The sequence below is a fragment of the Rhizobium sp. AG855 genome, from assembly GCF_003610655.1.
In the GTDB taxonomy this organism is placed as follows: Bacteria; Pseudomonadota; Alphaproteobacteria; order Rhizobiales; family Rhizobiaceae; genus Allorhizobium; species Allorhizobium wuzhouense.
In genome coordinates, this window is the sequence record NZ_RAQG01000003.1 from 57,672 (window position 1) to 284,786 (window position 227,115).

Below are 227,115 nucleotides of genomic sequence, written 5' to 3' on the forward strand. Positions count from 1 at the left end.
TCGTCAGTCTTCTTTGCGCTCCCACAAAGAGCGCCTCGGATTTCTCCTTAAAACGGGCGAGGACTGAACGGAGATGTAACCATGGCCATGCATAGGAGCCTCCACGATGAGGCAAAGGACGATCAACTGTTGCTCTGGATCCTGGTGTGGAGCGAGCTGATCGCATTCGGCATCCTGATCTTTGGCTTTCTGGTCGTCTCTGCCGTCCAGGTGGAGGCTTTTGAACTCGCCCGTCTGCATCTCAGGCCCGGGATCGCAGGTGCAAACACGCTCATTCTGCTGGTCAGCGGCTATCAGGTCGCGGTTGCCATGCGGCGACGCAATGAACTCGAGACCGTGAAACGACCGTTGATCGTGGCGGCGGGGCTCGGCTTCTGCTTTGTCGCCGTCAAGCTCTTCGAATACTGGGGCGAAGCTCGTTTTACCGGCGATGCGACGCTCGACAGCTTTTTCGAACTCTATTTCATGATCACCGGGTTCCATCTCTTGCACGTCTTCTTCGGTGCGATCGCCCTGCTTTTGGTGGCCTGGCGCCCATCCCGGGAGAACGTCCTGCTGATCGCGACCCTCTGGCATGTGATCGATCTGGTCTGGCTCGTTGTCTTTCCCGTCGTCTATCTTGCGTGAGGACCGTCATGACCCGCAGACAACACGAAGAACTGGTGGGTATCCTCGCCATGTTGATCACCTTTGCGATTGGAGGTGCGGTCGTCTCAGCACTTGCCGGCGATACCGTCATCCCGATCCTGGCCGTTCTGGGCATCGCCTTTGCCAAGGGGCGCCTCGTGGTCCTCGATTTCCTGGAATTGCGTGGCGGACATCATCCCATGCGGGTCGCGCTGCTCGCCTGGCTTTGCATCCTTTTGACTGCCGCCTTCGCCCGGTCCCTGACGGCTTTCTGGATCAGCTGAACATTCGCTTGGTTGCTTGCCGAAGCGCAAAGAACGACGCCCGGCACTCTCTATGAAAAGGACATCCCGCAGAGCCGGCGAGGGGATCGCCGGAGCGTTCGAGGCGGGGAAACCAGGTCGGGCCTTTCCAGCCCGGCAGACGGAAGGACAAAGGCATGGCAGAGCGCCTGACCAAGACCGGAGCGCGCAACGTCTTCTACGGCGGCTCCGTATTCTTTTTTGCGATTTTCGTGGGGCTCACGGCCCACAGCCACTACTACATCCGCACAACCTCGACCGACGAGGCGACGCTCACCGACAGCGTCGCCCGCGGCAAACATGTCTGGGAAAAGAACGCCTGCATCAACTGCCACACGCTTCTGGGGGAGGGTGCCTATTTTGCACCTGAGCTCGGCAATGTCTGGACCCGGTGGGGCGGCAAGGATGATCGGGATGGCGCGCGCGAAACACTGCGCGCTTGGATGGCCTCGCAGCCCTCCGGCATCGAAGGCCGACGGCAGATGCCGCAATTCAATTTGACCGACGACGAGATCAACGATCTCGCCGACTTCCTCGAATGGACCAGCAAGATCAAGACGCAGAACTGGCCGCCGAACGAGGCGGGCTGAGCCCTTCGTGACCCAAGGAGATCTATCATGAAATATCAAAGCCAGAAGGTCGCGATGCTGTATTTCTACGGCGCGCTCGGCCTCTTCCTCGCACAGGTTCTCTTCGGCGTGCTGGCAGGCACGATCTATGTCTTGCCGAACACGCTGTCCGAACTCGTCCCCTTCAACATCGTGCGCATGATCCACACCAACGCCCTGATCGTCTGGTTGCTCATGGGCTTCATGGGCGCGACCTACTATCTGCTGCCTGAAGAGGCGGAGACAGAGCTCTACAGCCCGAAGCTCGCAATCGCGCAGTTCTGGATCTTCCTGATCGCTGCTGCTGCCGCCGTCGTCGGTTATCTCTTCGGCATTCATGAGGGACGCGAGTTTCTCGAGCAGCCCTTCATCATCAAGGTCGGCATTGTCATCGTCGCCTTGATGCTGCTGTTCAACGTCACCATGACATCGCTCAAAGGTCGCAAGACCGTCGTCACCAACATCCTGATCTTCGGGCTCTGGGGCGTCGCGATCTTCTTCCTCTTCGCCTTCTACAACCCGGCCAACCTGGCGCTCGACAAGATGTACTGGTGGTATGTCGTCCACCTCTGGGTCGAGGGCGTCTGGGAGCTGATCATGGCCTCCGTGCTCGCTTTCCTGATGATCAAGCTCAACGGCATCGACCGCGAGGTCGTCGAGAAGTGGCTCTATGTCATCATCGGTCTGGCGCTGTTCTCCGGTATCCTCGGCACGGGCCATCATTATTACTGGATCGGTGCGCCGGGCTACTGGCAGTGGATCGGTTCGCTCTTCTCGACGCTCGAAGTCGCCCCCTTCTTCACCATGGTGATCTTCACCTTCGTCATGACCTGGAAGGCCGGCCGCAAGCATCCGAACAAGGCGGCACTCCTGTGGTCGCTCGGCTGCTCGGTGATGGCCTTCTTCGGGGCCGGTGTCTGGGGCTTCCTGCACACGCTGTCGTCGGTAAACTACTACACCCACGGTACGCAGGTGACCGCAGCTCACGGACATCTCGCCTTCTTCGGCGCCTATGTCATGCTGAACCTCGCGATCATGGCCTATGCCATTCCCGAGATGCGCGGACGTCAGCCCTATAACCAGTGGCTGTCCATCGCGAGCTTCTGGATGATGTGCACGGCCATGTCGGTCATGACCTTCGCGCTCACCTTTGCCGGTGTCCTGCAGGTCCATCTGCAGCGCGTGCTTGGCGAAAGCTACATGGACGTCCAGGACCAGTTGGCCCTGTTCTATTGGGTGCGCCTCGGCTCGGGCGCCGTCGTCCTGGTCTCCGCCCTGATGTTCGTCTGGGCCGTGCTGATACCCGGCAAGGAAAAAGAGCCTGCCTTCGGCGGTTACATCGAGCCTGCCGAGTGACTGAGCGGCCCCGCTGCTTAAACGGCGGCGGGGCCTTTCCAAACTTCTGAAGGATCAGCACCATGAATCTCATCGCCCGCAACATTCAGCCTGAAATCCCGGCCTATTCTCCAGCCGGCAACGAATGCGCCCTGTTCGAAACAGCCTGGACACGGCAACTGCCGCTGCTCCTCAAAGGTCCGACGGGCTGCGGCAAGACCCGTTTCGTCAGCCATATGGCACAGAAGCTCGATCTGCCGCTGACCACCGTCTCGTGCCACGACGATCTGGCCGCTGCCGATCTCACTGGCCGCTTCCTGCTCAAGGGCGGAGAGACGGTCTGGGTCGACGGACCGCTGACCCGGGCGGTCCGGGACGGTGGCGTCTGCTATCTCGACGAGGTGGTCGAGGCGCGCAAGGATGTCGCCGTGGTCCTCCATCCGCTCACCGACGACCGGCGTATCCTGCCTCTGGAACGCACCGGCGAAGAACTCGCGGCGCCGCCGGCCTTCATGCTGGTCGTGTCCTACAATCCCGGCTACCAGAGCCTGCTCAAGGCGCTGAAGCCCTCGACCCGCCAGCGTTTCGTCGCCATTGAATTCGACTTCCTGCCCAAGGCGCGGGAAATCGAGGTTGTCTCGGCCGAGAGCGGATTGCCCGCTGTCACGGTCGAGCCCCTCGTTGAACTCGCCAGACGGCTGCGCGCACTGAAAGGTCATGACCTGGAGGAAGGCGTCTCGACGCGCCTCCTCGTCTATTGCGCCAGCCTGATCGATGCCGGTCTGTCTCCGCGTGACGCCGTTCGCGCCGCCATGATCGAGCCGCTGACCGACGAACCCGACGTGCGCACTGCCCTTCTCGAACTGGCAAAGGCGGTCATCCGCTAGGAGAATGTCATGCTGGACTTTCTGGAGCTCGAGGAAACGGTCGGGCGCGCCTGGCACAGGCTCGCTGGCGATACCCGCACTTGGCCGCGTTACCCAAACGCTGCCGTCATGCTGGAAGAGGTGCTTCCGGTGCTTTCCGTCTGCTTCCGTGGCTTCGGTGGGGAAAAGACGGTGCAACTGGTCCCCGCACGGGGCAAGACCTCGCAACACCGGCTGAAGCTGCGCCAGCGCATGGGGCTCGGCGAGGAAAAGCTCATCCACCCGGCGCGGGACGAAGCAAGCGTGATGTTGCCCCCGGTCCTCGACCTGATGCCGGAGCAGGCGCTCAACCGCGATCTCTATATCTGGCTGGCGGCTGCCATGGCCGTCATGCCGCTTCAGCCAATCACCGAAATCGATCCGCTTAAGGCAGATCTCGCCATGCTGGAGGCGGCGTCGGTGCTTGAAGAGCGGGTGTTGAAGGCTTTTCCCGGTCTCATTGATTGTTATCGCCGGCTTTGCAGCGCCCTCTTGTCGGAGCGCCGGCGTGGCTCTCTGCCAAGGGTCGAGGGGTTGCTGGAGGATCGTATCATCGATCTCCTGCGCCGTGGTGTCGGGCTTGCCCCGCTTTCGGCGGGGGATGATATGCCGGGGAGGGCGCCTCCAGGCTATCTGCCGATGTTGCCCGTGCCGCTTTGGCCGCAAGCCGTCGTCCGGGAAGAATGGGCTGATCGCCAGTACACGGACCAGCCGGTCGGCGCCAGTCAGGCGGATGCACAAGCCGCTGGCCGCTATGTCGCGACGCGCGAAAAGGATTCTGCCGCCAAGGGCGAGCGCAGCCCCTTCATCCTCAACCGCTTCGAAAAGATCCTCGCCATGGCCGAAATGGTCAATGTCGATCGTCCCGCCGATGACAGCGACGATCACGATGCGTCGGCTGCCGATGAACTCGACGAGATGGTGCTTGGCGAACGCAAGGGCCGACCTGCGGCGAAATTCCGCTTCGACCTCGACCTGCCGCCGGAAGCGCTCATTCATTCTGCCATCGAAGCTGAAACGACCTATCCGGAATGGGACTATAGGCACGGGGTCTATCTCAAGGACCACTGCCGGGTCATTGCCGGCCCGGCATCCGATGAAGGCCTTTCGCCTGGCCCGTCGCCGGAGATGAAGGCGCTGGTTCGCCGAGTGCGGCGACAGTTTGAGGCGATGCGCCCGCGCCACGAGATGCTGCGCGCGCAGGTAGACGGTGCCGATCTCGATCTCGACGCTGTGGTCCGCAGCCGTACCGAACTGGCCGCGAGCGGTGAATGTTCGGACCGTATCCATCTGGCAAGCCGGCCGCAGGCCCATGATCTCGCCGTCACGTTGCTGGTCGACGTATCGCTGTCGACTGACGCCTGGTTAAACGACCGCCGGGTACTTGATGTCGAGAAGGAGGCCCTTCTGGTGCTGGCCGAGGGGCTTGCCGCCTGTGGTGACATGCATTCGATCCTGAGCTTCACGTCGAGGCGCAGGGACTGGGTGCGTGTCGAGACGATCAAGGACTTTGACGAGCCGATGAGTGCGCATGTGCACCATCGCATCGCCGCGCTCAAGCCCGGCTACTACACCCGCATGGGCGCAGCGCTTCGCCATGCGACGGCCAAGCTTGCCGAACGTCCCAACCGCAAGCACCTGCTGCTTGTTTTGACCGATGGCAAGCCGAACGATGTCGATCACTACGAGGGCCGTTTTGCGCTTGAAGATACCCGCCGGGCAGTGACCGAGGCGCGCCGCCGCGGCATCCATGTCTTCGGCGTGACCGTCGACCAGGATGCCAAGACCTATGTGCCCGCCGTGTTCGGCCATCACGGCTATGCCGTCGTACCCGATATCCGGCGCCTGCCGGCAGCCCTGCCGCAGATCTACCGCGCGCTCGTTCGCTGATCCGCGATCGCGCAAAGGGAAAGCCCGGACCGAGCGATCGGTCCGGGCTTTCTCGTTTCACCGTTTTGTCTCAGGCCGCAGTGGCGTGTGTTCTGTCCGTTTCACCGAGATAGGCATCGAAGCACGAAGCCACCGTTCTCACCAGGAACCTGTGCTGCGTATCGACACTCAGCAGATCCCCACGCCAGCTAACGATACCTTCCTCCAACAACGTCTTCAGTGGCAGATTGGCTTTGCCGATGCTGTCGTCTGGAAGTTCGAAACCTTCCGGCATGGCTCCAAAATCGACCTGGAAGTCGCACATCAGCCGCTCGATGATCCAGGCACGGACGCGGTCTTCTCGGATGAGACGATAGCCTTTCGACGTCGCCAGTTCACCGGATGAGATGGCATTTGCATAACGTCCGATCGCGACGTCGTTTTGCGCGTAGCCTTCGTCAAGGCGTCCGATCGCCGAGGATCCAAACCCGATGAGTGTCGAGGCGTCATCGGTCGTATATCCCTGGAAATTGCGGCGCAGTGCTTTGCGATCGGCCGCGATCGAAAGCGAATCCTCCGGAAGGGCAAAATGATCGAGGCCGATGCGGCGATATCCGGCTTGACACAGCGTTGCCGCGATTGCCTCTGCCTGGGCATGCCGCTCATGAGCATCGCCAAGGGCTGCCGCATCGATCAGGCGCTGATGCTTCTTGAAGTTCGGAACATGGGCGTAGCCGAACACGGCGAAGCGTTCGGGACGCATGGCGGCCGCCATCTTCGCAGTTTCAATCGCGGAGTCGACGGTCTGATGCGGCAAACCATAGATGAGGTCGAAGTTGACGCTTCTGGCTCCTGCCTTGCGCAGGTTTGAAAGGGCTGTTGCCGTCTGTTCTGCCGACTGGATGCGATTGATCGCCTTTTGAACCTTGGGATCGAAGCTCTGTACGCCGAGGCTCGCCCGGGTCATTCCTGCTTCGCCGAGTGCTTCAAACATATCGACGGTCAGCGTTCTCGGGTCGATTTCCACCGCAAGCTCTGTCGTGCTCCCGGTGCCAAAGGCTGCGGCAAGCGTGGCAGCCAGATCTCGGAATTCCTGCGGCGTCATGATGGTGGGCGTGCCGCCGCCGAAGTGAATGTCGCTGACGTCCTGCCGCCGTCCGATGGCCTTCGCCACCAGTCTGATTTCCTGTTTCAGCACGGTCAGGTAGTCGAGGATCGGTGCATCCTTCTGGGTAATCGTCGTGTGGCAGCCGCAATACCAGCACATGGAGCGGCAGAAGGGCACATGCAGGTAAAGGGAGACCGGATCGTTTTCCGGCACGGCGGCCAGCCAGTCGCGATAGGTGCCCGCACCTATGCTGGGCGAAAAGCGGGGCGCCGTCGGATAGCTCGTGTAACGGGGCAGGCGGCTTTCGCCATAACGGCGGATAATCTCTGAGTTCATCATATCGCTCCGGTTTTGTGCCGTGACGATACTGTCAGGTGCCGTCGTTTCGTTGTCGAAAGGCAAAGAGGAACGCTGCTTTCCAGCTTTTGCTTGTCACAGCACAACGAAGGCTGGGCACGCGGGCTGCAATGTCCTGTGGTGCGGCAGAGCTGCATGCGACCTGCAAACCTGCATTGAAGAAAGCCACCGAATGACCGTTGTTGAAGATCATGTTCTCAAACTCGACGTGCGCGAAATTCCCCACATGGAAAGACATCCCCGCATATTCGGAATGTTGAATGCGCTGCTTCCGGATTACCAGCTGCTCCTGACCGTCGATCATGATCCGGTCCCGCTCTACTACCATCTGGAAATGCATTATGATGGGATGTTCGGATGGGAATACCTTTCCCGCGGTCCGGAGATATGGGAAGTCCGGATTCGCCGAAAGAAGCACGAAGGCTGCAACTGCAACTGCGGTGGCGGTCACTGAACCATGAGGGAGCGATCGGGAGACAGCGGTCGCTCCACGCCATCCATGGTGATCGGACAGGTGAAGTCGGAAATTGGGAGGTCAAGTGTCGACGACAGCCAACTTCAAAGAACTCGACGTAAGGCCCATCCTTCGTGACGGAGGGGAGCCGTTTCCCGCGATCATGGATGCGGTTCAGTCCTTGCAGCCGGGAGAAGGCCTGCGCCTGCTGGCAACGTTTCGCCCGGTACCGCTGCTGAGCGTCATGGCGCGCCGGGGCTATTCGGCCGAACTGAAGGAACTGGATGACGGCGAGTGGGAGGTGATGTTCCTTCCGGTGACGGAAGCTTCCGCAGAAGTTCTCCACTCGATCGGGGCAGAAGAAGCAGCGGCCTGGCCTGATCCGCTGTGGCGGGTCGACCTTTCTGAGCAGCAGCCCCCGGTACCGATGGAAAAGGTTCTCTCGCTGATCGAACTCATGGAGCCCGGCGAAGTGCTTTTCGCGGTGTTGTCAGAGGAATCGCGCTTTTTATGCGCGGAGCTGGAACAGCGCGGTCATCAATGGGTCGGCAATCTCGATGCGTCGAAGCGCGCCTATCGCATGTTGATCCGGGTTGGCGGTGAAGGTTGACGACCCGGTTGCCGCTGAACGTGGCATAGGAGACCCGCATTGTCCCTGAGAAACAAGACAAAGGCGGAAATCCAGAACAGTCCTGACGTTGCGATAACGGGCCCATAGTATTCCGGAATGAGGTCGGCTGCGATGCGAACGCCTGCTGCAAACAGCACGCATGGAACGGACAGCCGCTGAACCCACGAAATTTTCTCGTTTCGACCGGTATGAAGCCGGATCGACCGGTTCATAACCGCAAGCATCATCCCCGTGACGGATCCGATGGCTAGAAGATGCATTGCCGTAAGCGGGCCGAGCAGGTCGAGTGCGGTCGCGCCCATTCCCAATAGCCCGAGAGGGATGAAGCCGTAAGAGAAGTGCATCCCTGAGATCAGGGGAGATCGCAGGATCATTGGCCTGAACCATCTTGCTGCGCGAACGAGGTGCGCACCAGCCGCAACAGCCGCCAGGGTCGCCGTAAGCAGACTGGACGGTTCATATGTCCACATCGTCGCGGTCAGGAGCGTGGCAGTCAGGACGAAGCTATCGACAATGCGATTGCCGGTGGCGAGGCGCGGTCTGCCTGACTGGGCAAGCCAGCTGTTTGTGAAGCTTGGAATGAGTTTGTCGGAGGTCGCGGTGATCAACAGGACATAGACGGAAAGGGCTGCCCGTGCCCAGGCTCCGACGTCTCCGCCGTGCATGGTTGCGATATGAAACCCGCCATTGATAAGCGCGAGAGAGCTAACGCAAAGGATTGGCTTTACATCCGCAATTCGTCTCGCGACCCAGACCTCCCGCAAGCAGAAATACGCAAAGAGTGGAAGGAAGATCCAGTCGATCAGGAGCGCGATGACGGCCGTTGTTTCCCCGACCATCAGCATGGAGAGGCGGCCCGCAAGCCATATGAAGACGAGGCGGCCGAGAGGCTTGCCTGAGAGGGGAAAGCGACCCGTCCAGTTCGGGACGGTCGTCACCAGATATCCCACCAGTACCGCCGGCATGAAGCCGAAAAGAAGTTCGTGCGCGTGCCAGGCGGACTGGCCATATGTTTCTGCTGGTTGGAGCCAGCCGCTAATCGTGCAGATCCAGATCGTGATCGTCGCAATGGCCCAAAGAGACGCGCCGAGATAGAAAGGCCGGAATCCGTAGGATAGCAGAATGGCGCCGTCGCGCCCCAGGCCGCGAGGAATGCCGCCACGGGTTGGTCGTGTCTCTTCCTTCATGAAACTTGCTCTCCAAAGTCGCCGATGATGCTGCCTCGAAGATTTTCAGACGAAGTAATTGATCTCGATCAAAGGGCGCCGACAATCCTATTATTAGATCGGCGGCTGAATGACGCAGTCGCCCTCCGAAGTTCATTGTTCCAGAACAAATAGATCGGCGCGTCATGAAGTAAAACAGTGTCAACAGTTCGAGCGAAACGCTCACTGATTGATAAGGAGAAACGACCATGACCGAGTGCCTGAACCTAACCAGAAGAACAATGCTTGCCGGCGCTGTCTTCGCGAGCGCACTCGCACCTGCTTTGTCAGGCACGGTTGCTCGCGCCGAAGGCGGTGACATCAAAACCAACGCCGCTGCCACCGCCGCCGACATTGCCAAGCTGGAGCGGGTAAAGGTCGACCTGGTGGCGCCGCCCTTCGTTCATGCCCATACGCAGAAGGCTGAAGGGCCCCCGAAGGTTGTCGAGTTCACACTCACCATCCAGGAAAAGAAGATCATCGTCGATGATGCCGGAACCGAAGTCCATGCCATGACGTTCAACGGCTCGGTCCCTGGTCCCATGATGGTCGTTCATCAGGACGATTATGTCGAGTTGACCCTCATCAATCCCGAGACCAACACGCTTCAGCACAACATCGATTTCCACTCGGCCACAGGTGCCCTTGGCGGTGGTGCGCTGACGCTGGTCAATCCGGGCGAGACAGCCGTCCTGCGCTTCAAGGCCACCAAGGCAGGTGTCTTCGTCTACCACTGCGCACCTCCCGGAATGGTGCCGTGGCATGTCACCTCGGGCATGAATGGCGCGATCATGGTTCTGCCGCGCGACGGCCTGAAGGATCACAAGGGCAACGATCTACCCTATGACAAGGTCTATTATGTTGGCGAGCAGGACTTCTATGTTCCGAAGGATGCCGACGGCAATTACAAGAAGTATGAAAGTGCCGGCGATGGTTATGCCGATGTGCTCGAAGTCATGAACACGCTGACCCCGAGCCACATTGTTTTCAACGGTGCGGTCGGAGCCCTGACGGGCGACAATGCCCTGACTGCTGCGGTCGGCGAACGGGTTCTGATCCTGCATTCGCAGGCCAATCGCGATACCCGTCCGCATCTGATCGGTGGCCATGGCGATTATGTCTGGGCAACCGGCAAGTTCGCCAACCCGCCGCAACTCGATCAGGAAACCTGGTTCATTCCCGGAGGCGCTGCGGGTGCCGCCTACTACACCTTCCAGCAGCCGGGCATCTACGCCTATGTGAACCACAACCTGATCGAAGCCTTCGAAAAGGGTGCGGCCGCACACTTTAAGGTCACCGGCGACTGGAACGACGATCTGATGACCGCCGTGGTCAAGCCGGACAGCTGATCCTTGCGACGCACGGGGTGCTGATAGAGCGCCCCGTGAACTTCCTCTCTAATCTGTTGGAAATCGCCATGTCCGGCGCTGTTCTCACCCCCAGGCATCCGAATTCGGTCGGCTCGGTATTGCTGCCGCTTCTGCTCATCGGTGCTTTGTCCACTGCCGTCTTGGTTCAATCGGGGATCGTGCGGTTGAGTGGTGGCACTGATCTGCTCCCGCCGCAGACGATCTCGGTGGCTCCGGCAAGTTTCACCTACCGCCAGCCCGGTGAGTTTTACCGCGCCGGATATGCCGTCGACGGGCCGAAGGCAGACTATGTGATGACAGCGCCTCTGACGATCATGAAGTATCAGGTGAGCACGCAGGATTACGATGCCTGCGTTGCCGATGGGGCATGCCCGGCCCGGGAATCGGCCACCCTATCTCGCCCCGACATGCCGGCAACTGGCGTCAGTCATGACGACGCGACACTCTATGCCCGCTGGTTTTCGGAAAAGAGCGGTGGGGTCTGGCGTCTGCCGAGTGACGTGGAGTTGGCCTTTGCGGCTGGTGAAAAGTTTCCGGATGACGCCCTCGGCATAGATCCGGACACTCGGAACCCGGCACTGCGTTGGCTCGCCGACTACGAGCGCGAAGCCGCTCGCAAGAGATCCAAGGAGCCAGAGCCGCTTCCCTATGGCAGCTTTGGCGAGAACGAGCATGGTCTGGCCGATTTTGCTGGTAACGTCTGGGAATGGACGACGACCTGCAATAAACGCGTCGATCTCGTCACGGAGGGACGGTCGGTCACAACCGAAGCCTGCGGCGTCTATATTGCCACCGGCAAACACAGATCGCCCCTGAGTTCGTTCATCCGCGACCCTAAAAGCGGTGGCTGTTCTGTCGGTGTTCCTCCAGACCATGTCGGCTTCCGGCTGGTCGAAGATCGTCGCTGGTACGCTCCTTTGCTCTTTTCGATCGGTGCCTTGTGAGGTAGGTTGCCCCTGTCGCATTGGACACTCGCCATGACAGTCGTTATCGGGTTCCTCAAGGCCTGAAAGTGCACGCTGGTTGGCGGGAGAGGGATCTGTTTTGAAACTTGATCGGACGATCATCAAGTCCTTGTCATTATTCGACAAGATGACCGATGACGAGTTGGACGCGCTGCTCGTTCCCGCGCAGACGAGACGACTGCCGATCGGTGAGTCCGTGTTCGAACAGGGACAGCCGGCTTCATATTTCTTCCTCCTTCTGCATGGGCGTTTGAAGGTCACGCAGGTCACGAGCGCGGGTCAGCAGATCATCGTGCGCGTCGTCCATCCAGGTGACCTGTTCGGCTTCGCCAAGGCTCTGCAACGACACGATTATCCGGGAACCGCCCTTGCTGCTGCCGAAAGCATTGTTCTGTCCTGGCCAACTGATATGTGGCCGAAATTCGTGGAACGGAATCCAAGGCTTGCCGTCAGCGCGATGGAGACGATCGGACAAAGGCTCGAGGAAGCGCATGTCCGCATTCGCGAAATGTCCACGCAAGAAGTCGAGAAGAGGGTAGCGCATACCGTGTTGCGGCTGGCGCAGAAGGCCGGTCGCAAGGAGGCTGCGGGAATTCGGATCGATTTTCCGATTTCAAGGCAGGATATCGCCGAAATGACCGGAACCACGATTCATACGGTCTCGCGCATATTCAGTTCCTGGGAGAGCAGAGGCCTGATCGAAGGCGGTCGTCAGAAACTGCTTGTGCGCGATATGGCCGAACTGGCATCGCTGGCGGATTCGCTTCCCGAACGTCGATAGCCAGGGAAAGCGTTCCCTTACTTGATATTGCGCAAAGAAGGCTCGTCCATCCCGGCCTATCTCTTCTCCATCGGAACGAGGTGTTCCCGTCTTAGGAGATGAAAATGAAACTGCGTAGTGTAACCATGGCAGCCGTTCTTTTGCTTTCGGCCCCGGCGCTCTCGATCGCTGCTGACTTCGAAGTCAAGTTGCTGAACAAGGGTGCAGATGGTGCCATGGTGTTCGAGCCTGCGGGCCTGAAGATTGCCCCCGGTGATACCGTCACCTTCATCCCCACCGACAAGGGCCACAATGCCGAAACCATCAAGGGCATGATCCCGGATGGTGCTGCGGAGTTCAAGGGCAAGATGAACGAGACGATCAAGGTTACCTTCGAGGTTCCCGGTGTCTACGGTGTGAAATGCGCGCCTCATGTCGGCATGGGTATGGTCGCTGCCATCCTCGTTGGGGACGCCCCTGCCGCCAATCTCGACGCCTTCAACGCCGCCAAGCTTCCGAAGAAGGCCCGCGAGCGCATCGACGCTGCTGTCGCCGCAGCGAAGTAAACCGGAAGATTGTTGCAGAATGGAAAATGCCGCCCGGGAGGCCCTGGGCGGCATTTTTTGACTGAACCAGCCTCTATGTGGATCGCGCTTCCGCGCGTTCCGGCAGGCAGAGACCTTCCATGTCGCCTGGGGGGGCGGTGTCGCCTCGGTCACGACGAGCGTCGTGTCGCAAGCGGAGATGAGTGATCTGGTGATCCGTGCGGAGACCGAGCGACGACCGTTTCTCAGGGCCCGGCTTCGGTCCGCTGTTTCGCATATGCCGACGCAGTTTTGCCGGAAAGACTATAGAGCACTTCCGGCGAAAACGGATGCGCCTTCAATGCTCTATCTCTTTGTTTTCACGCAATTTCGGACGCAAAACCGCTTCGCACTTTTGCTGGACTTGCTCTAGTTGCTCAGCATCCGAAGCTTTTCGGGTTTCACGATCTCGATGCTGCGGGCATTGCGCAGCCTGACGATCCCCATATCGCGGAGTTTCGAGATCGTGCGCGAAACGGTTTCGATGGTCAGCCCCAGGTAGTCGCCGATGTCGATGCGGCTCATGGGTAGGTCGATCACATCCGCGCCGCCCTCGCGATCGGCGAGGTCCACCAGGAAAACGGCGATTTTCTCGAGCGAACTCTGGCGGCCGACGACCAGCAAGTGTTCCTGGGCGCGAACCATGGCTTTCAAGGCAACGCCGACCAGGCGGTCGTTGAGCTGGCCGCCGGCGTCGCGTTCGATGGAGATCAGACCGGTGTTCACCATGGCCTCGGCATAGAAGCTGTGGGTGTCGTTGATCTCGAAGCCGAAGGTCTCACCGACGAGGTGAAAGGCGACGATCTGACGGCGGCCATCGGCCAGCAGGCGGTAAATGCGCACCGCCCCATATTCGATCTGATAGAGTGAACGCGTGCGTTCGCCCTGGGCGTAGATCACGCAATCCGGCGCATGAAAGATCACGGGCCTGATATGCGCCTGGCTCCGCGCACGCGGCGGGGCGGAGATACGCGAATTGAGTGTGATCGAAGCGGCGGTCTGCATCGGCATGTCCCCTCTGGTTGAGGAGATCATGTTGGATCGGAGGCTTTGTCGCTATTGAGTTCTTCCACTACGGGTTCTTACGTAGGGCCGATACGGCATTGGCAATATCCGGTCCCTTGAGGGGCTTGGACAGCACACAAATGTCGTCCGGGTTCACGCCCTCGTAGTCTCTGTCGTCCTCGGCGAGCAAGACGACTTTTACGCCGCGGCTGGCCAGGCTGAGGCCGGCCGTCAGATCGGCGGGCGGGAGGCAGGTGTCGAGAATGACGCATTGCGCATGACTGATCGCCTCGGCAGCCATCGTCCAGTCGTTGAACTGCTCTACTGTCTGGCCGTGCGTGTTGAGGGCAAAGCTGATCGACCGCAGCAAGGCCGGGTCCTTGACAACAGCAACAATGGCAGACAGCGTGGACAATCGGATCTCAGAAGCTCGGTCGTGATCTTTCACCAAGCTTCATGATCGCATATTGGCAGATGCACGACCTTGTCATGGATCAAGCGTAAGCCGGATTGCGCGAGAAATCGGCTAGAGAATTTCCGGTGAAAAGCCGATTACCTGAAATTCTCTATCTATTAGTTTTTCCGCAGTCCGGACGCAAAACCGCTAAGAGAACTTTGCTGGACAGGCTAGATGCTGACGGTCAGCGACATGCGCACCAGTTCCGGCAGGCTGCGTGCCTTCATCTTCGTCATCACATTGGCGCGATGGACTTCGACGGTCCGCGGGCTGATGTCGAGATTGAAAGCAATCGCCTTGTTCGGCTGCCCGGCCACGACTGCTGCCAGGATCTGCCGTTCTCGTTCGCTGAGGCTACCCATGCGTGAGCGGATATCGTCCACGCTCACCGTGCCCGCAGAGGAATCAGCCAGTTTTTCGGCCGCCCGTCGCACCGCTTCGATGATCACGGCCTCTTCGAACGGTTTCTCGATGAAGTCCACGGCGCCAGCTTTCATCGCTTCGACAGCCATCGGGATATCGCCATGCCCTGTCACGATGATCGAGGGTATCGGTGGCGAGATGCTCGATATCTTGCGCACCAGGTCCAGGCCGCTCATGTCGGGCATGCGCATGTCCGTGATCAGGACTGCGTTGCGAAGGCTCTGGGCAATCTCCGAAAAGGCGGTTGCGGTCGGATGAAGCCTCACGCCGAAACCGTTCACCGTGAGCATGAACGCCAGCGATTTGCGAAGTGCCTCTTCGTCATCAACGATGTGGACGGTAAAATCGTCAGGCTGCATTCTGGCCCTCGTCGTGCTGCAAAAGGGTAAAACTGAAACAGGCGCCGCCAAGTTCACTTTTGGACACGGTCATCTCTCCGCCATGGGCTTCGACGATCCGCCGGGAGATCGACAAGCCGATCCCCATTCCTCCTGCCTTGGTGGTTGTGAATGGCTTGAAGATATCCTGAGCGACTTCAGCAGATATCCCGGGACCGGAATCCTCAACTCTGACCGTCAGCAGGTCCATCTTGTCCGAGCGGACGCTGACGCGGATTTCCTTGTTTTCCGTCTGCTTCATCGCCTCGATCGCATTGCGCATGAGGTTGGTCAGCACCTGCTGGATCTGGATGCGGTCGACAAAGACCTGATCATTGTCTGAGGTGAAATCGAACACAGTGCGCACGCCCTTGTCCCGTGAGCCGACAAGCGCCAGCGCTCCGGCCTCTTCCACGAGTTGGCGCAGGCTCTCCGTGCGCTTTTCCGTCTCGCCCTTGGTGACGAACTCGCGCAGATGTCGAATGATCTGCCCGGCGCGGATGCTCTGTTCTCCCGCTTCCAGCAAGGCGTCGCGAACCTGGATATCGCGATCGTCGACCGCGTTCTGCAACAAACGCGCACAGCCATGCACATAGTTGGCGATAGCCGACAATGGCTGGTTCAACTCGTGCGCCAGCGTCGACGCCATCTCGCCCATCTCGTTCAATCGGCCGAGCCTTGCGAGTTCGGTCTGGATCTCCTGCAGGCGCGCCGCGGATTCTTCTCGCTCCGTGAGGTCGCGGACAAACCCGGTGAAGAACCGTTTTCCGCCGCGTTTGATCTCGCCGACGGCAAGCTTCATCGGAAAGGTCGAACCGTCCTTGCGCTGGCCGACCACGACCCGGTCGACACCAATAATCCTCTTTTCGCCCGTTTCCATGTAGCGGCGCATGTAGCCATCATGCTCCAGGCGGTAGGGCTGAGGCATGAGCAGCTTCAGGTTTTGACCGATCGCTTCGTCTTCCGAATAACCAAACTGACGGACGGCTGCGGAGTTGAACGAAATGATGATCCCGTTCTCGTCGCTGACGATGGTGGCATCGAGCACGGTGTCGAGGATCGACCCAAGCCGCGCCTCGCGGTCGTCCAGTGCTTCCTTCAGTTCCGACTGCGTGTCTCGATTTTTGTCTGATCGCCAGGCAAGCCAGACAATAAGCGCGGCTAAGACGGCAAGCGCGCCTGTTTCGAAGCCCGCTGTTTCGGGGAGATGAAACTGACCGGAAAGGAGCCAACCGGTGAGGCCCAAGATAGCTGCGAGCAGGGCCGGGCCCGCCCCGCCAATCAGAGCTGTGGCGACGACCGAAATCGCCAGAAACAGGGAGAGCGTTTCCGAAGCGGCGTCGCCCATGGCAAAACGTGCGCCACCGATGGCCGCTACCGTTCCGACAACCGCGACGACATAGCCCCGCGCGTTGGGGAGCGATCGGGTGTTCCTCTTTTGCGAGTTTACCATAGCGACCGTGATTTCTAGTTCACTTTACCGAAGCGATTTTGCGCGGGCCGTCATCCGCACCGGTTGCGAACGATTCGCCATTCGTGAGCGGCAACCTAGCCCCTGCCTCCGCTTGATAGAAGTCAAAAAGTGATCCTCATCAGTATTCTCCACCTCCCCAAAGGAGTGGGTTGCCGTGGGCTGCAAGGTGGCAGTCAGACGGCGGCGATCGGCTCGCCGAATGCGGTTTTTTGGTTTGCCGAACACGATGGATGCAGCTTTGTTCCCGCCTGCCTTTGCCATGCTGTCCGGTTCGACAGAGTTGAACGCAGAGGGGTAACGAGCCTCCTGCATGGACCAGTCAGGATAGTCTTCGCATTGCTGCGCGTCACTTCGATGACATCGTGCTGCGGTGCAAGGTGTGCTCGGTCATCGTTGCGCTGGCGCGGGTAAACAATGTGTCTGCAAGCTCATGGGGCCTTGCTCTTTGAGGGCGAGGCCCGCCGCTTTGCTTCGAGTGCCGCAACGGCGGCCCCCGATAGGACGAGCGGCAGGGCGAGGAGAAAGGGATGCGTCAGCGGCTGACCGAACAGGACGAGATCGGCCAAGATCGGCCACAGGATCGCCAGATATTCGAACGGGGCGAGGCGCGAGGCTTCCGTGTAGCGGAAGGCCAGCGTCATGCAGATGTGTGCAAAGCCTCCGAAAATGCCGGCGCCGACGAGACACAGCAATTGGGATAGGCTCGGCGCTGCCCAGCCGAATGGGAGCGTCGCGATGCCGCCGATCATGGATGCTACGACGAAATAAAATGCGATGGCGCCTGTACTTTCCGTTCGGCTGAGGCTGCGCACCATAATCAGAGCGAATGCCGTGAGCAGCCCCATCGGAAGACCGAAGCCGAAGCCGGCTAGACGTGTATCATCGACCGTTGCTTGACCAAGTTCCGGCCAGACGAGTGCCACTATGCCGAGAGTGCCCAAGATGACCCCCGCGATCCGCCAGACCGTTGCCCGTTCCGAAAGGATGAGGACGCCCGCAATTGCCGTGAAAACGGGAGAGAGATAACCTAGGAGGGTTGCCTCCGCGAGTGGCAGGCGGGCAATCGAGGCGAAGGACGCAAACATGGCTGCCGCGCCGAGTGCCGATCGCAACAGGTGATCGAGTGGACGCCTTGTCGCCAGTCCGCCTGGAAACTCCCCTCGTATCCAGAGGAAGCAGACGAGGGGTGCGAGCGCGAATGCCGACCGGAAGAATACGATCTGGCCCACGGGCACATCTGCAGAAACCGCTTTGACGAAAACAGCCATCGCCGCAAAGAGTGCGCCGGAGAGTATGCGCAGCATGATGCCGAGGGCAGGGCGGTCCAGTTGTTCCGGCTTCGCGCTGCTCTCATTCTTCATATGCCACCGCCACCGACTGTAAAAACGCGAGATGAGACCCGGATCTGCCGGTCGCCGAGGCGTGCAATGTCATTGTTTGCCGGGGAAATCGAGAGGTTGACCCGCAGTCTGCGGGCCGTCGGCAACCGTCGGCGGCTCTCGGATCACCCAACTGATATGCCGCCTTCCAGTCGCCTGCAATCATTCAAGAATTGCTTCGATGCTTGATCTGGCGCAACGATCCTGAACCCGGAAGACGCCAATGCTCCTGCAACGATTTGCGGGAAATCTGGAATGAAACTCTTCCGTCTGGTTCTTTTGCTCTGTGCCTCTCTCTGCCTCGCTTACTCGGCTAGCGCGGCATCGGTGCTGCAAAAGTATCTGCCGGCGGCCAAGGTCTCCGATCTGGTGCCGGGGGCAGACGGCTTCGGTCCCATCCGCGCAGATCTGCCGGTCGCGCCCGTACTGAAGGGCGGCGAGACTGTGGGCTGGATCTTCCTCACCTCGGATTTCGTCGGCACGACCGGCTATTCCGGCAAACCCATCCACACCCTGGTGGCCGTTGGTCTCGACGCCAAGATTATCGGCGTGCAGCTGGTGAAGCATTCCGAGCCGATCGTCCTGATCGGTATTCCCGAAGCCAAGGTCAAGGCGCTGGTGTCGGGCTATGCAGGACTGGACCTCGCCGCCGAGGCGAAATCCGGCGGTACGTCCCACGATGTGGATATCATCTCCGGTGCGACGGTCACCGTGATGGTGATCGACGATTCGATCGTGCGCTCCGGCCTGAAGGTGGCGCGGGCGCTCGGGCTTGGTGGCCTGACGCCGGAGAGCGACCAGGCCGGCCCACGCTTCACGGTCAATGTCGATGCGTCTGCGCCGGTCGATTGGACCGAGGCGGAGGGAGACGGGACGATCCGCCGGCTGTCGCTGGACGTGGCGCAGGTCAATGCCGCATTCGCCGAACATGCCGATGTGCGTGCCCGCGAGCGTGCCCTGACGGAGCCGCCTGAAACCACCTTCATCGACATGCATGCGGCGCTGGTCTCGGTGCCTGCCATCGGCAAGGCTCTCCTTGGCCCGGCCGAGGAGGCCAATCTAAAGAGCTGGTTGAAGGAGGGCGAAAGCGCCATCGCCATCGTTGGCAGGGGGCTCTACTCGTTCAAAGGCTCCGGCTATGTGCGCGGCGGCATCTTCGATCGCATCGTGCTGATCCAGGATGACGTTTCGGTGCGCTTTCGCGACCGCGATCATCGCCGCCTGGGCGGGATCGCACTGCCTGGAGCGCCCGAATTCTCTGAGATGGACCTCTTTCGCATTCCTGCGAATGTCGGCTTCGATCCGAGCAAGCCGTTCCGTATCCAGCTTCTGGCGCATCGCGAGGTCGGGCCGATCGAGAAGGTTTTTCATACCTTCGAGCTTGGCTATCAGCTGCCGCAGACGTATCTGAAGGCCGTCGTCGCCCCTCCCGTCGAGGTCAAGGCCGTTGCCGAGCAGGACGAGGGCTCCGCCCAGGCGGATCTTTGGAAGCGTATCTGGCGCGACAAGACGCTGGAGATCACGGTGCTCGGTGCCATGCTCTTCGTGCTGACGGCGGTCTTCTTCTTCCAGACCTATGCCGTCAGAAACGCCCGCGCCTTCTACATCTTCCGGATCCTGTTCCTGACGGTGACACTGGTTTTCCTCGGCTGGTATGCCAATGCCCAGCTCTCCGTGGTCAACCTGATGGCCCTGTTCGGTAGTCTCGTCACCGGTTTCAGTTGGCAGGCTTTCCTGCTCGATCCACTGACCTTCATCCTCTGGTTCTCGGTGGCGGCGGCACTTCTGTTCTGGGGGCGCGGCGCCTATTGCGGCTGGCTTTGTCCCTTCGGCGCGCTGCAGGAACTGACCAACCAGATCGCCCGCAAGCTGCATATCCCGCAATGGACCCTACCCTGGGGACTGCATGAGCGCCTGTGGCCGCTCAAGTACATGATCTTCCTCGGTCTGTTCGGCGTCTCGCTGATGAGTGTGGAGCAGGCCGAGCACCTGGCCGAGATCGAACCCTTCAAGACGGCGATCATCCTGAAGTTCATCCGTGCGTGGCCGTTCGTGGCCTATGCCGGCGCCCTTCTCGTTGCCGGCCTGTTCGTCGAGCGTTTCTACTGCCGCTATCTCTGCCCGCTGGGTGCCGCACTCGCGATCCCGGCCCGCATGCGCATGTTTGACTGGCTGAAGCGCTACCACGAATGCGGAAATCCCTGCCAGACCTGCTCCAATCAGTGTCCGGTGCAGGCCATCCACAAGACCGGCGAAATCAATCCGAACGAGTGCATCAACTGCCTCCACTGCCAGGTGCTCTACCAGTCCGAAACCGTCTGCCCCGTGGTGATCAAGAAGATGAAGTCGCGGGCAAAGCTAGCGGCAAGCCCGGGCGGGGCACCGATCAACCAATCCGCAGCCAAAGTCTAACTGAAGCCAAATCTAACCGAAGGAGGACATCGACGATGAAAACCAAAGAAACCAAGGGCCTGAGCCGGCGAGAGCTGTTCAGCGCCACGGCCGGCAGTGCCGTTTTGGCCGGAAGCATGGGAGCCGGCGCACTGGGCCTCGGAGCCGCCGTCATGGCGACACCGGCGCTCGCGGCCGCGGAAGGCGACGGCTCTGTCGCGCCCGGCAAACTCGATGACTATTACGGCTTCTGGTCCTCCGGCCAGACCGGTGAAATGCGCATTCTTGGCATTCCCTCGATGCGCGAGCTGATGCGCGTTCCGGTGTTCAACCGTTGCTCGGCCACCGGCTGGGGCCAGACCAACGAATCGATCCGCATCCATCAGCGGACGATGTCCGAGAAGACCAAGAAGCAGCTCGCCGCCAACGGCAAGAAGATCCATGACAATGGCGATCTTCACCACGTCCACATGTCCTTCACCGAGGGCAAATATGACGGCCGCTTCCTGTTCATGAACGACAAGGCCAACACCCGCGTCGCCCGCGTTCGCTGCGACGTCATGAAGACCGATGCCATTCTGGAAATCCCGAATGCCAAGGGCATCCATGGCATGCGTCCGCAGAAATGGCCGAAGACCAACTACGTCTTCTGCAACGGCGAAGACGAAGCGCCGCTCGTCAATGATGGCTCGACGATGACGGATGTCTCCACCTATGTGAACATCTTCACGGCCGTCGATGCCGAAAAGTGGGATGTCGCCTGGCAGGTCAAGGTGTCGGGCAATCTCGACAATTGCGACGCCGACTACGAAGGCAAATGGGCCTTCTCCACCAGCTACAACTCCGAAATGGGGATGACCCTCGAAGAGATGACCAAGTCTGAAATGGACCATGTCGTCATCTTCAACCTCGCCGAAATCGAAAAGGCGATCGCCGCCGGGCAATTCGAGGAGGTCAATGGCGTCAAGGTGCTCGACGGTCGCAAGGAAGCCAAGTCACTGTTCACCCGCTACATCCCGATCGCCAACAATCCGCATGGCTGCAACATGGCCCCGGACAAGAAGCACTTGTGCATTGGCGGCAAGCTTTCGCCGACCGTCACCGTGCTTGACGTGACCAAGTTCGATGCCCTGTTTTACGACAACGCCGAACCGCGCAGTGCCGTCGTTGCCGAACCGGAACTTGGCCTCGGCCCGTTGCACACCGCCTTCGACGGCCGCGGCAATGCCTATACCTCGCTCTTCCTCGACAGCCAGGTTGCCAAGTGGAACATCGAGGACGCCATCAAGGCCTATGCTGGCGAGAAGATCAATCCGATCAAGGACAAGATCGACGTCCAGTATCAGCCGGGCCACCTGAAGACGGTCATGGGCGAAACGCTGGATGCTTCGAGCGACTGGCTGGTCTGCCTGTGCAAGTTCTCCAAGGACCGTTTCCTCAATGTCGGCCCGCTGAAGCCGGAAAACGACCAGCTGATCGACATCTCCGGCGACAAGATGAAGCTCGTGCATGACGGCCCGAATTTTGCCGAGCCGCATGACGCGATCGCGGTTGCTCCGTCGATCCTGCCGAACATTCGCTCGACCTGGGATCGCAAGGATCCGCTCTGGGCAGAGACGCGTAAGCAGGCCGAAGCCGATGGCGTCAATATCGATGAATGGACGGATGCGGTGATCCGCGACGGCAACAAGGTCCGCGTCTATCTGACCTCCGTCGCTCCGGCTTTCAGCCAGGAGAGCTTCACGGTCAAGGAAGGCGACGAAGTCACCGTCATCGTCACCAATCTCGACGAGATCGACGATCTGACGCATGGCTTCACCATGGGCAATCATGGTGTGGCGATGGAGATCGGACCGCAGCAGACGAGTTCTGTCACCTTCGTCGCGGCCAATCCGGGCGTCTACTGGTATTATTGCCAGTGGTTCTGCCATGCCCTGCACATGGAAATGCGCGGACGCATGTTCGTCGAACGGAAGGGCGCCTGATCCATGTGGCTGCCCGTCCTCCTGTTCAGCCTTGTTCTCGCCTCGCCGCTGGCGGCGGCGGAGCACAGGGTCGCGCCGGGAACGGGCAGCCTTGCCGCCGCCATCGCCGAGGCAGCACCCGGCGATGTGCTGATGCTGACCGACGGGGCCTATCTGGGACCTGTCGTTGTCGATCGGGCGCTTGTCGTCACCGGCCCGCGCGGCGCTGTCGTCGATGGCCGGGGCTCCGGTAGCGTGATCACCATCACCGCCTCTGACGTCGCCCTCAAGGGCTTTACGGTCACCGGCTCCGGACGCATCAACCAGAACCTCGATGCTGGCGTGAAGATTGACAAGGGCGCAGATCGCTCCCAGGTCGAAGACCTGCTCGTGACTGGTAATCTGCATGGCATCGACGTGCATGGTGGCCGTGATGCGGTGGTGGCCCGCAACGAGATCATCGGCCTCGATAGCCCCCGCATGAACGAGCGCGGCAATGGCATCTATGTCTGGAACAGTCCCGACACCTTGCTGGAGAACAATGTCATCCGCTTCGGCCGCGACGGTATCTTCTCCAATGCCAGCTCGAACAGCATCTATCGCGGCAATCTCATGCGCGACCTCAGGTTTGCCGTGCATTTCATGTATACGCGCAACACCGAGGTTTCCGACAATATCTCGATCGGCAACCATCTCGGCTTCGCCATCATGTTCTCGAACCAGGCGAGGATCCTGAACAATTTCAGCCTCGGCGACCGCGAGCACGGGCTGATGCTGAACTATGCCAACAATGCCGACGTCACCGGCAATCTGGTGCGCGGCGGCACGAAGAAGTGCTTCTTCATTTACAACGCCCACAAGAACCTGATCTGGAACAACCGTTTCGAGGGGTGCGATATCGGCATTCACTTCACCGCTGGCTCTGAGAAAAACGTGCTGACCGGCAATGCCTTCATCGCCAATCGCGAACAGGTTAAATATGTCGGCACCCGCAACATGGAGTGGAGCCATGAGGGCAGGGGCAATTTCTGGTCCGACCATCCGGCCTTCGATCTGAATGGCGACGGCGTTGCCGACAGCTTTTATCGTCCCAATGACGTGATGGACCAGATCCTCTGGTCCCAGCCCGCCGCAAGCCTGTTGATCGGCTCGCCAGCCGTCCAACTCGTCCGCTGGAGCCAGCGGGACTTCCCCGCCACGCTCCCGGGCGGCGTGCGCGACAGTGCGCCGTTGATGCGGCCCCTGACCATTGCCGTTCCGCCCGAAATCCTTGGTTACGAAACCCAGGCCGCCGGCCGCTGGGCCGAAGGACATTACGATGACACCGACGCTGACAATCTCTCGGCTCACTAAGCGCTTCCACTCCGTCGAGGCGCTGAACCAGGTCTCGCTGTCCTTACAGCCGGGAAAGCGCGCCGCGTTGCTGGGGCATAACGGCGCCGGCAAGTCGACGATGATGAAGATCATTCTGGGGCTGATCCCGTTCGACAGCGGTGACGTCACGGTCTGCGGCGAGGCGCCGGGCTCGGCTGCCGCGCGCATGCAGGTGGCCTATCTGCCGGAAAATGTCGCCTTCCATCCGGCGCTGACCGGCGAGGAACAGATCCGCCATTATCTTTCGCTGCGCGGTGAAAATCCGCGCAACGCGCCGGAGCTTCTGGCCCGTGTCGGGCTCGCCCACGCGGCGCGGCGTCGGATTGGAACCTATTCCAAGGGTATGCGCCAGCGGGTCGGCCTCGCCCAGACCTTGATCGGTCGCCCCCGTCTTCTGGTGCTCGACGAGCCGACGTCCGGCCTCGATCCGGTCTCCCGCCGGGATTTCTACGACCTGCTCGACGGTCTTTCGGCAGACGGCACCACGATCCTGTTGTCCTCGCATGTCCTGACCGAGGTCGAGGCGCGCACCGACAGCATCCTGATCCTGTCCGGCGGACAATTGGTAGCCGAGGGCACGCTTGCCGATCTGCGCGCTCGGGCCGCCCTGCCGATCATGCTCCTCGTTCGCCCGGCGGCAGCCCATGCGGCACCGCTCGCGGCCGCCTTTCCGGAGGCCGTTGTCGGCGCCGACGGGCTGCTGCACATCTCCTGCGCGCAGGCGCAGAAGCTGCCGCTGCTCGCCCGGATCACGGCGCGTGGCGCAGACGTCGCCGACTTCGACGTGATCCCGCCGAGCCTCGAGGATATCTACAGCCATTTCAGCCGGAGGGACGGGCAATGAGCCGCATCCTCGCCACCGGGATCACCGAATTCCGCATTTCGTTTCGCAATCGCTGGGTGCTGATCGCCACCGGCATGATGGTGCTGTTTGCCCTGGTTCTGGCCGCCGCCGGTTCTGCGCCGACAGGCGATGTTGGCGTTGATCGGCTGTCGGTCACGGTCGCCTCGCTGACGTCGCTGGCCGTCTATCTCGTGCCGCTTCTGGCGCTGTTGATGAGTTTCGATGCCGTGGCGGGCGAGGTGGAGCGCGGCACGCTGCCTCTGCTTCTCACCTATCCGGTCTCCCGCCTGGAGATCCTGCTCGGCAAGCTTCTCGCGCATCTGGCAATCCTGGCACTCGCCGTCACGCTCGGTTACGGCGCAGCGCTGGTGGTTGCGATCTGGTCCGATCCGGGCGCGATCCAGGGTATCGGCTCGCTATGGAGGCTGATCTGGTCCTCTGTTCTCTTGGGCGTGACCTTCCTGGGTGCGGGTTATGCACTGTCAGCGCTGGCGCGCCGTCCCTCCGGCGCTGCCGGTCTTGCCATCGCGCTCTGGCTGGTTGCGGTCGTGCTTTACGACCTGGCGCTTCTGGCGCTGATCGTGACGGATGGCGGCGGCGCCTTCACCACGCAGGCCCTGCCCGTCGCTCTGCTGGCCAATCCCGCCGACGCCTTCCGTGTCTTCAATCTCTCGGCAGGCGAGGCGGTGGCCGCTGCCGGCGGTATAGGCGGCGCGGCTGGTGCAATCCCGCTCTGGCAATCGGCCACCTCGCTGTTTGCCTGGCCCTTGCTCGCCATCGCGCTTGCACTCGCCGCGTTTCGAAAGGTCACGCCATGAGAGATCCATTGAAAGCACCGTTGAAAGCGTTGCTTCGCCCGATCCTCTTCATCCTCGGGCTGGCGCTGTTGGCCAGTTGCCAGCAAAAAACTGTGCAGGATACGACGCCGCAGGACATGACGGCCGAAACGCTCGGTCATTACTGCCAGATGAACCTGCTGGAACATCCTGGCCCCAAAGGGCAGGTGTTCCTCGAGGGCATGCCTGCGCCCCTGTTCTTCAGCCAGGTGCGCGACGTGATCGCCTATATGCGGGGACCAGAGCAGATGGCGCCCATCGTCGCCGTCTATGTCAACGACATGGGAGCTCCGGGCGCAACCTGGGATCATCCCGGTGACGGCAATTGGATCGCCGTCGACAAGGCCGTCTACGTCGTCGGCTCAACGCGGCAAGGCGGCATGGGCGCGCCGGAGACGGTGCCGTTTTCAAGCCGCGAGAAGGCAGAGGTATTTGCACGTGCCGAGGGGGGCCGGGTGCTGGCCTTTGCGGAGATCACCGACGACATGGTGCTGACCCCGATCCAAGTCAGGTCCGATCCGAACGCGGAGAGCGGCGATATCGATTTTGAGAACCGCCTGCGCGCCCTGCACAACAAAGCTGGAGGCTGAGCCATGCCGATAACCCGCCGCCGTTTGATCACGATTTCTGCCGCCTTGGCTCTTCTGCCGGCCGTGGCGCGGGCCGCCCCGCAGACCTCGAAACACTGGACCGGGCAGGCGCTTGGCGCGCGTGCCTCGATCCGAATCGACCATCCAGATAGTGAAGCGATTGCCGCCCGCGTGATGGCCGAAATCGATCGGCTGGAGGATATCCTCAGCCTTTATCGCGCCGATAGCGCGCTGTCGCGGCTCAACCGGCAGAGCCATCTTGCCGAGCCGCCCTTCGAGTTGCTGGAATGCCTGTCGCTGGCCAGCGCCGTGAACCATGCGAGCGGCGGGCGGTTCGATCCGACCGTGCAGCCGCTCTGGACGCTCTGGGCTGAAGCTGCCGTGCGTGGCGGGCGGCCGGACCCTGAGGCGATTGCGGCGGCGAAAGCCTTGGTCGGCTGGCATAAGGTCGAGCTGGATACGGCAAAAATCGCGCTACGGCCGGGCATGGCGCTGACGCTGAACGGCATCGGCCAGGGCTATGTCGCCGACCGAGTGGCAGCGTTACTGGAGGCCGAGGGACTGACGGACATCCTCATCGATACAGGAGAATTTCGTGCTCTTGGCGGCAGTCCAGAGGGGGGCGAGTGGCCGGTCCGGCTCGAAGCTAGCGGGTCTGTCGGTTTGCGGCAACGTGCTCTCGCTACTTCGTCGCCACTTGGTACGACATTCGACGCTGCAGGGCGGCAAGGCCACATTCTTGATCCAGCGAGCGGAACACCAGCACCGGCTATATGGCGCGCTTTGTCGATCTCTGCGCCCACGGCGGCGGTCGCAGACGCGCTTTCGACGACAGCATGCCTTCTGAAGGATATTGACCAGGTGGAACTCCTTGTCGAATTGTTCCCAGGGGCTCGAGTGGAGGCCGCAGATCGATGGTGAAAACTGTTCCATAATTATGCTTACCGCACACAGGGCTAGTTTTAGCGCCTTTCACGGGGTCTTTATTCAAGTCTCTGTACAATCAGGCCCCCGCAACCAACAATTCCAAAACAAATCCTTCAACCGCCTCCAATAAATGGGGCCGCTCTTTGCGTTTACGGCGGCAAAACTCGATGAAGATTGTGATTTTTTAGGTAAAACTGATAGGGCATTGAGATGACTTCGGCCTCGCAGCCATTGCGAAAGCTCTGACATTCACGGCTGAAACTACCTCGAATAGCATGAACGGTTGCCATGGCGCTCTCCAGATGATGCAGCGAAAGCTTACGGGCGGCGCGAGCAGTCAAGGCTGTGGGAACCCGCCGGCGCAAGTCGTCATAGCGCGGCCGTCGAATTTGTCTGGCCGCGTGGGTGACTCGTGATCCTTTTGAACATTCGCCTGTTTTATCCATTCGAACTGAGGACATGATTGCGGAATGGGCGATTAACACGGGTGCACACACTGGCGGCAGAATGTCGGATGGCACGCTCGGAGCCAGTTTCAGTGTCATGCTGTCACTCTGTGGTCTTGCCCTGTGATCTGCTATGTCGAAGGGCTAGAAACTCGAAAAGACGTGCGACGGCCTCTGCGCCGGGATCGATGTGACCTTCGATCTGCCGGGCGTTGATGTAAGCCGCTCGGCCGGCCCGGGCGTTGACATAGGTTGCGGTCAGGTTGGCTCCGGCGCGGGCCGCACTGGCGGCTGCTGCAAAACCCTTGTCATAGGCGTCCAGTGCGGGGGAGAGCGCATCGATCATCGTGCGGTCGCCGAGTTCTGCGCCGCCGATTTCCTGCATGCGGGCAAGACCAGCTTTCAGCGCGTCGCGCATGCCAAGCCCACTCGAGGCCCCATCGCCTGCCGCGGCAAAGAAGATCGCGAGCAAGACGCCGGAAGAACCGCCCATCGTCTGGCTGAGTTCCTGGCCCATGGCGCGCAGCAACTGCGTGTGATCGGCAAGCGGCAGCCGATCGAGGGCCTCGATCAGGGCGCGTGCGGCGCTTGAAAGGGTCGAGCCGGTATCGCCGTCGCCGGATTTGGCATCGAGGGCGTTGAGGTCCTTTTCGGCATCCATCAGAAGCTTGCAGCATTCGGCGAGGAACTGGCGGGTCGGCAGGTGCTGCGAGGCCAGCGGCGCGATTGGGGTCAGTCCGTCGGGCAGGGCGATGATGTTGACGGGCCGGATGGCCGTCACGCCCGGCCATGCCGCAAGGTCGACGGGCTTGGCCAGCAAGTCGAGATCGGCCTTTTCCGCCGGCATGACGGAGAGCGAAAAGCCATGCATGTCGAGCGAGGTCATCATCGATGCCGGTCCGACGATATGCGAGATGCGCGCGCCGATCGGCGACTGTACGAGTTCGTTGACGACAACGGCCATTTCAAGGACGGACGTGCCTCCGAGATTGTTCAGAAGCACCACATGCGGCTTCTCTTCCATGCCAGCAGCGAGCCTTTCCGCCATAGCGGCCACCGCGCCGCGGACGCCGTCATAATCGATCTGCTCGACACCGGCCTCGCCATGGATCCCAAGACCGAGTTCTGCACGTCCTTTTGGAATGCGGACTTCCTTCGGTGAACCCGGCACCGTGCAGGTGTCGAGTGAAATACCGATCGAGCGGGTGTTGGCGATCACCCGCCGGGCCGTGTCGATGACGGCATCGAGGCTCGCGCCGTTTTCTGCCATGGCACCGGCGATCTTGTGCACGAAGAGCGTGCCTGCGACACCGCGCGATTGCGGCAGATCGGGCAGGGCGATGTCATCGTCCACGATCACCATGCCGACATTGAGCCCGAAGGCGCGGGCGCGCTCGGCTGCGAGGCCGAAGTTCAGCCGGTCGCCGGTATAGTTCTTGACGATCAGCAGACAGCCGAGCGGGCCGGTGACTGCGAGGATTGCCGCCAGGATCGCATCGACACTCGGCGAGGCGAAGACATCACCACAGACGGCCGCCGTCAGCATGCCACGCCCGACGAAGCCGGCATGGGCCGGCTCATGGCCGGAACCGCCGCCCGAGACGATCGCCACTTTCGATTTGTCCCAGTCGGATCGCACCACGACGCGGATATGCGGATAGCCGTCGAGACGGCTCAAGGCTCCTGCCGAAGCCATGAGCACACCGTCGATCGCCTCGGTGACGGCATTTTCCCTGCTGTTGAGGAATTGAGACATGAGACCCTCCCTTAGACGAGACGCATTCCGGCCGCATCGAAATAGATCGGCTGGTGCGGCTGGATTTTGATGATGTCGCCGCCCTTCAGGGCGGTATGGGCATCGGTGACGGTGATGATCGGGTGTTCCCCAAGCGTGAGATGAAGGCGCGTCTGATCGCCGAGATGCTCGACCCGGATCACCTTCGCTTCCTGGCCTTCTCCCTCACGAATATGCTCTGGCCGGAGCCCGATCGTTTGGGCCCTCGCCGGTGCTCCGGGGAAGAGGTTTGCGGGCAGCACGTTGATGCGCGGCTGGCCAAGTCGCGTCGCGGCATAGATGCTAACAGGGGCTTCGTAGATCTCGCGCGGCGATCCGAACTGCACCAGGCGTCCTTCCTTGAGTACGCCGACATGGGTTGCCATGGTCATCGCCTCGATCTGATCATGCGTCACGTAGAGGAAGGTGGCGCCGGACCGTGCCTGGATGTTCTTCAGTTCTACCCGAAGATCGGCGCGGAGTTTCGCGTCGAGCGAGCTCAGCGGCTCATCCATGAGATAGATCTGCGGATTGCGGACCAGGGCCCGGCCGATCGAGACACGCTGCATCTCGCCGCCTGAAAGGGCGGTTGCCCTGTTGTCGAGCTTGTGGGCGATCTGCAGCATCTCGGCGATCGCCTTCACCTTCTGGTCGATCTCCGCCTGCGGCGTGCGCAGCAGGGGCGACTTCAGCGGAAATTCGAGATTCTGCCGCACCGTCATGTGCGGGTAGAGGGAATACTGCTGAAAAACCATCGCGACATTGCGTTGCGCGGGCGTCAGCCCCGCCATGGGTTCTCCGCCAATGCTGATGTCGCCGCCGTCCTGCGTATCGAGGCCGGACACCAGGCGCAGCAGCGTGGTCTTCCCGGCTCCGGTCGGGCCGAGGAGCACGACGAAGGACCCGTCCGGTATGGTCATCGTCACGTCGTCGAGCGCGTCAGTGGCGCCAAACGACTTGCTGATGCTGGAAAGGACGACTTCAGCCACGGCTCAGCACTCCTTCATTCGCTTCGGACACCAGCGCCCTCCCGCTTTTCGCATCAAACAGGGTGAGGGAGCGGCGATCGAATTCGAGCCCGACGGAAGCGTCCGTTCGGATGGCATCGCTCGACGCCGTTCTCGCCTTGATCTCTCCGTAGGCAGTCTCGATCGTGACGATCTGCGTGGTGCCGAGATATTCGACGGCGGCCACCCGTCCGCGAAGACCGGCTGCGTCCGAGAGGCGGACATGTTCCGGCCTGACGCCGAGCGTGAGCGCCCCCTTGCGACCTTCGCGGGATGTGGGAACCTCGATGCGAGATCCACCGATCATAACCGCGTTGCCCCCTTCGTCGATCGTCCCTTCGAACTCGAGAAAGGACATCGGCGGCGAGCCGATGAACTTCGCCACGAACTTGGTTGCCGGCCAGTCATAGATCTGCTGGGGCTTGCCGAACTGCTCGATGACGCCATGGTTCATGACGACGATCTTGTCGCCCATCTGCATGGCTTCCAGCTGGTCGTGGGTGACGTAGACGGTTGTCGCCCCCATGCGGTCATGCAGGGCGCGCAGCTCCTCTGCCATATGCTCGCGGAACTCCGCGTCGAGCGCGCCGAGGGGCTCGTCCATGAAGAAGGCTTTCGGCTGGCGCACGATCGCACGGCCGAGTGCGACGCGCTGGCGGTCGCCGCCCGAGAGACCGCCGACCGGTTTGTCGAGGATAGATTCAATCTGCAGGATGCGGACGACTTCGGCCACGCGGCGATCGACTTCGGAGCGCGATATGCCTTGGCTGACCAGGGGGTAGGAGATGTTCTTGCGCACGTTCATGTGGGGATACAGCGCGAACATCTGAAAGACGAAGGCGATGTCGCGCTCGCTTGCGCGCTTCATGCCGACCTCTTCGCCGCCGATATAGATCTCGCCACTGGTCGGCAGTTCAAGGCCGGCCATCATCCGCAGCGTCGTCGTCTTGCCGCAACCGGACGGGCCGAGCAGCATGAAGAACTCGCCATCCTCGACGGTGAAGGTGGACGACTTCACCGCATTGAAGGCTCCGAAGTCCTTGCGCAGGTTTTCAACGCGAATCTGGGCCATGACTTACTCCGGAAAATGACTGACGACGATGAACATGACGGTTCCAATCAGCGTCACCGGAAAGGAGAAGGTAAAGAGCGTCAGCGAAAGCGGCTGCATCAGCATGACCACGCCGAGCGCGATCAGCGCCGAGGCGAGCATTTCCCATTCGGACCGGCGGAACCGGCCTAGGCGGACAAGAAAGTTCATCATTTGCGCACCGCTCCGAAGGTGATGCCGCGGAGCAGATGCTTGCGCAGCAGCACGGTGAAGACGACCACGGGCATGAGGAACAGTGTCGCTGCCGCCGCAACCGCCGGCCAGTCGATACCGCCACCGACAGACAGGATGGTCGGGATGAAGGGGGGCGCCGTCTGGGCGTTGCCACTCGTCAGGAGAACGGCGAAGGCATATTCGTTCCAGGCGAAGATCAGGCAGAAGATCGCGGTCGAGGCGATGCCTGTTGCCGCCTGCGGCAGCACGACCTTGTAGAAGGCCTGGAAGCGGGTGTAGCCGTCGATCAGTGCCGCCTCCTCGTACTCGCGGGGGATTTCATCGATGAACCCCTTCAGCAGCCAGACCGACAGCGACAGGTTGACCGCCGTATAAAGCAGGATCATGCCGAGGTGCGTGTCCGAAAGTCCGAGCTGGCGGAACATCAGATAGATCGGGATTGCGACTGCGATCGGTGGCATCATCCGGGTCGAGAGGATGAAGAACAGGAGGTCATCCTTGAGCGGCACCTTGAAGCGGCTAAAGGCATAGGCGGCGAGCGTTCCGAGGAAAATCGACAGGAATGTCGAGCCGAAGCCGATGATGACCGAATTCAGGAACCGCTGTCCGAAGCGCGACGGCCCCGAAATGATCATACCCCTTTCCCGGGTGATCTTGTCATACCAGGTGGTGGGTGCCGGCAGCTTGGCCAGGTCCTCCGCCGAGGGGCGGGACTGCGTGGTGAAGAGGTTTACGTAGCCTTCGAGTGTCGGCTGGAAGACAACCTTCGGCGGATAGCTGATCGAATCCGGGCCTGACTTGAAGCTTGTCGAAATGATCCAGAGCAGCGGGATCAGCGTGATCACCGCGTAAAGTCCGACCAGGATGCCGGCAATCCACTTGGAGGCGGGCGACGGTTCGGTGACGGAATGAGCACTCATCGTTCTTTCACCTTGTTCAGGGCCTTCACGTAGATGGAGGCGAGGCCGAATACCGTGACGAACAGGACAATGGCATAGGCGCTGGAATAGCCAGTTCGCCATTTCTCGAAGGCTTCGCGCTTCAGATCGATCGAGGCGAGCAGCGTTTCGTCCCCCGGCCCGCCACCGGTGAGAAGGACCACGAGGTCGAACATCCGGAAGTTCTCGATGCCGCGAAACAGGACCGCCAGCATCAGGAACGGCAGTGCCATCGGCAGGGTGATCGTCCAGAACTGTCGCCACTTCGATGCGCGGTCGACCTCGGCTGCTTCATAGATATAGTCGGGTATGGAGCGCAGGCCGGCCAGGCAGATCAGCATGACGAAGGGCGTCCACATCCAGGTGTCGACGATGACGATCGCCCAGCGCGCCCAGCCGCCCGGACCAAGCATCGAGAAACTGTCGGCCGGAATGCCGGTCAGGAATTCGACGGCGTAGTTCACGAGGCCGATCTGCGGCTGGTAGAGGAAGGTCCAGAAGTTGCCGACCACAGCGGGCGAAAGCATCATCGGGATGACGATCAGTGTCGTCACGAGGTCGTTGCCCTTGAACTTGCGGTTGATCAGCCATGCCAGGGTGAAGCCGATCAGCACCTGGAAGAAGATCGTCCAGATGAGGAAATGGGCAGTCGTCTGCATATTCGCCCAGGTGTCGGCGTCCGTCAGGATGCGCGTGTAGTTGCGCAATCCGACCCATTTCACTTCTGCATTGGGCTTGTTCGCGGCGAAGTTCGTGAAGGACAGACGGATGGTCCAGATCAGCGGAAATATGTTGACCGACAGAAGCAGGAAGATCGTGGGTGCCACGAAGATCCAGGCAATGGCCCTGTCGCTCAGTCCCCGGATGCGTTTTGCGACCGGTTTTGGCGTAGCGCGGGCGAGGCGGTCTGCGGGGGTATCGGTCATCGTCCGGATCCGTGTGGCGTTTCCAAAGGGCGGCCGCGCACTGTACCTTGTCCCTTGAGGCAACGAGGCAAAGTTCGGGTTGTGCCGGCGTGTGGTGTCAAAGGTTGATGCCGGCGGCAACGCTGGCTTTGGGAGGTCTCCCCCGGATCGCCGGGGGAGAGATTGAGGGACGGCCTTCCGGACAACTGGTCCGGGAGCCAAACTCTATTTCTGTCAGAGCTTACCTTCGTCCTCGAAGGTTTCCGTCCAGTCGGCAATCAACCCGTCCAGCGCTTCTTTGGCTGTGCCGTTGCCAGCCACGACATAGTCGTGGAACCGCTTCTGCGATGCCTGGAGGAGCGAGGCATAGGACGGCTCTGCCCAGAAGTCCTTCACGATTGCCATGCTGTCGAGGAAGGTCTGTGCATAGGGCTGGCTCTTGGCGAAGTTCGGGTCTTCGACCACGGCGCTAAGGCACGAGAAGCCGCCCATGGACCACCACTTGTCCTGTACATCCTTCTGGGCGAACCATTTGATGTAGGCGAGTGCACCGTCCATGTTGTCGGTGTTGGCGACGACCGAAATGCCCTGGCCGCCGAGCTGGGCGAACTTCTCGCCGCCCGGACCTGCGGGATTGACGAGGTAGCCGGTCTTTCCGCCGCCGACATTCGGATCCGCCTCGAACCCCGGCCAGGTGAAGGCGAAGTTCATCTGCATTGCTACCTGACCCGACTTGTAGGCGTCGATGCCTTCGCCCATGTAGGTGTTGGACGTGCCCGGAGCGACGCAGCAGTCGTAGAGCGACTTGTAGAATTCGAGGCCCTTTACGGCGCCTTCAGAATTGACGAAGCCTTCCATTTCATAGGGCTTTTCCGGATTGTCGTACTTGAAGCCATAGCTGTAGAGTACGTCCATCACACCCATCGTGATGCCTTCCGAGCCGCGCTCAGTATAGATCGAGGCGCCGTAGACGGTCTTGCCGTCGATCTCGCGGCCCTGGAAGAATTCGGCGACCTGCTTCAGTTCGTCGAAAGTTGCGGGCGGCGTCAGGTCGCGACCGTACTTTTCCTTGAAGGCCGTCTGGATTTCCGGGCGTTCGAACCAGTCCTTGCGATAGGTCCAGCCGACAACGTCACCGAAGGCCGGCAGCGACCAGTAGTTCGGGGTGTTCTTCGGCCATTCGGAATAGCCCGTGACCGTTGCCGGTACGAAGGCATCCATCTTGATGCCTTCCTTGTCGAAGAACTCGTTGAGCTTCACATACCAGCCGTTCTCGGCGGCGCCGCCGATCCACTGGCTGTCACCGATCATCAGGTCGCAGAGTTTGCCGCCCGAGTTGAGTTCATTGAGCATGCGGTCGGCGAAGTTCGGCCACGGGACGAACTCGAATTTCATCTTGATGCCGGACGACGCCTCAAAGCCCTTGCTGAGTTCGACGAGAGCGTTTGCCGGGTCCCATGCGGCCCAGCAGAGCGTCAGTTCCTTCTCGTCGGCATGCGCCATCACCGTGCCGAAACTCATCGAACAGGCGACCGTTCCGGCAGCAAGCAGGCCTTTCATGTAAAGCGATTTCATCATGTCATCCTCCCAGCGCCGTCCGGTCTCCTACGGATGGCGAAACGCCCTTGCGGGCCACATGCCGGCTCCGGACCTGATCTCTGGCCGGCCTCCTCCAGCGGAACGGGCTGCAGTAAATGCATCTCCCCCCGAACCGAGATGGAAGCTAATTGATGTGCGCACCTCAACGCAAGCAATTTTTGAGGTGCGCACATCAATTCTTGCGTTTGGAGCCGTTTTGAAGGAAAGCTCTGGACGGCGGAAATCAACAGGAAGGCTTCATGCGTCCAACAGCGAAAGATCTGGCCGAGGCTGCAGGCGTCAGTCTTGCGACCGTCGACCGTGTCTTGAACGACCGGCCGAATGTGAGCCCGAAGGCCGCACGGCTGGTCAATGACGCAATCGAGCGGATCGGCTTTATCCGAAATCCGGCTGCTGTCAGTCTTGCCCGCAACAAGGTCTACCGCTTCCTCTTCCTGCTGCCGGCGAGCGGCGATCTCTACCTCAAGGAACTGCTCCGTCATGTTGAAGAGCTGACGGGTGCACTCAAGGGCGACCTTACCGAGATCGCGTATCGCCAGATTGGCATCGACGATGCGCATGGGGTGGCAAAGCTTCTTTCCAGCCTCGACAAGGAGACGGTGGACGGCGTGGCTGTCATGGCGCCTGAATCGCCTCAGGTTCGCGACGCCATGGCGCGGCTTCTGGAGCGCAACATCAAGGTCGTTCAATTCCTGTCCGGTCAGGAAAAGCTGCCCGAGGCCGATTTCGTCGGCATCGACAACTTTGCGGCGGGTGCGACCGCGGGCAAGCTGATGGGCATGCTGGCGGGTCCTGAGCCTGGAAAGGTCATGGTGATCGCGGAGACCATGCAGTCGCTGGATAGCATCCAGCGCCGGCTTGGCTTTGACCATGTGATCAACAGTGCCTTTCCGCATCTGACCTGTCTGCCGTCCATCGAAACCCATGCCGACGAGGTCCGGAGCCGGCAGGTCATGGCCCGCGTGCTGGCCGGCAATCGTGACATCTCTGGTATCTATGTGCTGAGCTCAGAGGCTCGCGTGCCGGTCCTGGCTGCTGCCGGAAACGTCGAGCTCGGGGGCATCGCCGTGGTCGTGCACGAGCGGACGCCCTTTACCGAACAGGCGCTTCGGGACGACCGCATCGATGCCGTGATCGCCCAAGATCCGGGCCATGCGGTCCGCAGCGCAATTCGCATCATGCGCGCCCGCGCAGATGCCCGCGAGCCGCTCGCCGCACAGGAAAAGATCCGCATTGAAATTCTGCTCAAGGAAAACCTTTGAGCCATGGGGGCTGCTGAGAGCGCGCCATCGGTAACGTGGCTTTCAAGCCAGCCGATCCTCAGCACGAGGAACGAGCGTGACTGATCCATTTGCTGATGGTTCGTTTTCTTCAAGGCAGCGGACTTGGCAAGTCTCCGTGCAATCAGGCCCCCGCAACCAATTTCTACATAACTCGCTTGTCACACCAATATAACAGGCGCTTAACCGCAAAAATCTCCTTCACCGCCTCTGTCCACCAGGGGCGGTTTTTGCGTTGCTTTTAAAAAATCCGCCCCTCCGGTAGGTTGCGGGCGCTCCGTGAGCACTTCAAAGTGAAGCTGCTGGTCAGCGCCGGGATGGCGCCAAGAGACGCTCCATGTTGTGCCACAGCCGCCGCATTTGATCCCTTTGTGTCGCCACGTATTTGGTAGCTTGGGGATAGATAAGGACGCGGCCCGTGCGGTCGGGATATAGGTCATCGTCACGGATACGGTATATTTCCCCCGTGGGCGACAGGTGCCAGTCGATAGATCCGTGCAGCTTTATGAGGTGGGCGCGGAAAATTCCCGCTGGCTCGGGCTCGCCAAAACGATGGGAACGGAATGCAAGCGCTCACACCTTCAAAACCCTCCGCATGTTCGCCGAGGAGCTTCCGGCGTTTATGCCCGCCGTCTTTACCTAAACAGAAAACGTGCTGGCAGAGAGGATAGTTCTACCTCGCGATGGTGCCCGTAAATGCAATCGACCACGGATTGACCGTACCTTCCTGAAATCACTCATTCTGCAGGAAATTTTCCGTGGCAGGTCAGTCAGCACCTCTTGCCAGGGACATTAACTCGGCTTCGGCGGCCTTTACCGCGGCTGAATAGCGTTCTACGGCAATATCGATCTGCGTTTTGGTGATCGATAATGGCGGAGAGAACGAGTTCACGGGCAGGAATGGCAGGGCGCGGGTCAATACGCCGTGCTGCGTTGCATGCCGTGCGACCACTCGATGCGGTGCGGTCCCCTTGGGGAACTGTCGCTTGGTTGCCTTGTCGGCCATGAACTCAATGCCGACCATCAGGCCGTGGCCTCTGATGTCGCCGACGAAGGGATGGTCCGCCAGCGCCTGTTTCAGGGTGTCCAGAAGGTGCGGCCCGACGGCTGCGGCATTTTCCACCAGACCTTCTCTTTCAATGAGATCGAGATTGGCAAGCGCCACGGCCGCGCCGACCGGATGTCCGGAATAGGTGAAGCCATGCATGAAGGCGCCGGTTTCCGCCGATTTGTCGGCCAGCACAGACCAGATCCTGTCGGAGATGATCGAGGCCGACATGGGGAAATAGGCGCTGGTCAGCCCCTTGGCCAGCGAGACGATGTCGGGGCGAAGCCGGTAGGCACCGGTGCCGAACCATTCCCCAAGGCGACCAAAGCCCGTGATGACCTCGTCCACGATCAGCAGAATGTCGTGGCGGTCGAGAACCGCCTGGACACGTTCGAAGTAGCCTGTCGGTGGCAGGAAGACGCCGCCGGTGCCCATGATAGGCTCGGCGATGAAGGCGGCGATCGTATCGGCGCCTTGCCTTGCGATCATGTCTTCCAAATCCGCGATCAGGCGGTTCATGTATCCTTCCTCGGTTTCGCCCGGGAGGCCGAACGTGAAGTAATGCGGACAGCTGGTGTGCAGCACGCCGTCCACAGGAAGGTCGAATGCCTTGTGATAGCCATCGATGCCAGTGAGGCTGCCACTGGCATGGGTCACGCCGTGATAGCCGCCGATGCGTGAGATGATCTTCTTCTTTGCAGGTTTGCCACGCAGATTGTTGTAGTAGCGCACCAGCTTGAACGCGGTATCGTTTGCATCGGAGCCGGATGTGCCAAAGAAGACGCGGGCCATGTGCGGAGCACCGGCGCGTTCACGAAACAGGGACAGCAGACGGTCTGCAAGGCGGATCGAGGGTTCCGAGGCTGCCCCGCCAAAGAGGTGCTGGAAGCTCAGGTCACGCATGGCTTTTGCCGCAGCGTCTGCCAGTTCGGTGCGCCCATAGCCGACATTCACGCACCAGAGACCCGCCCCCATGTCGATCAGGCGCTTGCCTTCAGCCGACACCAACTCCACGCCGGAGGCCGACTGGTAGATCTGCGAGCCGTTTGTCTGCTGGTCGTGAATGGATGTCACGGGATGGAAGAGGCTAGCCCGGTCCATGTCGCGGAGGGTGTCGTTCGGCTGATCAGTCATGATGTTGTTCCAGGTTTGCGAAGGTCCGGTGTCGGTTTGGTCAGGCTCTTCAGTGCCAGGACGGCGCTTGAGGGCGTCGTCAGGACCGGTACGTCGATGTAATGCCGCACGGCATCTGCCGCGCGGGCGAGCGAAAACTGCCCGAGGACGAGTGCATCGACGGATGGCAGTTTTCGGCAGGCCTCTGCTGCCAGGCGATCATGCTCGTCGCCGTTTCCGGCCTTAAGGGCCGCAAGGGCGCCTTCCACCAGGACGGGGATAACTTCGACCGCTTGGCCTCGTTGTGACGCCATGGAGAGGAGTTCGTCCCTCAGCGACGCGAATGACGGGCCGAATGTCACGGCAAGGCCGATCCGGCCGCCGCGGGCAAGCGCCTGTTCGAACGCCGCTTCATTCGGACGAAGCACGGGGATCGGCATGTGCTCCTTGACCGCGTCGATCGCCGGTCCGAAGGCAGAGCAGGTAAAGAGAAGAGCCCTGGTCTCGCCCGCTTCCCCTTGAGACGCTGCAGCATAGTCCGCCAGGTGTCGGATGCGGTCGGCAATGCCGTCCTCAAGCCTTTGGCCGGCCGCGAGATCGCCAGACAGGGAGGTGTCGAGCAGGTCGAAGCAGTATGCCTCGGGCCAAAGCGCACGGAAGGCTTGATGCGCTGGAAGCACCGATTCCGTCAGCGCATGGATGAGAGCAATCCGCGTTCTTGTCTCTTCAGCCATGATCATTGCTTCCGCTCTGGCGCGCCTTCTGCAGCTGGATCAACAGCCGATCCCGCTCGTTTTCGAGCTCAGGAATTGTCCGGCCGGCCGCCTGATGTTCGATACCGTCGATCAGGCGTTCGCAAAGCTCGGGCGTCAGTTCGGGCGTGCCGAGCGACTGCCAGCGTTTTACCTGGCTCGGACCGAGATGGGCGAGGTAATGACGGATGCCACCGGGACCTCCGCCAAGATGGTAGGCCATATGGGCACCGGTGACGGACCAGCGAAGGCCCGGGCCGTCCCGCATCGCCGTGTCGATATCCGCAACGTCTGCAATGCCCTCCGCCACGATGTTCACGGCTTCGCGCCAAAGCGCGGAGGCAAGCCGGTTGGCGATATGCCCGACGGCCTCTTTCTTCAGCCGCACCGGACTGCGGCCGAGTTCACGATAGAGCGCTTCTGCACGGGACAGGATGTCTTCATCCACGCCATAGATTTCCACCAGGGGAATGAGATGTGGCGGGTTGAAGGGGTGCGCCGTGATGAAACGCTCGGGCACCTTCAGCGTTCCGCTGAGGGATGACCATGTCAATGCGGAGGTGCTGGATGCGATGATGGCCCGTGCATCCGCTGCGGCTTCGATATCAGCATAGAGGGCCTGCTTGAGTGGAACCTGCTCAGGCGCGTTTTCCTGGATCAGGATCGCACCTTCGACGGCCTCTTCCAGCGTTTGGGTTACCCTCAGCTTCGCTGTCGATATAGGCCAGCCATGCAACTCGTTGAGATGCGTCAGGGGACGGATGATGCGCTCTGGCAGCGAGGCGCGGCTTTTTTCGGCGGGATCCCATGCCGAGACATCCCAGCCGCGCGCCAGACCCAATGCCGCCCAGCTTTCACCAATCAGGCCGCAACCTATGACAGCGAGACGAGTGGTCATGAACACCTCAGAGCACGAATTTTTCACATTATGCGATTTGCGATCGCAAAATAGGCTAGAAGTTCGTGAAACTTTCGTCAATACTGCCATTTCGGAGATGCGAAGCGTTCGCCGAGCGATGCGTGGCAGGCATTTGCCGCCGAAATTTCAGATGCAGTGCCGGCCATTGGCCGTTCTAATTCGGGGAAGTGACATATGAATACCCTTCAGTTTTACATTGGTGGCGCCTGGGTTCGGCCGGATTCGGCCGATGTGATGGATATCATCAATCCTGCCAATGGAGAGGCCTGCGGCAAGCTCGCGCTCGGAAACCGGACCGATGTGGATCTTGCCGTTGCGGCGGCTGTCCGGGCTTTCGACAGCTGGAGCGCCACCGCGCCTGCGGAACGCAAGGCCGTGCTTCAGCGTGTCGTGGAAGTCTATCGTCGGCGCAGTGACGAAATTGCCGATGCCATCATGATCGAAATGGGCGCGCCCAAGGGGCTTGCCCGCGGTCCTCAGGCCGGTTCGGGCCTTGGCCATCTCGAAGATTTCATTCGGGCAATGGACGATATCCACTGGGAGCGCCCGCTGTTCCCTGGCGATACCTCGAACCAGATCGTGCTTGAGGCAAAGGGTGTCGCGGCACTCATCACGCCCTGGAACTGGCCGATGAACCAGGTGACGCTCAAAGTGGGTGCGGCGCTGGCTGCGGGTTGCACCATGGTGCTCAAACCCTCCGAATTCGCACCGCTTTCCGCTGCGTTGTTTGCCGAAGTCCTGGATGAGGCCGGCGTGCCGGCGGGTGTCTTCAATCTCGTCCACGGCACCGGCGTGGCCGTCGGCGAACGGCTTTCGAGCCATCCTGACGTGGCTGTCATCTCGCTGACCGGCTCCACGCGCGCGGGCGTCGCCGTCAGCAAGGCTGCTGCCGAGACCGTCAAGCGGGTGGGACTTGAGCTTGGCGGCAAGGGCGCCGATATCATCTTCGACGATTGCAATGTCGAGGCGGCGGCGGAAGCGACTGCCCGTCACATGTTCCGCAATTCCGGACAGTCCTGCAATGCGCCTTCGCGCATGCTGGTGCAGCGCAAAGTGTATGAGCAGGCGGTCGCGGCAGCGGCGCGCGTCGCAAAGGAGGTTCGTGTCGGGGATCCGGCCATCGATCGCACGGAAATGGGGCCGGTCGTCAATGCCGGCCAGTTCGGCCGGATCCGCGGTCTGATCGAGGCCGGAATTCAGGAAGGTGCGCGGCTTGTCGCCGGTGGCGCCGATCTGCCGGAAGGGATCAACAGCGGTTACTTCATTCGCCCGACCGTGTTTGCCGACGTGCATAACGGCATGACGGTTGCTCGCGAGGAGATCTTCGGGCCAGTCCTGACCATCCTGCCCTTCGACACCGAAGAAGAGGCGATCGAGATCGCCAACGACAGCGTCTACGGCCTGGCTGCCTATCTCTGGACTGATGATGCGGAGAAGGCTCGCCGCGTCAGCCGCAAGCTGCGAGCCGGCATGGTGCGTCTCAACGGGACGGATCTGCCTTACGGAGCACCTTTCGGCGGCTTCGGGCAGTCGGGTATCGGGCGCGAAGGTGGCGTCTGGGGCATCGAGGAATATCTCGAAGTCAAGGCGATCAGTGGCTGGCCCAACGCGGCCTGACATTCCGCCAACGGATGTCCTCTGTCTTCCCCGCTCATTCGGTGGTATCGGAGGACATCCATACAGACGCACAATCAGGGCTTTCCACAAGCTCAGTCCAGACGCATCGAGACGGGAGCAAGAGGTGAAATCACCTGCAGTTATCGGGCTTGGCACGGTCGACCTCACGCCGCTGCACGAAATTGTCTACCAGCGGCTGAACAAGGCCCTCATGGCCGGGCAAATCAAGCCGGGGCAGAAGCTCACGTCTCGCAAGCTTGCCAAGGAACTCGGCACGAGCGACATGCCCGTCCGTGCGGCGCTTGCCAAGCTGCAGGCTCTGCGGGCGCTCGAGCAATTGCCGAACGGCTCGCATGTGCTTCCGCCGATGACCAAAGAGAGATTTGCGGATCTCATGCAGAGCCGCATCATATGTGAGCCTGCGCTGACGGAGATCGCCGCGCGGCACATCAAGCCGGCCGACCTTCGGGCGATCCGTAAAGAGGCGGCAGCTCTGACCCAGTCCGCGCAAGATCAGGACATTGATGGCTATCTGCTGCACAATTACGAATTCAAGTTCAGCATCTACAGGGCTGCCGGATCCGACAGCATGCTGTTCCTGATCGAGACCGTCTGGCTGCAGGTCGGGCCGTTCCTGCGGCAATTCGGCGGGCGCTTCGGGGGCAACCTCTCCGGCATTCTCGAAATCGACTACCACGAGGAAATCGTCGAAGCCCTTGCCCGCGGTGACGGAAAGGTCGCGGCTGTGTTGATGTATAAGGACATTTCCGAGGGACTCGCCTTTTTGACGCAAAATGCCGACTTCGCTGACGGCTGAGGATTTGCGGCTTTGAATCAACGGATAATTTGAGCGCCGGCACCGGCGCTTTTTTTTGATCTGCGGCCTTCTCACGCTCTTGAAAAATGCGATCGCAGATCGTAAAAATTATTTGATCAAATTTGGAGAGCCGGCATGTTAAATGGGAAAATCTGTATCGTCACCGGTGCAACATCGGGCATTGGCTCCGGAACTGCGCTGGAGCTCGCTCAGCGCGGAGCGGACGTCGTGCTGGTCGGCAGGAACGTCACGCGGGGTGCGTCACTGGCTGCGGAAATCGAGGCCAGCGGCCGGCGTGCGCTCTTCATCGAGGCCGATCTGGCAGATCGCTCCGCGCCGGATCGCATCGTGGAGCAAAGTCTCCGGCACTTCGGCCGCATCGACGTTCTGATCAACAATGCAGGTGTGCTCATCAATGGCAGGGTCGACGAGACCAGCGATGACGAATGGGATCGCATCATGGATATCAATCTCGGTTCGGCCATGCGCATGTCGCGCGCGGTGATTGCGCCGATGCGTGGGGCGAACAAGGGTGCGATCGTCAATGTGGCGTCCGACTGGGCGCTGATGGGCGCTCGCGGTGCCGTTGCCTATTGCGTCTCCAAGGCCGCGATGGCGCAGCTCACCCGCTGCATGGCGCTGGACCACGTCGCAGACGGCATCCGGGTCAACGCGATCTGCCCGACAGACACCGACACGCCGATGCTCGATCTCGCCTATGAAGGCGATGGCCGCGACTGGAAGCTCGAAAAGCTTGCCGCAACCATTCCCATGGGGCGCGTTGCGCGTGTCGACGAGATCGCGAAAGTCATCGCTTTTCTCGCCTCCGACGATGCCGGTTTCATGACGGGCGCCCTCGTTCCGGTCGATGGCGGAACGTCGGCGCAATGACGCCGGCGTTCGTCTGACGCCAGAACCTCATCTGAAATCCGTCAATCGGAGGGCCCCATGTCCGACACGCATAAGAACCTCGTCGCCGGCCGATGGCTGGATGGGGTTTCGCTCACCGAGAATCGCAATCCTTCGGATGTTTCCGACCTGATCGGTCTCTATGCCAGTGGTAGCGCCGAGGATGTTCATCGTGCGGCCGAAGCGGCTGCCGATGCGCAACGTTCGTTTTATGCCAAGGGGCCTCAGGCCAGGGCCGATCTGCTCGACAGGATCGCGGCCGGGATCGAGGCAAAGGTCGAGCCACTTGCCCATATGCTGGCACGCGAAGAGGGCAAGGTCCTGTCTGAGGCGCGCGCCGAGACGCTCCGCGCCGGCCAGATCTTTCGCTTCTTTGCCGGGGAGGCGCTCCGGCTTTCGGGCGAGAGCGTTGCATCCGTCAGAGCCGGTGTGGATGTCGATATTCGGCGTGAACCTCTGGGCGTCGTCGGACTGATCACCCCCTGGAATTTCCCGATCGCGATCCCGGCCTGGAAGATCGCGCCCGCTCTTGCCTATGGCAATGCCGTCATCCTGAAGCCGGCAGACCTGACGCCCGGAACTGCACATCTTCTTGCCGAGATCATTGTCGAGGCAGGCTGCCCCGCCGGCTTGTTCAATCTCGTCATGGGGCCCGGCTCGCGGATTGGCCCGGCCATGCTGTCGAATCCTCTGGTCCAGGCCGTGTCGTTTACGGGATCCGTTCCCACGGGACGGGGCATTGCCCGCTCTGCCGCTGAGAGCCTGAAGAAGGTTCAGCTCGAAATGGGTGGCAAGAATCCGATGGTGGTCATGGATGATGCCGACATCGATCTTGCCGTCGCGGCATGCCTCAACGGTGCATTCTTCTCGACGGGGCAGCGTTGCACGGCGTCCTCTCGACTGATCGTGCAAGAGCGGATTCACGACCGCTTCGTTGAGGCGCTGGGCAAGGCGGCGCTGGGGCTCAAGGTCGGACCGGCGTTTGCGGCCGAAAGCCAGATGGGGCCGGTGGCGTCCGCGTCCCAGCTCGATAACAACCTCGCCTATGTCGCGCTGGCCCGCGAAGAGGGATGCGAGGTGTTGGGCGGCGAGCGGATTGATGAATTGCCGCAGGGTCATTTCCAGAAACCTGCACTTTTTGTAGGCGCAACGAACGACATGCGCGTCAGCCGTGAAGAAATCTTCGGCCCCTGCGCAAGCGTGATCAAGGTTGGCGATTTCGAAGAGGCGGTCGCCGTCGCGAATGACACCGAGTTCGGACTGTCTTCCGGCATCTGCACGGGCAGCCTCAAATACGCTCGCGAGTTCCAGCGTCGCTCGACGGCTGGGATGGTGATGGTCAATCTGCCAACAGCCGGCGTCGACTATCACGTCCCGTTCGGCGGTCGCAAAGGCAGCAGCCATGGTCCGCGCGAGCAGGGCCGCTACGCCGCCGAATTCTACACCACCGTCAAGACCAGTTATATTTTCGCCGGCTGATGCCGGCCCCCTTCATGTCGCGCTCGCGCAGAGCCAAGAACAGGAGATGCCATGACCCTCTCGAATTCCACGGCAGAGATCCGCCGCCTCGATGCCGCCCATCATCTGCATCCCTTCACCAATACGCGTGAGCTCAATGCGCGCGGTGCGCGGGTTATCACCCAGTCGTCGGGAGTTTATCTCCACGATTCCGAAGGCAATCGCATCCTCGACGGCATGAGCGGTCTGTGGTGTGTCAATGCTGGCCATGGTCGCCGCGACATCATCGATGCCGTTTCGCGCCAGCTCGAAGAGTTGACCTTCTACAACACCTTCTTCAACACGACTCACCCGTCGGTCGCCGAGCTTTCGGCACTGCTGAGCGAGGTCACGCCGCCTCAGTTCAACTATTTCCACTACACCGGCTCGGGGTCGGAATCGAACGACACGATCTTCCGTCTCGTCCGCTATTACTGGGAACTTGAGGGCAAGCCGGAGAAGAGCATCTTCATCTCCCGGCGCGGCGGATATCACGGTTCCACGGTCGCTGCTGCGTCGCTGGGTGGCTTCGGCTCGATGCACAAGCAGGGTGGCCTGCCGATCCCCGGCATCTATCACGCCCCGTCGCCGGACTGGTGGAGCTATGGTGGCGACATGAGCTCGGATGAGTTCGGCCTCCATGTGGCGCATCAGACGCTGTCGCTGATCGACGCGATTGGTTCAGATCGCATTGGCGCCATGATCGGTGAGCCGATCATGGGTGCGGGTGGCGTTATCGTTCCTCCGAAGACTTACTGGCCGGCGCTTTCGGCCGGTCTGAAGGAACGCGACATCCTTCTCATCTCGGATGAAGTCATCTGCGGTTTCGGTCGGACCGGGGAGTGGTTCGGTTGTGAACTGATGGGGACGGAACCGGATTTCCTCACCATGGCGAAGGGCATCACCTCGGGCTACATCCCGCTCGGTGCTGTCGGCGTGTCCGACCGGGTCGCCAAGGTTCTCCTCGAAAAGGGCGGCGAATTCGCCCATGGTCATACCTATTCCGGCCATCCCGCCGCTTGCGCGGCAGCCATCGCGACCCTGAAAATTCTCCGCGAGGAGAAGCTGGTCGATCGCGTTCGCACGGATATCGGCCCTTATCTGAAGCATAAGTGGAAGACGCTTGCCGACCATCCCATCGTCGGCGAGGCTGTCATGGAAGGTCTGATCGGCGCGTTCCAGTTTACGAAGGACAAGTCTTCCAGGAAGGGCTTCGACGAGGATGCGCGCATCGGCATGATCGCACGTGAGCATTCCTTCAAGAACGGGCTCGTGATGCGTGCCGTCGGTGACCGCATGGTGATTGCGCCTCCGTTCACATTGACCCATGAGGAAGCGGACGAACTGGTGTCGATCGCGCAGAAGGTCATCGAACTGACCTATGCCGACGCAAAATCCAACGGGCTGATTGCCTGATATCTCCAAGGTGGACCTCGCTACGACATGATTTACCTCCCATCCGGTGCCTCGGCTGACGAAGCCGAAACCTTTCTGGCCACCTATCCCGAGGCAGAAGCGATCGACGTCGTCATGACGGACTGCCATGGCATCGGACGCGGCAAGATCATTCGTCGGCACGAGCTTCAGTCGCTCTACCGCTCCGGCAGGGCGATGCCGAGTTCGCTGTTCGGGCAGGACGTGACGGGCGATGATGTCGAGGAGTCGGGACAGGTTTTGACGGATGGGGGCGGCGACAAGCGTTGCTTCCCTCTGCCCGGCACACTTGGGTTTCTGCCGTCGACGGGGCGCGGCCAGGTTCTCGTCAGCATGTATGACGAGAGCGGGCAGCCTTATTCCGCCGATCCGCGTTTTGCACTGGTGGCCCAGATGGAACGCGCCCGCCAGTCGGGTTATGCGCCCATGGGGGCCTTCGAGCTTGAGTTCTACCTGATCGACAAGGAAGCAGGTCCTGCCGGTGACAGGCGACCCGCGCGGTATGCCCTGACCGGTCGCCGCTCGCCCTACCGCAACACCATGGCGGTCGACGAACTCGATGAGATGGCGCCATTCTTTGAGGCGGTTTATGCCGGCGCCCGACATCTGGACCTGACGCTGGAGTCCCTGATCTCGGAATATGCGCCGGGCCAATACGAATTGACGATCAAGTATCGTGATCTTTTGAGGGCCGCCGATGATGTGATTGTCGCCAAGAGATTGATCCGAACCACGGCGCGCAGATTTGGCATGGAGGCCTGTTTCATGGCCAAACCATTCGGAGGCGAGGCTGGCTCCGGCATGCATCTGCATCTGTCGCTTGCCGGCCAGGCTGGCGAAAATCTCTTCGCCGATATCGACGGCGACAAGCTGAACCCGTTGATGTTGCAGGCGATCGGCGGCATCAGGCGGACGATCGGCGACACCATGCTGGTGCTGGCGCCCTTCCTCAATTCCTGGCGCCGATTTGCCTCGACATCCTATTCGCCCGCATCCGATGACTGGGGTGTCGAGGACCGTACCGTTGCCATCCGCGTTCCGGCGTCCGGTGGCAATGCCCGCCATTTCGAACACCGGGTCGCGGGCGTCGATTCCAATCCGTATCTGGTTGCTGCGGTTACCCTCGCAGGCGCCCTCGACGGCATCGCCGGGAAAATCGACCCCGGCCCGGCCAAGTCCGGAGTTGATCCGGCGGATGGTGCAACCTTGCCGCGCTCCTGGCTGGATGCCATCGATCGCGCAGAACGTTCTCCGTTCGTGGAGGAGGTACTTGGAAAAGACCTACACCGGGCCTTCATCGCCGTCAAAAAGGCAGAATATCAACGGCTCGCCTCAACGGTTACCGAGGTCGAATGGGCGCTTTACGGGCATGTCGTCTAGCGGCAGGCCCCTTCAACGATGGACGGAAAGGTGTGTTGATGCCATTCCTTCCTCGAAGTGACGATCAACGAAACCAACTCTCAGGGAGCAGAGATGACCGCGACAGCCTTGGTCCTGGTGGATTTCCAGAACGACTATTTCGATGGTGGGGCATTTACCCTCGTCGGTACCGCCCAGGCGGCGGAGAAGGCCCGCAAAATCCTTGACCGTTTCCGGACCAATAAGGAAACGATCGTCCATATCCGCCATCATGCGGGGGAAGAGGATGCGAGTTTCTTCATTCCGGAAACATCGGGCGCCGAGATCAATACGACGGTTGCGCCGGTGGAAGGCGAAGCGGTCGTGACGAAATCGAACATCAACGGCTTCCTCGGAACCGACCTCAAGGCGATCCTGGATGCACAGGGCGTGACGAATCTGGTTGTCGTGGGCGCGATGAGCCACATGTGCATCGATGCGCTCGCCCGCGCCGCATCCGATCTCGGCTATGCCGTGACTGTCGTCCATGATGCCGTCGCCACCCGGGATCTGGAATTCGCCGGCAGGACAGTCGCTGCCGCCGATGTGCACGCATCGTTCATGGCCGCTCTGGCGTTCGCCTATGCGAATGTCGTGAGCACTGAAGACGTCCTGAACAACTGAAGGGTGGCGCCGTGAGGCGCCCAAAACCCGCTGTTGTTGACATGCCGTAGATGCGCCTGACTGCGTTTCGGGCGTGCATCTACGGGCCGCTCGCCGTGAGCTTGCGCGTGTTGCCTCGGCATGGCGCGCGGTCCCATTCCGCTTGCAAGACCGCTACTCGTTGCGGGTCGATGCAGAGACGTAACCGTTTGCGGCAATGCTGGAATACATGCCGGTGGTGCGGAAATCGGTCGGGCTTGCGCCGAAATGTCGGCGAAAGACTTTGGCGAAATAGTTCGGGTCCTCGAAACCGGACATGACGGCGACCTCCTTCACTGACAGGTCGGCGGCCTTGGTCAGGAGTTTGGTCGCTCGTTGCAGCCGCTTGCGCATCACGAACTCGGCCGGCGGCACGCCCTCGCTCATCGTGAACACTCTGGAGAAATGCGCGCGGCTAAGGCCGGACACTTCCGCAAGCGTTTCGACCGGGAGAGGATGCTCCAAATTGGCCGCGATGTGATCGATGACATGCTTCATCCGGCGTTGTTCCTCGCTGAACACCGGATGTGAGCCGAACACATCGTCGTAAAGAACCATGGCGGCTTCGTAGGCAATGGCGGATGCCTTGCCGGGCGCATCCGTTCCCCCGGCGATCAGCCGCAGGCTGCAGTCCGCGAGGCGCTCGATCGTTTCCGGTTTCAGATTGAGGACCGGGCCGCTGGTCGCGAGGATGGCCTTGTGGATGCGCAGCGCTTCCTCGCCGTTCATGGAGATCCAGAAAAACTCCCACCGGCCGTTCTGCTCCAGCCAGTAGCGATGGTTGTGGGGCACGAGGACCAGAAGGGTTTCACCCTCCTTGATCCGATAGTTGCGGTTTTCATACCGCAGGTTGCCGGCCCCCGCGATTGTGTGTTGCAGCACCGTGAACGGTGTCTGCCCGCGTTTTCGTCCATCCCAGTCATAACTCGGGTCTGTGCGGACCTCGTAGCCCGTGCTTGTCGGCATCGTGTGAAGGCTGTGGCGACCGCGCGGCAAAGAAACCGTGCGCATGGTCGGCCCATTTTCGATCAGTCGGTTCAGCACAGAATTACCCATGAAAGCACAATACCTCTCTGGTGACGGCTTTCATTATACGCATAATGGCATCCAACAATGCAAGATGACCGGGTTGGAGCGGTGTCGGCAGGGAGGTGTGAGGAGGGGAGGGCGTGCTTGCACTTCGACCCTTGGCGCGTTGATTTTACCCTGTCCATTCTGCCGACCGAATGATCAGCGAAGAGGACAGCATGAGCAGCTTCAAGATTGCCATTATCGGTGCCGGTAGTGTCGGCTTCACCAAGAAACTTTTCACCGACATCCTGTGCGTGCCGGAGTTTCGCGATGTCGAATTCGCGCTGACCGATGTCAGCGAGCACAATCTCGGGATGATCAAGGCGATCCTCGACAAGATCGTGCAGTCGAACAACCTGCCGGCGAAAGTCACCGCATCGACCGATCGCCGCGAAGCCATCGCCGGCGCGCGTTACATCATCAGTTGTGTGCGTGTCGGCGGGCTGGAAGCCTATGCGGATGATATCCGTATCCCGCTGAAATACGGCGTCGATCAGTGCGTCGGCGATACGATCTGTGCGGGCGGCATCCTCTACGGTCAGCGCAATATCCCGGTCATTCTGGATTTCTGCAAGGATATCCGGGAATTGGCCGAGCCGGGCGCGAAATTCCTCAACTATGCCAATCCCATGGCGATGAACACCTGGGCGGCGATCGAATACGGCAAGGTCGACACGATCGGTCTTTGCCACGGCGTTCAGCACGGCGCCGAACAGATCGCGGAAATCCTCGGCGCCGGGCCCGGAGAACTCGACTACATCTGCTCCGGCATCAATCACCAGACTTGGTTCGTGGATGTGCGTCTGAAGGGCCGGCGGATCGGCAAGGACGAACTGGTCGCCGCCTTCGAGGCACATCCGATCTTCTCGAAACAGGAAAAGTTACGGATAGACGTGCTCAAGCGCTTCGGCGTCTATTCCACCGAAAGCAACGGTCATCTGTCGGAATATCTTCCCTGGTATCGCAAGCGGCCGGACGAGATCGGTCGCTGGATCGACATGTCCGACTGGATTCACGGCGAGACCGGTGGGTATCTGCGCTACTCGACCGAAACCCGTAACTGGTTCGAGACGGAGTTTCCGCAGTTCCTGGAAGACGCCGGCAAGCCGATCGACCCTGCCCGTCGGTCCAATGAACATGCCAGCCATATCCTTGAGGCGCTGGAGACAGAGCGTGTCTATCGCGGCCACTTCAACGTCAGGAACAACGGCGTCATCACCAATCTGCCGTCGGACGCGATCATCGAGTCACCCGGTTTCGTCGATCGCTTCGGCATCAACATGGTGGCCGGGATCACGTTGCCGGAAGCCTGTGCCGCCACCTGCATCTCGTCGATCAATGTCCAGCGCATGTCGGTTCACGCCGCAATTTCCGGCGATATCGATCTCCTGAAGCTGGCGGTCCTGCATGACCCGCTGGTCGGCGCGATCTGCACGCCGGAGGAGGTGTGGCAGATGGTCGATGAAATGGTCGTCGCCCAGGCGCAATGGCTGCCGCAATACGCTCATGCCGTCCCTGCGGCCAAGGAAAGGCTGAGCCGGTCGACCGTCAAGACCCGCGATTGGAATGGTGTTGCGCGTCGCGAGGTTCGTTCGATCGACGAATTGCGCGCGGAGAAGGAAGCCAGAAAGCTGCAGCCGGCGGGCTGAGGCTGGTTATGACGTGAAATTCCGACCGGCTTTTTGAGGAGGAGCCGCGTCGGGGAGTTGGGCGAGGTTTCGTCCTCTCCTCCGGTCGGCGGCATGCCGTCGTCAGGCCGGGTGCTTTTTGGAGGAGAGCCGCCCATTCCGGGTGGTCTGGAGCATGAGGGATGACAACGACAATGAAACGCTACCGCTATCTGAGATCCACTGCTGCCCTTCTACTGGGCGTATCCAGCTTTGCCATCGGCGCCATGGCGTCGCAACCGACCGTGGTGCCGGAAGCACCGCCTTTCCCGGCTCAGGGCAAGATCACCTATGTGCCACGGGATTCCATTCTCGAATTCAAGGCGCTGCCCGAATATCACGAACCGGACTGGGTGACGGAGAAATTCGTCAAGACGGGCAAGCTGCCCCCGGTCGCGGAGCGTTTGCCAAAGGAACCCATGGTCTTCAAGACCGGCAACATGCCGGACGGGATTGGCGTCTATGGCGACACCTTGCGTCACGTCATTGGCGGGCGACCTGAAGGTTGGAACTACTCCGCCGGCCAGACCCAGGGCTGGGGCGGTATCGACATCGCCATGTCCGAATGCCTGACCCGCACGGCTCCCCTGTTCCAGGTCGAAGCCAAGGATGTCGAGCCGCTGCCGAACCTGGCGCGCAGCTGGGAATGGTCCGAAGACGGTCACAAGCTGACCATGCATCTGATCGAGGGCGCGAAGTGGTCGGACGGTGTGCCCTTCACCTCGGAAGATGTGATGTTCTACTGGAATGACAACGTCGTCGATACGAACGTATCGCCGCTCAACGGCGCCACACCGGAAACCTTCGGTGAAGGGACAGTTCTCAAGGCCATCGACGACTATACCGTCGAATGGACGTTCAAAGAGGCCTTCCCGCGGCAGTATCTCTACTCCATGGCCTATGGCACCTTCTGCCCGGGCCCGGCTCATATCCTCAAGACCAAACATCCGAAATACAACAAGGATATGACCTACGACCAGTACAAGAACGGCTTCCCGGCCGAGTTCATGAACATTCCCGTCATGGGCGCCTGGGTTCCGGTCTCGTATCGGCCCGACGACATCATCGTCCTGCGGCGCAATCCCTATTACTGGAAGGTCGACGAAAACGGCCAGCAGCTGCCCTACATCAACGAAATGCACTACAAGCTGTCGACCTGGGCCGACCGCGACGTGCAGGCGATTGCGGGTTCGGGCGATTTCTCCAATCTTGAGCAGCCCGAAAACTTCGTCGAGTCGCTGAAACGGGCCGCCCAGGAAACGGCGCCGGCGCGTCTCGCCTTCGGCGGCCGACTGATCGGCTACAATCTGCGCATGAACCTCTCGGGCAATGGCTGGGGCGAACCAGACGGACGGGCCAAGGCGGTGCGCGAGCTCAATCGCAACACGGACTTCCGCAAGGCCGTCACCATGGCGCTCGATCGCAAGAAGATCGGTGACTCGCTGGTCAAGGGACCATTCACGGCCATTTATCCGGGCGGCCTGTCCTCCGGGACCAGCTTCTACGATCGTGCGTCGACCGTCTATTATCCCTTCGATCTCGAGGGTGCGAAGGCTCTTCTCGAAAAGGTCGGTCTGAAGGACACAGATGGCAACGGCTTCGTGAATTTCCCGGAGGGGACCGAGGGAGGCAAGGACGTTCAGATCGTGTTGCTGGGCAATAGCGACTACGGCACCGACCGCAATCTCGCCGAAGGCGTGATCGGCCAGATGGAGCAGCTCGGCCTGAAGGTTACCTTGAACTCGCTCGACGGTGTGAAGAAGGACAATGCGCATTATGCCGGGCAGTTCGACTGGACGATCCGCCGCAACGATCCCGAGCTGACATCCGTTGTGCAGAGCACCACCCAGCTTGCCCCGACCGGGCCGCGGACCAGCTGGCACCATCGCGCAGGCACTGACGGTTCCGTCGACCTTCTCCCTTATGAGAAGGACATGGTCACGATCGTCAACAAGTTCATCGCCTCGCAGGACAATGCAGAACGATCCGACCTGATGAAGCAGTATCAGAAGATTGCGACCGAGAATGTCGATACGGTCGGCTTGACCGAATATCCGGGCGCTCTGATCATCAACAAGCGCTTCTCCAACGTTCCGGTGGGTGCTCCGATCTTCATGTTCAACTGGGCGGAAGACACCGTGATCCGTGAGCGCATGTACGTGGCTGCCGACAAGCAGGGGGACTTCGAACTCTTCCCGCAGCAGCTCCCCGGCAAGCCCGGCGAGACCGGTCCGATCAACTGATCCATGCTTCCCGTCGGGCCGCGCTGTGGTGCGGCCCGATGTCCCCGAACACACAAGAGAACCTAACAGCCATGTTCCGATTTCTGCTTGTGCGCATCGCGTCAGCCATACCCGTTCTGTTCGTGCTCAGCGTCGTCACCTTTGCAATCATCCAGGCTCCGCCGGGTGACTATAGCGATTACATCCGCTCGCAAATGATCAATCAGGGCGGCGCTTCCTTCGAGCAGGCCGATGCCCAGGCGCAAGCCTACAAGATCGCCAACGGGCTCGATAAACCGATGGTCGTCCAGTATGTGAACTGGGTCACAGGGATCGTCACCCGAGGTGATTTCGGCCATAGCCTCTTTTACAACAAGCCGGTGTCCGAAGTGGTGGGCGAACGATTGCCGCGTACGCTGGCGCTGGCGCTCGTCTGCCATATTCTCGCTTCCGTCATCGGCATCACTTTCGGCATTCTCGCGGCCACACGCCAGTATACCTGGGTCGACAGTCTGCTGTCGGGCATATCCTTCCTCGGCATGACCGTGCCGCGCTTCCTCATGGCGTTGATCATCGTCTACATCCTGGTCTTCCATTTCAATGTGACCGAGATCAACAGCTTCCATTCGGCGAAATACGGCGGTGCGCCCTGGTCGTGGGACAAGTTCGTCGATCTTCTGAAACACGTTTGGCCGGTCATCGCGATCGCCACGTTTGGCGGGCTTGCCTACAATATGCGGGTCATGCGCGGCAATCTGCTCGATACGCTGAACGCGCAATATGTCGAGACCGCCCGCGCCAAGGGACTGAGCGAAAGCCGGGTGATCATGCGCCATGCCGTGCCCAATGCGCTGCATCCGCTCGTCATGTATCAGGGCGTCGTGCTGCCCTACATGCTGACGGGCGAAATCGAGACGGCCATCATCTTCGCGCTGCCGACGGTCGGCCCTGCCATTGTCGGGTCCATGTGGGTGGGCGACGTCTATGTCACCGCAACCTTCATGCTGGTTCTCTCGGCCACGCTCATCGTCGGCAACATCATCGCGGACATGCTGTTGGCCCTGCTCGATCCACGTGTTCGCCTGGGTGGAGGAGCGCACGCATGACCGCTGATGTCCGCCCCGCCATGGTCGAAACGGCCACCGAAATCCATCACAGTGAAACCTATCAGGCACTTGTCTGGCGGCGTCTGAAGCGATCCTGGACCGGGATGACGGGACTGGTCCTCGTCTGCCTGTTGATGCTGATGACGATCTTCGCCGAATTCTTCTCCCCCGTGGACCCGAAGTTGACAGGTGTTGCATTTGCCGCGCCGCAGACCGTCAGCCTCACGGATCAGGACGGCTCTCTGGTCTGGCCCCGCACTTACAAGCTCGGCGAAGGCACGGAGCTCGACCCCATCACTTTCCAGCCGATCATCGGCCCCGATTACGCCAATCCGGTTGACCTCGGCTTCTTCGTCAAGGGCTTTTCCTACAAGCTCCTCGGCCTGATCCCCACGGATCGCCATTTTTTCGGGGGCCTTGACGGGACGCCGGTCAATTTTCTCGGCACCGACAAATTCGGACGGGATGTGCTGTCGCGCATCCTGCATGGGTCTCGGGTGTCCCTGATGATCGCGCTCACGGTCGTCTTTATCGTGACGATCATCGGGACCACCGTCGGCATGGTGTCGGGCTATTTCGGTGGCCGCTTCGACACCTGGATGCAGCGCTTCGTCGAACTGGTGCTCGCCTTCCCGCAACTGCCGCTCTACCTCGCGCTCACCTCGCTGATCCCCGTCACCGCGCCCACCCATGTCTTCCTGGCCTTCGTGATCTTCGTCATGTCGGCGCTCGGCTGGGCACAGATGTCACGCGAAGTGCGCGGCAAGACGCTGGCGCTGGCCCGTATCGAATATGTGCGGGCGGCCATGGCAATCGGCGCGACCGACAGGCGCATCATCTTCCAGCACATCTTTCCGAATGTGATGAGCCACGTGATCGTCTCTGTCACGCTCGCCATCCCGAGCGTGGTGCTTCTGGAATCCTTCCTCGGCTTCCTGGGGTTTGCCGTGAAGCCGCCGCTGATGTCCTGGGGTCTCATGCTGCAGGATACCGCCACTTATTCCGTCATCGGGTCCTACCCCTGGATCCTCTCACCCGTTGCCTTCGTGCTGATCACCGTCTTTGCGTTCAATGCGCTTGGCGACGGTCTGCGCGACGCGATCGACCCCTATTGAGGAGCTGACTATGGCCATCGTCGACATCAGTAAGCTCGCCCCCGAAGAACGGCATGATCACGCGGCCGCCATTGGCAAACCGATCATCGATGCGCGTCATGTGGCGGTGACATTCAAGGTTGAGAACGGCGAGGTGGACGCCGTCAAGGACGTGTCGTTCCAGCTCTATCGGGGGGAGACGATCGCGGTCGTCGGGGAGTCGGGTTCGGGTAAATCCGTCACGGCCCGGGCGGTGATGGGGCTCCTGACCAAGCGCGCCTCGGTCTCGAAAGCCTCCAGCATTGCCTATGACGGCCAGAACGTGTTGAAATTTTCCGATCGGCAACGCCGGGCGCTGCGTGGCAACCGGATCTCGATGATATTTCAGGAGCCGATGAGCTCTCTCAACCCGGTCTATACGATCGGCGCACAGATCATCGAAGCGATCCGCGTGCATCAGAAGATGAGCCGCCAGCAGGCCACGGACCGGACGCTCGAGCTTTTGCGCCAGGTGCAGATCCCCGACCCGGAATCGCGCTTCAACCAGTATCCGCATCAGCTGTCAGGCGGGCAGCGCCAGCGCGTGATGATTGCCATGGCGCTTGCCAACAATCCGGATGTGCTGATCGCGGACGAACCGACAACGGCCCTCGATGTCACGGTGCAGGCGCAGATCCTCAACCTGATCCGGGACCTGCAGAAGACACTCGGCATGGCCGTGATCCTGATTACCCACGATCTGACGGTGGTCCGGCAATTCTCCGACTATGTCTATGTCATGCAGAGCGGCGAGGTGAAGGAGCACAACACGACGGCAGAGCTCTTCCGCAGTCCGCAGCATCCCTATACCCGGCACCTGCTGGCCTCCGAACCGAGCGGAAAGGCCAATCCGATGCCGGCCGGCTCCGCCACCATTCTGGAGGGCCGGGATGTTCGTGTGTCCTTCATGCTGAAGGCCGGCGGTTTCTTCAAGCCCCGGTTGAAGGAGCTGGTTGCGGTCGACAGCCTCAATCTCAAGCTTCATCGCCACGAAACCCTGGGGCTCGTCGGCGAGTCCGGTTCCGGGAAGACGACGTTTGGCCAGGCCTTGATCCGACTCCAGGCGGTCGAAGGTGGCGAGATCTTCTTCGACGGCCAATCGATCGAGACCAGGAGTCGTGAGCAGATGCGTCCGCTGCGCTCGCGCATGCAGGTGGTCTTCCAGGATCCGTTCTCCTCGCTCAATCCGCGCATGTCCGTCGGTCAGATCATCGAGGAAGGCCTGATCGTCAACGGACTGGGCAGTACCCGAAGCGAGCGGCTTGACCGGGTGCGTGAGGCTCTGGCGAGCGCCGGTCTCCCCACCAATATCCTGGCGCGTTTCCCGCATGAGTTCTCGGGCGGCCAACGTCAACGCATCGCGATCGCCCGCGCCGTCGCCCTCGAGCCGGAATTCATCCTGCTCGACGAACCGACGTCCGCGCTGGATCTCTCGGTCCAGGCGCAGATCATCGACCTGCTGCGCAAGCTGCAGGACGAGAAAGGTCTCAGCTATCTCTTCATCTCTCACGATCTGAAGGTCGTGCGGGCTCTCTGCCACCGCGTCGTGGTCATGCAGCACGGCCGGATTGTCGAAGAGGGGCCGGTTGAGGACGTCCTATCCCATCCCAAGACCGCCTATACCGAACGGCTCGTCCGGGCCGCATTCGAAGTCGCCGCATAATTCACAGACACGAGGCATCATTCATGACGAGACAACCCAAGATCACCTTCATCGGCGCCGGCTCCACTGTTTTCATGAAGAATATCATCGGCGACGTTCTGCAGCGTCCGGCGCTCTCAGGGGCGAAGATCGCGCTGATGGACATCAATCCGCAACGCCTGGAGGAAAGTTCGGTCGTCGTCAGCAAGCTGATTTCGACGCTGGACGTCAAGGCCACTGTCGAACTGCATTCGGACCAGCGCAAAGCCCTGGAGGGGGCTGATTTCGTCGTCGTCGCCTTCCAGATCGGGGGGTATGAGCCTTGCACCGTGACGGATTTCGAGGTCCCCAAGAAGTACGGGCTGCGGCAGACAATCGCCGATACGCTGGGTGTCGGGGGCATCATGCGCGGGCTGCGGACTGTTCCGCATCTCTGGCGGATCTGCGAAGACATGATGCAGGTCTGCCCCGAGGCGATCCTGCTGCAATACGTCAATCCCATGGCGATCAACACCTGGGCGATCTCGGAGAAATATCCCAGGATCAAGCAGGTGGGCTTGTGCCACTCCGTGCAGGGGACGGCCATGGAGCTGGCTCACGATCTGGATATTCCCTACGAGGAGATCCGCTACCGGTCGGCCGGTATCAATCACATGGCCTTCTTCCTGAAGTTCGAGCACCGCCAGGCTGATGGTTCCTACCGCGATCTCTATCCGGATCTCCTGCGCGGCTACCGGGAGGGGCGGGCGCCCAAGCCCACCTGGAACCCGCGCTGCCCGAACAAGGTGCGTTACGAAATGCTCACCCGGCTTGGTTATTTCGTCACTGAAAGCTCGGAGCATTTTGCCGAATACACGCCCTATTTCATCAAGGAAGGGCGCCCAGACCTGATCGAGAAATTCGGCATTCCGCTCGACGAATATCCGAAGCGCTGCATTGAGCAGGTGGAAAAATGGGAGGGGCAGGCCGCTGCCTATCGATCCGCCGACAAGATCGAGGTCACGCAGTCCAAGGAATACGCATCTTCGATCATGAATTCCGTCTGGACCGGCGAACCGTCGGTCATCTATGGCAACCAGCGCAACAATGGCTGCATCACGTCACTGCCGGACAACTGCGCTGCGGAAGTTCCGTGCCTTGTCGACGAGAACGGCATTCAACCGACCTATATCGGTGCCCTGCCGCCACAGTTGACGGCGCTGATCCGCACCAACATCAATGTGCAAGAGCTGACGGTTGCGGCCCTGATGACCGAAAACCGCGAGCATCTTTATCACGCGGCGATGATGGACCCCCATACGGCGGCCGAACTGGATCTCGATCAAATCTGGTCTCTGACCGACGATCTGCTGGCCGCCCATGGTGACTGGATTCCGGAATGGGCTCGCGTCTCGAAGAAGGTTCGAGCCGCCTGATTACGCCTTTGTCACTGACCGCGCAGCCTAGCCATCAGGCAAGCGCTGCGCGGTCGGCAACGATTTCGGTCCGCCTACCTTGGTCTCCGCAGGATGCGCCAAGGGAGGCGGTTTCCCCCATGTCCAACGAGAGCTTCTCCGCTTCTCTTCGAATTGCGAAAAGGCTCTCAATCTTTGTTTTTGCGCAAAACCGCTGCGCAGTTTGCTGGGATTGCTTCAAGCGACGGCTGAGGTGGCGACGTCCATATCGTCAGTGTCATCGAACTGAATGTTGCATCCCCAGGTGTCGATCAAGCCGATCCAAAGCTCCATTTTCAACGCGCTGCCGAAATGCGCGTTCCAACCGGCGACGATTTGGTCGCTCAAGGTCTGAAACCGTGGCTGCAAGTGGTGGTCGCTGGTGGCGATCTTGATGACGACATCCGGTGCCGAGCCTGCCTTCACTGCGGTGGCGTTGAACGCCAGAACGGTGCACTGGTTCAGCTCGACGATGATATCGTGGTCAGGAACTTCGAGGGTCTCTTTCACTGCTTCAAAGAGAAGGTTCAGCGCCGAGTGACTGTCGTCGAACAGCGTCTGCTGCGCCTCGGAAGATTTGGGGAGAATTTCAATATAGGCCATCCAGAACTCCGGCTATGCTATCAGTTTCGCGTCTGTCAGGGCGCGATCAGTTCTCGTTCTTCGCGATTTTTATCTCCATGAGCTCGATCGGGAAGCCGATGGATGGATTCATGTCCATCTTGACCTCTGTCGAGTGATCGGAGGAGAGCTTGTCAGTGATCTGCCAGCCCAGTTTGGAGAGGCGTTCGAGTTCAGCGTCCATGTTCGGCGTCAGGAAGCCAACTTCGCTCAGGTGCCCGATCGGGGCGCCGCAGCCAGTATCATATCCCAGTGTCTGCTTTTCGAGCGGCTGCATCAGTTCAAGGTAGAATTCGTCATTGACCCAGGTCCCGCTCACGGCGGCTTCGCCTTTGAACAAAGAGCCCTGCACGCGTACAAAACCTTCTGCGCCGATGCCGAACGACTCGGTCAGCACTTTTTCGGTGCGGTCGATATCGTCCACCCGGATACAGACGTGGTTCATGATCAGCCTGTTTTCGCGGTGGCATTTTTCGACCAAGCGCATCATCCGGCTGTTGAAGGCCTCTTCTTTGTCCTGGGTTTCCATGGTGGCCTCCTCCAAGGCGGTGTCGTTTGAGAATTGTGAACGCTCACGATCGATCCGGCGAAAGTTCGTGGAACCATTCCGGATGGTGGTGCAGACCTGTGTTCAGATGGACGGGGTGGTCCGACTGCGTCTCGAACCGGCCATCCTGCATTCCATTTCCTGCGCTGGCATGCGCCGCAGTGCCTCCAAATGCCGGCACGATTGTTATCACGGAATGGCAGTTCAACAATAACAAAAATATCACAAAATGACAGCGGCCGCTGACTTGTGCGGGCTGAAGACATAGATAATCGATGCTTAGCCGTGAAGTGGCACGCACGTCGCTGAAGTGAGAGGGTTATCACGAAGTCTCTGTGATAACTTATGGAGCCGCTTGTTGGGGCTAGATAGGTGACAGGCACCAGAATGCCCACCACCTCCCGATGCAGTCCGATGATAAAGGGGGGGATCAAGGCGCGACAGTGCGCGCCGGCGGATCTCTTCCAGAGCGCCAAGATCGCCGGACTTCCTGCAGCTCCCGCCTGGGCGGGAGGCCATTGAGGTTTGTCACAGGTCTTCGCGCAGTTTGAAGTTCAGCCGGCGGACACTGCCCTTTGCCGTTCGACCTGTCTGGCGAGGATGCACATCAATTCGAAAGCCATGGTTGCGCCGACGATCGAGGTCATTCCGCCTACATCGAACGGCGGCGAGACCTCCACAACGTCTGCGCCGACAAGGTTCAATCCGTCGAGCAGGCGTAGCATCTGCTGTGCTTCCCTGGTGGAGAAGCCGCCGATTTCCGGGGTGCCAGTGCCTGGCGCCATGGAGGGATCGATCGAGTCGATGTCGAAGGTGACATATGTCGGAAGATCACCGACGATGGCGCGCACCTCCTCCATGACAGCTTCGGGGCCGCGTGCCGCAAATTCCTCCATGTAGATGATGCGAATGCCCTGCTGCTTTGCCCAGTCGTGCTCGTCCGGCCCATAGATGGAACCGCGAATTCCGATCTGCACCACCCGACGGGGATCGAGAAGCTTTTCTTCAATGGCCCGGCGGAAGGGCGTTCCATGGGTGTACGGATTGTCGCCGAAATAGGTGTCGTTTGTGTCGGAATGGGCATCGAAATGGATGAGCCCGACGGCGCGGTTCCGGGCGACTGCCCTGAGGACCGGTAGCGTCGTCAGATGATCGCCGCCGACGGAGAGCGGCAATGCACCTTTGGCGACGATATCCGCAATTCCGGCTTCGATCAGCTTCAATCCGTCGAGAAGATCGATCGGATTGACCGCGACGTCGCCGACATCGGCGATATTGGCGACCTTGTAAGGCTCTGTGCCAAACACATGGTGCGTGCTGCGCATGAGGCTCGAATAGTTGCGGACTTCGCGCGGGCCATGGCGCGCGCCGGCCCGATTGGTCGTGCCGCCATCCCAGGGGATGCCGACCAGCGCTATATCCAGGCCCTCTGCCGATCCGACGGCGGGCAGGCGCATGAAGGTGGCATGGCCGGCAAAACGGGGCACACGGGCCGCGTCAACGGGCTGATGAAACGTGTCTCTCATGATCAATTCCCAATTTCAAATTCTTCTCTGACGATCTCGACCATCTTTTCGACCGCATCGGCGAACAGCCATTCGCCCTTTTCCGCCGTCGATCCCTCTGTCATCGAGAGAACGCCCGATGGCGGGACTTCGATGGGAGGTCTGGGGAAGCGATCGTAAGGCCGGAACTGTGCCGGCCCATCGTGGAGAGAGCGGTCGAGATCGACGAGGTCCGGCCGAACGGCGAGCATCATCGAGGTCTCGATGACGCTGGCATGCTCAAGCTCGATACCAGGATAACCATCCGGAAAGATCCGGGCGATCGTCTCGGGGCGCGCAAATTCCCAGTGATCCATCCGCAGGATGTTGAGGTCCTCCAGATTGGAGCGGCCGATGGCGTCGAGTGCGAGTTCGATGCCCTCGATCGACGGCCAGATATTCTCATAATGCCCGTTGACGACGACCACCCGCCGCACACCCTGGCGGAACAGCTCGACAATCACATCGCGCACCACGAGGGAGAAGGTTTGGGCAGACAAGTTGATGGTGCCCGGAAAGGCGGGTCCGCCGCCGGAACGGGGCTGGGAACGGTTGCCATAGGGAATGGTCGGCAGCACGAGGCCTCCCACCTGGCGCGCAACACGTTCGCAGATCGCGGTGGGCAGGATGATGTCGACGCCGACCGCCATATGATGCCCGTGCTGTTCGGTTGAGCCGAGCGGCAGGAAGACCGGTGCCCCTTTCTCCACCATGGCCTTAGCCTCCGGCCATGTCTGGTCGGCCCAATAGACGCTATCTTTCATTGCATGCTCCTCAATACATCGCCGCGCCGCTGTTCGGGCCAAGGCATTGTCCGGTAAAAAGCGTGGCGCCGGGTCCCGCGAGAAACACGACGCTGGCTGCGACTTCTTCGGGTTTTCCGATCCTGTTCAGCGGATTGGCGACCTCCACAGCCTGTTGAGCCGCCGTGAGGTTGCCGAAATCCAGAAGCGGCGTATCGGTGGGTCCGGGCGCAACGGCGTTGACGAGAATGCGGGGCGCGAGTTCGCGCGCCCATGACCGGGTGAGGGCCAGAAGTGCGGCCTTGGTGGCGCAGTAGACGGAGGCGTTGCTGCGGCCGAGATAGGCCAGTTCCGACACGATGTTGATGATCCGCCCGCCCGTCGGCATGTGAGGCAGGCATTCCCGAGCGGCAAGGACGGCGCCCCGGACATTCACCGCAAACATGCGATCGAGATGGGCGGTGTCGATCTCACCCAATGCGCGCTCTTCGAGGATGCCGGCATTGTTGACTAGAATGTCGATCCTGCCCAGTCGGCCCGCTGCCGCAGCGATGGTTTGGGTGACATCGGCCTCGTCGGTCAGGTCGCAGGCCAGGGTTTCGAACCCGTCGCGGCCCGCTTTCAGATCGAGGCCGATCACCTGAGCACCCTCTGTCTGAAGCGACAGCGCGCTCGCCCGCCCGATGCCTCGGGCCGCACCGGTGACAATGGCCGTCTTTCCGTCGAGTGGCCTCACCATGGCACTTCTCCCCGATCGACGCCGAGGGACTGCCCTGTAATGTTGGCGGCACGGTCGGATGCCAGGAACAGGTAGGTTTCGCCCATGTCTTCAGGCTCCATGAGCCCGCTCAGCGCCTGACCTGCCACGACGTCGCGAAGCAGGCTCTCCTCATCCATGCCCCGAGCAGCGGCCATCAAACCGAGGGAGCGCATCGAAGCTTCGGTCCTGACCCAGCCAGGGCAGACCGCATTTACCCGGATCCCCAGTGGGCCGAGCTCTTTTGCCCAGGTCTTGGTCATGCCGATGATCGCGTGCTTGGACGCGACATAGGCATCGAACTGTGCTTCTGCGACACGCCCCCAGATCGAGGCGGTGTTCACGATGGCAGACCCCGGGCGCATCTTTGGAATGGCCCGGCGCGTTACGTTGCTCGTGCCGATGATGTTGACCTCGATCACGCGTTTGAAGGTCTCTTCCACCCGGTCGCTTTCGGAGACCAGGGGTGTCATCCGCTCATAGCCGGCATTGTTGATCAGGATGTCGATCCGGGAGATCGAGGACAGGGCCGTCTCCACCGCAGGCGCATCCGTGATGTCTGCCTGATGGGCACTGGCGCCGATCGTCTCGGCCGCCGCCACAACGCCGTCGTCATCCGCGATCAGGTGGATGTCGGCGCCTTCGGCTGCGAAGCTGGCTGCGACCCCCAGCCCGATGCCCCGGCTTGCACCTGTAATCACCACCGTCTTGCCGGCAAACGACCCGCTCACAACATGTCCCCCGTCTCGTTTCTGATGAGGTGGAGAACATGGTTTCGCAGCTCGTAGAAGGCAGGCAGTTCGCGCGTTTCCAGGGTGCGCTCGGTACCCAGCTTCGCTGTCACATCGATATCCGCAACCACGCGGGCAGGGCGTTTCGAGAAGAGGATGATCCGGTCGGCGAGAAAGACGCCTTCCTCGACGTCATGGGTCACGAAGATGATGGTCTTCTGCTCACGGGCCTGGATCAGTCGCAATTCGACCTGCAGGCGCTCACGCGTCAACGCGTCGAGCGCGCCGAACGGTTCGTCCATCATCAGGACTTCAGATCCTGCCGCGAGAGTGCGGGCAATCGCGACGCGCTGACGCATGCCTCCGGAAATCCTGTTCGGGTAGGACTTCGCAAAATCCTCCAGGCCGACCAGACTGAGATAGTGGTGTGTTCGTTCCGTCTTTTCAGCCGCAGTCAGATCCGTCCGGTACTTCATGCCGAAGCGGATGTTTTCCTCCACCGTCAGCCAGGGGAAGGAGGAGTAGGACTGGAACACCATGCCACGGCGGCGATCGGGCTCTTCAACCGTCTCCGCCGACAGACGCACCTGTCCCTTGGACGGCGTGTCCAGGCCGCCGACCATCCGCATCAGGGTTGTCTTGCCGCAGCCGGAGGGGCCGAGGAAGACGACGAACTGCTGCCTGTCGATGGAGAGGCTGGTCGGCGTGATCACTTCGACCGGGCCGAAGGACTTCGAGACATTGTCGAACTCGAGATAGGTTTCGGTCATCATCGCCTCACAGGTAACGGAACATGCTGCGATGAAGCAGCCGGAGCAATTGGTCGGTCACCAGTCCGATGAGGCCGATCACAACGACGCCGGCGATGACCTCCGGTGTCTTGATGAAGCGGCGGGCTGTCCAGATCAGATATCCGATGCCGGAATCGGCGGCCACGATCTCGGCAATGATCAGGTAGGTCCAGCACCAGCCGAGCGTGATGCGGAGATTGTCGACGAGCGAGGGGGCCATCGATCTCAAGGCAACGTCCGTCATCACGTTGCGCGAACTGGCGCCGAGCGTTCTTGCGACCTCGACATATTCGTTGGGGACCCGGCGCATGTCGTCGGCAACGAAGAGAACCAGCTGGAAGAAGGTTCCGAGCCAGAGAAGGAAGATCTTGGTCGTCTCTCCAACGCCGAACCAGATGATCGACAGCGGCACCAGCGCGGGCACGGGCAGATAGCGGATGAAATCGATCACGGGTTCCAGCGAGGCGCCGACGATGCGGTAGCTGCTCATCATGATGCCGATCGGGATGGCCATGGCGGCGGCGATCAGGAATGCGCCCCATACCCGGGCGAACGACACACCGACGTGATAAAGGAGGGACTGGTTGAGCAGCATGTTCCAGAGTGCGGAGAACACCCGGCTGGGTGCTGGAAGAAACTGCGGGCTGACGAGGCCGCCGCGGGCTGAACCTTCCCAAAGTAGCAGAAGAACCGCTGCCGCGATGACACCGACCGTGGCCTCTATGGCGGGGCTGGTCTTGCCCCTGAACTTGAATAGACCGGAAATCATGAGTTGCCGCCGATAAACGGTGCTTCGCGGACGGCTGTTGCCGCCCGGCGAAGACCTGGTTGGATGATCGGTTACTTGGCGCCGACGGTGCTGATGATCGAATTATCGATCTGGTCCGTCGCCACGAGCTTGGTGTCGGCAGCGCCGTTCTCGAGATTCAGGTCCATGAGCGTGTTGAAGATGTCACCCAGTTTGCCGAGCTTGCCATCGGTGCCCATGTAGCCCTTCGCGGTGGCGAGGTCCGTGTAGGCAAGGCTACCGCTTACCACGCCGGTCACTTCGTCCGCCGTGAGGCCGAATTCCGGGGCCACCATTTCGGCGAACTGACCGGGCTCTGCCTTGATGAAGTCGATGGCCTCGTAAATGCAGGCTAGGAAGTCGGCATACTTCTTCGGGCTGGCCTTCAGGTCGTCGTTTCGGGCGATGATGGCGTCGATGATGAGGCCCGGATAGTCCTTCGAGGTCAGCAAGGTGCGCGCGCCGGCCCGCGAGGAATTCTGGACGGCCTGCGACATGAACGGCTCATAGGTGGCGATGGCCGCGATCGATTCATCGCCGAAGACTGCAGCGGTATCCGCCGTAGCGATATCCTTGATCTGGAGGTCGCCCAGCGTCATGCCGGCCTGCTTGAGGGCCATCTGGAGCAGCAGGCGGGCGGGAATGTTGAGCTCGGAAGCGACCGCCTTGCCCTTGAGGTCTGCGACAGTCTTGATCTTTTCATCCGTGATGACCCCGTCGCCGCCGACGGACTCGTCAATCACCCCGATGATGACGCCGGGGGTATCCTTGTCGCGTGGGCGGCCCTGATATTCGCCCACCGACCGCATCTGGATCTCGATGTCGCCGCGTGACATGGCGGCCATCACGTTGGCGAGATCGTCCTCGAACTTCATGGAGACATCAAGGTCGCGTTTCTCGAAGCAGCCGTTTTTCATGGCGACATGCACAGGCGCGAAGCCGAGCCAGGTCGGTGTGAGCACACGGATCTGTTCCGCCGCGTCGGCAAACGAGGCGGTTGACGACAATATGGTGGCGATGCAGGCAAGCTTGGTCAATCTGTTCATGGTCATTCCCCTTTTTGGTTTTATGAGGGGAAGCGTGCCACGCCACACATTGAAGTAAATCAAAATATTTGCGATCTTGTATCGAATATCTTCAATGTTGGGTGTTTCGTGCGCAGGCTGGACAATATCGATATCAGGCTGTTGCGGGTGTTTGTCGCGCTTGCCGATGCAAGGGGCTTCGCCGATGCGCAGATTGTGCTGAATTTATCGCAATCCACCTTGAGCACCCATCTTGCGGAGCTTGAAAAACGGCTTGGGGCGCAACTCTGCCTCAGGGGCAAACAGCAGTTCCGGCTGACCGAGGCCGGACAGGCAACCTATAATGCGGCGCAGAAGCTGTTTCTCGATCTCGATGAATTTACCCGGCGGGTAGGGTCTGCGACCGGAAGCCTGGCGGGTCGTCTGCGTCTGGGGGCTTCAGATGGAACCTTTACCAGCAAAACGCTGGGACTTCAGCACACCATCCGCCGCTTCCTGGCCGATGGGAAGGACGTCTTCCTGGAGCTGACGCTCGGCACGCCATCCGAGCTGGAGCAAAAGGTCGTGGATGGCGAACTCGATATCGCCATAGGTCCGCTGTCGCAGCGCGCGCCGACCGTGACCTACCGGGATTACGGGTCCGAGCCACACTCGCTGTATTGCGGTGCCGGGCATCCGCTCTTCGGCAAGGCCGATAGCGCCATCGATGCGAAGGACATTGAGAACAGCCGTTTCTGCGTTCGGCGCTATCGGCATTTCGACGATATCTACATGGTGGGGCATCCGAAAGCGAGCGCATCGGCCGTCGAGATGGAGGCTCAGGCGATGATGATCCTTTCGGGGCACTTCATCGGGTTTCTCCCTTGCCACTTTGCCGAGCCTTGGGTCGCCAAGCGCGAACTTCGAGCGATCAAGCCCAGCGCCTTCGACTTCGTTTCCACCCATCGCATCGCATTTCGGACGACAAGCGCCTCAAACGCTGTGATTTCCGCCTTTCTTTCGGCAGCCGAAAGCTCCAGGCTCTCGTCCGTTTCCTGAGCAGCCGGTGGGCTCAGGCGATCGTGATGATAGTCCCGGTCAGATCGCTTCTTTTCTGCGTCCGGTGCTTCTGGCCCCGGAGCGAGTTCGAGCTTCGTTCCATGTCCATCAACAGGTTCATTGCCCGCTCCGCATAGCTGAGTGCCGCCGCCAGCGCGGTTTCGGCGGCGACGTGATCCTTGCGCCGCAGGGCTTCGAGGATCTCGATCAAGTGAATGTGGATCTTGCTGACAAATGCCGGGGATTCGAAAATGGCGTTTGCCGGTGGCGCGACATGAACCCAGGCATATTCGATCATCTCGATCAAGGCGCTGGATCCGCCGATGCGGTAAAGCTCCATCAGCATCGCATTGAAACGTTGGGCGTAGCCGGCAGTCCGGCCTTGGTCGATTTCCTGCCGGATGGCGTCTGCCTGAGCGAAGAGGACGCCGAGCTGCTGCGGCGTGATCCTTTGTGACGTCTTTTCGAGTGCCAACCTCTCCAGCCGCACCGTGACTTCGTAGAATTCGCTGAAGCGGCGCTGCGATATCACGGGTACGCGTGCGGACCGATTTTCCTCGATCGCCAGAGCGCCTTCGCTGCCCAGTCGTTTCAACGCAAGCCGAACCGGCATGGCGCTCACGCCAAATTCCGCCGCAAGGTTCCTGATCTTGAGCGTATGGCCGGCCGGCCATCGGCACTCCATCAGATCCTTGCGGATGGAGTTGTAGATCTGGTCGGCAATGGTTTCCTTGCCGGCCTCGATGGCGCGCTGCTTGTCCTTCATGTTTCCGGCTTTCCGTAGTGTAGACCTATCGACGGCATCGACCTGGTCTTCTCCTTCGACCATCGCACGAAAAACCGTGCTCCCCGACTTCGAACGCGACGATGCCTCGACAGGAAGAGCCGGCTTCCAGCTGGTGCGTTCAACGTTCGCCTAGAACGGGCCACCGAACTCGGCAGCCGCCAAGGCCTCGCCGAGTTTTTCCCGCCGCATGAAACCGACCGTCTGATGCTTGTCGTCAGAAAACGCCAGAACGTTTGCGCCTTCGGCAAAGATGCGCGAGACGTCTTTGAGGCTGGTGTTCATCGGCACAAGTCTATCGGCAGCCTGGGGTTCGCCTCTCTCCATGAAGCGCTCGACCTTGAAGACCCGGCCACGATCCACCTCGGCAGTAAAGGCACGAACATAATCGTCCACCGGGTTGCTCACGAGTTCTTCTGCCGTGCCGCACTGAACCAGGCGACCCCGGCGCAGAATGGCGATGCGGTCACCCACGCGCGCCGCTTCCTCGAAGTCGTGCGTCACGAATATGACTGCCTTTGCCAAAGAGGATTGCAGCCGTAGAACTTCGTCCTGCATCTCGCGCCGGATGAGGGGGTCGAGGGCCGAGAATGGTTCGTCGAGAAGCCAGAGCGACGGATTGCTGCACAGGCTGCGCGCAATGCCGACACGTTGTTGCTGGCCGCCGGACAGCTCGTGCGGGTAATGGTCTTCCTTGGATTTGAGACCGACCAGCTCGATCATCTCGAGCGCGGCCGTCCGGCGAGACCTTGCATCCTGCTTCTGAATTTCGAGCGGCAACTCGACATTCCCGAGGACCGTGCGGTGCGGAAGCAGCGCAAAGTTCTGGAACACCATGCTCATATGCTGCCGGCGCAGGGCCAGCAGTTCGGTGCGCGGCAGATTGGTGATCGGCCGCCCCTCATACCTGACTTCGCCGGATGTCGGCTCGATCAACCTGGTCAGGCAACGCAGCAGCGTTGATTTTCCCGATCCCGACAGTCCCATGACAACGAGGGTCTCACCGCGTTCGACGCCGATGTCGATGTCGGCGAGCGCGACATAGGCGCCGGCCTTCTCCGCCAGTTCGATCCTCTCCTGGACAGACCGGTCCTCGTTGCCGAAAGCCGCACCGCCGTCCCCGTATACCTTCCACAGTTTCTGACATTCGATAATCATTGCTGTTCTCCCGATTCGACGACCTTGGAGGCCTGGAAGTGCCTGGCCTCGTTCAGCATGATGGGATCCGAGGATGTGTAACCACCGTCGACGACGATCGTTGCGCCACTGACAAAGCTCGCCTTTTTCGATGCCAGGAACCCGATGACATTGGCGACTTCGTCCGGTGTTCCATCTCTGCCCAGCGGGGTAACCGAAGCGGAGTCCGAGGACCCCTCATTGGTCATGTCGGTGGAAATCCAGCCTGGAGCCACCGCATTGACGCGGATATTCCGCGGGCCGAAATTGCAGGCGAGGCTGCGGGTGAGATTGTTGAGTGCAGCCTTCGATGCAGCATAGGCCATGCTGGCATAGGCGCCTATCAGACCGTCGGTGGATGAAACCACCACGATCGAGCCGCCATCCACCAACGAATTCTGCAGGCGAACCGACAGGCGCAGGATCGAGCTGACATTGGTTTCCAGCGTCCTGTCCCAGATGTCCTCGTCATATTCCGAGAAATCCTCGAATTCGATCATGCCGGCATTGAAGACCATGCAGTCGAACGAGACGCCGGAAAGCTCGCCAATGAACCGGTTCTGGCTGTCTTTCGAGCTCGTATCCAGTTGATGGAGGGTGACCTGTCGACCCAGGCTCTCGCCATAGGCAACGAGCCCTGCGGCGGCATCCGCTTTCGTCCGGTAGGTGGCGTGCAGGTCATAGCCTTCCCTGAGAAGGTGCTCTGCCGTCGCACGGCCGATGCCGCGCGAGCCTCCCGTCACCATTGCGACCGGCGTATCTCTTTGGATTTTCATCTGGTTCCCTCTCAGCAGGCCGTAGCGGCGTCGCCAAGCCTTCACATTGTTAAAACCATAAGAAGCACAAAAAAATCACAAATCAATAAGAAAAACGCGTCAATATCGGCATTTTTTCATTTTGGGATAATTTTGTGATTGACAGATTGCCCCGATCGGCTCTCACTTGGGACGCAGTGAAAAGGGGAACGTTAATGAAAAATCACCGTATCAAGTTGACCATAGCCATCGCGGCAGCGCTTGCCTCCTCAACCGGGATGGCCCTCTCCCAGGACGCCAAGTTCCAGGGCACCGTTCGGATCCCGGTCTACAACGTGCCTGACTCCGACTTTGTCGATTACACATTCGGCCAGGTTCTGCAGAAGGCCGGCTACAACGTCGAATATTTGAAGATCGATTACACGGCGCATTTCACCGCCCTGGAATTCGGCGATGTCGATCTGTCGCCGGCCGTTTGGGGCACCAGCAAGGATCTGATCGACAAGACGGTCGAGTCCGGCTCGGTCAAGAATGCAGGCTCTGCCGGTGTGAAGACCAAGGAGACCTGGTGGTATCCCAACTATGTTGGCGAGCTTTGCCCCGGTCTTCCCGACTGGAAGGCGCTGAAGGACCCGGCCTGCATCAAGGCTTTGTCGACATCGGCCTCAGGCGACCAGATCAACTATCTCGGGACGCCGCCCGACTTTGCAGCCTATGACGATGAACGCATCAAGGCGCTGGGTCTCAACGTCCACATCACGCTGCCGGGCACTGTGGGCACCATGGTTGCGACCATGCAGGGTGCGATCCAGAAAAAGGAACCGATCATCGGCTGGGGCATGACCCCCCACTGGCTCTACGGTTCCGACCAGGGCAAGTTCGTCGAGTTTCCGGAATTCGATGATCGCTGCCCGACCGATCCGAGCTGGGGCGAAAACCCCGATGCGGTCTGGGACTGCGCCCTGTCGACCGGTGACATCGTCAAGCTCTACAATGTCGAATTCGCCGAAAAGGCGCCCGACGTGCTCAAGATCTTCGATCAGTTCAAGCTGACGTCGGACGACGTTGCGAAGGGAATTTCCCGCCAGGATGTCGACGGCGTGACGCCGGAGCAGGCGGCCCAGGAATGGATCGACGCGAATTCCGGGATCTGGTCGTCATGGCTGCGTTGATGGCAGGTTCAGAAGGCACGGCGGCTTCGGCCGCCGGCGCTTTGCGGGTCAATGGCACGAAAGTTCTGCTCTGGGCCGCGCTCGCTGTCGTGCTGGTCGGCTATTTCGCCAGGGGAGCCTTGCCGGAAAGCCTGTATGTCTGGCCAGACGCCTATCGTATCCCGTTGCAGGCGACGGCCAACGAGTGGCTCGATCAGCTTCTCCGCCGTACGGTGATTTTCGATCAGCCGCTTCGGATGTGGACGCGCAGTTTTGGTGAAGTGCTGGGTGTGCCGATGCGGTTCATCCAGAGCGCGCTGGCGAACGGCTGGAATTATACGGATGCGAGTGGTGCTCGCGCGACGATTCCACCTATGCCCTGGCTTGTCGTGACGGCATTTTTTGCCGCAGCTGCCTGGCTGGCCGCCGGATATCGCCTCGCCATCTTCACCCTTGCGACCTTCGCCTATTTCGCCGTTTTCGGATTGTGGAACGAGGCCATGCTCACGCTCGCATCGGTGTCGGTCACCATCGCTCTCGGGGTCGTGATCGGCCTTCTGGCGGGTATCGCGCTGTGGCGCTGGCCGCGGCTGGAGGCCGTGCTCAACCCGATCTTCGACATCATGCAGACGATCCCGCCGTTCAGCTATCTGGTTCCGGTGCTGGTGCTGTTCGGCTTCGGTCCGGTTGCGGCACTCGTGGCCACGATGATTTTCGCCCTGCCGCCCATGGCGAAGGCAACGGCCTATGCGCTCCGGCGCGTGCCCGTTTCGGTCATGGAGCTCGCGGACATGACGGGCGCGAATTTCTGGCAACAGCAGAGGAAGATCCTGATCTCGACAGCGCGGACGGATATCCTGCTTGGACTGAACCAACTCGTGATGATGTCCCTTGCCATGGTCATTCTGGCGTCGATGATCGGGGCCGGTGGTCTCGGCGGCGAGGTCTTGAAGGCGTTGCAGTCACTCCGGTTCGGGCGTGGACTGGAAGCCGGCATCGCCATTACCCTGATGGCCATACACCTTTACAGTTTCGGCCATGCCATCGCCACCCGGCGTCCGTCCCATCAGGACGGCCAGGAGAAGCGAAAGCGGACCATCGTCTTCGGTTCCGTTGTCCTGCTTGCCGTTGTTCTGGCGCTTCTGGTCCCGGCCTTTCGTCAGTTCCCGGCAGCTTGGACGGTGTCGTCCTCGGACATCTGGTCGAAAGCCATCGTTTGGTTGAACGGGCATTGGGGGTGGTTCTTCGAGGCCTTCCGGGCGACGACGACCTTCTGGATATTGCGACCGCTGCTCGGTGTCATGCAGGGCATCGGCTGGTTCCCGGCCGCGCTGGGCATCGGTCTTCTATGCCTCGCGCTTGGCCGGCCGCAGATTGCTCTTCTCTCCGTCGTGATCATCCTTGCGATCTCCGCCATCGGCTATTGGGAGCCGGCGATCATCACGCTGCATCTGGTCTTTGCCGGAACTCTGTTGTCTCTTCTGGTCGGCGTGCCGGTTGGCATGTGGGCGTCATCGTCGCGACGGGTCTACAAGTTTACCGACGCGATCGTCACGACACTGCAGACCCTGCCATCTTTCGTCTATCTGATCCCCATCGTGATGCTTCTCGGCCCGGGTGATGTGTCCGGTGTCCTTGCCATTGCCATCTATTCCATGGCGACGACCATCCGTTATGTCTCCCATGCCTTGAAGGAGGTGGACAAAGGCGTGCTGGAAGCGGCCGACATGTTCGGCGCGAGCTACTGGCAGACTTTCATGAAGGTGCGCCTGCCGCTTGCGTGGCCGGGGCTTCTGCTGGCCCTCAATCAGACGCTGATGATGGCCGTCGGCATGGTGGTCATCACGTCGCTCATCGGCACGCGGGGCCTGGAACTGGAGACAATCGAGGCCATTGCCAAGGTTCAGGCGGGTCGGAGCCTGGTTGCTGGTCTGGCCATCTGTGCACTCGCCATTCTGATCGATCGGATCATGAACGCGGCTGCAGAGAGCTGCTCTCCGGAAAAGTCACGAAAGGCAAAGGTGGCCTGATGAAAATCTTCACGCATGGTGCACATCGCGCCCACGAAGCGAAGTGCGAGCTCATTCCCGGTGAGCTCGTTCCGACGATCGAGACAGCCGATCGCATCGACCTTGTCTGGGACGTCCTTTCTGCGCGGGGTTTTGGCGCAGCAACCGATTGCCCGCGTTTGACGTCAGACGAACTTCTGTCCGTTCACGATCATGATTACCTGTCGTTTCTCGAAACGGCCTGGGACGAATGGGTGAAGAGCTATAGCCCGGATCTCGACGGTATCGCCTTCGTGTGGCCACACCGCAATCGCCCGCCACGCATACCGCAGGCGATCGAGGGCAGGCTCGGTTACTATTTCTTCGATGGAGTGAGCCCGATCACCGAGCATGTCTGGTCTGCGGCGACGGGGGCTTCCGGGGCTGCTCGTGCCGCGGCCAACCATCTGTCGGCGACCGGCGAGCCGACATTCGCCCTTGTGAGACCACCAGGCCATCATGCCGGTCGAAACATGGGCGGTGGTACCAGCTACCTGAACCATACCGCCTTGGCCGCAGCCACGCTCGGAGCAAGCGGCGCTCGTGTTGCCATCCTTGATGTCGACGCCCACCATGGCAACGGGACGCAGGACATCTTCTGGGCCAATCCTTCCGTGCTCACCGTGTCCATCCATGCGGACCCCGCTCACGACTACCCGTATTTCTCGGGTTATGCCGATGAGACGGGCGGCGGGTCGGGGGAGGGATTCAATGTGAATTTGCCCCTGGCGCCAGGTTCGACCTGGAGCACCTATGCGGCAGCGCTCGGTGCCGCAAGTGCCCGGATCCGAGCATTTGCTCCGGACTTCGTCGTCATCGCGCTCGGTGTCGATGGCTACAGAGGCGACCCTTCCGGAAAGCTTGACCTGCAGCAAGAGGATTTCTCCCGCATTGGTGACGCAATCGCTGCGCTGAAGGGTCCGAAGATGTTCGTCTTCGAAGGTGGGTACGACAAGGCGGCGCTCGGAGACTGTGTTGCTCGAGTCCTCAAGCCCAATTCCATCCGGTGAGGCCTGAGACCATGGTGACCGGCTTCGGGAGAGAGCCGCAGGCTGTCGTGAACCGGGTTGCGTATCCGCTTCCGGGAATGCCGTCGCTGCCGGTCCCTTAGGTCGATTTCCGTCCGCCGATGATGCTTTCCGCGATTGATGCTGCTGCGGCCACATGGGCGCGGCAGGCTGCCGCTGCGGCGTCAGGATCGTTTCTCTCGATACCGGCGAAGATCTCGCGAATTTGCGCGGGGCCCGACGTCGTTCGGTTTGTGGTCGACAGTGTCATGACGCGCAGGCGCGAGATGCGGCTGTTCAATCGGCTGACGATGTCCCAGGCGATCGTGTGGCCGCCTGCGTAGAAAATGGTTCGATAGAAACTCGTCGTGGCATCGAGGATGCCAAGCGGGGAGTTCTGTCTGGAGGTTTGCTCAAGTTCATCGAGCGATTGACGCAACTCGTCCTTCACCCGGGCATCGGCCACCCGAGCGCAATCCGCAACGGCGGTCGCCTCGAGTGCGGCCCTGATCTCATAGATCTGGCGTGCGTCATCCCATTCCAGCCGTGCCACGATTGGCCCCTGCTTGGCGAGCATTTCGACAAGGCCTTCGGCCTCAAGGTGACGGATCACCTCCCGGATGACCGAGCGCGAAACGCCGAGCTGGTCGCAAAGCGTTCGTTCCACCAGCCGCGCACCCGGCTCGAACAAGCCGCTGATGATGGCGCGGCGCATGCGGTCGAGAGCGATCTCGCGCAAGGTGGCCGGCGGGGTTTCGATCCTGAGGGCGGCAAGGCTGTCGGCATTTTTGCTCATGCTTTTGCATAGTCGGTAAAAATGATTCCGGCAAGCCATTGACATCTGATATGATGGTATACCAACATACAGGCAGATGAGTTTGCAGGAGAGAATTGATGGCATCGCTGATCCGCAAGACGTTTCTTCAGATTGAAACGACGCATATCGAAGGCGGGAAAGAGGCTTCCGTGCCGCTCAAGCTGATTGCGGCTCTGGCCGTCGTGAAGAACCCGTGGGCCGGTCGTGGTTTCGTCGAGGATCTGAAGCCGGAAATTCATGCGGTTGCCCCAATACTCGGCGAACTGTTGACGAAGATGATCATCGATACCGCCGGATCGGGTGAAGTCGTCGAGGCCTATGGCAAGTCGGCCGTGGTCGGTCTTGATGGCGAAATCGAACATGCTTCGGCGCTGATCCACACGCTCCGGTTCGGAAATCACTACCGCACGGCTGTCGGCGCCAAGTCCTATCTCGCCTTCTGCAATACGCGCGGCCCGGCCAATGCGCCGATCATGATCCCGCTGATGGACAAGAACGATGAAGGGCGCCGGTCGCATTACCTGACGATCCAGTGCGCCATCCCGGATGCGCCGGCAGCCGACGAGATCGTCGTTGCGCTCGGCGCATCGATCGGCGGTCGCCCGCATCACCGGATCGGCGACCGTTACCAGGATCTGAAGGAGCTTGGCCACGATGCTGCAAACCCTGCCGCGGTCTGAGACCCCTTCCGGTGTTGCCTATGTTGACCGGGGCCAGGGTGGTGAAACCTTGGTTCTGATCCATGGGGTGGGCATGCGGATCGAGGCCTGGGGGCCGCAGATCGAGCGCTTGTCCCGCGAGCATCGCGTGATTGCGGTCGACCTCCCGGGGCATGGGTTCTCTCGACCGCTCGATGCTGCGCCGGAGCTGCCCAATTTCGTTGCCTGGTTTTCGGGGCTGGTTGACGAACTCGGGCTCGACGCGGTGAGTGTTGCTGGACATTCCATGGGGGCGTTGATTGCGGCCGGATTTGCCGCAACGAACGGTGACAGGCTTCGCCGGGTTGCGCTTCTGAACGGCGTTCACAAACGTACGCCGGCAGCGCGGCAGGCCGTGGAAGCTCGGGCGGACGAAATCGTCTCGGGAAATTTTGACCGGCAGGCGCCGCTGGAGCGGTGGTTCTCGGATGCGGAGAAGGATGGTGCCGCCTATCGCCTGGTGCATGACCTCCTGCAGGCGGTCGATCCCAAGGGCTATGCGGCGGCATACCGGGCCTTTGCCACGGGCGATGCCGTCTATTCGGATCGTTGGCCGCAGGTCACCTGCCCGGCGCTGTTTCTGACCGGCGATGGCGACAAGAATTCGACGGCCGAGATGGCCGAGGAGATGGCCAGGGCTGCGCCGCACGGACGAGCGGTGGTCATCAGGGGCCATCGACACATGGTCAATCTCACGGCGCCGGAGGAGGTGAGTGAGGCACTGGCCGACTGGCTCACCTGGCAGCCGGCGTGATGAAGGGATTGGGAGGAGTGACAATGAGTGATCCAAGAGCGCTTCGGGACGCCTTCGGCGCATTCCTGACCGGGGTGACCGTCGTGACGACGGTCTCGGACGAGGGCGCACCGATCGGCTTTACCGCCAACAGCTTTACGAGCGTTTCGCTCGATCCGCCCTTGCTTCTGGTCTGCCTGGCAAAGACCTCGCGCAATTATCAGACGCTGATGACCGCGCGCGGATTTGCCGTGAACATCCTCGCCGAGGATCAGAAGGATGTGTCCAATACTTTTGCGCGCCCCGTCGAGGATCGCTTTGCCGCAGTCGACTGGCGGGCCGGCCCATTCGGTTCGCCGGTGTTCTCGGAGGTTGCTGCCTGGTTCGATTGCTCGGCCCATGATCGTGTCGATGCCGGTGACCATGTCATTCTGATCGGCAAGATCGAGGCCTTCGAGAATTCGGGCAGGACGGGTCTGGGATATGCGCGGGGTGGATATTTCACTCCCGCTCTCACGGAGAAGAACCTGCTGGCCAATGTCGATGGCAGCCTCTGCCTCGGCGCGGTCGCTGAACGGTCCGGCGAGATCCTTCTCGTGCCCGATGGTGACGACGGCTTGACGCTGCCTTTCTTCGACAAGGCCGAAAGCGAGAGCATGGAGGCTTTGGAGGCGCACTTCACAGCGGAGATCGGCCTGTCGATCCGTACGGGCCTTCTTTACTCGATCTATGACGACACCAATGCCGGTCGTCAGCATATCGTTTATCGGGCGGCGCTCGGCGAGGGCGTGCCAAAGGTCGGGCAGCTGTTCCCCTTGCAGCAACTGCCCCTCGACAGGATCAAGGATTCAGCCGTTCGCGAGACCGTGAAGCGCTACGGGCAGGAAAGCATGCTCGGCAATTTCGGTATCTATTTCGGCAATCAGGAAAAGGGCCGCGTTCACGCCGTGGCCAAAAAAGGATAATCCGATGAAGTTCTCGCTTTTCGTTCATATGGAACGGCTGAACGCCAGCCAGAACCACGAGGAACTCTACGAGGAGTTCATCAAGCTTTGCGAGATCGCCGACAAGGGCGGCATGCACGCCATCTGGACCGGCGAGCATCACGGCATGGATTTCACCATCGCGCCGAACCCCTTCGTCAGCCTCGCCGATCTGGCAAACCGCTGCAAGAACGTGCGGCTTGGCACCGGCACGGTGATTGCGCCCTTCTGGCATCCGATCAAGCTGGCGGGCGAAGCGGCGATGACCGACCTCATCTGCGGCGGTCGGCTCGAACTCGGCATTGCCCGCGGCGCCTACAGCTTCGAATATGAGCGCCTGATGCCCGGCCTGGACGCCTGGGGTGCGGGCCAGCGCATGCGTGAGCTCATTCCGGCGGTCAAGGGTGTCTGGGCGGGTGACTATGCCCATGACGGCGAGTTCTGGAAATTTCCGGCAACCACGTCGGCGCCGAAGCCGGTTCAACAGCCACATCCGCCGATCTGGGTTGCAGCCCGCGATCCCAACAGTCACGAATTTGCCGTCGCCAACGGTTGCAACGTGCAATGCACGCCGCTTGCCAATGGCGAGGCCGAGATTGCCAGCCTGATGGAGCGCTTCAATGCGGCTTGCGAGAAGGCGCCGCAGGTGAAACGCCCGAAGATCATGCTGCTGCAGCATACCTATGTCGGATCGGACGAGGCCGATATCGCCCAGGCCGCCAAGGAAATCAGCACCTATTACAACTACTTCTTCGCCTGGTTCAAGAACGAGCGCCCGATCAGCCAGGGCCTGATCCAGACGCTCAGCGAAGAGGAACTGGCGGCCAATCCCAATCTGCTGCCTGAGAAGATGACGACCAACATGCCGATCGGCAATGCCGGAACCGTCATCGACCGCCTGAAGGTATACGAGGCCCAGGGCTGGGACGAATACTCGTTCTGGATCGACACCGGCATGAGCTTCGAGCGCAAGAAAGCCTCGCTCGAGCGCTTCATCGCCGATGTCATGCCAGCGTTCCGGTGAGGTCGATATGCAGCGGTTCCAGCAATACGTAGACGGTGTCTTCGACGACGGTTCGGCACGGTTCGACAGCATCGATCCGGCGACGGGCGCGGTCTGGGCCTCCATGCCGGAAGCCCGCGAAGCGGACGTCGATCGCGCCGTCAAGGCTGCCGAGCAGGCACTGTGGAACGGCGCCTGGCCGGCGATGACAGCGACCGCTCGCGGCAAGCTGCTGTATCGGCTGGCGGATCTCGTGCAGGCCAATGCTCCCCGCCTTGCAGAGCTGGAAACCCGCGATACCGGCAAGATCATCCGTGAGACCTCCGCCCAGATCGCCTATGTGGCCGACTATTACCGCTATTATGCGGGGCTCGCGGACAAGATCGAAGGCTCGACGCTGTCGATCGACAAGGCCGATATGGATGTCTGGACCCGGCGGGAGCCCGTTGGCGTTGTGGCGGCCATCGTGCCCTGGAACAGCCAGCTCTTTCTTGCGGCGGTCAAGATCGGCCCGGCGCTTGCTGCCGGCTGCACATTGGTGGTCAAGGCTTCGGAAGATGGTCCGGCACCGCTGCTGGAATTTGCCCGTCTCGTACATGAGGCAGGCTTCCCCAAGGGGGTGTTGAACGTCATCACCGGTTTCGGTCCCTCCTGCGGCAGTGCGCTGACGCGCCATCCGGGCGTTGCCCATATCGCCTTTACCGGCGGACCGGCCACGGCTTCGCAGGTCGTTCGCAACTCGGCCGAAAACCTTGCCAGCACCTCGCTGGAACTCGGCGGCAAGTCGCCCTTCATCGTCTTTGCCGATGCCGACCTGGAAAGTGCCGCCAATGCGCAGGTCGCCGGTATCTTTGCGGCCACCGGCCAGAGCTGCGTCGCCGGCTCGCGGCTGATCGTCGAGCGCTCGGTGAAGGATGCGTTTCTCGCCCTGCTGAAGCAAAAGGCGGAAGCCATCCGCATCGGCACGCCGCTCGACATGGCGACCGAAGTCGGTCCGCTCTGCACGGCGCGCCAGCGCGCGCATATCGAAACCGTGGTCGCTGCTTCCGTTGAGGCCGGGGCGAAGGTCGTCACAGGCGGCTCGGCAGTCGAGGGTGACGGCTTCTACTACCCGCCCACGATCCTCGACTGCGATGGTGTGCAATCGCCCTCGTTCGAACAGGAGCTGTTCGGTCCCGTCTTGTCCGTCGTTTCCTTCACCAGTGAAGATCAGGCGGTCGCTCTGGCCAATGACACCCGCTACGGCCTCGCATCCGGCGTGTTCACGCAGAACCTGACACGCGCGCACCGCATGGTGAAACGCATCCGTGCCGGGATCGTCTGGATCAACACTTACCGTGCCGTCTCGCCGATCGCGCCCTTTGGTGGTTATGGCCAATCGGGTCATGGACGGGAAGGCGGGATGGCCGCAGCGCTGGATTTCACCCGCACAAAGACCGTCTGGCTGCGGACATCCGACGAACCGTTCCCTGACCCCTTCGTGATGCGGTGACGGCGATGTTCTACGAGATCAGGACCTACAGGCTGAAGAACGGCGCCATCCCCGAATACCTCAAGGTGGTCGGTGAGATCGGCATCGCGATCCAGAAGAAGCATCTCGGCAATCTCGTCGGCTATTTTTCCTCGGAAATCGGGCCGATCAACGAGATCGTCCACATCTGGGGGTTCGAGAGCCTTGATGACCGCCAGGCCCGTCGCACGCGTCTGATGGCCGACCCGGACTGGCAGGCCTTCCTGCCGAAGATCCGCGACCTCATCGTCACGGCGGACAACAAGATCATGTCACCCGCAGCCTTTTCGCCACTTGGCGGCACAAACCCCGCCTAGGCACGCAGTCTCACAAGCGATCCATCGCTTTTCTCAGGGAGGAGAAAACATGAAGAAGCATCTGATTATCGCCCTTATGGCAACCGCCGCAGCCTTTGTCGGCCCGGCGCATGCCGCCGACATGGTGTTCACCAGTTGGGGTGGAACGACCCAGGACGCTCAGAAGACGAACTGGGCCGATCCGTTCACCGAGCAGACCCAGATCAACGTCGTGCAGGACGGCCCGACAGACTACGGCAAGATCAAAGCCATGGTCGAAGCCGGCAATGTGACCTGGGATGTGGTCGACGTCGAAGGCGACTATGCCGTCCAGGCCGGTGCCGCCGGGCTTCTGGAAAAACTCGACTTCTCGATCATCGACAAGAAGATGCTCGATCCGCGTTTCGTGACCGACTACTCCGTCGGCAGCTTCTATTATTCCTTCGTCATCGGTTGCAACAAGGATGCCGTCGAGGCATGCCCGAAAAGCTGGGCGGATGTGTTCGACACTGCCAAGTTCCCCGGCAAGCGCGCCTTCTACAAGTGGTCGGCTCCCGGCGTGATCGAAGCTGCCCTGCTTGCTGACGGCGTTGCGGCAGACAAACTCTATCCGCTCGATCTCGATCGCGCCTTCAAGAAGCTCGACACCATCAAGGCCGATATCGTCTGGTGGGATAGTGGCGCCCAGTCGCAGCAGCTGCTCGCATCTGCCGAGGCGCCTTTCGGCTCCTTCTGGAACGGTCGTCTGACAGCGCTCGCCCAGACGGGTGTCAATGTCGAGACCTCCTGGACCAACAACATCACCGCTGCCGATGCCCTGGTCGTTCCCAAGGGAACGAAGAACAAGGACGCTGCGATGAAATTTATCGCCCATGCGACAACCGACATGGCGCAGGCCCGCTTTGCCATGGAAACCGGGTATGCTCCGACCAATCTCGACTCCAATCTTCTGATGGATGCCGAAATCCGCAAGACGCTTCCCGACATGCAGGCCGAGACGCAAGTCAATGCCGACATGACCTACTGGGCCGAGCACCGTGATGAAATCGGAACACGCTGGTACGCCTGGCAGGCCCAGTAAGATCCCAAGCGCGACCGCAAGGTTGGGCCGGCATGTCCGGCCCAACCAACCGCGAACACCGGAAGACCAGACATGACCTTAGCGGCAAAAATCGGCGGTGGCGCCAAGCCGTCCAAACGGGACGGGGCATTCGGCTATCTGATGCCGGCCTTTCTGCTCGTGCTTTTGTTCTTCATCGTGCCCGTGCTGATGCTGCTGTTGCGCAGCATTCTCGAGCCGGAACTCGGACTTCAGAATTACGAGGCGCTTCTCGGGTCGACCACCTATCTGCGCATCTTTCTCAATACGTTTATCGTGGCAGGTCTGGTGACACTCATCTCGGTCGTCATCGGCTATCCCGTCGCCTGGTTGCTGGCCATCATGCCCGAGCGCTGGTCGCGCATTGTGCTTGCCATCATTATCCTGTCGATGTGGACCAATCTCCTCGCGCGCACCTATGCCTGGATGGTTCTCTTGCAGCGCACCGGGGTGATCAACAAGACGCTGATCGGGTTGGGGTTGATCGACAAGCCGCTGGCACTCGTCAACAACCTCGTCGGCGTCACTATCGGCATGACCTACATCATGCTGCCCTTCGTCATCCTGCCGCTGATCGGTGTGATCCGTTCGATCGATCCAGCCACCCTGAGGGCCGCAGCACTCTGTGGCGCCAATCGCTGGCAGTGTTTTGTTCGGGTGCTCCTCCCGCTTTCGGCTTCCGGCGTCGCCTCCGGTGCGTTGATGGTCTTCGTCATGTCGCTCGGTTACTTCGTCACGCCCGCACTGCTTGGAGGGACCGCGAACATGATGCTTGCCGAACTCGTCGCGCAATTCGTCCAGTCGCTGGTGAATTGGGGGATGGGGGGCGCTGCGGCGCTGGTCCTTCTCGTCGTCACGCTCGCGCTTTACGCCGTGCAACTGCGCTACTTCAATCCGAACAAGGCAGGGTGAAGCATGCTGCTCGATTTCGATAAGCTCGGCGGCCTCAAAATCGTCCTGATCGGTCTGACGGCGTTGGTCTGTCTGTTTCTGATCCTGCCGATCGCCTTCATTGCAGCGCTCTCATTTGGCTCGTCGCAATGGCTGATTTTCCCGCCGCCGTCCTGGACGCTGAAGTGGTATCACGACCTTTTCGCTGATCCGCGCTGGCTCTATTCGGCCTGGACGAGCCTGAAGATCGCCTCGATCGTCACCGTGCTCTCCGTGGTCATCGGCTTCCTGGCCGCCCTCGGGCTGAACCGCCGCGATTTTTACGGTCGCGATGCACTCAGAGCCCTGTTTCTGACACCGATGATCCTGCCGGTCGTCGTGCTGGCTGTCTCGCTCTACGCGCTTTTCCTCAAGCTCGGCCTCGCAGGGACGACTTTCGCCTTTGTTATTGCGCATCTTCTGATCGCGTTGCCGTTCTCGATCATCTCGATCGGCAATGCTCTCGAGGGCTTTGACCGTTCGATCGAGGATGCGGCCATTCTGTGTGGCGCAAGCCCATGGGAGGCCCGGCTGCGGGTGACTGTACCGGCCGTCAGCCACGGCATCTTTGCCGCTGCAGTCTTCTCCTTCCTCGCCTCCTGGGACGAGGTTGTGCTGGCGATCTTCATGGCGAGCCCGACCCTGCAGACTTTGCCGGTCAAGATCTGGGCGACGTTGCGCCAGGACCTGACGCCGGTGATCGCGGCTGCTTCCACTCTCCTCATCGCCTTCACCATTCTCCTGATGGTTTTGGCCGCACTTTTCCGCAAGGGACGTAGCAAATGACCGAACCCTTTCTCAGCATTCGCGGCATCCGTAAGACCTTCGGTGCCTTCACCGCCGTCAAGGATGTCACCATGGACGTGGCCGAGGGCGAGTTCATGACATTTCTGGGTCCCTCCGGATCGGGCAAGTCGACGACGCTCTACATCCTCGCCGGCTTCCAGGATCCGACAGATGGCGACATCCTGCTCAAAGGTCAGAGCCTTCTTTCGACCCCGTCGCACAAGCGCAATATCGGCATGGTCTTCCAGCGCTACACGCTCTTCCCGCACCTGAGCGTCGGTGAAAACGTCGCCTTCCCCTTGCGCATCCGTCGTGTCGGCCAGGCGGAGGTCACCGAGCGGGTCAGGAAGGCCCTCAAGCTGGTGCGGCTCGAAGGCTTCGAAGATCGCAAGCCGGCGCTGATGTCCGGTGGCCAGCAGCAGCGCGTGGCGCTTGCCCGTGCGCTTGTCTACAATCCGCCGGTCCTCCTGATGGACGAGCCGCTTTCGGCACTGGACAAGAAGCTGCGCGAGGAGATCCAGTTCGAGATCCGCCGCATTCACCAGGAAACCGGCGTGACCATTCTCTATGTCACCCACGACCAGGAAGAAGCGCTGCGGCTCTCCGACCGGATCGCTGTCTTCAGCCAGGGTGAGATCGACCAGATCGGCACCGGTCAGGAACTCTATGCCAACCCGGCCACGCATTTCGTCGCGGGCTTTATCGGCGACAGCAATTTCATCAATGCGGAGGTGCTTTCGGCGGCGGATGGCAAGGCCAAGCTCTCGCTGCCAGGCGGCACTGTCGTCGACGGCGTGCCGATGCATGCCGGCAAGGCGGCCGGCAAGTCGGCTTCGCTGCTGCTGCGGCCGGAGCGCCTGTCACTGTCCAGCGCGCGGATCGACAATGGTCTGGCCGTGACGATCAACGACATCACCTTCCTCGGCAACAATGTCGAGGTGAGTACGCAGACGGGCAATGGCGAGAGCCTGTCCGTGCGCCTGCCCTTCGGGCACGAGGCAATCTCCAGCATCAGCCGGGGCGATCAGGCTTGGTTGAGCTTCGAACCGCAGACGACGCACGCTTTCGTCTGACGCGACGATCCGATGCCGGCGGTTAGGCCTGTTCGGGACGTCGAAACGCGCGCAAGACGAAATCAGCGCCCTCGCGTGCCAAGCGGTCGGGGTCTTCGATCACCGCCTCTTCGGCATATTCAAGATGGGCGATGGTAATGCTGGCGACCATCAGTCGGCCCAGCGCGGGGTCGATCTCGACGAACTCGCCACTGCGAATGCCCTGGGCAATCAGGTCTTCGAGAGAGCGATAAAATGCTTTGAGCTTGTCGGCCAATTCGGCCAGTTCGGGGCTCTTGAGGGCGTCGCCGGTATAGATGGCGGACATGGCCATCGGCATGCGGTGGAGACTGGAAAAATCCCAGACCAGGTATTGGTGCAGACGTTCAGACACTGAACCCTGCTGACGGCATGCCTCATCGATCCGGATGGCGGCTTCATTCAGGCTCAGGGCGAAGATTTCTTCGACAATCGCCTTCTTGTTGGGGAAGTGGTGGAAGAGCGAAGGCTGCTTGATATTCACAGCCTTCGCGATCTCACGTGTGGTGGTGGCGCGGTAGCCCAGCCTCTTGAACAGCTTCGATGCCTGGATCAGGATTTCCTGTCTCGTATCGGCTGTTTCCATGAGGCTTCTCCTGCGTTAGACCGCGCCTCCGATCTCCCGGCGTCTGTTGACGGTCAGGTTGAAGACGTCTCTGCGATCGTAGTGGCCTACGACATCAAGATCGTGCTTAAAGCGGATCGTGTCGGCAAGATCAATTGTCGCAACGACTGTCTCGCCGCCGAATACAGGGCCGACGAGGAATTCGCCGTCCGGGCCGACGACCCCCGAGCCGCCCTTGAGGCCATCCTCGCCGCCAAGACCTGATATGAACGCCTCGCGGAGCGCTTCCGGCACACGCGCGACGGGGAGGTAGGTGGCGGCGCTTACCACAAAGCAACGACCTTCGAAGGCATATGTCCGGCAGGCCAATTGATGCGAGATCGGCATGTCCGGCCATGCGGCAATATGGATCTGCTCGTCTGAGGCATGAAGAGCGTGCCGGGCGAGGGGATGCCAGTGCTCCCAGCAGACCAGGCCTCCGATGCGCCCCGCCGGAGTGTCGACGGCCAACAGTCCGGCAGCATCGCCGGGTGCCCAGACGTTTCGTTCCGTGTGCGTCGGCAGGAGCTTGCGGTGGACATTGAGCAGCGTGCCGTCCGGGCCAATGGTGATCATGCTGTTGAACAGGATCGACGCCGAAGACCGGGCGCGCTCGTTGATGCCCATGACCACCGTGATGCCCGCTTCGCGTGCGGCATCACAAAGGGCGCGTCCCGGAGCGCTGTCGAGGACGAGACTGGCCTCGACCAGTTTTCCGAACCAGTGGCGGGCCTCTGCGCTGTCCCAGCCTGCCATGCCGAATACCCAGGACGGATATCCTCCCAACCAGGTTTCGGGGAAGACTACGAGATCTGCGCCATCCTGCGCCGCGACCCGAATGGCCTGCTGCGCCATGGCGATCGCCGCGTCGAGATCAAGGAGCGGCGGCGTGTCTTGAATGATGTGAAGTTTCGTCATGGATTGACCTCATGGATAAAGAAAGGAGGAAACGGCCGCAGCCGTCAGTCCGAATGCGAAGGTGGACAGGGAACAGAAGTCCAGCCACCAGACGAGGCGGGTGCGCGTCGGCCAATCGGGCCACCAGGCAAGGGCGCCGGTGCCGATTGCCGTATAGAAACCGCTTACGATGAGCAGCCAGCCAATGGCCGGGTGCAGCATTGTGGCGCCATAGCCCAATGCCAGCAGAACGGTTCCGATGATCAAAGCATCGACGTGACCCTGGCGAAGGCGCGAGATCTGCCTGATCGCAAACCAGCCCTTTGGCTTGTCCAGAGCGACGGAGAGCAACATTCCGGAGATCCCGCCGATGGACAGAAGCACGAGCCCTGCTTGGGTGATGAAGGTCATTTTTGTTCCTTGTGTCTCAGGGTGGCGAGGATGATCGCGAAAGCCGTGACAAGCGCGAAGATGATGAGCGGTGCGGCCACCAGCAGGCTTGAGGCTCCGGGGGGTGCGAGTTCGGGACGTGGCCACGCGATGTTGGCGGTTTCAAAGGCCAGCCAGAGAAAGGCGATGGTGTTTATGGGCATGCCGAGCGCGCCAGAGCGAAATGCGCCTGCCGGGTTCCATCGTCCGCTTGCCCGCGCATAGAGCGCGGCTGCTACCACCAGGAAGAAGGTGGCATAAAGCCCCATCGTGCCGAAGGAAATCATCGTGCCGATCGCCTGGTCATTCAAGCCGAGCAGCAGGGCGAGACCCGCCACCACCGTTACCAGTGCCATCGCCGCGAGGGGCACCTTGCTGCCAGTGCTCACGCCGGCAAGCTTTTTGGAGCCGGGCAGTGCTCCGTCACGGGCCAGGCCGAAAACGATGCGGCCCGTATAGGCCTGCATGGAAACGATGCAGGCCATGAAGGTGGTGACGACGATCGCGTAAAACGGTCGTTCGGACCAGGCGCCGAGGTTTTCGGTCACCGCCGCCGTCACGGGATCGGCAATCTCTCCGGCGACCAGCGCCTGGACGTTCGAACTGGCCAGGGTGATGGCTGCGGCAACGAGGACCACGAGCGCGCCGACGGTGGCCGTCGCCCCCATGATGGCTCTTGGAATGTTGCTGCCGGCGCCGGCCGTCTCCTCGGCGACCGAGGCGCTGGCGTCGAAGCCGACAAAGGCCCAGCCGCATACGGCAAGTGCGGTCAGATAGGTTGCGAGCGTCGGGGCCGTACCAAGGTTCTCGACAAGGAGGCTGACCGGCTGGTTCTGGAAGAACAGGATCAGGACGAGGCCGATGCCGAGCGAACCCAGGACCTCTGCCGCAATGCCGATGTTCACCAGGAACGACGCGAGGCGTATGCCGCGGGCATTGACGATGAGCGCGGCCAGAAGCAGCCCCATCGCGATAGCCGCTCGTGCAATTCCCTTGGGTTCGGTCCCGGTCAAGAGCAGGCTGACCCACGGGGCTGCCAAATAGGCAACGGTCGCCAAGGCGGCGGTGACCGCCAGGGCATAGATAATGCCGGTGACCAGGCCATAGCCCTTGCCCGCGAGCCGGCTCGTCCAGTGATAAGGCCCACCCGCCACCGGGAACTCGGACGCCAGTTCCGAATAGACAAAGGCAACCGTCAACTGGCCGGCCAAGGACAGAACAAGCAGCCAGATCCAGGCCGGTCCCGTCAGCTGAATTCCAAGCGAGAAGATCGCGTAGAGGCCGACGACGGGCGCCACTGTCGCCACGCCGATCGAGAATACCGAGAACAACCCGATATCGCGCTTCAACTCCTGTTTGAACCCGAGGTCAGCCAGTTGGCTGGCGTCTCCCTGTGTCGATGTTTTCATAGTCTGCTCTCCCATTTGAGTCTCCCTATCAAATGATAGGGAGACTATTTGAGAGTTGCGTCGATTGTCAATCGTGCTCAATTCCGGGTGATCGAGGCCACCGCACGCGCCATGCCCGATATGCCGCAGGGCAGGGCAAGGGAGCGCGCGGACGCGTGGCGGATCGCGACCGGCGGCAGGTTTCGAATTTTGGAGTTGAGACAAACGCGGCACGAAAATGGGCCGCCAATTCAGCGGGTTGCAGAACTTGCCCGTCACCGGGGCAAGCGCAACCTGCCTTCAGTCGATGTCCTTCAGGGCATCAAGCGGTCCGGTGAGCGCGGTCCTTGGAGGCACCAGCATCGGCTGAATGAGATGCGTGATCGCCGGAGGGCGTGTGGAGTCGAGGATCCGGAAACCCTCGGCAATCATGGCCTCGCTGTCCTGCCGGATCATGTAAACGGGGAAGGGCAGGAATGATCCGAACGGGTCGTAGTCGTAGCAGCCGACCACGATGTCGGCGAAGGTCTCGTGTGGATGCTGTCCGAGGAAGCGCATCAGGCCTTCGAGGTTGATCGAGGAGTTGACGAAGAAACACCGTGGCAGTTTGCCATGGGATTCATAGAATGTTTCAAAGGCGCGCGCTGTCATGGCGGGGGAGTAACCTGTCGGCTGGATGCAGGCTTCCGGGCTCTCTCCGAGCATCGCGATCTTGATGTCGCGGAAGCCACGAATGCGTTCGCGGCTCGCATGGTCGTCACGACCGCCGAAGAGGTAGACCTCGTCTGCGGTGATCGGGACCGCACCGTCCTGCTGGGCCTGCTCGATGATGGCGCGGGTCAACATGCGCGCACCTTCAAAATTGTCGGAGATCACCGAGGGCGCGCGTGTGCCGGGCAAGTCGATGTTGACATGCCTGAGGCCCGCCTTGATGCAAACTTCGTGCACGCCATCCGGATCCGTGGCACCGGCGATGAACAGCTCATCGATCGAATAGGAAATAAGGGTTTCGACGATCTGCCGCTCTTCTTCAGGGTCACGGCATGCGCTGACAACGACGGGGCACTGCCCGCGGCTTCTGACCTCCGCCTCGAAGGTTTGTGCCATGGACGAAAAGTAGCGGTTGTCATGGATGGGCAGCAGCAGGCCGACAAGGCCGGAACGCGAGGAGCGTAGTCCCCGGGCCTGCAAATTCGCGGTGTATTGATGCTCTTCCGCGAGCCCCTGGATGAGCTGCGCGGTCGCTTCCTTGATGCGGCGTTTGCGCCAGCTGCCGTTCAAGACGGCGCTCACGGTCGATGGCGAGCATCCCGAAAGGACCGAAAGGTCATAGATCGTCGCCTTCTTTTTCCCCATGTCACTCATCTGCGTCTCCCTGCCGGCCTTCTTTAGGAAAATTCCCCTCTTGACGAAAGTGTAACCTTGTCGGATATTGATTGCACCATCGATTGTGCAAAAAAGAAACATCGATTGTGCAGGGTGGTTCGCCGGAGGAGGCGATGGGAGGCAAGGGTATTCCCGGGCCAAGAGGAAACCTGAGACGTCCGTGAGCGAAGGCTGCGGGTGGAGATCGTTTTTGACGATCCTTGAGGAGGAGAGAACATGAAAAGGCTTATCGTGGCGGCTCTTGCCGCATCGCTTTCGCTTGCCGGTGCCGTTGTCGCCTACGCGGCCGATGCGCCGAAAGTCGGCGTCGTCGTGAAGATCGGTGGCATTCCGTGGTTCAATGCCATGGAGGCCGGCATCAAGGAACAGGGGCAGAAGCTCGGGATCGACGCCTTCATGGTCGGCCCGACCAGTGCGGACCCGGCTCTGCAGGTCCGTGCCATCGAAGACCTGATCGCCCAGGGCGTCAAGGTGATCGGCGTGGTTCCGAACGATGCCAAGGTGCTTGAGCCCGTACTTCAAAAGGCGCAAGCGGCCGGCATCAAGGTTGTGACGCATGAATCGCCCTCGCAGAAGGGCGCCGACTGGAATTTCGAACTCGCGTCATCGACAGGTTTCGGTGAAGCGCATGCCAAGCTGCTTGCCGAGAAGATGGGCGGCAAGGGCGAATATGCCGTTTATGTCGGCTCGCTCACCGTCCCGCTCCACAACGCGTGGGCAGATGCGGCCATCGCTTATCTCCAGAAGAATTATCCCGACATGAAGCTGGTCGGCGATCGCTACGGTGTCGCAGAAGATGTCGACAAGAGCCGCTCCACCGCGCTCGATCTGATCGCGGCGCATCCGGATCTCAAGGGCTTCCTCGCCTTCGGCAGCCAGGGCCCGATCGGTGCCGGCCGTGCCGTCGAAGAACGCCGCAAGACAGGCGAGATCTTCGTCATCGGTCCTTTCTCGCCAGGCCAGGGCCAGAAGCTGATCAAGGCCGATGCCATTGCCGGCGGCTTCATGTGGAATCCGAAGCAGGCTGGCGAAGTGTTCGTCACCATGGCGGACCGCCTGATCAAGGGTGAAAGCATCAAGGAAGGCGACGACATCCCGGGTCTCGGCGTGATCAAGCCGGCTGGCAACGACATCATCGTCGACCAGCTGCTGGCGATCAACAAGGATACCGTCGACGAACTCGCGGCCATGGGGCTCTGATCCAGCGAAAGACCTCCCCGGTTCCGGACCTGTAGCCCCCTGCAGCTCCGGATCTTCGCTGAGCAACCGGTGTCCGGCAGCCCTTAGCCGGACACCGGACCCAACCCGGCATGACAGCAGACAGGTTCTTCCATGAATACCGTGACGGATCAGGGCAAGGTGGCCCGGCCGCTTCTCTCGTTGCGCGGCATCAACATGACGTTCGGAGGCGTGCAGGCCCTGAAAGACGTCTCGTTCGAGGTGATGCCCGGTGAAGTGCACTGCCTGGCCGGCGAAAACGGATGCGGCAAAAGCACGCTCATCAAGGTGATCACCGGCGTCTATCGTCCGGCGCCCGGCGCCGAGATCGTGTTCGACGGAGAGCCCGTCGCACAGATGAGCCCCGGCAAGGCGCAGTCTCTCGGCATTCAGGTCATCTGGCAGGATCTTGCCCTGTTTCCCGAAATGACGGTGGCCGAAAACATTGCCTTCCAGACGCTGTCTGGTGCCACGCCACGGCTCGTCAATTATACGCGGATCCGGGACATTGCAGAGAAGGCGCTCGCCCGACTTGGCGTGACCTTCGATGTCGACCGGCCGCTCAAGGATTTCGCCATTGCGCAACGGCAGATCGTCGCCATCGCGCGCGCACTGGTCGGGGACGCCCGGATCGTCTTCATGGACGAACCAACGGCTTCGCTTACCCAGACCGAAACGGACTATCTGCTCGACATCGTGCGTAATCTCTCCGCGTCGGGCGTGGCGGTCGTCTTCGTCAGCCACCGGCTGGCCGAGGTTCTGGAAATCTCGCAGCGCCTGACCGTGCTGCGGGATGGAAAACTCGTCGGCGTCTACCCGGTCGAAGGCATGACCCAGTCGAAGGTCACAGAATTGATGACCGGTCGTACCTTCGATCAGAATGTGCGCGCCCGTGACATGGGGAAAGAGCCGGTGGTGCTTTCCGTCGAGGGTTTGAGCCGGGACGGGGAGTTTTCGCAGATCAGTTTCGATCTGCGTCGCGGGGAAACGCTCGGCATCACCGGCCTTCTGGGGTCGGGGCGCACAGAACTCGCACTGACCCTCTTCGGCATGCGACGTCCGGATGCGGGGCAGATCCGTCTCGATGGGCGGCCGCTGTCATTTGCGTCGAACCGGGAGGCGATCTCGGCCGGTATCGCCTATCTTTCCGAGGACAGGCTGGCGCTCGGCCTCAATCAACCGCAATCGATTGCCGACAACCTGGTGATGGCGTCTCTGAACCGCATCATGCGCCGCGGGCTGATCGCACCTGATCACAAGAAGGCACTCGTCTCACGCTGGATTGCTGACCTTGGCGTCAAGATTGGACGTCCCGAAGACGCGATTTCCACGCTCTCGGGCGGCAATCAACAGCGGGTGGCAATTGCCAAATGGCTGGCCACGGACCCGCGGGTCCTGATCCTCGATGCCCCGACCGTGGGCGTCGATGTCGGCGCGCGGGCCGGCATCTTCGAGATCGTGGCTCGTCTTGCCGAGGCCGGGCTCGCCATCATCCTTATTTCGGACGAAGTGCCGGAAGTCTTTTTCAATGCCGACCGGGTCCTGCATATGGACAAGGGGAGGATCAAGGCGAGTTATGATCCGCGCATGACGACGCTCACGGATATGGAGGCGGCCGTCTATGCGTAAGCTGCTCGTTTCCCATACGACCGAAATGGTCCTGATCCTGGTGATCGCGGCGATGAGCCTTGCGCTTTCGTTCCTGACCGATCGCTTCTTCACCCTCGGCAATGCCTTCGACCTGCTGAACATCAGTGCGGTCAACATCATCTTCGCCGTTGGCCTGCTCGTGGTGCTGATCGCAGGCGGCATCGACATCTCGTTTGCCGTGGCGGCTTCGGTCGTGCAGTACGCGACCGCGCTTGCACTCGCCCAGATCGGCGGCGGCGACTGGATCTCGGGGCTGCTCATCGCCTCAGTGTTCGGTATCGCTCTCGGACTGATCAATGCCTTCCTGATCCACCGCTTCAACATCATCTCGATCGTTGCGACGATTTCGACCTTCAATGTCTATTTCGGTCTGTTGATGTTCTTCACCAAGGGGGTGTCGATCTACAACCTGCCCGACTGGCTGACGACGCGCGTGATTGTCTATGAGCGGGAGATGGCCGACGGCAGCTGGGCTGAAATCACGCTTCCCGTCGTCGTCATGCTGATTTGCGTCGTCGCAACATGGCTCTTCGTCACGCGGACCACGACCGGCCGTCAGCTCTATGCCTTTGGCGACAATCCGGAAGGGGCGCGCCGCTTCGGCATCAATGTTGGCGCGATGCAGTATATCGCCTTTGGCTGGCTCGGACTGATGGCCGGCATCGCGGGGCTGATGCAGGCGCATTATGCCCAGGAAGTGGTGCCCAATGCCCTTTATGGCCGGGAACTCGACGTGCTGGCCGCCGTGGTTCTGGGCGGTGCCCGCCTGGGCGGCGGCAAGGGCTCGGTCATGGGCTGCGTGCTCGGGGTGCTGCTGGTGTCGATCACCCAGAACGGCCTGAACCTGATGGGCGTATCGCCCTTCGCCTTCAAGATGATTGTCGGCGCGATCATCCTCGTCGCCATCACGTTGTCGAGCGGACGCCTTGATGGGCTTTTCGGTCCGCGCAAACAGGCTCTGTCCGATACCGATTCAAAGGGAGGGGCGGCATGAATAGGCTCGTCGCACGTTTCAACGCCATCTTCGGGCCTGACATGGCCGGGCCACTTGCCGCACTCCTTGCGGTGCTGATCGTCTTCGGCCTCGCTTCGCCGCAGTTTTTTACCGCCGCCACCTTCGGGTCCGTTGCGTTCCAGCTGCCGGAACTCGGGATCCTGACGCTCGCCATGCTGATGCCGATCCTGACTGGTGGCCTCAACCTTGCGATCACCTTCACCGCCAACATTGCGGGTCTGACGCTCGCCTGGGTTCTGCAAGCGAATGGTGGCATCGATGCCGGTCCGGCGGCGTTCGTTCTCGGATCCGTGCTTGCCATCGGTGTCGGAGCGGCCAGCGGACTGGTGATGGGGCTGGTCATCGCGTTTACCCGGGCCCACCCAATCCTCGTATCATTGTCGATGATGATCTTCCTGCGCGGTCTCGGCGAGTTTCTGACCCGTGGCGGCGATATCTCGGGCTTCCCGAGCTTCGTCGCGCCGATCGGCCATGGCAGCATACTCGGAATGCCGGTGCCGCTGCTGATCCTTCTTGGCTGCGTGGCCGCGACACACGTCGTGTTGTCGCGGACGAAGCTCGGATTTTCGACCTATATGATCGGCTCCAATATCGAATCCGCCCGCTATTCCGGCATCAATACGCGCAAGGTGCTGGTGCTCGTCTATGTGCTGTCCGGGGCGATCGCGGCAATTGCCGGGATCATCATGCTCGCACGCTTCAACTCCGTGCGCGTCGGCCATGGCGAATCTTACCTGCTCATCACGGTGCTCGCCTGTTTCCTTGGCGGCATCAATCCCTTCGGCGGCTTCGGACGGGTGATCCCGGTGTTTGTCGCCCTCGTCGTCCTGCAACTGCTGTCGTCGGGGCTCAATCTGCTCGGTGCAAACCAGCATCTCGCGACGGCCTTCTGGGGGCTGCTGCTCATCGCCGTGATGATGCTGCGCTGGGTTTCGGTCAAATTCATTAAGAAAAACAAATAGAGGAGTATGGTTATGGAAGGCTTTGGCGTTCACACGAGCATGTGGACCATGAACTGGGATCGCGCAGGCGCGGAAAAGGCGATCGCGGGGGCCGTTCACTACAAGATGGATTTCATCGAGATCGCCCTGCTCAACGCACCGGCCGTCGATGCGAAGCATACGCGCGATCTTCTGGAAAAGAACAAGCTCAGGGCCGTCTGCTCGCTCGGGCTACCGGAGAGCGCCTGGGCCTCGGTCCGTCCGGATGCGGCGATCGACCATCTGAAGGTCGCGATCGAAAAGACCGCAGAGATGAGCGGCGAAGCGCTTTCGGGCGTCATCTATGGCGGGATCGGCGAACGGACAGGCGTGCCGCCGACCAAGGCCGAATACGACAATATCACCCGCGTTCTGGATGCAGCTGCCAAGCATGCCAAGCGCTTCGGCATACAGCTCGGCGTCGAGGCGGTGAACCGCTACGAGAACCACCTGGTCAATTCGGCGCAGCAGGCGGTCGATGTCGTCGAGCGGGTGGGTGCCGACAATGTCTTCGTGCATCTCGATACCTACCACATGAATATCGAGGAAAAGGGTGCGGCGAACGGCATTCTCGTCGCGCGCGACCACCTGAAATATATCCACCTCTCGGAAAGTGATCGCGGCACGCCCGGATACGGCAATGTGCCGTGGGACGAGATCTACGCAACGCTTGCTGCCATCGGCTTCAAGGGCGGGCTCGCCATGGAAAGCTTCATCAACATGCCGCCCGAAGTGGCCTACGGGCTTGCCGTCTGGCGGCCGGTGGCGCGCGACATGGAAGAGGTGATGGACAATGGCCTTCCCTTCCTGCGCAACAAGGCTGCGCAATACGGCCTCATCTGATCGATAGGAAGAGATCTGTCGGCATCCGGCATTTTGCCGGGTCCGACCTCGCCAGGGAGTGCTGTCGATGGCGGCGATCGAAGACAATATAAGCATACTGGCTCGGGAAGCCCTGAGGTTGCATGCGGACAGGGGCGGTGCGCGGGTCCTGCTTGCCATTGCCGGCGCGCCCGGATCGGGAAAGTCGACGATTGCCGAAGCCGTCGCCGACTGCATCAACCGTGACCGGCCGGGTCTTGCCGCTGTCTTCCCGATGGATGGCTACCATTACGACGACCATGTGCTCGACGCGATGGGACGGCGAGCCCACAAGGGTGCACCCGACACATTTGATGCCCATGGCTTGAGGCACATGCTGCTGCGACTGAAGGAGAACGCCGAGGAGACGATCGCGGTGCCCGTCTTCGACCGCCAGATCGAGATCGCACGGGCAGGCGGACGGCTGATCGACCGTGGGACCGGGATCATCCTCTGCGAGGGGAACTATCTGCTGCTGCGGCAGCCACCCTGGGACAGGTTGAAGCCGATCTTCGACTTTGCCGTATTCGTCGATGTGACGCAGGCGGAGCTTCGGCGGCGTCTCACGGAACGCTGGCAGGGATACGGTCTTTCGCCGGAGCAGATCCGGTTCAAGCTGGAGGAGAACGATCTGCCAAACGGCGTCGCGATCATCGAGGGTAGTGCCGATCCGGACCTGCGGCTCGCCAACTGAGGGAGACGGGAGCGCCATGAAAGATTTCGATCCGCAGGCATTCTCCCAACGTTCACCGGGGGGCGAGGATGATTGATCACACGGCATCAGCCAGCATCTGCGTCCTCGACGTCGGCAAGACCAATGTGAAGCTGAACGCCATGACGGCGACGGGTGACGTGGTGGAGACACTCTCCATTGCAAATCCCGTCCGGCCCGGCCCGCCGTGGCAGCACCACGATCTCGCAGCACTTGGCGACTGGGTGTTCGAAGGACTTGCCACGCTCGCCCGCCGGCATCCGATCAAGACTTTCGTGTCTGCCGCCCATGGTTCCGGTGGTGTGCTGGTCGGTTCCGATCCCGATGCAGGGGATGGCGCGGTGCTGCCGATGATCGACTATGAACAGCCCTTGCCGTCCGCGGTTCGGGAGGCCTATGCGCCGCTTGCCGGATCCTTTCGTGATCGTGGCAGTGCGATCATGCACGGCGCGACCCATCAGGCACGTCAGATGCTGTGGATGGAGATGGCCGAACCGGAGCGCTTCGCGACCGCCCACTGGTTCCTTTGCCTGCCGCAATATTGGGCCTGGCGGATGACGGGAAGTGCCGTTTCGGAAGCCTCATGCCTCGGCGCACAATCACATCTGTGGAACATCCCGGACAACAGCCCGACGCCGATCGTCACGACGAGGGGGTGGGAACGTCTGCTGCCTCCCTTCGCACCGGCCTGGTCCAGCCTTGGTCCTGTGCGTCCGGCTCTGGCCCAGCGCTTCGGACTGCCGCGCGCCCTCGACGTGCTTGTCGGCATCCACGATAGCAGCGCCAATCTCTACCGCTACCAGGCTGCCGGTCTGACCGATGCCGCGATCCTGTCCACCGGCACCTGGATTGTCGGCATGAGCCGCAGGACCCGGCTGGATGATCTCGATGAAGCGGCTGGCATGACGATCAACAGCGACGTGTTCGGGCATCCGGTTGCCGGTGCACTGGCCATGGGTGGCCGGGAGTTCGTTCATGTTGCAGGTGAGGGCACCGGAAGTGCTGCCGTCGACACTGCCACGGTGATCGTGCTGATCGGGCGTGGTACCATGGCGGTGCCAAGCTTCGGCGACGGCGATGGATTTTTCCCCGGCAGTGCGCGGCTCGGGCATGTCGTCGGGCCCGAACCACAGAGCGCCGTCGAGCGCCGTGCCTTGGCACTCATCTACGTGGCTCAACTCTCGGCCGAGTGTCTGGATGCCTTGAAGGTCGAGGGAACGGCAGTTCTTGACGGCACCTATCTGAAGGACCCCTTGTTTGCCCCTCTGGTCGCCGCCTTTCGCGGCAGGGGCGAGACGCTTTTCAATCTCGACGCCTATGGCGTTGCGACGGGTGCGGCACTTCTCGCATCCCACGGCACGAGCAGCGCTTCCGACAGTCTGCATCTGCGCAGCGCCGACGTTTTCCAGGCGCCCCCTGATATCACGACCTCCTATCACCGACGCTGGCGTGAACTTGCCCGCCAGGCAAAACCTTCTTCTGAAAGGACATTCCCATGACGGATACTGAAAACCACGACCTGCGTCGCAAGATGGTGGAGATCTGCCGAAGGATGAATTCCAGCGGCATCAATCAGGGCACGGCCGGCAATCTCTCCGTCCGTTCTGGAACGGGTTTTCTGGTCACCCCATCCTCGCTGCCCTATGACATCATGACGCCGGACGATCTCGTGGAGATGGATTTCGACGGCACCTATGTCGGCCGCAGACCGTCTTCCGAATGGCGTTTCCACCGCGACATCCTGAAGAACCGGCCTGATATCAACGTGGTGCTGCATTGCCATTCGATGTATGCCACAACGCTCGCCTGCCATCACAAGACCATTCCGGCTTTCCACTACATGGTGGGCGTTGCCGGCGGAACGACGGTTCGCTGCGCGGAATACGCCACCTTTGGCACCCAGGCGCTTTCGGATCACGCCCTGAAGGCGCTCGACGGCCGCCTCGCCTGCCTGCTTGGTCAGCACGGCCAGATTTCGCTCGGCAAGGACCTGGAACAGGCGCTGTGGCTGGCGATCGAGGTCGAGACCCTGTCACGCATGTATGTGCAGGTGCTGACGCTGGGTGAACCTCCGATACTGTCCGATGAGGAAATGTCGCGCGTGATCGACCAGATGAAGCGGATGAGCTACGGATTGGGTCCCGAAGCGGAAGGCTCGAACGATATCGCGCGTCCCAGGGTTTCGAATTGATACGAACAACCGAGCGGATGATCATGGCCCCAGCACAGAACTCGACCGAGGGCGCGCCCCGCTACGTCATCGGCGTCGATGTCGGAACCGGCAGCGCGCGTGCGGGGCTTTTCGATCTTACCGGCAAAATGCTGTCCGTCGCCAAGCGCGACATCACGCTCTTTCGTGAGGCGGGTTCGATCGTCGAGCAGTCGAGCACGGAGATCTGGAGCGCTGTCTGCACCACCATCCGCGAGGCGGTCGCCTGGTCGGGTGTTGATCCCGCGCACGTGATCGGGCTCGGATTCGACGCGACCTGCTCGCTCGTCGTGCTCGGCGAGGGGGGAATGCCGCTCGCTGTCGGTCCGTCGGAAGACGCCGAGCGCGACATTATCGTGTGGATGGACCATCGCGCCGTAGTCCAGGCCGAGCGGATCAATGCCGGGGGGCACGATGTGCTTCGCTATGTAGGCGGGCGCATTTCGCCGGAGATGGAAACGCCAAAGATCCTGTGGCTCAAGGAGAACCGGCCGGAGACCTTTGCGGCCGCATGGCAGTTTTTCGATCTGGCCGATTTTCTCACCTGGAAATCGACGGGCGATCTCTCCCGCTCGACCTGCACGGTCACCTGCAAATGGACCTATCTCGCCCATGAGGCGCGCTGGGATGCGAGCTATTTCGAGAAGATCGGCCTCGAGGAATTCGCGGCCGAGAGTTTTTCCCGTATCGGTACGCAGATGGTGGAGCCGGGCGCGCGCCTGGAGGGGGGGCTCACCGTGGCGGCGGCCGAAGCGATGGGGTTGACGCCCGGTACGTCCGTGGCCGCAGGGATGATCGACGCCCATGCCGGCGGCATCGGCACCGTCGGCATCGGCGGAAATCCGTCGGAAAACCTGGCTTACGTCTTCGGCACCTCGTCCTGCACCATGACTTCCACCGCCGAGCCGATCTTCGTGCCGGGGGTTTGGGGACCCTATTACTCCGCCATGGTCCCCGGTCTCTGGTTGAACGAGGGTGGCCAGAGTGCCGCCGGTGCGGCGATCGATCAGTTGCTGTCCTTTCATCCGGCCGCCGCTGAAGCAGCCGCCCAGGCGCGTGAAGCGGGCCAGGCACTTCCGGCCTATATGGCCGGGATCGCAGCCGGCAAGGTCTCTACGGCGTCAGAGGCGGTTACGCTTGCGGCCGGTCTGCATGTCGTGCCGGAGTTCCTCGGCAACCGTGCTCCCTTTGCCGATCCGCATGCCCGGGCGATCATCGCGGGTCTCGGAATGGAGCGAGACTTCGACAATCTGGTCGCGCTCTACGTCGCCGGCCTTTGTGGTATCGGTTATGGATTGCGTCAGATCATCGAAACTCAGGCCAAGGCCGGTGCTTCCGTCGAGCGGGTCGTGATCAGCGGAGGTGCCGGGGCAAGTCCGCTTGTTCGGCAGATCTTGGCTGACGCGTGCGGCAAGCCTGTCGTTGCAACGGCTGCAGCCGAGCCTGTGATTTTGGGGTCGGCTATTCTTGGCAGCGTAGCGGCAGGTGCTTTCGCCGATGTTCGCGATGCGATGGCCGCACTTTCCCATATGGCCGCTCAATATGATCCGAGCGGCGGGGGCATCGCAGATATCCATGAAAGACGTTACCGTGCCTTCCTCAGCCTCCAGGACGCTGCCAGAACGGCCCGATCCGATTGACGGTTTCGGCCGTCGTAGCTGGCGAAGGGTGCGTCGTTCGCCTTCAGATCGGCGCTGCCCACAGCTCGATATAGACGTGGTCCTGGTCGTCGGGCTCGGCCAGTGCCGTGCCAAAATAGACCTGCTTGCCGAGATGCGCATGCGGACCTTCTGGCACCTCAAGCGTGGCGCGGGTCCGCCCGCGATAGCTGCCATCGGCTTGCCGAACCATCTTGCCGGCATTGGTGACCATGAGCGGTGTGCCGTCGTCGAGTTCGAGGAAGTACCGAGCCTCGATCGCATAGGAGCCATCCGGCAAGGCAATGGCGAAATCGGCACCGCCCGGCAGGATGCGTCCCATCCAGCCAGCGCCGCGTGCTTCGCCGCCGGCAATGGGGAAGAAGGCACGGACGTGGCCGTCCGTCGTCGTGTATTCGATCGCAGGACCGATATCCGCGCGGATTACGCAAGCCTTGACGAGGGTCGGTGGCCCCAGTGTCTCCCCGGCACCGAGGCTGGTCATGTCGGCGGAGACGTCCTCAGGCTTCATGGGTGATCCTTCCGTTGCAGACGGTCATGGCGATGCCGAGTGACGCAATGTTCTGCGCCGGTGTCGTTTCGATGTCGCCGGACAGGAGCACGAGGTCGGCAAACATGCCCGGTTTCAGCTGGCCGGTCTTCTGCTCCATATGACCGGCATAGGCGCCGTTGCAGGTGAAGGCCTCGAGCACCTGGTGCAGTGACAGACGCTGGTCCGGCAATCCGGCGATGTGCGGTTCCCGGGTAAGCGCCGTCTGGATGCCAAGCAGCGGGTCAACCGGCACGATCGGCCAATCCGAGGAGAAGGCAACGGTCGCCCCGGCTTCTGCAAGGGTCCGCCAGGCATAGGCATGCGGTGCGCGCTCCGCCCCGATGCTGCGAGATGTCGGTGTCTCACCGACCGGCGCGTGCAGCGGCTGGAACGAGGCGATCACGCCGAGTTCAGCAAATCGCGGGACATCGGCGGGGTCGATCATTTCCACGTGCTCGACGCGGTGGCGACTGTCACGGGAACCGTTCGCGTCTCGGGCCGCCTGATAGCCATCGAGTGCAATGCGCACGGCTGCGTCGCCGATGGCATGGACGGTAATCTGCAGTCCGCGACGATCCGCCTCGATTGCCGCTTCCCGGAAACTCTCGCTGTCAAAGATCGGCTCACCCCTGTGACCCGGACGGTCGGCATAGTCGGCCAGCATTGCCGCCGTGCCGCTTTCGATCACGCCGTCGACGAAGATCTTGACTCGGCCGCAGGTCAGCGTGTCTCCCGTGAAGTCGCGGGTCATGGCGGAGGCGCGTTCCAGTTCAGCGAGCGGCATCTCGCGCGTCAGATGAAACGGGACGGAGCTGCGGGCCAGCAATCCGCCTTCCTTTTCCACGTCGCGCAACAGTTCCATCAGGTGCCGGTTGCCGTCCATATTGTGGATGGAGGTGATGCCTTTCGATGCGACGAAACGCATTCCGGCTTTCAGGACGTCCATGTCCTCCCGCCACTCCGTTTCCGTGGGCGCCACAGGTGGTTCGATGCCGGACATGCCGAGCATTTCGCGTCCGCCTGAGGTGCGCAGTTCCAGAACGGGGAGAAGTGCGAACTTCTCCCGCAGTTCTCCCGTCGCCAGGCCGTCGTCGCCCATGACCACTTCATTCCCAACCGGCAGGTCGCGTCCGTGCAGGAGGCCGGCCGCCTTGAGGGCCGCCGTATTGGCAAAGAGCGTATGGAAGTCGTAGGCCATGACGGCCAGGGGCCGATCGGGACACATGGCGTCAAGTGCGTGGCGATCGAGACGGGTGCCTTTGCCGAGGATTTCGTAGTCCGCGCCCTGTGCGAACAGAAGGCCTTCATCCGGTCGTGCGGTGGCGAAAGCGGCAACCGCCGCCTTCATGGCATCGAAGCCCCTGATCTCGGCAAGCTGCAGCAGGGTTTGGCCATAGGCACCGGAGAAGATGTGCAGGTGACTTTCGACGAAACCCGGCATGAGGGTCGCACCGTCGGCATCGATGATGCGGGTCTCTGGTCCGGCAAACGCGCGAACATCACCCTCGTCGCCGACTGCAAGGATACGATCGCCGGCAACGGCAAGCGCACTCGCATGCGGTCTACCTGCATCCATCGTCAGGACGCGGGCATTGATGAAGAGCAGCGATGCCGTCATGCGGATTATCCTTTGCGCTTGGGAGTCTGGATGCTGCGCTCGTCGAACAGCAGGGTCACGAGTGGCAGTATCCGTCGCCGCAGAACGGCTTCATGCTGCGCAAGGCTCTGGTCTTCATTGGTGATGAGGCTGATGAAGCAGGGCATCCAGACATCGTGGAACAGCCTGGCGACGAAAGTCGGCGGGATTTCTTCTCCGGACTTCGCTCGAATATCGAGATCCGCCACGAATTCTCCGACAACCTCGACCAACGCTTCCGAAACGCCCTGATATTGCACTGCGAGTTCGGTGTCTGGATGGCGAATGGCTGCCGCTTCCGCGTAACGCCAAACCCGTTTGTCTGCGATCTCCAGAGTGCGACGCGAAACACGAAGGAACAGCCCGACCAGCAGGCCCCCAAGATCCGTTCCTTCTCGCCAGTGCTGGTGCCGGTCGCTTTCGCGGGCCTCCGTCGTACCCTCGCTGATCAGCGCGATGAGAACGCCATCCTTCGATCCGAAGTAATTGAACACCGTGGGCGGGGATATGCCGGCTGCTGCGGCGATGTCAGCCATGGTGGTCGCGTCGACCCCTTGCTGATCAAACAGCGTCCTTGCGACGGCTATGATCTCATCGCGTCGCTTTGCCTTTTTCCGACTTCTCAGCCCGGGCTCCCCTGAGGTTACATGACTGGACAGTTCGGTCATCAGCATTTCGCCATAAAATATTTGCTTCGATAAAAAATTTTATTGACTAAAGAAATTTTGTCAATACGCATATTACAAAGACCTTTGGGGAACGAGAGGCACATGCTTGATATCCGAGAACTATCCAAGCGGTTCGGTCATGGGAACGGGACTGTCACCGCGCTGCATGAAGTAAGCTTCTCCATTGCTGAGGGCGAATTCTTCACACTTCTGGGGCCTTCGGGCTGTGGCAAGACCACGCTTTTGCGGTTGATCGCCGGGTTCAGCAGCCCGAGTAGCGGGTCTCTGGTGCTCGACGGCGAAGACATCGCCCCGATGCCGCCCAACCGGCGGCCCGTGAATACCGTGTTCCAGAACTATGCGCTGTTCCCACATATGACCGTGGGCCAGAATGTCGCCTTTGCGCTTGAAGCTCTGGGCCGCCCCCGCAGCGAGATCGACCCCGCCGTGGATGCCATGCTGACGCTGGTTCAGCTGTCGCACCTGAAACACCGCAAGAGCGTCGAACTGTCCGGTGGACAGCAGCAGCGGGTGGCCCTTGCCCGGGCGCTCGTCGCCAAGCCTCGGATCCTGCTTCTCGACGAGCCCCTGTCGGCACTCGACATGAAATTGCGCAAGGAGATGCAGGTCGAACTGAAGCGCCTGCAGCGCGAGACCGGTCTGACCTTCATCTTCGTGACGCATGACCAGGAAGAAGCCCTGACCATGTCTGACCGGATTGCGGTCATGAGCGGTGGACGCGTTCAGCAGATCGCCACGCCGGGCGAGCTCTACAAAAACCCGGCCAATCGTTTCGTCGCAGGCTTCATCGGAGAATCCAACTTCCTGTCCGGTCGGGCCGCGAATGGTCTGGTCAATGTCGGGGCGGCGCAGGTTGCCATGCCAGGTGCTGCGGATGGCCCTGTGACGCTGATGGTGCGTCCCGAACACGTGGCGCTGGGGGCGAGCCTTCCCCATGCACTCAACCTCACGGGAACCGTGACGCAGGTCGTCTTCCTCGGCACCGACAGCCACGTGCATCTCGCTCTGCCCGATGGCACGGCTCTCGTCGCCCGTGTGCAGAACAGCCTCAACGGGGGGCGCAGTTTCGCCGAAGGTGAAGCGATCTCCGTCGCGCTGCCTGTCGAGGCGCTCCGGATTATTGCAGATGGGGAGGAGCGTTCATGAAACTGACCGAGACGTCCCGCCGCTGGGGCCTCTTGATGCCCGCGATCGTGACGATCATGCTGTTCTCGATCCTGCCGCTCGGTGTCGTGCTCCTCTATTCATTCCTGAGCCCCGGCGATTTCGGCAATGTCAAATGGATCTTCTCCACAAACGGCTGGTTCTCCGTCCTCTTCGAGCGGGACATATTCGATGACACCGTGACGGTGTCCAATGCCAATCTGGTCATCCTCGGCCGGTCGGTCGGTCTCTCGCTCGCAACCACCCTTATTACCCTGATTTTCGGCCTGCCAACGGCGTGGTTCATTGCCACCCGCCCCCTGTCACAGCGCGGTTTCTGGCTGTTCCTGATCACCATACCCTTCTGGACCAATCTTCTGGTCCGCACCATCGCGGTGCAGGAAATGATCCGCTCCGAAGGCGTGCTGAACCGCATCCTTCTGGCGCTCGGAGTCATTCATGAGCCCCTCCAATTGATGTTCACCAACTTCGCGGTGCTTCTGGGCATGGCCTATGTCTTCCTGCCCCTGATGGTCTTGCCGGTTTACGCGGCCATCGAAAAGTTCGACTTCACCCTGGCCGAAGCGAGCTACGATCTCTACGCCTCCCGATACTACTGCCTGCGCCGGGTCATTCTGCCGCTGGTCAGGCCCGGCATCATCGCGGGTTCCATTCTGGTCTTCGTACCGGCGCTGGGTGCCTATGTTACACCCCGCATCATGGGTGGGGGTAAATCGATGATGCTCGGCAATCTCATTGAAATGCAGTTCGGCCAAGGGCGTAACTGGCCCTTGGGTGCGGCGCTGGCCATCACGTTGACCATTCTCGTGCTGTTGGCTCTGGTCTGGTACACGCGCATCACCTCGGACAAGAAGGAGCGCAGCCATGGCTGAGGGCACTTTCAACGTCAAGCGGCTGCCCGGTGCGGCCTTCCTGGCCATCACCTGCTTCGTCATCCTCTATATTCCCATGGGGATCCTGGTTGCCTATTCGTTCAATGCGGGCAAGGTGATCGGCAACTGGGAAGGCTTTTCGCTACGGTGGTACGCAGCGGCGCTGAAGAATGCGGCATTCATGGATGCGGCGGTCAATTCTCTCATTCTTGCCACGACGGCGGCAGTGCTTGCGACCATCATGGCGACGATGGCTGCCCTGGCCACCAGCCGGACGGCTGCCTTTCGCGGTGAGGGGATCGTGCATGTCATTCTGAACCAGCCGCTCATGGTTCCGGAAATCGTGCTGGCGATCGCCTTGCTGATCATCATCGGCCAGATCAAGCAGGCGACGGGTTATACCGGGCTCGGCTTCCTGATCGCGGCCCATACCACCTTCTGCATTCCCTTCGCCTATCTGCCGATCCGTGCCCGGCTGGCGAGCATGGATCTCAATCTCGAGACGGCTGCCGCCGATCTCTATGCGAGCCGTTTTTATGCCTTCCGGCGGGTAACGCTCCCGTTGCTCGCGCCCGGGATCATGGCCGGTTTCATGCTGGCGTTCGTGGTTTCGCTCGACGACCTCGTCATGACCGATTTCCTGAAATCTCCAGGGCAGGAAACCCTGCCGACCTATCTGATGGGTGAACTCCGACGGAACCTCACCTCAGAAATCTACGCCATTTCCTCGCTTCTTCTTTTGATCAGCGTGCTGATCGTGGCCGGGTCGTGGGTAGCAACGCGAAAGAAAGACTGAACTTTCAGAGGAGAACGCAATGAACAATGCATCCAGACTGGCGATGGCGACAGGTCTCCTGTTGACAACGGCACTCCCGGCTTTGGCCGAAGGGCAGCTGAACATCTTCAACTTCGGCCTCTATACGCCGCCGGATTTGATCAAGAAATTCGAAGAAAAGTACGACGTGAAGGTCACGCTGACCGAATACGATTCCAACGAGACCGCGATGGCCAAGATCGAGGCCGGCGGTCACGGGTTCGACATCGTCGTGCCGTCTGCCTCCGTGGTGCCGATCTACATCGAGAAGGGCCTCTTGATGAAGAGCGAGCCCAGCCAGATGTCCAACTTCAAGAACGTTGATCCGCAATGGGTCGACGTCTCCTGGGACAGCGGCCGCCACTATACCGCACCATGGGTCTGGGGTACGACCGGCGTGATGGTCAACACCAAGGTCTACAAGGGCGACATCAACACCTCTGCCGTCATCTTCGATCCACCGGAAGAGCTGAAGGGCAAGATCAACGTCGTGCCGCAGATGAACGACGTCATCGACATGGCGATCAACTATGTCGGCGGCGAGGCCTGCACCACCGACAAGGCGATCCTGAAAGCTGCCCGTGACAAGCTGATGGCCGCCAAGCCCTTCTGGGCTTCGATCGACTATGCGAGCTTCGAGAAATTCATCAAGGAAGACCTCAACGCCTCGATCTTCTGGTCGGGCGCCACGATGCGCATTCGCGCCGAGAACCCCGGCTTCGCCTATGGTTTCCCGAAAGAGGGCTTCTCGCTTTGGCAGGACAATGTCGCCATCCTCGCGGATGCCAAGAATGTCGACAATGCCAAGCTCTTCCTGAACTTCATCATGGAGCCGGAAAACGCGGCGCTGATCTCCAACTACACGCGTTATGCCAACTCCATCCTCGGTTCCGAAGCTTTCATGGATCCCGAGCTGCCGAAGGCACCTGAAATGAACATTCCGGCCGAGTTCAAATCCGCCGCCCATTTCCAGGTGACCTGCCCGACCGAAGTGCAGCAGATCTATGCCCGGATCTGGACAGATCTGACGAAGTAACAAACCCCGACCCGGCCGACTGCCTTGTCGGCCGGATCTTCCCTGCCTGCGATGCGCGGGAGAGTAAGCCCGCCCAAAGCGGGTTGAGCGCCATTCAGGACCGGGCGCTGATCAACACATGAATACCTTCCCGTTGCCGGGTGGCAAAATGGTGCGAAATGTGCCACATGCATCCGTGGAAGGATGATCATGGACGATCCAAACCTGAGAGATGAGACGCGGGTCCGACCGCATACCCATCTTGCAGCCGTCATCGTTAGCCTGTTCGCGTCGCTGCTGCTTCTGTTCGGCGGGGATGTTTCTGGCCGTTTCCATTCGGGTCCCTCCGTCGCCGGCGCGCTGTCTCGCTCTGACACCGGGCAGGCTGTGGCGGGTGGTCATGGCGATACGCGCTTCCTCACGTCCGCCGATCAATCCGTGCGTCCGAAACTGCGGCCATGGGTCTCTGGCGACGGCTGCCTTCCGGTTGACTTGCCGACCTTGTGGACATGTCGTCTTGGCGATCGGACACAGCAGTCTTCGGCCGCCCTTTTGCATCCCGGCGCGCCGCATCCCTATTGGTCTCGCGCGCCCCCTGAAATCCAGCTCCCTGCCTGACCGTTTCGCCGCCATCTGATCGATGGCTCGACCCGATTGTGCCACCGCCTCATGGCTGTGGTCGCAACATGCTGGATTTACGATGAAAAACTCCTTTTCGAAGGTGATGGGCTATATGCTCGTCATCCTGCTCGGCCTGCTCGTCGCCTTGCCGAACGTCTTGCCCGACACAACGCTTTCCAGACTGCCTTCCTGGATGCCGCATCAGCGGGTATCGCTCGGCCTCGACCTGCGCGGTGGCTCACATCTCGTTCTTGAAGTGGATCGCCCGGCGTTGATCGACGAATGGCTGCAAAGCCTGACACAGGAAGCCCGTTCGACCTTGCTTGAAGCTCGGATCCAGACGCGCAGTGTTCGCCGCGATGGCAATGCCGTGAACATAGCGCTTGCCAACCCCGCGCAGCTTGCCGCTGCGACAACCGCGCTCGCTGTGCTCAACAACCCGGTGGCGACGCTCACCGGAACGGGCACGTCCGAACTTGCGATCACCACCAGCGGCACGGACACCCTTCGCATGTCCCCCACCGATCAGGGGATCACCGCCCGCATGAGCCATGCCGTCGAGCAGAGCCTCGAAGTAATCCGTCAGCGCGTCGACCAGGTCGGCGTCGCCGAACCCACCATTCAGCGCGTCGGCGCCGACCGCGTCCTCGTCCAGCTCCCGGGCGAGCAAGATCCGTCGCGGCTGCGCGCGCTCCTCGGCACTACGGCGAAGATGAGCTTCCATCTGCTCGGAGAGACCGGGGCGGCCGGCGTGAAGACATTCGTCGATGACCGAGGGCGTTCCTATCCGGTGCAGACGACCGTGTTGCTGGCTGGTGACCGTTTGACCGATGCCCGCGTGCAGTTCGATCCGCAAGGCGGCCAGCCGGTGGTCTCGTTCCGCTTCGACAGTGTCGGTGCGGACCGGTTTGCCCGCATCACGCGTGACAATGTCGGTCGTCCCTTTGCCATCGTGCTCGATGACAAGGTGCTGAGCGCGCCTGTCATCCGCGAGCCGATCACCGGCGGTGCCGGCCAGATTTCCGGCGACTTTTCGGTCGACGAGGCCAACACGCTCGCGGCATTGCTGAGGGCCGGTGCTCTGCCGGCCAAGCTGACGGTCATTGAGGAACGTACCGTCGGCGCCGATCTCGGCAGCGACGCGATCGAGATGGGCATCATGTCTGGTCTCGCCGGTTTCGGTCTCGTCGTCGTCTTCATCCTGAGCCTTTACGGCGCCTGGGGGCTGCTTGCCGTTCTGGCACTCACGCTCAATGTCATCCTGACCTTTGCGGGCCTGTCTTTGCTTGGGGCGACGCTCACCTTGCCCGGCATCGCCGGTATCGTGCTGGGCATCGGCCTTGCGGTCGACGCGAACGTGCTGATCAACGAGCGCATCCGAGAGGAAGTGGGGAAGGGGCGAGGGGCCTTTGCCGCCATCGATCACGGGTTTGCCAAGGCCTATTCCACCATCATCGACAGCAATGTCACCGCCCTCATTGCCACGGTGCTGCTTTTCTGGTTCGGCTCCGGTCCCGTCCGGGGCTTTGCCGTCACCATGGGTCTCGGCATCGCGATTTCGATGTTCACGGCCGTTTCGGTGGTGCGGGTGGCGATGATTGCCATTGCCCGTCGCTACAAGCTGAAGACGATCTCGATCAAACCGCTCCTACCATTCCGGCTGATCAAGGACGGAACCAAGATCGACTTCATGAAGGCGCGGATGATCGGCATCGGCGTGTCGGCCTTCCTGTCCATCTCCTCCGTCATCCTGTTCATCACCCCCGGCCTCAATTACGGCGTCGATTTCAAGGGCGGCATCCAGCTGGAACTCTCGACGACGGGGCCGGCCGATCTGGCGGGGCTACGTTCCGGTATCGAGGGGCTGAACCTCGGAGAGGTGGCACTGCAGGAGTTCGGAGACAGCAATCATGTCATGCTGCGGCTTGAACGGCAGCCGGGTGGCGAGCAGGCACAGACCGATGCAGTCGAGAAGGTCCGTCAGACCATCCTGTCCCTTGATGCCTCCGCCAAGATCGAGCGGACAGAAGTGGTCGGGCCGAAGGTCAGCGGCGAGCTTGCGACGGCGGGTCTGACCTCGGTCATCCTCGCGTCGCTGGCAATGCTCGTCTATATCTGGGTGCGGTTCGACTGGCCGTTTGCCGTCGGTGCCATCGCGACCCTGATCCTCGACGTCACGAAAACGATCGGCTTCTTCGCGTTGACCGGGCTTGACTTCAATCTGACGGCGATTGCGGCCCTGCTGACGCTGGTCGGTTACTCCGTCAACGACAAGGTTGTGGTTTATGACCGCATGCGTGAAAACATGCGTCTCTACAAGGCCATGCCTTTCAGGGATCTGATCAACCTGTCGATCAACGAGACGCTCGCGCGCAGCCTCTACACGTCGGCGACGGCCTTCCTGGCAATGGTCCCGATGGCGATCTGGGGCGGCAGTGCGGTGGAGAGTTTTGCCGTGCCCATGGTGTTCGGGATCTTCATCGCCGCATCGTCGTCGGTCTTCATCGCAGCGCCGATCCTGTTGTTCCTCGGAGACTGGCGGACGCGCCGCAAGTCGCGGATGGATGCGCGTGCCCAGGAGCAGCCGGCAGTCTGACGGCTTTGGACGTGATCGGGCGAGCGGTGCCGGCTCGCCCGGTCAGCCCTCGTTCGAGGTGCAGCACATGAGGCCTGGAAAGCCCGCATTATTGGTAAAGCGGAGGCCTTCGTTTTCAAATGCCAGACGCAGCTGTGCTTCGGTGGAGCGATGTAAACCGTGACGGTGGCCCTCGAAATCTCTTATGGTGCTGCGCGAGACACTGGATCGGCTTGCCAGTTCGTCCTGGCTCCAACCGAGATAGCCACGGGCTGCGCGACAGAGAGCGGGTGAAAAAACATTGTCGTTAACGGGTTGAATCATCGCCAAAGTTGCCCATTTAGGGTGATATTGCCTATTTAGGGTGACGTTTGAGATATTTCCAGTCTGTGGTCTTCATGCGCAGGCTCATTGTACCGGAGGAATTCGATTTGGGGTAACGCTGGACGCTTCGACCCTCTTGCTGCTGTTGCTGGTCCTTCCCTTTGCCGGCAGCGTTGTCTCGGCTTTCATCTTGAACACGACGTCGCGCGATCTGCCGGTCTTCGTGGCGGGCGCAACGACGCTTCTGACGCTGATCCTGACCGGAGCCGCCTATCCGTTTGTCCGGCAGAATGGCGTCCTGCGGTTCACGGCGGAGTGGTTGCCGCAGTTCGGGTTGGATTTTTCCCTGCGCCTGGATGGTTTCGCCTGGATCTTCTCCATGCTGGTCACCTCGATCGGCTTTCTCGTCATCCTCTATGCCCGATATTACATGGGCAAAGACGATCCGATCCCGCGTTTCTTCTCGTTCCTGCTGGCCTTCATGGGCGCCATGCTCGGCATCATCGTGTCCGGCAATGTCATCCTCCTGTCGATCTTCTGGGAGCTGACCAGCATCTTCTCCTTCCTGCTGATCAGCTATTGGCACACCAGTGCGGCAGCCAGAGACGGTGCGCGCATGGCGCTGACGATCACGGGGATCGGAGGGTTCTGCCTTCTGGTCGGCATGCTTCTCCTCGGCAAGATTGTCGGCAGCTACGATCTCGACAAGATCCTCGCTTCCGGGGACATCGTGCGGGCGCACCCGCTTTATCTGCCGACCCTGGTGTTCATCCTGCTCGGTGCGCTGACGAAGAGCGCGCAGTTCCCCTTCCACTTCTGGCTGCCGAATGCGATGGCGGCGCCGACACCGGTGTCCGCCTTCCTGCATTCCGCGACCATGGTGAAGGCGGGCGTCTTTCTGCTCGTGCGCTTCTGGCCGGTGCTGTCAGGCACGTATGAATGGTTCATCCTGGTCGGCCTGGCGGGTGTCACGACCCTGTTGCTCGGCGCGTTCCTGGCGATGTTCCAGCGGGATCTCAAGGGGCTTCTTGCCTATTCCACCATCAGCCATCTCGGTCTCATCACGACGCTTCTGAGCCTCGGCAGTCCGCTGTCGACGGTGGCGGCGATCTTCCACATGCTCAATCACGCGACGTTCAAGGCTTCCCTCTTCATGGCGGCCGGGATCATCGATCACGAGACCGGCACGCGCGACATGCAGCGGCTGAGCGGGCTCTATCGCTTCATGCCGGCCACGGCGACATTGGCCATGGTCGCGAGCGCCGCCATGGCCGGCGTGCCGTTGCTGAACGGCTTCCTGTCGAAGGAGATGTTCTTCGCGGAGGCGGTGGAAACCCACGCGGATTCCTATCTCGACGTGATCCTGCCCTATGTCGCGACGCTTGCCGGCGTCTTCAGCGTTGTCTACTCGCTGCGTTTCATCCACACGGTCTTCTTCGGCCCGTTGCCGGAGGGCTTGCCGAAAGAGACGCCGCACGAGCCGCCGCGCTGGATGCGCGTTCCCATCGAGATCCTTGTTGTCGTCTGCCTCGTCGTTGGCATCGTGCCGGCGATTTCCATCGGGCCCTTCCTGCAGACGGCCGTCGAAAGTGTCCTGGGTGACCGAACGCCCGAATACAGTCTCAGCATCTGGCACGGCTTCAACGTGCCGCTGCTGATGAGCGTCATCGCGCTGATCGGCGGGTTCGTGCTCTATTTCGCCATGCGCGACTACCTTTCCCGCTGCGAAGACGGGCCTCCCTATCTCCGCCGGCTGCGCGGACAGCGACTTTTCGAGCGTGTGCTCGTGACCGTCTCCTGGCGCTGGGCCCGTCTGGCGGAAAGCCGGCTTGGCACCCGCAATCTCCAGCCGCAACTCCGATGGATCGTTGTCACCGGCTTCGTTGCAGCGACCTTGCCGCTCTATCTCTCGGGTTTCGAGCGCAGGCCCATTGTCTTCTCGACCATCGATCCGTCGTTCGGGCTGTTGTGGCTGATCGGCATGGCGCTGGCGATCGGCGCTGCGGTGTCCGCCAAATATCACCGGTTGGCGGCCCTCATCATGCTGGGCGGGGTGGGGCTGATCGTCTGCACGACCTTTGTCTGGCTCTCGGCGCCGGATCTTGCCATCACGCAGTTGCTGGTCGAAATCGTGACGACAGTCCTCATTCTGCTCGGACTGCGCTGGCTGCCGAAGCGCAGCCTAGACCGGGGCGAGGCGATGACCTTGCAGAGCCGCTTCCGGCGGTTCCGGGATCTCTCGCTCGCGATCGCCTGCGGCATCGGCATGTCGATGGTGGCCTTCACGGTCATGACCATGCCGGTGCCCGATGCCATCGCCTCCTACTTCCTGCAGAACGCCTACACAGGGGGCGGTGGTCGCAATGTCGTCAACGTCATCCTCGTCGATTTCCGCGCCTTTGATACGCTGGGCGAAATCGCCGTGCTGGGCATCGTCGGCCTGACGGTCTATGGTCTGCTCCGCCGTTTCCGTCCGGCCGAGGACAGCATGGAACTGCCTGAGCAACAGCTCAGCCAGAACCGCTTCGATGACGAGCAGCCGGAACGTTCGCCCGGTGACATGATGCGCGAGTATCTGCTCGTGCCCTCCGTGCTGATGCAGTGGCTCTTTCCTGTCATCATCACTTTCGCCGTCTATCTCTTCATGCGCGGCCACGACATGCCCGGCGGAGGGTTCTCGGCCGGTCTGACGCTGTCCATCGCGTTTCTCTTGCAATATCTCGCCGGCGGGACGCGCTGGGCGGAAGATCGCATCCGCATCCTGCCGCTGCGCTGGATGGGTGCTGGCATCCTGACGGCCGCTCTGACGGGGATCGGGGCCTGGCTCCTGGGTTATCCGTTCCTGACCACGCATTTCCGCTATGTGGAGATACCGCTGATCGGCAAGGTGCCGGCAGCCTCCGCACTGCTCTTTGATCTCGGTGTCTTTTCGCTCGTGGTCGGCGCGACCGTCCTGATCCTCGTCGCCCTTGCCCACCAGTCGATCCGGATCAATCGCCTGAGGGCGCTTGAAGCCAAAGGGGAGAAACGCTGATGGAAATCGTCCTGTCTTTAGCGATCGGCCTGATGACCACCTGCGGGGTCTGGCTCATCCTGCGTCCACGCACCTATCAGGTGATCATCGGGCTGTCGCTTCTGTCCTATGCCGTCAACCTGTTCATCTTCGGTGTGGGCGGCGTGAAGAGCAACATGCCGCCGATCCTCGAGGATGGTGTGGTGTCGACGACGCTTAGCGATCCTGTTCCGCAGGCGCTTGTCCTGACGGCCATCGTCATCGGTTTTGCCACCACCGCCCTCTTTCTCGTCGTGCTCTTGGCCGCTCGCGGACTGACCGGCAACGACCATGTCGACGGGAGGAACGAATAGCCGTGACACACTTGAGCCACCACCTCATCGTCACGCCGATCCTGTTTCCGATGATGACAGCCGCCGTTCTGCTGTTCATCGATGAGCGCAACAGAACGACCAAGGCGCTCGTCAGCTTCGTTTCCGTCGTGTTTCTTCTGGCCAATGCCTTGATCCTGTTCCTGGTCGAAAGTGGACCGAACAGTTTTGAGAACGTCTATCTCCTCGGCAACTGGGCGGCCCCATTCGGCATCGTGCTCGTGATCGACGGCCTGTCGGCGATGATGCTGTTGCTGACGGCGATCCTGGGACTTGCTGCGCTCACGTTCTCGCTCGCCAAATGGCACGCCGTCGGCGCGCATTTCCACAGTCTGTTCCAGCTTCTGCTGGTTGGCGTCAACGGCGCGCTGCTCACCGGTGACCTGTTCAACCTGTTCGTTTTTTTCGAAGTCATGCTGGCGGCCTCCTATGGCCTGCTGTTGCATGGAACCGGCACGCTTCGCGTCAAGGCGGGGCTGCATTACATTGCGGTCAATCTGGTCGCGGCACTGTTCTTCCTGATCGGGGTGAGCCTTGTTTACGGGACGGCGGGCACGCTCAACATGGCCGATCTCGCGCTCAGAATGCCTGACATGGAGCCCGATCGGCTGATCCTGATGGAGGCCGGTGCGGCCGTTCTGGGCGTGGCCTTCCTGATCAAGGTCGGCATGTGGCCGCTCTGCTTTTGGTTGCCGACGGCCTATAGTGCGGCATCCGCGCCTGTGGCCGGCATGTTCGCCATCCTCAGCAAGGTCGGTATCTATGTCATTCTCCGCCTGACCATGCTTCTCTTCGGCGACGGTCCATCGGCCGGGTTTGGTGCGGAGATCCTGCTGATCGGCGGCATGGCGACCCTGATCTTCGGGACGATTGGTGTTCTGGCCTCCCAGGCACTCGGGCGTCTTGCCGGGTATTCCGTGCTCGTCTCCTCCGGGACGCTGCTGATGGTGCTCGGCATCAATGACGGCGTGGTTTCGTCCGGCGCGCTCCTCTATCTCGTCAGTTCCACGCTGACGATCAGCGCCTTCTTCATGCTGATCGAGTTGGTGGAGCGCGGGCAGGACGCCGGTGCCAACGTGCTTGCCGTCACCATGGAAGCCTATGGCGACGGGGAGGAGGCCGATATCGAGGAGGGGGAAGGTACAGCCATGCCGGGCACAATGGCGATCCTCGGCATCTGCTTTGCAGCCTGCGGCATTCTTCTCTCCGGTCTTCCACCCCTTTCGGGTTTCATCGCCAAGTTCGCGATGCTGTCGGCGATGATGGGTACGGGATCGATCGGCATGACGCCCGACGCTGCGGTCTGGGCCCTGATCGTGCTGGTTATCCTTTCAGGCCTCGCTGCACTGATTTCCATGACCCGAGCCGGCATCCGCACATTCTGGGGATCGATCGAGGGTGCCGTGCCGCGCGTGCTTGTCGTGGAACTGCTGCCTGTCATGCTGCTTCTGTCCCTGACGCTTGTCCTGACCGTCCAGGCCCGCCCCGCCATGACCTATATGGACACCACCATCCGGGCTCTGGCCAATCCGACGCTCTACGTCGATGCGGTGCGCAACGCCCGTGTGGTTGCAAACCCGGATACGTCGGAGCCGGTTCAGAGCGGAGGTGCGCCATGATCCCGTATCCGCTTCTGACCCTTTCCCTGATCGTCATGTGGCTTTTGCTCAACGACTTCACGCTCGGCCATCTGATCCTCGGTTCGGTGGTCGCGGTCTTTGGCGGCTGGGCCATGGCATCGCTCAGGCCCGACAAGCCGAAACTGAAGAAGTGGTATCTGCTGCTTAAGCTCTTCTGGCGAGTCTTCACGGATGTCATCCGCTCCAACATCGCGGTTGCCCTGCTGATCCTGCGTGGCAAGCGGCAGAAACATACGGCCGGTTTCATCACCGTGCCTCTCGAGATCGAGCATCCGACGGCACTCGCCATCATGGCCGTGATCCTGACCAGCACGCCTGGCTCCGCCTGGCTCGCTTATGACGGACGCCGGAAGACCGTCCTGATCCATGTTCTCGACCTGATTGACGAGGACGAGTGGGTGAAGAACATCAAGCTGCGTTACGAAAGCCTGTTGCTGGAGATCATCGAATGAGCGTCATCATCCTCTTCACCGCCGTTTCGCTCGCCAAGATCCTTCTGGCGGTCGCGCTGATGATCGCTGTCGTGCGCATCTTCATCGGTCCGCGGGCTCAGGACCGGATCGTGGCACTGGATGCCGCATATGTTATCGCCATGCTGCTGCTTGTGACCTTCGGGATCGGCAGCGGACGTACGGTGTATTTCGAGGCGGCACTGGTGATCGGCCTGATGGGTTTTGTTGCGACCGTGGCGCTGGCGAAATTCCTGATGCGCGGGGAGGTGATCGAATGACCATGCCTGTCGGCGATCTTCCTCTTTGGGTGGTGCTGATCGTCTCCGCACTGCTGCTCATCGGTTCCGGGCTGACCTTGCTCGGTGCGATCGGGCTCCTGCGGCTGCCCACCTTCTACGAACGCATCCACGCCCCGACGCTTGGAACGAGTTGGGGCATCGGCGCGATCATGCTGGCTTCCATCGTCTACTTCTCGGTCGCCGGTTCGCGCCCCGTGCTGCACGAGATCCTGATCGGAATTTTCGTCACGCTTACGACACCTGTGACCTTGATTCTTCTCGCGAGGGCGGCACTTCACCGTGACCGCGCCGAGGGCAATCCGTCCGTGCCTGACGATGGCGCGCAGCCTGGAGAACGGTGATCGGCAGGGGCATTACGCTGCCACGGGCGCGCCCGTACGCGGTATTGGCCCTGATTTTCAGAAACGGCATTCCGGGTGGGAGCGATTTCTTGGTTTTGCTTGCTGTTCCCGGCGGAGAGGTCTGAAGGCTTTGCCAAGAAACGTCTTCAAAGGAAACCAGTTTTCCGTTCTCAAATTGGTCAATTGACTATGTCTATTTAATCCATAGGCTTTCTCCCATCCACGAACGGAGGAAACGAATGTCTCTCATCTCCAAAAGCCTGGTGGCTGCACTCAGCATCGGCCTTGCTCTCTCGGGCGCGACCTCGACATTTGCGCAGACCACGCTGCTCAACGTGTCGTATGACCCGACACGCGAATTCTACAAGGAGTTCAACGAGGCTTTTGCAGCCCACTGGAAAGCCGAGACCGGCGAGGACGTCAGCATCCAGCAGTCGCATGGCGGTTCCGGCAAACAAGCCCGTGCGGTCATCGACGGTCTTGACGCCGATGTGGTCACGCTTGCGCTTGAAGGCGACATCAACGAGATCGCCAAGCAGACGGGCAAGATCAAGGAAGACTGGCGCGGTCGCCTGGAGAACAACTCGTCGCCCTACACGTCCACCATCGTCTTCCTGGTGCGCAAGGGCAATCCCAAGGGGATTCAGAACTGGGGTGACCTGGTGAAGGGCGACGTCCAGATCGTTACGCCGAACCCGAAGACCTCGGGTGGCGCGCGCTGGAACTATCTGGCGGCCTGGGCCTGGGCCAACGAGGAATTCGGCGGCGACCAGGAGAAGATCAAGGCTTACATTGGCGAGCTGTACAAGCGTGCGCCGGTGCTTGATACCGGTGCCCGCGGTGCGCTGACGACCTTTGCGCAGCGCCAGATCGGCGACGTTCTGCTCGCCTGGGAAAACGAAGCCTATCTGGCTGGCCAGGAATTCGGTGCCGATTCCTTCGATATCGTCGTTCCGCCGATCTCGATCCTGGCTGAGCCGCCGGTGACGGTCGTCGATGGGAATGTCGATGCCAAGGGTTCGCGCAAGCAGGCGGAAGCCTATCTCGCCTACCTCTATTCGGAGGAAGGTCAGAACCTCGCTGCCAAGCACTTCTATCGCCCGGCCAAGCCCGAGCTCGTCAAGCCGGAACTTCTCAAGCAGTTGCCTGACATCAAGCTGGTCTCGATCGATGATCCGCTCTTCGGTGGCTGGAAGAAGGCGCAGCCCGAGCACTTCGGCGATGGCGGTATTTTCGACCAGATCTACAAGCCGCGCTGATCCTCCCGCCGACTTGTGCAAAGCCCGCTTCGCCAACGCGAAGCGGGCTTTCTTGCGACTAGGCCCGTGTCATCACGGGCTCCTTCTGCGTCCAGATGCGCGGGTCCTGGCCAACTCAAAAACGCGTCCAGGTGCGAACCGGTTTGCTTGGATCAACTCGAAAATAGAATACTAATTTTGTAGAATACATTGACTTCATCGTGGTCGAGGGCGACACTTCGGGTGTGCTGATGACGAAGAAGGAACTCAATATGCCCATTGGTTTCAACCTGTTCTCATTCGACCTGTACGAGGCATTTCGGCGCCGGAGCCAGGAGTCTGATGACGACGGTGATGCGCGCAACCATTCGCATCAGACGACGTTATCCGACGATGAAGAGGAGCGCCGTCTGCGGAATGAAACCTCAGACAAGCTCTTTTGGGGTTTCGGCTATTTCCCTGTCCCTTGAGGTGTTCTGATGGCCTATCTCGGTAACATTGATCGTCGGTCGAGAATTTCACGGCATGCCGTCATGGGGCGCCGCGACCTGAGTTTATGGACTGGCCGCCTGGCGGCTTGTGTCTCCTTTGTCTTCCTTGCGGTCGTGATCCTCGGTCTTTGAGGCCGTCCACCCAAGCAGCAGGACGGGTCCCGTCCGTCCTTTACGTGACGGCGCCTCGCTTCCGTCCCGACTGCCAAATGCACCATCCTTCTCCAAGGCTTCGAGAGTGTTGCCATGACAATCCAGACTGCACATAAATTGAACCTGAGAGCAGAACCCGCCATCGAGCCGGTTCAGGACGTCGATCCGCAGGCGCTCAAGCTGGCACTTCGCCAATTGGCGGGTGGCGTCTCGATCATCACCACGGGCGGTGACCTCGATCGTACCGGAGCCACCGTGACTTCGGCGACGGCGCTGTCCGTTCATCCGCCCAGGATGCTTGTATCGCTGAACAAGACCTCATCGACCTGGCCCGTTCTGCAGAAATACGGAAGCTTTGCTGTCAATGTCGCCGGCGCGCGGCACCAGGCGTTGGCCAACCAATTCGCCGGCGTGGGCGGGCTGAAAGGAGCCGAGCGCTACAGCGGCGCTGTCTGGACCCGTCTGATCTCCGGCGCCCCCATTCTGGCGGATGCCGTGGCTGCGATCGATTGCGAGCTGGAAGAGGCGATCGAGCGACACAGTCACGTCCTGATCATCGGGCGTGTGCTGGCCATTCGGCCAGGAGATGCGGTGTCGCTGGCCTATGTCGATGGCGGCTACCATATTCTCGAATGATCCGCCTTGGACCGGAACGGCCGATAAGGCATGGTATGCGCGGGGCGGAATAGTTTCGGATCGGTGCGGGAAGGGAAGCGGAAGAGATGGGTTCCATCACGCAGTTGAACGACAAGCTTCGAACGGTTCCCAATCCGTTGGTGTCCGACGAACAGGCGCGGGGGGCCATCGAAGACCTTTCAGCCTTTGGCACGGACGATGAACTGCTGAATGCCGCCGCGAAAAAAGGGCTGCTGGCGATCTCTGTGCCGAGCGATTTCGGCGGAGCCGACCTCCCCAACGAACTGATCGCGGAACTGGTCGAGGCGCTTGCACGCCGGTCTGAAGAGGTGGCGCGCCGCGCGCTGTCTCACTTCGTGGCGCTGGAGTTGGTCCGGTCATCCGGCACAGACGAGCAGAGGCGCGGCCTCTACAATCGTGTCATGCTCGGCGAGTGTCTGGCCCATGTCGGCTTCGGCATTGCCGATGCCAGGACCAATGCCGACGGGATCGGCCTCAGCCTGGCAGTGCCGACGGACATCGTTCCGGCCTTGCATCAGGACTGGACAATTCTGCCTGTCGTCGACGAACGGTCGGGGAGGGGCATCGCTGCCTTGCCGGCAACCGCGCTTGATCAGATGGAGATCGGTTCGGATTTGCATCTGCCGGGAGATCATGTCCTGACACTTGGTCCGGACGCAGAGCATATCGCCCAAGCGATCGAGGTTCTCCTGGAGGCGGCGCTCAAGGTCGGGTTGCTTTCGGGTTCGTCAGCGTCGCCTTACGAACCGGAACCTGATGTGGTGCTTCGCGAGCTATTGAGTGCCATGATTGCGCGGGTATCTGGGACCATCGACGCGCTGCAAGTCGGTGCTGCCAACGTCGACCTATCAGCCCTCGATCGATCCGTCCTTGCCTTGCGCCACCTCAACCAACAGGCCATCGGCTGATCAGCGATCCATCGCGCCGTCCATGGGCGGTACATGGTGAAATGCTCCTCCTTGTTTCCAGTATGCGCCTCAATGCCAACCCGGCGGGGTCCGTGCGTTTTCGCGAGGTCGGAGTCTTTTTTGAAAATGATTTGACTAAATAAATTTCCGCTGTCACTCTTCTGACATCAGCGGAGGTTTTCCATGGCGTTGCGGGGGACAAACCAGGAGACGGGACGACCGTACAATCGCAGGATTGTGCTGGAAGCGATCCGCCTTCGGGGACCCATAACGCGCGGTGATATCGCACGCAGCGTCGGTCTCACCGTTCAGACCGTCTCGACGATCGTCAGGGAGCTCGAAGACGAGGGCTTGATCCTCTCCGCGCAGAAGGCGCCCGAGGGGCGGGGGATTCCCCCCTCCACCTTGACCATCAATCCAGACGGCGGCCATGCGCTTGGAATCCATGTCACGCCGCTCGGCATTGAAGCAGCTCTGGTGAACCTTCGCGGCGATGTGTTGGAGAGCCTGCGTCGCGACGTGCTCAATGCGACGCCGGAAGACGCATTCTCCATCATTTCCGAGCTGGTGCAGCGGCTGAAGGCAAGCCCGCGTTGCGGTCGCCTGCTCGGCGCAGGTCTGGCACTTCCCGGACCATTCGACGTGGAATCCATGAGCTTTGTCGGCTCGACCACGATGACCGGATGGAAAAACGTGGATATTCGCCAACACCTGGCTGACGCGACAGGACTGCCGGCCTTCATCGAGAACGATATGGCGGCCGCTGCCCTGGGTGAGCAGCTCTACGGTCTCGGCCAGCAGCTGTCCGACTATTATTATCTCTTCTTCAGCGTCGGTCTCGGCGGCGCCATGATGCATGAGGGGGCGGTATTCCGGGGGGCTTGGGGCAATGCCGGTGAAATCGGCCATATTCCGGCCGTACCCGATGGGGAGCCATGTCCGTGCGGTAATCGCGGTTGCCTGGAGCGTTACCTTTCGCTCGATGCCTATGAGCGCCGCGGCTTGCCGGCGAACGAATGGGTCGCGGAGGTCGCGCCGTTCTTTCGCAGCGCAGTCCGGACGATCGAGAACCTTTTCGATCCCGAGACGATCGTTCTCGGCGCGCTCGCGCCGCATGCCTTCATCAGCCAGCTCGCCACCCTTGTCGACGGGCTCGACAATTCGATTTCCGCCCGGGCCAATCGGCCGATGCCGCGTGTGGTGATGGCGAGCGATTGCCAGCATTCGGCCTTGCGAGGGGCTGCGGCTCTTGCGGTCTTCGGCGTGATGTCGCCGCGATACGGGCAAATGTTCGAAACACCAGAAAAGGGGACTGCCTGATGACCGAGAAACTGCTCGTCCTGGATAACATCCGCATGAATTTCGGGGCGATCGAGGCGCTCAAGGGCATCAGTTTCTCGATTGGCAAGGGTGAAGTCGTCGCTCTCCTGGGTGACAACGGGGCCGGCAAATCGACCCTGGTCAAGATCATCTCCGGCGGTTTGCAGGCAACGTCAGGGCGCATGCTGTTCGAAGGGCAGGACTATCAGGCAAAGACGCCGGCCGAGGCGAAGGCCGTCGGTATCGAGACCGTCTATCAGGACCTGTCGCTGTGCACCAATGTCGACGTCGTCGGCAATTTCTTCATGGGCCGCGAAATCACGCGGAAGATTGCAGGCATCCCGTTCCTCGACGAGAAGGCCATGGAAGAGGTCACGTCCAAGGCGCTTGCCAGTGCGGGCACCCGCATTCCGTCCATGCGCACGAAAGTGGAACATCTGTCCGGCGGTCAGCGCCAGGCCATTGAGCTCAACCGCTTCGTTCATTGGGGTGGCAAGCTGGTACTGCTAGACGAACCGTTTGCCGCACTCGGCGTCGAACAGACACGGCGCGGACTCGATATGATCCGCCACGTTGCGAGCCAGGGCATCGGCGTCGTCATCATCACGCACATCATGCAGCAGGCCTTCCAGGTCGCTGACCGCATCGTCGTCATCCGCCACGGCGTCGTCGCCGGCGATGTCGAGAGAGCCAAGACAAGCCCGGATGCAGTGATCGAAATGATCACAGGGCAAGCACTCGCCGGAGCCGGACCGGTGGGCAGAGAATGAAAAGGGGTCCGGCTCAAAACTGGAGAGAACAATGATAAAGCGAATGATGCTTGCATTGCTGAGCGTTCTCGTGCTCGGCCTATCCATGCTCACGACGGCCGCCGCCCAATCGAAAGGCGTCGTCTACTATCTCGTGCCGACATTGCTCGACGAGTTCCAGACCGGTTCGGTCGGGGCGCTCGAGATGTTCCTGAAGCAGACCGGCTACGAGATGAAAACGCTCAATGCCGATAACAAGACCGATATGCAGCAATCGCAGATGAATGACGTCATCGCCCTGAAGCCCAGCGCGATCATTCTTGCTGCGGTCGATTTCAATGCGCTGAAGCCGTCCATCGAAGCTGCCCGTGAGGCCGGTATTCCGGTGGTCGAATTTGACCGGCAGATCACCTCGACCATGTCCGATTTCACCTCGGTTGCCGGTACGATCGAGATCGGTCACGTCGCTGCAGACCAGGCTGAAGCCATGCTGAAGGCCAAGAAGGGTGACGTTTCAGGCAAGATCCTTCAGGTCCTGGGCGATCCGGGCGATCCCTACACGCTCGATATCCAGAAGGGCTTCGAGGAGAAGATGAAGGCGTTTCCTGGCGTCACCATCATTTCCGTGCCTGCTCTGCAATGGGAAGCCAGCAATGCCGGGACGATCGTGTCCGACCAGATGCTCGCCAATCCCGATATCGACCTGATCTTCCTGCATGCAGCCCATCTTTCGGTCGCGGCCGTCGCCTCGCTCGAAGCTGCCGGCAAGAAGCCGGGTGATGTCATGATGATGAGCTCCAATGGCGCGCCCGTCGGTCTCGACCTCATCCGCAAGGGCTGGCTCAATACCGAGGTGGAGCAGCCCCTTTACGCACAGGCCGCCGCCGTTGCCATGTTCATGGACAAGATCGTCGGCAAGCAGGACATCAAGGCCGGCGAATACGACGTGCTCGGCCTGAAGGGCGTGGTGACGATCGAAGCCTGGGGGCCGAATATCAAGATCCCCGGCGCTGCGATCACCAAGGAGAATGTCGATAACCCGGCCTTCTGGGGCAATATGAAGCCGCCGGCCGGGACGGTCGAATCCGTCAAGTAAGACGGCTTTTCCACCCGGGGTCCGAGGGCCCCGGGACCTCCCTTCCTTCAATATGGATTGGCCGCATGCACCCTCGTAGTCGCACCATTCTCGAATTCATCCTCGACAATCTCGTCTGGTTCATGCTCATCGTGGTTCTCGCGCTGTTTTCGGCGCTGATCCCGAACTATTTCCAGATCGGCATTTTCACCAACATCATCGAAGCCTCCAGCGTGCTCGGGGTCATGTCGATCGGTCTGGCGCTGGTGATCATCACCGGTCATATGGACCTGTCCGTCGAATCCGTCGCGGCTCTCTCGGCCATGGCGGTCGGAATCCTCTTCTGCTCGGCTGGCATCGGGCTCGGAATCAAGCTCAATCCCGAATGGCTGATGGTTCCTGTCTCGCTTCTGCTGGCCTGCGCCATCGGCGCGCTGATCGGCCTCGTCAACGGTTTTCTGGTCGTGAAGCTGAAGATGAGCGCCTTCATCATCACGCTCGCCTCGTTCATCTGGGTGCGCGGTATCGTGCTTGCCGTCTCGGGTGGACGCTCCGCCCAGGATCTCGATCCGGCCATCCGCTGGTTTGCCATCGAACGTTTCGCCGGCATTCCCTTGTCAGCCTGGATCGCGATCGGCTGCTTCCTGATCTTCTCTGTGATGATGGCGAAGACGCCGTTCGGCCGGCATCTGATCATGATCGGCGGCAATGAAACCGCGACCTTCAGGGCGGGCATCCGCGTGACCCGCAATCTGATCATCGCCTTCGTCATGGCGGGAGCGATCGCCGGGCTCGCTGGCTGGCTGCTTGCCATCCGCACGTCCGGTGCCACTGCCAATCTCGGTGTCGGGCTGCTGTTCAACGCCTTTGCAGCCGTCGTCATCGGCGGCGTCAGCCTCAAGGGTGGTGTCGGCGCCCTTCCCGGCGTCTATGCCGGGGTGCTGCTGCTCTCGTCAATCAACACGGCCATCAACCTGATGGGGCTCCCGGCGAATTACACCCAGGTCATTCACGGCTTCCTGGTGCTCGCCGCCGTGCTTCTCGATACCTTCAAACAAAGGCTCCGCCAGAGGCTCGCATGACAGACAGATTGAAAGACAAGGTGGCCCTGGTCGTCGGCGCCTCCAGAGGTATCGGCAAAGCCGTTGCGCTGCGCTTCAAGGAGGAGGGGGCGCAGGTCGTCATCGCCGATCACGAGGCGGAGGAAGGGCAGGCGGCGGCCGATGACATCGGGGCCGATTTTGTCGTCGCCGACATTTCGAAAATGGATGATGCGGTCGCTGCGGTCTCGTTCACCGTTGAACGGCACGGTCGGCTCGACATCATCGTCCAGAATGCCGGCATCTATCCGTGGCAGCTGATCGAGAATACTGAGCCTGACGACTGGGACCGGGTGATGGCTGTCAATCTGCGCGGTTGCTTCAATGCGGCGCGCGCGGCGCTGGTGCCGATGAAGGCGCAAGGGTCAGGGCGCATTCTTTTCACGTCATCCATCACGGGCCCCTATGTCACGAGCCCCGGACATGGGCATTATGCGGCGAGCAAGGCGGGCATCAACGGCTTCATCCGGTCGGCGGCGCTGGAATTCTCGTCCTATGGGATCAATGTCAACGGTGTCGAGCCGGGCAACATTCTGACCGAGGCCATCCAGCTGCATCGCGGCGCGGCCTTTATCAAGAACATGGAGGTTGCCATTCCGCTCGGACGTCTCGGCTCGCCGCGCGACGTCGCCAATGCCTTCCTGTTCCTCGCCTCCGATGATGCGAGTTACGTGACCGGGACGACGATCGTCGTGGACGGCGGTCAATTGCTGCCGGAAGGCGCCGATTTCCGATTGCTGCCTCCCTGAGGCATGGGGTGGCACGGCGCGTGGCGCCGTGCCCTTTTTCGGCTCAGAGGTCGCCGAGCAGTTCGTTGACGCGGCTTTCGGCCGAGGCGAGGGCCTCGTCGACAGACTTGTCACCGTTGATAGCCGCGCCGACTTCTTCGCCGATGATGTCCTGGATCGGGAACTGGCGCTGGACTTCCGCCGGCAGCGGACGTCCGATCTCCGCAATCTTGGCGATGTTGTCACGATGCGGCAGCGACTTGAATTCCGGCATGTCGAAGACGGCCTTGGCAGCCGGCAGGTGACCGGTTCGGGCCCACTGGAAGTCGTTGTCGGCCAGGAACTTGAAGAGCTTGCCCACCGCGTCCACCTGTTCCGGCGAACGATCCTTCTTCGGCATCACCCAGCTGTGGCCGTCGGCATAGGTGCTGTCCTGGCCGGGGAAGAGCTGCGGGACCGGATAGACAGTGTAGCCCTTGGAGAGAGCCGTCCCATCCTTCTCAGACTGGGCGACATAATCACCGATCAACCATGTGCCGTTGACGGCAATGCCGCCTTCGCCGTTGGCAAAGCCGGAGACGGCGGCGGCATAGTCGAGGCCGGTCGTGGAGATGCCTTCGTCCTTCGTCGCCTTCATCAGCTCGACGGCGGCTTTGGCCTCCGGCGTGTTGAGCTTGATGGCGGTCGGATCGGCGAAGAAGTCCGAGTTCTGCTGCTGCAGCAGGGTGTAGAGGATACGGGTATAGGAGGCCGTCTCGTTGGCCATGATCTGGATGAGATAAGGCTTGCCGGTCTTTTCCTTGAACTGCTTGCCCTGGGCGATCAGTTCTTCACCCGACTTCGGCAGGATCGGTGTTCCGTCTGCGTTGACGAGGCCGGCTTCCTTCATCAGGTTCAGGTTGACGTGAAAAAGCATGGTCCAGTTGTCGAAGGGCAGACCGTACAGCTTGCCTTCCTTGGTGACGCCGTTGCGGCCGGCATCGGTGAAGCTGTCCGGGGTGACACCCTGTGCCGCCAGGACCTCGTCGATCGGCTCGATCAGGCCACGGCTCTGATAATCGGAAATGGCCGAATAGTGCATCGAGACGACGTCGGGTGCCGCTCCGGAAGCCATCTGCGCATTGAGCTGGTCGTAGCCCGGCCATTCGACCGTGGTCACGTTGACATCGATATCCGGATTGTCGGCTTCGAACTTGTTGACGAGCGCGGTGATGATGCCGCATTCGCCGACGGCGGCGGAGACGTCCGTCACCTTGCCGTAGTCGGCTTCGCAGGCGCCGAAGAAGCGCTGCAGTTCGATCTTGGTTTGCGCCTGAGCTGATGCGCCATAACCCAGCGCGATCATGGCGACGGTGGTCATCAATATGCGTTTCATCGTGTCTCACTCCCTTTTTCGGGTCTCTTGACCCTGTTGAACATTTCCGGGCGGCTCCTCTCCGACCGGGCAGGCTTCACTTCACCGCGCCTCCGGAGACGGCGGTCACGATGTGTTTCTGGAAGATCACGTAGACGATCAGTGCGGGGACGCTGGCAAAGACCGCTTGGGCTGCCAGGAATCCAAGACCCTCGCTCTGAGCGAAATTGGATTGCGACGAGGCGAGTCCGACGGTGAGCGTGTACATTTCCTTCTTGGTCGCCGAAATCAGCGGCCACCAATAGTCGTTCCAGCCATGCAGGAAGGTGAAGATGCCGAGTGTTGCCTGGGCCGGCAGGGTCTGCGGCAGCATGATCTTCCAAAAGATCCTCCACTGCGATGCATTGTCGAGCAGGGCGGCTTCGTCGATTTCCTTGGGGATCGCCCGGAAGAACTGTGTCATCAGGAAGACGCCGAAAGCACCCGACATGCCCGGCAGCATCAGGCCGAGATAGGTGTTGTGCAGGCCGAACCAGTTGAACATCTGGTGGCGGGCGATGATGACCGCCTGCTCCGGTACCGCGAGGCCGAAGAGCACGATGACGAACAGCGTGCGCCGGAATGGGAACTCGAGACGCGCGAAGCCATAACCGGCCAGCGAGGAGAGGATCAGCACCATCAGTGTTTCGCCGGTGGCAACGACGAGGCTGTTGAAGAACCAGCCGAAGACCTGCGACGAATGCAGGATGTTCAGATAGTTGGCGATCGTATAAGGCGCCCGGAAGACCGAGTCCGTGCCAATCATCAGGTCCTGGTTGCTCTTGATCGAGAGGCCGACCAACCAGGCAACCGGCGCCATCATCACGACGGACAGGAAGGCTGCTCCCCAGAGGAGCGGCCGGTTGGCCGTCAGAACGTCTGGCTTGTAGGTGTCGTTCGAGTTGCTCATGCACCGTCCTCCGTCTTGCGCGAGGACACGACGTATTGCGCCATGGCCGCGACGAGGATGATGAGGAAGAGGTATTGCGATGCTGCCGCCGCGCGGCCGACATCCCAGCGGACAAAGCCGACTTCGTAGATGTACATGACGAGCGGACGCGAGGTCCCGTTCGGGCCGCCATTGGTCATCAGCTGCGCCTGACCGAAGAGCTGGAACTGGAAGACGATCTGGATGATCGTGACCAGCATGATGGTGCGGGCAATCGAGGGCAGGGTGATGCGGGTCAGCACCCGCCAGGGGCTTGCATTGTCGAGCGCCGCTGCCTCGTAGAGATCCTGTGGCACCTGCTGCAGGGCGGCGAGGAACAGCATCATCGGCAGGCCCACGCACCACCAGACGGTGGCGACGCCGACGGCGAACAGCGACCAACCCTTGGTCGAGATGAAGTTGATCTGGTCAATTCCGGCCTGGGTGAAGAGAACCGAGAGAAGGCCGTCGCCGGGGATGAAGACGAAACGCCAGATCAGCGTGACGATGGTGACAGACAGAACCGAGGACGAGAAAAACAGGCCGCGGAAGAAGCTGGTGGTGCGCGTCGTGCGGTTGAGTGCGAGCGCCAGAAACAGCCCAAGGGCAACCAGCGTGGGGACGCTCACCACAACAAACAGGATGGTGTTGCGCAACGCCTGCAGGAAGACGGCATCGCCGGCGACGCGGATATAGTTGGTCAGGCCGACGAAGCGGCCGGGGCCGAAAAGGTCGACCTTGTGCAGGCTCAGCCACATGCCCCAGAAGAGCGGGAATACGAGCAGGGCGATGAAGACCAGGAGGTAGGGCAGGATGAAAAGCCCATTGCTCCATTGGCTGCGGCGATAGCTTTCGGCCATGTCAGTCCGTCTCCCTTGAGAAGGCCCGGCCATCGGCGCCGAAGAGATGAAAAGCCTTGGGGTCGAGCGAGATCATCAGCCGGTCTCCAGCCTTGATCAGGGAACGGCCGTCCGCTTCGACGACGAATTTGCTGCCATCATCGAGCACGCCGTAGACCAGCGAACGATCGCCGAGACGTTCGACCACTTCGGCGGTCAACGGGACACCGGGACGCCCGTCCGTCAGGACGGTGATGTCTTCGGCACGAATTCCGATGGTGGCACCCTGCGCATTGACTGCACCCGGGACCGCAAAGCCCGTTTCGACCGTTCCGAGGCCGGCCGTCGTAACCGCGAGGCCGGTGCCTACCTGGCTCCAACCCGTCACAGCCAGGAAGTTCATGGCCGGCGAGCCGATGAAGCTTGCGACGAATTTTGTGGCTGGCCGCTGGTAGACATCCATCGGCGTGCCGATCTGCTCGATCTTGCGCGCATTCATGATGACGATCCGGTCGGCAAGCGTCATTGCCTCCACCTGGTCGTGGGTGACGAAGATCATCGTCGAGCCGAGGCGGTGATGGAGCTGGGCCAGTTCCAGACGGGTGCGGCCTCTGAGTGCCGCATCGAGGTTGGACAGGGGCTCGTCGAACAGGAAGGCTTTGGGCTCCTTGACGATGGCGCGGCCGATGGCGACGCGCTGGCGCTGGCCGCCTGAGAGCTTCTGCGGTTTGCGATCGAGCAGATGGCCGATTTCCAGCGTTTCGGCAGCGGCCAGCACGCGGCTCTCGATCTCGCCTTTCGCCATCCCGATGTTCTCAAGCCCGAAGGACATGTTCTGTTTCACCGTCATATGCGGGTAAAGCGCATAGGACTGGAAAACCATCGCCACGCCGCGTTTGCCGGGCGGAAGCGTGTCGACGCGCTGGCCGGCCACCGAAATGGTGCCTCCGGTGACGTCCTCGAGGCCCGCGATCATGCGCAGCAACGTGGACTTCCCGCAGCCCGAAGGGCCGAGGAAGACCACAAATTCCCCCGCCTCGATGGACAGTGAAATGTCCTCAAGGACGGTCAGTGCGCCGTAGCGCTTGGTGACATTGTCAATTTCAATCGAAGCCGACATGGTTTCTCCTCCCCGTCGTCGATTGGTTTACTGGCCGAGCCGGATCATCCGGTAGCTGAGCGGAGCGATCTCCGCCTTGAGGCGTCCCTCCCCGACAGACACGCCGCTTCCATCGACCGGTTCGACGGTCTGCTTGTCGGGGCCGTTGACTGCCTTCAGCGCATGGCCCGCGATCACCTTGTCCATGATCACCTTGCGATCGCCGAAGCCTTCGAGCGCGACATCAAGAGTGATCGCGTCGGTCTCGTGGCGGTTGACGATGAAGAGGGTGAGCGCGCCGTCGGTGTCGCTCTCGACGGCGGAGACGTCGAGATAGGGTACGGCTTCGGCGAAGTCGGTCTTGTAGCTCGGGCAATCGATCGACAGCTGGTAGGAGATGCCGCGGCCGTAACGCGAGGCAAAGAGATAGGGATAATAGGTCGTCTGGCGCCAGGCCGGGCCGCCGGGCACGGTCATGATCGGGGCGATGACGTTGACGAGCTGCGCGAGGCAGCCGACCTTCACGACATCGGCGCGGCGGATGAAGGTGTTGAGAATGCAGCCGACCTGCAGCACGTCCTCGAAGTTGTAGATGTCTTCCAAGAGTTCCGGCGCATGCGGCCAGCCATCGCGGCCATCCAGAACCTTCCGGTCGGCTTCGTTGGAATGGTACCAGACATTCCACTCGTCAAAGCTGATATAGACGTTCTTCTTCGAGCGCTTCTTGGCCTTGGTGACCCGGATGACGGAGGCGATTGTCTCGATGTAGTCATCGAGGCGGGCGTTCTGCGCCAGATAGGCGGCGGTGTCGCCGGCATGGTTCTCGAAATACATGTGCAGGCTGATGTAATCGACGCTGTCATAGGTGTAGTCGAGAACTGTCGCCTCCCAGGCGGGATAGGTCGGCATCTTCGGTGAGGACGAGCCGCAAACGACGAGTTCGATCGACTTGTCAAAGGCGCGCATGGCCTTGGCGGTCTCGAAGGCGACCCGGCCATACTCCTCGGCCGTCTTCTGGCCGATCTGCCAGGGGCCGTCCATTTCATTGCCGAGGCACCAGAGCTTGACGTTCCAGGGCTCTTCGCGGCCGTTCTTGCGGCGCAGATCCGACCAGTAGCTGCCGCCCGGATGGTTGACGTATTCGAGGAAGGCGCGGGCTTCATCCAGGCCACGCGAGCCGAGGTTCACAGCCAGCATCATTTCGGTGTTGGCGGCCTTGGCCCAATCGGCGAATTCGTGGATGCCGACCTGGTTGGATTCCGAGGTGTGCCAGGCGAGATCGAGCCGAACCGGGCGATCTTCCTTCGGGCCGATACCGTCTTCCCAGTTATAGGCCGAAACGAAATTGCCGCCGGGGTAACGAACGACGGGTACATCCAGTTCGCGGACGAGATTGATCACGTCCTGGCGCATGCCATTTGCATCGGCAGTGGGGTGTTCGGGTTCGTAGATGCCGGTGTAGACCGCGCGGCCGAGATGCTCGACGAACGAGCCATAAAGGCGCGGATCGATCGCGCTGATTTTATAATCGCGGTGAACGGTGCCCACAGCCCGCATGTGTATTTCCTCCAAATATATCCGTTTTTCGGATATCTATCATAATTGAGGATATGATACACGGGATCGACCGGAGGTCAATCCGGCAATATGGAGGGGAAAATCGCAGGTGAAGTCAGGTCTTGATGCGCAGGACAATGTCCTGATCGTAGTTGCCGAAGCCGCGGCCGAAGATGTTGATACCACCGGGATGTTCGGCCGTCTCCGGCACCTCGATCCTGACGCGGATCGAGCGGTGCTCAAGCAGTTCCAGGTCGTCAAGTCGTGTATCGGACACGCGCATCCCGTCGATAAAGGTGCCGTTTTCCGTCACGCGAAAACTCTTCAAGACGCCATATTGGCTGCCGCGCAGCTTCCACCAGTCGGGTGTGAATTTGCCGCGGCGGTCGCCGAAATCGCCGGGCGACGTCCAGGTCGCGACGGCTTTGCCGTTGATCGAAATGGTGATGTCAGACGGCCAGTTCTCAGAGGTGCCGGGAACTTCGGAGGAAAGCTCCAGGAGCAGTTCCAGCTCCCGGATAGGCGCGCCCTTGATCCTGGCATTGTTCGGAAACTGATAGTCGACATAGCCCCTGGTAAACCAGAGCAGGCCAGCCTTCATGCGGTCGGGGGAGAGGAAGGTGTCGGGGCTGTCGAGATAGCCGATGATCGCCTCCGCTGCGCACATGCCGCAGGGGGCATAGACGTCGTAGCCGCTGTAGAGACCAACCGGCATCGACACTTCGATCGCTTCGTCGGTGGCCTTGTTGGGGCGGGTGAAGGTCAGCACGATCTCGTCGTGCACGGCATGGCAGATCTTCTGGCTGCCCTTGCGGGCCTTCTGCACTTCGGTGCGGATCAGGCCCGCTTCTTCCATCTGGTTGAGGTGCGTCGATGTCGTCGACTGCGGCAGGTCGAGAACCTCGGCAATCTCGTTGACGTTGAGGGGGCCTCGGGCATGCAGAAGTTCCAGAATGGAAAGTCGAGCGGGTGCGGCTAGGCTCTTCAGCACATCCTTGCCGTCCTCGGGCGTGATCATCAAAAATCGGCTGCTCACATCGATCCTCCCCGTGATCACGGATCTATATCAGGAATTTGGGTTTGATCAACAGCGGAGATGTCTGTGGCGCGAGGGGAAGGGCAAGAGTGACGCGCCGGCCGCCAGATCATGTCCGTATTTCATGGAAACACAGAAATGATCTATCTCTTTGTCATCAAGCAATTCCGGAGGCGAAACCGGATTCCACTTTCGCCGGAGTTGCTCTCGGCGAGGCGTTTCAGACGGATTCCCGTTCCACCAGCAGGCATTCGACCTTCAACTGGTCGTGGGAACTGTTCAGGCCGCCTGTGATGTCGGAGATCACTTCGACGGCCATCGCCCCCATCTCGAACATCGGCAGGTGGAAAGTGGTGAGCGGCGGCATGGTGAATTGGGCGATGTCCCGGTTGTCGAAGCCGACGACCGAGATGTCGCCGGGGACCGTCTTGCCCAGTTCCTTCAGCGCGTCGATGCAGCCGAGCGCCATGAGATCGTTGGCGCAGAAGATCCCATCCGGCGGTTCCGGCAGCTTCATCAGGGCATGGGTCTTCTCGTAACCGGAAGACGGTTCCCAGTTGCCGTAGTGGACAAGGTCGGGGTCATAGGTGATGTCGTTGCTGGCCAGTGCCTGTTTGTAGCCGCGCAGGCGGTCGCGCGGATTGTCGAGGCCTTCCTGTCCGTTGATGAGCGCGATCCGCTTACGGCCGGCGGCGATCAGTCGTTCGGTCGCGGCGCGGCCGCCGGCGACGTCGCCGGGAAGGATCGAGGCAAGGCGGCGCTGCTGGTCGTAGCAGTTGACGAGAACCGACGGAGCGCGGAACAACGGCTCGGGCGGATCAATCTTTCGGGTCAGGATCGTGCCGAAGATGTAGCCGACGAGCACCTGGCCATCACAGACGGAGAAGATGCCGCCATCCGGGTCCTCGCCCTTGCGGAAGACGCCAAGCGTGACGATGATGCCGAGTTCCAGCGCCTTTTCACGGGCACCCTCGAAGGCCATGGCCATCCAGGGATCCGTCGTGAGTTCGTCGACCACGAAGACAATGACCCGGCTTCCCGCGTTGGCCGGTGTCGCTGATTTATTCGAGAGGCGATACCCGAGTTGTTCGGCGGCATCGAAGACGCGCTTGCGGGTGGTCTCGCTGAAGCGGGCCCCGGAACTTCCATTCAGGATGAGCGACACGGTTGCCTGGGACACACGCGCCAGTGCCGCTACATCCATCATCGTCGGTTTCAAGGCATTCTCCATGACGAACACCGTGGTTTCCGAAGCGCAAGACGGCTTTCAGGATCTGAATAGCCTGATACGATCGAAGGCGACGGCAACCACTATGAAGGTACCTATGAACATTCCTTGCCAGAATGTCGAGATGCCAAGCAGGATCAGGGAGTTGCGGATCACTTCTATCAACAGCGCACCGACGACGGCGCCAAGCGCATTGCCTTCCCCGCCCGCCAGATTGGCGCCGCCGATGACCGCTGCCGCAATCACCGTCAGTTCCATGGCCTGACCGAGGTTGGTGGTGACGCTGCCGAGCCATCCCGCCATCAGGATGCCGGCGAGGCCTGCGGTGAAAGCCGAGAACATATAGATGCTCACCTTCATGCGCCGCACCGGTATGCCGGTCAGCAAAGCTGCGTTCTCGCTGCTGCCGATGGCGAAGAGATGCTGGCCCCAGCGGGTCCATTTGAAGGCGAGCGACATGATCAGTGTCAGGGCGGCAAGGACGTAAAGGGGGTGGGGGATGCCGAGGGTCGATCCGCCGCCGACCCAGATCAGCACATTGTGGTCGGGACCGAAATCCCAGATCATCTTGTTGTCGGAGAGCACCATGGCGAGCGATCTGGCGGCCGACAGGGTTCCAAGGGTCACGACGAAGGGCGGCATGCCGGCATAGGCGACAAGCAGGCCGTTCAGCAGGCCGACGAGCAGGGCGGCGCCGAGGGCCATGACGGCTGCGAGCAGAAAGGGTGCCCCGGCTGCCATCGTGACGCTGATCACCATGGCGCTGAGCACGACCGAGGACCCGACCGAGAGATCGATGCCTCCGGCGGCGATCACCGCCGTCATGCCGATCGCGATAATGCCGACAAAGGCGAAATTGCGGGCGACATTGAAGAGATTGCGCTCGCTGGCGAATGCGTCGGTCAGGAATGTCAGGGCAAGGCAGGCGAGGATGGCTGCAAGAAACACCCAGAACAGCTGCAGGCTTGCGACCCGCGACAGCCAGTTCCTGTGTTCGCTTCTCGAAATGACGTCTTCCAGAGTGGTCATGGGTTCATCCTCTCCTCAAGCGGTCTCGATTGCGCCGGTAATGAGACCGGTCACTTCCTCGGGTGAGGACATGGCAGCCTTCTTGTTGGCAACCAGTTCACCACGGCGCAGCACGGCAATGCGGTCGGAGACCCCAAAGACGTCGGGCATGCGGTGGCTGATCAGAATGACGCTGATCCCCTGATCCCGGAGCCGCCGGATGACATCCAGAACTTCGGCAACCTGGCGCACTGAGATTGCCGCTGTCGGTTCGTCCATCATGACGATCTTCGGCTGCGACAGCAGGGTTCGGGCGATGGCGACCGCCTGTCGCTGACCGCCGGACATGCGGCGGACGAGATCCCGCGGGCGGGTTTCGGATTTCAGCTGGCGAAAGAGGCCGGCGGCGACGCGATTCATGTGCCCGTAGTCGATGTAGCGCAATGGCCCGAGCCGTTTCGTCGCCTCCCGTCCCAGGAAGACATTCGATGCTGCAGAGAGGTTATCGCAGAGCGCGAGGTCCTGATACACGACCTCGATACCCTCCCGTTGTGCGTCGCGGGGGTTGTGAAAGCTCACGGGCTGGCCGTCAATCCGGATCTCGCCGGTGGTGGGTCTGAAGTTGCCGGCGATAATTTTCACAAGGGTGCTTTTGCCGGCACCGTTGTCGCCCATCAGGCCCAGAACCTCTCCCGGCTCGATCGACAGCGCCACTGATGACAAGGCCTGTATTGCGCCGTAACTCTTTGATATTCCATTCAGTGTAAGTCGCGACACGCGCGGTCCTCCCCCGGATTTTTGCTCCTCCAGCATCAGCATGCCGACGTGCGTCGAGACGGTCAACGGCCATTTTGATATTAATGATGCTTGACTTAATATTATTACTAAATATTAATTCGAGCAACCAGTGAATGAGTGGGCGAGGGGAGGCGTTGAATGAGGTTGCTTGTCACGGGCGCCACCGGAAAGGTTGGCCAGGCCTTCCTTCCCGCCTTCCTGCGCGAGCCCCGCTTTGCCGATTGGAGCGTCGTGGCGCTTTGCAACAACAGGGTGATCGACGCTGCCGATCGGCTGTCGGTGGTGAAGGGGTCGGTCGCAGATCAAGATGTGGTTTCGGCGGCGCTCTCCGGTGTGACGCATGTGCTGCATCTGGCGGCCGTCAAGGAAACCCCTGACCAGGCGATCGACGTTGCGCTCAAGGGGCTCTACCTGCTGCTCGACCGCTTCTGCCAGCTCGAGGATGCGCGACAGTTCATCCTCCTGAGTGGCGATTGTGTCGTGGGGCATATCTTTCAGGACTATCCGGAACCCATCACCGAGCAGTCGCCGCGCAGGGCCTATCCCGGCGTCTATGCCCTGACGAAGGTGCTTGAAGAGGTAATGATCGAACAGGTCGGCATTCAATCCGGGCTGAACTGGACGACCCTTCGGGCGCCGTGGATCATGGAGAAGGACGACTTTCGCCAGGCCTTCGCGTTCGGTGGTGAGCAGTTCGGCGGGCCGCCCTGGTCGTCGCTCATCGATCCAAAGCGGCATGAGCAGATCCGTGCTGGCGGATATTTTCCTGCAATGCGCGATGCCCGTGGCAGTTACCTGAAGCGCAGCTTCATCCATGTCGACGATCTCGTCCGCGCGATCCTGTCGTCGATCGACAATCCGCAGGCCTTCGGCCAGCTGTTCAATATCGCGATGGACGAACCTGTCGATTACGGCCGTGTCTCGGAGCGTGTGAAGACCGTTGCGGGGCTTGAGCCGGCAGATATCGAAACCCCGTTTCACAGCAACTGGCTCGACAATTCCAAGGCGCGGAAAATCCTCGGGTGGAGGCCCGAGATTGATCTCGATCGGCTCGTGGAGCGGGCCTGGAACTACCGGCGCGCGGCGGATGATCCGCGCATCATCTGGTATCCCGGCTGAGCAGGAGGGCTTTCGCCGGCAATTTGGAGGAGGAGAAAAGCAATGAAAATGCGTTATCTGGCATTCACTGCAATACCTGTTCTCATGGCCCTGGCCGGGGAGAGCGCCGCCGAGGGCAAGAAGACGCTGGCGATCGTCGTCAAGGGACTCGACAACCCGTTCTTCGAGCAGATCAATCTGGGCTGCAAGAAGTGGCTCTCGGAAAATCCCGACAGTGAATATGAATGCCTCTACACGGGGCCTGCTTCTTCGGCCGATGAGGCCGGCGAAGTGCAGATCGTCGACGATCTGTTGAGCCGCGGGGTGGCGGCCATCGCCATTTCGCCATCGAATGCGCCTGCCATGGCCAACCGGATTCGCGAGATCGCTCCATCCGTGCCGGTCATGACGGTCGATGCCGATTTCCTCGAAAAGGACAGCGATCTTCGCAAGACGTATCTTGGCACCGACAACTACCTGATGGGTGTCAAGATGGCGGAGGAAGCGAAGAAGCTGAAAGCCGAAGGCGGATCCGTCTGCCTGCAGCTCGGCAATGTCGCAGCCGCGAATATCAATGCCCGCGCGCAGGGTTTCCGCGACACCATCGCCGGTGCCAAGGATGTCGACCGCCTGACCGGCCAGAACGGCTGGACGGAAATCGAGGGCTGCCCGGTCTATACAAACGACCAGGCGGATCTCGCCAACCAGCAGATGTCGGATGTCTTCACGGCGCATCCCGATCTTGACGCGTTCATCCTGGTCGGCGGTTGGGCGCAGTTTGCCCCTCAGGCCTATACCCAGGTCACGGATCAGGTGATGGACAAGCTCAAGTCCAAGGATCTGGTCATCGTGGCGGGCGACACCCTGCCGCCGCAAACGCAGGCCTTCCGTGAAGGGCGCAGCCATGCGCAGGTCGGTCAGCGACCCTTCGAAATGGGCTATAAGGCGCCCGATGTGATGATCCAGCTGATCAAGGGCGAGAAGGTCGAAGATCCGTTGTTCACCGGTCTCGATGTCTGCAACACCGAAGACCCCGGCTTCTGCAAGGACAATTGACACACCAGGCAGAGGGGCTTGCTCTCTGGCTGACTTCGTTCGGCATGCGGACGGCTCGGGAGGGGCCGTCCTGCGTGCTGCCGTTCAACATGATGGCAGCCCGATGGAGAGGGTTGCGGGAGGATAAAAATGAAGAGACTTTCGATTACGGCGCTTGCAGCCGCACTCACGATCGCGGCGACGCCGGTGCTGGCTGACGACAAGCCGGCGCTTGCCTTTGTCGTCAACGCGGCCTCGGACTTCTGGAAACTTGCGGAAGCCGGCGTCAAGGCGGCCCAGGCCGAGCTTCCGGATTTCGACCTGCAGTTCCGCTATCCGGCCCAGGGGACCGCAGCGCTTCAGAACGCGCTGATGGACGATCTGGTCGCCGCCGGCACGGATGCGATCATGATTTCATCCGTCGATCCGAAGAACTCGGTCGATGCCTTCAACAAGATCGCCGGGCAAATCCCGCTGTTCACCACCGATAGCGATGCGCCGCAGTCGAAGCGGATCGCCTATCTCGGCTCTTCCAACACCAAGGCCGGCATCCAGGCGGGCGAGATTGCCGTGAAGGCTTTGCCCAAGGGTGGTAAGTGCATGGGCTTTGTCGGCTTCCTCGGTGCCGACAACGCCAAGGAGCGCATCGCCGGCTTCCGCGAGGCCGTCGAAGGCAAGGGCATCGAATTGGTCGACGTGCGCGGTGACGATGTGGACTTCGCCCGCGCCCGCTCGAATGTCGACGACGTGCTGGCGGCTAACCCCGACATCGACTGCATGGTCGGCTTCTATTCCTACAATCCGCCGAAGATCTACGAGGCTCTGCAGGCAGCAGGCAAGCTGGGCGCCATCACCGTCATCGCCTTCGACGAGGATCCGATCACGCTCGGTGCCGTCAGGGAAGGCAGCTTTGCCGGAACTGTCGTGCAGGATCCCTATCAGTGGGGCTATCAGGGCATGAAGCTGATGGCGGCCTATGTGAAGGGCGACAAGTCGCAGGTTCCGGCCGACGGGCTGATCATCGTGCCGACGCAGGTGATCGACAAGGCCAATGTCGATGCTTTCGAAAAGCAGCTCAAGGAGCGTATCGGCGGCTGATCCGGTGTCGCCGATACCCCTTAAGGTCTGCGCGGGCCGCCCCGGTCCGCGCAGACCGTCTGTCTGCCGCCGAGGAGCATTTGCGCATGTCTGCTGATACCCGCATCTCTCTCGATCTTGTCGGGATCACCAAGGTCTATCCGAGTGCCGTTGCGCTGAACGGTGTATCGCTGTCGATTCGCGGCGGCGAAGTGGTCGGGTTGATCGGCGAGAATGGGGCGGGCAAGTCGACGCTCATGAAGGTGCTGGGCGGTACGATTGCGCCCGACGAGGGAGAGATCGTCATCGACGGAGTGCCTCTGGCGGAGATGACACCCGCTGCGGCCGTCTCGCACGGTATCGCTTTCGTCCATCAGGAGCTGAACCCCTTCTCCAATCTCGACGTTGCCGGCAACGTTTTGCTGGGACGCGAAATCCGCAGCGGCCCTTTCGGCTTTGTCGACCGGAAGGCGATGGAAAGCCGCGTTCGTCCACTGCTCGACATGCTCGGCACCCGTTTCACCGCGTCGACGGCCGTGTCCGAGTTGTCGCTCGCCGATCAGCAATTGCTGGAGATCGCCAAGGCACTGTCGATCAATGTACGCCTCTTGATCCTCGACGAGCCGACGTCGAGCCTGACGCTTGCGGAAACACAGCGGTTGCTCACCGTTATCCGGCGGCTTCGCGACGAAGGGGTCGCCGTCCTGTTTATCACCCATCGCCTGAATGAGGTGGAGGAGGTGGCGGATCGGGTGGTCGGGCTGCGTGACGGCACAAATGCCGGTGAACTTCCCCGAGAGGGGATCACCAAGGATGCCATGGTGCGCCTGATGATCGGTCGGGACGTCAAGCAGTTCTATGTTCCACCTGAACGCCAGGCCGGCGCCGTCGTGCTGCGCACCGTCGGGCTTCGAACCCGGACCTATCCGGATGCGCCGGTCAACCTTGTCATCCGCAGCGGCGAGATTTTCGGACTTGCCGGACTGGTCGGGGCGGGCCGAACCGAGTTCGCACGGGCTTTGTTCGGCATCGATCCGGTGCAGGCCGGACACGCGGAAATCGGTGGACAGCCGGTTGAACCGGGGTCGGTCAGGGCCGCCATCGACGCGGGTATCTGTCTTGTACCGGAGGACAGGAAGACAGAGGGGCTCTTTCTCGACTTCACCAGTGCCGGCAACATCGTGATGCCGAGACTGGCGGCCATCGCAAGGCATGGATTTGTCGATGGGAGAGTTGAGCGGGAAATCGCCGAGGACTTTCGTCAGAAGCTGTCGATCAAGGCGCGGCGGCTCGACCGGCCGGTTGGCGAACTCTCAGGCGGGAACCAGCAGAAGGTCGTGCTGGCCAAATGGCTCGGGCTTCATCCGCGGCTGATCATCCTCGACGAGCCGACCCGGGGTATCGACGTCGGTGCGAAAGCTGAAGTCTACAGCCTGATGCGTGCAATGGCGGAGCAGGGGGCGGCCATCCTGATGATCTCCTCAGACATGGAGGAAGTCATCGGCGTCTCCAATCGTGTCGCGGTGATGCGTCGTGGTGTGATTGCCGGGGTGCTCGAACGTGAGGATCTCTCCGAGGAAGCCGTGCTGCGGCTTGCGGTCGAATAGAGGAATACCAGATGCACAAGAAAGACATCGGCCTTGCCGTTCTCGTGGTTACCGTCGGGGCGATCGTCGCGCTGGTCAATCCACGCTTCCTGTCGCCGATCAATCTGGCAAATACGGCCAACCTGATCGGGCTGTTCGGGTTGTTCTCCATTGCGGAAGCCTTCGTCATCGTGACAGCCGGGATCGAGCTGTCGATCGGCTCGGTGATTGCGCTCTTGGGCGTGATCTTCATCGACCTGATCGCCTCCTACGGCGTACCCTGGCCGGTGGCGCTCGTCATCGTCATGCTGCTGTCTTTGCTGATCGGGCTCCTTCACGGCTGGCTGATCACCCGGCTCAAGCTGCAGCCCTTCGTGGTCACGCTCTGCGGTCTGCTCATCTATCGCGGTGTGGCGCGCTTCTACACGAAGGATGGAACGGCCGGATTCACCTTCGGCACGGATCTGCCGACACTCGAATATCTGTTTGTCGGACGCACCGCCGGCATTCCCCATTCGGTGATTGCATTTGCCGCCTTCGCGGTGTTGGCCTGGGCATTGCTCCATCGGACCGTCTTCGGGCGGCATCTGATGGCGGTGGGCAAAAACGAGGAGGCGGCGCGCTATTCCGGCATCGATACGCGGCGCGTCATTCTCCAGGCCTATATGCTGTGCATGTTCCTGACAGGTGTCTCGGCGGTGTTTTTTGCCATGTACACCAAGTCCGTCCAGCCATCCTCGCATGGCAATTTCTACGAGCTCTACGGTATCGCGGCGGCCGTGCTCGGCGGATTTTCGCTGCGGGGCGGCGAGGGATCGATCGTCGGCGTGGTTCTGGGCGTCGTCCTGCTGCAGGAATTGCAGAACCTCGTCAATCTGCTCGGCATCCCGTCTTCGCTGAACTTCGCCGTGATGGGGGCCGTGATCCTGGCCGGGGTGATCGCCGACACGCAATTCGTCGCCTATCGTGACAGGCGCCGCCAGGCCGCCGCAAGATCGGCCGCCAAGCTTGGCAGTGAGGCTCCAGCAAGCACGCAGTGACGGCTTCGAGCGCGCGGATCAGATCGTGTCGCGCGGTCTGCGGCAGAAACTCCGACGCGCTGTTTCAGCAGAAGCCGTTCAATTTCAGGATCTTGTGGGCGTCAATCGAGGCGCGGAGCTTGTCTTCGGAATCGCGATCCCCCTGATTGGCATCGGGGTGGTGCATCTTCAGCCGTTCCTTGTAGCGGCGTCGGATTTCCTCCGGCGTTGCGTCAGGTGAAAGATCGAGCGTTTCGAAGGCCTTTGCTTCCAGGACTTTCAGTTTGCGCTTCTGGAGGTCGGCGGCTGCGGCTTGTCGCTCGGCCGCAGCCTTGCGGGCATTCAGCGCCTTGGCGGAACCGGAGCGCGTTTTCAGCGGCAGCGGTATCTCCTTCGCCTGGGTGGTGGCGGTGCCAACAGTTGCGCGGGCGCCGCTTGCGGCTTCCCGCTGGTAGCGGGCCGTGACCGGGTCGGACAGGCTAGTCTGATAGTTGTAGCCCCTGTTGTAGTCCTTCACATGCTCCTGACAGAAGAGCAGGTAAAGTCCGTCCGCATCGCAGCCAACCGGTGCACGGTGGGCGCCATGCTTCTCGCACCCGTCCCATTGGCATTTCGGACCGCTCTCGACGCGTTGTGCTACAGGCTTTTTCTTGGTCGACCGGAGGCCGACGAATATCTTTGAATCAGTCGTCATCCGGCCATATAGGGCAGTCTCGCCGCGCCGGGCAAGGACTATGACGCATAGCACACATACCGTGTGCGATGGGCATGGTCCCTTGGCCGGAAAACTGCTCGGCCTGCCAGGGTGGGGCGGGTCAATCGTTGCTCGTCTTTCCGGATCCGGTCCAGGTGCGGGACCGGCCAGATGGTGCCGGAATATGCCCGGCACCCTTTCCTGCGTGCGTGGATATTCGTCAGCTCAAGGCTTCCATCGTGCCGGCCGTGGGAATGTTCGGCGCCGTCTTATTGTCGACGATGACGAGGTCGAATTTTCCGTCGTCCTTGCGGCGCCACTGCCCGCCGACGAGCGGCGTCTTGGTCACGTTCTTCGCCGCAAAGGGGGGGACGCCCTGGCCGTTCCACTCAACATGGCCGACGATGGTGTCGACCTTGGAGGCGGCGATGGCCGCTGCCACGCCTTCCGCATCGGTCACATCGCTGACGCGACCCATGACATCGGTCGCCATCTCGAACAGCGAATGGATAAAGCCGATCGGCTGGGTCCAGGGACGGCCGGTCTTGGCCGTGAAGTCGGCTGCAAGCTCGGCAGCACTCTGTCCTGTCAGAGACGACTTGAACGGATGCTGGGCCGACCACCAGACTTCGGAGGACAGATTGTGACCGGCGGGCCCCAGGGTTTCGACCGACTGCGGGAAGAGGATCGCCTTTGCGACGGTGAGTGCCTTGGGCGTGAAGCCCTGCTGCTTGGCCTGGTTCCAGAAGGTCGTGAAGTCCGGCGGGATGACGACGCCGGTGATGATGTCGCATCCGCCGTCCTTGAAGGCGTTGACCTGGGCGGTGAAATCATCTGTGAGGTTCTGGTAACGGCCGGGATCGAGAAGCTCGTAGCCGGCCTGTGCCAGACCCGGTTTCAGGCCGACATTCGGATCGCCCCAGGCATTGCCGTCGGCATCGTTGGGAAACAGACCGCCGACCTTCTTGTTGGTGTCGAGCTGGTTCCACATGTTGGTGAAGACGGCAATGACGTCTTCCAGACCCCAGAAATAATGATAGGCGAAGTCGAAGGGTTTCCAGCTCTGCGGGTCGCCGGGATTGCCCTGTTGACCGATGAACCACGGCTGCCAGGGTGCCTTGGTGGAAATGCAGGGCACGCCTTCCGCTTCGCAGGTGGTGGCCACCGGATTGGTGGTTTCCGGCGTCGATGCCACCAGCATCAGGTTGATCTCGTCCGATAGGATCAGCTCCTTGGCGACATCTGCGGCGCGGTTCGGATTGGACTGGCTGTCCTTGACGATGACTTCGAAGTTCTTGCCCGCTTCGGTCGCGAGGAACGAGGCGATGTTATAGGCGTCGCTTTCGCCGAAGCTTGCCAGCGGTCCGGTTTGCGGACTGACATAGCCGAGCTTGATCTTGGCTCCCTGCGCGATCGCGGGGGCCGAAAGGCCTCCGAAGCCGTAGGCGAGCGTGCCTGCTGCGGTCGCCTTCAAGAGTTTTCTGCGCGTGATCATGCTGTCCTCCCCATTCTTGTCTGGTTTTCAGGCGGCGACGCGACCAAAGGGCCGGCTGCCGGTTGCAAGGTCCGCCAGGATGGCGTCGAGCGCTGCGACCTCCATCCCGGATGCCTGGTGCGGGCGTCCGGGAAAGAGCTCGCACCGAAGCTTCGCCCGCGCCCTCCCAAGCGCTTCGGAGGCTTCGGCAAAGGCCGAGACCGGGATCCACGGGTCCTGGTCCGACCCGGTGAGATAGACCGGCAGGCCGTCGAGATCGGCAAAGGGTCTCTCGTCCGAGGGCTGGCCGACGCGGCAGCCGGTCAGATTGACCATGGCGCCGTTCCAGGGGCCGAATTTCATCGCATATTCCAGCGACAGGCAGGCCCCCTGGCTGAAGCCGCCGAGCACCAACGGCTTGTGGCGGCCACCGACGTCGCGGATGTCCTCGATCAGCCCGCGCAGGTAGTCGAGCGACAGGCCGAGTTGCTCCCGTGTGCCGTCCAGAAGAGCATCGGTTGCGCGGGCCGCATACCAGCTGTTTCCCAAGGCTCGCGGCAGGCAGTAGGATACCCGGCCGGCCGAGAGCCGGCCGATGACCTGCTCCATCATGTCCTCGGGCGACTGGGTCCGCCCGTGCACGAAGACGCAGAGAACCTCGGCCTCGGCCGGGGAGACGCCGCAGCGGTGTGGCTCGCCATGGATTGCCATGCCGGCACCTCTCTTCAGAAGTCGGCTGGTTCGAGGCCGGCAATCAGTTCCTCCCGGCGATCCTCGAACCACGGCGGGAAGACGAGTGTCGAGCCGATGGCATCGGCCGGCTCGTCCTTGGCCCATCCGCCTTCGACAGACCAGGCGATCTCGAAAAGCGCGCCGCCGGGCGAGCGGACGTAGCAGGACTTGAAGTAGTTGCGGTCCTTCTGGTCGGAGACGTCGGTGAAGCCGAGGCCTTCGATATGGGCCTTCAGTTTCATCTGGTTTTCTTCATTGCCGGTGTTCAGCGCAAGATGATGGATCGTGCCGCCCGACAAGGTCCAGGTCCCTTGCGGTCCGGTCGGCTGGTGAATGACCTCCACCATGCTCGAAGGGCCGCCTGCATTGGGGACTGAGAACATCAGGCCTTCGTCGCTGTCGGCTTCCTTCTTCATGCCGAGGGCGACCGTGAGGAAATCGTCCATGGATGTCCGGTCGAAGACGGCGACGGCCGCGCCATAGATGCCGCGGATGCCGTGGTGAGGGCCGATGCCCTGCTTTTCGTTGGTGATCGGGTCACGGGTATCGGCCGGGCTTTCGACCAGTTCGTGTTCGATGCCGCAAGGATGGGCAAGCGCCACGCGGGTGATGCCGAAGCGGCTGGTCATTGAGGCCTTGATGCCGCGCTCGTTCAGCCGGTTGACCCAGAACTCCGAGGAGCCGCGCGGGATCGAGAGCTGGATGATCTTCGACTGGTTCGTGCCGCGTTTGCCGTAAATGCCGGGCTTGCGGAAGGGGAAGGTGGTGACGATGGTCGAGGGATCGCCATTCTTTGCGCCGTAGTAAAGGTGATAGACGGGGATCACGCCGTCGAAGAGCACCGTCCGTTTGATCGAATGCAGACCCAGCGTCTTGGTGTAAAAGTCATAGTCCTCCTGCGCCCCGTCGGTGCTGAGCGTGAGGTGGTGATAACCCGAAATGAATGACATGCGTTTCCTCCTCCAAATGCCGTCATGCGGACAAGCGGGGTCCGCAGACACGAACACCAGGAAACATCCCGAAGACAAAAGACCGGCTGCGATCGTCCTCCATGCGCACCTCAGGTGCAGCATCTCCCGAGCCCGTCACTCCTGCAGGATCCTCCCCATGCCGGGCGAATATACAGGCGATTGCCCCCTCTGTTGATAATATTGCTTATACCCGGTATAGCAATTTGTTATGAAAATAGACGAGAGACACCTGGTGCAGCTCGCTGCCGTCGCGGAGACCGGTGGGGTGACAGAGGGCGCGGCCATGCTGGGCATGACGCAGCCGGCGGTCTCGCGCACGCTCTCGATGCTGGAACGTCGCGTCGGCGAGCCCTTGTTCATCGCCGGCAAGCGGCCGCTGCAGTTGACGCCGCTTGGCCAGCAACTGGCAATTCAGGGCCGCTCAATCCTGATCGCGTCGCGCAAGGCGGTCGACATCGTGCGCAGTTTCCAATCGGGGACATCCGGGCGGATCAAGGTCGGCGGCGTTCCCTTCTTCATGGATGCCGTCATCTCGCAGATGATCGCGTCGTTTCAGCTGCAGGAGCGCGACATTCTCGTCGAACAGTCCTATGGCAATATGCCGGATCTGTTGAACGAGCTGGAATCCAGCCAGATCGACATGGCGATCACGCCGATCGGCAGCCCGGAACTGCGTGCCGATTTCGAGTTTCAGCCGCTGCTGCCTGGCCGCAATGTGTTGACATGCGCCGTTGGCCACCCGCTGCTGCGCAAGCGCTCGCTCAGCATCGAGGACATCGTGACCTATCCCTGGGTCGCGCCGCTGCCGGGCTCACCCCTGGTGCTCGACCTCCACAATATCCTGATCACGCTCGGAATTTCCGAGCTTTCGATCCGCTATTCCGGCGGCTCCCTGCTGTCGGTAGTGAACTATATCGCGACGACCGATGCGCTTGCCATCCTTCCGCATTCGGTGGTGTTCTCCTTCCGCGGGCAGGACAAGATCTCGATCGTGCCCGTGGACATTCCGCAGCCGGAGCGCACGCTCGGCATCATCACGCGGCGCAAGACCTATCCGAATCCGGCCGGTCGAAAGTTCCAGGACCACATCGTACGGTCCTTCAAGGATCTCAAGACTGTCATCGAGCGTCACGAGAAATCGATTGTCTGGGGGCAGGGCCCCTTTCTGGCCGAACGGGAGCGCTGAGTGTCGCCATCCCCCGCTCAGGCTTAAGGCTTGATCGGGATCTGCAGGCCGATCTTGATGTCGCGCAGAACGACATTGGTGTTCATGCGCTTGATCTGCGGGTTTTCCGACATCAACTGGGCGCTGATGTCGTCGTAATGCTCGACGTCGCGGGCGGTAATGATGGCGACGAGATCGACCTGGCCGGTCACATAGTAGACCTGCTGGATATTGTCCTGCTTGTCGGCCCAGCTGCGAAAGCGCGCCAGTGCATCGTAGTTGTCGCGCTCGATCTCCATGCCGGTGATGAAGGTCATCGGATAGTCGGTCGCCTTGCGGGAGATGACCGCAATTTCGGCCGTGATGATGCCGTCCGACCGCAGACGCTTCAGGCGGCGCTGGACTGCCGATGGGGAAAGGCCGACCCTGTCGGCAATCGCTTCGGCCTTCATCTGGCAATCGCGCTGGAGAAGGTCGAGAATGCTGCGATCGAATTGGTCCAGTTGTTCGACCATGGCCGGGTTCTCCTCCGCTTGCCGTGCCGCTTACCGGGTCCATCGGCACTTTGTGACCGTGGACGCGGATCATGGGCGTAGTTTGCGGCTTTCTGCGGCAATTCTGCGTGAAACGCAAGAAATGCGAAGAAAACACGCAGCAGTGGCCATCTATGGTCTTGCACCACCCAATGACCTCAGGACCCCGATGACGATCGCCGCGAGTGCTGCCCTTGATGTACGTGACCTTCACAAGAGCTTCGGCCCTCTGGAGGTCCTGAAGGGCGTGTCGGCCACGGCCAAACGTGGGGACGTGATCTCGCTCATCGGCTCGTCCGGCTCCGGCAAAAGCACCTTCCTGCGCTGCATCAACCTGCTCGAAACGCCCGATCATGGACGCATATTCGTCGGCGGTGAGGAATTGCGTCTGAAGCCATCGCGCAAGGGTGGCCTTGAGGCCGCAGACCGCAAACAGCTGGAGCGTTTGCGCACCGGCCTCGGGATGGTCTTCCAGAGCTTCAATCTCTGGGCCCACCGCACCGTTCTGGAAAACGTCATCGAAGCGCCGGTGCATGTGCAGAAGGTTCCCCGCCGCGAAGCGGTCGAGAAGGCGGAAGCGCTGCTCGCCAAGGTCGGGCTCTACGATAAACGCGACGCCTATCCGGCGTTTCTGTCCGGTGGCCAGCAGCAGCGGGCGGCGATTGCGCGTGCGCTCTGCGTCGATCCGGCCGTCATGCTGTTCGACGAACCGACATCGGCGCTCGATCCCGAACTGGTGGGCGAAGTGCTCAAGGTCATTCGTGACCTCGCCGAGGAAGGACGCACCATGCTGCTCGTGACGCATGAAATGGCCTTTGCCCGGGATGTGTCGAGCCATGTCATGTTCCTCGATCGCGGTCACGTCGAGGAGGAAGGGCCGCCAGAGCGTGTGTTCGGCGATCCGACCAGTGCCCGCTGCCGCGAGTTTACCCGCAGTCTCTCGGGCCGCACGGCCGGGCTTTGACCGTTCCATCCGCTCATCTTCACTCAAAGGGGACCATCCGCCATGAAACTCATCTCCCTCCTTCTCGCTGGGGCTGCCTTTGCCGCAACCGCCGTCAGCGCCCAGGCCGAAGTGCGCTTCGGCATCATGAACGAGGCCTATCCGCCCTTCTTTGCCAAGGATGCATCCGGCACCTGGAAGGGGTGGGAAATCGATCTGATGAACGCGGTCTGCGCCGAGATGAAAGAAACCTGCTCGGTCGTCGACGTCTCCTGGGATGGCCTGATCCCGGCGCTGCAGACAAAGAAGTTCGACGTCATCTGGTCGTCGATGTCGATCACCGACGAGCGCCTGAAGACCATCGATTTCACTGACAAGTACTACAACACGCCAAGCAAGCTGATCGGGCCGAAGGACGCGACGCCCGGTGCCTCGCCGGAAGCCGTCGACGGCAAGACCATCGGCATCCAGGTCTCGACGGTGCAGTCCGAGTATTTCAAGAAGTACTTCGCCGACAAGGCCGAGGAGCAGACCTATCAGACGCTGGACGAGGCGTTTCAGGATCTCGCGGCCGGCCGCATCGACTATGTCTTCGGCGACGCCATTCCGCTCGCAGATTTCCTCAAGACCGATTTCGGCAAGGATTGCTGCGCCGACATGGGCGATGTTGCCGATGATCCCGCCATTCTCGGCATCGGCATCGGCGGTGGCCTGCGCAAGGATGACACCGAGTTGAAGGCCAAGCTGAACGCGGCAATCGCGGCCGTGCGCGCCTCTGGCAAGTATGACGAGATCTCGAAGGCCTATTTCACCTTCGACGTCTACGGCAAGTAATCGGCAGGGTTCGGGGACGAGATGGCGACAGGATCGATGACGGCATGGCAATTGCTGGCGCTGGAGCCTCCGGGCTGGGGCGGCGCGCTGTTGACCGGTGCCGTCACCACCGTCGCCATCTCAGCCTCCGCCTTTGCCATCGGGCTTGTCTTCGGCCTCTTCGGCGCCGTGGGCAAACTCTCCGGCAACCGGCCGGTGGGCCTGCTTTTGAAGCTCTATACCGGCACCATCCGAGCGGTGCCGGAACTGATCCTGATCGTCGGGCTCTATTATGCCGGTACCGACGGGCTGAACCGGTTGCTTCTCGCTTTCGGCATGCCGCCGGTCGAGGTCAACGGTTTCGTCGCGGCGGTTGCGGTTCTGGGTTTCGTCCAGGGGGCCTATATGACGGAAGTGCTGCGCGGTGCGATCCTCGCCATCCCGGCGGGACAGATCGAGGCCGCGCGCGCCTTCGGCATGTCGCCCTTCCTGCGGTTCCGACGAGTGACCCTGCCGGCACTTCTGCCCAATGCGCTGCCGGGCATGGCCAATCTGTGGATGTCGGTGACCAAGGACAGCGCGCTGGTCGCCGTCGTCGGCTATCAGGAGCTGGCTCTCACCACCCGGCTCGCCGGTGCCAATACCAAACAGTATTTCCTGTTCTTCCTCGCGGCGGCGGTTCTCTATCTCGTCATTACGCTTCTTTCCAACCTCGTCTTCCACTGGCTTGAGCGGCGTGTGCGCCGCGGCCAGCGGCTGACGGCATAAGGAGGCGCAAATGACATTCGACTGGCTTTCCAAATACTGGCCGCTTCTCATCGACGGCGCCATTCAGACGGTGGCGCTGCTCGTCATCTCCGTCGTGCTCGGCTTTATCCTGGCGATCGGGCTCGCCTTCGCCATGGTGAGCGGAGGGCCTTTCACGCGCATGCTGGCGCGGGGATATTCGACCGCATTCCGGGGTACGCCGCTGCTCATCCAGCTCTGGCTGCTCTATTACGGCATAGGCTCCCTGCTGCCGATGGTACCGGGGCTGCGTCAGAGTTTCCTTTGGCCTGTTTTGCGCGAGGGCTTCTTCTTTGCGGCCCTGTCCTTCACGCTGAACTATGCGGCTTACGAGGCGGAAGTGCTGCGCGGCGCGTTGCTGTCCGTGCCGAAAGGTGAGTTGGAGGCGGGCCGGGCGCTGGGCATGAGCCGTTTCATGCTGGTCCGTCGGATCTGGCTGCCCCGTGCGATCCGCACCGCCCTTCCGACCATTGCCGGCGAGGTCGTGCTGCAGCTGAAGGCGACCCCGCTCGCCTTCACGGTGACAGTCATGGATCTCTATGCCGTCGCCTACAAGGTCCGGCAGGACACGCTCCTCGTCTACGAGCCGCTGCTCGTGGTCACCCTCTTCTACGTCCTGCTGACCGCTCTCATCACACGTGTTTTTGGCGTCGTCGAGGCGCAAGTGCCGATCCGCCGCTGAGCGGCTTTGAAAGAACAGCCATGTCGAAGACCTTCGTCACCCAACCATTGCCGCCCAGCGCCGGTCCCGAGACCCGCGCACTCGATGCCGGTCTGATCATCGATGCTGCAACGGGCGCGATCGCTCCCAACATTTCCATGTCGGTCAACAACGCGCTGATGCCGGGTGACGGGGCCTTCTCCGCCGATGGTGTCGAGGATCTGGCCGCACTTCCGTACCTCTATGCACGCTGGACCAATCCCACGGTGCGTCAGCTCGAACAACGGCTGGCGGCGCTCGAAGGGGCCGAGGACGCGCTTGCCAGTGCCACGGGCATGGCGGCAATTGCCGGCATGATGCTGACGCTGCTCAAGGCGGGGGACCACCTGATCGTCTCAGACGTCTGTTATGCCGGGGCGGCGGAACTCACCCAGCGCATTTTGCCGGATTTCGGCATCGCAGTGACGGCCGTGAACATGGCGCGACTTGATCTGGTCGAGGCGGCAATTCGGCCCAATACCCGGCTCATTCATTGCGAAAGTCCTGTCAATCCGATCCTGCGGATCGTCGATCTATCGGCCCTTTCGGCCATTGCCGCCCGTCATGGCGTGCTGGTCTCTGTTGATTCCACCTTTGCCACCCCGGTTGCCACCCGGCCATTGTCGCTGGGCGTCGATCTCGTCATCCATTCGCTGACCAAATTCATCAACGGCCATGGCGATGCGCTCGGTGGAGCGGTAATGGGTCGGCGGGAACTCGTGGCTCAGATCCGTGGACGCGCTGGCGTTTATCTGGGGGCAGCTCTGCCGGCCCAGTCCGCCTGGCTGATCATGCGCGGCATCGACACGCTGTATCCCCGTCTTCGCATGGCGTCGGAGACGGCGCTTGCGGTGGCGCATTTTCTGGAGCGCCATTCGCAGGTCGAGCGCGTTCTCTATCCCGGTCTGCAATCCCATCCGCAACATGAACTGGCCGGGCGCCAAATGGATGTGTTCGGCGGCATGATCGCTTTTCGCACGCGCGATCCGAAAGCCACGGCCAGCCGGCTCGCCGAGCGGCTGCGGGTTGTCCACTACGCCTTCTCGCTCGGCCATCAGCGCAGCCTCGTCGTGTTGCTGGATACCGATGAGATGATGGCGTCGACCTATCGCCTGACCGGCGAAGCCCTTGCTGACTACCGCGCCTATGCCGGTGACGGGCTCTTCCGCCTGTCGATCGGTCTTGAAACCCCCGCCGATATCATCGCCGACCTCGACCAGGCGCTCACCCCCTGACCGCATTTGACGGAGACATTCCATGGCAGACACCCTCATTCTCGACGGCGGCATGAGCCGTGAACTCCTGCGTCTCGGCGCCGAACTCAAGCAACCGGAATGGTCGGCGCTGGCGCTGATGAACAGCCCCGACATCGTTCGGCAGGTGCATGAGGAATTCATCGCCGCCGGTGCCGATGTCGTCACCACCAATTCCTACGCGCTGGTGCCTTTCCACATCGGCGAAGAGCGCTTTCGGAAGGATGGAGCAGACCTGATCGCGCTGTCGGGCCGCCTGGCCCGTGAGGCCGCAGATGCAAGCGACCGCAAGGTCCTGGTCGCCGGTTCGCTGCCGCCGATCTTCGGTTCCTATGAACCGGAGAATTTCGACCCGTCGCGGGTGCAGGACTATCTGAAGGTCCTGGTCAACAATCTCTCACCGTATGTCGATGTCTGGCTCGGTGAAACGCTGAGCCTGATTGCTGAGGGCGAGGCTGTTCGTGAGGCGATCAAGGCCGATCCAAAGCCCTTCTGGATCTCGTTCACGCTGGCCGATGACGCGGCACAGGTGGCCGGTGGAGAAGCCAGGCTGCGCTCCGGGGAGACCGTCCAGGCTGCAGCGGAATGGGCTGCCGGGTCTGGTGCCTCGGCACTGCTCTTTAACTGCGCCAAGCCGGAAGTGATGAAGCGCGCAGTCGAGACGGCGGCGGCAGTGTTTGCCGAGAAAGGCGCCGACCTCAAGATCGGCGTCTATGCCAATGCCTTCGAGACCGACACGGACGAGAAGGCGGCCAACGAGGGGCTGCACGACACGCGCCAGGACCTGACGGGGGATGTCTATTCGCGCTTTGCCTGCCAATGGGCCGAGGCCGGCGCCACCATGATCGGCGGCTGCTGCGGCATTGGGGCGGAGCACATTCACACGGTTGCGACGGCTCTGCGTCGGGTGGCTTGAGACGCCTCTGAGCCTTAGGCTCGCTGCAGAACGGATGGTCGCTATCAGCAAAGGGCCATATCCGGGGCTGTCCCGGATATGGCCTCTGTCCTGTTGAGGAACCTTCAGACGTCGAGCGTCGTCTGGCGCTCCCAGGCGGTGAACTGCGCGCAATAGCTGTTCCACTCGCCATACTTGAGCTTGATATAGGCGTCGGAAAACTCCTGGCCGAGCGCCGTCTGTAACTCCTGGTCCTTCTCATAGGCTCGCAGCGCATCGAGCAGGTTCAGCGGCAGCCTCGGCGCGTCCTTCACCGTGTGACCGTCGCGGTACATATCGATGTCGTAGTGCGGGCCGGGATCGGCGTTGTTCTTCAGGCCGCTCAAGCCTGCCGCGATGATGATGGCCTGGAGCAGGTAAGGGTTCACGGCGCCGTCGGGCAGGCGGAGTTCAAAGCGACCAGGACCGGGGACGCGGACCATGTGGGTGCGGTTGTTGCCGGTCCAGGTCACCGTGTTCGGCGCCCAGGTGGCGCCGGAGACCGTGCGCGGGGCGTTGATGCGCTTGTAGGAATTGACGGTCGGATTGGTGATTGCGGCCAGTGCCGAGGCATGTTTCATGATGCCGCCGAGGAAGGTCTTGCCTTTGGCCGAAAGGCCGAAGGGCATGGCCTTGTCGGCGAAGGCGTTGACCTTGCCGTCAGTATCCCAGACGGAAATATGCGCGTGGCAGCCGTTGCCGGTCAGGCCCTTGAAAGGTTTCGGCATGAAGGTGGCGCGCAGCCCGTGCTTCTCGGCCACGGATTTCACCATGAACTTGAAGAAGGAGTGCTTGTCGGCCGTGACAAGCGCGTCGTCATACTCCCAGTTCATCTCGAACTGGCCATTCGCGTCCTCGTGGTCGTTCTGGTAGGGCTTCCAGCCGAGTGCCAGCATGTGGTCGCAGATCTCGGCGATCACATCATAGCGGCGCATCAGCGCCTGCTGGTCATAGCAGGGCTTTTCTGCGGTGTCGTACTGGTCTGAGATGGTCTCGCCATCCGGTGAAATCAGGAAAAATTCCGGTTCAACGCCGGTCTTGATCCTGAGGCCGAGTGCCGATGCTTCGGCAACCAGTTTCTTCAGCACCACACGCGGTGCCTGTGCGACCGGCTGGTCGTCCATCATGCAGTCGGCCGCAACCCAGGCGACGTCGGGCTTCCACGGTAGCTGGATGACGGACGAGGCATCCGGGATCGCAAAGAGATCGGGATGGGCCGGAGTGAGATCGAGCCATGTGGCAAAACCGGCAAAACCCGCGCCGTCCTTCTGCATGTCGGCGATGGCCTGGGCGGGGACCAGCTTGGCGCGCTGGGCGCCGAAGAGGTCGGTATAACTGATCATGAAGTATTTGATGCCTCGCTCATTGGCGAAGCCTGCAAGATCCTGTGTCACGTCGTTCCCCTGTTTTTATGGATTGAGACACATTGGTTGAAATGAAAATGGCCGCATCCGTGGGAGTCGGATGCGGCCATCAGGCGTTCTAGAAACCTCCCTTGCCGGGGTACCAGCCGGTGCCGGCAAGAGGCACCTGGGCCATGGCTGCGGCCTCCATCGTCAGTGCGCAGAGATCCTCCGGCTCGAGATTGTGCAGCTTGTTCTTGCCGCAGGCGCGCGCAATCGTCTGCGCCTCCAGCGTCATGACCTTGAGATAGTTCGCCAGCCGGCGCCCGGCCGCAACCGGGTCGAGGCGGGCAGCGAGTTCCGGATCCTGGGTGGTGATGCCGGCGGGGTCCTTGCCCTCATGCCAGTCGTCATAAGCCCCGGCCGTGGTGCCCAGCTTCTGGTATTCCTCTTCCCACTTCGGATCGTTGTCGCCGATTGCAACCAGCGCTGCCGTGCCGATCGCGACTGCGTCGGCGCCAAGGGCCAGCGCCTTCGCCACATCGGCGCCGGATCGGATGCCGCCCGAGATTACCAGTTGCACCTTGCGGTGCATGCCGAGGTCCTGCAGCGCCTGGACGGCGGGCCTGATGCAGGCGAGGGTGGGCATGCCGACATGTTCGATGAAGACGTCCTGCGTCGCGGCCGTGCCGCCCTGCATGCCGTCGAGCACCACCACATCGGCACCAGCCTTCACGGCGAGGGCCGTGTCGTAATAGGGACGGGCGCCACCGACTTTCACATAAATCGGCTTCTCCCAGTCGGTGATCTCGCGCAGTTCGAGGATCTTGATTTCCAGATCGTCGGGGCCGGTCCAGTCGGGATGGCGGCAGGCCGAGCGCTGGTCGATGCCCTTGGGCAGGTTGCGCATGTTGGCGACGCGGTCTGAGATCTTCTGACCGAGCAGCATGCCGCCGCCGCCGGGCTTGGCGCCCTGGCCGACCACCACCTCGATCGCATCGGCGCGGCGGAGGTCCTTCGGGTTCATACCGTAACGGGAGGGAAGGTACTGGTAGACAAGTGTCTGGCTGTGGCCGCGTTCCTCGTCGGTCATGCCGCCGTCGCCCGTCGTGGTCGACGTGCCGGCGAGCGTGGCGCCACGGCCGAGCGCTTCCTTGGCATTGCCCGAGAGAGCACCGAAGGACATACCGGCGATGGTGATCGGGGTCTTGAGGTAAATCGGCTTCTTGGCAAAGCGCGTGCCGAGCACCACGGAGGTGTCGCATTTCTCGCGATAGCCTTCGAGCGGATAACGCGAGATCGACGCGCCGAGGAAGAGCAGGTCATCGAAATGGGGAACCTTGCGCTTGGTGCCGGCGCCTCTGATGTCGTAGATGCCGGTTGCGGCCGCACGGCGGATTTCGGCGAGCGTGTAATCGTCAAAGGTTGCGGACTTGCGCGGCGGAGTAAAGGGGTTGTGGTAGCTCATGGCTTGTCCTCGCCTCAATACGCGTCGGCGTTGTCGATGTTGAAATTGTAGAGCTTGCGAGCCGAGCCGTAGCGCTTGAACTCTTCCGGCTTCACATCGGTGATGCCGGCTTTGGCGAGCAATTCGGCGAGCTTTTCCAGATGCTTCGGCTTCATCTGCTTTTCGATGCAGTCCGCCCCGAGGCTTTTCACCGATCCGCGCACAAAGAGCTTCGCCTCGTACAGGCTGTCGCCCAAAGCTTCGCCGGCATCGCCGCAGACGACGAGGTGGCCCGACTGCCCCATGAAGGCCGACATGTGGCCGATGGAGCCGCGCACAACGATATCGATGCCCTTCATCGAGATGCCGCAGCGGGAGGCGGCATTGCCCTTGATGACGAGCAGGCCGCCGCGACCGGTGGCGCCGGCATATTGGCTGGCGTCACCTTCGATGACCACGGTGCCCGACATCATGTTTTCCGCAACGCCGGGACCGGCAGAGCCATGGATGGTGACGGTGCCGCCGTCGTTCATGCCGGCGCAGTAATAGCCGACGGAGCCTTTCACCTCGACCGTGACAGGCGCATCGATACCGACCGCGACGGCGTGGTGGCCGCGTGGGTTCACGACCTCGAACAGGGTGTCGTTGGTGCCGGCGCCGAGGGCGTGAAGCGCGCTGTTCAGGTCTCGGAGCGGGGTTTGGGAAAGGTCGAAAACAGGCATTCAAGAAACTTTCTCGGATGGGGGGCGCGGATCAGGCGGCCTTTTCGTGGTCCCAGAAGTAGACGGTGGCCGGCTCCGGCTCCCAGACGCGGGCGGTCTCGATGCCCGGAAGGTTGACCAGCGCCCGGTATTCGGAGCCGAAGGCGACATACTGGTCGGTCTCGGCCATGACGGCCGGCTTGCAGGCGATCGGGTCGCGGACGACGCCGAAGCCGGTTTTGGTGCCGACGACGAAGGTGAAGAAGCCGTCGAGATCGTCGAGTGCGCCGGTCAGCGCTTCACCGAGATCCTTGCCTCTGGCCATCTCGGCGGTGAGATAGGCAGCGGCCACTTCCGAGTCATTCTGCGTCTCGAAGGACATGCCCTCGCGGACGAGTTCGCGGCGAAGATTGTTGTGGTTGGACAGCGAGCCGTTGTGGACGAGGCACTGATCGGCGCCGGTGGAGAAGGGATGGGCTCCGAGCGTGGTCACCGCGCTCTCGGTTGCCATGCGGGTGTGGCCAATGCCATGGGTGCCGCCCATTGCGCGCACGCCGAAGCGCTGGACGACATCCTTCGGCAGACCGACCTCCTTGAAGATCTCGACGCTCTCGCCCGAGCCCATGATGCGGACGCCGGGGCGGATCTCGGTCAGAATGGAGCGGATGTTTGCCAGATCGGACTTGTCGATCGAGATCACCGCGTGCGTGCTCTTCACGGTGACGTCGGCTTTGAGGCCCGCTTTTGCGAGGTCTGCTGCGAGGCCGGCAAAATCCGCATCCGGCGCGGCCGACTGGATCGTCACCTTGGCCTTATCGCCACTGGCATCTCCATAGATGGCGATGCCGGCGGAGTCTGGGCCGCGGTCGGTCATGGTGATCAGCATGTCCGACAACAGGGCTCCCAGTTGGGGTTCGAGCGCCTTGTCCTTGAGGAACAGTCCCACGATGCCGCACATGGCCGCGATCTCCTTTGTTGCTGGAACAAGGAGTAGCAGCGGTGTCTCATTCAATCAATCCTTAGGAAACTATTTTTCCTAAGGGGTAATTATTTCTGTTGGGGATAGGAGATGATCGAGAGGTAGCGGGCGGGCAGTTTCACCAGCTCTTCCGGTCCATGGGGGGCATCGGCATCGAAGAACAGGCTGTCGCCGGCTTCCATCCGGTAGAGCCTGTCGCCATGGCGATACACGACCTCGCCCTCGAGCATGTAGAGGAACTCCATGCCCTCGTGCTGGAAGGTCGGGAAGATGTCGGATGAGGCGTTGAGCGTGATCAGGTAGGGCTCGACGATCACGCCTGACGTGTTGTTCTCGATATGGCCGAGCAGGCTGTAGTGATGGCCGGCGCGCGTTCCCCGCCGTTCCAGGTTGACCCCTTCTCCGGCCTTTACAAAGCTTGCGCTGCGCGGCTCCTCGAAGCCCCGGAAGAAGGAGGTGATCGGCACGCCGAGCGCCTTGGACAGCGCCTGCAGGGTGGTCAGCGAGGGCGAGATGTTGCCGTTCTCGATCTTCGACAGCATGCCCACGGACATCCCGGTTGCGGCCGCCATATCGGCAACGGTGATGCCGAGTTTCTTGCGGAAGGTGCGGACCTCGTGGCCGATCGCCATTTCCAGATTGTTGGCGCGGGGCTCGCGGACCGCATGAGGGTCCTGGGCAAGTGGCGACATGCTCGTTCCGGGGCTAGCCTTTGCGCTCTTCGCCATCGTCCCTCTTCCTTCCAAGCTCAACTCATGCGTCTGTTTGCTCTAGCGGATTTCGGCGTCATGCCAAAATGGTCTTTGAAGGCCTTGGAGAAATGCGAGGTGCCGGAAAAGCCGGTGGCGAAGGCGAGTTCGGAGATCGACAGCGGACTTTGCTCGAGCAGACGGCGGGCGTGGTCGAGCCGTATGCGGTGATAGGTGGTCTGGAAGCTGACGCCGAGATGTTCGGCAAACAGACGGTCCAGGTGGCGAGGGCTCACGCCCGCGAGGCGTGCCATGGCCGCCCGGTCGAGCGGCTGTTCTATGGTCGCTTCCATCTTTTCCAGGACGGAGATCAGGCCCGGATGGTGGGTGCCGAAGCGTTCGCTGGAGGAGCCGCGCTGCGGGTCCGCCGGTTCGGCAACCGCTGTGTGCAGATACCAATCGCTCACTCGCCGCGCAAAAGCCTGGCCCATGCGGCTGGCGATCAGCGCGTGCATCATGTCGAGCGGGGCCACGCCGCCGCCGCAGGTGACCCGGTCGCCATCCAGCACATAGCGAGCGTGCCGTGGGGTCAGTTGCGGAAAGGCCTCGCGCATGGCGGGGGCATGCTCCCAATGGATGGTGAAGTCGCGTCCGTCGAGCAGTCCGGCTGCGGCCAGAAGATAAGCGCCGCTTGAAATGCCGCCGATCCGCACACCCTGGCGTGCCAGCCGGCGGAGGATGGGGTGAAGACCGGCCGTGTCCCTCCAGTCGTCAGGATTGCCGCCGGCCACCACGAAGATCGTGTGGCAGCGGGTGCCGATGGTGGCGATGTCCTGGCAAGGAAAGGCAAAACCGGACGAGGAAGTCACCGCCTTGCCATTCATCGACAGTGGTAGTGTTTCATACAGGGCTGTCTGGGCAATGAGGTTTGCGGCTCGCAACGGTTCCGTCGCGGATGCAAAGGACATCAGGGCAAAGTTCTCAACGAGAACAAAGCCATAGGTTTGCGTTGTGAGAGAGACATCAGGGCGCATGGCCTCTTTGTATGCATAAATGTCTCAATCCGGCAATTTCTCCGATCAGGAGGTGGGCTGCACCAGGAAAATCCCTGGTGCAGCCGCGCGCTATCACGTCCGCAAGACTCGGTAGATGGCGGGAATGACCAGCACCGTGAGCAGGGTCGAGGAGATCAGACCGAAGAGCAGCGAGATTGCCAGCCCCTGAAAGATCGGATCGGTCAAGATCACGGCGGCTCCGATGATCGCAGCGAGTGCGGTCAAGAGGATTGGCTTGAAACGCACGGCCCCGGCCTCGATCAGCACATCGGTCAGCGTTCGCCCTTCGTGATCGGCGTGGCGAATGAAATCGACAAGCAGGATGGAGTTGCGGACGATGATGCCGGCAAGCGCGATGAAGCCGATCATCGAAGTTGCCGAGAAGGGCGCACCGAACAGCCAGTGCCCACCGAGAATGCCGATGAAGGTGAGCGGAACCGGCGTCAGGATCACCAGCGGGATCTTGAAGGATCCGAACTGGGCGACGACCAGGATGTAGATGCCGAGCAGCGCGATCATGAAGGCTGCCCCCATGTCGCGGAAGGTGACCCAGGTCACTTCCCATTCGCCGTCCCAGAGCAGGGTCGGGGCAACTTCGCTGTGTGGCTGGCCATGCAGGGCAATGACGGGTTTGGGCAGGCCGGTCCAATCCTGGGCATCGATCGCCTGTTGGACGGCGAGCATGCCATAGAGCGGTGCCTCGAAGCTGCCGGCCAGTTCCGCCGTCACCATTTCGGCATTCATGCCGTTGTGGCGGAAGATCGGAAGCGAGGTCATCTCGTCGGTGACGCGGACGACATCGCCGAGTTCGACCACGCCCTTGCCGCCGGGCAGCACATTGGCCGGCATCGGGGTCGCGAAAAAGCGTTCGTCGATCACCTTGTCGCTGCGTGGGCGTTCCAGGCGGATCGGGATCGGCGGGTGGCCCTCGCCGCGATGGGAGTAGCCGATGGTCTTGCCGTTCGCGAGGATTGCGATCGTATCGAAAACGTCGCTTTCCTCGACATGGTAGAACTCTGCATCGTCGGTCGAAATCGTCAGCCGCTTGCGGGGGGCTTCGACACCATAGGAGTTGTCGATGTCGACAATGAAGGGCACCGAGCGGAAAGCGTCTTCGACCTTGGCTGCTACCGCGCGGCGGATGGCAGGCGTTGGCCCATAAATTTCAGCCAGCAGTGTGGCCATGACGGGCGGTCCCGGGGGCGGTTCAACGACCTTGAGGCTGGTGCCTTCGGGAACGGCGATGCCCTTGATCCGCTCCCGGATGTCGAGTGCGATGTCGTGGCTGGTGCGGTCGCGATCGTCCTTGGGTGTCAGGTTGATGGCGACGTCACCCTGATTGGAAGCAGACCGCATATAGGACTGCCGCACCAGGCCATTGAAGTTGTAGGGGGCGGCCGTTGCGGCATGGGTTTGCACGGAGGTGACCTCCGGCAAATCGAGCACCAGACGCGCGACGGATTGCGCGACGGCGTCCGTTGCCTCCATGGTCGATCCTTCCGGCAGATCAATGCTGACCTGCAGTTCCGACTTGTTGTCGAAAGGCAGGAGTTTGACCGTCACATGCTTGGTGTAGAACAGCGACAGCGAGCCGAGCGTGAGCAGGCCCACGAGAGCGAGAAACACCCAACTGTGTGTCTTGCTGGCGAGGATCGGCCTTGCCACACCCGCGTAGAGCCGGCCCAATCGGCCACCGGTTTCGTGATCGGCTCCCTGCCCATGGATTGGAGCATTGCCCGCGACCTTCAGCATGAGCCAGGGCGTGACGATGACTGCGACGAAGAAGGAAAAGACCATGGCGGCCGATGCGTTGGCCGGAATGGGGCTCATGTAAGGACCCATCAGGCCGGAAACGAACAGCATCGGAAGGAGCGCTGCCACCACAGTCAAGGTTGCGACGATGGTGGGGTTGCCGACCTCGGCCACGGCCTCAATGGCGCTGCGGCGTCGCGAGCGGCCGTCACCCATGCCCCAGTGGCGCGCGATATTCTCGATGACGACGATGGCGTCGTCGACGAGAATGCCGATCGAGAAGATCAGGGCGAACAAGGACACACGGTTGAGCGTGTAGCCCATGAGCCAGGAGGCAAAGAGCGTCAGCAGGATGGTGACCGGGATGACGATGGCAACGACAAATGCCTCGCGACGACCGATTGCCAGCCAGACCAGGGCAATGATCGAGACGGTGGCAAGGCCGAGGTGGTAAAGCAGCTCATTGGCCTTGTCGTTGGCGGTCTCGCCATAGTCGCGCGTTACCTCCACGCCGACTTCCTCGGGGATCAGGTTGCCCTTCAGGGCTTCGACGCGCTGCATCACGGCTTCGGCGACGACGACGGCATTGGCTCCGGCGCGCTTGGCGATGGCCAGGGTGACGGCCGGGACACGTTTGATCTTGTCTCCGGTCTTGCTGAGGTTCGAGACCAGTGCGTCGCTCGTATCGGTGGCAAAGGCAATGGTTGCCACATCGCGCACGTAGACGGGTCTGCCATCGCGGGTGGTCAGAAGAAGGTTGCCGATCTCGGCGGGGGTGGAGAGCGTGGCGCCCGCCATGACGTCGATCTGCTGTCCGTTTCCACGGACCTGCCCGGCGGGCGAGGCGGAATTGGCGCCGCTTACCTTGGCCGCGAGCTGTTGCAGCGTGATGCCGTAAAGCGCCAGACGCTCCGATTGTGGCGAGATGCGCAGAATTTCACTGGTCTCGCCGACGAGATAGGTCAGCCCGACATTGTCGACCTTGGCGATTTCGTTGCGCACTTCGCGGGCAATCCGGGTCAGATCGTTCGCGGAGACCCGATCTGCGGCATCCGCGTTCGGCCGAAAGGTCAACGTCGCGATGGCGACGTCGTCGATGCCGCGGCCGACCACTTTCGGTTCGGCGATGCCGACCGGGATGCGATCCATGTTGGCGCGGACCTTGTCGTGCACCCGGAGCACGGCGGCATCCGGGGATGTTCCGACGACGAAGCGGGCCGTCACGACAACCTGGTTGTCCATCGAACGGGAATAGATGTGCTCGACGCCGTTGATGCTTTTGACGATGGTTTCCAGAGGCTCGGTCACGAGCTTTTCCGCATCGTCGGCCTTCAGTCCCGGCGCCTGGACGGCGATGTCCACCATGGGCACGGAAATCTGCGGCTCTTCCTCGCGCGGCAGGGACATCAGGGCAACGAGGCCGAAGGCCAGCGCTGCGATGAGAAAAAGCGGTGTGAGCGGTGACTTGATGAAGAAGCGCGTGAGATTGCCGGCGATGCCCAGGCCTGTCATGGGGGCGTCATCGGCTTCAGGAGCGTCGGGAGTCTGCTTGATGGGATCGGTCATGGGGTCACCAAGATATCGCCTTCGACCAGACCGGACAGGATTTCGACTGCCGGATTTCCTTCGCTGTCGACCGGTCCACCGGCCAGAACGGCGCGCTGCACCGTGCCGTCAGTCTCTTTGACCGTGACGAAATCAACGCCGGCATGGGTCGTGATCGCATCTGCGGGCACCAGGATTGCCTGTCGTTGACCGACCGGCAACTCGACCAGGACGCGGCCGCCGACGAACTGGGTATCCAGGTTTTCCACTTCGACATCCGCCGTCACCCTCCCGCCGTCGATCAAGGGATAGATCTTGGCGAGGGTGCCGGTCAGGGGCGTGCCTGCGGCATCGATGCGGATCGGCGACCCCTGGCGCAGATCCTGCGCGTGGCGTTCAGGAACGGCCAGCCTGAGGAAAAAACCGCCGCTTGCGATCTCGGCGATGGTTTCACCGGCCATAGCCACGGCATCCTTGGTGGCAGGCACCGAGACCACCCGTCCGTCGGACGGGGCAATCACGGCGCCTTCCGCCGACTGCTGCACGATCACGGACCGTTGGGCCTCCGCAGTTCCGATCTGGTTGGTGATCACGTCCGTCTGGGTGCGCAACTGGTCGAAGCGCTGCGTACTTGTCGCACCGCTTCGCACGAGGCGCTCGGCACGATCGAGTTCTGCCCTGGCATCTTTCAAGGATGCCTGCAGGCCCAGCAGCTGGGCGTCAATGGCCTTGATCTGGAAGTCGAGTTTATCGTCCTTGATCTCGGCGATGACGTCCCCGGCCTTGACGATGTCGCCCTCCGTCACGCGCAAATCCGCGACCGTGCCGCTCAGCCGCGCGCGGGCTGCCACGCTGATACGGGGCTGGATCTGGCCGTAGACGGCCTTCATCTCCGGAATGGTCACGGGCTTGATCGTGATCTCCGCCGCATCGGCCGCAGCGCATATGCCGGCGGACAGGGCGAAGGTCAGGGCGAGGGAGGAGACGTTCATCGACAATACCTCAGAAGGCGGGACCCGGACGGATGCCGAGTTTGCGGAAGATCGTTGCCGCCGGGCAAAACCCGGTAAAGGCGGACTGGATCAGGTTCAGGCCGATGAAGACCGTGAACCAGACAAAACCTGCATGGACAAAATGGGTCAGAAGCAGGGATGCAAGGACCATGAAGCCGGCAAAGGCGAGGACGGCGCGATCGATTGACATTGTTGTCTCCTAAAATTCGTATCTACGATGTTATGTAGATAATGGGCAGCCGGAAGTCAATGCGATTGAAGTCGGATCCGGACGATCATCCTTCGCCGGAGATGGCGACGTCAATCGGCGCAGGTTTCGGTCTTGCAGAAGCTTTCGTAGAGGGTGCTGATCACGGCGCGAGCCGGTGCGCTCTCGATACGGTACCAGATCGTCTGCCCGTCCCGGCGGCCGGTGATGATCTTCTCGCGACGCAGCAAGGCCAGGTGCTGTGAGACCGTGCTGTCCCGGATGCCGAGAAATTCGGCAAGTTGGCCGACCGAGTGCTCTCCGTCCGAGAGCCGGCAAAGAATGAGCAGCCGATATCGGTTGGAGAGCGACTTCAGCAGTTCACTCGCCATGTCGGCGCCGGATTTCATCGATTCAGCGTCTATCTTCATAGATACGAATATAAATGGAACGATAGGATATTCAAGCCCCTATGGCGCGCGGCGGCCTGTCGTGTTGTCATTGGGTGTGGAAGGGGGGCGGTCAGCGCGCTGCGATTTATGTATACATGACCCCTCTGAATTTGGCGATTTCACAAATTTTGGTGCCTTTTTGTACTGCGTATTTGACATTCTGTATACATCGTGGCTCACTAAGGGCATCTGAGGAGGAGCCAGATATGTCCAAACCCACATTCCCGTTGAATGCCTGGTATGCGGCCGCCTATGACGTCGAGCTCAAGCGCTCGCTTCTGGCGCGCACGATCTGCAACAAGCCCGTGGTGCTTTACCGCAAGGAAAATGGGACCGCCGTCGCGCTTGCCGACGCCTGTTGGCATCGGCTGGTGCCGCTCTCGCTCGGGAGGCTTGAGGGCGACAACGTGATCTGCGGCTATCACGGGCTCGAATATGACGAGACGGGGCGCTGCGTCTACATGCCGTCGCAGGAGACCATCAACCCGTCGGCTTGCGTGAAATCCTATCCGATCGCCGAAAAGCATCGCTTCGTCTGGATCTGGCCGGGTGATCCCGCGCTCGCCGATCCGGCGCTGATCCCTGACATGCACTGGAACCAGGATCCCGACTGGGCCGCCGACGGCAAGCTGATCGAGGTGAAGTGCGACTATCGCCTCGTCGTCGACAATCTGATGGACCTGACGCACGAGACCTTCGTGCATGGCTCTTCGATCGGCAATCGCGCCGTGGCGGAGGCGCCGTTCGAGGCCAGCCATTCCGATCGTTTCGCCTATATCACCCGCTGGATGGAAGACATCGATCCGCCGCCGTTTTGGCGCAAGCAGTATGGCAAGCCGGGACGGGTCGACCGCTGGCAGATCATCCGTTTCGAGGCGCCATGCACGGTCACCATTGATGTCGGCGTGGCCGAAGCCGGATCCGGCGCGCCGCAGGGCGACCGCTCGAAGGGCGTCAACGGTTACGTGCTCAACACGATCACGCCCTCGACGGACAAGACCTGTCTCTATTTCTGGGCCTTTGCCCGCAATTATGACCTGAAGAACCAGACACGCACCCACGAACTGCGTGAAGGTGTCGCCGGCGTGTTCCGTGAGGACGAGGAAGTGCTGGAGGCGCAACAGCGGGCGATCGAGGCCAATCCGGATCACCAGTTCTACAATCTCAACATCGACGCCGGATCGATGTGGGCGCGCAAGCTGATCGACAGGATGATCGATGCCGAGCAGGGGCCAGCAGCCCGCCTGCATGTCGCAGCGGCGGAGTAACATGGCCCAAGCAAGCGAGGCAGCACCGAAGCAACAGACGCTGAAGGCCCTGTCGGGTCTTCGCGATCTGGTGCTGAAAGGCGAGATCGAGCCGGGCGAACGGCTTTCGGAAGTGGCGCTGGCCGCACGGTTGAACGTGTCTCGCACGCCGCTTCGGGCTGCCCTGCAGAAGCTCGAACAGGAGGGGCTGGTCACGCTCATCCCGTCGGGCGGTTATTCGGTCCGCTCGTTCACCCGCCAGGACGTGATCGATGCCATCGAATTGCGGGGCGTGCTGGAAGGCATGGCGGCCCGGCTGGCCGCCGAACGCGGTGTCGCGCCTTTGCAGTTGAAAGCGATCATGTCCGTGGTCGAAACGCTGGATGGCGTGGTGACGACGGATCCAAAGGCGATGGATTTCGCGCGATACGAGGCGCTGAACGCCGAGTTTCACGGGTTGCTCGCCGATCTCTGCGGCAGCGAGGTTCTGCGGCGCGAGATCGAGCGGATGACGAGTCTGCCCTTTGCCAGCCCGAATGCCTTCGTCAACACCGAGATGGATGTGCCGACGTTCCATCGCAGTCTGCTGGTCGCCCAGGCGCAGCACAAGGCGATCGTGTCGGCTATTGCGCTTCGGGAAGGGGCGCGGGCGGAGGCTCTCGCCCGCGAGCATGCGCGACTGGCGCGGCAGAACCTGGATTTTGTTTTGGAGGAACAACCGGACCTGCGTGGAAAGGTGCTGGCGCTTGCGCTGATGTCGGGGTGAAACGCCGTTCGGGAGACGGCGGCTCGGGAGAATAGGAGGAGGAATTATGCGATCGAAACTGGAATGGCGTCGGGCCGTGGTCACTGACGTCGAAACGCCGGCTGAAGATGTGCGGGCGGTGACCTTTGCCGTCGATGGACTGAGGAGCGGCTTCGATCCGGGGTCGCACACGAATATCAAGGTCGTCATCCGGGGTGAGCCGGCGCTACGGACCTATACGGTCATCCCCAGCGCGCCGGGCACGCTGAAGATCGCCGTCAAGCTGCATCCCAACAGCCGCGGCGGGTCGGCGTTTGTCTGGCAATTGCAGCCGGGCGACGAAACGGAAATGACGGAGCCGGAAAACCGGTTCGAGCTGTCGTGGCGGGCCTCGCACTATCTGCTGATTGCCGGGGGTATCGGGATCACGCCGATCTATGGCATGGCGCGTGCGCTTGCCGCGAGAGGCCAGTCGGTGGATCTGCTCTACGCCGCACGCAGTCGCGCGCAGATGCCGTTTGTCGACGAGCTGGAACGGCTTGCCGGCGTCAAGCTGCAGGCCTTCCTGCAGGACGAGGGCCAGATGCTGGATCTGAAGGCTGCGTTCGCGGCGCTTCCGCCGGATGGCGAGGTCTATATCTGCGGCCCCCACGGCCTGTTGGAGGCCGCCCGCACGGCTTGGGAAGACAGCGGGCGACCGATGAGCCGGCTGAGGTTCGAAGTCTTCGGCGACAGCGGCCGCTTCATCGAACAGCCCTTCGAGGTGGAGGTCGCCGGCACCGGACGACGCGTCAGCGTTCGCGCCGACGAGAGCATGCTCGATGCCCTGATGGAGGCGGGCGTGGAGATGATCTACGACTGTCGACGGGGCGAGTGTGGATTGTGCGCCGTCGGCGTGGTCGAGGCGAGCGCAGCAATCGACCATCGCGACGTGTTCTTTTCCGCCGAGGAGCGGCACGGGGCGGCCAAGATGTGTGCCTGTGTTTCGCGTGTCTGCGGCGGCACGGTGGTCATCGACACCGGTTATCGGCGCGAAGCTGCCGCCTGAGGCCTCTGGGGAGCGTCTTCCGCTTTCGTCAGCACGGCCTGTTTCAACGCCGGTACAAGAACTTGCAATCGCGGCCATCTTGCGAAACGTCATGGCGGAGCGCTTGCAAGGTGTGTTGCCGCGCGCGATGAACAGCCATGGCACGGAAGCGGATTCGTCCTATCATCCCTGCGTCCAGCCGCATCGTCATGGCTCGTTTGCCCGGTTGAATTTTTCACCGACACGCGGAATTCGTACATAAATTTAGAAGTTCATTAAGTGCTGGTGCGTAGAGTGATTCCAGTTGTGCACCACAAGCTTCGGTCGGGTCATAGCGCGTTGCCGGAGCCATCGATTGACAGGGAAAGTGACGGAAGCTTTCCGCGGGAGGACCCCAGATGAACCAGACGTCGAATGCCGCAGATGCCCTCGAGATCATCGCGTTCCGCCTTCACCAACAGGAATTCTGCGTAAAGACCACGTCGATCCGCGAAATCCGCGGCTGGGCCCCGGTCACGCCCATTCCCCACTCTCCTTATGAAGTTCTCGGCGTGATGAACCTGCGTGGCACCGTCATTCCGATCGTCGACCTGGCTGTGAAGCTCGGAATGCCGGCTGCCCAGGCGACCGAGCGCAGCGCCGTTGTCGTGACCGAAGTGAACGGCATGACCGTCGGCCTGCTGGTCGATGGCGTTTCCGACATCCTGACCGTGGCCGGCAGCACGCTGCAGCCGCTTCCGGCCGCGACCGGCCCGAGTGCTGCCTTCTCCGACGGCATCATTGCGCACGACAAGAGCATGATCTGCTTCCTCAGCCTTGAGCGGATGTTCGGCGAAGACGATCCGTCGTCCTGGGGCATCGCCGCCTGATCCGCGCGGCTGGCGGGCTTACCGCCAGCCTTCTCCCCTTATCGCGGGGATGTGCTCACCTAAGTGCTGTTTGTCATACTTTGTTTGCCATGCTGACAGAACGGGGCGCACCTGAGGGGTGCGCTCACGAAGAATTGCGACTTTTTAAAGATTTCAGGCGCAATTCTCCTCCCATGGCGCTTTCGCAATTCCCATCTTTGGCGCAGGATGACGTCGGAGGAATATCGTGGTCACGCAATCCCCGAATACCCAGACCGAAGAGCTGCTCGGGCGCCTGAAGGATGCGCTTGCCGGAACGCATGGACGCGCCTTTTCGGCTGATGCGGTGCGCACGCTGGTGTCGCTCGAAGTTGCCGAGTGGAAGGACGACTGTCGACCCGAAGAGTCGGCAGCCGAAACTGTCCGCGCCGAAGCGCCTCTCATCAATCACCGTATCCGGCTGTCGTCGGAATAAGAGGCGCGTTCAGTTCTGCACCGTTATGGCGCAACTGATCCGCCGTCCGTCATACAGCGCCGTCTGATTGCCTCCGAGCTTCGAATTGTTGAGCGGCCTGAGCGAGACGAACTCCTTTTCCATGGCCCCATCATCGCTGAGTGCCAGATAAGGCTCCAGCCATGCGAGCGATGACAGGTTTGGCTTCAATCCTGGCTTCACGGTCTGGCTCTTCCCGTTGATCTTCTGGACGATCTTGGGGTCTTTCACCGCATTGACGGAAAAATGAGCCATGGTGCCGAGCTTTCCAAAGTCCGCGCCGCCTTTGCCGTAACCTGCGTCGCAGAGCCTTGCCACTGAAGCGACCAGCGGCGTCATGGCGTGCAACTGGTAGTGCAGGGCATACCGCATGCGGTTCATTTCCAAAGGCAGGCTGCCGTCAGGTGCCGCACCCTCGATCATCGTGCGGTTGCTCATGATCGCCCAATCCACGAGCGCCCGATCTTCGGTGAGAATGCCCACCTCGCCGACACCCAGGCTTGCCCAGGCGCGCAAGTTGTTGCGGGATGCGCCCTTCGTTGCCTCGTTGTCGAAGAAATAGACGGTCTCGCGCGCCCTTTTCAGCAGCCAGGCCTCGATCGTTCGCTGTTTGTCGCCAAGCCCGGGGACCTGGTTTCGCGCCTCGGCATAGGCGATCGCGATGCCGCCGACGCGCGAGGGAACCGATAGCTTGGCATTGGGCGTGCGCATGTCGTTCAAGGCATCGGCTTTCGCCCATGCATAGACGTTGTCGATGACACAGCGCTGATAAAGCCGGCGGGTGGCGACATCCTTCTCTGCGCCGGCCTTGGAGACCTGCTGGGCGAGATCCTGGATGAATTCGTCGATGGGTTTCAACGCCTTCGTCACCTTTGCATCACTGTCTTCGTCGATGTCCGAGCGCGACTTTGATGCTGCTTCGTAACGGCTGCCGAAACCCAGACTCATGACGGGTTTCGGCGCCGGGAAGCAGGTTTGCTCGGCCGCCTGTGCGGTGGCTGCGCCGGCGAAGGCGGTGCCGAAGACGACGAGCGATGTTGCCGTGATCAGGGTGAGCCTGTGTGTTTTTCCATGCGTCAAATGATCAACCCTCCGTTCCGGCCTTGTTGAGCTTCAGCACGTAAGCTGCCTGTGGGAAGCCAGCCTCTGCGGCCTTGGCCATCCAGTGTTGTGCGGCGTCCAGCGCCGGCTTGGTTCCGGAGCCATAGGCGTAGGCCTGAGACAACAGGAACATGGCCTCACCATCGCCGCCTTCCGCGGCTTTTTTCAGCCAGTCGAACGAGGCAAATACGGCCTTGCTGTCTTTCGGGTCGTCACGCAGGAGCTTCGCCAGTTCACGCATGGCGACCGGCTGGCCCAGTTCGGCAGACTTGCGGTAGAGGTCCTTGATGTCGATGCGTTGTGACACGATGCGGCGAATTTCCGGTTTCATGTTCGACAACATCACGAGCTTGTCGGTCACAGTCTCCGGCTCGGACCGGGCCACCAGATCGACGAAGATGTCGCTCGCCTTGTTCGGATCGTAAGCGGCTGCGGTATTGTCGGCATAGTGCTTGACCAGACGATAGAACGCGGCCGGCTCGCCTTCGTCACGGGCTTCGGCATAGAGCTTGAGTGCTGTGTCCTGCATCTCCGGTGTGTTCAGCGCCATGTACATGTCGCCGATCTTCACCTTGCGCCAGGCATCGTCACCGGCAATGTGCGAGGCGATGTCCAGCCAATGCTGGGTGTCGTCGGGTTGATGACGCATGGCGAATTCTGCCAGCGCCATGCTGTCATCGTAGTCGCAACGCTGGGTGCTGACAGCGCGGTCGTAGTAGAGCCTGCGGTCGGCATCGCTCTTGGCGTTTTCGGCCAGCAGCAGCTGGGCTGCCATGTCGCCGCGGTCGCGCATGACGGCGGCATAGGTGTCGAGCGGCGAGGAGGGGGCATTGAGAGCCGGCCCGCTGATTTCCTTCAGAAGTTTCACCGCACGCCCTGACCCGCTTGCTGCCAGCGGCGAGAGAATCTCGCGCGCAAGGGCCATGCTTTCCCCGTCACTCGCGTAGTTCTTGACCAGGAAGCGTGCAAAGCTCAGCCCGGCATCGACGGTCATGCCTTCGCCGGTTTGCTGGATCGTTCGTCTCGCCTCGTTGACGTTGCCCTTTTCGAGGTTCTGCTTGAATTCCAGCAAGGCGGCTTCGACCGTTGCGCCGCGGCGCACTTCGGCCCGCTCTGCCCAGAACTTCAGAACCTGATCGGAATAGCCGGCCCCCTTCAGGTAGCGCTGATAGAGCGCCAATGCGCTGGCACGCCCGTATAGCGCCTGGGTCTGGATGGCGGCGATGACCAGCGGATCCTTGAGGGCCGGCAACTGGTCGATCTGGTCGGGGGCGAGATCGAGCGTCTTGTTGCCGGCGCCCGCCTCGATGTTCGACCAGTAGTCGGCGGTCGAAAAATCGGGCCCTGCCGGATCGACGCAGAGATAGACCCGCTGCAGTTTGGCGATTGCGTTGATGTCACCATTGATGTGGGTGGCATTGGTCAGGAGGTCCGTCGAGCGGGCAATCGTCTCCGGCTTCAGGTCGGTGCGGAGCAGAAGTTCGGCCAGATCGATGCCACCTTCGATGTCGCCGCGCTTCACGGCTTGCTCGAGAAGCGGGCGAACGGTCGGGGCGGACTTCCACAGGCCATCGCGGGTCTGGATCACGCGGGCAAGCCTGGTGAAGGCCCAGGCGGGCGGATCGTTGCGTTCGATCAGCTTGTGCAGGATCTCCTCATAGGCTGCCGCATCCTGCGGCGACGTATCCTTGGTCTGTTCGAGCAATTGTGCCTGCTTGATCAGGCCCGCCTGGTTGCCCTGTTGTTCGGCGGTCTTGAAGTAGGCAAAGGCCTTCTCCCGATCCTGAGGCACGAGGGCACCTTCGGCATAGAGGCGACCCATTTCGAGGATCGCAGACATGTTGCCGCCGTCAGCCGCCTTTTTCAGATATCTGACGAGAACCTCATTGTCCTTGACCACTTTCTCGCTCAGCAGATTGTATTCCGCCACCTTCCAGGCAGCCGTCGTGTCGCCGAGGTCGGCGGCGAAACGGTACCAGGCGAGGCTCAGGTTCGGATCCTGAACCACCACCTGGCCGCCGTCATATTCACGGGCCACGCGGCCGATGCGGTCGCAGATCCCTTCATCGAGCACGCCGACAAGGGTGCCGAAGGCCATGTTGACGGCCAGTTCCGGCTCGATCTGCCAGCCGTCTATCTGTTCGCCATCCTTCGTCATCCGTGCGAGGTCGAGGATCGCGTCGGAATTCCCGCCATAGGCGGCTTCGACCTTGAGTTTGAGACCTGCCTTACGGTCGGCCGCAATGCCCTTGCCGTCGATCAGGAAGTCGGCGAGCGTGTTCAATGAACCCGCCGGATGGCCACCCATGTCGAGGAGTTTCTGGACAAGGCCGTCTTGCACGACCTGATCGTTCGCGCCCATCGCCAGCATCAGTTTGACCTTGTCGAAAAGGGCATCCTTTTCGCCGTAGTTCGCCTTGATCGTTGGCATAAGTTCCTGGATGCGGCTGATGATCGGTTCATAGCGGCGGGCATCGAGGTCACGCAGCCGGTTCATGTCGCGCGAGATGGTATAGACCTCGCGCTTGGGCAGTTTCTTGCGATCCCAGGCGGTCCAGTCCGCGATCATATCTTCGTCGCGCACGGGCGGGCTGCAGATCGGCGCTTTGGGCAGTTCGACGTCCGGCGGCATGAACCGGACGTCGATGGGCGCACTTCTCCCAGGCGATCCGGCGGCTATCGTCATCACGCCTGCCATCAGCAGCGATTTCGCCAGTCTTGCAATCGTCATGATAAACCTCCGGAAAGCTGTCTTTGGGACTTAGCGAGAAATGGTGCTGGGCACGGCGATGGCGTCGACCTTGTCGCCGGTGCCGGTAACGACGACGGTGACGCCGGCGAGCCGCTTGAACTCGACCTTGTCGAGCTTGGCGATCTCCTTGTCGCCTTCGCGCACGACGAGATCGACATTCAGCGGTGCCCGAAGGGCGACCGACTTGGAGGCGCCGCTGTCCACGTCGGACACCGCTTCGGCGCCGGCCTGTGGCACGAAGAGATCGATGCCGGCCTTTTCGGTCAGATTGTAGAGGCTGAGCGTCGCCTTGGACGGGTTCTTGGTCATGTCGTCCTCGATGGTGACGACACCGTCGTCGGTGAGGATGGCAGAGTAGAACTTGCCGGCGGCGGCCTTGACGCTGCCCTGGCCACCGCTCGCGGTCACGGCGATGTCGCCTGGGGCGACGGCAACATAGGGCGAGACGCCATCGGCCAGCTGGCTGAAGGAGCTGGAGCTGACCGTTGCACTGGAAGCGCCGGGTGCGATGACGCGGACAAAAGCCGAGTTGGGGTCGAGCGGTTTCGCGTAGAGGCCGCCGTCATCGGCATGCGCCTGGGCCCCGAAAGCGAGAGTCGCTGCAACAGAGACGAGGGCAAGGATCGGGGTGTTGTGTGTCTTCATGACTGTTCTCCTGTTTTGGTCTTGCAGACCGATAGGGCGGTCGTTTCGCCGACCGGGGCGTCGAAGGAGACGGAAACCTTGCCGAAGGCATCAGCCGGGATTCCGCCGAGCGAGAGGAAGTAGCGACCGGTTGCGCGCAAGCGGTCGCCGCGTTCCATGGAGCGCGTCCGGACGGTGCCGTCCGCGCCGGTGAAGGTGAAAGTGACATTGCGGCTGACATCGCTGCCGATATCGGCAAGCAGCACGTCGTCTCGGCCGAGCTTCAGCGACGACAGGTCCCCTGCCACGCTCTTCTCGTCGACCGGCTTGATGTCGACGGAGGTTCCGCAGTCACCAAGCGAGGCTGCGACGATCTCGGACCAGGGAGCGCCCCCGTATTGTCCCAGGTTGTTGTAGATCGGGTTCTCCCAGATCATGAAGCGCGGGCGCTGCTCCTGGAACTCCCGCGAGGTGATGTAGGAGAGGATCGAGCCGAACTGGTTGCCGCCCGAGATCGAATAGTTGTCGACGGGAATGCCGCTCCAATGTTCGAGATAGCCGGCAAAGTTGCTGATCGGCTTGTCCGAGTAACTGGTGCCGATAAGGGCAATGGTCGCCTCTTCACCGCCGCCGAAAATGTCCATGGAGCCTGCATCGGCCGCCGCTTCCTCGCGAACGGCTTGATAGGCATGGGCCGTCACGGTCGGCACATGGGTGACGCAGTGCTTCTGCAACAGTTCGCGCATGCTCGAATATTCCGGCTCTGGCTTGACCTCCTGCATGGCAAAACCGACCGGCTTCACGTCTTCATAGGCAGGCAGGGTCTTGATCTTCTCGGCGATCGCCTTGGCTGCGATCCCCGCGCCATGGGCGGTCCAGTGAAAGTCGGCCTGGAAGAAGGCGTATTCGCCGAACTGGTTGCGGTTGTTGCCGCGCATCGGCGTCGCGATGTCGACCGCCGCCACACCCTTTGCCTCGAGACGGCGCACGACGTCGTCATAGATCTCGGCGGCGATGTTGGCGTCGAAGCCATAAAGCGAGGCGCGCGCCGGAACCAGCTCAGGCAGGACCTGGGACTTGGTCGGAAGCGGCACGTAGATCAGCGTCGTGCCGTTCTTTTCCAGCGCCTTGGCCATCGCCGCCAGGTTGTCGACGGTCTGGTCGGTGAAGGCGTGCTGCAGGCGCAGGTCGGCGAGGATACGGAAGAACATGCCGTCCTTGCCCTCGATCATCTGCAGTTCGGACACATCCTCGAGACCGCTGCAGCCGAAGGAGGACTGCGCCTGCGCCGGGTCGTCCTTGTCCGAGGCCAGGGCGTCGATCGCCATGCCGAAGCTCAGCACGGAAAAGGCCGTGCCGAAGAGATAGGCGTGTTTGCGTGTTCTGGTCATTGTTGAACCTCCGCGTTCGTGCCGGTGGCCGGCTCCGTCAATTGCGCCAAGAGATTGCCTGCTGCGGCCTTCATGCCGACGCTGCCCTTGTCGCGGGCAATGCCGAGATAGCGTGCGGCCTGCTCGGTCTGTTCGGCCGTTCGACCCGGTTGGGAGAGCAGCATCACCGCCATCCGGAAGGCCATGTCGCCGTTTTTCTTGCCGGCGCCGGATGCGAGCAGCGCTTCCAGTTCCGCGCGCTTTTCGCCGAAGGGCCGACCCTGGCTGTAGAGCTTGATCAGCCCCTCGGCCGCGACCTCATTGCCTTTCTTCGCCTGGGCGCGGAGAGCGGCCTCCGCGCTTGCCAGATGTGACGGGGACAATGCCAGCCGGTCGTCGGCGAGAATGGTCAGCATATGGCGCACGGCATAGCCGCGACCGTCATAGGCGGCGAGCGCGTAGTAGTGCAGCGCGTCCGTGGCGAGCGTCGGATCGGCCTGCTTCTGGATGCGTTCGGCCAGCTTGAAGGCGCCCACCCCGTCGCCGGCGTCGGCAAGGGCCTGAAGCTGCTTGTAGGTGACGCGCTTGCCGGCGAGCAGGTTCTTGCGCGTCGCCTGCAAAGCAAGCGGCAGATGCGAGGCAGGACCCATGGTCTTCTTCTTCACCGGCTTCGCGGGCTCGACTTTCTTTGTCGAGAAGAAAGGTGTCACCGCCTCTGCAGGTGCTGCTGCCACGAGGAGGCCGCCGAACAGGGTCATGAGCAGGGTGCTGCAGGGGCGCAGTTTCCGGGCGTGATCAGACATTGCTGTCTCCCACGCCGCCATGATGGCCGCCGGTTCCAGCCTGGCTCTTGCGCTCCCAGAGCGTCGGCGTGCCGAGGTAGCGGATCGGGAATTCCCAGACGACGACACTCGGCTGCGTATCCTCAAGCGCAGTCCCCGCCAGGAGATCCATCATCGGAACGCCAGGCCCCAGGCCTTCCTTCGCCACGTTGACGACATCCGTCACCAGCGACTGGCGCAGGAAGTCGACGAAGGACCAGTTTTCATTGGCGCTGTAGCTGGTGCCGACCAGCATGACCGGAACCTTGGTCTCGGTGCCGAAGAGATCGGTCCCTTCCGCTTCGACATTGACCGCGGTGCGGTAGATCGGGATGTTTTCCTGCTTCAGGCCGGCACGCGGGGCATAGTCCGGCGAGGTGATGTAGGTTGTCAGGTCGCCCCAGATGTCGACCGGCGTCTGCCAGCTGGCCGTCACGGTTTCGGAGGGCAGCGAAATGCCCGACTGCTGGAGTGTCGATTGCACCGCTTCTGCGGTGACCTTGGCGCCCGTCGGCGTCCAATGGGTGTCGGACTTCAGGAACAGCTCGCCGAACGGCTTGGCAGCGAGCATGGCTGCACGCGTGTCGACGACGGTCATCCCCTTTGCCTTCAGGGCGGTGGAAAAGTCCGAATAGGCGACCGACATGGCATCCGAGCGCATCACCTCCGGCAGGTGTTCGGCATAGATGTCCGACTTTGCCGGCAGGGGAACCATGACCAGCTTGATGCCGGCCTCCGCGAGCAGCGCCCGCACCTCATCGATCCTGGCAACGGCGCTCTCGATGTCGGTGGGCTTGACGCGCTTGAATTCTTCGCCGGTGAAGAACCAGCCTTCATCGCCAATAATCACACCCTTGCGGCCGGAGCCGAGAAGGGCGTAGCGGGCGTTGCCGATCACGCCGACGGCGGGATCGCGGTGGGGCAGTTCGCTCTTGTAGAGCGCATCGAGATCGCGGGTCGCCTCGCCGTCGATGACATAGGAGAGCGAGAGATCGTTGATCTTTCCTCCCTTGGCATCCGCCGGCGGGGTAAAGAGCATGGTCGAGTTGGCATAGATCGCGTAACCGAAGAAGACGGTCGGCAGCAGCAGGGTTGCGGTATGCTGGCGAAGGTTGGCCATGTTCAATCTCCCGTCAGAACTGGAAGTAGAGGAAAGGCGAGACCGACTGCTCGGACAGCCGGGCGACGGTGACCACGAGCAGCAGGCTCATGGCGATCGGGTAGGCGAGCGAGGGGCGGGCAACCGCGACACCGTTGCCGGTCACTTGGAAGCCGTGGGCTTCCGCCGAAATCTCGGCGTCGGTCAGCTTCTTGAAGTAGGGTTCGGCAAAGACCGCCATGATCGCGAGCACCAGGAAGACCAGGTTTTCGCGGGTGACATTGGCGAGGAATTCGATGCCGGGCATGACACCGTTCAGACCAAGCATGCCGCCATAGACCGTAAAAGCGCTTTCGACATTGGCGGCTCGGAACATGACCCAGCCGATCAGGACCAAGACCAGGGTGATGGGCAGGGAGATCATGCGCGGCGGTGCCTTCTTGGCCCAGCCGGTGTAACGCTCGATTGCCAGCCAGCCACCGTGCCAGGCACCCCAGATGACGTAAGTCCAGGCAGCGCCATGCCACAGGCCACCAAGCAGCATGACCAGGAAGAGGTTCACGTAAGTGCGGGCCGAGCCTTTGCGATTGCCGCCGAGCGGGATGTAGAGGTAGTCGCGCAGCCAGGTGGAGAGGCTGATGTGCCAGCGCTGCCAGAACTCGGTGATCGACAGGCTGAGATAGGGCGTGTTGAAATTCTGCTTGAAGCGGAAGCCCATCATCAGGGCGAGACCGATCGCCATGTCGGAATAGCCGGAGAAGTCGAAATAGAGCTGCAGCATGTAGGCAATGGCGCCGAGCCAGGATTCGACGGCGGTCGGATTGGCCATGGAAAAGGCCTGGTCGGCGATCGGGGCGACGGTGTCGGCGATCAGCACCTTCTTGGCGAGGCCAATGGTGAAGATGTAGAGGCCGGAGGTGAAGATCGGCAGGGAGTGCTCGCGCTTGATGAACTGGTCGGTCAGGTCACGGAAGCGCAGGACTGGGCCGGCGATCATGTGCGGGAAGAGGGCCATGAAGGCAGCGAAGTCGACGAAGCTGCGCGTTGCCGGCGTATCCTTGCGGTAGACGTCGACGATGTAGCCGATGGCGTGAAAGACGTAGAAGGACACGCCGATCGGCAGGATGAGCTGCCAGTGGTAGCCGAGTTCTTCCGGCGTCGTGCCGATAAGGGCCGCGAAACTGTCCATGAAGAAGTTCAGGTACTTGAAGATGCCGAGAACGATGAGGCAGCCGATGACGCCGATGATGAGCGTCGTCTTGGCGCGGGCCTGTCCTTCCCATCGGTCTATCAACAGGCCGCAGCCATAGGCCCAGGCGGTGACGGCGATGAAGAGCAGCAGGAAGTCGGCCCGCCACCAGCAATAGAAGATGTAGGAGCCGATGAGGATCGTCCAGGACCGCAGGCGTTCCGGCGTCAGGTAGTAGGCGAGCAGGAACAGCGGAAGGAACAGGAAGAGGAAAGTCTCGGAGGAAAAGACCATGAACTAGCTCCCAGTCTTGCAGTCGGGCCGGGCTTTCTGCCCGGTCGTCGAGATTGCGTTGGGGTGGATGGTGAAAGCTTTGCCGGCGCCGTCGGCTGCGGAGGAGGCGCTCAGAAGTTGGGGTACGTAGCTTGCAAACTCGCCGTCCAGCAGGATCGGCGACTGGCCGGCGAAGTCGTTGGCATCAAGGGCCACTTCGCTGGCGGAGCCACCGAACAAGCCGGATTTGTTGGCTGAGAATGCGTTGTCCTCGACCGTGATCAGCGTGTCCCGCTGCTGGTCGAGGATCGAGATGCCGGCGCCGGCATTGCCGATCAGGTCATTGCCGGAGAGGCTGAGCGCATCGCTCGACCGTATCTTGATGCCGACCTGGGCATTGGAAAGAATGACATTGCCGGACACGTCGATGCAGGTGCTGCGGACGACGGAGACGCCGCCGCGGCCGTTTCCGGAGAGGAGATTGGCGGCAATCGTGACATCACGTGTGTTGTTGGCGACGAAGACGCCGCTGCCTCGATTGTTGAGAATGATGTTGCCCGCGATCTCGACCGCAGACGTGCTGTTCTGCACGTCGATTGCCTGGGCGGTGCGGGTGCCGGTCACGACATTGCCGAGAATATGGCTGCGCGTCACACCACTCAGCGCAATTGCCGGGCCGGTCATGTCCTGGAAACGATTGCCGACGATCGAGATGTCGCGGGTGTTCTCGAGGCTGACCGCTTTCAGCCCGGCAAAGCTGCTGTCGGTGAAGCTGGTTCGCAGCTTGGCCGGATAGAGCGCGGCGCCCACGATCGACAGGCCGCTCGTCACGCTGCTCTCACCATAACCCAGGTTGGAGAAGCGGGCCTCCCGCGCCTGAACCGCGCCTGTCATTGCGGTCGCCAGGAAGGGTCTGAATTCCGGCATGTCGGCATTCTTTTCCGACGTCGAGCCAAGGCTTGCCCGGTCAATGGTGAAAAGACCCGAGTTCAGGATGAAGGCACCTTCGCCTGTGGATAGTTGCAGATGCTGCCCCTCGCTCAGGACGAGGCCTGCATCGGACCAGATGACAATCGGCCAATGGGCGACATAGGTGTCTCCCCGACGTTCGATGGCACCCGGATGCTGTGCTTCGGCGAGCGCGGCGAGCTCGGCGAGCCCAATCGCGCCGCCACGGATGAAGAGAGCGGGGGCCGCCCGGTCCGACATGGCTTTCTGCGTGTCCGTTTCGAAGCGGCCACCGGTCTGCAGTCGCAGTTGTGCGAGCATGAAGTCGACCGGGATTGTGTGCAGCGTCGGCTTGCCCGTGATCGCATCGAGGGATGGAGCCTGCCAGTCCCCCTTCGCCGCGATGTCTGCCAGCCGACCTGACATCAGCGAGGCCGCATCCGCCTTGCGGGCATCGGCTGGCGTCAGGCGCCGCCCGATTTCACCGACTGTGTCGGTCAGTCGCGCAAGATCTGCATGGCCGATGCGTTCGGCGCGCGCGCCGGTCGCCGTCGAAGCCAGCAGAAATGCGAGGAGAATGGGAAGACCCTTTCGCATCGGTCTTCCTCAGCTGTGCACGAGTTGCAGGGTGACAGGCGCGTCGATGGCTTCGACGGCGACGTCGCAGACCACTTCGACGAGCTGCATTTCGACTTCCGGGCCGCAATAGATCGCAGCGCTGTCGCCGGCTGCCACTTCGAAATTGTCGCCGACCCGGAGTGGTCGTGTCTGGGTCCCGGTCTTCAGAAGACCCGAACCGGTCGTGACGGTGACCATCCGGTGGACAGCCGGGTTCTCTGCCATCGGCAGCATGGTGCCGGGGCGCAAGGTCATCATGCGCAGCTCGTAGCCGGGGCCGCTCTGGACGCGGCGAACCTCGCCCCAGGCCATCTGGTTGCGCATGTGCTGGGCCAGTTCCCGGCGCTTGATGGTTTCGAGCTTCTTCACGATCTGCTTCACCTGCTGGGCCTGGTCGCGGGTGGTGATCAGGAGTGCGTCATCTGTGTCGACGACGACGACGTCATCCATGCCGACGACGGCCACCAGCTTGCTCGATGCCCGGACATAGGAGTTGCGCGTGTCGATGCTGATGACGTCGCCGCTCAGCACATTGCCGTCCTCGTCCTTCTCGGCGATGTGGTGCAAGGCGTTCCAGGCACCGACATCGCTCCAGGCGACCAGCAACGGTGCAATCACCGTGCGGGGCGAGTGTTCGAAGACGATGGATTCGGTCGGTAGATTGGCCGCCGGCATCAGCGCTTCCGCATTCAGGTAGATCGCATGGTCCGTTGGTCGCGCCAGCTCCAGCGATGCCTTCACGGCATCATAGGTGGTCGGGTCGAGCCGCTGGAATTCGCCAATCAGGACATCGGCGCGGAAGAGGCTGATGCCGGAGGCCCAGTAAGCGCCGCCTGCATCGATCAGGGCAGTGGCGACCTCGACCGGTGGCTTTTCGATGAAGCTCGATACCTTGCGGGCGCAGGTCAGCGTTTCCAGCTCACCGCCATCGACAATGTAGCCATAGCCGGTTTCCGGGTATTCCGGGGGGACACCGAAGAGCACGATATGGCCGTGTTCGGCGGCCTTGCGGGCGGCCAGCACATTCGCCGGCAGATCACCCTTGACGATGTGGTCGGACGGGATGACGCAGATCAGCGAGGCCGGATCGGTCTTGGCGAGTGTGAGCGCCGCTGCCAGCACGGCGGGGCCGGTGTTGCGGGAGATCGGTTCTGCGATGACACGGGCCGGGCATTTCAGGTCGTTCAGCTGTTGCAGAACGGTCGCGACATGGGCGCTGCTGACGGCCACGATCGGATCGGCGAAACCGGGGGCGCGGTGGCGCTCGACGGTTGCGTGGAAGAAGGTCGTTTCGGAATTGCCGTCGATGCGTTGGAACTGCTTGGGGTGTTCCGTGCGCGAGAGAGGCCATAACCGTGTGCCGATGCCGCCGCAGAGGATGAGAGGGTGAACGTCTAACATGGCTGCTCCTGAAAACTCTTTGGAGTGATTGCGCGGATAGTCTGCCTAGACGGGTCGATCAGCTCGTCGACTTGGCGTCGAACCATTGGGCGACCTTCTGCCTGGCGGCGAAAATGTGCCGGTTGATGATGCGGACAGAGACCGGTGCGCCGATCGCCGCTTCACCGAGATCCGCCTGGGGTGCGATGAGAGCGCGAACTTCCCCCTGGTTGCCAACGGGTTTCAGCGCCTGGGCATCGCGGGCGAGCGTGCCGAAGGCGACCTGACCGTCGGCCAGGCTGAGTTCGGCGATGTCGCCGGCGACGAGCTGCTTGGCCTGTTCTGCCGTAACGACCGCCTGGACGACCGGTGCCGTTGCCTTGTCGATGACCTCGACGATGGTGTCCCCGGCCATCACGGTCGAGCCTTCGCCCGCATTCATCGGCAGGACCTTGCAGTCGCAGGGCATGTTGATGCTCAGCGTCGTTCCGGAGATGGACTGCAGCGTGTAGAGCACTTCGCCCCGCTTGGCGCCGAGATTTAGATAGGAGATCTGGCCGCTGGCGACGGCCCTGAGGGCCTGGCCGCCGGTGGAGAGGACGGCCAGCTGCTGCACTTCCTTGGAGAAGACGCGCTCATAGACCAGTTTCACTGCAACGCCGGCCAGGGTCAGGCTGAGCGCCACAGTTGCCACGACCTTGACAGTGCGGCCGATGAAATTGCCGAGCGTCGCCTGGCTGCCCTGCTTCTTGCCGCCTGCAACAGCTGCCCGCTCGCGCAGGCTGATGATGCCGTCGACCGAGGTAATGTCGCCGGCGATGTGGCTGTTCAGCAGGTAACGCAGCGTCGGCAGATGTTCGCCTGTCGGTTCCAGGAAATCGAGGCGCAACTCCCCGGTCTCGGCATGCGTGCGGTTGATGCGAACATCGACCTGCAGGGAGATCGTGTAGCCGTCGAAGTCGAAGCGCAGGACGGCGATCCGTTCCTTGCCTTCCAGCTCGGGGCCAGCCAGCCCGGAGACGGTGGCAGACACGAGCGAGAGGCTCTGGCCGTTGTAGTGACGTCCATCGATGATGGCGGCGAACGGAATGTTGGTTTTCGGATGCTCCGTCCCGTTGTCCAGCAGGATCGGGAAACTGGTGGGCTGCTGCGCAAAGCCCTGGGGAGCGGCGTCTCGGGCGGCTTTCGTATCGATGTCCATGGTCTCGATCCTTCGGGGTTAGATGATGTTGCCGACATAGGCCACGCCGAGGATGAGCCATCCGAGGGCAAGGCAGTGCATGTAGGTGGAGCTGAGGGCGCGCCAGCGCTGTCCGACGGGAACGGGTTTGCGGCTGCCGGACGCGGCCTGGCGGGTCCATTTCTGGCGGTCGAGGCGGAAGAGGATGAAGCTTTTCACCACGGCTCCGCCGACCTGGCTGAAATAGAGGAGGAAGGGAAAGGTGACGGGGAAGCTGCGGCCGCGGAACGCCATGATGACGGTGCAGAAGCCGTAACGGGTGAACATGACCCAGGCGAAGTAGATCGGCAGGATCCACGGGCTGACAAAGGCGGCGGCAAGCAGGATGCTGGCGGGGCCGGCCAGCGTCGTCCAGATCGAGAGCGCCTGATCGAGCACCGACCACCAGGTGAAGTAGCCGATCTGCGAGGCGGGCAAAGCAAGCGCGCGACCATTGGTGCGCAGCATGTTGCCGAACCAGCGGGTCATCAGCACGATCGCCGAGCCGAAGAAGCTGGGATAGGGCTGGGTCTCGATCGACAGCGTGCAGAGATCCGGGAGATAGAGCATCTTGTAGCCGCGCTGCAGCAGCCAGAACCAGGTGGACTTGTCGTCGCCGGTCAGGAAGTTGACGCGACCGAGGCGCCAGTGGTCGATGAAGTCGTGACGAACGAGTTCGACGAAGCCAGGATCGGTTGCGAGGCTTGCCCGGAAGATCGACATGCGGCCGGTCAGCGTCAGCACGCGCTCGCTGAGCGACATCGACGACATCATCACGTGACGCTGGGAGAAGCGCAGGTCGAACCAGTCGCGGAACAGGCGGCCGCCTTGCGTATCGCTGAGTTCGTCGGTGGTGACGGCGCCGACCGCCGGATCGGTGAAAAAGGGCAGGCTGCGATCGACGACATCGATCGGCACGCAGCTGTCGCCGTCGACGAAGACGACAATGTCGTTGCGACCCGGGTTGAGCCTTGCGATCGAGCGCAGCGAGGTTGCGAGCGCATCGCGCTTGCCGGTGCCGGCGATCTTGTCGATCTTCAGGCCGACCATGGCCTGGCTTTCCGGATGGCGGGCGGCGACGGATTCCATCACGCGGCGGATCAGGCGGGCATCGGCCTCGTCGACGATCGAGGCGACGATCGTCGCGCCGCCGGCCGCGTTGTAGGCCGCTTCGAAGATCGAGCGGTAGACGCGGGTCGAGATATCAGGTGCGATCTTGTAGGTGGTCACGAGGAAATAGGCGTGATCCCTGAGGCCCCGCGCGACATAGGCCTCGGCGGCAAGACGCCGCCGCCGAGGATAGGCGAATTTCAGGTAATAGGCGGCCCGCGCCAGGTTGATCCCGGCCCAGGCATAACGCCAGGCCCCGATCAGACCGACGGTGATCAGGGTGCCCGAGACCGCTGACACGGTCGGGTGCGGCACGCTGAGCGCCAGGATCGTCATGGACAGGAGATAGATGACGTGGGCCAACATCTGGGCGCTCCTTACCAGCAAATGCCCTGGTAGGTGCCCGACGATCGGATGCCGGGGCTGATGCGCAACAAGTCGACCATCGGGATCGTGTCGCTCGACTTCTGCAGTGCCGGCATGGCCTCGGCATAGTGGTTGCCGACCAGGATGACGTCGGAGGTGTCGATGAGGTCATCGAGTTCACCGACAAGCCGGTTCTTCAGGTCGATCGAGGTATCATTGCCGCGCCCGGCGCCGCTCATGCCCTCGGTATAGGCCTGCTGGACGAAGGGGTCGTAGATCTTGAGATCATAGCCCTTGGCAATCAGGCGCGAGGCAAGGCTTGCGAGCGGGCTTTCGCGCAGATCATCGGTGCCGGTCTTGAAGCTGATGCCGACCATGCCGACGGTCTGGCCACCCATCTGCGAGACCATGGTCTCGGCGCGGTCGATCTGGGCCTCGTTCGCTTCGAGAACCGCATCGAGCAGGGCGCTCTCGACGTGGGCTTCCTTGGCGAGGTGGCGAAGCGCACGCACGTCCTTGGGCAGGCAGGAGCCGCCGAAGGCAAATCCGGGACGCATGAAGTAGGGCGAGATGTTGACCTTGAGATCCGAGCACAGGATCTTCATCACCTGCTGGCCGTCGACACCGCAGGCCTTGGCGATATTGCCGATCTCGTTGGCGAAGGTGACCTTGACCGCGCGCCAGGAGTTGCTGGTGTATTTGATCATTTCCGCCGTTGCGAGCGGCACCGAGTGGCAGACGCAGGGAAGGCCGGCATTGATCTCGTGCAGAATCGCGTCCGTCTTTTCATCGATCGCGCCGAAGACGATCAGGCCTGGATCGTAATAGTCCTCGATCGCGGTGCTCTCGCGGAGAAACTCCGGATAGTACCCGACGCCGAAATCCGTGCCGGCCATCATGCCGGTGGCCGCTTCGAGTGCCGGAATGCAGACCTTGTCCATCGTGCCGGGCACGATGGTCGAGCGGACGACGACGGAATGGAAGCCATCCTTGCGGGCGATGGCCGCGCCGATCGCTTCGCAGGCCTTCACGACATAGGTCAGGCCGACGGAGCCATCCGCCGCGCTCGGCGTGCCGACGCAGACGAAGGAGAGGTCAGTCGCGGCAATCGCCTCGTCTATGTCGAGCGTGGCGCGCAGCTTGCCGCTCGCGACCGTCATTTCGATCAGCGGCTCCAGGCCCTTCTCGACGATCGGTGTCTTGCCGCGATTGATCGTGTCGACCTTTGCCGGATCGATGTCGACCGCGACGACCTCATGGCCGTCCTTTGCCAGGCAGGCGGCCGCCACCACGCCGACATACCCGATTCCGAAAACGCTGATCCTAGCCATCTGCTGCCTCTTATCCTGGAGGCAGGCCCGCTCAGGGACCCGCCGTTGGTTAACATCTGTTAATGTCAGCCCTAGGATTGGCAGGTCTTCTGTCAGTATCAAAGTCAGGAAAAATGGAGATTTGTCAGGAATATCCCTGACAAAATGCCTACAAAATCCCAATGCACAAATATTAGATTTTCGCCCAAAAAATAAGCCGCAGCTTTTCAACTGCGGCCTACCAAAAATAATGATAATTTATATTAGTGTTGAAGCCATCCAACACTGATCGCATAACTCACTATATCAGATCTCGTTCTCAGGTCGAGTTTCTTGGTTGCTCTATATTTGTATGTCTCGACCGTCTTGGCGCTAAGCTGGATATCGGCGGCGATCTCTTTCATCGCCTTGCCGAGCGCTACGTGTCGCAACACGAATTCCTCCTTGAGCGAAAGTTTCCGCTGAATGGGGCTGAGCCCGATCGGGCGCTGATCGGAGAGGGCAAGCACGGTTTCGTCGATGACCACATCTCCGGCATGCACGCTCTTGATCGCCCTCAAGAGCCTCGGACTTGCCACCGACTTCGTCACCACCCCGCTGTAACCGCGGCTGACATAGCTTTCGCCGGGGCGCGTATCACGAACGTCACAATAGGCGATCAGTTTTGCCCTTTCCCGCAGTGTCTCCAGACCCATGTCGCATTCCTCCAGCGTGCGCTCGAGGTGCATGGGGTCGGCGACGATCACATCCGGATCAAGCCGCATCACTGCATCCTGCAACTTCTGGTCGCGGTTGCTCAGTGTCAGTGCTGATAGCTGACGTGTCGAGTTGACCAGGAAGTTCAACCCATCCACCAGCACCGGATTGTCGTCCAATACCAGAACCCTAATTTTGCCAGTGCTTTCCATTGCAGCTCCAATCTCTCGGCAATGCCACAAATCCCTCGAACCCATCGGAACCGTACGATCGATCCCGTCGTCCACTAGCTCTGCCCTCGATGTTCAGAGAGAACGGCAGGGGTGTCAAGATGTTGCACTGCCGCGAAAATTAAAGGCAATTTGTTGTTGTGCAGCATCATCACGCTGCGGCGGCTGTCACAATCGCCCCGAAAGGTGAAATCAGAACAGTATGTTGCTGACGAAATGCTCAATAATCCCGTGATTGCGGGTCTGTCGCGCTGCAATCTGGAGCATACTGAAACTGTTTCATTCGAAGCCATTTTGGCGTCGGAGGAAATGGATATTGAAGGACTTAGGGGTAAGATTTCGGCCTGTGGAGGGTCTCCGGCCAGCGCCAAATACGGCGAGACTATGGCGGCAGGGGCGTCGTGCCTGCGGTGAATCGTCATCCTGGGGTCCCTTTCGGTATCTTGGCAGGACACATTGACGTGAATCATGCGTCGTGGTGCCGGGACCCTAGTCACGGTATCGGGCGAAAATGCAGCAGCGACAATTTTGTCGCTTTTCGAACAGTCTCGCCCATCGAATTCTCACGCGGGGGCGTGAGCCCGCCGGGCGGAGCTGCAGGTCAAGGTTGTGTGGAGCGGAAGGTCAGGCGGCCGATTCAAGCCGGTTCAGGTTGCGCTCTGCCAGTGGTGCAGATCGCGCACTTGCGCCTGCTGCAACAAGGGCCAGAACGTCGTTCGTATAGTCCGAGGCATTGGCCACGGCCTTGTCGATATTGCGTCCCTGTGCCTCCGGGAGATCGCGAAGCGGGCGGCTCAGGTCGAACATCTCGCGGAAGGCCGCGCGTTCGGCAATCGGCGTATCGAGGACATGGATCTGCTGCTCACAGAGCAGGCGCTTGACCGCCTGCATCGAGCGCGTGGTGATCATCGGGTTGACGCGCGACAGCACCACAGAATGGGGAATGCTGAGGCCGGCCTTGCGGTCGAGGTAACGCAGGAGGTCGAGGACCTGTGCGCCGCCCTGGGCGTCCATGCTGCTGCCCTGGATCGGCACGAGAACGTGGTCCGAGAGGCCGACAGTCGCGGCCAGCAGCGGCGATTGAATGCCGGGCAGGTCGACGATGACAAAATCGAACTGGCTGCGCCGCTCGTGAATGGTCTTCTGGATCGTCGGCGCCGAAACATAGGTTTCGATGGTGAAATTCGGCAGGAGCCTTGCGCCCTGGTACCAGCGCGAGAACCAGCGCTGGGGATCGGCGTCTATGACGCAGACGCGGTATTTGCGATGAAGGAGTTCGGTGACAAGAAGAAGGGCTGCCGTGGTCTTGCCGGCGCCGCCCTTGGTGTTGGCAAACGTAATTACTGCCATCGCGAGATCCTGCTGCGTGAACATCGAGCTTCGAATCGCTCACCGAGGCACAGGCATCGTGCGGGTTCACATATAAACAAACGTGGTTAACAAGCCATTACGAGAATTAGGGGTGCTATTTCCGGGGGCGGCGAGCCATCGCGTCCTCCGGCGGCTGAGCGCTGCGGCGTCAGATTGCGCCAACCGTTGAGGTCAGGTGATCAAGTGGCGCCAAGGAACGGTGGTCCAATTCATGCTGCAGCGCACAACATATAATAGTACTTTTCATCTTTACAGGTTGCAAACTCTTGCCTATGCATAATGGCAGACACCGTGGAGGCGGTGTCTTTCTTAGGGAGGACATCATGAATATTGTACGCAAGCTCGCGCTTAGCGCGAGCGTGATTGCACTTAGCTGCACTGCTGCCATGGCGGCAGATCTGACAGTCGGTTTTTCTCAGATTGGTTCCGAGTCCGGCTGGCGCGCGGCTGAAACTTCCGTCACCAAGCTCGAAGCCGAAAAGCGTGGCATTACCCTAAAATTTGCAGATGCTCAGCAGAAGCAGGAAAACCAGATCAAGGCACTTCGCGGCTTTATCGCTCAGGGCGTCGACGCCATTCTCGTTGCGCCCGTTGTCGCAACCGGTTGGGAAGACGTGCTGACGGAAGCCAAGGAAGCCAAGATCCCGGTCATCCTGCTCGACCGTGGTGTGGACGCGCCGCAGGATCTTTACCTGACGTCTGTCGCTTCCGACCAGGTCAAGGAAGGTCGCGTTGCCGGTGAGTGGCTGGTCAAGACGGTCGGCGACAAGCCGTGCAAGGTGGTCGAACTGCAGGGCACCGTCGGTTCGACGCCTGCGATCAACCGCAAGAAGGGCTTCGAAGAAGCCATTGCCGGCAAGTCGAACATCACGATCGCTCGCAGCCAGACCGGTGACTTCACCCGCGCCAAGGGCAAGGAAGTCATGGAAGGCTTCCTGAAGGCCGAAAATGGCGGCAAGGACATCTGCGCGATGTATGCCCATAACGACGACATGGCTGTCGGCGGCATCCAGGCCATCAAGGACGCTGGTCTGAAGCCGGGCACCGACATCCTCGTCGTCTCGATCGACGCCGTTCCGGATATCTTCGCCGCCATGGTGGCCGGCGAAGCCAATGCCACCGTGGAACTGACCCCGAACATGGCAGGTCCGGCCTTCGACGCGCTTGATGCCTTCCTGAAGGACGGCAAGGAGCCCGAGAAGTTCATCATCACGGAATCCAAGCTGTATACCCCTGCCGACAATCCGCAGGGTGAATACGACAACCGCAAGGGCCTCGGTTACTAAGGTAACCCTCCCGGAGCGACCCCGTCATTTCCTGGTGACGGGGTCGTTGCCGCTTTCATCGGACCGCGTCCGGAGATAGCTTCGTGGGAGAGGGGGAAGAGGCACATGACCGACAATCCATCCATCGTGCTCGCCGCTGCGGGCATCATCAAGACGTTCGGCAATCACACGGCGCTGGACAAGGTCGACATCGCGTTCCATCGCGGCGAGATCCACGCTTTGCTCGGTGAAAACGGTGCCGGCAAGTCGACGCTGATCAAGATCCTCACGGGTGCCTATATTCCTGACGGCGGGACGATCACGGTCGATGGTGAGGCCGTGAATTTCACGACGCCGCAGCAGGCCCAGGCCCTCGGCATCGGTACCGTCTACCAGGAGGTGAACCTCCTGCCGAACATGACCGTCGTCGACAATCTCTTCATCGGTCGGCAGCCGGTGAGCCGCTTCGGTCTGGTCGACAAGCGCCAGATGGAGCGCAAGTCGCGTGAAATTCTTGCGACCTACGGCCTCGATATCGACGTCAAGGCCGAGCTTTCCACCTTCTCCGTCGCCGTGCAGCAGATCATCGCGATTGCGCGGGCGGTGGAGCTTTCCGGCAAGGTTCTCATTCTCGACGAGCCCACCGCCAGCCTCGACCGGTCCGAAGTGGAGAAGCTGTTCGGCATCATCCGACAGCTGCGCGACCGCGGTCTGGCCATCGTTTTCATCACCCATTTCCTCGACCAGGTGTTCGAACTCTCCGATCGCGTGACGGTCCTGCGCAACGGCCGGCTTGTCGGCACGGAAGCCATTGCCTCGCTCGACCGCACCAGCCTGGTCCGCATGATGCTGGGCAAGGATCTCGCCTTCCATCATCCCGACGTTATCGGTGAAGAAGCCGAGGTCGGCGAAACGCTGATGACGTTCGAGAATTTCGGATTGACCAATACGGTGCGTCCCTTCGACCTCAAGATCCATCGAGGCGAAGTCGTCGGTGTGGCCGGATTGCTGGGGTCCGGCCGCACCGAGATGGCGCGGCTTATGTTCGGCATCGATCAGGCCGACAGTGGCTCGATCAAGATCGACGGCGCGACGCGCCAGGTGCGCAATCCGCGCGATGCCGTCGAGCTCGGCTTCGGCTTCTGCCCGGAAGACCGCAAGATCGACGGCATCTTCGGCGATTTGTCCGTGCGCGAGAATATCGTCATTGCCATGCAGGCGCGGCTCGGCTGGTTCAAGGCGCTCAACCGCGACGAACAGCTGGAGATCGCCGGCAATTTCATCGAGGCGCTCGACATTCGCACGGCCTCTGCCGAGCTGCCGGTCAAGCTCCTCTCCGGCGGCAATCAGCAGAAGGTGATCCTCGCCCGCTGGCTCGCTACCGATCCGCGCTTCCTCATCCTCGACGAGCCGACGCGCGGCATCGATGTCGGCGCCCATGCCGAGATCGTGCGCATGATCAGCCGGTTGCGCGAGGATGGGCTGGCGCTCGTGGTCATCTCGTCCGAGCTCGACGAAATCGTCAGCTATTCCTCGCGTGTCGTCGTCATGCGCGACCGCAAGATGGTCGCCGAACTGCATGGCGCCGATATCACTCCCGGCGTCATCGTCCAGACCATTGCCGCCCAACCGGCGGAGGTCGAGGCATGAAAAGGCTCTCCATGTCCCGCATCATTTCCCCGCAGCTCCTGGCGCTTGCCGGCGTGCTGTTTTTCAACTGGGTCGTCTTTCCCGGCTTCTTCAACATCACCTGGCAGGATGGTCGTCTGTTCGGCAGCCTCATCGACGTCATCAATCGCGGTGCGCCTGTCGCAATCCTCGCGATCGGGATGACCGCGATCATTGCGACCAAGGGCGTGGACCTGTCGGTCGGTGCCGTGATGGCGGTTGCCGGTGCGGTTGCCGCGACCTGTGCGGTTGCCGGTCAGCCACTGATTGTGACGCTTCTCGCCGCTCTTGCCGTCGGCATCCTCTGTGGTCTCTGGAACGGCATCCTTGTCGCCTATCTCGGAATCCAGCCCTTCGTTGCGACGCTGGTGCTGATGGTGGCCGGGCGAGGCGTGGCGCAGTTGATCACCGAAGGGTCGATCGTGACCTTCTCCGACCCCGCGCTGATCTTCGTCGGCACTGGCTCGTTGTTCGGGCTGCCGATGCCCGCCGTCATTGCCATCGTGCTGATGATTGTCGCGCATCTCTTCATGCGCCGCACCGCGATCGGTCTTTTCATCGAGGCGATCGGGATCAACCTGTCGGCGGCGAACTATACCGGTTTGCGCAGCAAGGTCGTCATTCTCTGCATCTATGCCTTTGGCGGCTTCTGCGCCGCGACGGCCGGCATCATCGCCGCCGCCGACATCCGTGGCGCGGACGCCAACAATGCCGGCCTCTGGCTTGAGCTTGATGCGATCCTCGCGGTCGTGATCGGTGGCACCTCGTTGCTGGGAGGCCGCTTTTCGATCCCGATGTCGGTGCTTGGCGCCATCATCATCCAGGCCATGAACACGGGCGTTCTCGTGTCGGGTTTCCCGCCGGAATTCAACCTGATCGTCAAGGCCGGCATGATCATCATCATTCTGGTGCTGCAGTCCGCCCGGATCGCCCAGGTGCTCGGACGCAAGTTCGGCCCTCGCCAGCCGGCCGCCCCTGCGCCCCAGACTTCAAGCCAAACTTCGGGACAGGCACGATGAATCCGCGTTATCGCCCTCTCGCCGCGACCACCCTCATCTTCGTGATCGCCTATGCCGTGTGCATCTTCCAGTATCCCGGCATGTGGTCGACGCGCGTCTTCGGCAATTTCCTAACCGACAATGCCTTTCTCGGCATTGCTGCCGTCGGCGCCACCTTTGTCATCCTTTCCGGCGGGATCGATCTCTCCGTTGGTGCGGTGATCGGGTTGACCGGCGTTGTCACCGCCATCCTGATTTCCTGGGTCGGCATGCATCCGCTCGCGGTCTTCGCCATCGTGCTGGTTCTGGCGGCCGCCTTCGGTGCCTCGATGGGTGCGGCCATCCACTTCCTGCAGGTGCCGCCCTTCATCGTGACGCTGGCCGGCATGTTCCTTGCCCGTGGTTTCGCGTCGGTTCTCAGCCAGGATTCGATCCCGATCGATCACGAGTTCTACCGGACGATTTCCAGCCTGTACTACAAGCTGCCGGGTGGCGGGCGCCTCAGCGCCATCGGTCTGCTGATGCTTGGCACCTTCCTTGTCTGCGGTTTCATCGCCCACAAGACCCGCTTTGGCTCCTATGTCTATGCGATTGGCGGCAATGCCACCTCGGCTTCGCTGATGGGGGTGCCGACCGGCCGCGTGACTGTCGGCATCTATGCCCTGTCGTCCTTCCTTGGCGGTCTCTCGGGCATCGTCTATTCACTCTACACCTCTGCCGGTTACCCCTTGGCGGCGGTGGGCATCGAACTTGACTCGATTGCAGCCGTGGTGATAGGCGGAACGCTATTGACGGGCGGTTATGGTTTCATTTTCGGAACCCTGATCGGGGTCATGCTGCAGGGCCTTGTCCAGACTTACATCGTCTTTGACGGAACACTCTCCAGCTGGTGGACCAAAATCGCCATCGGGTTCTTGCTCTTCATGTTCATCCTGCTCCAGAAACTGGTCTTCAACGCACAGACCGGGCGGGCTCGGCTGAAGAAGGGCCCTGCATGAGTGAGCCGGGGAGCCTTCTTCGCTCCCTGTCCGGGCGGTCGACGGCACGTAACTTCCATTCGCACGTGATCAATGAAATCGGGGCCGGAGTCATCTCCGGCCGCTATCCGATCGGGACGACGCTCCCGAACGACGCCGAACTCATGGCCGATTTCGAGGTGTCGCGCACGGTGCTGCGGGAAGCTTTGAAAACGCTGGAGGCCAAAGGTCTCTTGGAGGCGCGGCCAAAGGTTGGCACTAAGGTCGCCAAGAAAAGCCGCTGGAACCTCTATGATCCGCAGGTTCTGGCCTGGCATCTGGATGCGCCGCCGGATGCGGAATTTCTCTCCGGCCTGCACGAAGTGCGCCGCTCGCTTGAGCCAATCGCGGCGGCCGAGGTGGCGCGGCGGCGCACGGCCGACCAGATCCGCCTGATGCTCTACTGGATCCGGCAGATGGAGACGTCGCTCACATCGCCGCAGAATTTTGCGCTGGCCGATTTCGAATTGCATCGCATCATCGCGGATGCGGCTCACAATCCCTTCATTCGCGCACTTTACGGCGTGATCGAGCTTGCCCACGCCTTCGCCTACCAGCGGCTTGTGGATGCGCCCGAGGAGGAGGTGCTGGTCGCCATCCTGGACAAACACAAGATGCTGGTCCAGCGCATCGAATATGGTGACGAGTCAGGAACGCGCGCTGCCATGCTGGAAACGATCGAGCACGACCGGCAGATTGCCTTGGGCACCTGATCCATGACAGGCGGGCAGGTCAGAGTTCCAGTGCGTCCTTGAGCGTTCGCACCTCTGCCACCGAGAGGTCAAGGTCGGCTTCGATGTGGTCGATATGGTGCAGCATCAGCCCGGTCGCGTGTTCCACGTCGCCGCGTTCCAGCGCGTTCAGGATCTCGTCGTGCTCGTCATGGCCGCAGCTGGAGACGCCGGTGCGGCCATAAAGCGCGATGACGAGGGAGGAACGGGCCACCAGTTCGTCCATGAATTTTTCCAGCACCTGGTTTCCGGCGACCTTGGCCAGCATCAGGTGGAAATCGCCGGATGCCTTGATCTCTGCTCTGCGGGCGGATGCGCCGCGTTCGGCGCGATAGCGGGCTTCTTCCTTCAGATGCTCGCGAAAGGCTGCGATCTCTTCGGCCGTGATCCGTTCGGACGCGGCCGCAATGATGCCGGCCTCGATCAGGCGTCGGGAGGCGAAGACCTGACGGGCCTCCTCGGTGCTCGGATTGGAGACGAAGGCGCCGCGATTGCGCTCGGTGCGGACAAGCCCCTCGAAGGCCAGCATCTGCAGGGCATCGCGCACCACCGTGCGGCTGACGTCGAACAACGTGCCGACCTCCGCTTCCGACAATTTCGTGCCGGGCGCCAAGCGACGGTCGACGATCGCATCGCGCAGCGCATCCCGGATCGCGCGGGCGCGGTCTTCCTGGTTCGGGTCGAGATGTCGGCGCAACGAGTTCTTCGCGTTCATGGGTCCATTCCGCTGTCGTTCTTTCTTTTAGCCAGCATGTCGGGCGAGGGGAAGGCCACGAAAAATATTGCGGCACTAGATTGCATACAATCTCATATATCGATTGGCCTCAATCGACTAATTCGTGTGCATGCATTCGTGCAGGCTGCACATTGATGCAGCGACACAATATTCCATCCCTGACAATTCAATGGTTTGGCTGGCCGCTGCGCAATTGGCACGGCTTATGCATCGTCTACGGCAGCAGAAGGAGCCGTCATGACGAAAGCCGCCGAGATCGAACTTGCAGCCGTCTCCAAGGTCTATGGCAACGCCACGGCCGTGCATGCCATCAGTCTCAAGGTCCCGGCCGGCACCTACTGCTGCCTGTTGGGCCCCTCCGGCTGCGGCAAGACGTCGACGCTTCGGATGATCGCGGGCCATGAGAGTGTCTCGTCCGGCGACGTGATCTTCGGCAATGCCAATGTCACCGATCTGCCGCCGGCCAGCCGGGGAACGGCGATGATGTTCCAGTCCTATGCGCTCTTCCCGCATCTCGATCTTGTCGACAATGTTGCCTTCAGTTTGAAGATGAAGGGTGTCGACAAGGACACCCGGCGCCGCGAGGCGATGGAGATGCTGAAGCTGATGCAGCTGGAGCCCTATGCCAGCCGTCGGCCGGCGCAGCTCTCGGGTGGCCAGCAGCAGCGCGTGGCGCTGGCCCGCGCACTGATTACCAAGCCCGAGGCGCTGCTGCTCGACGAGCCGCTCTCGGCGCTCGATCCCTTTCTCAAGATCCGCATGCGGGCGGAGTTGAAGAAGCTGCAGACGACGCTCGGCATCACCTTCGTGCACGTGACCCATAGCCAGGAAGAGGCGATGGCCCTGGCAGACCTCATCGTCGTGATGAACGAGGGTCGTATCGAGCAGGCGGCGACGCCGCGCACGGTGTTTGAAAAGCCGGCCACCGGTTTTGTTGCCCGCTTCATGGGGGATCACAATGTGCTTTCCGGTCGGATCGTCGCGCCCGAGGCGGATGGGCTCTTCATCGAGGTGGTCGGTGGCGGGCGCTTCTATGCCGGCGGCACCGCACCCGCAGAGCAAGACACGGCCGAGATCGCCATCCGCACCGACCATGTCCGGATCGGTCCGGCCTCGGTCGCGGGGCTCGGCTTCGATGGCATTGTCTCCAATGTCGAATATCTCGGCGCCAAGGTGAAACTGACCGTCACCACGGCCTTCACCGATGAATTTACCGCCGTCCTCAGCGACGCGGCCTTTTTCGCTTCGCCGGTGAAGGTCGGCGAGGGCGTGACCCTGTCATGGGACAAGCAGGATTCGATCGTCCTCGGACGTGTCGAGAAGTGAAGCCAAAACCAATAAAACCAGGAGAACAGCAATGACTGCCAGCAAGAAGACCCCCAAGGGCGTTTCGCGCCGCACATTTCTGAAAACGGCCTCTGCCGCAGCCGGCCTCGCCGCCGGTTCCGGTGCCATCACCGGCTTCCCGACCATCTGGGCCCAGTCGAACATTACGCTCCGCCAGTTCGGCACCGGCGTGTCGAACATCAATGCGATTGCCGAGCAGTGCAAGAAGGACCTCGGCATCACGCTTGAAATGACCGCGACCGATTCCGACGCTGCTGCCCAGCGCGCCGTGACCCAGCCGAACTCCTATGACATCGCCGACATCGAATACTGGATCCTGAAGAAGGTCTATCCGACCGGCGTGATCCAGCCGATGGAAACGAAGAAGCTCAAATATTACGACAAGGTTGTGCCGCTGTTCAAAACCGGCAAGCTGCTGCCCGACAGCGTGATTGCGCAGGGCACCGCGCCGCACACCGTGGGTTATGTCGAGAGCAAGGACGCCAAGACCTTTGCCTCCGGCGAAACCGAACTCTTCACGATGATGCCGACGATCTACAATGCCGACACACTCGGCATCCGTCCTGATCTCGTCGGTCGCGAGATCACCTCCTGGGCCGACATCATGGATCCGGCCTTCAAGGGCAAGACCTCGATTCTCAACATTCCCAGCATCGGCATCATGGATGCCGCGATGATCTGCGAAGCCATGGGCATCATCAAATATGCCGACAAGGGCAATATGACGAAGGCCGAGATCGACACGACGATCGACTTCCTCATCAAGGCCAAGCAGGACGGCCAGTTCCGCGCCTTCTGGAAGTCGTTCGACGAGTCGGTCAACCTGATGGCCTCGGGCGAAGTCGTCATCCAGTCGATGTGGTCGCCGGCCGTTGCCGCCGTCCGTTCCAAGGGCATCGCCTGCAAGTATCAGCCGCTCAAGGAAGGCTATCGCTCGTGGGGCGGCGGTCTTGGTCTCGCAGCCCATCTCGAGGGTGCACAGCTCGATGCCGCCTATGAATACATCAACTGGTACACGTCCGGCTGGGTCGGCGGCTATCTCAACCGCCAGGGCTACTACTCGGCCTGCATGGAAACTGCCAAGGGCTTCATGACACCGGACGAATGGGGCTACTGGATCGAGGGCAAGTCCGCGACGGGCGACATCATGTCTCCGGAAGGCAAGGTCATGGAGAAGGCCGGCGCTATCCGCGACGGCGGCTCCTTCGAAGAGCGCATGGGCAAGGTCGCCTGCTGGAACTCGGTCATGGACGAAGACCGCTACATGGTCCGCCGCTGGAACGAGTTCATCGCGGCTTGATCTTACTGCGGTCGCCCGCCCCTCATCCCCCTGCCGGGACCTTCTCCCCGCAAGCGGGGAGAAGGGGGAGCCGCGACCGTGCCACAAGTGTCTTCTCCCCGCTTGCGGGGAGAAGGTGGCGGCAGCCGGATGAGGGGCAACTCTCTCGGTCCGCACTTTCCCGCAGCGATTGGAGACCTAACGACATGGTAGAAGTCCGATTTCTGGGCGTCGGCGCGCCGAAGCCGAAACGCGTGATCCGTGTGCCGCTCGGGCTTGTCTCCTATCTGCAGGCAACGCCGCTGGCGCTGATCCTCGGCTGCTTCCTGCTGCTGCCGATCCTGATGATCGCAACGGTGTCCTTCTGGGACTACGACTTCGCCCAGATGTATCCCGACTTTGTCACCTTCAACTATACGGAGACGCTGGGCTCCTGGGTGACCTGGAAGACCTATCTCAACACCTTGAAATTCGCCTTCATCGTCTGGACGATCACGCTGTTCGTGGGCTTCTGGGTCGCCTATTTCCTCGCCTTCCACGTGCGGACGTCCGCCATGCAGAGCGTACTCTTTCTCGTCTGCACCGTACCCTTCCTGACGTCGAACATCATCCGCATGATCTCCTGGATCCCGGTGCTCGGGCGCAACGGGTTGATCAATTCGGCGCTGGTCAGTGCCGGCATCGTGCCGCAGCCGATCGAGTGGCTGCTCTATTCCGATTTCGCCGTGGTGCTCGCCATGGTGCATCTCTACACGCTGTTCATGGTCACCCCGATCTTCAACACGATGATGCGCATCGACCGGTCGCTTCTGGAAGCCGCACGCGATGCCGGGGCCAGCGGCTGGCAGATCCTGACCAATGTCATCCTGCCGCTCTCCAAGCCCGGCATGGCGATCGGCACCATTTTCGTCGTGACACTGGTCATGGCCGATTTCTCCACGGTGCAGGTCATGTCCGGCGGCCAGAGCGCGTCCGTTGCGCTGATGATGAAGAACCAGATGTCGCTGCTGCAATATCCGGCCGCTGCCGCCAATGCCGTGGTGCTCCTGATCCTCGTGTTGCTGATGGTCGCGGCGATCCTGCGCGTCGTCGATATCCGGAAGGAGCTCTGAGATGCATTCCGACAAGCGCCCCCGCGAATTCTATATTCTCGCCGCCTTTTTCGCGCTCTTCGTGCTCTTCCTCTATGGGCCGCTGTCGGCCATCGTCATCTTGTCCTTCCAGGGGCCGAATGGCGGTTTGACCTTCCCGCTCAACGGCGTGTCCCTGCACTGGTTCGCCAATCTGTTCGAGACGCAGGCGGTGGGTGATTTCGGCGGCTCGTTCCGCCGCTCCTTTGTGCTCGGCCTGATGGTCATGATCGTCACCGTCGTCGTCTCGCTGCTGGCTGGCCTTGCCTTCCGCCGCAAATTCGTCGGGGCAACGCCACTCTTCTATCTCTCGGTCGCCAGCCTCGTCGTGCCGTCGATCATCATCTCGCTCGGCATCGGCGTGTTGTTTAGCCAGCTCGGTTTCCAGCCCGCCTGGTACACCTCCGGCTTTGGTGCGCATCTCACCTGGACGCTACCCTTCGGCGTCTTGATCATGTTCGCCATCTTCAACCGCTTTTCACCCTCATACGAAGAAGCGGCCCGAGACCTCGGCGCCACCTCCTGGCAGACCTTCCGGCATGTGGTGCTGCCGATGATCGCACCGCCACTGATCGGCGTCGGGCTCTTCGGCTTCACCCTCTCCTATGACGAATTCGCCCGCACGCTGATGACGTCGGGCACCTACAACACGCTGCCGCTCGAGATCTACGGCATGACGACCAATGTCACGACACCCGTCCTCTATGCGCTCGGCACGGTCACCACGCTGTTTTCGCTGCTGGTCATCGGCGGCACGCTTGGCCTCATCGTCGCGATGAACCGCCGCAGAAGCCAGGGCTGAGTTGCATGAAAATCGCCGTCATCAATCCGAACACCACCGCCAGCATGACCGCGACCATCGCGGACGCCGCGCGGCGGGTGGCGCATGCGGATACCGAAATTGAGGCAATCACCTCGTCCATGGGCCCGGTCTCGATCGAAGGCTATTACGACGAGGTCTTTGCCATTCCAGGACTTCTGGCGGAGATCGCCAAGGCTGAGCGCGCGGGGGCGGATGCAATCGTGATTGCCTGCTTCGACGACACCGGTCTCGATGCCGCCCGTGCACTCGCCTCGATCCCGGTGATTGGGATCTGCGAGGCGGCTGTTTCCGCCACCGCCTTCATCGCCCAGCGGTTTTCGATCGTGACCACCATGGAGCGGTCGCGGCTGCCGGTCGAACATCTCGTGCTTCGCTACGGCATGGGCTCTCGCTGCAAGGTGCGGGCGGCGGATGTGCCGGTGTTGTCGCTCGAAGACCCGAATTCGAATGCCCGCGACCGGCTGCGCAGCGAAATCTCTGCGGCGCTGAAGGACGACAAGGCAGAGGCGATCGTGCTCGGCTGTGCCGGCATGGCGGACCTGACGGCTGCGCTGAGGCTGGAATTCGGTGTTCCCGTCGTCGATGGCGTTGCTGCGGCGGTCAAGCAGGCGGAAGCGCTGGTGGCGCTGGGGCTTTCGACAGCCAAGCGCGGCGCCTATGCGACGCCGGTGCGCAAGCCCTATCACGGTGACCTCGCGCGCTTTTCGCCGGAAGCCATGGGCGTATGAGCATGACGGGTGATGTGCAGATCCGCGTGCTGACGCTAAGCGAGGTTGAGGACCTCATCGACTGGGCGGCACTGGAGGGCTGGAATCCGGGGCATGGTGATGCCGCAGCTTTCCGCGCAGCAGACCCTGATGGTTTCATCGGCTGTTTCGTCGACGGGCGGTTCGCGGCCGGAATTTCCGCCGTGCGCTACGGGACCGGTTTCGGTTTCATCGGTCTTTATATCTGCCACCCGGATTTTCGAGGACGTGGTCTCGGTCGGCTGGTTTGGGATGCCGGCATGGCGCATCTCAGTGGTCGGGTGATCGGACTCGACGGCGTGGTCGAGCAGCAGGCGAATTATGGTCGCATGGGTTTTGTGCCGGCCTATGACACGGTGCGCTGGAGCATCGAGCGCGTGCCGGCCATGACGCGAGCCGATGCCGCCTGCCATGCTGCAGGCGAGAGGGATATCGCCGACATTCTCGCCTTCGATCGCAACTTCTTTCCGGAGAGGCGGGACGATTTCCTCAGCATCTGGCTTCAACCGCCGCGCCGTGCCTTCATCTGCCGCCGGCAGGGTGCGGTGGCGGGCTATGCGGTGGTTCGCCCCTGCCGCAGTGGTCACAAGATCGGGCCGCTCTTTGCCGTCGATGGGAGAACGGCCGAGGATCTCTTGAAGGTCTGCCTGGCAAATCTGACGGGTGCGGAGATCCATCTGGATGTGCCCGGCTATCAGCAAGGCTTCCGCTATCTGCTGGAACGTCTGGGGTTCAAGCCGGGCTTCCAGACGGCGCGCATGTATCGTGGCCAGCCACCCGTGCTGCAAAACGCCGGCGTTTACGCGATCACGACGCTGGAGCTCGGCTGATCCTTAGTCCGACATGCCGGATGGCGAAGCCGTGGGCAGCATGCCGCGATAGATGCCGGGTGAGGACCCCTCGATCGGGATCGCTCCAACACTGCGCTGGTAGAAGTCCACCGGACCGGCACCGCCGATAATGGCATAGCCATAGCCCTGGTCGCGCATGTCGAGCAGGGTTCGCAACAAAAGCGCATGACCGATCCCCTTGCCGCGCGCGGTCTCATCCACGCCCGTCGGGCCGAAGAAGCCTTTCATCGTGGCATCGTGGCAGGCAAAACCGAGGAGCATTTCGTGGTCATGGGCAATCCAGCAGGTGACCGGCTGGCGCAGGATGGCGGCTGTTGCCTCATCGACCCATCCCTCGCCGAAGCGGGGGCGGATCCAATCGCATATGGCGCTGCGTTCCGGCACCAATGCGCGGCGCAGGGTAATGCCTTGATCGGCCATGCGTTTGTCGAGCGCCGCGTCCTGGGCCAGGTCATAGAGCTTCACCAGCATATCGGAGGCCATGTCAGATCTCCTGATGCTCAGCCGCAAAGCCTAGGCCGAGGATGGCAGCGCCAATCAGACCGGGCTCGACCCGGCAGGTCGCGGGCACCACGATCGGATGGGCGAACTTGCGCAATATGCGGCGTCTGAGCGCCACATCGATCGCCGAGATGAGGGCCGGCACGTTGGACAGCCCGCCACCGACGGGCAGGATGGTCGTGCCGGTCACGTTGACCACCATGGACAGGGCATCGGTCAAGATATCGACATAGACGTCGATGGTGCGGGCCGCAGGTCTGTCACCGCTCTGCCAATCGGCGAGAATGTCCTCGCTTGTGCGCGTTTCGCCATGCAGTTCGCGGTGCAGCTTCTCCAGGCCGCGCGCACTGCAGATCGCGTCGATGCAGCCGACCTGGCCGCAGCCACACTTAAAACGGGGAATCCGGACCGGCGGTGTCCCGGCTTCATTGGCCTGGACGGGGCCGTGGCCCCATTCGCCGGCGAAGCCGCCATTGCTGTTGATTAGTTTGCCGTCAATCACGAGGCCCCCGCCGACGCCGGTGCCGAGGATGATGCCGAAGACAACCCGGTGGCCGCGTGCAGCCCCAATGCCGGCTTCAGCCAAGACGAAACAGTCGGCGTCATTGGCCACCACGACGGGAAGTCCCAGAGCGCGCTCGAGGTCTGCCTGCAGAGGCCGGCCATGGACGCAAGGGATATTGGCCACGACTGCGTTTGACGTGTCCGGATCGATCACGCCAGCAATCGACAGCGCAACACAGTCCGGGCGCTTGCCGGCCTGTGCTTCCGCTTCCGTGATGACGGTCGAGAGGGTCGCCACGAAGGCATCGAAATCATGGAGCGGCGTCGGCTGGCGCGGGAAGGGGCGGATGTCATCGGGGGAATAGGCGACCGCGCCCTTGATCGCGGTGCCGCCGATGTCGAAGCAGACGATCATGCGGTGGCCCTGTCCCGACGGCTCGCGGTATCGTAGACGCAGGTTCCGCCAATCCAGGTGGACGAGAGGTCGAGATCCCCGTCGAGCAGGACGAAATCGGCCCGTTTGCCGGGCTCCAGCGCTCCCCTGTCGCCGGCACCAATTGCTTCGGCCGGATAGACTGTGGCCATGCGCAACGCCTCCTCGAGTGGCAGGCCGAGATTTTCGTGGACGAACCGAATGCACGACAGCATGTCGATATCGGCGCCGGCGAGGGTGCCATCGGCCAATGTCAATCGACCATCGCGGCGATAGACGGCCCGGCCGTTGAGGTCGAAGCCGGTCTCGTTTGTGCCGATGGTCGACATGGCGTCGGTTACCAGGAAGATGTGGGCCGGCCCCTGCTTGGCGGCGAGCGCGATATGCATGCTGACCGGATCGACATGATAGCCGTCGGCGATCAGGCCGCAATGCAGGGCCGGTGAGGAGAGTGCTGCGCCGACGAGGCCCGGCTCACGATTGCCGAGCTGGCTCATGGCATTGAACAGATGGGTGACCATGACGGCGCCTGCTTCGACATAAGGCGCGACGCCGGCACACGGGGTATCGGTGTGCCCAAGGCTGACGCGGTAGCCGGCGTCTGTGAGACGCTTCACCTGCTCGGGCGTCACGCTTTCCGGGGCAATCGTGATCATGGCAAGGCCATAGCTCCCGGCCACGCTTTCGAGATAAGCGAGATCGGCCTCGGTCATCGGGCGGATGAGGGCCGGGTCATGGGTGCCCTTGCGCGCCACCGAGAGATGCGGGCCTTCGAGATGCAGGCCGAGATAGCCGGGCAGCGCGTGGGCGGCGGCCTCTTTGCCTGATGCAATCGCCGTCCGCTTGAGTTCCGGACGGTCGGTGATGAAGGTGACCATCAGGGCTGTGGTGCCATAGCGGGCATGGGCCTCGCAGATGGTGCGAATGCCGGCTTCGGTCGGATCGTTGTTGAACAGCGCGCCGCCGCCGCCATTCACCTGCAAATCGATGAAGCCGGGCGCGATCAGGGCAGCGGGCGGGCCGGAGCGCGGCATGCCGGCCGGCACATCCGCCTGGGAGACGATTGCGCGGATCTTCTCGCCCTCCACCACGAGGGCTGCATCGGCATGCATGCGTTTGCCGTCAAAGATGCGGCTTGCGGTGACGGCAAAGGCTGATGTCATTGAGTCTCGGTTACCTTTTTCAGCGCGACGGGCTTGTCCGGGTTGAAACCCCGGGCGCGCGACAGGGATTCGATGAAGCCATAATAGGGCACGATCAGCGCGAGCGCATCTGTGATCGGATGACCGGTTGCGACGAAGGGCAGACGATGGCCGCCCTCACCAAGTCCTGACGTGATGTAGCAGGCGGCATTGCCGGCCGAGAGTTTCGAGACGGTCTGTACGATCGAGGCTTCCGCCTTGTCGCGGGCGGCAAACGCGACCACCGGAAAGTCCCGCCCGACGATGGAAACAGGGCCGTGCAAAACTTCCGCCGAGGAATAGGCCTCGGCATGCAGCTCGCAGGTTTCCTTGCATTTGAGGGCGGCCTCGGCAGCGATCGCAAGGGCGGGGCCTCGGCCCAGCATATAGAGCGAATCCGCTGTCGAGAGTGGCTGAAGAAGCGGGCTCCAGTCGAGTGCGAGTGCCTTGTCGAGATGGTCGGGAAGCGAGGCTACGGCGCCCTCCAGGTCTTTGTCCTCAGTCCAGGCCGCAATGATCGCAAGGCCTGCGACGATCGAATTGACGAAAGATTTGGTCGCGGCGACCGCAATTTCCGGGCCTGCCATGATGTCGATCGCGTGGGTTGCGGCATCGGCCAGCGGCGAGGGGAGGGTGTTGACGAGGCTGATGGTCGTCGCGCCGCCGTCGCGCGCGCCCTTTGCCATGGCGACGATATCGGGGCTTGCCCCCGACTGCGAGACGGCGAAGGCCGCCGCATTGCCGAGCTTCATCGGACGCTCATAGATCGAGGCGAGCGAAGGGCCGAGAGAGGCGACGGGCAGGCCCAACTGTAGCTCGATGGCGTATTTCAGGAAGAATGCTGCGTGGTCCGAAGAGCCGCGCGCGATGGTGACGACGACGGAGGGATCCTTTTCGCGCAGCCCCTTGGCGCAATGCGCGATGATCGAGGCGGAGGTGTCGAGGAGGCGAGCGGCGGCTGCCGGAATCTCGTTGATCTCCTCTCGCATTTTCGTCGTCATGTCTTTGCTTTCGGTTATTTGGCGTGTGGTGTCTCGGGGATCAGGTCGGTTGCTTCATCGGCGAGCCGATGCCGAGTTCGGCGACGAGGTCATAGGCGTCGCTGCGATAAAGGGCGGTCGACATTTCCATGACGCGCCCGCTTTCCAGATAGGCGATACGCTGCACCGACAGGGCGGCAGATCCCGGTGGCACACCGAGCAGCCTGGTCTCTTCGTCCTTCAGCAGGACGGCGGAGATCCGTTGATTGGCGCGGACAGGCCGGATGCCCGCATCCAGCAGGCAGAGATAGAGTGAATCCTCGATCTTGCCGGGATCGGGCAGCAGGTCGTCCGGCAGGCTGGTGCGTTCGAGCGCAATCGGCATGTCGTTGGCGGTGCGCAGGCGGTCAAGACGGGCCACGCGGGCGCCGCCTGCCAGACCCAGCATCATGGTTTCCTCGGCCGTCGGATAGAACAGACCACGACCCAGCCAGCGGGAACCGGCCACCATGCCGCGGCGGCGCATGTCCTCGGTGAAGGAGGTCAACTGGCTGAGCGGCTGCTGCATGCGCTGAACGGGCTTGACGACAAAGGTGCCCGAGCCGCGCCGGCGCACCAGCAGACCTTCGCTCACCAGTTCGTCGATGGCCTTGCGCACCGTCACCCGGCTGATGTCGGCCGCCTCTGCAATATCTCGCTCGGCCGGCAAGGCATCTCCGTGCTTGAGGCGTCCGGAGGCCACGGCATGCTCGATCATCATGCGGAGCTTCACATAGAGTGGGCCGCCGCGCATGGACTGAAGTTCACTCAAGGGAAGTGCTGCATTCATGCCAAGCGTCCATCCTGGCGATTGCCGGTGGGCAGGCGGCGTCTGAGGCCGGATGCGCAGATGTCGTTTGGCATGGTGTGTCCCGTGATCCTTCTCAAAAACAATACCAACTCAAAACCTATTTCGCAAATGGTTTTGAAAATTGCGACGGAAGCCGGCTGAATTTTCGAATTTCTGCAGAAATGCCAAGTGTTTGCAGGATTTTGGCCGATTTTGGCGAAATTGGCTTTACGATTGGACTTTGTTTGGTATTGTAAATTAACGAATGGATTGATGGGGCGCCGCCATCGTTCTCTCGTCATCCCTTCCGTCAGCGGGCGGATGGAGCGGGGGAGGCTTGGCGCAGCATCATCGTCTATTTTTGTACTGGTCTGAAAATCATTTTCACAGTGAAGCGTAATTTTGCGCGATCTGTTGACGATATTGGTTTTTTGACGCAGTCTGCGAAAAATAATTACGGAAGCAGGGGAATTGCCATGAAGGTCGCCATAATCGGACTCGGATTCCGTCTCGGATATCTGGGTCGGGTGTTCCGGGAGCTCGATCCGAGCTTCGAGATCGTCGGTTATGTGGATCCTGCGCCTGCCGGAATGGCGACCTTGACCGAAAACGGCATTTCCGCCGGCGCAGCCTATGAAACACCTGAAGCCCTGGTTGCCGCTGGCGGTTTCGACCTGCTGATGATCGGTTCGCCCAATCACATGCATCTCGATCATATCCGTCTCGGGCTCGAGGCCGGCCTCACGGTGTTCACGGAAAAGCCGATCGTGACCAGCGTCGAGGAGAGCTATGCGCTTGCCTCGCTGCTCCACACCTATGGCCATGACCGGCTGCTGGTTGGTCTCGTCCTGCGCTATTCGCCACTCTACCGCGACCTGCGCAAGGCGCAGGACGAGGGTCGTCTCGGTGAAGTCGTCTCGATCGAGGCTTCCGAACATATCCAGCCGTATCACGGCGCTTTCTTCATGCGCGACTGGCGCCGTTATGGCCGCTATGCCGGCGGCTTCATGCTGGAAAAGTGCTGCCACGACCTCGATCTCTACAACGGTCTGGTCGGTGCACGGCCGCGTTTCGTTGCCAGTTTCGGTGGCCGCAAGAGCTTTGTCCCGGCCAATGCCCCGCAAAACTCCGGTATCAACGATATGGAAGTCTATCACCGCAAGCCGAGCGGCTGGGAGGGCTCCGACAAGGTGTTCGACAGCGATGGCGATATCGTCGATTACCAGACTGCGATCGTCGAATACGAGAACGGCGTGTCGATGACCTTCCACACCAATCTCAATGTGCCCGACGAATTCCGCCGTTTCTGCGTGATCGGCTCGAAGGGCATGGCGGAGGGCGATTTCGTCCGCGGTTTCATGGATGTGCATGATGCCCGCACCAATGAGAAGGTCGTCGCCAATACCTATCAGGCACCGTCTGTGCATTCCCACCACTACGGTGCCGACGAGCAGATGGCCGAAGACGTGATCGCCTTTGTTCAGACGGGTGCCAAGCAGCCCGTTTCGGCGATCGATGCGCTGGAAGCCGGCATCCTGGCGCTCGCCATGGACGATGCCCGTTTCGGCCGCAAGGTCGTCGATCTCCAGCCTGTCTGGGAGAAGTTCGATACTTGCCTGCATGGTGCGCCAGGTGCCATGCGCGCCCGGTCGGCTTAAGGGAGCGGTCGGATGCAAGCTCGCCGTAGCGCTATCCTGTTTGCCTGGCTGCTGATTGCGCCGGCCCTTCTCTATATCACTGTCATCGTCGCCTACCCGTTGGTCGATACCTTCATTCTCTCCTTCACCGATGCGTCGCTGAAGAAGACGACCAACTGGGTCGGCTGGGTCAACTACGAGAAGATCTTCAACGACACTTTCGGCACCGTCATCGTCCGCACCTTCATCTGGACCTTCTTCTCGGTGTCGATCAAGATGATCATCGGGACGTTCGGGGCGGCCATGCTGAACTCGGCGGTCCCGGGCCGGACCCTCTTCCGCATCCTGACCATGCCGCCATGGATTGTGCCGATGGCGATTGGCATCTTCATGTGGGGCTGGATGTATAACGGCCAGTTCGGCATGATTTCCGGCGTTCTGCAGCGCATGGGCGTGGTCGATGGCCCCGTTGCCTTCCTCGCCTACGGATCGACTGCTTTCTGGGCGACGGTCTTCACCGATGTGTGGATCGGCGTGCCCATGGTGACGCTCTACATGATGGCTGCCATGCAGGCGATCCCGCAGGATCTTTACGAGGCCGCCTGGACCGATGGTGCCGGCCGCGCCTACCGCTTCCGTCGCATCACCTTGCCGATGATCCTGCCGGCGATGATCACGATGTCGATGATTTCGCTGATTTCGACCTTCAATTCCTTCGATATCATCTGGATTCTGACGCGCGGTGGCCCGAGCGGTGAAACCACCACGATGATCATCGACACCTATCATACGGCGATCGGCTCAAAGAAATACGGCGAAGGCGCTGCCCGCGCGGTGCTGATCTGTATCTTCCTGTCGATCTTCTGCGTCGCCTATTTCCGCGTCACGAGCCGTCTTTCTCAGGAGCCAGCCCGATGAGCTACGACAAGACAGCCCTGATCAACCGCTACAAGTGGTATGAACTCGTCGGTATCTATGCCGGGATCGCGGTGTTTCTCACCTTTGTTCTGGCACCTTTCGTCGAAGGCTTCCTGGTCTCCCTGAAGCCGCTCAGTCAGCTCTTCTCATCGCCTTATCGCTTCTGGCCGGAGAACGGATCGTTCGACGCCTATGTCACCATGTGGGACAGCGTTCCGGGTTTTGCGCGCTACATCTTCAACTCGTTCTTCATCTCGACGGTCGCCACCGTCATCGTCCTGATCCTGGTTGTGCCGGCAGCCTATGCGTTCGCCCGTTTCGAATTCAAGGGCAGCGGCCAGCTGCTTGGCGCCTTCCTTGCCGTCAATATGTTCTCCGGCGCCGTTTTGCTCATCCCGCTCTTCCGCCTGATGCGCTCGTTCGGCGTGCTCAATACCTATTTCGCCATGATCGTTCCGGGTGTGGCCTTCCTCATCCCGACGGCGATCTGGCTGCTCCGTACCTATATGATGCGCATTCCGCGCGAGCTGGAAGAGGCGGCCTATGTCGATGGCGCTGGCTATTTCTACACTTTCCGGCGCGTGGTCCTGCCGCTCGCCACGCCGGGCATTGCCGTGGTCGCCATCACGACCTTCATCGGCGCCTATGCCCAGCAATTCATCTTCGCGCTCACCTTCAACTCCAAGACGGAATACATGCCGTTGCCGATCGGGTTGTTCGCCTATTTCGGCCGGCAGGAAGTCATCTGGAACGAGTTGATGGCCGCAAGCTTCGTCGGCATTGCACCGGCGATGATCGTGATCTTCTTCCTGCAGCGCTACCTCGTCAGCGGCCTGACCGCCGGGGCGATCAAATGAGCTGCCAATAAAATTCGGGCCAACCGGACGCTTCAACCTGTCAACAAAGGGGAATTACCGATGACGAAAAAACTGACCATGCTTGCAGGATCGTTTGTCCTGCTGGCCAGCTCGGCACTCACCACGCTGGCTGCCGACCAGGAGATCTCCTGGATCTATTGCGGTGACAAGATCGACCCGATCCATGAGAAGTACATCAAGGAATGGGAAGGCAAGAACGAAGGCTGGAAGGTCACGCCCGAAGTCGTCGGTTGGGAACAGTGCCAGGACAAGGCAACGACGCTCGCCGTCGCCGGCACACCTGTTGCCATGGCCTATGTCGGTTCGCGCACGCTGAAGGAATTCGCCCAGAACGACCTGATCGTTCCGGTTCCGATGACGGATGAGGAAAAGGCTTCCTACTATCCGAACATCGTCGACACCGTGACCTTCGAGGACACGCAGTGGGGCGTTCCGATCGCGTTTTCGACCAAGGCGCTCTACTGGAACAAGGACCTGTTCAAGGCTGCCGGCCTCGACCCGGAAACCCCGCCGAAGACCTGGGCTGAAGAAATCGCCTTCGCCAAGCAGATCAAGGAAAAGACTGGCACTGCCGGTTACGGCCTGCCGGCCAAGACCTTCGACAACACCATGCACCAGTTCATGCATTGGGTTTACACCAACAATGGCAAGGTCATCGACGGCGACAAGATCGTCATCGACAGCCCGGAAGTGCTGGCAGCCCTGCAGGCCTACAAGGACATCACGCCTTACTCCGTCGAAGGTGCGACTGCCTATGAGCAGAACGAAATCCGCGCCATCTTCCTCGACGGCAAGGTCGGCATGATCCAGGCCGGCTCGGGCGCTGCTGCCCGTCTGAAGGAAACCAAGATCAACTGGGGTGTCGCCGCTCTGCCGCTCGGCCCATCCGCCAAGGGTGAAGGCACGCTGCTGATCACCGACAGCCTGGCCGTGTTCAAGGGTTCGGGCGTCGAGGAAAAGGCAACCGAATTCGCCAAGTACATCACCTCGACCGACATCCAGCACGAATACGAACTGCAGGGAGGCGCCGGCCTCACCCCGCTTCGTCCGGGCCCGGTTGTCGACGAGTTCGTCAAGGCAGACCCGTCGTGGAAGCCGTTTATCGACGGCATCGCCTTTGGTGGACCCGAGCCGCTCTTCACCGACTACAAGGGCTTCCAGAACGTCATGATCGAAATGGTCCAGTCGGTTGTCACCGGCAAGGCCGAACCGGCCGATGCCCTGAAGAAGGCTGCTGGCGAACTCGAGCAGTACAAATAATCTCGGCAAACCGAGGCTCCGCGGGCCGGTTTCGGCCCGCGGTTTTCGATTGATGATGAACTTGCCGGTCCAGTTGTTGGCCGGCACGCGGGGACAGAAGTCGTGGGTCAGCTATTTCTCAACAAGGTGCGAAAGTCGTTCGGACATTTCGAGGTGATCAAGGGGGTCAACCTCGAGGTGAATGACGGCGAGTTCGTCGTCTTTGTCGGCCCCTCGGGCTGTGGCAAGTCCACGCTTTTGAGGATGATCGCGGGTCTTGATGACACCACCGACGGCGACCTCGTCATTGACGGTGAGCGGGTCAACGACAAGCCGCCGGTCGAGCGCGGCATCGCCATGGTCTTCCAGTCCTATGCGCTCTATCCGCATATGTCCGTCTTCGAGAACATCGCGTTCCCGCTGCGTGTCGAGAAGCTTCCCGAAGAGACCATCCGGCAGAAGGTCGGCGCGGTTGCCAAGATCCTGCAGCTCGAGCAGCGCCTTCAGCAGCGCCCCGGCATGTTGTCGGGCGGCCAGCGCCAGCGCGTTGCAATCGGTCGTGCCATCGTGCGCGAGCCGAAGATTTTCCTGTTCGACGAGCCGCTGTCGAACCTTGATGCGGCCCTTCGCGCCGACATGCGCATCGAACTGACCAAGCTGCACCGCGACCTGCAGGCGACGATGATCTATGTGACCCATGACCAGATCGAAGCCATGACCATGGCTGACCGGATCGTGGTGTTGAATGCCGGCCATATCGCCCAGGTGGGGGCTCCGCTCGAACTCTATCACAAGCCGCAGAACACCTTCGTTGCGGGCTTCATCGGCAATCCCAAGATGAATTTCGTGCCGGTGACCTGCGTCGGTGTCGAGGCGAATGGCGTGACCATTTCTTACGAGGGCCAGACGGCACTGATCCCGGTCGATGGCCGTTCCGATCTCATCGGAAAGCCCCTGACACTCGGCATTCGCCCCGAGCATACGCGCCTCAGCGATGGCGACATCAATATCATGGTCACGCCCGCCGTCATCGAGCGGCTTGGCATCAACACGATCGCCTATGCGGCGCTTCCCAATGGCGAACCCTATTGCGCGCTTCTGCCGGGCTCGGCGCCGGTCAGAGCAGAACAGCCGATGACGACAGGCATCATGGCGGCGGATTGCCACCTTTTCGACGCTGACGGCCAGGCGCTTGAGCGTCGGATCGACTGGCGCACGCTCGACCTCCCGGCATCGGTCACCGCTGCCGAATAAGTCTCCTCCCGGCCAAGGCCACGCCTGGTCCGCCCTTCGGGCGGACCTTTTTTGTGGGCGGATGGGGGCGGCGTTAATCCGGGAAACCGTCGAATTGCGGGAGATCGTCGAGGATGTCGTACCAGGGCGCTTTCGAGCCGACGAAAATGTGCATAGAAGGTTTCATCGACGGCGGATCGATCAAGGTCCCCATCGGCACATGCACTTTAACCGTGCCCTTCTCCGCAATCCAGGAATAGACGAGCGAGCCGCAGGTTCGGCAATGCATGTCGTGGATGCCGTCGGGATCGCCATGGCGGAAGAGGCTTTCCCGTCCCTCCGTCACCTCGAAATCCTCTACCGCGACGCCGGCAATCGGCTTGAAGGCCGCGCCGGTCGTTCGGCGGCATTTCGAGCAGTGGCAGTTGAGCGCGTAGAGGAACCGGTCCGCCACCGTGTATGTGACGGCGCCGCACATGCAGCCGCCGCGCAGCCGCCGCAATCCCTGCAACTGCTGGTGCTCAGTCATGATTGTCTCCCATATCGAGACAAAGGATCTCGCTGTGGGAGCACTATGCTGCCGAGCGAATGTCCGTCGCCGCGAAATCTTTACCCTTGAACAGCAGCAGTTCGTCCAGATCCTTGGCAAGAGCGTAGGCGAAGCAGTCGCCGAAATTCAAGCCGGCTTTGTGCCGGCCCTTGCCGAAATCGAGAAATGCCTGCCGGGCGAGATTGCCCTGCTCGACGGTTACCGGCTCGATGATGATTGCTGCACGGCGGATGAAGGTATCGACCTGCCGCGTTCCGTTGGGCCCGAGCTGCTTTTCAATCACCATGGATAGTTCGAGATAGTTTGCCACGCTCATCCGCGTTGTTGCCGCGCCGTGGATCCGTTGCGTGAAATCGGTAGCCTCCGGTTCGCCATAGAAAATCGCGACCATGGCCGATGTGTCCACGATCATTTCGGCAGGCCATCTGCGTCATAGAGCAGATCGGCGTGATCGGCGTAAGGCTGCTTGAGGTGCGCTGCGGCCCGGTTCGCGATCGTCAAAAGCTCGTCGATGGAAGCCTTGCCTTTCTGCTTCTCAATTTGCGCGTAGCGCTCGCGAAGAGCATCGGTGACAACACGGCTCATGCTCTGCCCGGTGGCTGCGGCGATCGCCTGAGCGAGGCGATGCGCTTCGGGATCCTTTATGTTGAGACTCATGGCGCATCACTCCATTCTACCAAGGTGGCGAGAGTTCTACCATTCTAGTCGACTTCCTGGCTGTTTCAAAGCGTCGACGTGGCGGCTGCAGATTCCTCGGCGAGAGAACTTGCACAGGGCGCCTGACGGCTCCGCCTCAGGAGATTTTGCGCCGAGTTACTACCAGACCAGCCCACGGGCCGCGACCTCTTCCACGCGGGTGACGAACCCGTCGCGGTGGAAGGTCATGATGTCGAAGAGGTTGGAGACGACGCAGGTGTGGTTCGGGATGATCCGGACCTTGTCGCCGATCTCAGGGCGACGTCCGCTCACCTTCGACAGATCTACCGTGCCGTGTTCTTCCGAGAGCCCGCTGATGACCGCTTCCGGATAGTCGACGATCATCCCGTAGTCGGAAAAGCCGAGGAGGTCGGAGGTGAGTGCCTTGGAACCGGCATCGAGAATGGCCCGGTCCGGGGTTGGCCGAGACACGACGGTGGCCAGGATGTGCATGGCGCAGTCATCGAGGCTGCAGTGGCCCGAGCGTGCCATGGCGCGGTCGTTATAGACATAGGTGCCGGCGCGATGTTCGGTCGCCGTGGTCACCTTGTGGGCCGAAAAAAGGCTCGGGGTGCCACCGTTCGAGACGATCGGGCAGGGGATGCCACGGGCGGAGAGGCCCGCGATCGTTGCTGCAAAGAAGGCTTCGACAGCGTCTTCGCTGCCGGCCTTGGGATAGGTCAGGATGCCCCCGAAGGTCAGCCCTGGGGCTGCCGCAATCATCTCGGCAAGCGCGATGGCCGCTTCCGGAGACTGCACGCCGCAGCGTCCGCCACCCGTGTCGCATTCGACGAGAACGGTCAGCGGGCGCGATTGCGAAAAGGCGCAGGAGAGACCGCGAACGGTGATTTCGCTGTCGGCCACGACCTTCAGGCCCGATATGCGCGTATTCAGGTCGACGAGGCGCTTGTGCTTTTCGCTGCCGAGAATGTTGAATGTGATCAGCAGGTCTTCGAAGCCGGCATCGGCGAAAACTTCGGCTTCCGTGATCTTCTGGCAGTTGATGCCTTTGGCACCGGTCGCAACCTGCCGGGCAGCGATGGCCGGGATCTTGTGCGTCTTGATGTGCGGGCGAAAGGCGATGCCGTGTCCGTCCATATAGGACTGGACACGGGCGATGTTGGCCTCGAGCTTCGTCTCGTCGATCAGCGGCAGGGGCGTGGAGAGGTCCCGGATGGGCTGGCCGACCTGCGGGCGCGGGGCGGGAAGGGGATAGGTCATCAGGCAGCCTCGCTGTCTTCAGGCGCGCCATGCGGATCGGCCATGATCGGCCAGATGTCGCGACGCACGTGGCGGTAGGCCGTCTTGGCCGGATTGTTGGGATAGGGCGAGCCGGCCGCGCAGTAAAGGATCTCGGAGGCGATCTTGGAAAAGGCCGCGTAGAAGTGGTTGGTCGACTTGATGACCAGCATATGTTTCGTGGTCGGGTCGATGCCGAGCGCGGTGAAGAGCGAGGGGTCATAGCTCTGCACGCGCACGCTCGACAGCACGATGTCGATGCCGGCGAACTGGATATGGGCGGCATCGCCGAAGGGGGCGATGCTGTCGCCGAAGCGCATCTCGGCGGCGGGCACCACCTTCATCACCTTCACCAGCCCGTCGACCGGGTTGCCTGTGCCGGGCGCCGATTTCGCGCCGAAGCGCAGCGGGATCTCGGCGCCTTCGCCGGCTGCCATGCAGATCTGCACGGCGATCGGGTCCCAGATCATGCCGACTGCCGCGTTTGTAACACGACGCGCCAGCATTTCCTCGAGGATGACGGTCGCATCGCCCGCCGTGCCGCCACCGGGATTGTCCCACATGTCGGCGATGACGACCGGACCTTTCTTGATGGCGAGCGCCTGATCGAGCGCGGACTTCTCATCGATCTGCGGCATCATGAAGGTGCCGCGCTTGGAGAACAGCTCAAGCCCCAGTTCCCGGGCAAGTGCCTCGCCCTTGGCTTTGTTGCCGTCGGTCACGGCGATGGTTTTCGTCCCCATTTCCGGAACATCGCCGGCCATGAATCCATGGATGACGGAGAGAGAAAGGACATCGGCTTCTGCCGCTTCGATGGCCATAAGCCTGTCAACAAAGCTGCGCATCGGCTCGCGCGATGTCGGGAAGACGTCGATCATCCGGCAGTCGAACACCGACATGACCGGCTTGACGCGGCCCTCCAGCGTGTCGACGGCAATGCGCCAGAGATCTTCGGCACGGTCAACGAAGTCGGTGTGCGGGAATTCCTTGAAGACAACGAAGAAATCTGCGGCGGCAACCCGCTTTGCGGTCAGGTGGCTGTGCGGATCGAGTTCGGCGCAGAGCAGGATGTCGGGGCCGATGATGTCCCGGATACGTGTCAGCAGATCGCCTTCAGGATCCATATAGCCGTCAGCGACCATGGCGCCATGCAGACCGAGCGCGACCGCATCGACCGGCATGGCGGCCTTCAACTGATCGAGGATCTCGTCGCGCAGTCCCTCATAGGTCTGGCGGTTGACCAGACCTGCCGGATCCGCCCATGTCGCGGTTCCCTCGATCAGCGTCCAACCCTTCTGGGCACAGACCTTGCGGCCCACGGTGATCGGCGCGGTGCAGAGAGTCGGGGTTGCCGGGTGCTGTCCGGGGGCGGCGTAGAGCGATTCCTCGAAGGCGCGCCGGTCAATGCAGATCGGGGAAAAGGTGTTGGTTTCCGTTGCAAGCGCTGCAGTGAAGATGCGCAAGGGTCGACCTCCGGGTGGGATGGACGTGGCAGCCTTTACAGCGTGCCCATCGGATTGGGCAGATAGCCGGTAAAGCCGGAGATTTTCCAGTGCCCCTCGTGCAGGCGGCAATAATAGAGTGTCTGCCAGCGCATGACATCCAGCGTGCCGTCCGCCTTCTTGATGCCGCCGTCGAACTTCTTGCGCACGAGCGCCGTCTCACCGGAGATTTCAATCTCTTCCAGGGTGGTCGTGGTAAAAATCGCCGTGCGCGGGTCTTCGCCATAGGTTCCTGCGGCGAAGTCCTTGGCCTGGTTCAGCCATTCGTCGCGATAGGCGGCAAGATTGGGGAAGGCAAGGCGCCAGTTGTCGGGGTTCGGGTCGCGATTGCCGCTGATGCCGATGAAGCCTTCCTCCACGAAATCGCCTGCCACCATGCTCCAGTCTGCCGCGAGAAAAGCATCGATGTCGCGCGGTACCAGCATCTCCCAGATCGCGTGGCGGGCGGTGTCGGATGTCGGGAATGGATTGAGAAAAGGATCGCGCATTTCATCCCTGCCTTTAAATTCTTTTCATGAATTCCGATTTTGTCTGGTCAAAATCCGTTTTCTGTGGTGGTTTGTCAACGATTGACGAAAATAATTTGCATAAGAGGGCCTGATGACGATCAAGCGTTACGGTGCGGAAAAGGCGGGAGCGGGCGGCCAGAGGCTGCCGTTTGCGCGGGCGGTCGAGGCCGATGGCTGGCTGCATGTCTCGGGCCAGGTCGCAATGGAAGACGGAGAGATCATCCCGGGCGGCATCATCGAACAGACCCACAAGACCATCGCCAATGTCCTCGCCATTCTCGACGAGGCCGGATACGGCGTCGAGCATGTGGTGCGCTGCGGCGTGTGGCTCGACGATCCCCGCGATTTCTGGACCTTCAACAAGATCTACCAGCAGTATTTCGGTGAACACCCGCCGGCACGTGCCTGCGTGCAGGCCTCGATGATGGTCGATTGCAAGGTCGAGATTGACTGCATAGCTTACAAACCCTCGAAATAGCTGAGGGATAACGGCATTGGATATCTTCGCGCGCATACAGGATGAGGCGGGGCAGTTTTCTGCCTCGGAACAACGCATCGCGGATATCTTGGTCAACTCCTTCGATTTCGCGGTCAATGCCTCGATCATCGAACTTGCGGAGAGGGCCGAGGTGTCGCCGCCGACGGTGACGCGTTTTTGCCGGCGGCTCGGCTGCAACAGTTTTGCCGATTTCAAGGTCAATCTCGCCCGCACGGCTTATGTCGGGGTGCGTTATCTCAATCCGGAAACGAAAAGCACCGATCCGGCTGATGTCGCAACCGACGTGATCACGAAGGCGCAGAATGCGCTTTTCATGCTGCATCGGTCGCTCGATGCCGACATTCTCGACAAGGTGGCCGACCGGCTGTCGCGTGCCGAGATGGTCTATGCCTTCGGCTCGGGTGGCAATTCCTCGATGATCGCAAGCGAGATCCAGAACCGGCTCTTCCGGCTGGGATCACGGGTCACAGCCTCCAACGACCATGCCATGCAGCTGATGTTGACGGCGGCGGCGCGGTCGAACGATGTGCTGATCGGCTCTTCTTTTTCCGGGCGCAATGCGGAACTGGTCAAGTGTTTCGCGCTCGCCCGCGAGAACGGCATCACCACGATCGCCCTGACGCAGAGCGACAGTATCGTCGCTCAGGCGGCCGAACTGGTGATCGGCATCGATCTGCCGGAAGGCGACAACATCTTCCGGCCGACCTCGACGCGCTTTGCCTATCTGGCGGTCGTCGATGCCATTGCCAGCCTCGTCGCCTATCGCAATCGCAAGCAGTCGCTGGTGACGCTGCGCCATATCAAGCAACAGCTGGTCGAGCATCGCGATGGCGGAGACGACCGGCAACTTCTCGGAGACTGACCTTCATGCCGATCGCCTGCCCCACCTGTTTGACAGGAGCCCTGTCGTGAAGTCGTCGGTCGCGGTTGTGACGGGGGCGGCCGGAGATATCGGGCGGGCGATCGCAAAGCGGCTCGCCGATAATCACGATGTCGTCGTGCTGCTCGATCTGGACGGAAACGCCGCCGCGGAGGTCGCGTCTGGCCTCGGGCCGGTCGAGCATTTCGTTGCGATGGCCTGTGATGTGACGAGCGAGGCCGACCTCGCTCGCACCGCCGCGCGCGTCGCGGACCTGGGTCTGGTGAAGACACTCGTCAACAATGCGGGTGCGGCGCGGGCCGTCAGTCTTGGCGATACCGATGGCGAGATCTGGCGCAAGGACAATGCGCTCAATCTCGAGGCGCCGTTCCTGTGTTTCCGCGCTTTCGAGGCCGCGCTCAAAGTGAGCCAGGGCGCGCTCGTCAACATCTCCTCGGTCAATGGCATGGCCGTCTTCGGCCATCCGGCCTATAGCGCCGCCAAGGCCGGTCTCATTCATCTGACCAAGCTGATCGCGGTCGAATACGGCAAGTTCGGCATCCGCTCGAATGCGGTTGCGCCCGGCACCGTGCGAACGCAGGCCTGGGAGGCGCGTGCCGCTGCCAATCCGCAAGTCTTCGAAGAGGCGAAGCGCTGGTATGCCTTGCGGCGGATCGCGACGGCCGAGGATGTTGCCAATGCCGTCTACTTCCTTGCGAGCGACCAGGCGGCCGCGATCACCGGCGTTTGTCTTCCGGTCGATTGCGGGCTGACCGCCGGCCAGGCCGAGCTCGCGCGCACGTTCTCCCAGTCCGACCATTATTGATCCTTGTAACGCCAGGAGCATTCCCCATGGCAACAGCCGTTCAGTTCCGCCTCGAAAACGCGTGGCATCCTGTGGAGGGTGACGACTGCGGCGCCTTCGTCTTCACGCTCGTCAATCTTTCCGATGTGGCGCTTGTCGATTTCAAGCTGGCCTACACATCGCTCACGCGCGTGAAAGACACGCAGGAGCCGATCGTCGAAAACGCCGTCTTCCTCAAACGCAACGCCAACTTCCACCAGTTTGCGCCGCCGGCCGGTTTCGTGCTCGAGCCCGGTGCCGCCTGGACCTTCCGGGTTGGTGGTCTCTGGCGCGCAGCCAAGCACCGGACGGACGGGGCGAAGTCCGCCTATCTGACACTTCCCACGGGGCAGCATGCGGCCGTCGCCGTAGCGGACCTGATGCTGGGCGGTGGCAACAGCGCGCCCCCGCCGCCGCTGTTGCCCGAGGGGCATGTCACCCAACCCTTCGCCATGCTGCCTTGGCCGGCTTCTGCCGAGCTTGTGGCTGGTGAAGGTTTTCCGGTCGCGCTCTATCCTGCCGGCGGTGCTTCGCTCGTCGAGCTGCGCGCCGTCGAAAACGTGCTGCGTCTCTTCTGCCGTCTGTTTGCCGTTGGTCATGCGCCGCTGTCGCTGGCACCTGTCCATCAGGGCCGGTCGATTTCCTTCCGCGCGGATGACAGCCTCGGCGCGTCTGCCTATCAGTTGGCCTTTGCCGCCGATGGCATCACGCTCGCCTATGGTGATGTCGCCGGCCTGCAATATGCGCTGACGCTGCTTGCCCAGATGCTGCATGGCGCCCGGACCCAGCCAGGCACGTTCCGGTTCCCGGTCTCCGGCTCCATTGCGGACCAGCCACGCTACGACTGGCGCGGCTGCCATCTCGATGTGTCGCGCCAGTTCTACCCGGTCTCTGACGTCAAGCGGCTGATCGATATCCTCGCCTGGTTCCGGATGAACACGTTCCACTGGCATCTGTCCGATGACGAAGCCTGGCGCCTGGAGATCAGGGCTTTCCCGCAGCTCACCACCATTGGTGTCCTGCGCGGGCCGGACGAGCCGCTGCTGCCGCAGCTCGGCAATGGAGCGGAGCCGGTTGGCGGCTTCTACGCCCAGGACGAGGTTCGCGATATCGTCGCCCATGCCGCTGCCCTTCAGGTCGAAGTCGTTCCCGAGATCGACATTCCCGGCCACAGCACGGCCATGCTCGTCGCATTGCCGGAGCTTGTCGACGGTCAGGAAGCGCCGGACAGCTATCGTTCTGTCCAGGGCTATCCCAACAACGCGCTGAATCCTGCGATCGAATACACCTACGAGGTGCTGGGCAAGGTCTTCGACGAGATGGTGGAGCTCTTCCCCTCCAGCCTCATCCATATCGGCGGTGACGAGGTGGCTGCCAACACCTGGATGGCGTCGCCGCTCGCGCGCAAACTGATGGAGCAGGAAGGCATCGAGGGCACCTTCGGGCTGCAGAGCTATTTCATGAAGCGCATCCAGAAGATGCTCGCCGAGCGTGGCCGCAAGCTCGCCGGTTGGGACGAGGTCAGCCATGGCGGCGGCGTCGATCCCGACGGCACGTTGCTGATGGCCTGGCAGAAGCCGGAAGTCGGGCTGGACCTAGCGCGTCAGGGCTACGACGTCGTGATGACACCGGGACAGGCCTATTATCTCGACATGGTGCAGGACGAGTCCTTCCAGGAGCCGGGTGGCAGCTGGGCCGGGACCGTGCCGCCCAAACATACCTACACCTATGAGGCGGTCGCCGAGTTCCCGGCAGAACTTGCGCCGCGCATGCGGGGTGTCCAAGCGTGCATCTGGTCGGAGCATTTCCTCACCCGCGACTACTTCAACCATCTTGTCTTCCCGCGCTTGCCGGCCATTGCCGAGGCCGCCTGGACACCGAAGGACAACAAGGACTGGCTGCGTTTTGCCGCCATTGTCCGCCTGAGCCCCCGCTACTGAGGTATCAACCCCATGACCTTCCGCATTGCCGTCGGTGGCATCCATACCGAATGCTCCACTTCGTCGCCTGTCCTGATGCAACCCGAGGACTTTCGCGTGCTGCGCGGGCCAGACCTGCTGGCGCATGAGTATTTCGACTTCCTCGCTGACGAGGCGGTCGAGCATCTTCCGCTTTTGCATGCCCGGGCGGTTCCGGGTGGTCCGGTGTCGCGTGCGACCTATGAGGCTTTCAAGGCGGAATTTCTTGAACGGCTTCAGGCAGCATTGCCGATCGACGGTCTCTATCTCGCCATGCATGGCGCGATGAATGTCGAGGGCATGGATGATGCCGAGGGCGACTGGATTTCGGCGGCCCGCGCCATCGTCGGGCCCGATGTGCCGGTGGCGGCGAGCTATGACCTGCACGGCAATGTCACGCAGACGATCGTCGATCAGCTGGATATCTTCGCGGGGTATCGCACGGCGCCGCATATCGATGTGCGCGAGACCATGGTTCGGGCCTGGTCGATGCTGGTGCGGGCACTGACTACGGGCGCGAAGCCGGGGGTTGCCTGGGCGCCGGTGCCGGTGCTTCTGCCCGGCGAGCGGACCTCGACCGAGGACGAACCGGCCAGGAGCCTCTATCTGAAGCTGCCGGAGCACGATGCGGTTGCAGGGATCTGGGATGCCAATCTCATGGTGGGCTATGTCTGGGCTGACGAGCCGCGCGCCACGGCCTGTGCCGTCGTCACGGCCGTGGACAAGGCTGCGGCAGAGAAGGTGACCGCAGCAATCGCCCAGTCCTATTGGGATGCCCGCGAGGACTTCCGTTTCGGTCCCGTCACAGGCCCGCTGCCCGAGATGCTTGAGATCGCCGAGCGCACCGAGACCCGACCGATCATTCTCGCCGATTCCGGCGACAACCCGACCGGCGGTGGCGTCGGAGATCGCGCCGACGTGCTGAAGGCGCTTCTGGCGCGGTCGATCGACGACGTGCTGATTGCCGGCATCACCGATCGTCCGGCCGTCGAACGCTGCTTTGCAGCCGGTGCGGGCACGCGGGTCTCGCTCAAGGTCGGTGGTTCGCTCGATCCGGCTAGCCCCTCCGTCGAAGTCGAGGCCGATGTCATCTTCCTCGATGATCCGGGTTCGTCCGGCGAGCAGCAGGCGGTCGTCAAGGTCGGTGGCATCACGCTGGTGCTCGCGGCGCGGCGCCGGCCCTATCACAATATCGCGGATTTCACCCGCCTCGGGCTCGATCCGACCAAGGTGCGGCTGCTGGTGGTGAAATCGGGTTACCTCTCGCCTGAACTCGCGCCGATCGCCAACCCGAACCTGATGGCGCTGACCGACGGCGTGATCAACCAGGATATCGAGAACCTGCCGAGCCGTCGCCGCCACCAGCCCAGCTATCCCTTCATCAAGGATTTCAGCTATACGGCGAAGACGTTTTTTTCGAAGCGATTCCCTTGATTGTCTGAATAGCGCGCCGCTCCCTCGGGCGGCGCGAACCCCAACCCGATTGTTCCTCTCATGTTGTCGTCCTTTTCGGTGGTCTATCGCCACAAGCCGATCCGGGTCAGCGCGGCCGCGATCTTCTTCTTCGGCTTCTCTGGCGCCGCGACGTCTCCCTACATGTCGCTGATCGGCATCCGAGAACTCGGGCTTTCGGATGCCGTCTATTCGGTGCTGAGCTTTCTGGCGGCGGTGGTCAATGTCAGCGCCAGCGTGACCGCCGGCATTGTCGCGGATCGGCTGGGGCATTTTCGCTCGCCGATGATCCTTGCGGCCATCTTCGGCGTGTGCGGATTCGGACTGGTCTATCTGGTGCCGACGCCGGTGATGTTTGCGATCGCCACACTCACGCTGATCCCGGTCTTCGGAACCATCAATTCGCTGGTCTTCGCCAACATCCGCACCGTTTCCGTCGGCATGGCGGTTCGCGAATTGATGGCCGTGAATTCCGCTGTCCGGGCCGTCCTGTCGGCGTCCTGGGTGCTGGTCCCCGGCATTGTCGGTGCGCTTCTGGCGGGGCAGCCGAGCATGCTTCCAGCCTTTCTGCTGGCAAGCCTCGCCTGCCTGGTCTGCCTTCTGCTGTTTGTGTTCGGCCTGGAACGGAATGCCCCGAAGCCGGAGGGCGAACGGCAGCATTATTCCTTCTTCCGCTCGATCCGACAGATCGGTTCCGCCAGCGTCTTGCCGCGGCTTTTCGCTGTTTCGCTGATCTCGGCGATGCTGCATGCCAATGGCACCGTGCTGCCCTTGATCGTCACCGGCAAGGCCGGCGGGACGCCCGCCGACGTGGGCGTGATCGTCGGTATCGTCGCCTTCCTCGAAATCATCTTCATCCTGTTCTGGGGATGGGTCGAGGGGCGGACCTCGATCCTCTTTGCCATGGTCGCGGCCGCGCTGATCTATTGCAGCTATCTGGTCTTTCTCGGCCTCGCCGACCGGCCGATGGATGTCTATCTTCTGACGCTGGTGTCAGGTTTGGGGGCGGCCGGCATCATCGCGATCCCGATCACCTATCTGCAGAACCTGATCTCCGACCGGGCCGGCCTCGGCAGTTCGCTGATCGCGGTCAACATCTTCTTAAGCGGAGGCATGGCGTCGCTAATGTTTGCGCTCGGCACCAGCATCAGCGACTATGCGGGAACGGCGATCATCGCCTCCATCGCAGGCTTTACGGGTGTTTGTCTGTTGTGGCTGCTCGATGGTAGGCCAGTGGCAAAGGCACAAGGTTGAGGGATCGCGGATCGTGACGTCTGAGGGGTATTTCGGTAAGCCGCTGCTCGAAGTCTGCGTCGATGACGTCGCGGGGCTGGATGCGGCGATTGCCGGCGGCGCCGATCGCATCGAACTCTGTTCTGCACTCGGCTCGGGCGGCCTCACGCCCTCGCGTGGCTTCATGGCGATCGCAGCGCAAGCGCCTGTTCCCGTCAATGCGCTGATACGGCCCCGCGCCGGCGGCTTCACCTATTCCGAGACGGAAGTCTCATTGATGGAAGCGGATATCGCCGCTGCTCGTGAAGCCGGCCTTGCCGGCGTGGTGATCGGGGCCACCAATTCTAAGGGCGCTTTGAATCCCCTTGTGATCGCGCGACTGGTCAAGGCGGCGCAAGGGCTTGATCTCACCCTGCACCGGGCCATCGATGTCGTCGAGGATATCGATGCCGCGCTCGATCTCGCCATCGAGTTCCGCTTCTCCCGGATCCTGACGTCGGGGGGCGCTCGCCATGCGGAAGAAGGGATCAGCACCCTTGCGCGGCTCGCGCAGCGTGGTTCCGGCCGTATCTCCATCATGCCCGGCGGGGGGGTGCGACCGGACAATGCTGCATTGTTTCTCGCCCTTCCCGGAATTCGTGAGCTGCATGCGTCCTGCAGCCAGGAGGGGCCGAGTGAGCGGCGGTTGGCCGAACTCGGCTTTTCAGCGCAAAACACGCGCCGTACAGATGCGGAAACCGTGCGGGCTCTGAAGTCCCGCATGCTCGCAACACCGGACTGAGGCTCAGGAGGCGAGGGCCTTGGTGTCCTGCAGGGCAAGCCGCTTGAGGGTGTCGTCCGCTGTCATCGGCTTGCCGAAGTAATAACCCTGCACCGCGCGAACGCCGAGATTTTCGAGGATGTGCAGCTCCTCTTCGGTCTCGACACCCTCGACGATCGCCTCCAGCTCCATCTCGGCGCACATGGCCAGAACAGACTTGACGATGTTGAAGCTCGCCTTGCGGGTGTGGATGTTGCGGACGAAGCTGCCGTCGATCTTGATCTTGGTGAGCGGCAGCTTGTGCACGTGGTTCAAGCTGGAATAGCCCGTGCCGAAGTCGTCGAGCGAAATGCCGGCACCCAGTTCCCGCAGCATCTGGATCGAGGCGCTGGCCTGCTCGAAGTCGTGCATGACGGCGGTTTCGGTGATCTCGAAATTGATGCGGCGCGGATCGAAGCCACTCTTCAGCACGATCGCCACAATTTTCAGAATGTTCTCCGGCGACGTCAGGTCGTGCGGCGACAGGTTGAAGGAGAGATAGATATCATCAGGCCAAAGCGTTGCCGTCTTCAGCGCCCGCGCCAGAAGCATGCGGGTGATGAGCGTGATGCGGCCATTGTGTTCTGCCACGGGAATGAATTCCGCCGGAGAGACCTGGCCGATCCGCGGGCTTTGCCAGCGTGCAAGCGCCTCAAAGCCGATGCAGATGCGACGGTCGACACAGGTGATCGGCTGGAAGACCAGAGACAGTTCCTTGTCGAGATCGGCCGCCACCATTGCTTCCTCGACCACCTTCTGGCGGTTCAATTCGTTCGCCTGGACAGCGTTGAAGATGACCGTTCCGGCACGATGATGGCGTTTGGCGGTATAGAGTGCGTAATCCGCGAGCTCGTAGATCTCCTGTCCCGTTTCACCGACATCGGGATAGATGGCGAAGCCAACCGAGCCGGTGACCTGGACCATGCCGCTGCCAATGTTGATCCGCTCGGCGATCAGTTCGCAGACCTTCGCGCCCAGCGCGTTGGCGCTGTCCTCCGTTACGTCCCCCTGCAGCAGGAGGCCGAATTCGTCGCCGCCAAGCCGATAGACCGACAAACGGGGATCAGTAATCGTGGAGAGACGGTTGCTGATCTCGATCAGCACCTTGTCGCCTGCCGAATGGCCATAGAGATCATTGACCGGCTTGAACCCGTCCAGGTCGATGACGCCGACAGCCAGCTTGCCATCGGTGCTGCTTTCCCGGGCAAAGGCCGTTTCCAGCATGGCGAAGAAGCTTCGACGGTTGGCGAGCTGGGTGAGGCTGTCGAGGTTGGCGAGGCGCAGGTTTTCATCCGAGAGAACCTGCATGGCCTTGTTCTGCTCTTGCAGAGCCTGCTGCTGCAGCATCAGCACATTGCGCGATTCATGCAGCTGGCGAAAATCCCGGTAATGCGAGACCAGAATCATGATCATCGCCATGGTGACCAAGATCACGTTCACACCGGTGGCGATGAAGGTGGGGTGACCGCTCAGACACATCACCACGAAGAAGGGAAGGTTGACGGTGACCGTGACGATCAGCGCGGCCGATCGCAGATGCATCAGACAGAAGATACAGCCGATGACGGTGATTGCCATGAAGAAGGCGACATGGGCCTGCTGATAGGCATCGCCATAAGGCAGAAGAGAGAGCGACCATCCGGTGCAGAAGACCGCAATTGGCAAGGAGAGGAGATTGGTCGCCTTCAGTTGGCGATAAGCCTGTTCCGCTGTGCGCTGACGTTTGCGACCACGCAGCCAGATCAGCGAGCGCAAGACGAAGAGTGCGATGAAGAAGGATGGCAGATAGATGACGAGATAATCCGGTGCCGTGCCCTGGTGCGTCCAGGCGAGCGAGATCATGTTTGTCGCAAGAATGAAGTAGAGAAGTGGAACCTGCTTCGAGAAGGCTTCGAACTGGGCAGCGGTCAGAGCCGGATTGCCGTTCGGGACTTTAAGCAGCTCAAACCACTGTCCCAGGCGTGTCCGGAAATGGTGCGTCGTCCGAATTTTATCCACGCGGTCCGCTTTCATCATCGCTCCCCCAGCGTTCGTTCTATATGAGACTCCGTTAAAATTGCGGAAAGCGTCGACCATAAAATTGCACCGAGAAATTTGGCCGATGTCACAGGAGCGTTGCGATTGGCGGCGGACGCCGATATCAGGGGCCGAAACGACGGGAGATTTCGGACAGTGACATTGAACGCTCGCCAGCTGGTTGTCTTTCTTGTCTCGACCTTGGCCGCCGTGGCCGCAGTGGCACAAGAGTGGACGGCGACGGAAAAGGTCGACCACTACAAGGTCAATGGCACTTCGCCGATGGAACTCTACCAGTCGATCGGCGAGCGTGGCCCGAAGCTCGGCGGCGGGCGTGTGATCGCCCATACGAGCTTCAAGCTGACCTGGCAGCGGGACTATCAACAGCAGGGGGCGGCCTGTGTGTTGGCTTCGGCCAAGCCGAAGCTTGTCATCACCTACACCTTGCCGAAGCCGACCCAGAAACTGCCGGCAGACGTGGCGGTGAAGTGGAGCAAATTCTACGATGGGATCGTGACGCACGAGAAACTGCACGGCCAGTTCATGCGGGACCTCACCCAGCAGATCCAGGATATCTCGGTCGGTCTGCGCGATGAGAACGATCCCGGCTGCAAGAAGGTGCGGGCGGCTTTGCAGGCCCAGCTGAAGCCGATCTCGGATGCGCATGTGGCGCGCCACAGCGAATACGATCAGGTCGAGATGTCACCGGGCGGTGCTGTGCATCAGCTGATCCTGGCTTTCCTCAATCCGTGAAATGAAAAGGCGCCCGCATGGGGCGCCTTCAATTCTCGATCAGACCCGTTCCAGGGCGATCGCGATGCCCTGGCCGACGCCGATGCACATGGTGGAGAGCGCATAGCGCCCGCCTGTTTCCCTGAGCTCCAGCGCGGCCGTTCCGGCAATGCGCGCGCCGGACATGCCGAGTGGATGGCCAAGCGCGATGGCGCCACCGTTGCGGTTGACGCGCGGGTCGTCGTCGGCGATGCCGAGATCGCGGAGCGTGGCGATGCCCTGGCTTGCAAAGGCCTCGTTCAGTTCGACGACGTCGATCTGCTGTTGCGTCAGGCCGAGACGGGCGAGCAGCTTCTTCGAGGCCGGGGCCGGGCCGAAGCCCATGATGCGCGGCGGGACGCCCGCCGTCGCACCACCCAGGACGCGGGCGATTGGGTTGAGGCCGTATTTCTTCACGGCCGCTTCCGAAGCGATGATCAGGGCAGCGGCCCCGTCATTGACGCCGGACGCATTGCCAGCGGTGACGGTAGCCCCTTCCATCTTGTTGACCGGCTTCAGCTTGGCGAGCGCCTCAACCGATGTCGCGCGCGGATGTTCGTCGCGGTCGACGATCACGGGATCGCCCTTGCGCTGGGGTACGGTGACGGGCGTGATTTCCTTCGCCAACCGGCCATTGGCTTGCGCTTCCGCCGCCTTGGCTTGGCTGCGCACGGCAAAGGCATCCTGGTCCTCACGCGACACCTTGAAGTCGATCGCGACGTTGTCGCCGGTCTCCGGCATGGAATCGACGCCGTATTGCTTCTTCATCAGCGGATTGACGAAGCGCCAGCCGATTGTGGTGTCGTAGATCTCCGCATTGCGCGAGAAGGCGGTTTCCGCCTTGGGCAAAACGAAGGGCGCGCGGCTCATGCTTTCGACGCCGCCAGCGATCATCAGCTCGGCCTCGCCGGCCTTGATTGCGCGGGCAGCGGTGATGACGGCATCCATGCCGGAGCCGCAGAGGCGGTTGATCGTGGTGCCCGTCACCGAAACGGGCAGGCCCGCGAGCAGGGCGGACATGCGGGCGACGTTGCGGTTGTCTTCGCCGGCCTGGTTGGCGCAGCCGTAGATCACGTCCTCGACGGCTTCCCAGTCGATGCCGGAATGCCGCTCCATCAGCGCCTTCAGCGGCACGGCGCCAAGATCGTCGGCGCGGACGGAGGAGAGCGAACCGCCGAAACGGCCGATGGGTGTGCGGATGTAATCGCAGATAAAGGCTTCGGTCATTGGGTTTTCCTTACAGCGCTGGCACGACGAGGTCGGCAACCGGACCGTCCGTGTGGAGCTTGGCGCCGGTCATGGCCTGCAGCTCGTCCATGGTCATGGGGCCAAGCTTTTCGCGCACCACGAACTTACCATCGACGATGTCGATCACGGCGTGGCTCGTATACACGCGGGTGATGCAGCCGACACCGGTCAGCGGGAAGGTGCAGCGCTCGACCAGTTTCGGCTTGCCGTCCTTGGTCACATGTTCGGTGATGACGACCACCTGCTTTGCGCCATGCACAAGATCCATGGCGCCGCCGACGGCGGGAACGCCCTTGGAGCCGACGCGCCAGTTGGCGAGGTCACCGTTTTCCGCGACCTGATAGGCGCCGAGGATTGCGACGTCGAGATGGCCGCCGCGGACCATGGCGAAGCTGTCGGCATGGTGGAAGAAGGCAGCGCCCGGCTTCAGCGTGATCGCCTTCTTGCCGGCATTGATGAGGTCCCAGTCTTCCTCGCCGGCAGCGGGCGCTTCACCGAAGTTCAGCACGCCGTTTTCGGTATGGAAGATCGCCTCGCGGCCGGGTGGCTGGAACTTGGCGACCATTTCCGGAAAGCCGATGCCGAGGTTCACATAGGCCCCGTCGGCGATGTCCTGGGCCGCGCGCCAGGCGATCTGGGCGTTGGAAAGCTTGATGTCCTCGCGGGTGTCGATGGCTGTTGCGTCGGTCATGCGTATTCCACTCCGGCCCGGATGAGCTCTTCTTCCTGTTGCGGGTTGGCGACTTCGACGACGCCATCGACAAAGATGCCGGGGGTTATGACCTGCTCGGGATCAATCTCGCCGGGCTTCACGATCTTCGAGACCTGGGCGATGGTCTTTGCGGCGGCCATGCACATCAGCGGATTGAAGTTGCGGCCGGCCATGCGGTAGGTGAGGTTGCCCATGGTGTCGCCGACATGCGCCTTGACGATGGCGAAATCGGCCTTGAGCCAGCGTTCCTGCACATATTGGCGGCCATCGAATTCGGCAATCACCTTGCCGTTGGCAAGCTCGGTGCCGAAGCCGGTCGGCGTGTAGAAGGCCGGGATGCCGGCGCCGCCGGCGCGGATGCGCTCGGCAAGCGTGCCCTGCGGCACGAGTTCCAGCTCGATCTGACCGGCGAGATAACGGTCGGTGAAGGCGCGCGGATCGGAGGAGCGCGGGAAGGAGCAGATCATCTTCCTGACCAGACCCGCATCGATCATCGCGGCAATGCCGATGCGACCGTTGCCGGCATTGTTGTTGATGACGGTCAGACCCTTCGGGCCCTTGTCGATGAGCGCGTGAATGAGTTCGATCGGCGCGCCGGAGCCGCCGAAGCCGCCGATCATGACGGTTGCGCCATCGCCGATCCCGGCCACGGCATCCGCCAGGCTTGCAATTCTCTTGTCCATGGGAACTCCCGTTTCCGTCTGGCGGTCGCCCGCCTCCTCGGCAGACAAATAAGTCCGGACGGACATCGACAGCAAGGCAATTGTGCGATATTTGATATTTGTTCGATAATCGCACAAAAGATGGGGAGTGTGGCATGGCGATTGGTGAGCGGGATCTGATGGGTGGTTTCGCCAAAGGCCTGAAGGTGCTCGAAGCTTTCGGTGTCGAGCGCCAGCGGCTCAGCATCACCGAAGCGTCCGAGGTCAGTGGGCTCGACCGGGCCACCACACGGCGCTGCCTGCTCACACTCGCGGACCTTGGATATGCGGATTACGACGGGAAGTTCTTCTCTCTTACGCCAAAGATCTTGCGCATCGGCCATGCCTGGCTGTCTGCGACACCGTTGCCGATGCTCCTGCAGCCTCATCTCGATCAGTTGTCCGAACGTGTGGGTCACAGCGCCTCGGCCTCGATCCTCGACAATAGCGAGATCGTCTATATCGCCCGCGCCTCCCAGAAGCGGGTGATGTCGATCAACCTGATGCCCGGTTCGCGGCTGCCAGCCTATAGTGCGTCCATGGGGCGGGTGTTGCTCGCAGCGCTTTCGGATGCCGAGGTCGACGCCATCTTGTCGAGGTCGCAGTTGAAGGCGCATACGCCGCGTACGTTGACCGATCCCATGGCGATCAAGGCAGAAATCGCGCGCGTTCGCGAACAGGGTTATGCCGTGATCGACCAGGAACTGGAAATCGGCCTTTGTTCGATTGCGGTTCCTGTTCGCAATGATCGCGGGCGTGTTGTCGCAGCGATCAATGTCGGCGCGCCCGCTGCCGTGCTGCCCGCTTCGGAACTGCCTGGACATTGCCTTCCGGCCTTGCGGGAGGTTCAGGCGAGGTTGAAACCTCTGCTTGCCTGATGTCTCATGCCTTCGCCGCCTCGATCGCCGCTTCCCGGATCGTGCGCATCAAAAGTGCAAGCGGCATGGAGGGAACGGCATCCGCCCTGACGGTGAGCCCGACAGGTCCCTTGGTCTCGCTTGTGTCGATCGGCAGCGTCGCCAGGATACCGTCCGCCAGATCCGTCGCCACGACCCCTGCGGAGATGATCCAGACTGCATCCGTCTGACGCACGAAGGCGCGGCCGAAACTATCCGATACGGTCTCGATCTGGGTGGGCAGGCCGGAAATGCCATTGGCTATCAGAAACCGCTCGACGAAAGGGCGGATGATCGAGGCCCGGGTGGGCATCAGCACCGGGTAGCGCTCCAGTTCGCCGAAAAGGTCGGAGCCGGCCGACAACAGGGGATGACCGGCGCGCACACAGAAGATCACCTGTTCGGAATAGAGATGCTCGAAGGAAAAGCCGGTCATCTGTTCGGGCGCCGCCAGACGGCCGACGACGAGGTCGAGGTCGCCCACCCGCAGCTGTTCGAGCAGCACAGCATTTTCGCCGGTGACGATCTTGATGCGGGCGGGCACGTCTTCCTTCAGGAAGAGCGTCATTGCCTGCGGCATGATCCGGGTCGAGACCGTCGGCAGGGCGCCGATCCGGATTGGCGGCGCGTCGGCGTGCAGCGCATGGGAAACGGAATCGAATCCCTGGCGCAGCGCCGTCAGGGCAGCGCCGGCATGTTTGAGAAACGCTTCGCCATAGCGGGTGATCTTGATGCCGCGCCCGTCCCGTTCGAACACCGCGACTCCCAGCACCTCCTCGAGTTCCCGGATCGTCTTCGTCACCGCCGGCTGGCTGACATGCAGCAATTCCGCCGCCTTCATCACGCTTTTCTGGCGCGAGACCTCGACGAAGGTTTGCAGATGGCGAAACTTGACGCGATTGTCGATCATGAAATCATAACCCTGCGGTTAGATGTTTCGTGGAAAACATCATTTTACCTAACCAAATCGCATGAGCAATATGGTGTCAACGGAGGAGG

At 61.4% G+C, this 227,115-nt stretch carries 217 protein-coding genes; 120 read left to right on the top strand and 97 right to left on the bottom strand.

The window, feature by feature from the left end; all coding sequences use genetic code 11:
• Positions 1–81 precede the first annotated feature (81 nt).
• The 6 genes from DFO46_RS00270 (at position 82) to DFO46_RS00295 (ending at position 5,667) form a co-directional block, all read left to right on the top strand.
• Positions 82–627, top strand: a complete 546-nt coding sequence (locus DFO46_RS00270) for a cytochrome c oxidase subunit 3 (RefSeq protein ID WP_120275919.1) — start codon at positions 82–84, stop codon at positions 625–627.
• A gap of 8 nt (positions 628–635) precedes the next feature.
• Positions 636–911, top strand: coding sequence for a cytochrome C oxidase subunit IV family protein (locus DFO46_RS00275; RefSeq protein ID WP_120275920.1), 276 nt, complete (start codon positions 636–638; stop codon positions 909–911).
• A gap of 155 nt (positions 912–1,066) precedes the next feature.
• Positions 1,067–1,519: a cytochrome c gene (locus DFO46_RS00280; protein WP_110792350.1), complete on the top strand. Its 453-nt coding sequence runs from the start codon at positions 1,067–1,069 to the stop codon at positions 1,517–1,519.
• Between the two features lie 27 nt (positions 1,520–1,546).
• Entirely contained in the window at positions 1,547–2,893 is a 1,347-nt protein-coding gene (locus DFO46_RS00285) for a nitric-oxide reductase large subunit (protein WP_120275922.1), read from the top strand.
• 62 nt (positions 2,894–2,955) lie between these two features.
• Entirely contained in the window at positions 2,956–3,759 is an 804-nt protein-coding gene (locus DFO46_RS00290; RefSeq protein WP_110792352.1) for a CbbQ/NirQ/NorQ/GpvN family protein, read from the top strand.
• A 9-nt stretch (positions 3,760–3,768) separates the two neighbouring features.
• Complete coding sequence (locus tag DFO46_RS00295; RefSeq protein WP_120275924.1) at positions 3,769–5,667, top strand: VWA domain-containing protein; 1,899 nt, start codon at positions 3,769–3,771, stop codon at positions 5,665–5,667.
• A gap of 70 nt (positions 5,668–5,737) precedes the next feature.
• Here the strand turns inward: DFO46_RS00295 and hemN are convergent, their stop codons facing one another.
• Together hemN and DFO46_RS24075 are read right to left on the bottom strand one after the other, a co-directional pair.
• A complete protein-coding gene (hemN, locus tag DFO46_RS00300; protein WP_120278081.1) occupies positions 5,738–7,090 on the bottom strand; it encodes an oxygen-independent coproporphyrinogen III oxidase in 1,353 nt (450 codons plus the stop codon).
• 34 nt (positions 7,091–7,124) lie between these two features.
• Positions 7,125–7,415, bottom strand: coding sequence for a hypothetical protein (locus DFO46_RS24075; protein ID WP_245422626.1), 291 nt, complete (start codon positions 7,413–7,415; stop codon positions 7,125–7,127).
• Between DFO46_RS24075 and DFO46_RS00305 the strand changes: the two genes are divergently transcribed.
• Together DFO46_RS00305 and DFO46_RS00310 are read left to right on the top strand one after the other, a co-directional pair.
• Positions 7,365–7,565: a DUF2249 domain-containing protein gene (locus DFO46_RS00305; protein WP_348627745.1), complete on the top strand. Its 201-nt coding sequence runs from the start codon at positions 7,365–7,367 to the stop codon at positions 7,563–7,565. The genes DFO46_RS24075 and DFO46_RS00305 overlap by 51 nt on opposite strands.
• Before the next feature lie 85 nt (positions 7,566–7,650).
• The gene (locus tag DFO46_RS00310; protein WP_245408925.1) at positions 7,651–8,175 is read left to right on the top strand and encodes a DUF2249 domain-containing protein; all 525 of its coding nucleotides are present in this window, start codon (positions 7,651–7,653) and stop codon (positions 8,173–8,175) included.
• On the opposite strand, the gene DFO46_RS00315 is transcribed toward DFO46_RS00310, so the two are convergent.
• On the bottom strand, positions 8,139–9,383 hold the full coding sequence (locus tag DFO46_RS00315) for an NnrS family protein (protein ID WP_120275927.1): 1,245 nt from the start codon (positions 9,381–9,383) through the stop codon (positions 8,139–8,141). The two genes, DFO46_RS00310 and DFO46_RS00315, sit on opposite strands and share 37 nt — an antisense overlap.
• A 227-nt stretch (positions 9,384–9,610) precedes the next feature.
• Here DFO46_RS00315 and nirK point away from each other — a divergent pair, with 227 nt between their 5' ends.
• The 4 genes from nirK to DFO46_RS00335 all read left to right on the top strand — a co-directional run bounded on the left by nirK (position 9,611) and on the right by DFO46_RS00335 (position 13,062).
• Entirely contained in the window at positions 9,611–10,750 is a 1,140-nt protein-coding gene (gene nirK, locus DFO46_RS00320) for a copper-containing nitrite reductase (RefSeq protein ID WP_110792356.1), read from the top strand.
• 68 nt (positions 10,751–10,818) lie between these two features.
• Positions 10,819–11,715, top strand: a complete 897-nt coding sequence (locus tag DFO46_RS00325) for an SUMF1/EgtB/PvdO family nonheme iron enzyme (protein ID WP_120275928.1) — start codon at positions 10,819–10,821, stop codon at positions 11,713–11,715.
• A gap of 100 nt (positions 11,716–11,815) precedes the next feature.
• Complete coding sequence (locus DFO46_RS00330) at positions 11,816–12,517, top strand: Crp/Fnr family transcriptional regulator (RefSeq protein ID WP_110792358.1); 702 nt, start codon at positions 11,816–11,818, stop codon at positions 12,515–12,517.
• Between the two features lie 98 nt (positions 12,518–12,615).
• On the top strand, positions 12,616–13,062 hold the full coding sequence (locus DFO46_RS00335; RefSeq protein ID WP_110792359.1) for a pseudoazurin: 447 nt from the start codon (positions 12,616–12,618) through the stop codon (positions 13,060–13,062).
• A gap of 387 nt (positions 13,063–13,449) precedes the next feature.
• Here DFO46_RS00335 and DFO46_RS00345 read toward each other — a convergent pair whose 3' ends face one another.
• The 5 genes from DFO46_RS00345 to DFO46_RS00365 form a co-directional block, all read right to left on the bottom strand.
• Positions 13,450–14,091, bottom strand: a complete 642-nt coding sequence (locus tag DFO46_RS00345) for a helix-turn-helix domain-containing protein (RefSeq protein WP_342588658.1) — start codon at positions 14,089–14,091, stop codon at positions 13,450–13,452.
• Positions 14,092–14,152: 61 nt separating this feature from the next.
• Positions 14,153–14,500, bottom strand: a complete 348-nt coding sequence (locus DFO46_RS00350; protein ID WP_120275929.1) for a hypothetical protein — start codon at positions 14,498–14,500, stop codon at positions 14,153–14,155.
• Between the two features lie 212 nt (positions 14,501–14,712).
• Entirely contained in the window at positions 14,713–15,324 is a 612-nt protein-coding gene (gene fixJ, locus DFO46_RS00355; protein WP_120275930.1) for a response regulator FixJ, read from the bottom strand.
• Positions 15,314–16,690 (bottom strand): PAS domain S-box protein, encoded by a 1,377-nt coding sequence (locus DFO46_RS00360; RefSeq protein WP_245422587.1) that lies wholly within the window; start codon positions 16,688–16,690, stop codon positions 15,314–15,316. The genes fixJ and DFO46_RS00360 overlap by 11 nt, the downstream gene beginning before the upstream one ends.
• Positions 16,691–17,244: 554 nt before the next feature.
• Positions 17,245–18,177, bottom strand: a complete 933-nt coding sequence (locus tag DFO46_RS00365; RefSeq protein WP_120275932.1) for a DMT family transporter — start codon at positions 18,175–18,177, stop codon at positions 17,245–17,247.
• 273 nt (positions 18,178–18,450) lie between these two features.
• On the opposite strand from DFO46_RS00365, the gene DFO46_RS00370 reads away from it, so the two are divergent.
• Genes DFO46_RS00370 through DFO46_RS00400 form a run of 7 tightly spaced genes read left to right on the top strand, consistent with a single transcriptional unit; the run spans position 18,451 to position 27,115 of the window.
• Positions 18,451–20,607 carry a NosR/NirI family protein gene (locus DFO46_RS00370; RefSeq protein ID WP_120275933.1) on the top strand — a complete coding sequence of 719 codons (2,157 nt, stop codon included), beginning with the start codon at positions 18,451–18,453 and terminating at the stop codon, positions 20,605–20,607.
• 35 nt (positions 20,608–20,642) lie between these two features.
• Positions 20,643–22,571: a TAT-dependent nitrous-oxide reductase gene (gene nosZ, locus DFO46_RS00375; protein WP_120275934.1), complete on the top strand. Its 1,929-nt coding sequence runs from the start codon at positions 20,643–20,645 to the stop codon at positions 22,569–22,571.
• Between the two features lie 3 nt (positions 22,572–22,574).
• Positions 22,575–23,903 carry a nitrous oxide reductase family maturation protein NosD gene (locus DFO46_RS00380; protein ID WP_120275935.1) on the top strand — a complete coding sequence of 443 codons (1,329 nt, stop codon included), beginning with the start codon at positions 22,575–22,577 and terminating at the stop codon, positions 23,901–23,903.
• Positions 23,869–24,768 (top strand): ABC transporter ATP-binding protein, encoded by a 900-nt coding sequence (locus tag DFO46_RS00385; protein WP_120275936.1) that lies wholly within the window; start codon positions 23,869–23,871, stop codon positions 24,766–24,768. The genes DFO46_RS00380 and DFO46_RS00385 overlap by 35 nt, the downstream gene beginning before the upstream one ends.
• The gene (locus tag DFO46_RS00390; RefSeq protein ID WP_120275937.1) at positions 24,765–25,586 is read left to right on the top strand and encodes an ABC transporter permease subunit; all 822 of its coding nucleotides are present in this window, start codon (positions 24,765–24,767) and stop codon (positions 25,584–25,586) included. Before DFO46_RS00385 ends, DFO46_RS00390 begins: the two co-directional genes overlap by 4 nt.
• Before the next feature lie 8 nt (positions 25,587–25,594).
• Positions 25,595–26,194: a nitrous oxide reductase accessory protein NosL gene (locus DFO46_RS00395; protein WP_205908171.1), complete on the top strand. Its 600-nt coding sequence runs from the start codon at positions 25,595–25,597 to the stop codon at positions 26,192–26,194.
• 3 nt (positions 26,195–26,197) lie between these two features.
• Positions 26,198–27,115, top strand: a complete 918-nt coding sequence (locus DFO46_RS00400; RefSeq protein WP_120275938.1) for an FAD:protein FMN transferase — start codon at positions 26,198–26,200, stop codon at positions 27,113–27,115.
• Positions 27,116–27,270: 155 nt separating this feature from the next.
• Here DFO46_RS00400 and DFO46_RS23720 read toward each other — a convergent pair whose 3' ends face one another.
• From DFO46_RS23720 to DFO46_RS00435, 8 genes are all read right to left on the bottom strand, one after another.
• Complete coding sequence (locus DFO46_RS23720; protein WP_147412724.1) at positions 27,271–27,666, bottom strand: hypothetical protein; 396 nt, start codon at positions 27,664–27,666, stop codon at positions 27,271–27,273.
• Between the two features lie 4 nt (positions 27,667–27,670).
• The gene (locus DFO46_RS00405; protein WP_120275939.1) at positions 27,671–29,323 is read right to left on the bottom strand and encodes a dihydroxyacetone kinase subunit DhaK; all 1,653 of its coding nucleotides are present in this window, start codon (positions 29,321–29,323) and stop codon (positions 27,671–27,673) included.
• Positions 29,324–29,334: 11 nt separating this feature from the next.
• The gene (locus DFO46_RS00410) at positions 29,335–30,330 is read right to left on the bottom strand and encodes an ABC transporter ATP-binding protein (RefSeq protein ID WP_120275940.1); all 996 of its coding nucleotides are present in this window, start codon (positions 30,328–30,330) and stop codon (positions 29,335–29,337) included.
• The gene (locus DFO46_RS00415; RefSeq protein WP_120275941.1) at positions 30,323–31,420 is read right to left on the bottom strand and encodes an ABC transporter ATP-binding protein; all 1,098 of its coding nucleotides are present in this window, start codon (positions 31,418–31,420) and stop codon (positions 30,323–30,325) included. The genes DFO46_RS00410 and DFO46_RS00415 overlap by 8 nt, the downstream gene beginning before the upstream one ends.
• A gap of 3 nt (positions 31,421–31,423) precedes the next feature.
• Positions 31,424–31,612, bottom strand: coding sequence for a hypothetical protein (locus tag DFO46_RS00420; protein WP_120275942.1), 189 nt, complete (start codon positions 31,610–31,612; stop codon positions 31,424–31,426).
• The gene (locus DFO46_RS00425) at positions 31,609–32,553 is read right to left on the bottom strand and encodes a carbohydrate ABC transporter permease (protein ID WP_120275943.1); all 945 of its coding nucleotides are present in this window, start codon (positions 32,551–32,553) and stop codon (positions 31,609–31,611) included. The genes DFO46_RS00420 and DFO46_RS00425 overlap by 4 nt, the downstream gene beginning before the upstream one ends.
• Entirely contained in the window at positions 32,550–33,497 is a 948-nt protein-coding gene (locus tag DFO46_RS00430; protein WP_120275944.1) for a sugar ABC transporter permease, read from the bottom strand. The genes DFO46_RS00425 and DFO46_RS00430 overlap by 4 nt, the downstream gene beginning before the upstream one ends.
• A 213-nt stretch (positions 33,498–33,710) precedes the next feature.
• The gene (locus DFO46_RS00435) at positions 33,711–34,997 is read right to left on the bottom strand and encodes an extracellular solute-binding protein (RefSeq protein ID WP_245422588.1); all 1,287 of its coding nucleotides are present in this window, start codon (positions 34,995–34,997) and stop codon (positions 33,711–33,713) included.
• Between the two features lie 317 nt (positions 34,998–35,314).
• Between DFO46_RS00435 and DFO46_RS00440 the strand changes: the two genes are divergently transcribed.
• Positions 35,315–36,337, top strand: coding sequence for a LacI family DNA-binding transcriptional regulator (locus DFO46_RS00440; protein ID WP_120275946.1), 1,023 nt, complete (start codon positions 35,315–35,317; stop codon positions 36,335–36,337).
• A 784-nt stretch (positions 36,338–37,121) separates the two neighbouring features.
• Here DFO46_RS00440 and DFO46_RS00445 read toward each other — a convergent pair.
• Genes DFO46_RS00445 through DFO46_RS00455 form a run of 3 tightly spaced genes read right to left on the bottom strand, consistent with a single transcriptional unit; the run spans position 37,122 to position 40,166 of the window.
• Positions 37,122–38,537: an aminotransferase gene (locus DFO46_RS00445; RefSeq protein ID WP_210210615.1), complete on the bottom strand. Its 1,416-nt coding sequence runs from the start codon at positions 38,535–38,537 to the stop codon at positions 37,122–37,124.
• Positions 38,534–39,250 carry an aspartate/glutamate racemase family protein gene (locus DFO46_RS00450; RefSeq protein WP_120275947.1) on the bottom strand — a complete coding sequence of 239 codons (717 nt, stop codon included), beginning with the start codon at positions 39,248–39,250 and terminating at the stop codon, positions 38,534–38,536. The genes DFO46_RS00445 and DFO46_RS00450 overlap by 4 nt, the downstream gene beginning before the upstream one ends.
• Positions 39,243–40,166: a 3-hydroxyacyl-CoA dehydrogenase NAD-binding domain-containing protein gene (locus DFO46_RS00455; protein WP_120275948.1), complete on the bottom strand. Its 924-nt coding sequence runs from the start codon at positions 40,164–40,166 to the stop codon at positions 39,243–39,245. Before DFO46_RS00455 ends, DFO46_RS00450 begins: the two co-directional genes overlap by 8 nt.
• 195 nt (positions 40,167–40,361) lie before the next feature.
• Here DFO46_RS00455 and DFO46_RS00460 point away from each other — a divergent pair, with 195 nt between their 5' ends.
• From DFO46_RS00460 to DFO46_RS00490, 7 genes are all read left to right on the top strand, one after another.
• Positions 40,362–41,804 carry an aldehyde dehydrogenase family protein gene (locus tag DFO46_RS00460; RefSeq protein ID WP_120275949.1) on the top strand — a complete coding sequence of 481 codons (1,443 nt, stop codon included), beginning with the start codon at positions 40,362–40,364 and terminating at the stop codon, positions 41,802–41,804.
• Positions 41,805–41,928: 124 nt separating this feature from the next.
• Complete coding sequence (locus tag DFO46_RS00465) at positions 41,929–42,621, top strand: GntR family transcriptional regulator (protein ID WP_245422484.1); 693 nt, start codon at positions 41,929–41,931, stop codon at positions 42,619–42,621.
• Between the two features lie 135 nt (positions 42,622–42,756).
• Positions 42,757–43,512, top strand: coding sequence for an SDR family NAD(P)-dependent oxidoreductase (locus DFO46_RS00470; RefSeq protein ID WP_120275950.1), 756 nt, complete (start codon positions 42,757–42,759; stop codon positions 43,510–43,512).
• 57 nt (positions 43,513–43,569) lie between these two features.
• Positions 43,570–45,009: an aldehyde dehydrogenase family protein gene (locus DFO46_RS00475; RefSeq protein ID WP_120275951.1), complete on the top strand. Its 1,440-nt coding sequence runs from the start codon at positions 43,570–43,572 to the stop codon at positions 45,007–45,009.
• A 51-nt stretch (positions 45,010–45,060) separates the two neighbouring features.
• The gene (locus DFO46_RS00480; protein WP_120275952.1) at positions 45,061–46,443 is read left to right on the top strand and encodes an aspartate aminotransferase family protein; all 1,383 of its coding nucleotides are present in this window, start codon (positions 45,061–45,063) and stop codon (positions 46,441–46,443) included.
• Between the two features lie 27 nt (positions 46,444–46,470).
• On the top strand, positions 46,471–47,841 hold the full coding sequence (locus DFO46_RS00485) for a glutamine synthetase family protein (protein ID WP_120275953.1): 1,371 nt from the start codon (positions 46,471–46,473) through the stop codon (positions 47,839–47,841).
• A gap of 93 nt (positions 47,842–47,934) precedes the next feature.
• The gene (locus DFO46_RS00490) at positions 47,935–48,483 is read left to right on the top strand and encodes a cysteine hydrolase family protein (RefSeq protein ID WP_120275954.1); all 549 of its coding nucleotides are present in this window, start codon (positions 47,935–47,937) and stop codon (positions 48,481–48,483) included.
• A gap of 153 nt (positions 48,484–48,636) precedes the next feature.
• On the opposite strand, the gene DFO46_RS00495 is transcribed toward DFO46_RS00490, so the two are convergent.
• The gene (locus tag DFO46_RS00495) at positions 48,637–49,557 is read right to left on the bottom strand and encodes an AraC family transcriptional regulator (protein WP_120275955.1); all 921 of its coding nucleotides are present in this window, start codon (positions 49,555–49,557) and stop codon (positions 48,637–48,639) included.
• A gap of 191 nt (positions 49,558–49,748) precedes the next feature.
• Here DFO46_RS00495 and DFO46_RS00500 point away from each other — a divergent pair, with 191 nt between their 5' ends.
• From DFO46_RS00500 to DFO46_RS00525, 6 genes are all read left to right on the top strand, one after another.
• A complete protein-coding gene (locus DFO46_RS00500; protein ID WP_120278084.1) occupies positions 49,749–51,221 on the top strand; it encodes an alpha-glucosidase/alpha-galactosidase in 1,473 nt (490 codons plus the stop codon).
• Positions 51,222–51,394: 173 nt separating this feature from the next.
• The gene (locus DFO46_RS00505) at positions 51,395–53,482 is read left to right on the top strand and encodes an ABC transporter substrate-binding protein (RefSeq protein WP_120278085.1); all 2,088 of its coding nucleotides are present in this window, start codon (positions 51,395–51,397) and stop codon (positions 53,480–53,482) included.
• Between the two features lie 71 nt (positions 53,483–53,553).
• A complete protein-coding gene (locus DFO46_RS00510) occupies positions 53,554–54,567 on the top strand; it encodes an ABC transporter permease (protein ID WP_110792381.1) in 1,014 nt (337 codons plus the stop codon).
• On the top strand, positions 54,564–55,682 hold the full coding sequence (locus tag DFO46_RS00515) for an ABC transporter permease (RefSeq protein WP_120275956.1): 1,119 nt from the start codon (positions 54,564–54,566) through the stop codon (positions 55,680–55,682). Before DFO46_RS00510 ends, DFO46_RS00515 begins: the two co-directional genes overlap by 4 nt.
• Before the next feature lie 10 nt (positions 55,683–55,692).
• On the top strand, positions 55,693–57,363 hold the full coding sequence (locus DFO46_RS00520) for an ABC transporter ATP-binding protein (protein ID WP_110792383.1): 1,671 nt from the start codon (positions 55,693–55,695) through the stop codon (positions 57,361–57,363).
• A gap of 23 nt (positions 57,364–57,386) precedes the next feature.
• Positions 57,387–58,757, top strand: coding sequence for an alpha-glucosidase/alpha-galactosidase (locus DFO46_RS00525; RefSeq protein ID WP_120275957.1), 1,371 nt, complete (start codon positions 57,387–57,389; stop codon positions 58,755–58,757).
• Between the two features lie 216 nt (positions 58,758–58,973).
• Here DFO46_RS00525 and DFO46_RS00530 read toward each other — a convergent pair whose 3' ends face one another.
• The 9 genes from DFO46_RS00530 to DFO46_RS00570 all read right to left on the bottom strand — a co-directional run bounded on the left by DFO46_RS00530 (position 58,974) and on the right by DFO46_RS00570 (position 66,342).
• Positions 58,974–59,378 carry a hypothetical protein gene (locus DFO46_RS00530; protein ID WP_120275958.1) on the bottom strand — a complete coding sequence of 135 codons (405 nt, stop codon included), beginning with the start codon at positions 59,376–59,378 and terminating at the stop codon, positions 58,974–58,976.
• 46 nt (positions 59,379–59,424) lie between these two features.
• Positions 59,425–59,925, bottom strand: a complete 501-nt coding sequence (locus DFO46_RS00535) for a VOC family protein (RefSeq protein ID WP_120275959.1) — start codon at positions 59,923–59,925, stop codon at positions 59,425–59,427.
• 572 nt (positions 59,926–60,497) lie between these two features.
• Entirely contained in the window at positions 60,498–61,469 is a 972-nt protein-coding gene (gene speB / locus DFO46_RS00540; RefSeq protein WP_120275960.1) for an agmatinase, read from the bottom strand.
• A 2-nt stretch (positions 61,470–61,471) separates the two neighbouring features.
• Entirely contained in the window at positions 61,472–62,251 is a 780-nt protein-coding gene (locus DFO46_RS00545; protein ID WP_110792388.1) for a creatininase, read from the bottom strand.
• A 10-nt stretch (positions 62,252–62,261) separates the two neighbouring features.
• Entirely contained in the window at positions 62,262–62,969 is a 708-nt protein-coding gene (locus DFO46_RS00550; protein WP_120275961.1) for an SDR family oxidoreductase, read from the bottom strand.
• A complete protein-coding gene (locus tag DFO46_RS00555; protein WP_120275962.1) occupies positions 62,963–63,718 on the bottom strand; it encodes an SDR family oxidoreductase in 756 nt (251 codons plus the stop codon). Before DFO46_RS00555 ends, DFO46_RS00550 begins: the two co-directional genes overlap by 7 nt.
• Complete coding sequence (locus DFO46_RS00560; RefSeq protein WP_120275963.1) at positions 63,715–64,488, bottom strand: ABC transporter ATP-binding protein; 774 nt, start codon at positions 64,486–64,488, stop codon at positions 63,715–63,717. The genes DFO46_RS00555 and DFO46_RS00560 overlap by 4 nt, the downstream gene beginning before the upstream one ends.
• A gap of 7 nt (positions 64,489–64,495) precedes the next feature.
• A complete protein-coding gene (locus tag DFO46_RS00565; RefSeq protein ID WP_120275964.1) occupies positions 64,496–65,278 on the bottom strand; it encodes an ABC transporter permease in 783 nt (260 codons plus the stop codon).
• A gap of 71 nt (positions 65,279–65,349) precedes the next feature.
• On the bottom strand, positions 65,350–66,342 hold the full coding sequence (locus DFO46_RS00570) for an ABC transporter substrate-binding protein (protein WP_120278086.1): 993 nt from the start codon (positions 66,340–66,342) through the stop codon (positions 65,350–65,352).
• A 108-nt stretch (positions 66,343–66,450) separates the two neighbouring features.
• Here DFO46_RS00570 and DFO46_RS00575 point away from each other — a divergent pair, with 108 nt between their 5' ends.
• Complete coding sequence (locus DFO46_RS00575; RefSeq protein WP_120275965.1) at positions 66,451–67,359, top strand: LysR family transcriptional regulator; 909 nt, start codon at positions 66,451–66,453, stop codon at positions 67,357–67,359.
• 13 nt (positions 67,360–67,372) lie between these two features.
• On the opposite strand, the gene DFO46_RS00580 is transcribed toward DFO46_RS00575, so the two are convergent.
• From DFO46_RS00580 to DFO46_RS00590, 3 genes are all read right to left on the bottom strand, one after another.
• The gene (locus DFO46_RS00580; RefSeq protein ID WP_183041813.1) at positions 67,373–68,125 is read right to left on the bottom strand and encodes a GntR family transcriptional regulator; all 753 of its coding nucleotides are present in this window, start codon (positions 68,123–68,125) and stop codon (positions 67,373–67,375) included.
• A gap of 150 nt (positions 68,126–68,275) precedes the next feature.
• A complete protein-coding gene (locus DFO46_RS00585) occupies positions 68,276–69,301 on the bottom strand; it encodes an ATP-binding cassette domain-containing protein (protein WP_120275967.1) in 1,026 nt (341 codons plus the stop codon).
• Positions 69,298–70,095, bottom strand: coding sequence for an SDR family oxidoreductase (locus DFO46_RS00590; protein WP_120275968.1), 798 nt, complete (start codon positions 70,093–70,095; stop codon positions 69,298–69,300). Before DFO46_RS00590 ends, DFO46_RS00585 begins: the two co-directional genes overlap by 4 nt.
• Positions 70,096–70,289: 194 nt before the next feature.
• Here DFO46_RS00590 and DFO46_RS00595 point away from each other — a divergent pair, with 194 nt between their 5' ends.
• The 3 genes from DFO46_RS00595 to DFO46_RS00605 are packed head-to-tail and all read left to right on the top strand — an operon-like array spanning position 70,290 to position 74,283.
• Positions 70,290–71,246 (top strand): ABC transporter substrate-binding protein, encoded by a 957-nt coding sequence (locus tag DFO46_RS00595; RefSeq protein WP_120275969.1) that lies wholly within the window; start codon positions 70,290–70,292, stop codon positions 71,244–71,246.
• Complete coding sequence (locus DFO46_RS00600) at positions 71,201–73,255, top strand: ABC transporter permease subunit (protein WP_120275970.1); 2,055 nt, start codon at positions 71,201–71,203, stop codon at positions 73,253–73,255. The genes DFO46_RS00595 and DFO46_RS00600 overlap by 46 nt, the downstream gene beginning before the upstream one ends.
• Complete coding sequence (locus DFO46_RS00605) at positions 73,255–74,283, top strand: histone deacetylase family protein (protein WP_120275971.1); 1,029 nt, start codon at positions 73,255–73,257, stop codon at positions 74,281–74,283. Before DFO46_RS00600 ends, DFO46_RS00605 begins: the two co-directional genes overlap by 1 nt.
• Before the next feature lie 97 nt (positions 74,284–74,380).
• Here the strand turns inward: DFO46_RS00605 and DFO46_RS00610 are convergent, their stop codons facing one another.
• Positions 74,381–75,076 carry a GntR family transcriptional regulator gene (locus DFO46_RS00610; RefSeq protein WP_110792400.1) on the bottom strand — a complete coding sequence of 232 codons (696 nt, stop codon included), beginning with the start codon at positions 75,074–75,076 and terminating at the stop codon, positions 74,381–74,383.
• Positions 75,077–75,174: 98 nt separating this feature from the next.
• Here DFO46_RS00610 and DFO46_RS00615 point away from each other — a divergent pair, with 98 nt between their 5' ends.
• The 10 genes from DFO46_RS00615 (at position 75,175) to DFO46_RS00660 (ending at position 84,208) form a co-directional block, all read left to right on the top strand.
• Complete coding sequence (locus tag DFO46_RS00615; protein ID WP_120275972.1) at positions 75,175–75,777, top strand: amino acid synthesis family protein; 603 nt, start codon at positions 75,175–75,177, stop codon at positions 75,775–75,777.
• Positions 75,752–76,549, top strand: coding sequence for an alpha/beta hydrolase (locus tag DFO46_RS00620; protein WP_120275973.1), 798 nt, complete (start codon positions 75,752–75,754; stop codon positions 76,547–76,549). The genes DFO46_RS00615 and DFO46_RS00620 overlap by 26 nt, the downstream gene beginning before the upstream one ends.
• 17 nt (positions 76,550–76,566) lie before the next feature.
• Positions 76,567–77,493, top strand: coding sequence for a flavin reductase family protein (locus tag DFO46_RS00625; protein WP_183041814.1), 927 nt, complete (start codon positions 76,567–76,569; stop codon positions 77,491–77,493).
• Positions 77,494–77,497: 4 nt separating this feature from the next.
• Positions 77,498–78,535: an LLM class flavin-dependent oxidoreductase gene (locus DFO46_RS00630; protein ID WP_110792404.1), complete on the top strand. Its 1,038-nt coding sequence runs from the start codon at positions 77,498–77,500 to the stop codon at positions 78,533–78,535.
• 7 nt (positions 78,536–78,542) lie between these two features.
• Entirely contained in the window at positions 78,543–80,006 is a 1,464-nt protein-coding gene (locus DFO46_RS00635) for an aldehyde dehydrogenase (RefSeq protein ID WP_120275975.1), read from the top strand.
• A 5-nt stretch (positions 80,007–80,011) separates the two neighbouring features.
• Positions 80,012–80,341: an NIPSNAP family protein gene (locus tag DFO46_RS00640; protein ID WP_120275976.1), complete on the top strand. Its 330-nt coding sequence runs from the start codon at positions 80,012–80,014 to the stop codon at positions 80,339–80,341.
• Between the two features lie 49 nt (positions 80,342–80,390).
• Positions 80,391–81,401 (top strand): ABC transporter substrate-binding protein, encoded by a 1,011-nt coding sequence (locus tag DFO46_RS00645; protein ID WP_120275977.1) that lies wholly within the window; start codon positions 80,391–80,393, stop codon positions 81,399–81,401.
• A 72-nt stretch (positions 81,402–81,473) separates the two neighbouring features.
• The gene (locus DFO46_RS00650; RefSeq protein ID WP_110792408.1) at positions 81,474–82,331 is read left to right on the top strand and encodes an ABC transporter permease; all 858 of its coding nucleotides are present in this window, start codon (positions 81,474–81,476) and stop codon (positions 82,329–82,331) included.
• 3 nt (positions 82,332–82,334) lie between these two features.
• The gene (locus DFO46_RS00655) at positions 82,335–83,135 is read left to right on the top strand and encodes an ABC transporter permease (RefSeq protein WP_120275978.1); all 801 of its coding nucleotides are present in this window, start codon (positions 82,335–82,337) and stop codon (positions 83,133–83,135) included.
• Positions 83,132–84,208: an ABC transporter ATP-binding protein gene (locus DFO46_RS00660; RefSeq protein ID WP_120275979.1), complete on the top strand. Its 1,077-nt coding sequence runs from the start codon at positions 83,132–83,134 to the stop codon at positions 84,206–84,208. Before DFO46_RS00655 ends, DFO46_RS00660 begins: the two co-directional genes overlap by 4 nt.
• A gap of 22 nt (positions 84,209–84,230) precedes the next feature.
• On the opposite strand, the gene DFO46_RS00665 is transcribed toward DFO46_RS00660, so the two are convergent.
• The 5 genes from DFO46_RS00665 to DFO46_RS00685 all read right to left on the bottom strand — a co-directional run bounded on the left by DFO46_RS00665 (position 84,231) and on the right by DFO46_RS00685 (position 88,909).
• Positions 84,231–84,812: a TetR/AcrR family transcriptional regulator gene (locus DFO46_RS00665; protein WP_120275980.1), complete on the bottom strand. Its 582-nt coding sequence runs from the start codon at positions 84,810–84,812 to the stop codon at positions 84,231–84,233.
• 15 nt (positions 84,813–84,827) lie between these two features.
• A complete protein-coding gene (locus tag DFO46_RS00670) occupies positions 84,828–85,748 on the bottom strand; it encodes a carbon-nitrogen hydrolase family protein (RefSeq protein WP_110792412.1) in 921 nt (306 codons plus the stop codon).
• Positions 85,749–85,757: 9 nt separating this feature from the next.
• Positions 85,758–86,138, bottom strand: a complete 381-nt coding sequence (locus DFO46_RS00675) for a hypothetical protein (protein ID WP_120275981.1) — start codon at positions 86,136–86,138, stop codon at positions 85,758–85,760.
• The gene (locus tag DFO46_RS00680) at positions 86,135–87,565 is read right to left on the bottom strand and encodes an APC family permease (RefSeq protein ID WP_183041815.1); all 1,431 of its coding nucleotides are present in this window, start codon (positions 87,563–87,565) and stop codon (positions 86,135–86,137) included. Before DFO46_RS00680 ends, DFO46_RS00675 begins: the two co-directional genes overlap by 4 nt.
• Positions 87,566–87,844: 279 nt before the next feature.
• Complete coding sequence (locus DFO46_RS00685) at positions 87,845–88,909, bottom strand: LacI family DNA-binding transcriptional regulator (RefSeq protein ID WP_120275983.1); 1,065 nt, start codon at positions 88,907–88,909, stop codon at positions 87,845–87,847.
• A 237-nt stretch (positions 88,910–89,146) separates the two neighbouring features.
• Here DFO46_RS00685 and DFO46_RS00690 point away from each other — a divergent pair, with 237 nt between their 5' ends.
• The 9 genes from DFO46_RS00690 (at position 89,147) to DFO46_RS00730 (ending at position 99,215) form a co-directional block, all read left to right on the top strand.
• Positions 89,147–90,130, top strand: coding sequence for an autoinducer 2 ABC transporter substrate-binding protein (locus DFO46_RS00690; RefSeq protein ID WP_110792416.1), 984 nt, complete (start codon positions 89,147–89,149; stop codon positions 90,128–90,130).
• Positions 90,131–90,262: 132 nt separating this feature from the next.
• Positions 90,263–91,777 carry a sugar ABC transporter ATP-binding protein gene (locus tag DFO46_RS00695; protein ID WP_120275984.1) on the top strand — a complete coding sequence of 505 codons (1,515 nt, stop codon included), beginning with the start codon at positions 90,263–90,265 and terminating at the stop codon, positions 91,775–91,777.
• The gene (locus DFO46_RS00700; RefSeq protein WP_110792418.1) at positions 91,770–92,792 is read left to right on the top strand and encodes an ABC transporter permease; all 1,023 of its coding nucleotides are present in this window, start codon (positions 91,770–91,772) and stop codon (positions 92,790–92,792) included. Before DFO46_RS00695 ends, DFO46_RS00700 begins: the two co-directional genes overlap by 8 nt.
• Entirely contained in the window at positions 92,789–93,775 is a 987-nt protein-coding gene (locus DFO46_RS00705; protein ID WP_120275985.1) for an ABC transporter permease, read from the top strand. The genes DFO46_RS00700 and DFO46_RS00705 overlap by 4 nt, the downstream gene beginning before the upstream one ends.
• Before the next feature lie 12 nt (positions 93,776–93,787).
• On the top strand, positions 93,788–94,636 hold the full coding sequence (locus tag DFO46_RS00710) for a sugar phosphate isomerase/epimerase (RefSeq protein WP_120275986.1): 849 nt from the start codon (positions 93,788–93,790) through the stop codon (positions 94,634–94,636).
• A gap of 67 nt (positions 94,637–94,703) precedes the next feature.
• The gene (locus DFO46_RS00715; RefSeq protein ID WP_120275987.1) at positions 94,704–95,348 is read left to right on the top strand and encodes a nucleoside/nucleotide kinase family protein; all 645 of its coding nucleotides are present in this window, start codon (positions 94,704–94,706) and stop codon (positions 95,346–95,348) included.
• A gap of 68 nt (positions 95,349–95,416) precedes the next feature.
• On the top strand, positions 95,417–96,865 hold the full coding sequence (locus DFO46_RS00720; protein ID WP_120275988.1) for an FGGY family carbohydrate kinase: 1,449 nt from the start codon (positions 95,417–95,419) through the stop codon (positions 96,863–96,865).
• Positions 96,862–97,557 (top strand): class II aldolase/adducin family protein, encoded by a 696-nt coding sequence (locus DFO46_RS00725; RefSeq protein ID WP_120275989.1) that lies wholly within the window; start codon positions 96,862–96,864, stop codon positions 97,555–97,557. The genes DFO46_RS00720 and DFO46_RS00725 overlap by 4 nt, the downstream gene beginning before the upstream one ends.
• 23 nt (positions 97,558–97,580) lie before the next feature.
• Positions 97,581–99,215: an FGGY-family carbohydrate kinase gene (locus DFO46_RS00730; protein WP_120278087.1), complete on the top strand. Its 1,635-nt coding sequence runs from the start codon at positions 97,581–97,583 to the stop codon at positions 99,213–99,215.
• 43 nt (positions 99,216–99,258) lie between these two features.
• On the opposite strand, the gene DFO46_RS00735 is transcribed toward DFO46_RS00730, so the two are convergent.
• Genes DFO46_RS00735 through DFO46_RS00745 form a run of 3 tightly spaced genes read right to left on the bottom strand, consistent with a single transcriptional unit; the run spans position 99,259 to position 102,075 of the window.
• The gene (locus DFO46_RS00735) at positions 99,259–99,744 is read right to left on the bottom strand and encodes a DUF3237 family protein (protein WP_210210616.1); all 486 of its coding nucleotides are present in this window, start codon (positions 99,742–99,744) and stop codon (positions 99,259–99,261) included.
• Positions 99,734–101,383: an amidohydrolase gene (locus DFO46_RS00740; RefSeq protein WP_120275990.1), complete on the bottom strand. Its 1,650-nt coding sequence runs from the start codon at positions 101,381–101,383 to the stop codon at positions 99,734–99,736. The genes DFO46_RS00735 and DFO46_RS00740 overlap by 11 nt, the downstream gene beginning before the upstream one ends.
• 5 nt (positions 101,384–101,388) lie before the next feature.
• A complete protein-coding gene (locus DFO46_RS00745) occupies positions 101,389–102,075 on the bottom strand; it encodes a TetR/AcrR family transcriptional regulator (RefSeq protein WP_120275991.1) in 687 nt (228 codons plus the stop codon).
• A 96-nt stretch (positions 102,076–102,171) separates the two neighbouring features.
• On the opposite strand from DFO46_RS00745, the gene DFO46_RS00750 reads away from it, so the two are divergent.
• The 6 genes from DFO46_RS00750 (at position 102,172) to secD (ending at position 109,172) form a co-directional block, all read left to right on the top strand.
• The gene (locus tag DFO46_RS00750) at positions 102,172–103,236 is read left to right on the top strand and encodes an ABC transporter ATP-binding protein (protein WP_120275992.1); all 1,065 of its coding nucleotides are present in this window, start codon (positions 102,172–102,174) and stop codon (positions 103,234–103,236) included.
• On the top strand, positions 103,233–104,126 hold the full coding sequence (locus DFO46_RS00755) for an ABC transporter permease (RefSeq protein WP_120275993.1): 894 nt from the start codon (positions 103,233–103,235) through the stop codon (positions 104,124–104,126). The genes DFO46_RS00750 and DFO46_RS00755 overlap by 4 nt, the downstream gene beginning before the upstream one ends.
• A complete protein-coding gene (locus DFO46_RS00760) occupies positions 104,119–104,922 on the top strand; it encodes an ABC transporter permease (protein ID WP_110792429.1) in 804 nt (267 codons plus the stop codon). The genes DFO46_RS00755 and DFO46_RS00760 overlap by 8 nt, the downstream gene beginning before the upstream one ends.
• A 19-nt stretch (positions 104,923–104,941) precedes the next feature.
• Positions 104,942–105,976, top strand: coding sequence for an extracellular solute-binding protein (locus DFO46_RS00765; protein WP_205908173.1), 1,035 nt, complete (start codon positions 104,942–104,944; stop codon positions 105,974–105,976).
• A gap of 189 nt (positions 105,977–106,165) precedes the next feature.
• Positions 106,166–106,573, top strand: a complete 408-nt coding sequence (locus DFO46_RS00770) for a hypothetical protein (protein ID WP_147412725.1) — start codon at positions 106,166–106,168, stop codon at positions 106,571–106,573.
• A gap of 82 nt (positions 106,574–106,655) precedes the next feature.
• Entirely contained in the window at positions 106,656–109,172 is a 2,517-nt protein-coding gene (secD, locus tag DFO46_RS00775; protein WP_120275995.1) for a protein translocase subunit SecD, read from the top strand.
• 42 nt (positions 109,173–109,214) lie between these two features.
• On the opposite strand, the gene DFO46_RS00780 is transcribed toward secD, so the two are convergent.
• Entirely contained in the window at positions 109,215–109,475 is a 261-nt protein-coding gene (locus DFO46_RS00780; RefSeq protein ID WP_110792432.1) for a helix-turn-helix transcriptional regulator, read from the bottom strand.
• 118 nt (positions 109,476–109,593) lie between these two features.
• On the opposite strand from DFO46_RS00780, the gene DFO46_RS00785 reads away from it, so the two are divergent.
• The 15 genes from DFO46_RS00785 to DFO46_RS00855 all read left to right on the top strand — a co-directional run bounded on the left by DFO46_RS00785 (position 109,594) and on the right by DFO46_RS00855 (position 124,031).
• Positions 109,594–112,509 (top strand): monovalent cation/H+ antiporter subunit A, encoded by a 2,916-nt coding sequence (locus DFO46_RS00785; RefSeq protein ID WP_183041914.1) that lies wholly within the window; start codon positions 109,594–109,596, stop codon positions 112,507–112,509.
• The gene (locus DFO46_RS00790) at positions 112,509–112,841 is read left to right on the top strand and encodes a Na+/H+ antiporter subunit C (protein WP_120275997.1); all 333 of its coding nucleotides are present in this window, start codon (positions 112,509–112,511) and stop codon (positions 112,839–112,841) included. Before DFO46_RS00785 ends, DFO46_RS00790 begins: the two co-directional genes overlap by 1 nt.
• 2 nt (positions 112,842–112,843) lie before the next feature.
• Positions 112,844–114,478 (top strand): monovalent cation/H+ antiporter subunit D, encoded by a 1,635-nt coding sequence (locus DFO46_RS00795; RefSeq protein WP_120275998.1) that lies wholly within the window; start codon positions 112,844–112,846, stop codon positions 114,476–114,478.
• Positions 114,475–114,951 carry a Na+/H+ antiporter subunit E gene (locus tag DFO46_RS00800; protein ID WP_120275999.1) on the top strand — a complete coding sequence of 159 codons (477 nt, stop codon included), beginning with the start codon at positions 114,475–114,477 and terminating at the stop codon, positions 114,949–114,951. The genes DFO46_RS00795 and DFO46_RS00800 overlap by 4 nt, the downstream gene beginning before the upstream one ends.
• A complete protein-coding gene (locus tag DFO46_RS00805; protein WP_110792437.1) occupies positions 114,948–115,229 on the top strand; it encodes a K+/H+ antiporter subunit F in 282 nt (93 codons plus the stop codon). The genes DFO46_RS00800 and DFO46_RS00805 overlap by 4 nt, the downstream gene beginning before the upstream one ends.
• On the top strand, positions 115,226–115,591 hold the full coding sequence (mnhG, locus tag DFO46_RS00810; protein WP_120276000.1) for a monovalent cation/H(+) antiporter subunit G: 366 nt from the start codon (positions 115,226–115,228) through the stop codon (positions 115,589–115,591). Before DFO46_RS00805 ends, mnhG begins: the two co-directional genes overlap by 4 nt.
• A 239-nt stretch (positions 115,592–115,830) precedes the next feature.
• Complete coding sequence (locus DFO46_RS00815) at positions 115,831–116,850, top strand: sulfate ABC transporter substrate-binding protein (protein WP_110792439.1); 1,020 nt, start codon at positions 115,831–115,833, stop codon at positions 116,848–116,850.
• A gap of 230 nt (positions 116,851–117,080) precedes the next feature.
• Complete coding sequence (locus DFO46_RS00820) at positions 117,081–117,299, top strand: hypothetical protein (RefSeq protein ID WP_120276001.1); 219 nt, start codon at positions 117,081–117,083, stop codon at positions 117,297–117,299.
• 267 nt (positions 117,300–117,566) lie between these two features.
• The gene (locus DFO46_RS00825; RefSeq protein ID WP_120276002.1) at positions 117,567–118,109 is read left to right on the top strand and encodes a flavin reductase family protein; all 543 of its coding nucleotides are present in this window, start codon (positions 117,567–117,569) and stop codon (positions 118,107–118,109) included.
• 86 nt (positions 118,110–118,195) lie between these two features.
• Entirely contained in the window at positions 118,196–119,038 is an 843-nt protein-coding gene (locus DFO46_RS00830) for an acyl-CoA dehydrogenase family protein (RefSeq protein ID WP_120276003.1), read from the top strand.
• Positions 119,039–119,221: 183 nt separating this feature from the next.
• Positions 119,222–120,358, top strand: a complete 1,137-nt coding sequence (locus DFO46_RS00835) for an ROK family transcriptional regulator (RefSeq protein WP_120276004.1) — start codon at positions 119,222–119,224, stop codon at positions 120,356–120,358.
• Positions 120,358–121,128 (top strand): ATP-binding cassette domain-containing protein, encoded by a 771-nt coding sequence (locus tag DFO46_RS00840; RefSeq protein WP_120276005.1) that lies wholly within the window; start codon positions 120,358–120,360, stop codon positions 121,126–121,128. The genes DFO46_RS00835 and DFO46_RS00840 overlap by 1 nt, the downstream gene beginning before the upstream one ends.
• Positions 121,129–121,162: 34 nt before the next feature.
• A complete protein-coding gene (locus tag DFO46_RS00845) occupies positions 121,163–122,203 on the top strand; it encodes a sugar ABC transporter substrate-binding protein (protein ID WP_120278089.1) in 1,041 nt (346 codons plus the stop codon).
• A 65-nt stretch (positions 122,204–122,268) separates the two neighbouring features.
• A complete protein-coding gene (locus DFO46_RS00850; protein ID WP_110792444.1) occupies positions 122,269–123,264 on the top strand; it encodes an ABC transporter permease in 996 nt (331 codons plus the stop codon).
• A complete protein-coding gene (locus DFO46_RS00855) occupies positions 123,261–124,031 on the top strand; it encodes an SDR family oxidoreductase (RefSeq protein ID WP_120276006.1) in 771 nt (256 codons plus the stop codon). Before DFO46_RS00850 ends, DFO46_RS00855 begins: the two co-directional genes overlap by 4 nt.
• 43 nt (positions 124,032–124,074) lie before the next feature.
• On the opposite strand, the gene DFO46_RS00860 is transcribed toward DFO46_RS00855, so the two are convergent.
• From DFO46_RS00860 to DFO46_RS00900, 9 genes are all read right to left on the bottom strand, one after another.
• On the bottom strand, positions 124,075–125,385 hold the full coding sequence (locus DFO46_RS00860) for an extracellular solute-binding protein (protein WP_120276007.1): 1,311 nt from the start codon (positions 125,383–125,385) through the stop codon (positions 124,075–124,077).
• Positions 125,386–125,461: 76 nt separating this feature from the next.
• Positions 125,462–126,313 carry a carbohydrate ABC transporter permease gene (locus DFO46_RS00865; RefSeq protein WP_120276008.1) on the bottom strand — a complete coding sequence of 284 codons (852 nt, stop codon included), beginning with the start codon at positions 126,311–126,313 and terminating at the stop codon, positions 125,462–125,464.
• Positions 126,310–127,191, bottom strand: a complete 882-nt coding sequence (locus DFO46_RS00870) for a sugar ABC transporter permease (RefSeq protein WP_120276009.1) — start codon at positions 127,189–127,191, stop codon at positions 126,310–126,312. The genes DFO46_RS00865 and DFO46_RS00870 overlap by 4 nt, the downstream gene beginning before the upstream one ends.
• A 1-nt stretch (position 127,192) precedes the next feature.
• Entirely contained in the window at positions 127,193–128,290 is a 1,098-nt protein-coding gene (ugpC, locus tag DFO46_RS00875; protein ID WP_120276010.1) for a sn-glycerol-3-phosphate ABC transporter ATP-binding protein UgpC, read from the bottom strand.
• A gap of 27 nt (positions 128,291–128,317) precedes the next feature.
• Complete coding sequence (locus DFO46_RS00880; RefSeq protein ID WP_120276011.1) at positions 128,318–129,826, bottom strand: alpha-N-arabinofuranosidase; 1,509 nt, start codon at positions 129,824–129,826, stop codon at positions 128,318–128,320.
• A 115-nt stretch (positions 129,827–129,941) separates the two neighbouring features.
• Positions 129,942–130,862 carry a metalloregulator ArsR/SmtB family transcription factor gene (locus DFO46_RS00885; protein ID WP_110792451.1) on the bottom strand — a complete coding sequence of 307 codons (921 nt, stop codon included), beginning with the start codon at positions 130,860–130,862 and terminating at the stop codon, positions 129,942–129,944.
• Positions 130,863–131,082: 220 nt separating this feature from the next.
• The gene (locus DFO46_RS00890) at positions 131,083–132,081 is read right to left on the bottom strand and encodes a LacI family DNA-binding transcriptional regulator (protein ID WP_245408928.1); all 999 of its coding nucleotides are present in this window, start codon (positions 132,079–132,081) and stop codon (positions 131,083–131,085) included.
• A gap of 48 nt (positions 132,082–132,129) precedes the next feature.
• Complete coding sequence (locus DFO46_RS00895; RefSeq protein ID WP_120276012.1) at positions 132,130–133,119, bottom strand: ABC transporter permease; 990 nt, start codon at positions 133,117–133,119, stop codon at positions 132,130–132,132.
• 15 nt (positions 133,120–133,134) lie between these two features.
• Positions 133,135–133,875 carry an ATP-binding cassette domain-containing protein gene (locus DFO46_RS00900; protein ID WP_110792610.1) on the bottom strand — a complete coding sequence of 247 codons (741 nt, stop codon included), beginning with the start codon at positions 133,873–133,875 and terminating at the stop codon, positions 133,135–133,137.
• A gap of 159 nt (positions 133,876–134,034) precedes the next feature.
• Between DFO46_RS00900 and DFO46_RS00905 the strand changes: the two genes are divergently transcribed.
• From DFO46_RS00905 to DFO46_RS00925, 5 genes are all read left to right on the top strand, one after another.
• Positions 134,035–135,015 carry an NAD(P)-dependent oxidoreductase gene (locus DFO46_RS00905; protein WP_120276013.1) on the top strand — a complete coding sequence of 327 codons (981 nt, stop codon included), beginning with the start codon at positions 134,035–134,037 and terminating at the stop codon, positions 135,013–135,015.
• 42 nt (positions 135,016–135,057) lie between these two features.
• Positions 135,058–136,050, top strand: a complete 993-nt coding sequence (locus DFO46_RS00910; protein ID WP_120276014.1) for a sugar-binding protein — start codon at positions 135,058–135,060, stop codon at positions 136,048–136,050.
• Between the two features lie 129 nt (positions 136,051–136,179).
• A complete protein-coding gene (locus DFO46_RS00915; protein ID WP_120276015.1) occupies positions 136,180–137,127 on the top strand; it encodes a sugar-binding protein in 948 nt (315 codons plus the stop codon).
• Positions 137,128–137,213: 86 nt separating this feature from the next.
• Positions 137,214–138,713, top strand: a complete 1,500-nt coding sequence (locus DFO46_RS00920; protein ID WP_120276016.1) for a sugar ABC transporter ATP-binding protein — start codon at positions 137,214–137,216, stop codon at positions 138,711–138,713.
• 11 nt (positions 138,714–138,724) lie between these two features.
• Positions 138,725–139,732 carry an ABC transporter permease gene (locus DFO46_RS00925; RefSeq protein ID WP_120276017.1) on the top strand — a complete coding sequence of 336 codons (1,008 nt, stop codon included), beginning with the start codon at positions 138,725–138,727 and terminating at the stop codon, positions 139,730–139,732.
• 64 nt (positions 139,733–139,796) lie between these two features.
• Here the strand turns inward: DFO46_RS00925 and DFO46_RS00930 are convergent, their stop codons facing one another.
• From DFO46_RS00930 to DFO46_RS00945, 4 genes are all read right to left on the bottom strand, one after another.
• Entirely contained in the window at positions 139,797–140,405 is a 609-nt protein-coding gene (locus DFO46_RS00930) for a J domain-containing protein (RefSeq protein WP_110792458.1), read from the bottom strand.
• 220 nt (positions 140,406–140,625) lie between these two features.
• Positions 140,626–141,900 (bottom strand): ABC transporter substrate-binding protein, encoded by a 1,275-nt coding sequence (locus tag DFO46_RS00935; protein WP_120276018.1) that lies wholly within the window; start codon positions 141,898–141,900, stop codon positions 140,626–140,628.
• Positions 141,901–141,927: 27 nt separating this feature from the next.
• Positions 141,928–142,590, bottom strand: a complete 663-nt coding sequence (locus DFO46_RS00940; protein ID WP_245422486.1) for an alpha/beta fold hydrolase — start codon at positions 142,588–142,590, stop codon at positions 141,928–141,930.
• Between the two features lie 14 nt (positions 142,591–142,604).
• Entirely contained in the window at positions 142,605–143,561 is a 957-nt protein-coding gene (locus tag DFO46_RS00945) for a VOC family protein (protein ID WP_120276019.1), read from the bottom strand.
• 229 nt (positions 143,562–143,790) lie between these two features.
• Between DFO46_RS00945 and DFO46_RS00950 the strand changes: the two genes are divergently transcribed.
• Positions 143,791–144,768: a LysR family transcriptional regulator gene (locus DFO46_RS00950; RefSeq protein ID WP_110792461.1), complete on the top strand. Its 978-nt coding sequence runs from the start codon at positions 143,791–143,793 to the stop codon at positions 144,766–144,768.
• A 23-nt stretch (positions 144,769–144,791) separates the two neighbouring features.
• Here the strand turns inward: DFO46_RS00950 and DFO46_RS00955 are convergent, their stop codons facing one another.
• Positions 144,792–145,262, bottom strand: coding sequence for an Lrp/AsnC family transcriptional regulator (locus tag DFO46_RS00955; RefSeq protein ID WP_110792462.1), 471 nt, complete (start codon positions 145,260–145,262; stop codon positions 144,792–144,794).
• Positions 145,263–145,449: 187 nt separating this feature from the next.
• Between DFO46_RS00955 and DFO46_RS00960 the strand changes: the two genes are divergently transcribed.
• The 6 genes from DFO46_RS00960 to DFO46_RS00985 are packed head-to-tail and all read left to right on the top strand — an operon-like array spanning position 145,450 to position 150,691.
• Positions 145,450–146,244 (top strand): ABC transporter ATP-binding protein, encoded by a 795-nt coding sequence (locus tag DFO46_RS00960; RefSeq protein ID WP_120278091.1) that lies wholly within the window; start codon positions 145,450–145,452, stop codon positions 146,242–146,244.
• A gap of 42 nt (positions 146,245–146,286) precedes the next feature.
• Positions 146,287–147,057 (top strand): transporter substrate-binding domain-containing protein, encoded by a 771-nt coding sequence (locus tag DFO46_RS00965; RefSeq protein ID WP_120276020.1) that lies wholly within the window; start codon positions 146,287–146,289, stop codon positions 147,055–147,057.
• A gap of 21 nt (positions 147,058–147,078) precedes the next feature.
• Positions 147,079–147,804, top strand: a complete 726-nt coding sequence (locus DFO46_RS00970; RefSeq protein WP_183041817.1) for an ABC transporter permease — start codon at positions 147,079–147,081, stop codon at positions 147,802–147,804.
• A 10-nt stretch (positions 147,805–147,814) separates the two neighbouring features.
• Positions 147,815–148,504, top strand: a complete 690-nt coding sequence (locus DFO46_RS00975) for an ABC transporter permease (protein ID WP_120276022.1) — start codon at positions 147,815–147,817, stop codon at positions 148,502–148,504.
• Positions 148,505–148,524: 20 nt separating this feature from the next.
• Positions 148,525–149,757, top strand: a complete 1,233-nt coding sequence (locus tag DFO46_RS00980; protein WP_120276023.1) for an aminotransferase class I/II-fold pyridoxal phosphate-dependent enzyme — start codon at positions 148,525–148,527, stop codon at positions 149,755–149,757.
• Between the two features lie 22 nt (positions 149,758–149,779).
• Entirely contained in the window at positions 149,780–150,691 is a 912-nt protein-coding gene (locus DFO46_RS00985) for a homocysteine S-methyltransferase family protein (RefSeq protein WP_110792467.1), read from the top strand.
• 104 nt (positions 150,692–150,795) lie between these two features.
• On the opposite strand, the gene glnT is transcribed toward DFO46_RS00985, so the two are convergent.
• The 10 genes from glnT to DFO46_RS01035 form a co-directional block, all read right to left on the bottom strand.
• Positions 150,796–152,103: a type III glutamate--ammonia ligase gene (gene glnT / locus DFO46_RS00990; RefSeq protein ID WP_120276024.1), complete on the bottom strand. Its 1,308-nt coding sequence runs from the start codon at positions 152,101–152,103 to the stop codon at positions 150,796–150,798.
• An 88-nt stretch (positions 152,104–152,191) separates the two neighbouring features.
• Positions 152,192–153,520: an FMN-binding glutamate synthase family protein gene (locus DFO46_RS00995; RefSeq protein WP_120276025.1), complete on the bottom strand. Its 1,329-nt coding sequence runs from the start codon at positions 153,518–153,520 to the stop codon at positions 152,192–152,194.
• Between the two features lie 14 nt (positions 153,521–153,534).
• Positions 153,535–154,221 carry a GXGXG domain-containing protein gene (locus tag DFO46_RS01000; RefSeq protein ID WP_110792470.1) on the bottom strand — a complete coding sequence of 229 codons (687 nt, stop codon included), beginning with the start codon at positions 154,219–154,221 and terminating at the stop codon, positions 153,535–153,537.
• Between the two features lie 31 nt (positions 154,222–154,252).
• The gene (locus tag DFO46_RS01005) at positions 154,253–155,158 is read right to left on the bottom strand and encodes a glutamine amidotransferase family protein (protein WP_120276026.1); all 906 of its coding nucleotides are present in this window, start codon (positions 155,156–155,158) and stop codon (positions 154,253–154,255) included.
• Positions 155,159–155,247: 89 nt separating this feature from the next.
• A complete protein-coding gene (locus DFO46_RS01010; RefSeq protein ID WP_120276027.1) occupies positions 155,248–155,907 on the bottom strand; it encodes an XRE family transcriptional regulator in 660 nt (219 codons plus the stop codon).
• Between the two features lie 20 nt (positions 155,908–155,927).
• On the bottom strand, positions 155,928–156,902 hold the full coding sequence (locus tag DFO46_RS01015; protein WP_120276028.1) for a GlxA family transcriptional regulator: 975 nt from the start codon (positions 156,900–156,902) through the stop codon (positions 155,928–155,930).
• Between the two features lie 93 nt (positions 156,903–156,995).
• Complete coding sequence (locus DFO46_RS01020) at positions 156,996–160,187, bottom strand: efflux RND transporter permease subunit (RefSeq protein ID WP_120278092.1); 3,192 nt, start codon at positions 160,185–160,187, stop codon at positions 156,996–156,998.
• Between the two features lie 50 nt (positions 160,188–160,237).
• Positions 160,238–161,212 carry an efflux RND transporter periplasmic adaptor subunit gene (locus DFO46_RS01025; RefSeq protein ID WP_120276029.1) on the bottom strand — a complete coding sequence of 325 codons (975 nt, stop codon included), beginning with the start codon at positions 161,210–161,212 and terminating at the stop codon, positions 160,238–160,240.
• Between the two features lie 10 nt (positions 161,213–161,222).
• Positions 161,223–161,423, bottom strand: coding sequence for a DUF2892 domain-containing protein (locus DFO46_RS01030; protein ID WP_120276030.1), 201 nt, complete (start codon positions 161,421–161,423; stop codon positions 161,223–161,225).
• A gap of 110 nt (positions 161,424–161,533) precedes the next feature.
• Positions 161,534–161,851, bottom strand: a complete 318-nt coding sequence (locus DFO46_RS01035; RefSeq protein WP_110792476.1) for a metalloregulator ArsR/SmtB family transcription factor — start codon at positions 161,849–161,851, stop codon at positions 161,534–161,536.
• 227 nt (positions 161,852–162,078) lie between these two features.
• Here DFO46_RS01035 and DFO46_RS01040 point away from each other — a divergent pair, with 227 nt between their 5' ends.
• The 5 genes from DFO46_RS01040 to DFO46_RS01060 all read left to right on the top strand — a co-directional run bounded on the left by DFO46_RS01040 (position 162,079) and on the right by DFO46_RS01060 (position 166,214).
• Complete coding sequence (locus tag DFO46_RS01040; protein WP_120276031.1) at positions 162,079–163,140, top strand: aromatic ring-hydroxylating dioxygenase subunit alpha; 1,062 nt, start codon at positions 162,079–162,081, stop codon at positions 163,138–163,140.
• A gap of 1 nt (position 163,141) precedes the next feature.
• A complete protein-coding gene (locus tag DFO46_RS01045; RefSeq protein WP_245422487.1) occupies positions 163,142–163,885 on the top strand; it encodes a GntR family transcriptional regulator in 744 nt (247 codons plus the stop codon).
• Positions 163,886–163,931: 46 nt separating this feature from the next.
• On the top strand, positions 163,932–164,912 hold the full coding sequence (locus tag DFO46_RS01050) for a PDR/VanB family oxidoreductase (RefSeq protein ID WP_120276033.1): 981 nt from the start codon (positions 163,932–163,934) through the stop codon (positions 164,910–164,912).
• Positions 164,913–165,289: 377 nt separating this feature from the next.
• On the top strand, positions 165,290–165,760 hold the full coding sequence (locus DFO46_RS01055) for a chemotaxis protein CheW (protein WP_120276034.1): 471 nt from the start codon (positions 165,290–165,292) through the stop codon (positions 165,758–165,760).
• Between the two features lie 226 nt (positions 165,761–165,986).
• Entirely contained in the window at positions 165,987–166,214 is a 228-nt protein-coding gene (locus DFO46_RS01060; RefSeq protein ID WP_110792482.1) for a hypothetical protein, read from the top strand.
• Between the two features lie 9 nt (positions 166,215–166,223).
• Here DFO46_RS01060 and DFO46_RS01065 read toward each other — a convergent pair whose 3' ends face one another.
• The 13 genes from DFO46_RS01065 to DFO46_RS01125 form a co-directional block, all read right to left on the bottom strand.
• Positions 166,224–167,312 carry an alginate lyase family protein gene (locus DFO46_RS01065; protein ID WP_245422488.1) on the bottom strand — a complete coding sequence of 363 codons (1,089 nt, stop codon included), beginning with the start codon at positions 167,310–167,312 and terminating at the stop codon, positions 166,224–166,226.
• Positions 167,313–167,316: 4 nt separating this feature from the next.
• Positions 167,317–170,064, bottom strand: coding sequence for a tetratricopeptide repeat protein (locus DFO46_RS01070; protein ID WP_120276035.1), 2,748 nt, complete (start codon positions 170,062–170,064; stop codon positions 167,317–167,319).
• Between the two features lie 30 nt (positions 170,065–170,094).
• Positions 170,095–170,730: an alginate O-acetyltransferase AlgF gene (locus tag DFO46_RS01075; protein WP_120276036.1), complete on the bottom strand. Its 636-nt coding sequence runs from the start codon at positions 170,728–170,730 to the stop codon at positions 170,095–170,097.
• Positions 170,727–172,100, bottom strand: a complete 1,374-nt coding sequence (locus DFO46_RS01080; RefSeq protein WP_120276037.1) for an alginate biosynthesis protein — start codon at positions 172,098–172,100, stop codon at positions 170,727–170,729. Before DFO46_RS01080 ends, DFO46_RS01075 begins: the two co-directional genes overlap by 4 nt.
• A complete protein-coding gene (locus tag DFO46_RS01085) occupies positions 172,097–172,882 on the bottom strand; it encodes a hypothetical protein (protein WP_120276038.1) in 786 nt (261 codons plus the stop codon). The genes DFO46_RS01080 and DFO46_RS01085 overlap by 4 nt, the downstream gene beginning before the upstream one ends.
• Positions 172,875–174,020 carry an alginate O-acetyltransferase gene (locus DFO46_RS01090; RefSeq protein ID WP_120276039.1) on the bottom strand — a complete coding sequence of 382 codons (1,146 nt, stop codon included), beginning with the start codon at positions 174,018–174,020 and terminating at the stop codon, positions 172,875–172,877. The genes DFO46_RS01085 and DFO46_RS01090 overlap by 8 nt, the downstream gene beginning before the upstream one ends.
• A 13-nt stretch (positions 174,021–174,033) precedes the next feature.
• Complete coding sequence (locus DFO46_RS01095; RefSeq protein WP_110792488.1) at positions 174,034–175,482, bottom strand: MBOAT family protein; 1,449 nt, start codon at positions 175,480–175,482, stop codon at positions 174,034–174,036.
• 3 nt (positions 175,483–175,485) lie between these two features.
• Positions 175,486–177,006 carry a right-handed parallel beta-helix repeat-containing protein gene (locus tag DFO46_RS01100; RefSeq protein ID WP_120276040.1) on the bottom strand — a complete coding sequence of 507 codons (1,521 nt, stop codon included), beginning with the start codon at positions 177,004–177,006 and terminating at the stop codon, positions 175,486–175,488.
• Between the two features lie 9 nt (positions 177,007–177,015).
• Entirely contained in the window at positions 177,016–178,428 is a 1,413-nt protein-coding gene (locus tag DFO46_RS01105) for a sugar phosphate nucleotidyltransferase (RefSeq protein WP_120276041.1), read from the bottom strand.
• A gap of 58 nt (positions 178,429–178,486) precedes the next feature.
• Positions 178,487–179,608 (bottom strand): HlyD family efflux transporter periplasmic adaptor subunit, encoded by a 1,122-nt coding sequence (locus DFO46_RS01110; protein WP_120276042.1) that lies wholly within the window; start codon positions 179,606–179,608, stop codon positions 178,487–178,489.
• Positions 179,609–179,626: 18 nt separating this feature from the next.
• On the bottom strand, positions 179,627–181,102 hold the full coding sequence (locus tag DFO46_RS01115; protein ID WP_120276043.1) for a glycosyltransferase: 1,476 nt from the start codon (positions 181,100–181,102) through the stop codon (positions 179,627–179,629).
• Positions 181,103–181,113: 11 nt separating this feature from the next.
• Positions 181,114–182,433, bottom strand: coding sequence for a nucleotide sugar dehydrogenase (locus tag DFO46_RS01120; RefSeq protein ID WP_110792493.1), 1,320 nt, complete (start codon positions 182,431–182,433; stop codon positions 181,114–181,116).
• Positions 182,434–182,675: 242 nt separating this feature from the next.
• Positions 182,676–183,320 (bottom strand): response regulator transcription factor, encoded by a 645-nt coding sequence (locus DFO46_RS01125; protein WP_110792494.1) that lies wholly within the window; start codon positions 183,318–183,320, stop codon positions 182,676–182,678.
• A 156-nt stretch (positions 183,321–183,476) separates the two neighbouring features.
• Here DFO46_RS01125 and DFO46_RS23725 point away from each other — a divergent pair, with 156 nt between their 5' ends.
• A complete protein-coding gene (locus DFO46_RS23725; RefSeq protein ID WP_147412726.1) occupies positions 183,477–183,752 on the top strand; it encodes a hypothetical protein in 276 nt (91 codons plus the stop codon).
• Between the two features lie 210 nt (positions 183,753–183,962).
• Here the strand turns inward: DFO46_RS23725 and DFO46_RS01130 are convergent, their stop codons facing one another.
• A complete protein-coding gene (locus DFO46_RS01130) occupies positions 183,963–184,688 on the bottom strand; it encodes a ParA family protein (RefSeq protein ID WP_120278093.1) in 726 nt (241 codons plus the stop codon).
• 350 nt (positions 184,689–185,038) lie between these two features.
• Here DFO46_RS01130 and ytfQ point away from each other — a divergent pair, with 350 nt between their 5' ends.
• From ytfQ to DFO46_RS01155, 5 genes are all read left to right on the top strand, one after another.
• Complete coding sequence (ytfQ, locus tag DFO46_RS01135; protein WP_110792616.1) at positions 185,039–185,995, top strand: galactofuranose ABC transporter, galactofuranose-binding protein YtfQ; 957 nt, start codon at positions 185,039–185,041, stop codon at positions 185,993–185,995.
• Between the two features lie 105 nt (positions 185,996–186,100).
• On the top strand, positions 186,101–187,624 hold the full coding sequence (locus tag DFO46_RS01140) for a sugar ABC transporter ATP-binding protein (RefSeq protein ID WP_120276044.1): 1,524 nt from the start codon (positions 186,101–186,103) through the stop codon (positions 187,622–187,624).
• Positions 187,621–188,661, top strand: coding sequence for an ABC transporter permease (locus tag DFO46_RS01145; RefSeq protein WP_120276045.1), 1,041 nt, complete (start codon positions 187,621–187,623; stop codon positions 188,659–188,661). The genes DFO46_RS01140 and DFO46_RS01145 overlap by 4 nt, the downstream gene beginning before the upstream one ends.
• A complete protein-coding gene (gene yjfF / locus DFO46_RS01150) occupies positions 188,658–189,638 on the top strand; it encodes a galactofuranose ABC transporter, permease protein YjfF (protein WP_120276046.1) in 981 nt (326 codons plus the stop codon). The genes DFO46_RS01145 and yjfF overlap by 4 nt, the downstream gene beginning before the upstream one ends.
• Complete coding sequence (locus DFO46_RS01155) at positions 189,635–190,369, top strand: FadR/GntR family transcriptional regulator (protein WP_120276047.1); 735 nt, start codon at positions 189,635–189,637, stop codon at positions 190,367–190,369. The genes yjfF and DFO46_RS01155 overlap by 4 nt, the downstream gene beginning before the upstream one ends.
• 19 nt (positions 190,370–190,388) lie before the next feature.
• Here the strand turns inward: DFO46_RS01155 and DFO46_RS01160 are convergent, their stop codons facing one another.
• Positions 190,389–191,102, bottom strand: coding sequence for a GntR family transcriptional regulator (locus DFO46_RS01160; RefSeq protein WP_120276048.1), 714 nt, complete (start codon positions 191,100–191,102; stop codon positions 190,389–190,391).
• Positions 191,103–191,360: 258 nt separating this feature from the next.
• On the opposite strand from DFO46_RS01160, the gene DFO46_RS01165 reads away from it, so the two are divergent.
• The 6 genes from DFO46_RS01165 to DFO46_RS01190 all read left to right on the top strand — a co-directional run bounded on the left by DFO46_RS01165 (position 191,361) and on the right by DFO46_RS01190 (position 197,278).
• Positions 191,361–192,449 carry an ABC transporter ATP-binding protein gene (locus DFO46_RS01165; protein WP_120276049.1) on the top strand — a complete coding sequence of 363 codons (1,089 nt, stop codon included), beginning with the start codon at positions 191,361–191,363 and terminating at the stop codon, positions 192,447–192,449.
• Between the two features lie 31 nt (positions 192,450–192,480).
• Entirely contained in the window at positions 192,481–193,770 is a 1,290-nt protein-coding gene (locus tag DFO46_RS01170; RefSeq protein WP_120276050.1) for a PotD/PotF family extracellular solute-binding protein, read from the top strand.
• A 185-nt stretch (positions 193,771–193,955) separates the two neighbouring features.
• Complete coding sequence (locus tag DFO46_RS01175) at positions 193,956–194,861, top strand: ABC transporter permease (protein ID WP_120276051.1); 906 nt, start codon at positions 193,956–193,958, stop codon at positions 194,859–194,861.
• Position 194,862: 1 nt separating this feature from the next.
• Positions 194,863–195,681, top strand: coding sequence for an ABC transporter permease (locus tag DFO46_RS01180; RefSeq protein WP_120276052.1), 819 nt, complete (start codon positions 194,863–194,865; stop codon positions 195,679–195,681).
• A 5-nt stretch (positions 195,682–195,686) separates the two neighbouring features.
• Entirely contained in the window at positions 195,687–196,430 is a 744-nt protein-coding gene (locus DFO46_RS01185) for an aspartate/glutamate racemase family protein (RefSeq protein WP_120276053.1), read from the top strand.
• Positions 196,427–197,278, top strand: coding sequence for a GNAT family N-acetyltransferase (locus tag DFO46_RS01190; protein ID WP_120276054.1), 852 nt, complete (start codon positions 196,427–196,429; stop codon positions 197,276–197,278). Before DFO46_RS01185 ends, DFO46_RS01190 begins: the two co-directional genes overlap by 4 nt.
• A 3-nt stretch (positions 197,279–197,281) precedes the next feature.
• Here DFO46_RS01190 and DFO46_RS01195 read toward each other — a convergent pair whose 3' ends face one another.
• Genes DFO46_RS01195 through DFO46_RS01215 form a run of 5 tightly spaced genes read right to left on the bottom strand, consistent with a single transcriptional unit; the run spans position 197,282 to position 201,727 of the window.
• Positions 197,282–197,782, bottom strand: coding sequence for a GNAT family N-acetyltransferase (locus DFO46_RS01195; RefSeq protein ID WP_110792506.1), 501 nt, complete (start codon positions 197,780–197,782; stop codon positions 197,282–197,284).
• A gap of 1 nt (position 197,783) precedes the next feature.
• Positions 197,784–198,719, bottom strand: coding sequence for an ROK family protein (locus DFO46_RS01200; protein WP_110792507.1), 936 nt, complete (start codon positions 198,717–198,719; stop codon positions 197,784–197,786).
• The gene (gene nagA, locus DFO46_RS01205) at positions 198,716–199,900 is read right to left on the bottom strand and encodes an N-acetylglucosamine-6-phosphate deacetylase (RefSeq protein ID WP_120276055.1); all 1,185 of its coding nucleotides are present in this window, start codon (positions 199,898–199,900) and stop codon (positions 198,716–198,718) included. Before nagA ends, DFO46_RS01200 begins: the two co-directional genes overlap by 4 nt.
• Entirely contained in the window at positions 199,897–200,919 is a 1,023-nt protein-coding gene (locus tag DFO46_RS01210; protein ID WP_120276056.1) for an SIS domain-containing protein, read from the bottom strand. The genes nagA and DFO46_RS01210 overlap by 4 nt, the downstream gene beginning before the upstream one ends.
• A 40-nt stretch (positions 200,920–200,959) precedes the next feature.
• Positions 200,960–201,727 (bottom strand): GntR family transcriptional regulator, encoded by a 768-nt coding sequence (locus DFO46_RS01215; protein ID WP_110792510.1) that lies wholly within the window; start codon positions 201,725–201,727, stop codon positions 200,960–200,962.
• Positions 201,728–202,203: 476 nt separating this feature from the next.
• Here DFO46_RS01215 and DFO46_RS01220 point away from each other — a divergent pair, with 476 nt between their 5' ends.
• The 5 genes from DFO46_RS01220 to ugpC (DFO46_RS01240) all read left to right on the top strand — a co-directional run bounded on the left by DFO46_RS01220 (position 202,204) and on the right by ugpC (DFO46_RS01240) (position 207,653).
• A complete protein-coding gene (locus DFO46_RS01220) occupies positions 202,204–203,385 on the top strand; it encodes a Gfo/Idh/MocA family oxidoreductase (RefSeq protein WP_120276057.1) in 1,182 nt (393 codons plus the stop codon).
• Positions 203,386–203,397: 12 nt separating this feature from the next.
• On the top strand, positions 203,398–204,282 hold the full coding sequence (locus DFO46_RS01225) for a sugar ABC transporter permease (protein WP_110792512.1): 885 nt from the start codon (positions 203,398–203,400) through the stop codon (positions 204,280–204,282).
• Complete coding sequence (locus DFO46_RS01230) at positions 204,279–205,139, top strand: carbohydrate ABC transporter permease (RefSeq protein ID WP_120276058.1); 861 nt, start codon at positions 204,279–204,281, stop codon at positions 205,137–205,139. The genes DFO46_RS01225 and DFO46_RS01230 overlap by 4 nt, the downstream gene beginning before the upstream one ends.
• 60 nt (positions 205,140–205,199) lie before the next feature.
• The gene (locus DFO46_RS01235) at positions 205,200–206,420 is read left to right on the top strand and encodes an extracellular solute-binding protein (protein WP_120276059.1); all 1,221 of its coding nucleotides are present in this window, start codon (positions 205,200–205,202) and stop codon (positions 206,418–206,420) included.
• A 102-nt stretch (positions 206,421–206,522) separates the two neighbouring features.
• Positions 206,523–207,653, top strand: a complete 1,131-nt coding sequence (gene ugpC, locus DFO46_RS01240) for a sn-glycerol-3-phosphate ABC transporter ATP-binding protein UgpC (RefSeq protein WP_120276060.1) — start codon at positions 206,523–206,525, stop codon at positions 207,651–207,653.
• 73 nt (positions 207,654–207,726) lie between these two features.
• Here the strand turns inward: ugpC (DFO46_RS01240) and DFO46_RS01245 are convergent, their stop codons facing one another.
• From DFO46_RS01245 to DFO46_RS01270, 6 genes are all read right to left on the bottom strand, one after another.
• Positions 207,727–208,161 (bottom strand): GFA family protein, encoded by a 435-nt coding sequence (locus tag DFO46_RS01245; RefSeq protein ID WP_120276061.1) that lies wholly within the window; start codon positions 208,159–208,161, stop codon positions 207,727–207,729.
• Positions 208,162–208,204: 43 nt separating this feature from the next.
• Complete coding sequence (locus DFO46_RS01250) at positions 208,205–208,594, bottom strand: type II toxin-antitoxin system VapC family toxin (RefSeq protein WP_120276062.1); 390 nt, start codon at positions 208,592–208,594, stop codon at positions 208,205–208,207.
• Positions 208,591–208,839, bottom strand: a complete 249-nt coding sequence (locus DFO46_RS01255; RefSeq protein ID WP_110792518.1) for a type II toxin-antitoxin system VapB family antitoxin — start codon at positions 208,837–208,839, stop codon at positions 208,591–208,593. Before DFO46_RS01255 ends, DFO46_RS01250 begins: the two co-directional genes overlap by 4 nt.
• Before the next feature lie 159 nt (positions 208,840–208,998).
• On the bottom strand, positions 208,999–210,099 hold the full coding sequence (locus tag DFO46_RS01260; RefSeq protein ID WP_120276063.1) for a D-TA family PLP-dependent enzyme: 1,101 nt from the start codon (positions 210,097–210,099) through the stop codon (positions 208,999–209,001).
• A complete protein-coding gene (locus DFO46_RS01265) occupies positions 210,099–211,580 on the bottom strand; it encodes a M81 family metallopeptidase (protein ID WP_120276064.1) in 1,482 nt (493 codons plus the stop codon). The genes DFO46_RS01260 and DFO46_RS01265 overlap by 1 nt, the downstream gene beginning before the upstream one ends.
• Before the next feature lie 35 nt (positions 211,581–211,615).
• Positions 211,616–212,107: a hypothetical protein gene (locus tag DFO46_RS01270; protein ID WP_120276065.1), complete on the bottom strand. Its 492-nt coding sequence runs from the start codon at positions 212,105–212,107 to the stop codon at positions 211,616–211,618.
• 112 nt (positions 212,108–212,219) lie between these two features.
• Between DFO46_RS01270 and DFO46_RS01275 the strand changes: the two genes are divergently transcribed.
• The 7 genes from DFO46_RS01275 to DFO46_RS01305 are packed head-to-tail and all read left to right on the top strand — an operon-like array spanning position 212,220 to position 219,754.
• Positions 212,220–212,606 (top strand): RidA family protein, encoded by a 387-nt coding sequence (locus tag DFO46_RS01275; RefSeq protein WP_110792522.1) that lies wholly within the window; start codon positions 212,220–212,222, stop codon positions 212,604–212,606.
• 16 nt (positions 212,607–212,622) lie between these two features.
• A complete protein-coding gene (locus tag DFO46_RS01280) occupies positions 212,623–213,489 on the top strand; it encodes a MurR/RpiR family transcriptional regulator (RefSeq protein WP_110792523.1) in 867 nt (288 codons plus the stop codon).
• Between the two features lie 46 nt (positions 213,490–213,535).
• Positions 213,536–214,312, top strand: a complete 777-nt coding sequence (locus DFO46_RS01285; RefSeq protein ID WP_120278094.1) for an SDR family oxidoreductase — start codon at positions 213,536–213,538, stop codon at positions 214,310–214,312.
• 26 nt (positions 214,313–214,338) lie between these two features.
• Positions 214,339–216,270 (top strand): family 20 glycosylhydrolase, encoded by a 1,932-nt coding sequence (locus tag DFO46_RS01290; protein ID WP_120276066.1) that lies wholly within the window; start codon positions 214,339–214,341, stop codon positions 216,268–216,270.
• Positions 216,271–216,282: 12 nt separating this feature from the next.
• Positions 216,283–217,722: a M81 family metallopeptidase gene (locus DFO46_RS01295; RefSeq protein WP_120276067.1), complete on the top strand. Its 1,440-nt coding sequence runs from the start codon at positions 216,283–216,285 to the stop codon at positions 217,720–217,722.
• Between the two features lie 60 nt (positions 217,723–217,782).
• A complete protein-coding gene (locus tag DFO46_RS01300; RefSeq protein ID WP_120276068.1) occupies positions 217,783–218,994 on the top strand; it encodes an MFS transporter in 1,212 nt (403 codons plus the stop codon).
• 13 nt (positions 218,995–219,007) lie between these two features.
• Positions 219,008–219,754, top strand: a complete 747-nt coding sequence (locus DFO46_RS01305) for a copper homeostasis protein CutC (protein ID WP_245422489.1) — start codon at positions 219,008–219,010, stop codon at positions 219,752–219,754.
• A 3-nt stretch (positions 219,755–219,757) separates the two neighbouring features.
• Here the strand turns inward: DFO46_RS01305 and DFO46_RS01310 are convergent, their stop codons facing one another.
• On the bottom strand, positions 219,758–221,770 hold the full coding sequence (locus tag DFO46_RS01310; protein ID WP_245408932.1) for an EAL domain-containing protein: 2,013 nt from the start codon (positions 221,768–221,770) through the stop codon (positions 219,758–219,760).
• Between the two features lie 174 nt (positions 221,771–221,944).
• Here DFO46_RS01310 and DFO46_RS01315 point away from each other — a divergent pair, with 174 nt between their 5' ends.
• On the top strand, positions 221,945–222,541 hold the full coding sequence (locus tag DFO46_RS01315) for a DUF922 domain-containing protein (protein ID WP_120276069.1): 597 nt from the start codon (positions 221,945–221,947) through the stop codon (positions 222,539–222,541).
• Positions 222,542–222,580: 39 nt separating this feature from the next.
• On the opposite strand, the gene pcaF is transcribed toward DFO46_RS01315, so the two are convergent.
• The 3 genes from pcaF to DFO46_RS01330 are packed head-to-tail and all read right to left on the bottom strand — an operon-like array spanning position 222,581 to position 225,202.
• The gene (gene pcaF, locus DFO46_RS01320) at positions 222,581–223,786 is read right to left on the bottom strand and encodes a 3-oxoadipyl-CoA thiolase (protein WP_120276070.1); all 1,206 of its coding nucleotides are present in this window, start codon (positions 223,784–223,786) and stop codon (positions 222,581–222,583) included.
• 10 nt (positions 223,787–223,796) lie between these two features.
• Positions 223,797–224,498, bottom strand: coding sequence for a 3-oxoacid CoA-transferase subunit B (locus tag DFO46_RS01325; RefSeq protein ID WP_120276071.1), 702 nt, complete (start codon positions 224,496–224,498; stop codon positions 223,797–223,799).
• Positions 224,495–225,202 carry a 3-oxoacid CoA-transferase subunit A gene (locus DFO46_RS01330; protein ID WP_120276072.1) on the bottom strand — a complete coding sequence of 236 codons (708 nt, stop codon included), beginning with the start codon at positions 225,200–225,202 and terminating at the stop codon, positions 224,495–224,497. Before DFO46_RS01330 ends, DFO46_RS01325 begins: the two co-directional genes overlap by 4 nt.
• A gap of 140 nt (positions 225,203–225,342) precedes the next feature.
• Here DFO46_RS01330 and DFO46_RS01335 point away from each other — a divergent pair, with 140 nt between their 5' ends.
• Positions 225,343–226,098, top strand: a complete 756-nt coding sequence (locus tag DFO46_RS01335; RefSeq protein ID WP_183041916.1) for an IclR family transcriptional regulator — start codon at positions 225,343–225,345, stop codon at positions 226,096–226,098.
• Between the two features lie 4 nt (positions 226,099–226,102).
• On the opposite strand, the gene pcaQ is transcribed toward DFO46_RS01335, so the two are convergent.
• Positions 226,103–227,026 carry a pca operon transcription factor PcaQ gene (gene pcaQ / locus DFO46_RS01340; protein ID WP_110792532.1) on the bottom strand — a complete coding sequence of 308 codons (924 nt, stop codon included), beginning with the start codon at positions 227,024–227,026 and terminating at the stop codon, positions 226,103–226,105.
• Between the last annotated feature and the right edge of the window lie 89 nt (positions 227,027–227,115).

Excerpts from the sequence above, each read along its gene's own strand:
- DFO46_RS01260 (WP_120276063.1), bottom strand. The coding sequence starts at position 210,099 with ATGACCTATCCCCTTCCCGCCCCGCGCCCGCAGGTCGGCCAGCCCATC.
- yjfF (WP_120276046.1), top strand. The coding sequence starts at position 188,658 with ATGAATCCGCGTTATCGCCCTCTCGCCGCGACCACCCTCATCTTCGTG.
- DFO46_RS00725 (WP_120275989.1), top strand. The coding sequence starts at position 96,862 with ATGACGGATACTGAAAACCACGACCTGCGTCGCAAGATGGTGGAGATC.
- DFO46_RS00460 (WP_120275949.1), top strand. The coding sequence starts at position 40,362 with ATGAATACCCTTCAGTTTTACATTGGTGGCGCCTGGGTTCGGCCGGAT.
- DFO46_RS00580 (WP_183041813.1), bottom strand. The coding sequence starts at position 68,125 with ATGAAGGACAAGCAGCGCGCCATCGAGGCCGGCAAGGAAACCATTGCC.
- DFO46_RS00585 (WP_120275967.1), bottom strand. The coding sequence starts at position 69,301 with ATGATTATCGAATGTCAGAAACTGTGGAAGGTATACGGGGACGGCGGT.
- DFO46_RS00595 (WP_120275969.1), top strand. The coding sequence starts at position 70,290 with ATGAAAAATCACCGTATCAAGTTGACCATAGCCATCGCGGCAGCGCTT.
- DFO46_RS00390 (WP_120275937.1), top strand. The coding sequence starts at position 24,765 with ATGAGCCGCATCCTCGCCACCGGGATCACCGAATTCCGCATTTCGTTT.
- DFO46_RS00455 (WP_120275948.1), bottom strand. The coding sequence starts at position 40,166 with ATGACCACTCGTCTCGCTGTCATAGGTTGCGGCCTGATTGGTGAAAGC.
- DFO46_RS00440 (WP_120275946.1), top strand. The coding sequence starts at position 35,315 with ATGCGTCCAACAGCGAAAGATCTGGCCGAGGCTGCAGGCGTCAGTCTT.
- DFO46_RS00945 (WP_120276019.1), bottom strand. The coding sequence starts at position 143,561 with ATGTCATTCATTTCGGGTTATCACCACCTCACGCTCAGCACCGACGGG.
- DFO46_RS00940 (WP_245422486.1), bottom strand. The coding sequence starts at position 142,590 with ATGGCAATCCATGGCGAGCCACACCGCTGCGGCGTCTCCCCGGCCGAG.
- DFO46_RS01130 (WP_120278093.1), bottom strand. The coding sequence starts at position 184,688 with ATGGCAGTAATTACGTTTGCCAACACCAAGGGCGGCGCCGGCAAGACC.
- DFO46_RS00335 (WP_110792359.1), top strand. The coding sequence starts at position 12,616 with ATGAAAATGAAACTGCGTAGTGTAACCATGGCAGCCGTTCTTTTGCTT.
- DFO46_RS00480 (WP_120275952.1), top strand. The coding sequence starts at position 45,061 with ATGACCCTCTCGAATTCCACGGCAGAGATCCGCCGCCTCGATGCCGCC.
- DFO46_RS00870 (WP_120276009.1), bottom strand. The coding sequence starts at position 127,191 with ATGGCCGAAAGCTATCGCCGCAGCCAATGGAGCAATGGGCTTTTCATC.
- DFO46_RS00450 (WP_120275947.1), bottom strand. The coding sequence starts at position 39,250 with ATGGCTGAAGAGACAAGAACGCGGATTGCTCTCATCCATGCGCTGACG.
- DFO46_RS00820 (WP_120276001.1), top strand. The coding sequence starts at position 117,081 with ATGACGAAGAAGGAACTCAATATGCCCATTGGTTTCAACCTGTTCTCA.
- DFO46_RS00915 (WP_120276015.1), top strand. The coding sequence starts at position 136,180 with ATGAAGAGACTTTCGATTACGGCGCTTGCAGCCGCACTCACGATCGCG.
- DFO46_RS00905 (WP_120276013.1), top strand. The coding sequence starts at position 134,035 with ATGAGGTTGCTTGTCACGGGCGCCACCGGAAAGGTTGGCCAGGCCTTC.
- DFO46_RS00645 (WP_120275977.1), top strand. The coding sequence starts at position 80,391 with ATGAAGAAGCATCTGATTATCGCCCTTATGGCAACCGCCGCAGCCTTT.
- DFO46_RS00305 (WP_348627745.1), top strand. The coding sequence starts at position 7,365 with ATGTTGAATGCGCTGCTTCCGGATTACCAGCTGCTCCTGACCGTCGAT.
- DFO46_RS00760 (WP_110792429.1), top strand. The coding sequence starts at position 104,119 with ATGGCTGAGGGCACTTTCAACGTCAAGCGGCTGCCCGGTGCGGCCTTC.
- DFO46_RS00270 (WP_120275919.1), top strand. The coding sequence starts at position 82 with ATGGCCATGCATAGGAGCCTCCACGATGAGGCAAAGGACGATCAACTG.
- DFO46_RS00325 (WP_120275928.1), top strand. The coding sequence starts at position 10,819 with ATGTCCGGCGCTGTTCTCACCCCCAGGCATCCGAATTCGGTCGGCTCG.
- DFO46_RS01165 (WP_120276049.1), top strand. The coding sequence starts at position 191,361 with ATGACGAAAGCCGCCGAGATCGAACTTGCAGCCGTCTCCAAGGTCTAT.
- DFO46_RS00925 (WP_120276017.1), top strand. The coding sequence starts at position 138,725 with ATGCACAAGAAAGACATCGGCCTTGCCGTTCTCGTGGTTACCGTCGGG.
- DFO46_RS00280 (WP_110792350.1), top strand. The coding sequence starts at position 1,067 with ATGGCAGAGCGCCTGACCAAGACCGGAGCGCGCAACGTCTTCTACGGC.
- DFO46_RS00535 (WP_120275959.1), bottom strand. The coding sequence starts at position 59,925 with ATGGAAACCCAGGACAAAGAAGAGGCCTTCAACAGCCGGATGATGCGC.
- DFO46_RS00765 (WP_205908173.1), top strand. The coding sequence starts at position 104,942 with ATGAACAATGCATCCAGACTGGCGATGGCGACAGGTCTCCTGTTGACA.
- DFO46_RS01000 (WP_110792470.1), bottom strand. The coding sequence starts at position 154,221 with ATGCCTGTTTTCGACCTTTCCCAAACCCCGCTCCGAGACCTGAACAGC.
- DFO46_RS00315 (WP_120275927.1), bottom strand. The coding sequence starts at position 9,383 with ATGAAGGAAGAGACACGACCAACCCGTGGCGGCATTCCTCGCGGCCTG.
- ugpC (WP_120276010.1), bottom strand. The coding sequence starts at position 128,290 with ATGTCGGCTTCGATTGAAATTGACAATGTCACCAAGCGCTACGGCGCA.
- DFO46_RS00415 (WP_120275941.1), bottom strand. The coding sequence starts at position 31,420 with ATGGCCCAGATTCGCGTTGAAAACCTGCGCAAGGACTTCGGAGCCTTC.
- DFO46_RS00545 (WP_110792388.1), bottom strand. The coding sequence starts at position 62,251 with ATGAAAGATAGCGTCTATTGGGCCGACCAGACATGGCCGGAGGCTAAG.
- DFO46_RS00565 (WP_120275964.1), bottom strand. The coding sequence starts at position 65,278 with ATGATTTCCGGTCTATTCAAGTTCAGGGGCAAGACCAGCCCCGCCATA.
- DFO46_RS00500 (WP_120278084.1), top strand. The coding sequence starts at position 49,749 with ATGAGCAGCTTCAAGATTGCCATTATCGGTGCCGGTAGTGTCGGCTTC.
- DFO46_RS00640 (WP_120275976.1), top strand. The coding sequence starts at position 80,012 with ATGTTCTACGAGATCAGGACCTACAGGCTGAAGAACGGCGCCATCCCC.
- DFO46_RS01325 (WP_120276071.1), bottom strand. The coding sequence starts at position 224,498 with ATGACCGACGCAACAGCCATCGACACCCGCGAGGACATCAAGCTTTCC.
- DFO46_RS00690 (WP_110792416.1), top strand. The coding sequence starts at position 89,147 with ATGAAAAGGCTTATCGTGGCGGCTCTTGCCGCATCGCTTTCGCTTGCC.
- DFO46_RS23720 (WP_147412724.1), bottom strand. The coding sequence starts at position 27,666 with ATGACACTGAAACTGGCTCCGAGCGTGCCATCCGACATTCTGCCGCCA.
- DFO46_RS00735 (WP_210210616.1), bottom strand. The coding sequence starts at position 99,744 with ATGAAGCCTGAGGACGTCTCCGCCGACATGACCAGCCTCGGTGCCGGG.
- pcaQ (WP_110792532.1), bottom strand. The coding sequence starts at position 227,026 with ATGATCGACAATCGCGTCAAGTTTCGCCATCTGCAAACCTTCGTCGAG.
- DFO46_RS01005 (WP_120276026.1), bottom strand. The coding sequence starts at position 155,158 with ATGTGCGGCATCGTGGGACTGTTCCTCAAGGACAAGGCGCTCGAACCC.
- DFO46_RS01290 (WP_120276066.1), top strand. The coding sequence starts at position 214,339 with ATGGCAACAGCCGTTCAGTTCCGCCTCGAAAACGCGTGGCATCCTGTG.
- DFO46_RS00790 (WP_120275997.1), top strand. The coding sequence starts at position 112,509 with ATGGAAATCGTCCTGTCTTTAGCGATCGGCCTGATGACCACCTGCGGG.
- DFO46_RS00290 (WP_110792352.1), top strand. The coding sequence starts at position 2,956 with ATGAATCTCATCGCCCGCAACATTCAGCCTGAAATCCCGGCCTATTCT.
- DFO46_RS00665 (WP_120275980.1), bottom strand. The coding sequence starts at position 84,812 with ATGGAAACAGCCGATACGAGACAGGAAATCCTGATCCAGGCATCGAAG.
- hemN (WP_120278081.1), bottom strand. The coding sequence starts at position 7,090 with ATGAACTCAGAGATTATCCGCCGTTATGGCGAAAGCCGCCTGCCCCGT.
- DFO46_RS00495 (WP_120275955.1), bottom strand. The coding sequence starts at position 49,557 with ATGGGTAATTCTGTGCTGAACCGACTGATCGAAAATGGGCCGACCATG.
- DFO46_RS00980 (WP_120276023.1), top strand. The coding sequence starts at position 148,525 with ATGTCGAAGACCTTCGTCACCCAACCATTGCCGCCCAGCGCCGGTCCC.
- DFO46_RS01180 (WP_120276052.1), top strand. The coding sequence starts at position 194,863 with ATGCATTCCGACAAGCGCCCCCGCGAATTCTATATTCTCGCCGCCTTT.
- DFO46_RS00710 (WP_120275986.1), top strand. The coding sequence starts at position 93,788 with ATGGAAGGCTTTGGCGTTCACACGAGCATGTGGACCATGAACTGGGAT.
- DFO46_RS01140 (WP_120276044.1), top strand. The coding sequence starts at position 186,101 with ATGACCGACAATCCATCCATCGTGCTCGCCGCTGCGGGCATCATCAAG.
- DFO46_RS00635 (WP_120275975.1), top strand. The coding sequence starts at position 78,543 with ATGCAGCGGTTCCAGCAATACGTAGACGGTGTCTTCGACGACGGTTCG.
- DFO46_RS00835 (WP_120276004.1), top strand. The coding sequence starts at position 119,222 with ATGGCGTTGCGGGGGACAAACCAGGAGACGGGACGACCGTACAATCGC.
- DFO46_RS00920 (WP_120276016.1), top strand. The coding sequence starts at position 137,214 with ATGTCTGCTGATACCCGCATCTCTCTCGATCTTGTCGGGATCACCAAG.
- DFO46_RS00435 (WP_245422588.1), bottom strand. The coding sequence starts at position 34,997 with ATGAGTTTCGGCACGGTGATGGCGCATGCCGACGAGAAGGAACTGACG.
- DFO46_RS01010 (WP_120276027.1), bottom strand. The coding sequence starts at position 155,907 with ATGGCGAAGAGCGCAAAGGCTAGCCCCGGAACGAGCATGTCGCCACTT.
- DFO46_RS00365 (WP_120275932.1), bottom strand. The coding sequence starts at position 18,177 with ATGAAGAATGAGAGCAGCGCGAAGCCGGAACAACTGGACCGCCCTGCC.
- DFO46_RS00385 (WP_120275936.1), top strand. The coding sequence starts at position 23,869 with ATGACACCGACGCTGACAATCTCTCGGCTCACTAAGCGCTTCCACTCC.
- DFO46_RS01115 (WP_120276043.1), bottom strand. The coding sequence starts at position 181,102 with ATGTTGGCCCACGTCATCTATCTCCTGTCCATGACGATCCTGGCGCTC.
- DFO46_RS00550 (WP_120275961.1), bottom strand. The coding sequence starts at position 62,969 with ATGGTGAGGCCACTCGACGGAAAGACGGCCATTGTCACCGGTGCGGCC.
- DFO46_RS01145 (WP_120276045.1), top strand. The coding sequence starts at position 187,621 with ATGAAAAGGCTCTCCATGTCCCGCATCATTTCCCCGCAGCTCCTGGCG.
- DFO46_RS01120 (WP_110792493.1), bottom strand. The coding sequence starts at position 182,433 with ATGGCTAGGATCAGCGTTTTCGGAATCGGGTATGTCGGCGTGGTGGCG.
- DFO46_RS00515 (WP_120275956.1), top strand. The coding sequence starts at position 54,564 with ATGACCGCTGATGTCCGCCCCGCCATGGTCGAAACGGCCACCGAAATC.
- DFO46_RS00825 (WP_120276002.1), top strand. The coding sequence starts at position 117,567 with ATGACAATCCAGACTGCACATAAATTGAACCTGAGAGCAGAACCCGCC.
- DFO46_RS00750 (WP_120275992.1), top strand. The coding sequence starts at position 102,172 with ATGCTTGATATCCGAGAACTATCCAAGCGGTTCGGTCATGGGAACGGG.
- DFO46_RS01055 (WP_120276034.1), top strand. The coding sequence starts at position 165,290 with ATGAACCAGACGTCGAATGCCGCAGATGCCCTCGAGATCATCGCGTTC.
- DFO46_RS01275 (WP_110792522.1), top strand. The coding sequence starts at position 212,220 with ATGACGATCAAGCGTTACGGTGCGGAAAAGGCGGGAGCGGGCGGCCAG.
- DFO46_RS00600 (WP_120275970.1), top strand. The coding sequence starts at position 71,201 with ATGGATCGACGCGAATTCCGGGATCTGGTCGTCATGGCTGCGTTGATG.
- DFO46_RS00975 (WP_120276022.1), top strand. The coding sequence starts at position 147,815 with ATGACATTCGACTGGCTTTCCAAATACTGGCCGCTTCTCATCGACGGC.
- DFO46_RS01300 (WP_120276068.1), top strand. The coding sequence starts at position 217,783 with ATGTTGTCGTCCTTTTCGGTGGTCTATCGCCACAAGCCGATCCGGGTC.
- DFO46_RS01160 (WP_120276048.1), bottom strand. The coding sequence starts at position 191,102 with ATGAACGCGAAGAACTCGTTGCGCCGACATCTCGACCCGAACCAGGAA.
- DFO46_RS00740 (WP_120275990.1), bottom strand. The coding sequence starts at position 101,383 with ATGACGGCATCGCTGCTCTTCATCAATGCCCGCGTCCTGACGATGGAT.
- DFO46_RS00930 (WP_110792458.1), bottom strand. The coding sequence starts at position 140,405 with ATGACGACTGATTCAAAGATATTCGTCGGCCTCCGGTCGACCAAGAAA.
- DFO46_RS00850 (WP_110792444.1), top strand. The coding sequence starts at position 122,269 with ATGCACCCTCGTAGTCGCACCATTCTCGAATTCATCCTCGACAATCTC.
- DFO46_RS00745 (WP_120275991.1), bottom strand. The coding sequence starts at position 102,075 with ATGCTGATGACCGAACTGTCCAGTCATGTAACCTCAGGGGAGCCCGGG.
- DFO46_RS00895 (WP_120276012.1), bottom strand. The coding sequence starts at position 133,119 with ATGACCACTCTGGAAGACGTCATTTCGAGAAGCGAACACAGGAACTGG.
- DFO46_RS00430 (WP_120275944.1), bottom strand. The coding sequence starts at position 33,497 with ATGACCGATACCCCCGCAGACCGCCTCGCCCGCGCTACGCCAAAACCG.
- DFO46_RS01225 (WP_110792512.1), top strand. The coding sequence starts at position 203,398 with ATGCAAGCTCGCCGTAGCGCTATCCTGTTTGCCTGGCTGCTGATTGCG.
- DFO46_RS00620 (WP_120275973.1), top strand. The coding sequence starts at position 75,752 with ATGCTGCAAACCCTGCCGCGGTCTGAGACCCCTTCCGGTGTTGCCTAT.
- DFO46_RS00615 (WP_120275972.1), top strand. The coding sequence starts at position 75,175 with ATGGCATCGCTGATCCGCAAGACGTTTCTTCAGATTGAAACGACGCAT.
- DFO46_RS00485 (WP_120275953.1), top strand. The coding sequence starts at position 46,471 with ATGATTTACCTCCCATCCGGTGCCTCGGCTGACGAAGCCGAAACCTTT.
- DFO46_RS01020 (WP_120278092.1), bottom strand. The coding sequence starts at position 160,187 with ATGACAGGCCTGGGCATCGCCGGCAATCTCACGCGCTTCTTCATCAAG.
- DFO46_RS00830 (WP_120276003.1), top strand. The coding sequence starts at position 118,196 with ATGGGTTCCATCACGCAGTTGAACGACAAGCTTCGAACGGTTCCCAAT.
- DFO46_RS01090 (WP_120276039.1), bottom strand. The coding sequence starts at position 174,020 with ATGGCCAACCTTCGCCAGCATACCGCAACCCTGCTGCTGCCGACCGTC.
- DFO46_RS00855 (WP_120276006.1), top strand. The coding sequence starts at position 123,261 with ATGACAGACAGATTGAAAGACAAGGTGGCCCTGGTCGTCGGCGCCTCC.
- DFO46_RS24075 (WP_245422626.1), bottom strand. The coding sequence starts at position 7,415 with ATGATCGACGGTCAGGAGCAGCTGGTAATCCGGAAGCAGCGCATTCAA.
- DFO46_RS01270 (WP_120276065.1), bottom strand. The coding sequence starts at position 212,107 with ATGCGCGATCCTTTTCTCAATCCATTCCCGACATCCGACACCGCCCGC.
- DFO46_RS01025 (WP_120276029.1), bottom strand. The coding sequence starts at position 161,212 with ATGAACGTCTCCTCCCTCGCCCTGACCTTCGCCCTGTCCGCCGGCATA.
- DFO46_RS00720 (WP_120275988.1), top strand. The coding sequence starts at position 95,417 with ATGATTGATCACACGGCATCAGCCAGCATCTGCGTCCTCGACGTCGGC.
- DFO46_RS00935 (WP_120276018.1), bottom strand. The coding sequence starts at position 141,900 with ATGATCACGCGCAGAAAACTCTTGAAGGCGACCGCAGCAGGCACGCTC.
- DFO46_RS01175 (WP_120276051.1), top strand. The coding sequence starts at position 193,956 with ATGGTAGAAGTCCGATTTCTGGGCGTCGGCGCGCCGAAGCCGAAACGC.
- DFO46_RS00865 (WP_120276008.1), bottom strand. The coding sequence starts at position 126,313 with ATGAGCAACTCGAACGACACCTACAAGCCAGACGTTCTGACGGCCAAC.
- DFO46_RS00840 (WP_120276005.1), top strand. The coding sequence starts at position 120,358 with ATGACCGAGAAACTGCTCGTCCTGGATAACATCCGCATGAATTTCGGG.
- DFO46_RS00445 (WP_210210615.1), bottom strand. The coding sequence starts at position 38,537 with ATGACTGATCAGCCGAACGACACCCTCCGCGACATGGACCGGGCTAGC.
- DFO46_RS01085 (WP_120276038.1), bottom strand. The coding sequence starts at position 172,882 with ATGTCTGATCACGCCCGGAAACTGCGCCCCTGCAGCACCCTGCTCATG.
- DFO46_RS00880 (WP_120276011.1), bottom strand. The coding sequence starts at position 129,826 with ATGCGGGCTGTGGGCACCGTTCACCGCGATTATAAAATCAGCGCGATC.
- DFO46_RS00425 (WP_120275943.1), bottom strand. The coding sequence starts at position 32,553 with ATGAGTGCTCATTCCGTCACCGAACCGTCGCCCGCCTCCAAGTGGATT.
- DFO46_RS01015 (WP_120276028.1), bottom strand. The coding sequence starts at position 156,902 with ATGCGCCCTGATGTCTCTCTCACAACGCAAACCTATGGCTTTGTTCTC.
- DFO46_RS01155 (WP_120276047.1), top strand. The coding sequence starts at position 189,635 with ATGAGTGAGCCGGGGAGCCTTCTTCGCTCCCTGTCCGGGCGGTCGACG.
- DFO46_RS00420 (WP_120275942.1), bottom strand. The coding sequence starts at position 31,612 with ATGATGAACTTTCTTGTCCGCCTAGGCCGGTTCCGCCGGTCCGAATGG.
- DFO46_RS00730 (WP_120278087.1), top strand. The coding sequence starts at position 97,581 with ATGGCCCCAGCACAGAACTCGACCGAGGGCGCGCCCCGCTACGTCATC.
- DFO46_RS01040 (WP_120276031.1), top strand. The coding sequence starts at position 162,079 with ATGTCCAAACCCACATTCCCGTTGAATGCCTGGTATGCGGCCGCCTAT.
- DFO46_RS00510 (WP_110792381.1), top strand. The coding sequence starts at position 53,554 with ATGTTCCGATTTCTGCTTGTGCGCATCGCGTCAGCCATACCCGTTCTG.
- DFO46_RS00530 (WP_120275958.1), bottom strand. The coding sequence starts at position 59,378 with ATGGCCTATATTGAAATTCTCCCCAAATCTTCCGAGGCGCAGCAGACG.
- DFO46_RS00295 (WP_120275924.1), top strand. The coding sequence starts at position 3,769 with ATGCTGGACTTTCTGGAGCTCGAGGAAACGGTCGGGCGCGCCTGGCAC.
- DFO46_RS01030 (WP_120276030.1), bottom strand. The coding sequence starts at position 161,423 with ATGTCAATCGATCGCGCCGTCCTCGCCTTTGCCGGCTTCATGGTCCTT.
- DFO46_RS01045 (WP_245422487.1), top strand. The coding sequence starts at position 163,142 with ATGGCCCAAGCAAGCGAGGCAGCACCGAAGCAACAGACGCTGAAGGCC.
- DFO46_RS00675 (WP_120275981.1), bottom strand. The coding sequence starts at position 86,138 with ATGACCTTCATCACCCAAGCAGGGCTCGTGCTTCTGTCCATCGGCGGG.
- DFO46_RS01235 (WP_120276059.1), top strand. The coding sequence starts at position 205,200 with ATGACGAAAAAACTGACCATGCTTGCAGGATCGTTTGTCCTGCTGGCC.
- DFO46_RS00670 (WP_110792412.1), bottom strand. The coding sequence starts at position 85,748 with ATGACGAAACTTCACATCATTCAAGACACGCCGCCGCTCCTTGATCTC.
- DFO46_RS01295 (WP_120276067.1), top strand. The coding sequence starts at position 216,283 with ATGACCTTCCGCATTGCCGTCGGTGGCATCCATACCGAATGCTCCACT.
- DFO46_RS01245 (WP_120276061.1), bottom strand. The coding sequence starts at position 208,161 with ATGACTGAGCACCAGCAGTTGCAGGGATTGCGGCGGCTGCGCGGCGGC.
- DFO46_RS00755 (WP_120275993.1), top strand. The coding sequence starts at position 103,233 with ATGAAACTGACCGAGACGTCCCGCCGCTGGGGCCTCTTGATGCCCGCG.
- DFO46_RS00275 (WP_120275920.1), top strand. The coding sequence starts at position 636 with ATGACCCGCAGACAACACGAAGAACTGGTGGGTATCCTCGCCATGTTG.
- mnhG (WP_120276000.1), top strand. The coding sequence starts at position 115,226 with ATGACCATGCCTGTCGGCGATCTTCCTCTTTGGGTGGTGCTGATCGTC.
- DFO46_RS00800 (WP_120275999.1), top strand. The coding sequence starts at position 114,475 with ATGATCCCGTATCCGCTTCTGACCCTTTCCCTGATCGTCATGTGGCTT.
- DFO46_RS00590 (WP_120275968.1), bottom strand. The coding sequence starts at position 70,095 with ATGAAAATCCAAAGAGATACGCCGGTCGCAATGGTGACGGGAGGCTCG.
- DFO46_RS00570 (WP_120278086.1), bottom strand. The coding sequence starts at position 66,342 with ATGAACAGATTGACCAAGCTTGCCTGCATCGCCACCATATTGTCGTCA.
- DFO46_RS00525 (WP_120275957.1), top strand. The coding sequence starts at position 57,387 with ATGACGAGACAACCCAAGATCACCTTCATCGGCGCCGGCTCCACTGTT.
- DFO46_RS00705 (WP_120275985.1), top strand. The coding sequence starts at position 92,789 with ATGAATAGGCTCGTCGCACGTTTCAACGCCATCTTCGGGCCTGACATG.
- DFO46_RS01215 (WP_110792510.1), bottom strand. The coding sequence starts at position 201,727 with ATGAATGCAGCACTTCCCTTGAGTGAACTTCAGTCCATGCGCGGCGGC.
- DFO46_RS00815 (WP_110792439.1), top strand. The coding sequence starts at position 115,831 with ATGTCTCTCATCTCCAAAAGCCTGGTGGCTGCACTCAGCATCGGCCTT.
- fixJ (WP_120275930.1), bottom strand. The coding sequence starts at position 15,324 with ATGCAGCCTGACGATTTTACCGTCCACATCGTTGATGACGAAGAGGCA.
- DFO46_RS00490 (WP_120275954.1), top strand. The coding sequence starts at position 47,935 with ATGACCGCGACAGCCTTGGTCCTGGTGGATTTCCAGAACGACTATTTC.
- DFO46_RS00695 (WP_120275984.1), top strand. The coding sequence starts at position 90,263 with ATGAATACCGTGACGGATCAGGGCAAGGTGGCCCGGCCGCTTCTCTCG.
- DFO46_RS00660 (WP_120275979.1), top strand. The coding sequence starts at position 83,132 with ATGACCGAACCCTTTCTCAGCATTCGCGGCATCCGTAAGACCTTCGGT.
- DFO46_RS01125 (WP_110792494.1), bottom strand. The coding sequence starts at position 183,320 with ATGGAAAGCACTGGCAAAATTAGGGTTCTGGTATTGGACGACAATCCG.
- DFO46_RS01330 (WP_120276072.1), bottom strand. The coding sequence starts at position 225,202 with ATGGACAAGAGAATTGCAAGCCTGGCGGATGCCGTGGCCGGGATCGGC.
- DFO46_RS00520 (WP_110792383.1), top strand. The coding sequence starts at position 55,693 with ATGGCCATCGTCGACATCAGTAAGCTCGCCCCCGAAGAACGGCATGAT.
- pcaF (WP_120276070.1), bottom strand. The coding sequence starts at position 223,786 with ATGACCGAAGCCTTTATCTGCGATTACATCCGCACACCCATCGGCCGT.
- DFO46_RS00700 (WP_110792418.1), top strand. The coding sequence starts at position 91,770 with ATGCGTAAGCTGCTCGTTTCCCATACGACCGAAATGGTCCTGATCCTG.
- DFO46_RS00475 (WP_120275951.1), top strand. The coding sequence starts at position 43,570 with ATGTCCGACACGCATAAGAACCTCGTCGCCGGCCGATGGCTGGATGGG.
- DFO46_RS01220 (WP_120276057.1), top strand. The coding sequence starts at position 202,204 with ATGAAGGTCGCCATAATCGGACTCGGATTCCGTCTCGGATATCTGGGT.
- DFO46_RS00370 (WP_120275933.1), top strand. The coding sequence starts at position 18,451 with ATGAAACTCTTCCGTCTGGTTCTTTTGCTCTGTGCCTCTCTCTGCCTC.
- DFO46_RS01195 (WP_110792506.1), bottom strand. The coding sequence starts at position 197,782 with ATGGCCTCCGATATGCTGGTGAAGCTCTATGACCTGGCCCAGGACGCG.
- nosZ (WP_120275934.1), top strand. The coding sequence starts at position 20,643 with ATGAAAACCAAAGAAACCAAGGGCCTGAGCCGGCGAGAGCTGTTCAGC.
- DFO46_RS00285 (WP_120275922.1), top strand. The coding sequence starts at position 1,547 with ATGAAATATCAAAGCCAGAAGGTCGCGATGCTGTATTTCTACGGCGCG.
- DFO46_RS00505 (WP_120278085.1), top strand. The coding sequence starts at position 51,395 with ATGAAACGCTACCGCTATCTGAGATCCACTGCTGCCCTTCTACTGGGC.
- DFO46_RS00860 (WP_120276007.1), bottom strand. The coding sequence starts at position 125,385 with ATGAAACGCATATTGATGACCACCGTCGCCATGATCGCGCTGGGTTAT.
- DFO46_RS00470 (WP_120275950.1), top strand. The coding sequence starts at position 42,757 with ATGTTAAATGGGAAAATCTGTATCGTCACCGGTGCAACATCGGGCATT.
- DFO46_RS01105 (WP_120276041.1), bottom strand. The coding sequence starts at position 178,428 with ATGTTAGACGTTCACCCTCTCATCCTCTGCGGCGGCATCGGCACACGG.
- DFO46_RS00950 (WP_110792461.1), top strand. The coding sequence starts at position 143,791 with ATGAAAATAGACGAGAGACACCTGGTGCAGCTCGCTGCCGTCGCGGAG.
- DFO46_RS00960 (WP_120278091.1), top strand. The coding sequence starts at position 145,450 with ATGACGATCGCCGCGAGTGCTGCCCTTGATGTACGTGACCTTCACAAG.
- DFO46_RS00715 (WP_120275987.1), top strand. The coding sequence starts at position 94,704 with ATGGCGGCGATCGAAGACAATATAAGCATACTGGCTCGGGAAGCCCTG.
- DFO46_RS01250 (WP_120276062.1), bottom strand. The coding sequence starts at position 208,594 with ATGATCGTGGACACATCGGCCATGGTCGCGATTTTCTATGGCGAACCG.
- DFO46_RS01170 (WP_120276050.1), top strand. The coding sequence starts at position 192,481 with ATGACTGCCAGCAAGAAGACCCCCAAGGGCGTTTCGCGCCGCACATTT.
- DFO46_RS00780 (WP_110792432.1), bottom strand. The coding sequence starts at position 109,475 with ATGATTCAACCCGTTAACGACAATGTTTTTTCACCCGCTCTCTGTCGC.
- DFO46_RS00965 (WP_120276020.1), top strand. The coding sequence starts at position 146,287 with ATGAAACTCATCTCCCTCCTTCTCGCTGGGGCTGCCTTTGCCGCAACC.
- DFO46_RS00985 (WP_110792467.1), top strand. The coding sequence starts at position 149,780 with ATGGCAGACACCCTCATTCTCGACGGCGGCATGAGCCGTGAACTCCTG.
- nagA (WP_120276055.1), bottom strand. The coding sequence starts at position 199,900 with ATGACATCAGCCTTTGCCGTCACCGCAAGCCGCATCTTTGACGGCAAA.
- DFO46_RS00650 (WP_110792408.1), top strand. The coding sequence starts at position 81,474 with ATGACCTTAGCGGCAAAAATCGGCGGTGGCGCCAAGCCGTCCAAACGG.
- DFO46_RS01075 (WP_120276036.1), bottom strand. The coding sequence starts at position 170,730 with ATGAAGACACACAACACCCCGATCCTTGCCCTCGTCTCTGTTGCAGCG.
- DFO46_RS00380 (WP_120275935.1), top strand. The coding sequence starts at position 22,575 with ATGTGGCTGCCCGTCCTCCTGTTCAGCCTTGTTCTCGCCTCGCCGCTG.
- DFO46_RS00630 (WP_110792404.1), top strand. The coding sequence starts at position 77,498 with ATGAAGTTCTCGCTTTTCGTTCATATGGAACGGCTGAACGCCAGCCAG.
- DFO46_RS00910 (WP_120276014.1), top strand. The coding sequence starts at position 135,058 with ATGAAAATGCGTTATCTGGCATTCACTGCAATACCTGTTCTCATGGCC.
- DFO46_RS00680 (WP_183041815.1), bottom strand. The coding sequence starts at position 87,565 with ATGAAAACATCGACACAGGGAGACGCCAGCCAACTGGCTGACCTCGGG.
- DFO46_RS00560 (WP_120275963.1), bottom strand. The coding sequence starts at position 64,488 with ATGACCGAAACCTATCTCGAGTTCGACAATGTCTCGAAGTCCTTCGGC.
- DFO46_RS01190 (WP_120276054.1), top strand. The coding sequence starts at position 196,427 with ATGAGCATGACGGGTGATGTGCAGATCCGCGTGCTGACGCTAAGCGAG.
- DFO46_RS00345 (WP_342588658.1), bottom strand. The coding sequence starts at position 14,091 with ATGCCGATGCAGACCGCCGCTTCGATCACACTCAATTCGCGTATCTCC.
- DFO46_RS00995 (WP_120276025.1), bottom strand. The coding sequence starts at position 153,520 with ATGAGCTACCACAACCCCTTTACTCCGCCGCGCAAGTCCGCAACCTTT.
- DFO46_RS00400 (WP_120275938.1), top strand. The coding sequence starts at position 26,198 with ATGCCGATAACCCGCCGCCGTTTGATCACGATTTCTGCCGCCTTGGCT.
- DFO46_RS00805 (WP_110792437.1), top strand. The coding sequence starts at position 114,948 with ATGAGCGTCATCATCCTCTTCACCGCCGTTTCGCTCGCCAAGATCCTT.
- DFO46_RS01080 (WP_120276037.1), bottom strand. The coding sequence starts at position 172,100 with ATGACCAGAACACGCAAACACGCCTATCTCTTCGGCACGGCCTTTTCC.
- DFO46_RS01035 (WP_110792476.1), bottom strand. The coding sequence starts at position 161,851 with ATGAAGATAGACGCTGAATCGATGAAATCCGGCGCCGACATGGCGAGT.
- DFO46_RS00360 (WP_245422587.1), bottom strand. The coding sequence starts at position 16,690 with ATGGGCGACGCCGCTTCGGAAACGCTCTCCCTGTTTCTGGCGATTTCG.
- DFO46_RS01230 (WP_120276058.1), top strand. The coding sequence starts at position 204,279 with ATGAGCTACGACAAGACAGCCCTGATCAACCGCTACAAGTGGTATGAA.
- DFO46_RS01070 (WP_120276035.1), bottom strand. The coding sequence starts at position 170,064 with ATGACGATTGCAAGACTGGCGAAATCGCTGCTGATGGCAGGCGTGATG.
- DFO46_RS00405 (WP_120275939.1), bottom strand. The coding sequence starts at position 29,323 with ATGTCTCAATTCCTCAACAGCAGGGAAAATGCCGTCACCGAGGCGATC.
- speB (WP_120275960.1), bottom strand. The coding sequence starts at position 61,469 with ATGAGAGACACGTTTCATCAGCCCGTTGACGCGGCCCGTGTGCCCCGT.
- DFO46_RS01110 (WP_120276042.1), bottom strand. The coding sequence starts at position 179,608 with ATGGACATCGATACGAAAGCCGCCCGAGACGCCGCTCCCCAGGGCTTT.
- DFO46_RS00955 (WP_110792462.1), bottom strand. The coding sequence starts at position 145,262 with ATGGTCGAACAACTGGACCAATTCGATCGCAGCATTCTCGACCTTCTC.
- secD (WP_120275995.1), top strand. The coding sequence starts at position 106,656 with ATGAAAAACTCCTTTTCGAAGGTGATGGGCTATATGCTCGTCATCCTG.
- DFO46_RS01095 (WP_110792488.1), bottom strand. The coding sequence starts at position 175,482 with ATGGTCTTTTCCTCCGAGACTTTCCTCTTCCTGTTCCTTCCGCTGTTC.
- DFO46_RS00970 (WP_183041817.1), top strand. The coding sequence starts at position 147,079 with ATGGCGACAGGATCGATGACGGCATGGCAATTGCTGGCGCTGGAGCCT.
- DFO46_RS00770 (WP_147412725.1), top strand. The coding sequence starts at position 106,166 with ATGGACGATCCAAACCTGAGAGATGAGACGCGGGTCCGACCGCATACC.
- DFO46_RS01050 (WP_120276033.1), top strand. The coding sequence starts at position 163,932 with ATGCGATCGAAACTGGAATGGCGTCGGGCCGTGGTCACTGACGTCGAA.
- DFO46_RS00685 (WP_120275983.1), bottom strand. The coding sequence starts at position 88,909 with ATGAGTGACATGGGGAAAAAGAAGGCGACGATCTATGACCTTTCGGTC.
- DFO46_RS01100 (WP_120276040.1), bottom strand. The coding sequence starts at position 177,006 with ATGCGAAAGGGTCTTCCCATTCTCCTCGCATTTCTGCTGGCTTCGACG.
- DFO46_RS01200 (WP_110792507.1), bottom strand. The coding sequence starts at position 198,719 with ATGATCGTCTGCTTCGACATCGGCGGCACCGCGATCAAGGGCGCGGTC.
- DFO46_RS00610 (WP_110792400.1), bottom strand. The coding sequence starts at position 75,076 with ATGAGCAAAAATGCCGACAGCCTTGCCGCCCTCAGGATCGAAACCCCG.
- nirK (WP_110792356.1), top strand. The coding sequence starts at position 9,611 with ATGACCGAGTGCCTGAACCTAACCAGAAGAACAATGCTTGCCGGCGCT.
- DFO46_RS00605 (WP_120275971.1), top strand. The coding sequence starts at position 73,255 with ATGAAAATCTTCACGCATGGTGCACATCGCGCCCACGAAGCGAAGTGC.
- DFO46_RS01255 (WP_110792518.1), bottom strand. The coding sequence starts at position 208,839 with ATGAGTCTCAACATAAAGGATCCCGAAGCGCATCGCCTCGCTCAGGCG.
- DFO46_RS01185 (WP_120276053.1), top strand. The coding sequence starts at position 195,687 with ATGAAAATCGCCGTCATCAATCCGAACACCACCGCCAGCATGACCGCG.
- DFO46_RS00655 (WP_120275978.1), top strand. The coding sequence starts at position 82,335 with ATGCTGCTCGATTTCGATAAGCTCGGCGGCCTCAAAATCGTCCTGATC.
- DFO46_RS01210 (WP_120276056.1), bottom strand. The coding sequence starts at position 200,919 with ATGACGACGAAAATGCGAGAGGAGATCAACGAGATTCCGGCAGCCGCC.